Source organism: Pseudomonas yangonensis (assembly GCF_009932725.1).
Lineage (GTDB): Bacteria > Pseudomonadota > Gammaproteobacteria > Pseudomonadales > Pseudomonadaceae > Aquipseudomonas > Aquipseudomonas yangonensis.
Window position 1 is genome coordinate 1 of sequence record NZ_BLJU01000003.1, and the last position, 226,314, is coordinate 226,314.

Genomic DNA, 226,314 nt, shown 5'->3' on the forward strand with positions numbered 1-226,314 from the left:
AGGCTTCAGGCTTCAGGCTTGCGGCCTGCAGCCTGTAGCCGCTTCACTGCCAGCCGGCGCGATCCATCAGCATGGTGGCCTCGGCCTGGCGCTTGCCGGCCACTTCGGTAGCGATGGAGTCAGCCTTGAAGGTACCCCAGGCGGCCACTTCGTCAGACGGAGCGACCGCCGGGTTGGCCGGGAACTCCTGGTTGACGCCGGCGAAGATGCTTTGCGCTTCCGGGGTGGTCATCCACTCCAGCAGTTTCTTGGCCTGCTCGGCATGCGGTGCATGCTTGGTCACGCCGGCACCGGCCAGGTTGACGTGCACGCCGCGGTCGTTCTGGTTCGGCCAGAACGGCTTGACCTTCAGGTCCGGCTGCTCCTTGTGCAGGCGGCCATAGTAGTAGGTGTTGGTGATGCCCACGTCACACTGACCAGCATCGATGGCCTGCAGCAGAGCGGTATCGTCCGGGAACACGTCGGTGGCCAGGTTGTTGACCCAGCCCTTGATGATCTCCTCGGTCTTCTCGGCGCCGTGGGTTTCGATCAGGGTGGCGGTCAGCGACTGGTTGTAGACCTTCTTGCTGGTGCGCAGGCACAGGCGGCCTTCCCAGTTCTTGTCGGCCAGCGCTTCGTAAGTGGACAGCTCTTGCGGCTTGACGCGCTCGGTAGAGTAGAAAATGGTCCGCGCACGCAGCGACAGGCCGGTCCAGCTGTCGGTGCTGGAGCGATACTGAGCGGGGATGTTGGCCTTGATGACATCGGACTGGGTCGGCTGCAGGATGCCCATCTGCTCGGCCTGCCAGAGGTTGCCGGCATCGACGGTAATCAGCATGTCGGCCACGGCATTCTCGCCCTCGGCCTTGATCCGCTGCATCAGCGGCGCTTCCTTGTCGGTGATGAACTTGACCTTCACGCCGGTCTTGGCGGTGTAGGCGTCGAACACCGGCTTGATCAGTTCATCGATGCGCGACGAGTAGACCACAACCTCATCGGCAGCCTGGACAGCAGTTGCCAGGGTACTGAGAGTGAATGCAGCGAGCAGCGCGTTGCGAGCCTTCATGGGACCAGCCTCTTGTGGGTGAGCAAAGTGGCTGAATACTAGTGAATGTTATTTGCCTTCTCAACGAAACCGCGCACGTAATGCTGGCCAGTTGTTACAAGGCATTTTCAGGCCTGTGGATGGCCAGCGAAACGGCTAGGAACACCGCGACGCACGGGCATCCTGACAGCCGCGCGATTGCCCGTGCCCATGGCTCAAGCGCTGGCTCAGGCCTTCGCCAACTCCGGCAAATCGCCCGACAACCCCAGCGCCTGACGCACGAACAGCGCCTTGGCTTCGGCCTGGCCATCGACCAGATCGAGGCCGATGTTGCGTAGCAGGCGCAGCGGCAACGGGTCGGCCTGGAACAGGCGCTGGAAGCCTTCCATCGCCGCCATCATCGCCAGGTTGTGCGGCATGCGCCGACGTTCGAAACGACTCAGCACGCGCTCTTCGCTCAGGCTCTCGCCACGCTCGACGGCGTGCAGCAGCACCTCGGCGAGCACCGCGGCATCGAGAAAACCCAGATTGACGCCCTGCCCCGCCAGCGGATGGATGGTGTGCGCGGCATCGCCGATCAGCGCCAGCCCCGGCTCCACATAACGTTTGGCATGACGCTGGCGCAACGGGATGCACAGGCGGCGGTCGGCATGCAGCACCTTGCCGAGGCGATGCTCGAAGGCCTTGCCCAACTCGGCGCAGAAGGCCTCATCGTCCAGCGCCATCAGCCGCTCGGCCTCGACCGGCACGGTGGACCAGACGATCGAACACCAGTGCTCGCCAGCCGGCCCTGCCAGTGGCAGGAAAGCCAGCGGGCCGTCATCGGTGAAGCGCTGCCAGGCCGTGGCCTGGTGCGGGCGCTCGCAGCGTACGCTGGTGACGATGGCGTGATGCAGATAATCCCATTCACGGGTGGCACAGCCGGCCAGACGCCGCACCGCGGAGTTGCCGCCATCGGCTGCCACCAACAGCGGCGCGCGCAGCTGACGACCGTCGGTGAGGGTCAGCAGCCAGTCGTCACCGCTGCGGCGCAACTGCTCCAGGCGTGCGCCCGGTAACAGGCCGATCTGGCTGTCGTGCAGGCGCTCGAGCAGGGCATCCTGCACCACGCGGTTCTCGACGACGTGCCCCAGCGTCTCGGCATGCACGCTGGCGGCAGCGAAGTGGATGCTGCCGGTCCCGGAGCCGTCCCACACGCGCATCTCGCCATAAGGGCAGGCGCGCCGTGCGGCGATACCTGGCCAGGCGCCGAGGCGCTCGAGAATGCGCTGGCTTGCCATCGACAGGGCGCTGACACGCGCCTCGAACGGCGCCTGCGCCGCAAAGGGCGATACGCTGAGCGGGCCGCCGTCGACGATCAGGATATCCAGGCCGCTGTGCTCGAGCGCCAGGGCCAGGGTGCTGCCGACCATTCCGGCGCCGACGATGATCAGATCCGCTCGCATATTCATTCCTTGGCTGTCACAGACTTCGCGTGCCCATGCCCATTGCCTGCCGGGCGAACCAGCGCTTTGCCGGCGGCAACAGGTCGAGGCCGAGCAAGCCCAGATTGCGCCCGGCGGCCAGCAGCGGCTGGGCGTTGCTGAACAGGCGCGTCACCTGGTCGGAGAAACCGACGGTCATTTGCTGATCGAGCTGCTGGCGCTGCCGATAGCGCTGCAGCGTGGCGAAATCGCCCAGTGGCGCCTCGCTGGCGATCAATACTTCAGCCAGCGCCAGGGTATCGCGCAGCGACAGGTTGTAGCCCTGGCCTGCGATGGGGTGCAGGCTGTGCGCGGCATTGCCCAGCACCACCAGATGCGCGCGCACCTGCTCCTGCGCCTCGACCAGGCTGAGCGGGTAGAGGTGCCGTGCACCAACCTGCTGCAAGGCGCCCAGACGATAGCCGAAGGCCTGCTGCAGTTCGCCGAGAAACTGTGCCTCGCTGACGCGCAACAGGCGCTCGGCATCGGCGTTGCTGCGCGTCCAGACCAGCGCGCAGCGGTTACCTTCCAGCGGCAGCATGGCCATCGGGCCGTCATCGGTGAAGCGCTCGAAGGCCTGACCACGATGCGCCTCCAGCGGGCTGACGTTGGCGATCAGTGCGCTCTGCCCATAGGGCTTGCTGCTGACGTTGATGCCGAGCTGTTCACGCAGAGCGGAACGCCCGCCGTCGGCGAGCACAGCCAGATCGCAGTCGAGGGAGGTTTCGTCATTCAGGGTCAGCCGATAACCGTCGTCGAGACGCTGCATGCCGACCACCTCGGCCGAGCAACGCCATTCGATCAGCTCCTGATCCAGCGCCTGCCACAGGCAATGGCCGATCCAGGCGTTTTCCACCACATAACCGAGCGCCGGCACACCTTCTTCGATGGCCTGCAAACGCGTGGCGCCAAAGCGGCCGCGGTCGGACACATGAATCTGCTGAATCGGCTCGGCCCGCTGGGCGATGCTCTGCCACAGGCCGAGGCGTTCGTAGATCAGCCGGCTGCCATAGGACAGCGCGGTGGAGCGCGCATCATAGCTGGGCTGGTAATCACTGCCCGGGGCGAAGGGTTCGATCAGGGCGATGCGCCAGCCGCGCTGACGCGCAGTGTCCTGCAGGGCCAGCGCCAGGCTGGCGCCCACCAACCCGCCACCAATGATCGCCAGGTTCACGCGGGACATGGGCTCAGGCCGCCTCGGTGCGCGCGGCAGCCATCAATGCCTCGATCTCGGCGACCGTCTTGGGCACACCGCCAGTGAGAATCTCGCAGCCCTTCTTGGTCACCACCACGTCATCCTCGATGCGCACACCGATGCCGCGCCATTTCCTGGCGACCTTGTCGTTGTCGGGAGCGATATAGATGCCAGGCTCGACGGTCATTGCCATGCCCGGCTCCAGCACGCGCCATTCACCGCCGACCTTGTAGTCGCCGACATCGTGCACATCCATGCCCAGCCAGTGGCCGGCGCGGTGCATATAGAAAGGTTTGTAGGCCTCAGTGGCGATCAGCTCGTCGACATCCCCGCTTAGCAGTCCCAGCTCCACCAGCCCGGCGGTGATCACCCGTACGGTGGCCTCGTGGGCTTCGTTCCAGTGCTTGCCCGGGGCGATCTCCTTGAACGCCGCCTCCTGCGAGGCCAGCACCAGCTCGTAGATAGCCTTCTGTTCGGGCGAAAACTTGCCGCTGACCGGGAAGGTGCGGGTGATGTCGCTGGCGTAGCAGTCGATCTCGCAGCCGGCGTCGATCAGCACCAGGTCGCCGTCCTTGAGCGGCGCATCGTTCTCGCGGTAGTGCAGGATGCAGGCGTTTCTGCCGGCGGCGACGATGCTGCCGTAGGCCGGCATCTTCGCCCCGCCCTTGCGAAACTCGTAATCCAGCTCGGCTTCCAGGTGGTATTCGAACAGACCGGCGCGGCTGGCCTGCATGGCGCGAATGTGCGCGCGCGCGCTGATCTCAGCGGCCTCCTTCATCACCTTCACCTCGGCGGCCGACTTGTACAGGCGCATGTCGTGCAGCAGATGATCGAGGGCGACGAACTCGTTCGGCGGCGTGGCGCCCTGACGCGCCTTGGCGCGGATGTGCTTGACCCACTCCATCAGCCGATGGTCGAACTCCTGGTTGAAACCGATGGCGTAGTAGACGCGCTCGCGGCCTTCGATCAGCCCGGGGAGGATGTCGTCGATATCGCCGATGGGAAAGGCATCGTCGGCGCCGAACTTGCTGATCGCTCCGTCCTGGCCGGCGCGCAGGCCGTCCCACAGCTCGCGCTCGGGATCGCGCTCGCGGCAGAACAGCACGTACTCGCCATGCTCACGACCGGGAATCAGCGCCATCACCGCCTCCGGCTCGGGAAAGCCGGTGAGGTACTGGAAATCGCTGTCCTGGCGGTAGACGTGCTCGACGTCGCGGTTGCGGATGTACACCGGCGCAGCCGGCAGGATGGCGATGCTGTTGGGTTCCATCTGCGCCATCAGCGCCTTGCGCCGACGGGCATATTCGGACTTGGGGATGCTGATCAAGGCAGGCTCCGACGGGCAATCAGTGCAGGGAGGGTTTGGCGGCAGGCGCGGCGGGCTTGGCACACTCGGTGAACAGCAGCAGGGGCGCCACGCGCAGGTACTCCATGACCTCCATGTAGTCGCTCTCGCCATCTTCAGACTCTTCCAGGGCGCTCTGTACCTGGGCGATGGCGGAGAGATCCTGCAACACTTCCATGGCCTCGGCGCTCAGTGCGCCGTCGCGGGCGGTCAGGCCGAAGCCTGCCAGAAAGCCCTGGCACCATTGACCCAGCGCGCCTGCGCGCTGCGCCAGCGGGGTTTCGTCATCGGGCAACAGCAGCACGACGGTGATGTCCTCGCTGCACAGCTCGCCCTTGACCATCTCCTGCAAGCCGATCAGCGCCTGACGCACGTTGTCCTGCGGCTCACCGCCGAGCAGGTCGGCAGCGTCGAGCAGCCAGGCATCGGCGTCGAAGCCGGCACCGGCGCAGCTACGGCCGAGCAACAGGCCATGCAGTTCGGCAGGAGAAACGGAATACCCGGCGCTGTTCAACAGAGCGGCGAAGGCGGCGTAAGGAGAGCTTGGAATCGACATAGATAGCTAGGCGCCAGGCGGCGCAATCTCTAGAATGGAGGCCTCGTATCCTAGCACCGGCAGGCGCGCCAAGACCATCCGAGGCCGCCGGTGTGATGCCGCCACGTGCATCACACCACTGCCAAGCATGGTTTGACCCATGACCGGGACAAGCCTATATAGTCCAGCCATTCCCTCCCATAGCGAGAGCCCATGGAAGACGCCGAACTGCACGCATTGACCGCCAAGCTGGAGCTGCTGATCCAGCGTGTCGAGCAGCTGAAGGCTCACAACCGACTCCTGCTGGCGAATGAACAGGCCTGGCGCGAGGAACGCGCCCATCTGATCGAAAAGAACGAATTGGCCCGGCATAAGGTCGAATCGATGATTTCGCGCCTCAAAGCCCTGGAGCAGGACTCATGACCCAGTCGAACACCGTGACCGTCCACATTCTGGACAAAGAATATTGCATCGCCTGCCCGCAGGACGAACGCGCCAATCTGGAAAGCGCTGCCCGCTACCTGGATGGCAAGATGCGCGAGATCCGTACCAGCGGCAAAGTGATCGGTGCCGACCGCGTGGCCGTGATGGCGGCGCTGAACATCACCCACGACCTGCTGCACAAGCAGCAGCGTCTGGACCAGGACGCCAGCTCCACCCGCCAGCAGGTGCGCGATCTGCTCGATCGCGTCGACCAGGCACTGGCCGACGACTCGGCGTCCTGATCAGCAGCATGCCCGCCTGTTCGTCGCGGGCCGCCCCTCAGCGTCTCTATTGGGGTATACTGGGCGCAACTTCCTGGGGTGTGCGCCAGTCGGTGATGTCCCTGAGCCGATACGCACAACCACGGGGGTTGCACGTTGGGGCCGGTGTGCATGTCCGCCTGACGGAAAGCCTTAACGCCTCCTGCAACCTCCACCTTGAACTTTCGGGTTCAAGGGCTAAACCGACAGCGGCACGCCGGGAAGTCATCATCTCCCCCTGTAGCCACCGCTACCTGTCTCGCTCGATCCCTCTTTCATGACCACTTCTGCCCCCCTCAGTCGCCCGCAACTGCGCCGTGTGCTGCGCCAACGTCGACGCGCACTCAGCCGCAGCCAGCAACGTATTGCCGCGCGCAATCTGTACCGGCAACTGGTGCAGAGCCCGGCGTTTCGTCGCGCCAGGCATATCGCGCTGTACCTGCCCAACGATGGCGAAATCGATCCGCGCCCGTTGCTGGCTGCCGCGCAGAAACGCGGCAAGCGCACCTACCTGCCGGTGCTCAGCGCCTGGCCACGCACCAAGATGGTGTTTCAGCGCGTCACTCGGCACGAGAAGCTGGCGGGCAATCGCTTTCGCATCCTCGAGCCGCGTCCGCAGCCCAAACGTCAACGCAAGGTCTGGGCGCTGAATCTGGTGCTGCTGCCTTTGGTGGGCTTCGATGATCGCGGCGGTCGCCTGGGCATGGGGGGCGGCTTCTATGACCGCAGCCTGGCTTATCTGCATAGGCGCAAAAATTGGCACATGCCGACGCTGCTGGGCCTGGCACATGAATGTCAGCGGGTGGACGAACTGGCGATGGCCAGTTGGGACGTGCCCTTGCAGGCGACGGTGACGGACAAGGCGTGGTATTGAGGCGAGCGATGCAGCGCCGCACTCCCTGCGGCGCTTACGCTGGCAGCCGGCGAATCAGGGCTGCTGCGTTACATTGATCGGAGCGTCGCTCTGGCGCTCCCACAGACTCTGGGTGTAACCGGTGGTAACCACACCCAGGCTGAACAGTACGACGAGAACCCACAAAAGATCTGGCTTGCGTTTCATCTATTGCCTCCCCCTTCAAGGCAATGCGCGCGTTGGTCGAGCGTTATTGTTGTGTGCAACAGAACGGCGCCAGGCGTTTAGCCGGGCATTTTCCGCCAGTAAAAAGCGCTACGCAATTTCCGGCGCCAACCGGCTGTCGGAGATATCTACCCAAACGAGCGTCCGCTTACGGACAGACCTGCAGGAGCAAAGTTCATGCCTTATTGGTTGATGAAGTCCGAACCCGACGAACTATCGATCCACGACCTGCAGCGACTCGGCAAAACGCGCTGGGATGGCGTGCGTAATTACCAGGCGCGCAATTTCATGCGGGCGATGAAACCGGGCGATCTGTTCTTCTTCTATCACTCCAGTTGCCCGCAACCCGGCATCGCCGGTATTGCGCGCATCGCTGGCGAAGTTTATCCGGACCCCGCCGCGCTGGACCCGCAAAGCCATTACCACGACCCCAAGGCCAGCGCCGAGAAGAATCCCTGGAGCGCCCTGGATGTGGAGTTCGTCGAGGCCTTCGACGAGGTGCTGACCCTGCAGCACCTGAAGAACAACCCGCTACTCGCCGACCTGGCATTGGTTCAACGCGGCAGTCGCCTGTCGGTGATGCCGGTAAGCGAAGCCCAGTGGCAGGCGATTCTCACCATGCGTTGAGCGACGCATGCCGTCACCAGTGCCCTTTAAGCCGACTGCCGGCACCAGATCGGCGCCGAAGCGCATGCTGCCCCTTGGCTGAACCCGCGCCTGGCTACTGAATGATCAGGTTGTTGAATAGCAGGTCTTCGACGATGGGCTTGCCCTCCTCGCCGTTGATCGCGTCCTGCACTTTCTTCAACGCTTCCAGACGCAGGTTCTCACGACCGTCGGGGGCATTGATGGTCTCGCTGGTCTGTGCCGAGAACAGCATCACCAGCTGATGGCGGATCAGCGGTTCGTGCTGCTTGAGCTTTTCCTCGGCCTCGGTACCGGTGACCCGTAGCGATACATCGGCCTTGAAGAACTTGAGACGGCCGCCCTGATCCGCCAGATTGCCGATCAGCGCCGGAAACAGGTTGTGATAAATCGTCGTCGGCGCCTCTTCTTTCTTTTCCGAAGACGCCAGGGCAGGCAGGCAGATCGACAGGCTCAGCAGCAGGGCGGTCAACAGTTTCACGTTCGGCACTCCATCGGGGATGTGCCTAGCATAGCCATCCACAGGCCTGCACCCAAGCCCGGCGCTTATGCCGACCTATCAGGCATCGGCATGCTCGTTGACCCCCGACGGTCGCTTTCTACACTGCAAGGCACCCTGCAAGAGGAATGACCTTCATGAAAGCCCTGCTGTGCAAAGCCTTCGGCCCCGCCGACACCCTGGTCTTGGAAGAAATCGCCAGCCCCGAGCCGAAAAAGAACGAAGTGCTGATCGAGGTGCAGGCCGCCGGGGTCAACTTCCCCGACACGCTGATCATCGAAGGCAAATACCAGTTCAAACCGCCCTTTCCTTTCGCCCCGGGTGGCGAGGTAGCCGGCGTGGTCAAGACCGTGGGCGAGAAGGTCAGCCATTTGCGCGCCGGTGACCGGGTGATGGCACTGACCGGCTGGGGCGGCTTCGCCGAAGAGGTCGCCGTGCCGGCCTACAACGTATTGCCGGTGCCCCGGAGCATGGACCTGACCACGGCGGCGGCCTTCGGCATGACCTACGGCACGTCGATGCATGCCCTCAAGCAGCGCGCCAACCTGCAACCGGGTGAAACCCTGCTGGTGCTCGGCGCCTCCGGCGGCGTCGGTCTGGCAGCGGTGGAAATCGGCAAGGCCATGGGCGCGAAAGTGATTGCTGCAGCAAGCAGTGCCGAAAAACTGGAAGTGGCGCGCAAAGCCGGCGCCGACGAGCTGATCAACTACAGCGAACAAAGTCTGAAGGACGAAGTGAAGAAGCTCACCGGCGGCCAGGGTGTCGACGTGATCTACGATCCGGTAGGCGGCGCGCTGTTCGAGGAAGCCTTCCGCAGCATCGGTTGGAATGGCCGCTTCCTGGTAGTGGGCTTCGCCGCTGGCGGTGGCATTCCGGCGCTGCCGGCTAACCTGCCACTGCTCAAAGGCGCATCACTGGTCGGCGTGTTCTGGGGCTCCTTCGCCCAACGTCAGCCGCAGGATAACGCCGAGAACTTCCAGCAACTGTTCGCATGGCATGCCGAAGGCAAACTCAAACCGCTGGTGTCGCAAACCTTCCCGCTGGAGCGTGGCGGGGAAGCGATTAATGCTCTCGGCCAGCGCAAGGCGGTGGGCAAGCTGGTGGTACAGGTGCGCTAAAGCGCATGGGGCGGCGTCTGAAACGAATGGAAAGGTTGCCGCCCCGACGCTTCGCCGTCAGCGCCGATCGCTGACGGCTCATGCCTGCGCCGTCGACGCAAGCGCTGGGTCATATGTAACCGAGCAATAGCAGTACCAAGACTATGACCAGCACCAGCCCCAGACCACCAGTTGGCCCGTAGCCCCAGCTGCGGCTATGCGGCCACGCCGGGATGGCGCCGATCAGCAACAGGATCAGAATGATCAGCAGTATGGTTCCCAAGCCCATGACAATCTCCTCGCATATCGATGGCGGACCACATGGCGCGGCACGCCTGGAAACGGCTACCCGGTTCAGGCTGCCGTTCGGATGCAGGGCATAACGCTGCGGCGAAGCCAGCGTCTGGCAGTGCTCTCGGCACATTGCCGTTCCCTCACCATTTACGACCAGGCAGCGCAGCGGAAAGTGCCAACTATCGCATCAGCGATGCGCCGCGAAGGCCGGCTATACAACGGCGCACGATGGATATGCGCAGCGCCATCAGCCCACGCGGCCCTCATCACCAGCAGCCAAGCTGCGACCACTCCCCCGCTGTTTCGTCGCAGCGCAGCCAGCGCCCCGGAAATTCAGGGTTTACCCCGGCCTCCTTGACCGGTAAGTTCGGGCTGCGCCGTTGAGCGTGTGCGCGGCCTGGGGCCGCTTGATAAAAAACGACGTCCTGCCTGCCGTCACGAGCGGGCCAGATTCCGCGGCTGGCGTGCCTGCTCCGGAAGCGGGACGCAGTCGAAGGAACGCAACGATGAGTTCTATCCTGCTGATGCTTGTCGGCCTGAGCGCCATGTCGCTGGGCTACTTGTTCTACTCCAAGTTCATCGCCGAGCGGATCTACCGTCTCGATCCCAACTACCGCACGCCGGCCCATACCATGGGCGACGGGGTCGACTACGTGCCGACCAACCGTTTCGTGCTGTGGGGCCACCACTTCACCTCGGTGGCAGGCGCTGCGCCCATCGTCGGACCGGCGATCGCCGTGATCTGGGGCTGGGTACCGGCCTTCCTGTGGGTCACCTTGGGCACCATCTTCTTCGCCGGCGTACATGACTTCGGCGCCCTGTGGGCCAGCGCGCGCAATCGCGGCCAATCCATCGGCATGCTCAGCGGGAAGCTGATCGGCGCGCGCGGCCGCAGTCTGTTCCTGGTGGTGATCTTCCTGGTGCTGCTGATGGTCAACGGCGCCTTCGCCGCGGTCATCTCCAACCTGCTGGTGTCGACGCCGACGTCGGTGATTCCGGTTTGGGGGGCGATCATCGTGGCGCTGCTGATCGGTCAGGCGATCTATCGCTACAAGGTCGGCCTGCTGTGGCCATCGGTCATAGGCGTGGCGGTGCTCTACGCGCTTATCCTGCTGGGTAACGCAGTGCCGGTGGTTCTGCCGGAAACCGTACTGGGCCTGTCGGCCAAGTCGGTCTGGATCCTGCTGCTGTTCGCCTACGCAGCCATCGCCTCGCTGCTGCCGGTGTGGGTGCTGCTGCAGCCGCGCGACTACATCAACGGTCTGCAACTGTTCGTCGGTCTTGGCCTGCTGTACACAGCGGTGCTGTTCGGCGCGCCGGAGATCGTCGCCCCCGCGTTCAACGATGCTCTGCCGGACAACACGCCGAGCATCGTGCCGCTGCTGTTCGTGACCATCGCCTGTGGCGCCATCTCCGGCTTCCATGGCCTGGTGGCTTCGGGCACCACCTCCAAGCAGCTTGACAAGGAAACCGATGCCCGCTTCGTCGGCTATTTCGGCGCCGTAGGCGAAGGCATGTTGTCGCTGGCTGCGATCATCTGCTGCACCGCCGGCTTCGCCACCCTGGTGGACTGGCAGGCGGTGTACACCGCATTCGGCACCGGCGGCGTCAACGCCTTCGTGGCTGGCGGCGGCAGCCTGCTGGCCAACGGCCTGGGCCTGCCGGCAGATCTGGGCGCGACCATCCTCGCGGTAATGGCCATCCTGTTCGCCGGCACCACCATGGATACCGGCCTGCGCCTGCAGCGCTTCGTCATCCAGGAAGCCGGCGAGTTGGCCGGAATCAAGGTCAATACCCTGTTCGGCACACTGCTGGCCGTTGGCGTGTGCATGACCCTGGCCTTCGGCGCCGGCGCCGATGGCAGCGGTGGCATGATCATCTGGCCGCTGTTCGGCACCACCAACCAGCTGCTGGCCGGCCTGACCCTGGCGATCATCACCGTGATCCTGATCAAGAAGGGCCGCCCGGCGATCTACACCCTGGTGCCGCTGGTGTTCCTGTTGGCAATGTCGATCTTCGCCCTGCTGGTGCAGATGGGGCAGTTCTACCGCGCCGAAAACTGGCTGCTGCTGGGCATGGACGTGGTGATTTTGATCGCCGCGCTGTGGGTGACCCTGGAATCGTTCATCGCCATGCGCCAGGGTCGCGACCCGGTCGAGGCTGACGCGCAGGGCGAGGCGCGCGAGTGAGCGAGCGCCAGGCGCCGTTGCTGCAACGGGTTTCTGCCGGGCTGCGCGAGTTCTACGTCGCGCCGTACCGGCGAACCTTCGCCCGTGCCCGGCGCGACGAGGACGATCTGTTCATGCTGCTGGTGTTCAGCGAAACCCTCGGCGTGCCCAACCCCGCGGCCTATTACACCCTGGAGCTGATGCCGGTGCTGTACGAGCGCTTCCACGATTGGCATCGACGCATGGGCATGGAGCGCTCACCACTGGATCACATCGGATGCTGCTAGAACTGGCTGAAAAGCGCCGCGTGCTGTTCATCGGCGGCAAGGGCGGCGTCGGCAAGACCACGGTGTCGGCGGCCACCGCGCTGGCCCAGGCGCGCAGCGGACGCCGCGTGCTGCTGGTGTCCACCGACCCGGCGCACAACCTGGGTCACCTCTGGGGCCGCTCGGTGGGACCGAGCCCGGTGGCGCTGACAGAGGGCCTTGACGGCCTGGAGCTCGATCCCCAGGCCAGTGTCGAACAGCACCTGAACGAGGTGGGCGCCGCGCTGCGCAAGCTGATGCCTGCTCACCTGGTCGGCGAAGTGGACAAGCACATGAGCCTGTCGCGCGATGCACCGGGCATGCATGAAGCCGCGTTGCTCGAGCGCATCGCAGAAACGGTCGACAGCGGCCTGCACGGCTATGACCTGGTGGTTTTCGACACGGCCCCTTCGGGGCATACCGCACGCCTGATGGCACTGCCGGAGATGATGTCAGCCTGGACCGAAGGCCTGATGCGTCGCCGTGAGCGCAGTGCCGGCTTTGGCGCAGTGCTGCGCAACCTGGGTGGCGACGACCGCGGTTTTGGCGAGTCGCTGCTGGGCCGCGAGCCAGGCGATTCGCCGGATGATCGCGACAGCCAGGTGCGTCGCCTACTGGATCGTCGTCGACATCGCTTCAGCCAGTTACGCAAGGTGCTCGGCGACGCGCAGCAATGCGCCTTCGTCATCGTGCTGGCCGCCGAGCGCCTGCCGGTGCTGGAGAGCATCGAACTGCATGAGCAGCTGCAGCGCAGTGGGGTGAACGTCGCGGGCCTGGTGATCAACAAACGCTCGCCAGCCGATGCCGGCGCCTTTCTCGCCGAGCGCCGGGAACAGGAGGAGCGCTACCTGGACGAGTTGCGCCAGGCCCTGGGCCATCTGCCGGTGCAGCAACTTCCGCTACTGGCGGCCGATGTGCAGGGGCTGGCAGCACTCCAGGCTTTTGCCGAACGGCTGGCCACATCAGACTGAAACCGCCATAGATCTGAAGCACGCTCGTTACTCACGAGGTAAGGACAACAGGGCAGACTGATTGCGGCGTGGGCTGCACGGTCTGCCCCCGTTGAGACGCTACAAAAGCAGAAGTCGTGTCCTCAATCCGCCGAGAACTTGAACACGGTGTGCTGCGTATAGGTCTGCCCTGGGTCCAGTCGCGTAGAGGCGAAGCTCGGCTGGTTCGGTGCATCCGGGAAATGCTGGGTTTCCAGGGTGAAGGCGCTCCAGTGGAGGTAGGTTTTGCCGGCCTTGCCCTTTACCGAGCCATCCAGAAAGTTGCTGGTATAGAACTGCACCCCCGGCTCCGTGGTGTAGAGCTGCAGGCGGCGGCCTGATGCCGGATCGTGGACCTCCGCGGCCAGTTGCTTGATGTCGCCTTTGCCGTCCAGCGCCCAGTTGAAGTCGAAGCCGCCCTCTTTGGCTTCGGCATATTTGAGCTGTGGGTGGTCATCCCTGATGTGCCGGCCAATCGGCGTGGGCTGGGTAAAGTCCATGGGCGTGCCTTTCACCGGTGCCAGTTCGCCGGTGGGGATCAATGTGGCGTTGACCGGCGTGTAATGGCTGGCGTGCAAGGTTGCGACCTGGTTGAGAATGTCGCCATTACCCGCGCCCGCAAGATTGAAATAGCTGTGGTTGGTGAGATTGATCACCGTGGGCTTGTCGGTGGTGGCCTTATAGTCGATGTGCAGTTCGTTGTGGTCGTTGAGGCGGTAGGTGACTTCGGTTTTCAGGTTACCGGGAAACCCCATCTCACCATCTTCCGACAGGTAGGTCAGGGTGACGCCCACCGAGTCCTTGTCTTGAACCGGCTTGGCTTCCCACACTCGCTTGTCGAAGCCCTCGGCACCGCCGTGCAGCGCGTTGGGCCCATCGTTGAGCGGCACTTGGTAGCGCTTGCCATCGAGCTCGAAAGCCCCACCCGCCAGACGATTGCCGAAGCGGCCTATGGTCGCGCCGAAGAATGCCGTGCCGGCCTGGTAGCCCTGCACGTCGTCGAAACCCAGCACGATGTCATCGAGTTTGCCGTGCTTGTCCGGCACCTTCAACGACTGCAACACACCACCGTAGGTGATCACCGTGGCCTCCATGCCATGGCTGTTGCGCAGCACATACTGCTCGACGGGCGTGCCGTCATTGGTCTTGCCGAATGGTTTTTGCTCGCTGGTCAGTCCCGCAGCGTGAGTGCCCGTGCTGGCAAGTGCGAACGATAGGGCCAGGCCGGACAGCAGGTGACGAGAGTGCGTCATAGTCGAACTTCCTTTTATTGTTTTGCGGGGAGTCGCTCTACTGATGCGAAGGATGGCGGTACAGCCTGAAGGTGTCGCACTAACCAACCTGTTCGCAACAAATTGATACCGAACAAACAGGTTAGCTGTTAAAGGCGAATGCAGCGCAGACCGTTCGTCCCGAGCGGGACAACCTTTGCTAGGTGTGGTCGTGCTGAGGAGAAAAAGGGACAGACATCACCGGGCACGTGCCCTGACGGTGTTTGCAATAGGCCGAAAGGGCCGCCCGGACCGCAGGCTGCACAGGCCACGCCACGGGGCGGGCCTCCTACGAGAGGCGGCGTTGGCAGCCTGACCCGCTCATCACGGCCATTCAGCGCGGCGCGTAGGCGAATACGTCGGCACGCATCTGGTGGGCGTCCATCCCCGCCTCGACCAGCGCATCGAGCGTGGCGTAGACCATCGCCGGTGAGCCGCTGGCATAGACGTGCAGCATCTTGAGGCTGGGGAAATCCTCGCGCACCGCTTCGTGCAGCAGACCGCAACGGCCCTGCCAGCCACACTGGTCGCTGACCACCTGGTGCAGGTGCAGATTGTCCAGCTGCTGCCACTCGGCCCAATGCGGCAGCTCATAGAAATCCTCGGGCCGACGCGCGCCCCAGTACAGGTGTACCGGGTGGGCGAAACCGGCAGCGCGGCAGTGCTCGATCAGGCTGTGCATCTGGCCCATGCCGGTACCGGCGGCGATCAGCACCAGCGGGCCATCGGGCAGGTCGGCGAGGTGGGTATCGCCATAGGGCATTTGCACCCGGGCGATACCGGTCGAGCGCAGATGCTCCAGCAGGGCGATGCTGCTGCCCTCACGGGCGAGGATATGCAACTCCAGCTCGCGCCCGGCATGCGGCGCCGAGGCCAGGGAAAAAGCGGCCATCTCGCCATCGGGGCGCTGCAGCAGCAGATACTGCCCGGCGTGGTAGCGCGGCGCCTTGCCCGCAGGCGTACGCAGGCGCACACGGAACACATCACCACCCACCGCCTGGCACTCGATCACCTGGCAACTCAGCTCGCGTACCGGCAGCTCACCCGGCGCCAGCACCCCATCCCAGTGCAGCACGCAGTCTTCCAGCGGCTCGGCCAGGCAGGTGAACAGCTCGCCATGATCCAGTTCCGCCTCGTTCTGCCGCACCCGTCCCTCCACCAGCAGCGCGGCGCAGATATGGCAGTTGCCATTGCGGCAGCTCTGCGGGCAGTCATAGCCGAGGCGGCGGGCGCCATCGAGGATGCGCTCGCCCGGTTGCAGGGCAAGGGTGATGCCGGAGGGTTGCAGGGTGACGTTCATCAATCGATTCCCAGATCGCTCCACAGCGCGTCGACGCGCGCCACCACGGCCGGATCCTTCTCAATGGCGCGGCCCCATTCGCGGCTGGTCTCGCCCGGCCACTTGTGAGTGGCGTCCAGGCCCATCTTCGAGCCAAGGCCCGAGATCGGCGAAGCGAAGTCGAGGTAGTCGATCGGCGTGTTGTCGATCATCACCGTGTCGCGTTTGGGGTCCATGCGCGTGGTAATCGCCCAGATCACGTCATTCCAGTCCCGTGCGTTGATATCGTCGTCGGTGACGATAACGAACTTGGTGTACATGAACTGTCGCAGGAACGACCACACCCCGAGCATTACGCGCTTGGCGTGGCCCGGGTATTGCTTCTTCATGGTCACCACCGCCATGCGGTAGGAACAGCCTTCCGGCGGCAGGTAGAAGTCGGTGATCTCGGGGAACTGCTTCTGCAGGATCGGCACGAACACTTCGTTCAGCGCCACGCCGAGGATCGCCGGCTCATCTGGCGGCCGGCCGGTATAGGTGCTGTGGTAGATCGGGTCGCGGCGCCGGGTGATGCGCTCGACGGTGAACACCGGGAAGGTATCAACCTCGTTGTAGTAGCCGGTGTGGTCGCCGTAGGGGCCTTCCGGCGCGGTCTCGCCCGGATGGATCACGCCTTCCAGCACGATTTCGGCGCTGGCCGGCACCTGCAGATCACTGCCAACCGCCTTGATCAGCTCGGTGCGATGACCGCGCAAGAGGCCGGCGAAGGCGTACTCGGAAAGGGTATCGGGCACTGGCGTCACGGCGCCGAGAATGGTCGCGGGGTCCGCGCCGAGGGCAACGCAGACCGGATAAGGCTTGTCCGGGTGCTTCTGGCACCAGTCGCGGTAATCCAGCGCGCCGCCACGATGGCTGAGCCAGCGCATGATCACCTTGTTGCGGCCGATCACCTGCTGACGATAGATGCCGAGGTTCTGCCGCTCCTTGTTCGGGCCTTTGGTGATGGTCAGGCCCCAGGTGATCAGCGGCGCCACGTCGCCCGGCCAACAGTGCTGAATAGGCAGTTTGCCGAGGTCGACGTCATCGCCCTCCTCGATCACTTCATGGCAAGGCGCGTCCTTGACCACCTTGGGTGCCATGGAGATGACCTTCTTGAAGATCGGCAGCTTGCTCCAGGCGTCCTTGAGTCCCTTGGGCGGCTCCGGCTCCTTGAGAAAGGCCAGCAGCTTGCCGATCTCACGCAGCTCGGAGACGTCCTCCGCGCCCATCCCCAGGGCCACGCGCTTGGGCGTGCCGAACAGGTTGCCGAGTACCGGCACGTCGAAGCCGGTGGGCTTTTCGAACAGCAGCGCCGGCCCGCCCTTGCGCAGGGTGCGGTCGCAGATTTCGGTCATTTCCAGAATAGGCGAAACCGGGGTCTGGATACGCTTGAGTTCGCCGCGCTTTTCCAGTTCACGGATGAAGTCGCGCAGGTCGCGATACTGCATGCAGGAGCCTCGTGTCGGACAGGCAGGAGTCGGCCGCAAAGTTTAGCGCCGAAGTCGGGCTTTCAGAAGGCTTGAGAAGCCAGCAGAAACGACAAGGCCGGGTTTCCCCGGAATGCTGTTCACGTTAGAACGGTCAAGTGCGATCAGTCCCCTCGCCCCTTTGGGGAGAGGGTTAGGGAGAGGGGAAAACTGGCCGTTATGCGGTGTTTTCAGCCCTCTCCCCCAACCCCTCTCCCATAAATGGGAGAGGGGAGCCAAACGCGTACAACCTTAAGTGAACAACACTACGGGTTTCCCCGGCCTTGTGGCACAGCGCAACGTCTTACTTGCGCTTCATCGACAGGAAGAACTCGTCGTTCGTCTTGGTCGCTTTCAGCTTGTCGATCAGGAACTCGATGGCCGCGATCTCATCCATCGGGTGCAGCAGCTTGCGCAGAATCCACATGCGCGACAGCTCTTCCTCACCAGTCAGCAGCTCTTCGCGGCGGGTGCCGGACTTGTTGATGTTGATCGCCGGGAAGGTGCGCTTCTCGGCCACGCGGCGGTCGAGGATCAGCTCCATGTTGCCGGTGCCCTTGAATTCCTCGTAGATCACTTCGTCCATCTTCGAGCCGGTTTCGATCAGCGCGGTGGCGAGGATGGTCAGGCTGCCGCCTTCCTCAATGTTGCGCGCGGCGCCGAAGAAACGCTTGGGCTTCTCCAGGGCATGAGCATCGACACCACCGGTGAGGACCTTGCCGGAGCTGGGGATCACGGTGTTGTAGGCACGCGCCAGACGGGTGATGGAGTCGAGCAGGATGACCACGTCCTTCTTGTGCTCGACCAGGCGCTTGGCCTTCTCGATCACCATTTCGGCGACCTGCACGTGACGGGTCGGCGGCTCGTCGAAGGTAGAGGCGACCACTTCGCCGCGCACGGTGCGCTGCATCTCGGTCACTTCTTCCGGGCGCTCGTCGATCAGCAGAACGATCAGGTGCACTTCCGGGTTGTTACGCGTGATGTTCGAGGCGATGTTCTGCAGCATGATGGTCTTGCCCGCTTTCGGCGGAGCGACGATCAGGCCACGCTGGCCCTTGCCGATCGGTGCGCAGAGGTCGATCACGCGGCCGGTGATGTCCTCGGTGGAGCCGTTGCCGGCCTCCATGGTCAGACGCTTGTTCGGGAACAGCGGCGTCAGGTTCTCGAACAGGATCTTGTTCTTGGCGTTTTCCGGGCGGTCGAAGTTGATGCTGTCGACCTTGAGCAGGGCGAAGTAACGCTCGCCTTCCTTCGGCGGACGGATCTTGCCGACGATGGTGTCACCGGTACGCAGGTTGAAACGGCGGATCTGGCTGGGCGAGACGTAGATGTCGTCCGGGCCTGCCAGGTAGGAGGAGTCGGCGCTGCGCAGGAAGCCGAAACCGTCCTGGAGGATCTCCAGCACGCCGTCACCGGAAATTTCCTCGCCGCTTTTGGCATGCTTTTTCAGCAGGGCGAAGATGATGTCCTGCTTGCGCGAACGGGCCATGTTTTCCAGGCCCATCTGTTCGGCCATGTCCAGCAGTTCGGCAATCGGCTTTTGCTTGAGTTCGGTCAGATTCATAGGAATGACGTGATCATCGAGAGGAGAAGAAAGCTGTTAGCTTGAGAAGCCGCGCCGCAGAGAAGGCGACAGGATCGCGAACGAATTCGTATTGGAATGAATCGGCGACGGCATGCAGAGAGCTGCATAGGGGATGCAGCGAGGCCGAATTTAACACCGTGAAAAAACAGCGTCTAGCCCTGAAAACGAAAAAACCCCGCAACATAGCGGGGTTTCTCCAATGCGGCGAGGTTCAGATGTTGCTGTCGAGGAAAGCCGCCAGTTGCGACTTGGACAGGGCGCCGACCTTGGTCGCTTCGACATTGCCGTTCTTGAACAGCATCAGAGTCGGGATACCCCGTACGCCATACTTCGGCGGGGTTTCCTGGTTTTCGTCGATGTTCAGCTTGCAGATCTTCAGCTTGCCCTGATAGTCCTTGGCGATCTCGTCGAGCACCGGCGCGATCATCTTGCACGGACCGCACCATTCAGCCCAGTAGTCGACCAGAACCGGACCCTCAGCCTGGATGACGTCCTGGTCGAAGCTGGCGTCGCTGACGTTGGTGATGAATTCGCTCATGAGGGGTCTCCGTATATTCGGAAGCAAAAAAGTGGCGCCATCATAGCCCGCCTTCGGTAGTACCGGAAGGCGCCGACGATTGAGCCTTTCAATAGGCTGCCACTATAAGCCTCAATCGCCCAGTGTGGCGAATGCGATGCCGGTGCGCAGCGCGGCGGCGCGGATGTGCTGCTGCATGGCCTTTTGTGCCGGGCCGGCGGCGTGTCTGACCAGAGCCTTGAGTATCTTGCGGTGCTCGTGCCAGGTCTCCATAGCCCGCTCCGGTCGGATGAACGGCAGCTTCTGGCTTTCCAGGAAGATGTCGGCGCTGGAGGTCACCAGGGCGAACATCGCCTGGTTGCCGCTGGCAGCGAGAATGCGCTGGTGGAACTCGAAGTCCAGGCGCGTCGCCTGCGCGAAATCACCGGCGCGAAGCTCACGGCGCATCTGTTCGACGTTGTCTTCGAGAATGTCCAGCTCCTCGGCGGTCATCACCCCGGCTGCCAGGCCACAGGCGAATCCCTCCAGAGCGAAGCGCAACTGAAAGGTATCGGCGGCCGACACCTGCGCGGCGAACGGCCAGACGAAACCGCCAGCCCCCTCCACTTTCGGCGCCTGCTGGACGAACACGCCCTTGCCGGCCTGCACACTGACCAGGCCCAGCGCGCTGAGCGATGACAACGCCTCGCGCAGCGAGGCACGGCTGACGCCCAGGCGCTCGGCCAGATCGCGCTGCGAGGGCAGTGCATCACCGGGGCGATAGCCCTCCTCCTCGATCAGGCGGCGGATGGCCTGCAGGGCGTATTCGGGTACCGCGCGGGGAGCGGAAGCATTCATTGCTGTTCGGGCCGGCCAGTCCAGTGGAGCTGCCTTTGTAAGGCCGGAAGACGGCTTCAGGCAAGCGACGCCCCCTTGTGGAACAGCCCAACAGCGTAACGCACCGAGATGGCACAGAAAGATCTCTGCCATCTGGTCAGCAACGCCAACTGTTCAGACCAGTAAGACCTTATTCTCACTAGCCTGCGGCGATGAAAGCCTCGATTTCATTGAATCTGGCACAGGCGATGCACTGCCCCAATGAGGCAAACGCTTGGCTTTTCCTTCATTGATCGGGAGTACGACATGCGCAAATTTCACCGCACCCTACTAGGTACCCTGTTCGCCGCCCTGGCCTTTGGCGCCAGTAGCGCTCACGCCGATGCACTCGATGACATCAGCAAGGCGGGCGTACTGAAAGTCGCCGTACCACAGGACTTCCCGCCCTTCGGTTCGGTCGGGCCGGACATGAAACCACGCGGCCTGGATATTGATACCGCGCAATTGCTGGCCGACAAGCTGGCGGTGAAACTGGAGCTGACCCCGGTCAACAGCACCAACCGCATCCCCTTCCTCACCACCGGCAAGGTCGATCTGGTGATTTCCAGCCTGGGCAAGAACCCCGAGCGCGAAGCGGTGATCGACTTTTCGGCGCCCTATGCGCCCTTCTATCTCGGCGTGTTCGGCCCTGAAGACGCAGCCGTCTCCAGCCTCGAAGACCTGAATGGCAAGACCATCAGCGTCACCCGCGGCTCCATCGAAGACATCGAACTGAGCAACGTCGCTCCGAAAGGCGCCACCATCAAGCGCTTCGAGGACAACAACTCGACCATCGCCGCCTACCTGTCCGGCCAGGTCGAGCTGATCGCCAGCGGCAACGTGGTGATGGTGGCCATCTCCGAGAAGAACCCCAAGCGTGTGCCGAACATGAAGCTCAAGCTCAAGGATTCGCCGGTTTACGTTGGCGTGAACAAGAACCAGGCCGCGCTGCGGGACAAGGTCAACGCCATCATCACCGACGCCAAGGCCGATGGCAGCCTCGAGGCACTGAGCCAGAAGTGGCTGAAGCAACCGCTGCCGGCCGACCTCTGAGCCGCGCGGGGAACTGAGCCATGGCGTACCAGTTCGATTTCGCCGCCGTCCTGCAGCACAGCGACCTGCTGCTGCAGGGCGCGGCCTTCACCCTCGCGCTGACGGCGATCGGCACCCTGCTGGGGGTCGGTCTCGGCATCGTCGGGGCGATACTGCGCGCCTGGCGCATCCGCCCGTTCGACCGGATTTTTGGCGTCTATGTGGAGCTGATCCGCAACACGCCGTTCATCGTTCAGCTGTTCTTCATCTTCTTCGGCCTACCCTCGCTCGGCGTACGCCTGAGCGAGTGGGAAGCGGCGGTGCTGGCCATGGTGATCAACCTCGGCGCCTACTCCACGGAGATCATCCGCGCCGGCATCCAGGCCATACCGCACGGCCAGCTCGAAGCCGCCAGCGCACTGGCCATGAGCCGCTTCGAGACCTTCCGCCATGTGGTACTGCGCCCGGCACTGGGCAAGGTGTGGCCGGCGCTGTCGAGCCAGATCATCATCGTCATGCTCGGTTCGGCGGTGTGCTCGCAGATCTCCACCGAGGAGCTGTCGTTCGCCGCCAACTTCATCCAGTCGCGCAATTTCCGCGCCTTCGAGACCTACCTGCTGACCACGGCGCTGTATCTGGTCATGGCCATCCTGGTTCGCCAACTGCTGGCCTGGATTGGCCGCCGCTTCATCATGGGGGCTCGCTGATGGACTTCACCCTCTGGGACATCCTGCGCAATCTGCTCACCGGCCTGCAGTGGACGCTGCTGCTGTCGCTGGTGGCCTTCGTCTGTGGCGGCATCACCGGCCTGCTGGTGTTGCTGGCGCGACTGTCGCCACTGTCGGCGCCGCGCATGCTCGCCCGCGGCTATATCGAACTGTTCCAGGGCACGCCGTTGCTGATGCAGCTGTTCCTGGTGTTCTTCGGCATCGCCCTGCTCGGGGTGGACGTGTCGCCCTGGCTGGCTGCGGCCACTGCGCTGACGCTGTTCACCAGCGCCTTTCTCGCCGAAATCTGGCGTGGTTGTGTCGAGTCGATCAGCCGTGGCCAGTGGGAGGCGTCCGAAAGCCTGGCCATGAGCCGCCTGGAAACCCTGCGCCACGTGGTGCTGCCGCAGGCGCTGCGCATCGCCGTGGCACCCACCGTCGGGTTCTCGGTGCAGGTGGTCAAGGGCACTGCGGTGACCTCGATCATCGGTTTCACCGAGCTGACCAAGACCGGCAGCATGCTGGCCAACGCCACCTTCGAGCCGTTCATGGTCTACGGCTTCGTCGCCCTCGGTTACTTCCTGCTCTGCTACCCGCTCTCGCTCGCTGCATACCGCCTGGAAAGGAGGCTGAATGTCACTGCTTAACGTCACCGCCCTGCACAAGTATTACGGCGACAACCATGTGCTCAAGGGCATCGACCTCAAGGTCGAGGAAGGCGAAGTGGTCGCCATCATCGGCCGCAGCGGCTCGGGCAAGAGCACCTTCCTGCGTACCCTCAACGGCCTGGAATCGATCAACGACGGCGTCATCGAAGTCGACGGCGAGTACATCGACGCCGCCCGCGCCGACCTGCGCAGCCTGCGGCAGAAAGTCGGCATGGTGTTCCAGCAGTTCAACCTGTTCCCACACCTGACCGTCGGCGAGAACGTCATGCTGGCGCCGCAGGTGGTGAAGAAAACCCCGCGCGCCGAAGCCGAGAAGATCGCCCGGCAGATGCTCGAGCGCGTCGGCCTGGCGGAGAAGTTCGACGCCTACCCCGAGCGCCTGTCCGGCGGCCAGCAGCAGCGCGTGGCCATTGCCCGCGCCCTGGCCATGTCGCCCAAGGTGTTGCTGTGCGACGAGATCACCTCGGCGCTCGACCCCGAACTGGTCAACGAGGTATTGGCGGTGGTCAAGCAACTGGCCAGCGAGGGCATGACCCTGATCATGGTCACCCATGAGATGCGCTTCGCCCGCGAAGTCGGCGACAAGCTGGTATTCATGCACCAGGGCAAGGTGCACGAGATCGGCGATCCGAAAGCCTTGTTTGCCGCCCCGCAGACCGAGGAACTGCGCAACTTCATCGGCTCGGTGAACCTGTGAACGCGCCAGCGCCCCTGCCGCTGCGCATCGAGCCGCTGACCCGCGAAGCCTTCGCGCCCTTCGGCGACGTGATCGAAACAGCCGGCGCCACAGCCTTCCCGATCAATGCCGGCACCACCACCCGCTACCACGACCTGGTGCAGGTGGAGCTGGCCGGCGAATCGCCCAGAACCCTGGTGAATATCTTCGAGGGCAAGGCCTGGCACGCGCCCATCGAAATCCGCATGCTCGAGCGTCATCCGCTTGGCAGCCAGGCTTTCTATCCGGTGGACGGCGGACGCATGCTGATCGTCGTCGCCCCGCCCGGCGAGCTGGACGAGTCGAAAATACGCGCCTTCATCAGCGCGCCGGACCAGGGCGTGAACTACGCGCGTGGCACTTGGCACCACCCGCTGTTATGCCTGCAGCATCCCGGCCGCTTCCTCGTGGTGGACCGTGGCGGCGAGGACCACAACTGCGACGAGCAGGTGCTGAAACAGCCCCGCAATGCGCTGGAGCTGCGATTACCACAGGTCTAGACATGTTTGCTGCGACATCCGTATGCGTTGGCTCATGCGCTCAGTCGTGGCAGGATGCGCGGAAATCGAACGAGATGCCGCAATCATGCCCCAAGCCCATGCCGAGAGTTTTCCCCTGATCGCCGCCATCGACCTGGGCTCGAACAGCTTCCATATGGTGCTGGCCAAGGCCGACAATCACGAAATCCGCATCCTCGAGCGCATCGGCGACAAGGTTCAGCTGGCAGCAGGCCTGGATGACGAGCGCCAGCTCAGCGAGGAGGCGATGCAGCGCGGCCTGGATTGCCTGCGCCGCTTCGCCCAGTTCACCAACAGCCTGCCGGAAGGCGCCGTGCGCATCGTCGGCACCAACGCCCTGCGTGAAGCGCGCAACCGTGCGGTGTTCATCCGCCGTGCCGAGGAGATTCTCGGCCATCAGGTCGAGGTGATTTCCGGCCGCGAGGAAGCGCGCCTGATCTACCTCGGCGTTTCCCACAGCATCGCCGATACCCCCGGCAAGCGCCTGGTCGCCGACATAGGTGGCGGCAGTACCGAGTTCATCATCGGCCAGCGTTTCGAGCCGCTGCTGCGCGAAAGCCTGCAGATGGGCTGCGTCAGTTTCACCCAGCGCTACTTCAAGGACGGCAAGATCACCCCGGCGCGATATGCCCAGGCCTACACTGCCGCCCGTCTGGAACTGATGGGCATCGAACAGGGGCTGCGCCGTCTCGGCTGGGAGGATGCCGTGGGCGCCTCCGGCACCATCAAGGCCATCGGCCTGGCGAGCAAGGCCGCCGGCCTGGGCAACGGCGAGGTCACGGTCGAAGGTCTGGCATGGCTCAAGCGCAAGCTGTTCAAACTCGGCGAGGTGGAGAAGATCGACCTCGATGGCATCAAGCCGGACCGCCGCAGCATCTTCCCTGCGGGTCTGGCAATTCTCGAAGCCATCTTCGATGCCTGCGAGATTCAGCGCATGAGCCACTCCGAAGGCGCGCTGCGCGAGGGCGTGCTCTATGACCTGATGGGCCGTCATCAGCACGAGGACGTCCGCGAGCGCACCCTGGCGGCGTTCATGGAACGCTACCATGTCGATACCGACCAGGCCGCCCGGGTCGAGGCCAAGGCGCTGTCGGCACTGGACAAGGTCGCCAGCGACTGGGGGTTGACCGACATCTGGCACCGCGAACTGCTGAGCTGGGGCGCCAGGGTGCACGAGGTGGGCCTGGACATCGCTCACTACCAGTACCACAAGCATGGCGCTTACCTGATCGAGCACTCGGACCTGGCCGGCTTCTCGCGCCAGGATCAGCAGATGCTCGCGCTGCTGGTGCGCGGCCATCGCCGCAACATCCCCAAGGACAAGTTCGCCGACTTCGGCGAGGAAGGCGTCAAACTGATGCGCCTGTGCGTGCTGCTGCGCTTCGCCATCCTGTTCCATCACATCCGCGGTACGCAGGATATGCCACAGGTGCAGTTCAAGGCCGGCGACGACAGTCTGGAGATCGTCTTCCCCGAAGGCTGGCTGGCGGCCAACCCGCTGACCCAGGCGGATTTCGAGGCCGAGGCCGAGTGGCTCAAGCGCATCGACCTGACCCTGAGCGTGCGCTGATCCAGCGCCACGCGAAACGGCCCGAGGCCTAGCGGCGCAAGGCGAAGTCCAGCACCTGCAGACTGCTGGCGAAGGCGTTGCCGGCATGATCCTGGCCGGGTGTCAGCAGCAATTGTGCATTTACGCCCAGCGCGCCGAGGCGCTGCTGAAATTCCCGGGCGTTGTCGACCATGCGCCGCTCGAGCAGATGGCGCTGTCGCTCATTCAGCCGCTGCGTATCGGCTGCCGGTTGCTCGGCGGTGCCGACGCTGAGCATCAGACGAACATCTGGACGTGACTGCAAGCCGGCGAACGTCTGCAGCAGATCGAAGGCATGGCGCTGGTTCCACCACAACGAGGGGCTGGCAGCCACGTAACGCTGGAACGCCTGTGGCCGTGACAGCAGGGTGTAGAGCGTGAACAGGCCGCCGTAGGAGTGGCCGAACAGGGTCTGGCGCCGTGCATCGACCCTGTAGCGTGACGCCACCAGGGGTTTGACCTCTTCCTCGAGGAAATCCAGAAAACGCTCGGCGCCGCCCAGGCGGTCGTGGCTGTCGCTCAGGTTTGCTGCTGGCGGCGTGTAGTCCTCGGCGCGCGCCGCGAGATCGAAAGGTGCGGCACCGGGGTAACCGATGCCAACCACCAGCACCGCCTGCCGCCCATCACGCGCGGCATGCGGCGTATACATCAGCGCCTGTTGCGCCAGCAGCGGGAAGAACAGCTCGGCATCGAGCACATAGACCACCGGGTAACCCTGCGGCGGCGCCTCGCCTTGCGGTTTCGACAGATACAGCCGATAGCTGCGCCCGGTATGCCGCGACTGCAGGTCACGCATCTCGGCCTGCACCAGCGTCGCCGGCTGCCAGGTTTCGGCAGCCACGGCGAGCGACGAGCACAGCGCAAGGACGAACAGGGCAACGCTAGCTCTCATCGCCGGCCTCTTCGCCCCAGACGATCGCCAGGCCTTCCTTACGCGCGAAGCGCACCAGATGATCGTCGAGGACGAAGCGAATGCGCTCGGCAGCCACGGCATCTTCGGCCTGGCAGTCGAAATGCAGCGCATCGGCTTCGGCCCGCATCCGGCAGCGGCCGGAGGGAAACTGCGCATCGGCGGTGCGCTCATCGAACTCCACAGCGATCTTGTGACGAAAGTGCTTGCACAGCTTGGTCATGTATAGCGACGCCGAGGCGGTGGTCGCGGTACCTTCAAATCTAATCATGCAGAAGGCTCATCAGGTCGTGGCGGGTGAACCCGCTGTTATCAGGATTGGAGATACCCTGGGGTGGCTGACGCTTTTTCCAGCCACCTTCAGGTGAGTCAAGCGGTGGACGGGCAAAGCGTCGTCCACCCTACGTCCGCGTACTTCACTCGTAGGGTGGATGACGCTGCTTTCATCCACCATTGGGTAAGGGTTTCAGAAGCTGGTGCTGATGCTGGCGTAGAAGGTGCGCCCCGGTTCGTTGTAGGTGTAGGCGCCGGCCTCGCGGCTATTGCCCTCGCGGTACAGGCGCTTGTCGAACAGGTTGCTGATGCCGGCACCGACGCTCCAGTTCTTGTCGATGGCATAGTTGCCGCCGATACCGACCAGGGCATAGGGCGAGATTTCACGGCGCGCATCGCCAGTCAGCTCGTTGCCTTTGTAGTCGTATTTGCCGGGTGTCTGCCGGCCATACCAGGTCACGCTGGTCTGCAACGACAGCGGCTCGCTCACCTGCCAGTCGAGCGTCGAGTTGACGGTGAACTCGGGGATGATCGACAAGGGCTCACCAGTCTCCTTGTTCTTCGATTGCAGCATCCAGGTGAAGTTGGTGTTCCAGCTCAGGCGGTCGGCCAGCGGCATCTTCAGGTTGCCCTCGAAGCCTTCGACCACCGCCCGCGGAATGTTGACCCACTGGAACACGTCCACCCGGCGGTTGGCGCCCATGATGCTGGCGGTGATATTGGCCACCGGCGTGCGGCCGGCCTCGACCTTGTCGCGGTAGTCATTGCGGAACCAGGTCAGGCTGGCGTGGTAGTCGCCGGATTCGAACTCCAGGCCCAGTTCCTTGTTGATGCTGGTTTCGGCGTCCAGCTGGTCATTGCCGACCATGAAGCAGCCGACGCCCACCGTGCCCCAGCAGCCGATGCCGTTGCTGTACAGCGCGTAGGACGGGTTGCTCTGGTACAGGTTGGGCACCTTGTAGGCGCGGGCGATACCGGCCTTGAGGCTGAAGTGCTGGTCCAGCCGGTGGGACAGGTTAAGCGACGGGCTCCAGTTGCTGCCGCTGACGCTGTTGTGGTCGTAACGCAGCCCCGGGGTCAGGATGGTGCCGGGCGCCAGTTCGATGTTGTCCTCGATGAACAGCGACGCGGTGCGCATCGCGACGGAGCCGTTGAAAGCGTCCGTGTAGCCGATGTTCTGGACCAGCGCGAGGTCGGAGACGCCGTCATCCATGCGCTGCTCGTTCCACTCGGCGCCCAGAGTCAGCACCTGCTCGAACAGGGCCGACAGCGGCAGGCTGACTTCACTGTGTGCAGTCAGGCTTTCCAGCTCGATGGTGCCGAACTCGTTGCCGTTGATCGCACCTTCAGGCCCACCGGCCAGGCCTTCCTTGAGGCGGTTGTTGCGCGTGCGCTCGTACTGCAGATAGTTCAGTGTGCTGCCGAAGTCCCAGTCGCCGTGGTGAGTGATGGCGTAGGTATTGCGCAGCATGCGGTTGGTTTCACGGCCGATCCAGCTGTCGCGCGCAGCATTGACCACCGGACTGCTGCTGAGGTTGTTCATGCTGTCGCCGGTGTAGATGTTGCCCTGGCGGCTGAAACCGGCCTGCAGGTCGATGCTCTGCGACTCGTCCAGGCGCCAGCTGAGCGTGCCATCAATATCGCGGTTGCGTACACCTTCGCGCCCCGCCAGCGCGGCGTTGGTGGCACTGACGGCGCGGCCTTCGTTGATGTCCTGATCGTCCGAGTCGGTCTTGTTCAGGTTGCCGTATATGCGGTAGGAAAGGCTCTCCGCCAGCGGGCCGCTGAGGCCGAAGTTGAAACGGCGGGTGGCGCCCTCCTCGCTGTGCTGCGGCATGTTGGCGTACAGGCTGAGGTTGCCGTGATGCTCCAGGCCGGCCTGCTTGGTGATGATGTTGACCACGCCGCCTGCGGCACCGCTGCCATAGCGGGCAGCAGCCGGGCCGCGCAGCACTTCGATGCGCTCGATCTGCTCGGCTGGCACCCAGTTGGTATCGCCGCGGGTATCACGGTCACCGCGCCAGCCATAGCGCACGGCATTGCGCGAACTCACCGGCTTGCCATCGATCAGGATCAGGGTGTTCTCCGGGCCCATGCCGCGGATATCGATCTGGCGATTGTTGCCGCGCGCGCCCGATCCGCTGTTGCCGGTCAGGTTGACGCCCGGCTGCTTGCGGATGATCTCGGCGATGTCGTTCGCCGGCGGCGCCTTCTGGATATCCTCGGCGGTGATCACCGATACGCCGAGTGCCTGCTTGAGCTCCTCCTGCGCGGTGCCAAGCACCTCGGTGGATTGCAGTTGCAGCGGCTCCTCGGCAGCCGCTGCCAACGCCGGCGCAGCCAGCAACATGGCGATGGCCAAGGGTTTGAACGAATGATGACGCGCTTGCAGGTACATGCCCCCTCCCCGATGTGCGCGGCATGATGCCGGCACAACATCCAATGCGAATGATTTGCATCAATAAATGGCGAGGCGTAGTCTGCCACCCTGTTTGTAACAAGAGGTTTGTGTGCAGGGATTTGTTCTTTGCGCCAGAGGCATGCAGAGGTGTCATCGATGACCAGCCACGCCCCCATCGTCCGCGCCGCCGAGTTGGCAGACCTGGCCGATGAGCGCATCCGCCTGGTGGATGGCGGGACCGCGCGTGATCGCCTGTTCCAGGGGCACCTGAGCTGGCGCCGGCTGCGCAGCGGCCTGTCGTTGCACTGCTCGGACTGCCAGGAGTTGCAGGACTTCGCCACCCAGACCGAAGCGCGCCCGCACCTGAATTTCATCCTCTTTCTGCAGGGGCGCAGCGAGGTCAGCTACGACGGCCGACCCTTCACCTTCGGTGCATCCGGCACTGCTGGCGAGGGGGTGACCATCGCGCTCAACGAGCCGATGCTCTTCGCCCGTCGCGCGCGCCGCGGCCAGCGCATCCGCAAGGTCTCGGTGAGCCTGGCGTCGGAGTGGTTCGAATCCAGCGGCTTCGATGGCCAGGCGCAGCTCAAGACGTTGCTGCAGGGTAATTACCGACCACTCAATGTGATGCGCTGGCAACCGTCACCGCGCCTGCTGACGCTGGCCGAACAGGTGCTGCACCCTGGCTGCGACAATCGCCTGCTGGAAAATCTCTACCTGGAAAGCCGCGCCCTGGAGATCGCCGGTGAAGCGCTGAGCCTGCTGACCCGGCAACCGCTCAACGCCACGCCGAACCTACGCCCACAGGAATACCAGCGCATTCGCCGTACCCTGGAACTGCTGCACAGCGGCGAGGCCGATGGCTGGTCACTGGAAGATATCGCCCATGAGGTCGGCTGCTGCGCCAGCACCCTGCAGCGCCAGTTCCAGGCGGCGAAGGGCACCTCGCTGTTCGAGTATCAGCGCCAGCGCAAGCTGCAACAGGCACGCGAGGCGTTGGAGCGGCAGGGCGTAAGCGTCGGACAGGCCGCCTGGATCGCCGGCTACAGCAGCGCCGCCAATTTCTCCACGGCATTCAAGCGCGCCTTCGGTATCAGCCCGAAGCAGGTGCGGGCAAGGTTGTAGGGAAGGCGTAGCCCGGATGCAATCCGGGAAAGGCGAAGGGCAAGGTTCTGCCGGTTTTCCCTGTGCCCGGAGAGGTAAGGGGCTGCGGCCGCACATCGATGTAGGGGGCAGCGCACCCTACGAAACATGCGGCCGGGCTGCTTTCTCCCCTCTCCCGCTTGCGGGAGAGGGGCCGGGGGAGAGGGCTAGCGATTTAGCCCTCAACGGCGCAGGAGCAGTTATCCAAACTATCGCACGCGGCCTTCCCAGCCCTCTCCCGGCCTGATCGCCAGCGATCAGGCGCTCATCGGCGTAACAGACAGAGCAAAACTATGGCACGCGGCCTTTTTCGCCCTCTCCCGCCCTTCGGGCACCCTCTCCCGCAAGCGGGAGAGGGTCATCAGAGGGCTGCAAGCAGCCGCTTTTAACGAGCGACGACGACCGGGGCTGTGAGCTTTTCCAACAAGCCGGACTGCGCGCTACGCGGGTTCTGGTTGCCGGTGGGCTGCTGACGCACATAGCGACCGTCGGACTGCAGCACCCAGGCCTGGGTGTTGTCGGTCAGGTAGCTTTCCAGCTCCTTCTTCACCCGGGTGATGAGCTTCTTGCCCTCTACCGGGAAGCAGGTTTCCACGCGTTTGTCGAGGTTGCGCTCCATCCAGTCGGCGCTGGACAGATAGATCTTCTCGTCGCCGCCGTTGAGGAAGTAGAACACCCGCGTGTGTTCGAGGAAGCGGCCGATGATCGAACGCACCTGGATATTGTGCGACACCCCGGCGATGCCCGGACGCAGGCAGCACATGCCGCGCACCACCAGATCGATCTTCACCCCGGTCTGGCTGGCCTTGTACAGCGCACGAATGACCTTGGCATCGGTCAGCGAGTTGAACTTGGCGATGATCTGCGCCGGCTTGCCCTCGGCGGCTGCAGCGGTCTCCTTGGCGATCAGATCGAGCAGCGTCTTCTTCAGGGTGAAGGGCGCATGCAGCAGCTTCTTCATGCGCAGGGTCTTGCCCATGCCGATCAGCTGGCTGAACAGCTTGGCCACGTCCTCGCCGAGCGCCACATCGGCGGTGAGCAGGCTGTAGTCGGTGTACAGCTTGGCGTTGCCGGCATGGTAGTTGCCGGTGCCGAGGTGGGCGTAGCGGACGATCTCGCCGTTCTCGCGGCGCAGGATCAGCATCATCTTGGCGTGGGTCTTGAAGCCCACCACGCCGTAGATCACCACCGCACCGGCAGCCTGCAGGCGGCTGGCCAGTTGCAGGTTGGACTCTTCGTCGAAGCGCGCACGCAGTTCGATCACCGCGGTGACTTCCTTGCCGTTTCGCGCCGCTTCCACCAACGCGTCGACGATCTCCGAGTTGGCCCCGGAGCGATACAGGGTCTGCTTGATCGCCAGCACGTGCGGGTCTTTCGCCGCCTGGCGCAGCAGGTCGACCACGGGCGTGAAGGACTCGAAGGGGTGCAGCAGGAGGATGTCCTGCTTGCTGACCACGTTGAAGATGTTCTCCGAGTTCTGCAGCAGCTTGGGGATCACCGGGGTGAACGGCGCGTACTGCAGATCCGGATGGTTATCCAGGCCGGTGATGCTGAACAGGCGGGTCAGGTTGACCGGGCCATTGACCTGGTACAGCTCGCTCTCGGTCAGGCCGAACTGCTTGAGCAGGTGGTCACGCAGGTGTTTCGGGCAGGTGTCGACCACCTCCAGGCGCACGGCATCGCCGTAGCGACGGCTGAACAGTTCGCCACGCAGGGCACGCGCCAGGTCCTCGACGTCCTCGGTATCCACCGACAGGTCGGCATTTCGGGTCAGGCGGAACTGATAGCAGCCCTTGACCTTCATGCCCTGGAACAGGTCATCGGCGTGGGCGTGGATCATCGACGAGAGGAACACGTAGTTGTCGCCGGGGCCGCCGACTTCCTCGGGCACGCGGATGATCCGCGGCAGCAGGCGCGGCGCCGGGATGATGGCCAGACCGGAATCGCGGCCGAAGGCATCGATGCCCTCGAGCTCGACGATGAAGTTCAGGCTCTTGTTCACCAGCAGCGGGAAGGGGTGCGTCGGGTCGAGACCGATGGGGGTGATGATCGGCGCGATCTCGTCGCGGAAATAGCGGCGCACCCAGGTCTTGAGCTTGGTGGTCCAGAACCGCCGGCGGATGAAGTTGATGTTGTGCTTGGCCAGCGCCGGGAACAGGGTGTCGTTGAGAATGGCGTACTGCCGCTCGACCTGCTCGTGCACCAGCTCACTGATGCGCGCCAGCGCCTGGTGCGGCTGCAGGCCATCGGCGCCGGCCTGTTCACGGGCGAAGTTGATCTGCTTCTTCAGGCCAGCGACGCGGATCTCGAAGAACTCGTCGAGGTTGCTGGAGAAGATCAGCAGGAACTTCAGACGTTCGAGCAACGGATAGGACTCGTCCAGCGCCTGCTCCAGCACCCGGATATTGAACTGCAGCTGCGACAATTCACGGTGGATGTACAGGCTGCTGTCATCCAGGCTGGGAATCGGGGCCGGCGGCGGGGTTTCCACCGCTGGCGTCTCGGCGACCACCTCGGCCTGAGGCGGGTTGTTGTCGAGCACTTCGCTGTTGAGTCCTTCGCTGTTCATCGCTGAGTTCCTGAGGGCGTCATCGCCCTTGTTTTAGCAGTTCTGCCGCCCGTACGGCGAAATAGGTGAGGATGCCATCGGCACCGGCACGTTTGAAGGCGGTGAGCGACTCCAGTATGACCGCCTCGCTGAGCCAGCCGTTCTGGATCGCGGCCATGTGCATGGCGTACTCACCACTGACCTGATAGACGAATGTCGGCACCTTGTAGGCATCCTTCACCCGCCAGAGGATGTCCAGGTAGGGCATGCCGGGCTTGACCATGACCATGTCGGCGCCTTCGGCCAGATCGGCCGCCACTTCATGCAGCGCCTCGTTGCCGTTGGCCGGGTCCATCTGATAGCCGAGCTTGTTGCCCTTGCCAAGGTTGGCCGCCGAGCCCACCGCATCGCGGAACGGGCCGTAGTAGGCGCTGGCATACTTGGCCGAGTAGGCCATGATGCGCACGTTGACGTGCTCGGCCAGCTCCAGCGCCTCGCGAATCGCCTGCACACGGCCGTCCATCATGTCCGACGGCGCCACCACCTGCGCACCGGCCTCGGCATGCGACAGCGCCTGCTTGACCAGCGCATCGACGGTGATGTCGTTCTGCACGTAGCCGGACTCGTCAAGGATGCCGTCCTGACCGTGAGTGGTGAAGGGGTCCAGAGCGACGTCGCTGATCACCCCGAGCTCGGGAAATTTCGCCCGCAGGGCACGGATCGCGCGCTGGGCGATGCCGTCCGGGTTCCAGGCTTCCGCGCCATCGAGGGATTTCTTCTCCAGCGGAGTGACCGGGAACAGCGCCAGCGCCGGAATGCCCAGCTCGACCCAGTGCTCGGCTTCCTTGAGCAGCAGATCGATGGACAGACGCTCGACGCCCGGCATCGACGGCACGGCTTCGCGGCGGTTTTCGCCTTCGAGAACGAACACCGGCAGGATCAGGTCATCGACGCTCAGGCGATGCTCGCGCACCAAGCGACGGGAAAAGTCGTCACGACGGTTGCGACGCAGACGGGTGGCAGGGAACAGACGATTGGCGGGGGTAACGCTCACGGCAGACTCCAGAGCCCGCACGGGCGGGCCAGTGTGACGGTTATAAGCGGGCATTATGACCAAATGATGACAACCGCATGACGCAATGCGACTGCGGGTCGCAGCCAGGGCGGCGGCAATGCCACGAAACCTGGCCATTGTGGCATGACGCGCCACCTTCCGGGTTCCTCGCGGTCAGAGTAGTCTTCAGCACCCCTTCATCGAGCGCACGGCATGCTCCAAGATCTGATCCGCCAGTTCGGCTATCCGGCACTGGTACTGGGCACCTTCCTAGAGGGTGAGGTATCCCTGCTGCTGGCGGCCTACATGGCCGTGCGCAACGTGCTGGAGATCGAATGGGTGGCGCTGTGCGCCTTCCTCGGCACATTCGCCAGCGATCAGCTGTGGTACTACCTCGGCCGTCGTCATGGCCGCGCGCTGCTGGCACGCAAACCACGCTGGCAACCGCTGGGCGAACGTGCCAGCGCGCTGATCAAGCGTTATCCGGACCTGTGGGTGCTGTGTTTTCGCTTCCTCTACGGCCTGCGCACGGTGATGCCGCTGACCATCGGCCTGTCCGGCTATTCCTGGCGCCGTTATCTGCTGCTCGACGCCATCGGTGCCGGCGTCTGGGCCGGCGGCATCAGCCTGCTGGCCTACAGCCTGGGCAATGCCATGGGCGGTTTGCTGGAAGAGTTGCGCAACTACCAGGTCATCCTGCTGGCCGCTGTGGTGCTGCTACTGTCCCTCGCCTGGCTAAACCGGTGGCGTCAGCGCCGGCGCGGCTGAACCGCGCGCCAGCCAGATGCCGAGCAGGCTGGCCAGGCTGTATGCGACAAGCCAGGTCCAGGCCCTGGCATCCAACGTCAGCATGCCCAGTTCACCGGCCAGCCAGAAAGCCGGCAGGTTGCTCACCAGGCGCAGGCACTCCATCTGCCAGGCATTGCTGCGGTTTTCCAGCCACAGGCCGATGCTGTACAGGCCCAGCGCCATCCACAGGCAGGCCAGCAGCACCGCACCGATCGAAAGGGCATCGCCCTGTGCCAGCAGCCATACGCCGGCCAGCAGATAGAAGACGAACTGCAACAGCGCGTAGACCTGCGCGCCACGCCCAAGCGGCACCTCGAACTTGCGGAAGTTGCTCAGGTCCGCCTTGGCCTGCGGATAGCGCGCAGCCACGTCGGCCGGGCGCCAACCGGTGGGCATGAACCAGATGCGCAGGCGGTCCCACCAGGAGCTGGCGCGCCTGGCATCGCTCCACAGCCCGGCGTAGACCTGCAAATTGGCCCACAGCGGATTCCAGCTGGCCAGCGGCACGGTCACGCCGAAGATCACCGGTTCCTCGTCCAGCTCCTCCTGAAAGGTGCCAAAAAGCCGGTCCCATACAATGAACACACCGCCGTAATTGCGATCCATGTAGATAGGATTCTGCGCATGGTGCACGCGGTGATTGGACGGTGTGATGAACAGCCACTCGAACCAGCCCAGCTTGGGGATGTGGCGGGTATGCACCCAGAACTGATAGAGCAGGTTGAGGGCGGCGACGGTGAGGAACACCAGTGGTGGTACACCGACCACGGCCATCGGCAGGTAGAAGATCCAGCCGAAGATGAAACCGGTACTGGTCTGGCGCAAGGCGGTGGAGAGGTTGTAGTCCTCGCTCTGGTGATGCACCGCATGCGCGGCCCAGAGCACGTTGCGCTCATGGCCCAGGCGGTGGTTCCAGTAATAGCAGAAGTCATAGAAGACGAAGGCAAAAACCCAGACCCAGAAACTGCCTTCGGAGAGTTCGAAGAGCGCCAGCTGCTCCCAGGCGAAGGCATATGTAAGCAGACCGACCACCTTGGTGAGAATACCGGTGGCCTGCGACAGCACGCCGGCACTGAGGCTGTTGAGCGCATCGGCCAGGCGATAGGTGCGCATGCCGCGCCAGCGCTCAGCGAGCAGCTCCAGGCCGATCAGCAGGAAGAAGAAGGGCACCGCGTAGAGAACGTAATTCATGACCGCGCCATATCGTTGTACTTGTGTCGGGAATGAGCTGATATTCATCCTATGCGCAGCTTCGCCAGGCTTCGCGGCGGCAAGTGACAGCACGAGTGGCATTTGGCGACAACCTTAGAATCAGTAACACCCGCGCCCGCATCAAGGTCGCGTCTTTCCTCACCAGGAGTCGAGCATGAGCAAGAAAGTGGCAGTGATTCTGTCCGGCTGTGGCGTCTACGATGGCGCCGAGATCCATGAAAGCGTGATTACCCTGTTGCGCCTCGACCAGCGTGGCGCCGAGGTCCAGTGTTTCGCACCCAACGTGCCGCAGTTGCACGTGGTCGATCACTACAGCGGCGACGAGATGGACGAGACGCGCAATGTGCTGGTGGAGTCGGCGCGTATCGCCCGCGGCCAGATCAAGGACGTCAAGCAGCTGCACGCCGCCGAGTTCGACGCGCTGATCATGCCTGGCGGTTTCGGCGTGGCGAAGAACCTTTCCGACTTCGCCACCAATGGCGCCGGCTGCACGGTGCAACCGGACGTGCTGGCCGCGTGCAAGGCCTTCGTCGATGCCGGCAAGCCGGTCGGCCTGATGTGCATCGCGCCGGCACTGGCGGCGAAGATCTTCGGCGCTGGCGTGGTATGCACCATCGGCAGCGATCACGACACCGCCGCGGCCCTGACCCAGATGGGCGCCGAGCACCATGAGTGCGAGGTCAGCGAGATCGTCGAGGATGAGCAACGCAAACTGGTGACCACCCCCGCCTACATGCTCGCCAAATCCATCGCCGAGGCGGCATCGGGCATCAACAAGATGGTCGACCGCGTGCTGGAGCTGACGCACCACTGAGAGGGCGCCTGAGGCAGGAGCGGAGTCATCCGCGAAGCTGGCTGGCGTCATGCCAGGCACATCGCGAATGAATTCGCTCCTACAATAGCCACACGACACGCCGATCCGGACATTGCCAAAGGCAGTCCGGCATTGCCTATGGCCAAACCCTTCAAGCTGCGTCAGCGTGACAGGCACCGATCGACGGAGCCACCACGCATGTCAGCCCCCTTCACCCTCGACACCGACCTGCAACAGGCGGTGACTGCCTTCTTCCAGCGCATCCCGTTCAACCAGTTTCTCGGCATCGAGATCGCTGAACTGAGCGAGGAGCAGGTGACCATGCACCTGCCGATGAAGCCCGAGCTGATCGGCAACTTCGTCCACGGCATCCTGCACGGCGGGGTGATTTCCTCACTGCTCGACGTCTGTGGCGGCGCCATGGCGCTGATCGGCGCCTTCGCCAACCACCAGCACCTGCCGGCAGCCGAGCGCATGAGCAAGCTGTCCAAACTCGGCACCATCGACCTGCGCATCGACTATCTGCGCCCCGGACGCGGCCAGCGCTTCACCGCCACGGCCATGCCGCTACGGGCGGGCAACAAGGTGGCGGTGATTCGCATGGAGCTGCACAACGATGAAGGCGTGCTGGTGGCCGTGGGCACCGGCACCTATCTGTGTGGCTGACAGAGCGTTTGTCATCCCCGGATTTCATCCGGGCTACAGCACTGAACGGATGCCTCTGTAGGAGCGAGCTCTGCTCGCGAAGCGCCCAGCCTCAGGAAATTCGTGAGCAGAGCTCGCTCCTACGGTCATTGCTTAGCTAGCCGGGGCCGCTAGCGACTCAAGCGCGTCAGGATACGATCCAGCGCATTGGCAAAGGCCTGTCGATCCTTCTCCGAATAGGGAGCCTGACCGCCGCCGACCTGGCCCTGCTCGCGCAGGTCGGTGAACAGGTTACGTACCGCCAGGCGCTCGCCCATGTTGCGCTCGTCGAACTCACGGCCACGCGGGTCGAGCGCAGCGACGCCCTTCTTCACCAGGCGGTCGGCCAGCGGCACGTCACTGCAGATCACCAGTTCGCCGGGCACGGCGTGCTCGACCAGATGATCGTCGGCCGCATCCGGCCCGCTGGGTACCACGATCAGTTTCACGCAGGCGAAATTCGGCCGGGCCACGGCCTGCCCGGCCACCAGCACCACCTCGAAACCCCGCTTGAGGGCGAACTTGACCACCTGATCCCGCGCCGCCCGAGGGCAGGCGTCGGCGTCGATCCATACGCGCATGCAGCAACTTCCGCAGAGAAACCAGCGCCCAGTATGCCAGCAGGCGAGCGTCTCAGAGGTTGTAGAAAGGCTCGCAGCGCTCCCTCACGGCTCGCGACAGGTTGTCGTCGGCCAACTCGATCAGATCCAGCTCCACCTCGTCCGGCAGCAGCTCGGCCACCAGCGCAGCCAAACGCCGCTGGCCTTGCAGGTCGGCACCGGAAATCGCCAGCAGCAATCTTGGCTGCGGGCCGATGGCCGGGTCACGCAACGCAGCGAGAAAGGCTTCACGCACGTCGAGTTGGGCACAGGCTGCTGACAGCGCCTGCTCCAGGGTGGGATGACGCAAAGGGGCCAACGCCAGATCAGGACTGTCGGCGTAATGAGTGGAATGGATCGGAGAAGACATGCGTGCACTCGGCAAAGGAATTGGAATCAGCCTAGGTGCACTGAGACTCGTTGTCGTGGCAGCGGTTCACGCTATTGACAGCGGAGCGGTGAAACCGCCCCGCGTCATGCCATCAGGCCTGCTCGGCCAGGCGTCGGCGCTCACCCAGCAGGCTGCGCCCATAGAGCAGCGCAATACCGGCCAGGGCCAGGCCCTGCGCTGCAAGGCTCCAGGCGTCGGCGTGAATGCCCAGCCAGTCGAACTCGAAGAACGCCACCGGGCGCGTGCCAAGCACGCCGGCTTCCTGCAGCGCGGCCACGCCATGGCCGGCGAAGACCACGGACAGCACGCACAGCAGCACCGCATTGATGCCGAAGAAGGTCGCCAGCGGCAGCTTGCGCGAGCCACGCAGGATCACCCAGGCCAGGCCGATCAGCAGCACCAGCGCGGCGGCAGCACCGGCCAGCACGGCACCGTGCCCGGCAGAGCCAGCCTGCAGCCAGAGGGTTTCGTAGAACAGGATGACTTCGAACAGCTCGCGATAGACCGAGAAGAACGCCAGCACGGCGAAGCCGAAACGTCCACCGCCGCCCACCAGGCTGCTCTTGATGTAATCCTGCCAGGCCGCGGCATGGCGGCGGTCATGCATCCACACGCCGACCCACAGCAGCACGACGCTGGCAAACAGCGCGGTGATACCTTCGAGCAGTTCGCGCTGGGCGCCGCTGACGTCGATCACGTAAGCCGCCACGGCCCAGGTGGCGACCCCGGCGAGCAGTGCCAGGCCCCAGCCGAAGTGAACGCTGCGCACCGCCTGCTGCTGCCCGGTGTTACGCAGGAAGGCGAGAATCGCCGCCAGTACGAGAATGGCTTCCAGGCCTTCACGCAGCAGAATCAGCAGGCTGGCGAAGAAACTCAGGCTGCCGTCCATGGCGCCATCGGCGAGCAGCGCTGCGGACTTGTCCAGCTCGGCCTTGGCCAGCTCAAGCGCCTGAGCCGCCTGCGCAACGCCGGCGCCATCCTGCAGCGCCTGCCGGTAGGCCATCAGGGCTCGCTCGGTGGTCTTGCGCTGCACCGCATCGAGGTTGTCGAGGGCGCTTTCGACCAACTCGAAACCTTCCAGATAGGCTCCAACGGAAAGGTCATAGGCCTGCTCGCGGTCACCATCGCGGTAGGCCTGCAGGCTGCGTTCCAGGGTTGTGCGGGTGTAGCCGATCAGTTGCTGCGGGCCGCGCTGCTCCAGCACCGGATGCGCGCGCTGAGCGCGGAACGCGGCGACATCGCCCCCGGCAGCGGCGATCTCGGCAGGCGTGCGGCCGGCCAGCTCGCTCATGGCGAAACGTGCCTTGCCCTGCGCCGGAGCAGCGGTGAAGCCAGCGATATAGACAGCCAGATCCCAGCGCTGACGGTCGTCGAGCTGGTCGGCGAAGGCCGGCATGTCGGTGCCCTCGATGCCCAGGCCGAGGGTGTTGTAGAGATCGTAAAGGCTCAGCCGATCCAGGCGCGCGGCGTCGCGCAGATTGGCCGGCGGCGGCTCCAGACCGATGCCGGCCGGGCCGTCGCCCAGGCCGGTATCGCCATGGCACACCGAGCAGTGCTGGGCGTAGAGCGGCGCACCACGCTCCGGGTCCGGTGTCAGTACCGGGGTCAGTGACACCGCATAAAGATCGGCCAGGCGCGCGCCCAGCTGGCGTGCAGCGCTGGAGACTTCCTCACCGGGCGTGCGCTGGGTAACGGCCTGGCGCAGCTCGGCCACGCCCTGCTCCAGCTCGGCCCGCCCTGCCTGGGCCGGCAGGGCGACGATCAGCCCCTGCAGCACATCGAGAAACTCCAACTGCTCCTGGTATTCGCCAGCGTCGACGACCTGGCCATCGGCGACAGTGGCGGGGTAGTCAGCACCGATATAACCAATCAGATGCAGCGCCTGGGCGGCGCCATCCAGGGGCTCGCCGACGGCGATAAAGCTGAGGCAGGCCAGCAGTGGCAGCATCAGCCAGGAAAGGGGGAAACGAAAGCGGATCATTAATGCATCCCAAACGAGAATGGGTGGCATTAAATTGTTGCCGGCCTAACGGCTCAGCACAAGAACAATCTGAAATATCTCGTAACATTCAGCCGAGCGGAGCGTTGCAGCGAACGGCCTCGACCGACATCCGGTCGAGGCCAAACGAGACTCAGACGGCGGCGCGCTTGACCGTGGCCAGCAGGCCGGCAGCGGCGGCGAACAGCGCGGCGAAACTGCGGTTCATGACCCGCTGCTGGCGCGGCGTGCGCAGCAGACGCAGCACACGCGAGGCGAGGCCGGTATAGCCGGCCATGACGATCAGGTCCACGGCGATCATGGTCACACCCATCACCAGGTACTGCGCCACCAGCGGCGCATGCGGATTGATGAACTGCGGCAATACCGCAAGCATGAAGACGATCGCCTTGGGATTGCTGAAATTGACCAGGAAACCACGCAAAACCAGAGTCAGCGGCCGGCCAATGGGACGCTCGGCCGCACCGGCATCCAGATCGCTGGGCAGCGCGACCCATTGTTTGTAGGCGAGGAACACCAGATAGGCCACGCCGAACCATTTGATCAGGCTGAAAGCCAGGGCCGAGGTGGCCAGAACGGCGCCCACGCCGGCAGCTACGATGGCGATCTGCAGCGCCAGACCGAGCTGCAGGCCGAGCGCGTTCCAGTAGCCACGCCAGAAGCCGTATTGCATGCCGGCCGACATCGAGGCCACGGCACCGGCGCCCGGCGACAGGCTGATCACCCAGCAGGCGACGAAGAAAGCGAGCCAGGTTTCCAATGCCATGATGCGTACCTCGAGAAGCTGAAATCAGGGGAGAGCGCTACAGCCTACTCCTGCCCCCGTACTCAGCGCCAGCGGCGCACCGACTTCTGGAAGAACAGGCTGTTGGGCACCTGCAACAACGCGCCGGCGGCGTTTTCGTCGAGGTCCTGCAGGGTGGTATAGAACAGGTTGATGGCGATCACCCGCCCCTTAACGCCAGGCTTGTCGGCGCTTTCGATGACTTCGACGGTATCGCCCAGGCGGAACGGGCCCATGGTGAAGATCAGCAGCGCGCAGAACATGTTCGACAGCACGCTCCAGATGGCGAAGAACGCCACCGCAGCGACGGCAGTGAAACCGGTCAGCGCCGTCCACAGCACGTTGGCTGAAACGCCCAGGCGCTCCAGCACCATGAGCAACGCGCTGCCCATGATCAGCCAGCGCACCAGGCCGCGCAGCGGTTGCAGCACCTCGGCCGGCAGCAGGCTGTAACGTTCGCCGAGACGACTGATGGCGCGGGTGAGAATGCGCTGAGCGATCCATGCCAGCAGGATGATCAGCAGTACCTGGCCGGCACGAATCAGCGGCTCGCGCCAGGCCATCAGCAGTTCCAGCTGTTCCATTACTCGGCTTCCTCCAGTTGCTGCTGCAACGCCTCCAGGGTTTCCAGCGCCAGCAGCCAGGCCTCCTCCAACTCGGCTTCACGCGCCTTGAGCTGCGCCTGTTCGGCCAGGCGCTGGCGCAGTTCGTCCTTGCGCGCGGATTCGTACAGACCGCTGTCACCCAACTGCGCCTCCACGGCGGCGAGCTTTTCCTGCACCTTGCCCAGCTCCTGCTCGAGCTTCTCGGCCTGCCTCTTGTGCGGCGCCAGTTGCTGACGCAGCGCAGCGGCGGCCTGGCGCTGGGCACGTTTGTCGGTCTTGTCCGCAGCACCTTCGGCCGGTGCGCTGGGCGGTGCCTGGCGCTGACGGTAATCGACCAGCCAACGCGCATAGTCCTCCAGATCACCGTCGAACGGTACCACCCGGCCATCGGCGACCAGCAGAAACTCGTCGGTGGTGCTCTTGAGCAGATGGCGGTCGTGCGAGACCACCACCACGGCGCCAGCGAACTCCTGCAGGGCCATGGTCAGCGCCAGGCGCATTTCCAGGTCCAGGTGGTTGGTCGGCTCGTCGAGCAGCAGCAGGTTGGGTTTGCCCCAGGCGATCAATGCCAGGGCCAGACGTGCCTTCTCGCCACCGGAGAAATTCACCACCGGCTCGTCGCAGCGAGCACCGCGGAAGTCGAAACCACCGAGGAAGTCGCGCAGCGTCTGCTCGCGCTCGCTTGGCGCGATGCGCTGCAGGTGCAGCAGTGGGCTGGCCTTGTCGTCCAGGGCGTCGAGCTGATGCTGGGCGAAGTAGCCGATCACCAGGTTCTCGCCGCGGGTCAGGCTGCCACTCAGCGGCCGCAATTCGGCCGAGAGGTTCTTGATCAGCGTCGATTTGCCTGCGCCGTTGGGGCCGAGCAGGCCAATGCGCGCGCCAGGCACCAGGCTCAGCTTGACCTGCTGCAGCACGGCCTTGTCACCGTAGCCGAGGCGGCCTTCGCTGAGGCTGAGCAGCGGCGTGGAAATCTTCTCGGCCTCGCGGAAGACGAAGTCGAAGGGCGAGTCGACGTGCGCCGCACTCAGCTCCTCCATGCGCTCCAGCGCCTTGATCCGGCTCTGCGCCTGGCGGGCCTTGGTGGCCTGGGCCTTGAAGCGGGCGATGTACTTTTCCATGTGCGCACGCTGCGCCTGCTGCTTCTCGTAGGCCTGCTGCTGCTGGGCCAGACGTTCAGCGCGGGTGCGCTCGAAGGCGGTGTAGCCGCCGCGATACAGGTTCAGCTTGCGCTGCTCGACATGGGCAACGTGATCGACCACGGCATCGAGAAAGTCGCGGTCGTGGGAGATCAGCAGCAAGGTGCCCGGGTAGCTCTGCAGCCAGCCTTCGAGCCAGAGAATCGCGTCCAGATCCAGGTGGTTGGTCGGCTCGTCGAGCAGCAGCAGGTCGGACGGACACATCAGCGCCTGGGCCAGGTTCAGGCGCATACGCCAACCGCCGGAGAAATCGCCGACACGGCGATCCATCTGCGCGTTCTCGAACCCCAGCCCCGCCAGCAGCTTGCGCGCGCGGGCGTCGGCTGTGTAGCCGTCGGCACTGTCCAGCTCACTGTGCAGGCGGGCGATGGCGGCGCCGTCGTGGCTCTGCTCGGCCGCGGCCAACTCGGCCTGCACGCGGCGCAGGTTGTGGTCGCCATCGAGCACGTAATCCACGGCCAGCCGCTCGAGGTCATCGACCTCCTGACGCATATGGGCGATACGCCAGTCAGCTGGCAGCAGGCAATCGCCGGCGTCCGGCGTCAGCTCGCCACGCAGCAAGGCGAACAGGCTGGATTTTCCGGCGCCGTTGGCACCGATCAGACCGGCCTTGTGACCGGCGTGCAGGGTCAGCTCGGCGCCTTCGAGCAGGCGTTGCGGACCACGCTGTAGAGTGAGGTTCTGGAGTCGGATCATAATGGCCGCGGAGTCTATCAAATCGCCCCGGAGGCCGCGTGCAGGATCTGTGGAATTTCGCCCTCGAACTCTATGCCAGACCCGGCGTGGAAAAGGCCTGCCTCGAACTGCAGGACGCGGGTAATGACGTTTGCCTGCTGCTGACTGGCGCCTGGCTGCAGCAGCGTGGCGTACGCTACCTGGATGAACGCCTGCGTGCCCTGACGGCAGTGGCCGGCGCCTGGCAGCGAGAGGTGATCTCGCCCTTGCGTCAGACACGACGCAACTGGCGCGCGGCAGCAGGCGAGGATGCCGAGCTGGCGGCCTTGCGCGAACAGATCAAGAAGCTGGAATTGCAGGCTGAGCGGGTATTGCTCGAACGGCTGCAGACGCTGGCCGAGAGCTGGCCTTGCGAAGCGGGTGAAGAGGATTGGCTGATTCGCCTGGCCGGAAATGACAGCGCCGCGCTGCAGATGCTGCGCGGCGCCGTCCATCTGCCTTAGGAGGCGCTCGGCGTACCGCTGCTGCTCACGGCAGGCGCAGCTGGCGCGGCTGGCGCAACCGGAGCTGCCGGCGCAGCAGCTGGCTTGGCTGCTGCCGGCTTGGCCGGGGCCTTCTTCGCTGCAGCCGGCTTCTTCGCAGCAGCGGGCTTGGCAGGCGTGGCTTTGGCGGCGGGCTTCGCAGCAGGTTTTGCGGCAGCGGGTTTGGCGGCAGCTGGCTTGGCTGCTGGCTTACTGGCCGCTGCTGGCTTGGCCGGCGCTTTCGCTGCGGCTGGCTTTGCGGCTGGTTTGGCCGCCGGCTTGGCGGCAGCAGGTTTGGCGGCAGCCTTGGGCGCGGCCGGTTTAGCCGCTGCAGGCTTGCTGGCAGCAGGTTTAGCCGCTGGCTTGCTGGCGACCGCGGGTTTTGCAGCCGGCTTGCTGGCCGCTACCGGCTTGGCGGCTGGTTTGGCAGCAGCGGGTTTGGCCGGAGCCTTCTTCACCGCTGCTTTTGCGGCAGCGGGCTTCTTCGCCGCAGCCGGTTTGCTTGCAGGATTGGCTGCCGGTGCGGCGGCCTTGGCTGCACGTGCGTCCAGCGCCTTGCCGGCGGCTTCCTTCACCTTGCCAACGCCCTGCGCAAGCTTCAGGCTTTCCTGAGCGTCACGCTTGAGCTGGGCGATGTAGGTACGGGTTTCGCTCTGGCTGGCCTTGAGCGCGTCGAGCAGCTCTTCCAGTTCGGCGACGGCATCCTTGGCCTTGGCCTGCGCCTTGGCCTTGCCGGCAACGGCGGCGTCCTGCAGTTTGCTGCGGGCCTTGTGCAGTTTTTCCTGAGCCTTGCCGCGCTGCTTCTCCAGTTTGGCGAGCAGTTTCTCGGCGTCGATCAGCGCTTGCGAGCAGGCATTTTCCAGATGCTCGAGCAGGCTGGCAGACAGTTGATGCAACAGGTGCAACGGGGTAGTCACGGACTTCTTCTTGGCCGACATGGCGCGCCTCCAGGCGGATGTGGATGCGCCCATACTAGACGCAGGCGAGGCGCCTCGCCATAGGCCTTTTGGTGATCACAGCGCGGGCATCGCTCGCCTGGCATAATCGCAGGCATATCCACCGGGAGAAACCTTCATGAGCCGCGCCGTACTCGCCACCCTCGCACTCTGCTGCAGCCTGGCCGTGCAGGCCGACCAGCATCAGCAGGATCTGGCTTACAGCCTCGGTGTGCGCCTTGGCGAACGCCTGCATGAAGAGGTCCCCGACCTGCCGCTGAACGAGCTGCTCGAAGGCCTGCGCCAGGCTTACGAGGGCAAACCGCTGCGGCTTGAGGCAGGCCGCATCGAGCAATTGCTCGATGAGCACGAAGCCCGTATCGAAGCCTCGCCCCAGCGCCATGCCAAGGCCATCGAAGCCGAGCAGCGTTTTCTCGCCGAGGAAAGTCGCCGCCCCAACGTGCGGGCGCTGGCCAATGGCGTACTGGTGACCGAGCTCAGCCCTGGCAGCGGAGCCAAGCCCACTGCCCGCAGCCGGGTACAGGTAAGTTATCGCGGCGAACTGGCCGACGGCAGTGTCTTCGACGAGAGCACCACACCGCAGTGGTTTCGCCTGGACAGCCTGATCGCCGGCTGGCGCAGTGCATTGCTGCAGATGCCGAAGGGCGCGCACTGGCGCCTGGTGATTCCATCGGATCAGGCATACGGGGATGACGGTGCGGGCGATCTGATACCGCCCCATGCGCCTCTGGTCTTCGACCTGCGCCTGCTGGACGTAGCCGACTGAGCGCCGCCCTGATCCACAATGAAAAGCCCGGACTCAGATCCGGAATGCTGTTCACTTAAGGTGCTCGCGCTTGGCTCCCCTCTCCCATTTATGGGAGAGGGGCTGGGGGAGAGGGCTGAAAACACTGCAAAACTGCCAGTTTTCCCCTCGCCGAACGCGGCCCGCCCTAACCCTCTCCCCGGAGGGGCGAGGGGACTGATCGCGTTCGACCGTTTCCTATGTGAACAGCATTACGGACTCAGACCGGGCTTTTTTGACATCGAGCGTCAGAGCGCTTCGGCAGCCTGCTCCTGATGGGCGTTGTGCAACACCTCGATCAGGCAATCTTCCAGTTCGAAACGTTCGTGCAACAGCTGTCCCAGACGGTTGAGCTCAGCCACCAGCGAGGCATTGTCGCGGCTGTCGCCGTTGTCGCAACGATCATTGAAGGCCAGCGCGACCTCGGTGATGGCTTCGATACGCGGGTAGATCTGCTTGGCCAGTTCCAGGCCGCGCTGATCATTGAAGGCCTTGGCCTCGCTGGTCAGTTGCTCGTAGACCTCGAAGTGGCCAGCCGAGACGTAGTCCACCAGTAATTCGCAGAAGCCCTGCAGGGATTCACAATTGATGGCAGGGGCCTGAGGCGCCTTGGTAAGGGCGGTATAGGCCAGCACCAGTTCGCGGCGCTCGCCCAACCAGCGATCGATCAACTGGTGAACCCCACCCCAGCGTTCCTGCGCGTTCCGACATTTCTCGAGCATGATGAACCTCGCTTCCCTTATCGATAATGCCTGTTATAGGTCCGCTCCCGAGACGAACTTTATGGCTGCTCCTTGGCGGCCAGCCTTCGGGCCATCGCTGCGCGACGCTTAAAATCATTCCCGACGATTTTCTGTCAACCGGCGCTTGGTCTTGGGAAAGCAACCGCAAAATGGCGTTTTTCCGGCGGTGCGTGCGAGCCAGATTATGCCCGCGGGCACACACCATCAAGGCTAGCCACGAGAAAATTTCATACGAGCGTTTAATCGAGAAGCCACGAGCGGCGTGGCTTCGTGCGATTCGCATTCTCAGTCGCGGCGCAGCAGCTGGAACAGGCAGAAGGCGAGCATGCCGATAAAGCCGAGCAGGCTCCACTCGGGGATGCTCATGCCGAACAGCGTCCACTTCACTTCAGCGCAATCGGCACTGCCCTGGAACACCAGGCGCACGATGTCCTGCATGGGCAGGGCTTGCATCATGAACTCGAGGCTCGGCAGACAGGCTTCGAGCTGGTCGGCCGGTACGCTCTGCAGCCAGATCTGCCGACCCGCGGTGGCGGCACCCGCGCCAGCGAACAGCAGGGCCAGTACCGCATAGATGCGCCGACCGAGACGCCCCGGGCCATGGATCGCCGCGATCAGGCAGACCACACCAAAGAGAATCACGCAGATACGCTGCAACACGCACATCGGGCAGGGTTCCAGACCAACGACATGTTCCAGGTAGAGCGCAGCCGCCATCAGCACTACGCAGCCGATGAATGCCAGGAAAAACAGGGGACGCGGACTGGCCAATTGCATGGTGGCTCCGGAAGGGAAATCGAGGGCCGTACGGTAGAGTAAAGCGAGGGCGCCTTTCAAGGCGCCCTGTGGCTCAGAGCAGGCTGTTCATCAGGCCGGAACGCCCCTCCGTCAGCACCGCGGAGCCTCTGCGGCAATCAGCCGCATCCATTCAGGCCGTGACGCCCTGCGGTTGCGGCAGCGGCGGCAAGCCCTGGTGCAGCAGGCCGAGACTCTCCAGCAGCAGTTGATTGCTGCGTTCGAGTTCGCCCAGTTGCGCCAGCAGGCGCGCCAGTTCGGCACAGGTTTCCGGATGACGCTCGAGCTTAAGGCTGGTTTCGAAGTAGTCGCGCGCCTTGCCCCACAGCTGGTTCTGCAGGCACAGGCGACCCAGGGTCAACAGAAGGGCCGGATCCTCCGGATGCTGCTTGAGCCAGAGTTCGGCCGTTTGCAGCTGGCGCGCCGGGTCGGCGCCACGCAGCACACCATAGAAGCGCGCCAGGCGGCTGTCGTAACCCCGCTTGAGCGCGCCGCGCAGCACTTCCTCAGCTTCTTCCTGTGCGCCCAGGCGGCGCAGCTGCTCGACATAGGTGGCGATCAGCTCAGGCTCGTTGCGCAGACTGGCTGACAGCTGGTTCCAGGCCTTGCTCAGCGGCTGCAAGGCGGTTTCCCCTTGCGCCAACCCGTACTCACCGACCTCGGCCAGGCGACCACGCCAGGTTTCGCGCTCCAGTTCGTCGAGCTCTGCGGCGGGTAGCGCCTTTTCCTTACGCAACTCCGGCAGCAGGCCGAGCAGTGCCGACCAGTCCTGACGCTGCAGATACAGCCGCTGCAATTGTCGCAGTACCAGGTGATGACCTGGGTGGCGTTGACGCATGGCCTGCAGGGTTTCCAGCGCCGCGTCGCTGTCGCCCCGCTTGCGTTGCAGCTCGGCGTGGGTCAGAGCGATCGCCAGTTCGGCCTGTGGCTGCTTATCCAGCGCGCGCTCGAGCAGTGCATCGCTCTGCTCGTGCTCGCCGAGTTTGCTGGCTGCCCGGGCGGCACCGAGGTAATACATCAGCGGTTGGCTGTCGGCCTCGGCGGCGCGGGTCAGCTGGCGCTGAGCACGCGCCCAGCGGCCTTCGGCGAGATCCAGCATGCCCTGCTCGGAAGCCTGTCGCACGCGGCGAGTGCGGTGCAGACGCGACCAGGGGTTGGCCAGACGCGTCGAGCTGAGCAGCAGACGCAGCGTCCACTTGATCAGGTAGTAGAGCACCACCACGACCACCAGCAGGCCAAGGAATGCCCAAAGCCCGGACTGGTAACGGAAGCCCTTGTAGGCGAACAGCACGTAACCACGATCAGCCTCGATGGCCAGGCTGAGCAGGTAAAGACCGCCGGCGATGGCCAGCAGTAGCAGAAGCCAGAACAGGCGTTTCATTGCGCCTCCCCGGCCGCGGCGGCCCCCTGCCGGCGTTGCGCCTGTTTACGTTGCAGGTAGGCCTGCAGCGTGTCGAGCGACTCGCTCAGATCCGGCACCTTGACCTCGATGCTGGCACCGGCCAACTCGCTGAAGCGCTGACGCAGGGCACGGCTGTCCGGGTTGTCCAGATTGAAGTGTGCGTCGAGGATTTCCTCGGCCTGCTTCAGCGACTGCTTGTACACACCGGTTTGACCATGCAGCGCAGCCCACTGCGCCTGTTCCAGCGCCAGCGACAGGCTCAGGCGGACCTGCGACAGGCTTTGCCCGGACAGCAGCGGACGGACGTTGCGATCGGCGTCGAATTCGATGCGGAAGTAGTCGGAAAGCTTCTTCGCCCACTCGCTCCACCAGGCGCTGCCATCGCCTTCGGCGGCAAGCTCGGAGAGCACATCGCCCTGCCCTTCGAGGGTGGGCGCCAGGGGATTGAGGGTGGCGGCCTGCTCACGCAGGGCACCCAGTTGCAGGAACAGACCGACACGATCCGGCCGCGCCGTGGTGCGCAGCGCTTCCAGGCTGCGGCTGAGCTGTTCGCGGGCAGCGAAGGCGGCAGGATCGTCCTGGTCACGGAGGATATCGTCGGCCGCCTCGACCAGCGCCTCGGCCGAGGCCACATCCTGCAGCGCGGACAAGCGCAGCGTGGCCAGACGCAGCAGGTGCTCGGCCTCGTCCAGGCGCCAATCCTGGCGGCTGCCGTCGAGCATGCTCTCCAGGCGCTGGCTCATGCGCTGCTGATCGCTTTGCAGGTTGGCCAGCAGACGTCGGCGCTCGTCCAGCTCGGCGGCGCTGGGCAGGGCGGACAGCCGCGAATCCAGACGCTGGGCCAATTCATCCACTTGCTTCGCACTGTCGTCGCGGGTGCGCTGCAGGTCTTCAGCTTGCTGCTGATCCCTGCTTTGCATTTCGTGCAGCTGCCAGAGGCTCCAGCCGCCCGCGCCGGCACCCGCCAGGCCGATCAGCAAGGCCAAGGCGGCAAGACCGCTGCCGCCGCCACTGCGAGGGGCCTGGGCGGATGAGGGGGTTGGCGTGGTCTTCACGGCTTCGCTGGCCGGATTTTCTTCTGGCGTCTTCGGGGTGGATGCTTCGCTCACGTATCCGTCCTTTTAGAGGGCGGCAGCCGGAAACTGCTCCAGCGCTGCCTGCAAGGCCGCGGCATTGGCGCCGCGACAGTCCACAACGATTTCCGCGCCCGCATCGCGCGCCTGCTCGGCAACACGCGGGCTGGGTACGAACAAGGGTAGCCGAGCCAAGGCCGGCCAGTCATCGCCAGCCAGCCGCAGCAGATGTTCGAAACCCTGCCCACTGCTGACAACCAGGCCGTTCAGGCGTTCCGCTCGCACGCACCGGCCAAGCTCGCCCGGCGCGTATTGCGGGAGCACGCGGCGATAAAGTGGCAGATAGTCGACCGTCACGCCTTGGCCGCGCAAGCGTTCGGCGAGGAATTCTCGGCCACCTTCCCCACGCAGGATCAGTACGCGTGGCGCAGGTGTCGCGGCAACAGCCTGGTGCAGCGCTGGCAGGGCAAGCAGCGCTTCGCTGTCATCGCCTGAGTCAGGGAAGTACACGCGCAAGCCCTGCTCGGCGAGCACCGCAGCGGTGGCGGCACCGACACTGAACCAGGGCAGATCGGGCGCTGGTGCGGCATGTCGCGCCAATAGCTGCAGGCCGATCCGCGCGGCCGGTTTGCTGACCACGATCACCGCGCAATAACGCTGCAGTTCGGCAAAGGTGCTGCGCTGCCCGGCGGTTTCGGCCAACGCCTCGATGGCCAGCAGCGGCATGCAGTGGCTGGCCACACCCTGGGCGGCCAGGGTCTGCGCCAGCGCCGCACAGTCCTCGGCAGGACGCGTCAGCAACAGGCGCCAGGTGCTCAAGGGTGCCCGGCCTCACCGTAAACGGCCTTGAGAATGGCATCGGCGCCCTGCGCCAGCAGCGCCTCGGCCACGCGTACGCCCAGCGCCTCGGCATCGCTGCTGGCAGCGCGTTCTTCGGCACGCAGCAACAGGCCTCCATCAGGTTGGCCGACCAGGCCGCGCAGCCAGAGTTGGTCACCTTCGAGCAGCGCATAGCAGGCGATAGGCACCTGGCAACCGCCATTGAGGTGCTTGTTCAGCGCGCGCTCGGCGGTCACCCGCAGGGCTGTCTCGTGATGGTGCAAGGGCGCCAGCAGCGCATGCACATCGCTGTCGGCACTGCGGCACTCGATGCCCACGGCGCCCTGGCCGCCGGCAGGCAGGCTGTCTTCGGCACTGATAGAGCTACGAATGCGATCCTCGAAGCCCAGGCGAATCAAGCCGGCGGCGGCAAGGATGATGGCGTCGTACTCGCCGGCATCGAGCTTGGCCAGACGGGTATTGACGTTGCCGCGCAGGAACTGGATTTTCAGATCGGGCCGGCGCGCCAGCAGCTGGGCCTGGCGACGCAGGCTGGAGGTGCCGACCACGCTGCCGGCTGGCAGCGCATCGAGGCTGTCATAGGTGTTGGAGACGAAGGCGTCACGCGGGTCTTCACGCTCGCAGATGCAGTACAGGCCCAGCCCCTCGGGGAAGTCCATCGGCACGTCCTTCATCGAGTGCACGGCGATGTCGGCCTCGTTTTCCAGCAGGGCGGTTTCCAGTTCCTTGACGAACAGGCCCTTGCCACCGATTTTCGCCAGCGGCGCGTCGAGCAGCTTGTCGCCGCGGCTGACCATGGGCACCAGGCTGACCTTCAGGCCAGGGTGTGCCTGTTCCAGACGGGCTTTGACATACTCGGCCTGCCACAGGGCCAGGGCGCTCTTACGGGTGGCGATGCGAATTTCGCGGGACATGGGGCAATTCCAGAAAACGGATTGCCGCGAATCATAACAGGCTCGCCCATTACGGGCGCTGCCAGGCGGCCATAGGCCGCAGGTGTGTCGCTGATTGCAAAGACCGGGACGCCCTGACGTGCGAGGCAGGGCGTCAGAGTGACTGCATAAGTTTGCGTACACCGGCGACGTGGCGGCGACTCACCACCAGCGAATCTTCCTCCAACCCCTTCAGAAACAGCTGGAAATGCCCGAGTGGCGTGCGCTGCAGGCGTTCGATGCGTTCGCGCGCGACCAGCGCATTGCGGTGGATGCGTACGAAGCGGTCACCGAATTCGTCCTCAAGCGCCTTGAGCGGCTCATCCAGCAGGACTTCGCCACCCTCATGGCGCAGGGTGACGTATTTGTGATCGGCGATGAAATAGATCACGTGATCCAGCGGAATCAGCTCGATGCCCTTGCGGGTGCGGGCGCTGATGTGGGTGCGCGGACCACCGCCCGTCTCTGCGGCAGGGCGGGTCAGGGCAGCCAGCTGCACCCGGTTGGGCCGCTCGGCCTTTTTCAGGGCTTCGTTGAGGCTCTCGGGCCGTACCGGTTTGACCAGATAGCCAACGGCGCTGACCTGAAAGGCCTCCAGGGCGAATTCGTCGTGCGCCGTGCAGAAGATCACCGCAGGCGGAGCTTCGCGCTCGCACAACTTGGCAGCGACCTGCAGGCCATCGAGGCCGGGCATGCGGATATCCAGCAGGACCACATCCGGCTTGAGGCTATCGATCAGGGCCAAGGCTTCCTCGCCGTTGCTGGCGGCGGGCTCCAGGACCCGGTAACCCTCGAGCTCGCCGACCATGCGGCTCAGGCGCTCACGGGCAAGGGGTTCGTCATCGACGATCAGGACATTCATATTGCTCTGGCTTCCTGCGTGAGTCTCGCACAAGGATAGCGTAGACAGCTGTAATGACGGCCGTCACGGCGCTCCACGCTGAGACTCGCGCGGGGGCCAAAAAGTGCCGCCAGACGCGCATCGATATTACTCAGCGCTTGCTGCGTTCCCCGTGACGGGTGCTGCTCGCCCCGCTCTTCATACGGATTGCTGACACACAAGCTGAACACACCATCCTGGTAATCCGCCTCGATCCGCACCAGCCCACCTTCGACACGTGGCGCGATGCCATAGATCAGCGCATTTTCCAAAAGAGGCTGCAGGGTCAGCTGGGGAATCGGTAGATCCTCCGGCACACCTTCGACCTCCCACTGCAACTGTAGTCGCTCACCGAGCCGATAGTGCTCGATAGATAGATATCGTTTCGCCAGTTCCAGTTCCTCCTTCCACGGTACCAACGTGCCGGGTTTGGCCAGGCTGGCGCGAAACAGATCGGACAGATCCAGCACCGCCTGCTCGGCCTTGTGTGGGTCGAGCGTGACCAGACTGGCGATGCTGTTGAGGCTGTTGAACAGAAAATGCGGGCGAATCCGCGCCTGCAACGATTCGATGCGTGCACGCAGCTCGGCCTGCTCCTGCCGTCGCCATTGGCTCTGCAGATAGAAATAGCGTAGCAGCAGTGCGGACATGATCAGGCTGATCAGAGCATGGCGCAGATAAAGATTCACCTCGCCACTGCGCGGCAACGGCCCGCCCAACTCGTAGTAGTCGGCCACCGCAGTGCAGCTCAAGGTCAGCACCACCACCATGGCGCAACACAAGCAACCCGCCAACGCGGGACGCAGGCGTGCCAGCACGGGGCGCAGGCGACAGAGCACGGCCGCCGAGAGCAGCACGATCCACTGTACGAACAACGAGGTCAGGGCCAGGCGTACCCAGTCGAAGCCTGGCGTCATCGGTTCGGCGAGCACCAGCACCAGTACTAGCAGCTCGGCCAGCAGCACCATGCTCAGCAGGGCTTCCGGCTGGCACAGTTCCGGGACGAAGAAGTCGTCGATGGCAGTGTTGGATTTATTCTTGGCAAGCGATTGTGTGTGCATCGACGCAGTTTCCGTGTCGCCTTGCGAGCCGGCAAGCCAGACGGTTCCAGCCGGACGAAATAAAGCACCGAAATGCCATCTTCAGCGCAAAACTGTGAAGCAGCCAACAAGCCTGCCGACCGCTCGACGGCAAACGCGGCCCGGCGAAACGCCTGCCGACCCTGTTATTATCGACGCACTTTGTCCGCCATGCTGGCCAGCAATTAAGTCAGCCCGATCCAGAGCCCGAACCATGAGCAGCGAAAAAACCAACCAATCCTGGGGCGGCCGCTTCAGCGAGCCCGTAGACGCCTTCGTCGCCCGCTTCACCGCCTCGGTGGAGTTCGACAAGCGCCTGTACCGCCACGACATCATGGGCTCCATCGCCCACGCCACCATGCTGGCCAAGGTCGGCGTGCTCACGGATGCCGAGCGCGATGCAATCATCGACGGCCTCAAGCAGATCCAGGGCGAGATCGAAGCCGGCACCTTCGACTGGCGCGTCGACCTGGAAGACGTGCACATGAACATCGAGGCGCGCCTGACCGACCGCATCGGCGTGACCGGCAAGAAGCTGCACACCGGACGCAGCCGCAACGACCAGGTGGCCACCGACATCCGCCTGTGGCTGCGCGACGAGATCGAGCTGATCCTCGCGGAAATCACCCGCCTGCAGCAGGGCCTGCTGGAGCAGGCCGAGCGCGAAGCGGAAACCATCATGCCCGGCTTCACCCACCTGCAGACCGCGCAGCCGGTGACCTTCGGCCACCACCTGCTGGCCTGGTTCGAAATGCTCTCGCGCGACTACGAGCGCCTGGTCGACTGCCGCAAGCGCACCAACCGCATGCCGTTGGGCAGCGCCGCGCTGGCCGGCACCACCTACCCGATCCAGCGTGAAATCACCGCCGAGCTGCTGGGCTTCGACGCCGTGGGCGGCAACTCCCTGGACGGCGTGTCGGATCGCGACTTCGCCATCGAATTCTGCGCCGCCGCCTCCCTGGCGATGATGCACCTGTCGCGCTTCTCCGAAGAACTGGTGCTGTGGACCAGCGCCCAGTTCCAGTTCATCGACCTGCCGGATCGTTTCTGCACCGGCTCCTCGATCATGCCGCAGAAGAAGAACCCCGACGTGCCCGAGCTGGTGCGCGGCAAGACCGGCCGCGTGTTCGGCGCCCTGACCGGCCTGCTGACCCTGATGAAGGGTCAGCCGCTGGCCTACAACAAGGACAACCAGGAAGACAAGGAACCGCTGTTCGACGCTGCCGACACCCTGCGTGATTCGCTGCGCGCCTTCGCCGACATGATCCCGGCGATCAAGCCCAAGCACGCCATCATGCGTGAAGCGGCGCTGCGCGGTTTCTCCACCGCCACGGACCTGGCCGACTACCTGGTGCGCAAGGGCCTGCCGTTCCGCGACTGCCACGAGATCGTCGGGCATGCCGTGAAGTACGGCGTCGACAGCGGCAAGGACCTGGCCGAGATGAGCCTGGACGAGCTGCGCCAGTTCAGCGACCAGATCGAGCAGGACGTATTCGCCGTGCTGACCCTGGAAGGCTCGGTGAATGCCCGCAACCACATCGGCGGCACCGCACCGGCACAGGTGCGCGCGGCAGTGGCGCGCGGTCGCGAACTTCTCGCCAGCCGCTAAGCGAGGCCTTGGAGAGACCGGGAAAAGGAGTTCCCATGGGTGAATTGTTGATGCGCGGCTTGGCGTTAGTCGCCGAGATCGTGCTTGAAATTATCTTCGGCTACGTCTTCTACAGCACCGGCTGGCTGGCTCTACGACTATTGACTCTTGGCCACTACCCGAAGCTGCCGCTGCGCGTGGCCGACCCTACGGGTTCGCGCAGCGCCTGGGTCGCCGCATTCGGTTTTATTTGCTTGCTATTCATACCGTTGGCCTGGCTAACACTCACTTATGGTTGATCCCATGCCCCTGAGCGCCATCCCAACCAAAACGATCACCCCTGGCCGTCGCATATCGGTGGTCGGCTGTTCCGGGGCAGGCAAGAGCACCTTGTCACGCCGCCTGGCCCAGCGCCTCGGTTATCGGCATGTCGAACTCGACGCCTTGTATCACCAGCCTGGCTGGCAGCCGCTGCCGACCGAGCAGTTTCAGCAGCTGACCTGCGAGGCGTTGCAGGGCGACGACTGGGTCGCCGAAGGCAACTATTCGGCTGTACGCCCAATGGTGCGCGAGCGCTCGGACATGGTCATCTGGCTCGACCTGCCACGTCACAAGGTGATGCGCCAGGTGATCTGGCGCACCCTGCGCCGGTTGGCGACACATGAAGAATTGTGGAACGGCAACCGCGAACGTTGGGGCAATCTCTTCCAACTGAACCCGCGACAATCAATTCTGGCTTGGACGTGGACTCGTCATCCGGTATACCGGCAACGCTATAGCGAGGAAATGCTTCACACGCCGCCCTCCTGCCAGTACCTGCGCTTGGACTCACGTCAGGCCGTAGAGAACTTCCTGAATAGCTTGCCGCCACACTAATACATTCCCTTTCCGGAATTTCTTTCCATGACCCTGAATATCCGCCCCGCCACCCCCGACGACGCCGAGTTGATCCTGCGTTTCATCACCGATCTGGCCATCTATGAGAAGGCTGAGCACGAGGTGAAGACCGATGCCGCCGGCATCCGCGACAGCCTGTTCGCCGACGGCAGCACCGCTCATGGCCTGATCTGCGAACACGACGGCGAGCCCATCGGCTATGCGGTGTATTTCTTCAACTATTCCACCTGGCTGGGCAAGCACGGCCTCTATCTGGAAGACCTTTACGTCAGCCCCGAGGCGCGTGGCCTGGGCGCGGGCAAGGCGCTGCTGCGCCACCTGGCGCAACTGGCCGTGGCACGAGATTGCGGCCGTTTCGAATGGTCGGTGCTGGACTGGAATACGCCCGCCATCGACTTCTACGAATCTTTCGGCGCCCGCCCGCAAAGCGAATGGACGACCTATCGCCTGGCAGGTCAGGCCTTGCTGGACTTCGCCGCAGGCTGAGAAAGCCTGCGTTGGTCTGCGCCACCAGCCCGCCCCAGGTCGGGCGGGCTCTAGATTGGGCGCAGCGAATATCAGGGTTGCGTCGCCCTCCAGGCTGATACGAAGACTGCCGCGTTATAGCCTACGTCAGCCGCACTCATGCCCGGTTTGTACAGCGCCGAGCCCAAGCCAAAACCGCTGGCGCCCGCCTCGACGTAAGCGGCCATCCCCGCTGGGGTAATACCACCGACCGGTAGCAGGGCGATGTCACGAGAGAACACCGCGCGCCAGGCTTTGATGATCGACGGATTGAATTGCTCGGCGGGAAACAGCTTGAGCACCTGAGCACCGGCCTCCAGCGCGGCGAAACCTTCGCTCGGTGTGGCCACCCCCGGCGAGCTGAACAGCCCGGCGCGGCGTGTCGCGCGAATCACATCAGGGTTGCAGTTTGGCGACACGATCAGGCGCCCACCAGCCTGCGCCACCTCCTCGACCTGCGCTGCGCTGAGCACGGTGCCTGCGCCGATTAGCGCGCGATCGCCCAGTTCAGCAGCCAGCAAGCCGATGCTCTGCAGCGGCTGCGGGGAATTCAGCGGGATCTCTATCAAGCGCAAGCCTGCCTCATAAAGCGCCAAGCCTATGGGGACGACCTCCTGGGGGGTGACGCCGCGCAGAATGGCGATCAGCGGCAATTGCTGCAGGTAGGAATCAGCCATGCTGGGTACTCCTCGAAACGGCGGGCGAAGCGGTGACAAGAGAGGCGGCACAGGCCAGGTTCCAGAGGCCGACGACCCCGGCGTTTTCCAGGATGCGTACGGAGTCCACGTTGAAGCGAGCCAGAGCCAATCGATAACGCTCACACAGGCGCGCATCGCCAATCAGCACCAGCGGCGGACAGAAGCCATCCGCAAGGCTGGCGAACACACTGCGCAGCTCCTCGCCGATCAGCAACCCGGAGAGATAATCCAGACTTTGGTTCGCGCTCAGCCGGTCGGTGAGAAAAAGACTGCGGGTGCTGAACAGGCGACCGGAAATACCTTCGGCACCGCTCTGCCGAGCAGTATCGAGCCCGAGCAAGAACGCCGCATCACTAGGCTCGCTCCCATGCTCGCGGGCCGGACGACCAAGAATCGAATGGTCACGTAAAACGGCGAACAGCTCGCCTGTCATGTAGGTCGCGAAGTGGCTGATCGCGCCGTCGCGCACCGTGACCCATTTGCTGTGGGTACCCGGCAAAACCAGCAAGGCGTCGTCACCTAGTTCAGGGGCCATTTGCAAAGCACCGAAGACCTGGGTTTCTTCACCCCGAATCACGTCGGGTAACGCGCCTGCATCGAGCACTCCGGGCACCAGATGCAGCGTGCCGCAGGCAGTATGCAAAGCCAGCAACCCATCGACCAGGTCGCTCGCCGTAGCCGGGCATATGGCGTAGGGTACCTCGCGCCAGCCCTGGCGGCTGCCAATCATGCCGCACGCCAGCGCAGGCAGCTCCGGCCATTGGCGATACCAGTCACCAATCAACTCTTCATAGGCACGAGCGAAATCGCCATCCGGCGTGTGCTGTATGCCCCACGGCCGACTCTGCGAAGCCAGCACCCTGCCGCCCTCGCCGAGCAGATAAGCGCGTAGCGATGAGGTACCCCAGTCGAGGGCGATCAGCCGCGGCACGTGGCGTTCGGTCATGAGGCACTCCAGCCCAGCTCGCGGGAAATGGCGACGGCGCAAGCCGTTACGTCCGGGCGCAACTCGTGCAGGCGCGCTTGCGGCATATAGGGGACGGCACCGGCAACACTCAGCGCAGCGACGATCTGCCCGCTCGCATCGCGCACTGGCGCGGCAACACAGCGCACGCCCAGCTCGTTTTCTTCCAGATCGAGACTGAAACCGCCCTTGGCATAGTCCTTCATCAGGTCGCGAAACTCGTCCCAAGGCGTAAATACCTCGCGCAAGCCAGACAGCCCGGCACGTTGGCGCAGGCCCTGCTCATACAGTTCCGACCACTGCGCTTCGTTCAGGTCGAGCATCAGCGATTTGCCAATACCCGTGAGCGCCAGGGGCATGCGCAGGCCGATTCGCGAGCGCATTTCCAGGCCGCGACTGCTCGGCAGCTTCTCGATGTAGAGCACGTCACCGTCCTCACGCACCCCCAGGTGCACCGTGTCCTGCGTTAACCGTGCCAGGGCCTGCAAATGCGGGCGCGCGATATTCGCCAGGGGCATCTGCGCGCGGGCCTTGTAGCCGAGTTCGATGAGCTTTGGGCCAAGCTGATAGCCACCAGCGCTGCCGCCAATGGCACGCAAATGCCCGGCCTGCACCAGCGCGCTGATCAGACGATGTGTGGTGCTGCGCGTGCAGCCAATGCGTGCACCGATATCGGCGAGGCTACTGGCCCCCTGCGCAACCGCGTCGATCACAGCCAGACCTCTGAAAAGCGCCTGGGCGCCCGTGGGTATCGGGTTGTTGTTTTTATCGGACATAGGGTTCTCCTGAAGATGAACTCTAGTCGGCCTCCCCCTAACTCTCAATATGCGAAATACACTCCCACAATATAGGAGTTAATAATGCCTGGAATTCCGCATGGCCAGTACGCACCCACGCTGTCAAACTGAACGCTCTTTCCAGAGACATGGAACCCGTACCTTGAGCATCATCGACGAGCAAGAAGACGAAGATTTCGCCGAAGCAACCCTGATTCAGGCCATCGAAAATCAATTGGAAAGTGGCGAGCCGGCCGCAGCCAAGGCGGTGTACAACAAGCTGACGCTGGTCGGCTACGAACGAGAGGAGATTCTCGAGTTGATGGCACTGGTCCTGGCTCATGAAGTCGACGCCATGCTGCGCGAGGACCGCCCCTTCGATGGCGCCTGGTACGAACAGGCTCTGCGCGCGCTGCCCGAGTTGCCGGAAGAAAACTGAGCGAGGATTGACCCAGGCCACTGGTCGGGCCAGCCGGCAGATTGCTACTGTCAGCGCCAGTCCCGTCCGAGAAGGTATCGCCTTCAATGGCCTGCCCGCCGTCCCGCATCGCTGTATTGCTCACCCAACTGCTGGCACTGCTCTGGGTCGGCGCCGTGCTGGCCGATACGCCCCGCATCGGCGCCGAGGACGACTGGTATCCCTACACGGCATGGCGCAACGGGCGGATCGAAGGTATGTCGGCGGACATAGTGCGCGCCGCCTTCGCCGCCAGCGAATCGCCCATCGAACTGACGCCCTACCCCTATTCGCGGTGCATGGAGCTGGCACGCTCGGGCAGCCTGGCAGGCTGCTTCAACACCACACCGGACTCGACTATCCGCGCCGGGTTTCTGTTACCGCAGGAGATGCTGCTGAGCGACGACATTCTGCTCTGGGGCCATCCCGACGCCGACGCGGTCGATGACCTGAACGCCATCCGCGGCAAACGCGTGGCCGTCACCATCGGCTACACCTATGGCGAGTACTTCGACGGCTATGCGGATATCCAGCGCGTCGCCGTGCGCCGCGACATCAACGGTTTTCTCATGCTGCAACATGATCGCGTGGACTACGTGATCGCTTTTCGCGGCACCACCGAAGCGCTGCTGCGCGACAACCCCGGGCTGGCCGGCGAGTTCAAGGCGTTGGCGCGGGTACATCGACCGCGACTCTATCTGAGCTTTTCCCGTCATCACCCGCAGGCCGCGGCCTTGATGCGGGGTTTCGACGAAGGTATGCGCCAAATCAGGCAGGACGGCACTTACCAACGGATTCTCGCCAACTGGCAACTTGCCGATGGGCAGAGCGCGCTGCAAGGCCCTACACTGCAAGAGCGCCATCACAACAAGACGGAGTCACCATGAAGTCATTCAACGCTGACCTGATCGACGAGCTGGAAATCCTCGCCCTGTACAACCTGGACAACCATCAGGAAGGGCTGAAGGTGCACAACAACGCCTCATTCAAGGCACAGGGCGCCATTACCCGCCTCTACGAAAAAGGCCTAGTGAGCCAGGCCGATGGCGGCTACCTGACCAGCCTGGGCATTGACGCAGCCGAGCATGCGCAGGCGCTGCTGACCATTCTTTCGGCCCGCCAGACCGCTCCCGCCTGACCCGCACAGCCCGGCGGCCGATACCCCTTCGATCAGCGTCGACACAGCGGGCGGGTGCGAGCGGCGCCCTGCCGAGAATCGGAACGGCGCGCACGTTAAGCGCCTTGTCCCGCGGCGGGGCTCGTGCGAAATATTGCAGCCTTAACTTATCGACATAACCGGCCGCTCTTCAGAGAGCGGCAAGGTGGGCGATATAGCGTCCAGATACTGCTCTGACGAGCACGCCGCTGATAGGCTTGCAGCACCCGCAGTAGAGTTCGAGCATGACGCGCACGCAGGAAATACGTCCCGATATCGATGACGGCATCGACCGCAAGGTGCTGGCGCAGCTGCGTGCGCGTTTTCTGCAGATCAACCAGGGCCGCCTGCAGCGGGCCATGGAGGCGCTGTCCAGCCGTCAGCAACTGGTCCTCAAGCTGTTGCCGCTGCTGTTGCACGTCAACCATCCGCTGTTGCCCGGCTACGTCTCGGCCAGCACGCCAGCCGGCCTCAGCGGGTTCGAGCCGGATGATGCCAGCCTTGCCGAAGTACAGCGCCTGACCCGCTCATTCGTCTACAAACCGCGTCGAGGCCAGGGCGCCGCGCCGCTGCATGGCCTGTTCCTGATGGGCAGCCTGGGCACCGTGGCCCAGGCCGAGCAGAGCGATATGGACCTGTGGCTGTGCCACTCGCCCAATCTGACAACGCAGGAACTGCAAGACCTGCGTAAAAAATGCGATCAGCTGGAAGGCTGGGCGGCCACCCAAGGCGCCGAAGTGCATGTGTTTCTGGTCGACCCGCAACGCTTTACCCAGGGTGCACGCGAGGCGCAGCTGACATCGGACGACTGCGGCACCACCCAGCATTATCTGCTGCTCGACGAGTTCTACCGCACCGCGATCTGGCTCGGCGGACGCACGCCAATCTGGTGGCTGGTGCCGGTTTACGAGGAGGCGCGCTATCACGACTACTGCCGTACCCTGCTGAGCAAGCGCTTCGTGCGCGCCGAAGACGTACTCGACCTCGGTCATCTGGCGCACATCCCGCCGGAAGAGTTCATCGGCGCGGGCATGTGGCAGCTGTACAAAGGCATCGAGTCGCCTTACAAATCCGCCCTCAAACTGCTGCTCACCGAGGTTTACGCCAGCGAACACCCGAAGGTCGAATGCCTGGCGCTGCGCTTCAAGCAGGCCGTATTCGAGGGCAGGCTGGACCTCGACGAACTCGACCCCTACATCGTCGTTTACCGCCGCCTGGAGGAATACCTCAGCGCACGGGGTGACCTGGAGCGGCTCGAGCTGATCCGCCGCTGCCTGTACCTGAAAGTGAACAAGAAGATCAGCCGCCCGCCGACCCGTGGACGCGCCAAGAGCTGGCAGCGCCTGCTGCTGGAACGACTGACCGGCGAGTGGGGCTGGCAGACCCGCCAGCTCAGCGTGCTCGACAGTCGCAGCCAGTGGAAGGTGCGCCAGGTCGCCGCCGAACGGCGCGTACTGGTCAATGAGCTGACCTACAGCTACCGCTTCCTATCGCAGTTCGCCCGCAGCGCCCAGGCCGGCAGCTCACTGAACAACCGCGACCTGAATGTGCTGGGCAGGCGCTTGTACGCCGCGTTCGAGCGTAAAGCCGGCAAGGTGGAGTTCATCAACCCCGGCATCGCTCCGGACCTGGCCGAAGACACCCTGACCCTGGTCAGGTACCCCAACCCGGAGGCACCCAACGAAAATCTCTGGGCGCTGTTCAACGGCAGCCTTGGCGCTCAGGAATGGGCGGACTTCGCGCCGCTGAAGCGCTCACGCGAACTGATCGAGCTGCTCGCCTGGTGCCACCGCAATGGCGTGATCGACGCCAGCACGCGCCTGTCTCTGCACCCGGGTACCAGTGACCTGACCGAGAATGAGCTGTCCAACCTGATCGGCAGTCTGCAGCAGAGCTTCCCGTTGCCCCTGCAGCCGGTGGAGGAGGCCGCCCTGCTGCGCGCCAGCATTCCCGGCCAGGTTTTGCTGCTGGTCAATGTCGGCGTCGATCCGCTCAAGCAGCACAGCCAGATGAACGTGCACATGACCACCGGGCGCACCGATGCGCTGGGGTATTCCGGAGTCCGCGAAAACCTGGTGCTGACCCTCGATCAGGTCGTGCTCAACAGCTGGAACGAATTGCAGGTCAGCCGCTATGACGGTCAGGACGCCCTGCTCGACTGCCTGCGCGATCTGCTCAACAGCCTGCCGGTGGGCGGCCCGCAGCCCAAGGTGGTAGTGCGCTGCTATTGCCGCAACCGTGCTCAACCCATTGCCGAACGGGTCGAGGAATTGCTGCGCGACCTGCTCGAAAGCTATGCAGACGGTGGCCAATCGCGCTTTCTGGTACAGGTGCGCCAGCATTACCACGTCCTGCAGCTGACGCCCGGCCAGGTCAGCCATTGCGCGTTGGGCGATCTGCCCGCCCTGCTCGACCACCTGGGCGCCGAACAGGAGTTCTACAGCCCGCTGCGCCTGGACCGTCATGCACTCGATGGCGACGACCTGGCACTGATCCTGCCCATGGGGCGTCCGCACTGCATCCAGGTTTTCTACCGCCTACACGAGAGCAGTGGCGAAGCGGAACTGACTCTGCTCGATGAACGCAACGCCCTGTGGCGCCGGCGCCTGCCATACAGCAACGAGCAGAGCCTGCTCACACCACTGCAGCGCTTCCTGCAGTCACTGCTATATCGGCGCAACGCCATCCTGCCGCTCGATGGCAGCGACAACCAGCCCGCGCTGGAAATTCTCTACTATCAGCTGCTACCGGCTGCGCCGCTGCGTGCCCAGCGCCTCGAGCGCAGGCCGGCGCCAGAGTCGCAGGTCAGCCATCCGTTCTACGATGTGCAGGCCATCGTCGAGCCCGGCGACGGCCGCCAGCGCCATGTCACGCTGTACTGCAACCATCGCGAGTTCTCCGAGCTGGAATACGGCGACTCGCTCTTCGCCAGCGTGGCTGGCCATATCCTGGCTCAGCGCCGTGCCGAAGAGCGTTACCCCTGCTACATCACCGACCTGGACCTGTCTGCCATCCAAGGCGACCGCCAACCCTCGGTGGTCAATTACCTGCGTTACAAGACAGGCCTGGAAGAAGCTCTGAATCAGGCACTGCGTATGCTCTGAACATATTATTGATAAGTATTCTCATTAATGGCATGATGCCGCCTCGCTGCACTCTCGTTGTAAGTAGCTTCCGGCAGCCCGCATCGTGTCCTTACCGCCCAGCTCTAAACTCGACCTCTACCTCGCCCACCGTAATGCGCTGGTAGACTACGCCGCTCCGATACTTGGTTGCCGCGCCCAGGCCGAAGATGTCGTCCAGGAGGCCTGGCTGCGCTTCAATGGCCGCGCGGACGAAGACGCACGAATCAACCAGCCGGTCGGTTATCTCTATCGCATCGTTCGCAACCTGGCCTTTGATCTGATCCGCCGGATATCCAGCGAGCGTCAGCAGGCCAATGGCGAACGCCTGCTGGACGAGCTCACGGACCATAATCCCGGACCGGAGCAGCAGGCTGCCAGCCACGATGAGCTGCGCATCGTCAATGCCGCCTTGGCCGAACTGCCAGAACGAGTCCGACGCGCCTTCGAAATGCACCGCCTGGAAGGCCACACCTTGCAGCACATCGCCGCGGCAATGAACATTTCCGTGGGCCTGGCGCACCAGTTGGTGCACCAGGCACTGTGTCACTGCGCCGACCGCCTGGAGCAGGCCAATGACTGATCTGAAAATCTTCGGCCTTGATCCGTCTTTCGTTCATATGGCCGCCGCTAGGCGCCCCATGCCCACTTTTCAGGACTCCCCGGAACGACCATGACCGGCAACCTCAGACACATCGCTCTGGACTGGCTGCTGCGCATTCAGCAGAGCCCCGAGGATGCCGCGTTGCGCAGCGCGCTGGCCGCCTGGCTGGCCCGCGATACCCGTCATGTCGAGGCCTACCGCAAGGCTGAACGGGTGTGGCGGCTGACCGGCATGGCCCGGTCTGCAGCCTGCGCAGACACCTTGGAGACCGCGCCGACAATCACGGCTCTGCCGGTGATGGCCGCAGCCCGCCCGTTGCGCCCACGCCGCCGTCGCTGGCCTGCGCTGGTGGCCGGTTCGCTGGCGGCCTGCCTGCTCCTGTCCGTCGCACCCAATGCCTACCTGAGCTACGAGAGCGATTACCGCACCGGCCTTGGCGAGCGGCGCAACATCGAACTGGAGGACGGTAGCCGGGTGCACCTGGACAGCCAGTCGGCGATCGCCATTGAGTTCGACGGCAATCGCCGTGAGGTTCGCCTGCTCAGCGGCCAGGCTTTCTTCGAGGTTGCGCCTGACAAGGCCCGCCCCTTCACCGTGGACGCCGCCAAGCTCGAGATCACCGTCACCGGCACGGCTTTCAACGTGGCCATCCGCCCCAGTCAGCTGGCCGTTGCCGTGCAGCATGGCTCAGTGCGGGTGACAGAAGGCAGCGACACTCTCGCCGACGCGCTGCAAGCGGGCGAGCGACTGCGCTGGCGAGCCGGCGATAAGATGATCCGCGACAGACTCCCGGTCAGCCAGATCGCCGCCTGGCAGCAAGACAAACTGGTGGTGCGCGACGCGCGAATTGCCGACGTGCTTGAAGAACTGCGCCCCCATCTGCCCGGCACGCTTATTCTGCGAGATGAAGCGCTAGGCGAGAAGCGCATTACCGGCGTCTACGACCTGGACAATCCGGACGCAGCCCTGCGCGCCGTGGTGCGGCCCTATCAGGGTCGGGTCAGCACCTGGACCGGCTGGTTGCGCATCGTCGAACGCCAGCCCTGAGCCGTTGCACGGCGGCTTTTCCCTACCTCAGAAAAATAATTTTCAGAAACCTTCTGAAAATTTCCTGGGCCGATACGTCATTGCCTCGAACTCGAATCGATACGGATTCGCATTAGCTTTCATCTGGGCCTCTGGCCCGTTCGGGGAAAACATGGACAAGCAGTTGCAGCGGCAAGGAACTCCCGCCATCCATCGTCAGAAACTGGTTCGGGCCATCAGCCTGGGCATTCTGGTCCAGTGTGGCGCCCTGCCTATGGTGACCAGCCACGCGCTGGCCAATGACAGCGTGAGCGCCCAGCTGCAGCAACAGCATGTCTTCGACCTTTCCGCCCAACCCCTGGGCGACGCGCTGATCGCCTTCGCCCAGCAAAGTGGCATTCAGATCAGTGCCGACCCTTACCTGCTCGCACGCCGGCATGGCAACCAGGTCAAAGGGCAGATGAGCGCTGAGCAGGCCCTGCAACGAATGCTTACCAGCAGCAACATCGGCTGGAGCTTTGAGCAAGGGCTGCTGAGCTTCCATCAGCTCGACAGACAAAGCGATGTGCTGGAACTGAGCAACTCGGTGGTGATGGGCAGATCGGACAGTGCCTACCAGGGCGAAGCCGTGATCGATCGCCGCGCCATCGAGAACTTCGCCGGTGCCAATGGCGACATGACCACCATGCTCAAGATGCACCCCAGCGTGCGCTTCGACACCACCCAGCAAAGCTCCAATACACCCGGCGAAATCAACCCGGCGGACATCAGCATCAACGGGGCCAAGTTCTATCAGAACAACTTCATGGTCGATGGCGTAAGCATCAACAATGACCTCGACCCAAGCGCCAGTTCGGGTTCTCGCGCCGATATCAATGGCCAGTACCAGCTCCCCAGCAATGCCTTCGGCATCGCCCTGGACGCCGACCTGCTGGAAGAGGTGCGAGTCTACGACTCCAACGTCTCGGCCAAGTACGGGCGCTTCAACGGTGGCGTCATCGACGCGATCACCCGCCGACCGACGCACGACTTCCATGGCAAGATTTCCGCGCAGATGACCAAGTCCGACTGGACCGAATACCACATCAACCATGACGAGATGAGCGAAGAGGAATTCGCCAAGTCCAGCACTTACTCCAACCAGCCGGAATTCAGGAAGCTCACCACCCGAGTTCTGCTCGAAGGCCATGTCACCGATAACTTCGGGCTGCTCGGCAGCTTCGTGCGCAAGAACTCCGAGATTCCGCTGTATACCTACGACGGAGGCTTTGAAAGCACGGGCGACCAGGTCAAGAAGGACCAGAAGCGCAACATCGACAACAAGATGATCAAGGCATTCTGGACGCCCCATGACCGGCTGGACATGACGTTGACCCTGGTCGATGCGCCGGCTGAAAACACCTTTTTCAAGAACAACCAGAAAAACTCCGGTTTTCGAATCGACCAGGGGGGCCAGACCGCTGCCCTCAAAACCGTCTGGACGGGCGACACCTTCACCTACACCCACCAGCTCGCCTACAAGATGGTGCAAAGCTCGCGCGACACTGACAGCAACGTTCACAAGCCGTGGCGCTGGTCGCAGGACAAAAACTGGGGCAACCCCGTGCGCGGTGCTGGCTCCACGAGTGTCGAAGGCGGCATGGGCGATCTCGAACAGCGGCAAACCGGCTTCGAGTACAACCTGGACATAGTGGCCAACCCGTTCAACTTCGCGGCCGCGACCCATACGCTGGGGTTTGGCCTGGAGGTGCGCAGGCAGAAGGCCTCTTATGAAGTGATGGAAGACGCCTTTGGCGCTTCGGTGCTCAGGCGCACCACGGCGACCGCCGGCACCAGTTGCGTCACCGTCAGTGGCAGGCTCGATACGGAGTACTGCTCGGTCAGTGTCGATGCCACCGGCAAGCCCGAGCGCCAGTACTTTGGCCTGCTGAACAATGTCAGAGCGGGAAAGGTGGAAGCCGAACAGATCGACTATGCGCTCTACCTGCAGGACGACATCCAGATCGGCAATCTCAAACTGCGCCCTGGCGTACGCTTCGACGCCGATAACTATATGGACAAGAAGACCGTCGCGCCGCGCTTCGCGGCCAGCTACGACTTCTTCGGCGACGAGCGCAGCGTGCTGACAGTCGGCGCCAACCGTTACTACGGGCGCAACCTGTTCAAATACCGCCTCGCCGATGGCCGTGAGTCTCTGCGCTGGCGCGCCACGCGCCCGAATTCCAATACCGACACCATCCGCGACTTCGGCCCCTGGACCAACTTTGGCGTCGATCAGAGCAGCTTCCGCAAGATCGACATTCCCTACGACGACGAATGGATGATCGGCTTCGCCCAGCAAGCGCTGGGCATGCAATTCGAACTCAAGTACGTGCACCGCGACGGCAAGGATCAGGTAGTGCGCAGCCGTGCCAGTTATCTTGGCCTGGAAGCGGGTGATGGCACAGACAGTATCGCCAACTACTACACCTACACTAACGCAGGGAAAAGCCGCAACGAGACTGTCACTCTGACCGTCAGCCCTCTGGATACTCTGCAGTTCGCCGGCACAACCACCAGCTTTATGCTGGGCATGGATTGGAGCCGTACCGAAAGCGCGCAAAGCAATTACGAAAACCTCCTCAACGAGGATCGCCTCAACGATGAGGATGTCTACTTCGACGGCAGCCTGATCCCCTATAGCGAGCTCCCCGCAAGCAACTTCAACCGCCCCTGGACGGTTCGCCTCAATACCGTTACCAGCATTCCGACCCTGAACCTGACTTGGACCAACTTCCTACGCTACCGCGGTCCTTACGACCAGATTTTCCAGGGCAATCCCTCCACCATCACGATCGACGGTGGCACGTACGAGAACTACGAAGTACGCAAAGTACCGGCCGCACCGACCTGGGATACCAGAATCAAGTGGACGCTGCCGCTTGGCGGCACCCAGTCGACCTATGTCGCCGTTGACATCACCAACGTTACCGACAAGGTCAATACGATCGCCAGCGACATCACCGGCACCATCAGCTACGAGACTGGTCGCCAATACTGGCTCGAAGTCGGCTATCAATTCTAGGAAGGCGCGCTCCATGTACTCCGTGAAACTCCTCCTCACGGCACTGGCAGCGCTGCTGCTCGGTGCCTGTACTTCTGTGCCCGGTGGCGATACGCCGCTGCAGTGGTACCCCATCGTTACGCGCGGCGAGTTACCCAACGGCCTTAGCTACAACCTGATTCGCGTCACAGAGCAGAAGGGTCGTCTGGATCTGCGCCTCACCGTGCATGCCGGCTCCGTGGACGAGGGTGACGATCAGGTCGGCGTCGCCCATCTGCTCGAACACCTGGTCTTCTACAGCCACGGCGGTGAAACACTCGATATACGCCAGTGCCTGCAAAAGGCCGGCTGGCAGCAGGGTCGGCATTTCAACGCTGTGACCAACTATGAGCGCACCCAATACCTGCTCAGTCCGCCCGACGGCATCCAGAGCAGCGAGCTGGCGCTACGGACCCTGGCGACCCTGGTCTTCGCTGCCGATTTCACGGCAACCGATCTACAGCGTGAACGCCCCATCGTCATCGAGGAATGGCGCGGCGGCTTGGGCGTGGCGCAGCGCATGAACGCGCAGCGCACTGCAGCGCAGCGCACCGGCTCACGCTATCCCGCGCATCGCACAATCGGTAACAGAAAGGCCATCGAACAGGCGCAACTGAGTGCACTGCAGGCCTTTCAACAACGCTGGTACCTGCCCAACAACATGGTGCTCAACGTCGTCGGCGACTTCGAGCCGCAGCAGATGATCGAGCAGATCGAGCATGCGTTTGCCCGGCCCGAACGCGGCGAAGTGCCTGGTCGCGAATACCTGGAGCTGCCGCTGGACGACACACTCAAGGTCTTTCGCGTGCAGGACAGCCAGAGCGGCAGCAACCAGGTGGCCCTGCTGTTTCGCTTCCGTCAACTGGACAAACGCCAGCAGACCCTGACGGCCAGCCGTGAACGGCTGATCGACCGCCTGGCCCTCAGCGTGCTGTCGCGGCAATTGCGCCGCCAGCCGCTGGACGAGACTGCCACCGGCAGTCTCACCGCCGTGAAGACCCAGATTGGACGGCGTACCGGCGTGCTGGCCGTGGCTGCCTCGGTCAAGGGCCAGCATCACCCGCAAGCGTTGGAAACCCTACTGCGTGAACTGCAGCGGATCAACCGTCATCCCCTGCATGAGCAAGACGTACAGGCCGCGAAGGAAGGCATCCGCCAGATCGCCGAACGCATGTTGAATGATCCCACCCCGCGCGATTTCGATGGCTGGGTACGCCAACTCAACGATGCAACCATTGCCGAGCGGGTGTTGCAGGACCCCGCGGTGATTGCCGGTAATGCCCTGGCCATCTTGGACAGCATCAGTGCGAACGATCTGCAACGGCGCATCCGCAGCTGGCTGGCCAGCCCGGACCGGGTGTTGCAGCTCAGTGCACCTGGCGGTACGCAGCTGAACCTGCCCACCGCCGATACCGTGCTGCGGCAATGGCAGGCCATGGCGAGCGCGGAGCTGGCTGCACCGCTGCCGCCTGTCGCTCAGACCGAAGTGGAAATTCCGCGGCTGTCCAGCGATCTGCCAGCCGGCCGCGTGCTACACCGGCGCAGCTTCGCCACCGAGCAGGTGGAGCACTGGCAATTGAGCAACGGTGACCGACTGGTGTGGCTGCGCCGCCCAGGCGCCGATGGCAAGGCACAACTGCGGGTCGACTCCACTGCCGGCTTTCAGCATCAGGGCGCAGTGCCCTGGCGCGCGCAGATCGCCAACCAGCTGGCATTGCAGACCCCGCCTAACAACTGGAGCGACGAACAGTTCAGCGCCTGGCAAAAACGCGAGGGCGTGCAATTGTCCTTCAAACAAGGCGTCAGCCGCCTGGAGGCCCAGGGCAGCGCCATGCCGCAACATCTGGCCAGCCTGCTGGCGCTCTACCAGGCCCGGCAAACCCGCATATCTCTGAATGAACAGGCCTACCGCGACAGCATCGAGCAACTGCACAGTCAGCTCCGGCGCCAGCGCGACCACGTGCGCAGTGAACAGGACGCCGCCTGGCGACGCCTCAAGCAGGGCCGGGACGACTGGCAGACACCGACCGCCGAAGCATTGGCCGACCTGCGCCTGCCCGATCTCGAAGCGGACTGGCGCCGTCAGGCCGCTGCCCCGGTCACCTATTACCTGATGGCCGATCTGCCCGCCGAACAGCTGCGCCCGCTGATAAGCCGCTACCTGGCCTCCATCCCCCGTGACGAACCGCTACACCCGGCCAGCCTGCCACGGCAGCCGGGGCGCCGCCAGGTGTCTCTGGCCATCGCCATCGAACCGCGTGCCAGCCTCTACGCCAGCAGCTTTCAGCCGCATGCCTGGAGCCCGGCCGATGCCGCGCGCGTCGCTGCCCTGCGTGACATCGCCAACGCCGAGCTGAAGCAGCGCCTGCGCAGCGATGCCACCGGTGTTTACCGCTTGCGCTTTGACAGCGAGCTGAGCGCCGAGTATCAACGCATCGACAGCCAACTGCATTTCAGCAGCTCACCACAGAGGGCCGACGAGCTCTGGCAACTGGCTCGGGAAACTCTGGCGATGCTGCCGGAGGCGGTGACCGAGCAGCGCGTCGCAGGTCTGCGCAACGACCTGGCTCGCAAGGAAACCGAGCGTCGCCGCGACCCTGCCACCCAGCTACACCGCCTGATTCTCAGCGAGCGCGCCTGGGGTGACCCGCGCTACCTAAGCGAACAGAGCGAGCTGCCAAAGGCCCTGGAAACAGCCGAGATGAAGCGTCTGGCCCGGTACATCTTTCCGTCGGCCAATGAGGTACGTATGCAGGTGCTGCCCGCAGAGGATGCCGGATCGTGAACACACTGCGTATGTTCTTCAGCCTGGCAAGGCCGTTCTGGGCCAGCCGCGCCAGCTGGCCGGGCTGGGCGCTGCTGGCACTGGCACTGACGATGGGCATCGGCCTGGTGCAGATCAACGTGTACATCAGCGAATGGAGCAAGACGTTCTACGACACCCTGGCGACCTTCGACGTTAACGCGCTGCTCGGCCTGATGGGGCAGTACGCCCTCGCCATCGTTCTGCTGGTTGCCGCCATTGTCGCCAAGGACTGGTTCAACAAGGCACTGATGCTGCGCTGGCGCCGCCATCTCAATGACCACCTGTTGAGTCGCTGGCTGGCCGAGCGTCGCTACTACCGCCTGGGACTCAGTGGCGAAACCGATCATCCGGATCAGCGAATAGCCGAAGACGCCTACCTGCTCACGGAAAAGACCGTCGGCATTGTCGTCTCGCTGTTTATCAACAGCCTGCAGATCGGCGCTTTCTTCAGCATCCTCTGGCAGCTGTCCGGCACTCAGACCTTTGCCATTGGCGGCCACAGCCTGACCGTCGAGGGCTACCTGGTGTGGGCGGCAATTATCTATACCCTGGTCGCCACCGCAATGACGCACTGGCTCGGCCACCCCTTGCACGATCTGAACTATGAACGCCAGCGCAGCGAGGCTGCCTACCGCAGCGACCTGATGCGCAAGCGCGAGCATGCCGAGCAGATCGCCCTATATGGCGGCGAGGCAGCCGAGCGCAAAGGCCTGGACCTGCGTTTCGCCGCCATCGCCACGAACTGGCGCAACCTGATGCAGCGCGAGCTCAAGCTCGGAGTATTTACCGCCGGCTACAGCCGCATCAGCAATATCGTGCCGGTCTTTCTCGCCCTGCCGCTGTTTCTTGCCAAGGCCATCACCCTGGGGGGCCTGATGCAGATTCGCGGCGCGTTCAAGACCGTCCAGGAGTCGCTGAGCTGGTTCATCTTTTCCTACCGCGACCTGGCCGAATGGAGCGCCACGGTGCAGCGACTCGGCCAGTTCCAGCAAGCCATGGAACGCTTGCAGCCTGTCGAGCTCAGCCATGGTGAAACTCTCAGCACCTGCGGGTTGGACGTGCTGCGCCCCAACGGTGAGCCGCTGCTGTGCGGCCTGGCGCTGCAGGCTCGGCCTGGCGAATGGCTGCGCCTGGCCGGTGCCAGCGGCCAGGGCAAGACCACCCTGCTGCGTACCCTGATGGGACTCTGGCCGCACCATCGCGGCAGCTGGCAACTGCCCGGCGGGCGCAGCCTGCTGCTGCCGCAGAAGCCTTACCTGGCCAGCGGCCGGTTGGACGAAGCCCTGGCCTACCCCACGACGCAAACGCCGAACACATTGGAGCTTATTGCCGCGCTGCAGGATGTCGGTCTGAATCATCTGGCTGAAGCGCTTGAGCGCGAAGCCGAATGGGGCCGGGAACTCTCCGGTGGGGAACAGCAGCGCCTGGCTCTGGCGCGTGCCCTGCTCTATCGACCCGATACGCTGTACCTCGACGAGGCCACCAACCAGCTCGACGAGCAGGCCGCCTGCCAGCTCCTCGAAAGGCTGCGCGAACGCCTGCCGAACTGCACGCTGATCGCGGTCAGCCACCAACCTGCTGTGCAACGGATGTTCGCACGCAGCATCGACCTGCAAGCATGCGGGGCGGCGTGCAAAACCGTCCAAGAGGAATTGTTGCCGGCTTGACCCACCGGCGGGAAGCCCCGCTTGCGCCGCTCATGTGGCCATCGCGCTGCGCGGCCACACAGATGCTCAGCGGTCGTACTCGCCCGCAGCTTCCGGCTGGTATTCGACTTCGAGCAGGGTCAACTTGAGCTGCTTGCCGCCAGGCGCCGGCCAGTCGATGTGCTGGCCGACGGACAGGCCAAGCAGGGCACAGCCGACCGGTGCGAGGATGCTGACTTTGCCATCGCCGCCTGCGTCCTGCGGGTAGACCAGGGTCAGGTGGTAATCCTTGCCGCTGCTCTCTTCGCGGCAGTGCACGCGCGAATTCATGGTCACCACTCCTGCCGGCACCTCGTCGTGCCCCACCACTTCGGCACGATCCAGCTCGGCCTGCAGCGCCTCGGCGCCAGGCCCGAACTCGTCCAGGCTGTCGAGCAGGCGCTCCAGACGCTGCAGATCGAGACGGGTAATGGTGATGGTGGGTGCGCTGTTCATGATGCCGGGCGGTCTCCTCGCGTAAGCCATAAAAAAGCAAAACCCCGCCCGAAGGCAGGGTTCGACTGAATGTCTTACCGACCCTAACACAGCCGGATAAATAAACAAGACTGGTGGGTCAATGGCCTTGCTGGCGCTGTTGCAAACGCTGTTGCGCGGCCAGGCAGATCGAGCGGCGCCGCGCGTTATCGGCTGCGCCCCAATCGAGAATTTCCTGCAGGGTGCGGCCGCAGCCCAGGCACTGGTCGCGCTCGTCCAGGCAGCACTGGCGCCGGCACGGCGAGGCCAGCGGCGCCTCGCTCGGCTCAGAGCTCATCGAACTCCAGCTCGGCACCGCACTGCTCGAGGGTGATGCGCACCAGCATCTCGCCCAGTTGCTCGTCACTGGTATCACAGATCCAGCGCCCTTCGTCTTCATCGTAGTCGAAGTGGAAGCCGCCGGAACGTGCCGCCAGCCACAGCTGACGAATCGGCTCCTGACGACTGAAGATCAGTTGGCTGCCGTTGTCGAAACGCACCGTCAGCACACCGGCGCTGTTCTCCAGGTCGACGTCCAGACCGCTGTCGTCGAAGATGTCCTCCACCGCCTGCTGGGTGGCATCGACCAGGTCGTGAAAGCGGGCTTCGCTCAGGCTCATCGGGGTGTCCTCACTAGGTGCAGCGACTGCATGGAAATTAGCGGTAGATGCCAGACCAGGTTAGCCGGCCTGGGCACAAAGGTGGCGACGGTACTCGCCCGGACTCGTTCCCGTCCAGCGACGAAATGCACGCGCCAGCGAGCCAGGTTCGCTGAAGCCGACCAGAAAGGCGATATCCGCCAGTTCCAGTGCAGGGTCGCGCAGGTAATGCAGCACCAGCTGCTGGCGCGTCTCGTCGACCAGCTGACTGAACGACAGCCCACCCTCACGCAGACGTCGTTGCAAGGTCCGCGGGCTCAGCGCCAGGGCGGCTGCGATGGCTTCCAGGTCCGGCCCCTGCTCCGGCAACTGGCGCGCCAGTTCCAGGCGCGCGCGGTCGAGCACGCTGTTGCCCCGGTTGAGCTCGGCCAGCAGGCGATCGGCGTAGTCATCGAGCATACCGCGCACCTGCGCATCGGCCTGGTTCAGCGGCGCCGCCAGCAACCGCCTGGGAAAGACCAGGGCATTGTCAGGTTGATCGAACAGTACCGGGCAACGAAAGATACGCGCATGCTCCGACGTATCGGCCGGCGCCGGATGGCTGAAACGCACCTCGGTCGGCGCGATGTCCAGGCCACTGATCCAGCGCCCGAAGCTCACCCAGCCGGCCAGGGTTTCCTCGCTCAGCTGGCGCTGCTGCTGCGCCAGCAAGGGCTGCCAGCTATGGGCAACCAGCGGCTCGCTGCCCGGTCGGGCGGGTTCGTCATCGAGCACTACCAGGCCCAGGTTACCAACCAGCGAAGCGTAGCGCGCCTGGCGGTGCAGCGCGTCAGCCAGGGTGGCGCAACTCATGATCAGGTAGCCGAGCACGCCGTAATAGCCCGGCCGCACCGACTCTCCAAGGTGCAGGCCCAGGTACTGATCGCCGGTCAGGCGCACGCCCTCGCCCAATAATGTCAGATAGGCACTGGCAGCGATGCGCTGATCACGCTGACTCAGTACTTCAGGGCTCAGTTGGGCATGGGCGAGCAGCACCTCGGGGGCTACCCCGTGGCGCTGCAGGTGTTCGACCAGCCCCTGCAGGTAGGCCACCGAGACCGAGCCGGCCAGAATCGCGGGATTGTCCATCGAGGCTCCTCGTTACTCGCCGCATGCTAACCCAAGCCGGCACGAATGCCTTCGGCGTGCACGCCAGACAGGGATGCCAATCGAGCCGGCGCCCCGCCAGGCGGGCGCCGGGCGCATAGGCAAGGTGGCAGGGGGTCGGTATACTCCGGCGCAATTCACGCTTATTTCAAGGACTGCCCCATGAAGCGACTGACCCTCGCGCTCCTCGCCGCCGTTTGCCTGTTGGCCGGCTGCGGTCAGAAAGGCCCGCTGTACCTGCCGGGCGACGACAACGCCGGCAACAGCCGAGACCGTTTCGAACTCTGACAGGAGCTGCCCATGGAAGCCTTCAACTACCGCGACGGCGAGCTGTTCGCGGAAGGCGTTGCCTTGTCCGCGCTGGCCCAGCGCTTCGGCACGCCCACCTATGTCTATTCCCGTGCCCATATCGAAGGGCAGTACCGCGCCTATGCCGATGCCCTGGACGGCATGCCGCACCTGGTCTGCTTCGCGGTCAAGGCCAACTCCAACATCGGCGTGCTGAACGTGCTGGCGCGTCTAGGCGCCGGCTTCGACATCGTTTCCAGCGGTGAGCTGGAGCGCGTGCTGGCCGCCGGTGGCGAGCCGAGCCGTATCGTCTTCTCCGGTGTCGGCAAGAGCCGCGACGACATGCGCCGCGCCCTGGAAGTCGGCGTGCACTGCTTCAACGTCGAGTCCAGCGTCGAGCTGGAGCGCCTGCAGAAGGTCGCCGCCGAACTGGGCGTCAAGGCGCCGGTGTCACTGCGGGTCAACCCGGACGTGGACGCCGGCACTCACCCGTACATTTCCACCGGCCTCAAGGAAAACAAGTTCGGCATCGACATCGAGCAGGCCGAGGCGGTCTACGCCCGCGCCGCCGAGCTGCCGAACCTGGAAGTGATCGGCGTCGACTGCCATATCGGCTCGCAGCTGACCACCCTCGAACCCTTCCTCGATGCGCTGGATCGTCTGCTGCTGCTGGTCGACAAGCTGGCCGCGCGCGGCATCACCATCAGGCATCTGGACCTGGGCGGCGGCCTCGGTGTGCAGTACCGCGACGAGCAGCCACCACTGGCTGGTGACTACATCGCCGCCGTGCGCAAGCGCCTGGCAGGCCGCGACCTGTCGCTGGTATTCGAGCCGGGCCGCTTCATCGTGGCCAACGCCGGCGTGCTGCTGACCCAGGTGGAATACCTCAAGCACACCGAGCACAAGGATTTCGCCATCGTCGATGCGGCGATGAATGACCTGATCCGCCCGGCCCTGTACCAGGCCTGGATGGACGTGTCGCCGGTGCAGCCGCGTGAAGGCGAGGCGCGCCACTACGACCTGGTCGGGCCGATCTGCGAGACCGGCGACTTCCTGGCCAAGGATCGTCAGCTGGTGCTCGAAGAAGGCGACCTGTTGGCGGTGCGTTCGGCCGGCGCCTATGGCTTCGTCATGAGCTCCAACTACAACACCCGCGGCCGTGCGGCCGAGGTGCTGGTGGACGGCGAACAGGCCTATGAAGTGCGCCGTCGCGAGACTGTCCAAGAGCTCTACGCCGGCGAAAGCCTGCTGCCGGCCTGAGGGCAACGCCATGCTATTGCGCTTTACCAAGATGCACGGCCTGGGCAATGACTTCATGGTCCTCGACCTGATCAGTCAGCATGCCCACGTGCAACCCAAGCACGCCAAGCAGTGGGGCGACCGCCATACTGGCGTCGGTTTCGATCAGCTGCTGATCGTCGAGCCGCCGAGCCACCCGGATGTCGACTTTCGCTACCGCATCTTCAACGCCGACGGCTCGGAAGTGGAACAGTGCGGCAACGGTGCACGCTGCTTCGCCCGCTTCGTGCTGGACAAGCGCCTGACCACCAAGAAGGTCATCCGCGTCGAGACCAAGAGCGGCGTGATCGAGCTGCGCGTGCAGAACGACGGCCAGGTCTGCGTCAACATGGGCGCACCGCGTCTGCAGCCGGAACAGGTGCCGTTCCAGGCCGAACAGGCCGCACTCAGCTATCGCGTCGAGGTCGACGGCCAGAGCGTCGAACTGGCCGCGCTATCGATGGGCAACCCGCACGCCGTGCTGCGCGTCGACAGCGTCGACAGCGCGCCGGTGCATGCGCTCGGACCGAAACTGGAGCATCACCCGCGCTTTCCGCAGCGGGTCAACGTCGGTTTCCTCCAGGTGCTCGACCGCAAGCATGCGCGCCTGCGCGTCTGGGAACGTGGCGCCGGGGAAACCCAGGCTTGCGGCACAGGCGCCTGCGCCGCAGCGGTCGCGGCGATTCGCCAGGGCTGGATGGATTCGCCCGTGCAACTGGAACTGCCGGGCGGCAAACTGTCCATCGAATGGGCAGGCGAAGGTGAGCCGGTTATGATGACCGGGCCCGCTGCCCGCGTATACGAAGGACAGGTTCGCCTATGACCGACCAGCAGGATTCGCCCAAACCGCTCGATTCGGAAACGGTCGCAGCCTATCTGCGCCTGCATCCGGAGTTCTTCATCGACCATGAAGAACTGATCCCCGAACTGCGCATTCCGCACCAGCCCGGCAACGCCGTGTCGCTGGTCGAACGCCAGGTCAAGCTGCTGCGCGAGCGCAACATCGAGATGCGCCACCGCCTCGGCCAGTTGATGGACGTGGCCCGCGACAATGACCGCCTGTTCGACAAGACCCGCCGCCTGGTGCTCGATCTGCTCGATGCCGGCAGCCTCGAGGAAGTGGTCGGCGTGGTCGAAGACAGCCTGCGCCACGAGTTCCAGGTGCCCTTCGTGGGTCTGATCCTGTTCAGCGACAACAAGCTGCCGGTCGGCCGCTCGGTCAGCTCGGCCGAGGCGCATCAACAGGTCGGCGGCCTGCTCAGCGGTGGCAAGACCATCTGCGGCGTGCTGCGCCCGCATGAGCTGGAGTTCCTGTTCGGCAAGGACGACGCGGCGCAAGTCGGTTCCGCCGCCGTGGTCAGCCTCAACCATCAGGGGCTGCATGGCATTCTCGCCATCGGTAGCGCCGATCCGCAGCATTACAAGAGCTCGCTCGGTACGCTGTTCCTCGGCTATATCGCCGAAGTCCTGGCACGCGTGCTGCCCGGCTTCGCCACACCGCTGCGCTCGGTACGCTGACGCAGCGCTTGCCCCACCGAACCCGGGCTCATGGGCCGGCCGACCTTGTAGGAGCGAATTCATTCGCGATAGGGTGGACGCCGAGCCAGCCATGATCGCGAATGAATTCGCTCCTACATGACCTCTGGGAGCATCGATGCACGATCGACTCGACGCCTACCTCGAACACCTGCGCCGCGAGCGCCAGGTGTCGGTGCATACCCTCGACGGCTATCGCCGTGACCTCGGCAAGCTGCAGGCATTCTGCGAAGCCGAAGGCCTGAACGACTGGGCCGAGCTGGACACGCGCAACCTGCGCCGCCTGGTCGCCCGCCTGCATCAGCAGGGCCTGTCCAGCCGTAGCCTGGCGCGGCTGCTCTCGGCCACCCGCGGCCTCTATCAGTATCTGTTGCGTGAAGGTCTGTGCCGCCACGACCCGGCCACCGGCCTCAGTCCACCGAAACGCGAACGCCGCCTGCCGCGCACGCTGGACGCCGACCGCAGCGCACAACTGCTCGACGGCGCGGTGGAGGACGACTTCATCGCCCGCCGCGACCAGGCCATGCTCGAGCTGTTCTATTCCTCGGGGCTGCGCCTGTCGGAGCTGGTCGGCCTCGATCTCGATGGCCTCGACCTGCCCGCCGGCCTGGTGCGCGTACGCGGCAAGGGCAACAAGGTGCGCGAGTTGCCGGTCGGCAGCATGGCACGCCAGGCGCTGGAGCAATGGCTACCCCTGCGCAAGCTGGCAGGCCCCAGCGACGGCGCGGTGTTCATCAGCCAGCAGGGCCGCCGCCTCGGGCCGCGCGCGGTGCAGCTACGCGTGCGCCAGGCCGGCGTGCGCGAGCTGGGCCAGCACCTGCATCCGCACATGCTGCGCCACAGCTTCGCCAGTCATATGCTGGAGTCCTCGCAGGATCTGCGCGCCGTGCAGGAGCTGCTCGGCCACGCCGACATCGCCACCACGCAGATCTATACCCACCTGGATTTCCAGCACCTGGCCAATGTCTATGACCAGGCCCACCCCAGGGCCAAACGCAAAGGCGGTTCCGAATGAGCATTGAACTGATCACCTTCGACCTCGACGACACGTTATGGGACGTCACGCCGGTCATGCAGGACGCCGAGGCGGCCCTGCGCAACTGGCTCGCCCTGCACGCGCCGCGTCTGGGCGCGGTACCGGTCGAGCACCTCTGGGCCGTGCGCAGCCGCCTGCTCGAAGCCGAACCGATGCTCAAGCATCGTCTCAGCGAGCTGCGCCGGCGCATTCTGTTTCACGCTCTGGAAGATGCCGGCTACCCGCACAGCGAAGCGCAGACGCTGGCTGAAGCCGGATTCCAGGTGTTTCTGAGCGCCCGCCACCAAGTCGAACTGTTCACCGAGGTGCACCCGACGCTGGAGGCACTGGCCGAGCGCTTCATGCTCGGCGTGATCACCAACGGCAACGCAGACGTGCGTCGCCTGGGCCTGTCGGACTATTTCCAGTTCGCCCTGTGCGCCGAGGAACTGGGCATTGGCAAGCCCGACCCGAAACCCTTCCGTGAAGCCTTGAGCCGCGCAGGCGGCATTGCCGCCGAGCGCGCCGTGCATATCGGCGATCATCCCAGCGACGATATCGGCGGCGCTCAGGCCGCCGGCATGCGGGCGATCTGGTTCAACCCGCAAGGGCGCGCCTGGCAGGGCGAAACCACGCCGGATGCGCAGATCGCCAGCCTGGCCGAACTGCCGGCATTGCTGGGTAGCTGGACGCGCTGACTGGCTGAGTGGTCCTTAACGCCTGAGGACAAGCCGCGCCACGGCGTTGATACTCGAGACACAACCGCTGCTCAGTGATCAGGTAGCCGGCATATTTGCGTGGTTTTCGGCCCTCTCCCCCAGCCCCTCTCCCATAAATGGGAGAGGGGTGCCAAGCGCGCACGACCACAAATGAACAGCCTGGCCGCCTCACCGGTGCCGACGAGCCTCGGACGGTGCGTACGCATCGCCGCCGGAGACGGCGGGCAACAAAAAAACCCGCCACTGGGGCGGGTTCTTTGCAGCGAGCCGTCCTCAGATGGGGCGGCTGCCGTATTTGCTGTCGGGCTTCTTGGGTGGGTCGGCGACCACATTGGGTTCTACCTCCTGCACCTTGCCGCCACGGGCGAGAAACTCTTCCATGGCACGAGCCAGGGCGTCGCGTTCCTTTTGCTTGGCTTCGATGCTGGGCATCTCGTCGACTTCAACGGCTTTGGCCTTGCTCTTCTTGCCGCTGGCTACGGCTTCGCCATCGCCCTCGTCGTCGCCACTGTCGCCGTCATCGGCGGCAGCCAGCTCCTCGCCATCGTCCTCGTCAGCCCCTTCCAGATCATCTTGTTCCAGGTCTTCGTCGCTCATGTTCAACCTCATGACTTGCGAAAAGCAGGTTAGTTATAGCCCAGCCGCGCAATCTGCACTGCACGGCCGGAAAAAATTCAAATAGCCTCCCCGAACAGGGTCGCCACCACTCGCCGGCTACCGCCATGATCGCGGTGCTCGCCGAGGTAGATACCCTGCCAGGTGCCCAACGCCAAGCGTCCATCCTGTATCGGCAGCTGCAACTGAAAACCCAGCAAACTGCCCTTGAAGTGCGCCGGCAAATCGTCCGGCCCTTCGTAATCGTGTTCGTAACCCGCCTCACCCTGTGGCACCAGACGGTTGAAAAAGCGCTCGAAATCGCGGCGCACCGCGGGGTCGGCGTTCTCGTTCACCGTTAGCGATGCCGAGGTGTGCTGCAGCCACAGATGCAACAGACCCACACGGATCTGCGCCAGTTCCGGCAATTTCTCCAGCACCTCTTCGGTCACCAGATGAAAGCCACGCTCACGCGGACGCAGGCTGATGATGCGTTGCTGCCACATGCCGTTTTCTCACTCTCGAAGGCTCCAGCGCGCGCATTCTAGCGTGCTGTCAGAAAAAACAAAGGGCGCCAAAAGGCGCCCTTGTCATTCCGGCGAAGCTTACTTCTTGCCGGTGAACTCCGGGTAGGCTTCCATACCGCACTCGGCGATATCCACACCCTCGTATTCCTCTTCCTCGCTGACGCGCAGGCCGATCACCGCCTTGATGATTCCCCAAACGATCAGACTGGCGATGAACACCCAGGCGAAGATGCAGGCGATACCCAGCAACTGGGCACCCAGCGAGGCGTCGCCATTGGTCAGGCATACGGCCAGCAGCCCCCAGATGCCGGCCACGCCGTGCACGGAGATGGCACCGACCGGATCGTCGATCTTGATCTTGTCCAGACCAAGGATGGAGAACACCACCAGCACACCGCCTACGCCGCCGATCAGGGTGGCCTGCAGCGCACTCGGAGTCAGCGGTTCGGCGGTGATGGCGACCAGACCGGCCAGCGCGCCGTTGAGCGCCATGGTCAGGTCAGCCTTGCCGAACAGGATACGCGCGGTAATCAGCGCGACGATCAGGCCACCGGCAGCGGCCATGTTGGTGTTGACGAAGACCTGAGCGACAGCATTGGCATCCTCGATGGTACTCATCTTCAATTGCGAGCCACCGTTGAAGCCGAACCAGCCCATCCACAGGATGAAGGTACCGAGCGTTGCCAGCGGCAGGTTGGCACCGGGAATGGCGTTGACCTGGCCGTTGGCGCCGTACTTGCCCTTGCGTGCGCCCAGCAGCAGGACACCGGCCAGAGCAGCGGCAGCACCGGCCATGTGCACCACGCCAGAGCCGGCGAAGTCGAGGAAACCCGCTTCGTTGAGGAAGCCCGAACCCCACTTCCAGAAGCCCTGGATCGGGTAGATGAAACCGGTCATGACTACGGCGAAGGCGAGGAAGGCCCACAGCTTCATGCGCTCGGCCACCGCACCGGAAACTACCGACATGCAGGTCGCAGCGAAGACGATCTGAAAGAAGAAGTCCGAGCGGGCCGAGTAGTAGGGCGCATCGTCGCCACCGGCCAAAACGGCCTCGGCAGTGTTCTCATCACCGATGAGGAAGCCCAGGCTCGGCAGGATGCCGCCCTCAGGGCTGGAGTACATGATGTGGTAACCGATCACCAGGTACATGACGCTGGCGATGGCATACAGGGCGATGTTCTTGGTGAGGATCTCGGTGGTGTTCTTGGCGCGCACCAGGCCGGATTCGAGCATGGCAAAGCCCGCCGCCATCCACATCACCAGGGCACCACAGATCAGAAAGTAGAAGGTATCGAAGCCGTACTGCAATGCAGTCAATGCTGTGTTATCCATTTTTCACCTCTTGCCGGCGCTTTCGTTGTGCGCTGTTCGGTTGAAACGTCCAGGTTGGCGCCGGACGCGTTCCGCATGCTTTACAGGTCGTTGCCACGCTCGTTCTGGATCAGCGGAACCCCTGCGCCGTGAGGCGACCAGGCATTCCCATCACTAGGCCGAGCGCAGGACCTGAAGAGGGTCTGGCACAGCAGAGCGGCGAAGGTCTCGCCAGCTCCGGCATTCGCCCTCGAAAACAGCACCTGGGCAGAATTCGAGGACAAAAGGGCTCCTAGCCCTGCGAAAGTTCGCAGAGTCATGGGTTTACTCCTGGGGCGTGGGGTTCGGAGGCTGGTTAGATCGCGTCGGTATCGGTTTCGCCGGTACGGATACGAATCGCCTGTTCCAGGTTGACTACGAAAATCTTGCCGTCGCCGATCTTGCCGGTGTTGGCAGCCTTGGTGATGGCCTCGATCACGCGGTCCAGCTGATCGTCAGCAATGGCCACGTCGATCTTCACCTTGGGCAGGAAGTCGACCACGTACTCGGCACCGCGATACAGCTCGGTATGGCCTTTCTGGCGGCCGAAGCCCTTGACCTCGGTGACGGTAATGCCCTGCACGCCGATCTCCGACAGCGACTCGCGCACGTCGTCCAGCTTGAACGGCTTGATGATGGCAGTGACTAGCTTCATGAAACTTTCTCCCGTGTAAGGTGGACTTGCCCCAGGAATTACGAACCCGGCTCAAGTCTAAGCGCAGTGTCTGGCTTTTGTAATGCACCGACCGTTCCAGCCTGGCCTGGCCGATACCCACCAACCGCTCCCGGCGAAACACTCCGCTTCGCCTGCCACACCGGTACTGCATCGGTGCATGCGTCGCAGGGGTCTAAGCAGAAAGCTTGCCAGCTCCTTTAAATGCGCCATCTTTCAGGCTTTTACCGGTGCACAGGGTCAGCGCCTGCCATTCAGAGTGAATCCTCCGCACAATATTGGTGCAACGGCGCATTGCCGGGTGCTCATAAATCGTGCAGCCAACCCCCGAACGTCCCGACTGCAGTCGCGTGCTACACTGCCGACCATCTGTTTAGGGAACCTCACCATGCTGCCGCCGAAAGCCCTGCTCGACACCCTCAGTAGCCACGCCTCGCGCCTGTTCAGCGGCGATAGCCCGTTGCCGCGCGCAGAACTGGAAGCCCAGTTCAAAGCCCTGCTGCAAAGTGGTTTCAGCAAGCTGGAGCTGGTCAGCCGAGAAGAGTTCGACAGCCAGATGGTGGTACTGGCCCGTACCCGCGCCCGCCTCGAAGCGCTGGAAGCCAAGGTCGCCGAGCTGGAAGCCAAGCTCACTGCCGCAGACTAAGGCTATGTTGTAGGAGCGGCTTCAGCCGCGAACAGGCTTCGCGGCTGAAGCCGCTCCTACAGCAGGCCGTTGAAAAACGTAGGCGAGGCCGGCAAGACAATACCGATGGCGGCCCCGCAAAAACGGCCGAAAAAGCGCAGTTTACGTGCTGTAAATGAGCATTTTGAGGCCGTTTTTAACGCAGTATTGCCAACGCAGGTAGTTTTTCAACAGCCTGATAGGCACTGCACCCCACCTGATCAAGGAGCGATCATGTCCCTGGCCATCGTCCACAGCCGCGCCCAGGTCGGTGTCGAAGCACCGGCCGTCACCGTCGAAGCGCACCTGGCCAACGGCCTGCCCTCTCTTGCGCTGGTTGGCCTGCCGGAGACCGCGGTCAAGGAAAGCAAGGACCGCGTGCGCAGCGCCATCCTCAATGCCGCGTTCGAGTTTCCGAGCAAGCGCATCACCCTGAATCTGGCGCCGGCAGACCTGCCGAAGGACGGCGGCCGCTTCGATCTCGCCATCGCTCTGGGCATTCTCGCTGCCAGCGGCCAGGTACCGGCTGAGTCGCTCGACGAATACGAATGCCTGGGCGAGCTGGCACTGTCCGGTGCAGTGCGTCCGGTACAGGGCGTATTGCCGGCCGCCTTGGCAGCGCGACAAGCCGGGCGCACCCTGTTGGTGCCTCAGGCCAATGCCGAGGAAGCCAGCCTCGCTTCCGGACTGAAGGTCATCGCCGTGGAGCATCTACTGCAGATCGCCGCCCACCTCAACGGCAGCGCACCACTCGAACCCTATGCCGCACAGGGATTGCTCAGACAGAGCCTGCCCTATCCGGATCTGGCCGAAGTCCAGGGCCAGCTGGCCGCCAAGCGCGCCTTGCTGGTGGCCGCGGCAGGTTCGCACAATCTGCTGCTCAGCGGCCCACCCGGCACCGGCAAGACGCTGCTGGCCAGCCGCCTGCCCGGCCTGCTGCCGCCACTGGACGAGAGCGAGGCGCTGCAGGTGGCCGCGATCCATTCGGTGGCCAGCCATACGCCGTTGCAGCATTGGCCGCAGAGGCCCTTTCGTACTCCGCACCATAGCGCCTCCGGGCCAGCGCTGGTCGGCGGCGGCAGCCGCCCGCAGCCTGGCGAAATCACGCTGGCGCATCAGGGCGTGCTGTTCCTGGACGAACTGCCGGAGTTCGACAGAAAGGTGCTGGAGGTGCTGCGCGAACCGTTGGAGAGTGGCCATATCGTCATTGCCCGGGCGCGCGACAAGGTGCGCTTTCCGGCACGCTTCCAGCTGGTCGCGGCGATGAATCCCTGCCCATGCGGTTATCTCGGCGACCCGAGCAACCGCTGCCGCTGCACCCCGGAGCAAATCCAGCGCTACCGCGCCAAGCTGTCCGGACCGCTGCTCGATCGCATCGACCTACACCTGACGGTCGCCCGCGAAAGCACCGCTCTGGACGTGCCGCTACAAGAAGGTGAAAGCACCGCTCAGGCGGCGGCCAAGGTAGCGGCTGCCCGCCAGCGGCAACTGCACCGCCAGGGCGTGGCCAACGCCTTTCTCGACCTGCCTGGCTTGCGCCGGCATTGCGCCTTGAGCAGCGCCGATCGCCAATGGCTGGAAAACGCCTGCGAACGCCTCGGCCTGTCCCTGCGCGCCGCCCATCGTGTGCTCAAGGTGGCACGGACCTTAGCCGACCTGCAAGACGAGCAGCAGATCGCCAGAGCGCATCTGGCCGAGGCATTGCAGTATCGGCCAGCGATGGGGTGAAAGTTCTTCCGCGCGCATCGCGCTCCTTAGGTTTGCAACCTAGCCCGATACCAAGGGATGCCGCGGCGCCACTTAGGCGGTGCCCGCCAGGAACGCATCGTTCTAGACCGCAGCCTACAACCTTTCCACCTGCGGTAGCTGCATCGCCGCCACTTCTGCCAACAGATAATGGCGCAGCCGCTGCAGACGCGCCTGGGCGCGATGGCCACGCGGCCATACCAGATAATAGCTTTCGCCACTGAAGACCGCCGTTGGCCAGGGTAGACCGAGCCGGCCTGCGTTGACGTCCTCGGTGACCATCAGCAGGTCACCGATGGACACGCCATAACCCCGCGCTGCCGCCACGATGCCCAGTTCGAGCATGTCGAACAGCTGGCCGGTCTTCAGTGGCACCTGCTCCCCCAGACCCGTAGCCTGCAACCAGCGCCGCCAGTCGCGCCGATCCGGCGTCGGGTGCAGCTGTTCGGCGGCCTGCAGACGCGCCAACGACCAAGGCCCGGCTTCGCTATCGGCGGCCGCGCATACTGGCGTCAGCCACTCCTCGAACAGCAGCACGCTTTCCCACTCATCCGGAAACTGGCCGTCGGACAGCAACACCGCGCAGTCGAAGGGCTCGTGGCGGAAGTCGACCTTGTCCACATCCATCCACGCGCTGGTGAGTTGCACTTCGCTGTCCGGGTTGGCCAGGCGAAAGTGCGACAGACGGGCCAGCAGCCAGCGCATGGTCAGGGTCGAAGGTGCCTTCAGGCGCAGCACCTGATCGTCGGCGCGCAGCGCCGCGCTGGCCCGCTCCAGCGCATCGAAGCCATCGCTCAGCCCCGGCAGCAAGGCTCGGCCCGGATCGGTCAGTTGCAGGCTGCGGCCACGGCGCTCGAACAGGCGGCAGGCGAAGTAATCCTCCAGTGTGCGGATATGCCGGCTCACCGCACTTTGGGTAATAGCCAGCTCTTCGGCGGCGCGGGTGAAGGATGCGTGGCGGGCAGCAGCCTCGAAGGCACGCAATGCGTAGAGCGGTGGAAGTCGGCGGGTCATCGTATTGACTCATGAGTTTCAGTCATGCCTGGCATGGCTATTTTCCTTTTGTGGGCGGCCGCTATAAACCAGAGAATATCCGCCACTGCTCATCCCCCGACAGTCTGGGGAGGCTTACCCTACCGAAGTTTTACTCATCATGAAGAATCCCCTTGGTCACGAGTTGGGTGCGCTGCTGCGCCTGGCCGGCCCGCTGATCTCTGCGCAGTTGGCCCACGCGCTGATGATTTTCACCGACACGCTGATGATGGCCATGCTCGGCCCGCAGCAATTGGCCGGCGGCGCGCTGGGCGCCACCTGCTACTTCATCTTCTCGATCTTCTGCACCGGAGTGATCGCTGCGGTAGGCAGCCTGGTCGCCATTCGCCATGGTGCTGGTGACCCGAGCGGCGTCACCCGCCTGCTGCGCAATGGCCTGTGGCTGGCGATGCTGCTGGGCGTAGTCAGCGCGCTGTGCCTCAACGGCCTGGGCCCGCTGCTGCCGCACTTGGGCCAGGACCCGGCAGCGGCCAGCCAGGCCATGGCATTTCTGCGCCCGCTGTCGCTGGCCCTGCCCGGCTACCTGTGCTTCATGGCCCTGCGCGGCTTCACCAGCGCCATCGGCCATCCCGGCCCGGTGATGACCATCAGCATCATCGGCACGGTCGCCAACTTCGTCATCAACTATGCACTGATCAAGGGCTGGTTCGGCCTGCCCAGCCTCGGCCTGAGCGGTATCGGCATGACCACCGCACTGGTCAGCAGCGCCATGGCACTGGCTCTGGCGTTGTATATCCTGATCTCGCCGACCTACCAGCGTTACCGGCTGCGGGGCGGCCTGGGTCGCCCGCAGCGGGCCGAAATGCGCGACCTGCTGCGCCTGGGCCTGCCGATTGGCGGCACCTATGCAGCCGAGCAGGGGCTGTTCACCTTCGCCACCCTGTGCATGGGCGCGCTGGGCAGTGTGCAGCTGGCAGCCCATCAGATCGCCATGCAGACGGTAGCTCTCGCGTTCATCGTGCCGCAGGGCCTGTCCTATGCGGTGACCTTCCGAGTCGGCCTGCACTATGGCGCCGGGCGCCTGCACCTGTCGCGCCTGGCCGGGCACCTGGGCATGGGCCTGGGGGCTTTGCTGATGCTGATGTTCGCCCTGCTGTTCTGGCTGCTGCCGGAATGGATCATCGGTCTGTTTCTCGACCGTCACGATCCGGCCTTTGCCGAGATCGTCACCCTGGCGGTGAGCCTGCTGGCGATCGCCGCCTGGTTCGAGCTGTTCGACGGTCTGCAGAGCATCGCCATGGGCGCGATTCGCGGGCTCAATGACGGTCGCACCACTCTGGTGATCGGCCTGACCGGCTACTGGTTCATCGGCGCGCCGCTGGCCTGGCTGCTGGCCTTCCCGCTGGGCTGGGGCGCCCATGGCGTCTGGTGGGGGCTGGCCGCAGGCCTGGCGGCGACGGCTACCGGTCTGGTGCTGGGTTTCCAGTGGAAGACTGCGCGCCTGCAGCGGCCGAACAGGATAGAGGGCGAGGTCTGTCTGTCGTAGCCCGGATGCAATCCGGGCTACGGGTTACGATCCGCCAAGCAGCGGCTGGCGCATGCCGAACACCAGGAAACGTGCCAGCTCGGCCAGCGGCAGGGCCTTGCTGATCAGGTAGCCCTGCACCTGATCGCAGCCGTACTGGCGCAGCATGTCGAGCTGTTCGATGTTCTCCACCCCTTCGGCCACCACTTCGAGATTGAGGTTGTGCGCCAGGTTGATCATCGCCCGCACCAGTTGACGGTTCTCGGCGCGCTCGCCCATGCCGCCGACGAAACTCTTGTCGATTTTCAGCAGGGTGATCGGCAGGCTGTTGAGATGGACGAAGGAGGAGAAACCGGTACCGAAGTCGTCCAGTGAAAAGCGCACGCCTAGCCGTCCCAGCGCGAGCATGGTCTGCTGCACCTGATCGCTGCGGCGCATCACCGCGGTTTCGGTCAGCTCGAACTCCAGCCACTGGGCATCGACACCGCGCTCTTCGATCAGGCGGCTGAGCGTCGGCAGCAACTGGCTGTCCTGAAACTGACGGAACGACAGGTTGATCGCCATGTGCAGCGCCGGCAGGCCACGCCCGCGCAACCACTGCATGTCACGCAGGGCCCGGGAAATGACCCAGTAACCGAGCGGCACGATCAGCCCGGTTTCCTCGGCCAGCGGCACGAACTCGTTGGGCGAGAGCAGCCCTCGCTCAGCGTGCTGCCAACGCACCAGTGCCTCCAGGCCGACGATGCGCCCGCTTTTCAGGCACAGGCGCGGCTGGTAGTGCAGCTCCAGCTCGTCCCGACGCAACGCGCGGCGCAGCTCGCTCTCCAGATCGGCCTGGCTGCGTGCACTGCGGTTGAGGCGCTCGTCGTAGACGTGGAACACGCAGCCCTGCTGACTCTTGGCTTGCTGCATGGCGATATGGGCGTGCCATAGCAGCGGGTCCGCGCCCTCCCCGGCGCGGGCGTGGGCCAGCCCCAGGCTGCAGCCGATCAGCAGACTTTCGCCGTCGACCCAGTAGGGCTCACCCAGCACTTCGGTGACACATTCGGCCAGGCGCTCGACGCGCTGCGGGTCGCGGCGTACGTCCAGCAACAGCGCGAACTCGTCGCTGCCCAGCCGAGCGAGCTGGTCGCAGGGCTGCAGCACTCCCTTGAGGCGCGCCACCACCTGCAGGATCAGGCGATCACCGCCCTGGTAGCCCAGGGCATCGTTGGCGTGACGGAAGTTGTCCAGGTCGAGGTGGCCGAGCACCAGGCCGCGGCCGCCGCATTCGGCCAGGCGCGCAGCAAGCAGGGTCTGGAAACCCTGGCGGTTGGCGATACCGGTCAGCGGGTCCTGCTCGGCAAGACGTTGCAGCGTGTGCTTGAGGTTGCCCTGCTCACGCGCGTAGCGCAGGCAGCGGCGCAATACATCGAGGTTGAGGCTGCTACGCACCAGCCAGTCGCTGACACCGACTGGCTCCTCGCTGGGCTCGTCTTCGAGCAGCAGCACCATCGGCAGCGGGCATTGACCGGCATCAGGCATTCGCTGCGGTGTGGCCAGCAGCAGTCCACTGGCGTGATCATCGAACAGGTTGCTGGCAGCATCCCAGGACGGTGCGGTGATCAGCGGAAAGGGGCTGCCAAGAGCGCCCAGATGCTCGCGCAACAATTCGGCCCAGCCAGGCGAATCCGCCAGCAGAACCAGGCGCATGGGTTCGACGAGCGTGGACAAGCGACCTCCCCCCAATGATCAAGAATGATGGCGAATCGTGTCGCCTGACCGCGTCTTAACCGACGTCTAATCAATCACATCCGGGTGAAAGTGAACGCACATCCTGAGGTATAGCCAAAAAACCGGCAAGTGGAACCAGAGTACTGCATCCGTTCGGATAACCCAGCGCGCCACGCTTCAATTCCGTGCGCCAGGCCACAGTTCCGGACGGTCGCGGCAGAAGCCGCCAGGCCTGTTAAAATGCGCGGCCCTTTTTCTGTGATCGATCCCATGTCCCGACTGAACCCCCGGCAACAAGAGGCCGTGAACTATGTCGGCGGCCCACTTCTGGTGCTCGCCGGCGCAGGCTCCGGCAAGACCAGCGTGATCACCCGCAAGATCGCCCACTTGGTGCAGAACTGCGGCATCCGCGCCCAGCACATCGTCGCCATGACCTTCACCAACAAGGCCGCGCGCGAGATGAAGGAGCGCGTCGGCACCCTGCTCAAGGGCAGCGAAGCGCGCGGCCTGACCGTGTCCACCTTCCACAACCTGGGCATGAACATCATCCGCAAGGAATACGCGCGCCTGGGCTACAAACCCGGCTTCTCGATCTTCGATGACGGCGACATCAAGGCGCTGCTCACCGACATCATGCAGAAGGAGTATTCCGGCGACGACGGTGCCGACGAGATCAAGAACTACATCGACAGCTGGAAGAACGACCTGATCCTGCCCGACGAGGCCCTGGCCAATGCACGCGGGCCGAAGGAGCAGACCGCCGCCATCGTCTACCTGCACTACCAGCGCACGCTCAAGGCGTACAACGCGGTGGACTTCAACGACCTGATCCTGCTGCCGGTAAAACTCTTCCAGGAGCACGCCGACATTCTGGAAAAGTGGCAGAACCGCATCCGCTACCTGCTGGTGGACGAATACCAGGACACCAACGCCAGCCAGTACCTGCTGGTGAAGATGCTGGTGGGCATGCGCAACCAGTTCACCGTGGTCGGCGACGATGACCAGTCGATCTACGCCTGGCGCGGCGCGCGCCCGGAAAACCTGATGCTGCTCAAGGAGGACTACCCCTCGCTCAAGGTGGTGATGCTGGAGCAGAACTACCGCTCCACCAGCCGCATCCTCAAATGCGCCAACGTGCTGATCGCCAACAACCCCCACGTGTTCGAGAAGCAGCTGTGGTCGGAGATGGGCCATGGCGATGAGATCCGCGTGATTCGTACGCGCAACGAGGAGGCCGAGTGCGAGCGGGTGGCGCTGGAGATCCTCACCGAGCATCTGCGCACCCAGCGCCCCTACAGCGACTTCGCCATCCTCTACCGCGGCAACTACCAGGCCAAGCTGATGGAGCTGAAATTGCAGCACCACCAGATTCCCTATCGCCTGTCCGGGGGCACCAGCTTCTTCGCCCGCCAGGAGGTGAAGGACCTGATGAGCTACTTCCGCCTGCTGGTCAACCCGGACGACGACAACGCCTTCCTGCGGGTGATCAACGTGCCGCGCCGCGAGATCGGCTCGACCACCCTGGAAAAGCTCGGCAACTACGCCAGCGAGCGCAAGATCAGCATGTACGCGGCGGCCGGCGAGATCGGCCTCGGCGAACACCTCGACGCGCGCTTCACCGAGCGCCTGCAACGCTTCACCCGCTGGATGGATCGCGTGCGCCAGGAGTGCGCGCAGAACGACCCGATCGCCGCCATCCGCAGCATGGTCATGGATATCGACTACGAGAACTGGCTGCGGCAGAACGCCTCGAGCGATAAGGTCGCCGAGGCACGCATGGGCAACGTCTGGTTCCTCGTCGATGCGCTGAAGAACACCCTGGAGCGCGACGAAGACGGCGACATGACCATCGAGGACGCCATCGGCAAGCTGGTGCTGCGCGATATGCTCGAACGTCAGCAGGAAGAGGAAGAAGGCGCCGAAGGCGTGCAGATGATGACCATGCACGCATCCAAGGGTCTGGAATTCCCCTCGGTGTACATCATCGGCTTCGAGGAGGAGATTCTCCCGCACCGCTCCAGCATCGAGGCCGACACCATCGAGGAAGAGCGACGCCTGGCCTACGTCGGCATCACCCGCGCCAAGCGCAACCTGGCGCTGACCTTCGCCGCCAAGCGCAAGCAGTACGGCGAGATCATCGACTGCTCGCCGAGCCGCTTCCTTGATGAGCTGCCGCAGGAAGATCTGGTCTGGGAAGGCCTGGAAGAGGCGCCGACGGAGGTCAAGACCGCGCGCGGCAACGACGCCCTGGCCAATATGCGCGCCATGCTCAAGCGCTGAAGCGCGGGACTGGTTGTCTGGTGGGCTTCAGCCCACCACTTCGATGCCACCGGCACCCTCGCCAAATTTTCCAGTCAGAAAGAAGATATCGCTCAGAAACAGGGGCTGAAACCATGCGCACCTTCACCCTCGACCTCGATGCCCTGATACAGCTGATCAATGGCCGCGAACAGCAGGAACACTGGCTGGACCTGGAAAGCGGCAACGTCCTGACTCTGTCACCGGAGGATCAGTACAGCGAACAGCGCCAGCAGATCGAACTCGATCCCGACCGCTACAGCCAGGTGCCGAACCTCGACATACCGCAGCGCATCGCCATGCGCGAGTCCTTTCTGTTTACCCTCGACGATCTGCACGCCCACCCACTGCTCAGTGCGGCGCTGACCAGTCGCAAACCGCTGCGCGCCTTCGATTACGAGATCGAAGCCTTTGCGCCGATTCGCCAGCAGTGGCAGGCCTACGAGCTCAAGCAACTGCGCGAATACGCCCTCAACTGGCTCTATGAACTGGGCATCGAGCCGGCGCCGGACAAACTGCCGCTCGATACCCGCGGCATCCCCAGGGACATTCTGCGGCGGCTGACCAAAAGCGCCTGAGCGAGCGCCCAGGGTCATCGTGACCGCTCCCGGATTGCATCCGGGCTACTCCTGCCCGGCGCCAGCAACCTGTCTAAGCGGTCAACCGCCTACGACTGTCGGCCAGGCTTCGGTTTCACTACACAATCCGGGGTGTTTTGAGCGAAAATCCGCAGCTTTTCTGCTCAACCAGAGGATCGACCGTGGAGTCGTTGAAACAGAAGATTCGCAGCGAAGGCATCGTGCTGTCCGAGCACGTACTCAAGGTGGACGCCTTTCTCAACCACCAGATCGATCCACGTCTGATGCAGGAGATCGGCCACGAGTTCGCCCAGCGTTTCGCCGGCCAGGGCATCACCAAGATCGTCACCATCGAGGCCTCGGGCATCGCCCCGGCCGTGATGGCCGGCCTGGAACTGGGCATTCCGGTGATCTTCGCGCGCAAGTTCCAGTCGCTGACGCTCAAGGACGATCTGCTGATTTCCAAGGTGTTCTCCTTCACCAAGCAGACCGAAAGCACCATCGCCATTTCCGCCCGCCACCTGACCGCTGCCGACAAGGTACTGGTGATCGACGACTTCCTCGCCAACGGCCACGCCGCCAAGGCGCTGATCGACCTGATCCAGCAGGCCGGCGCTCAGGTTGCCGGTATCGGCATCGTCATCGAGAAATCCTTCCAGGACGGCCGCAACCTGCTGCAGAGCGAAGGCTACCGCGTCGAATCGCTGGCCCGTGTCGCCGCCCTGGAGAACGGCCAGGTGCGCTTCCTCGACTAAGGACCGTGCAGGGCCTCGCGCGCCTTAGGGCGCGGCAGTGGCCTGCAGGCCTGCCAGCAGCAGGCGCTGGTAGAGCGCCTCGCGCATACCATCCGGCGCCTCCAGGCTCATGCGCCGCAGGTGTTCGGGATAGGCGCCCGGCTCCGGCGCATCGAGCGTGGCCTTGCCCAGCTCCAGCACCTCGGTCAGGCGCAGCTTGCTCTTGAGCCAGCTCAGCGCCCGCACCAGGTCCTGCTCCACCGCGCTGAAGTCGCTGCCCAGCGGGTACTCGGCGAACAGCCCGGCATGCTGCCCGCGCACCAGCTGCAGACGCTCGGGCAGATTGTTGGCGAAGCGCGGATCGAGGCGAAAATCCGCCGGCAGTTTGCCCGCCTGCTGCGCCTGCTCGATCAGCTGGTTCTGAAAGCGCGAGTCGCTGATGTTGAGCAGCGCCTCGATCACCTGAGCATCGGTCTTGCCGCGCAGATCGGCGATGCCGTACTCGGTCACTACGATATCGCGCAGATGCCGGGGAATGGTGGCGTGGCCATATTCCCAGACGATGTTGGAGCTGACCTCACCGCCAGACTCGCGCCAGCTGCGCAGCAGCAGAATCGAGCGCGCGTCCTCCAGCGCATGCGCCTGGGCAACGAAGTTGTACTGCCCGCCGACGCCGCTGAGCACGCGACCGTCTTCCAGCTGATCGGCCACGCCCGCCCCCAGCAGGGTCATGGTGAACACCGTGTTGATGAAGCGCGCATCGCGGCGCTGCAGACGCTTGAGCCCCTCCTCGCCGTACAGTTCGTTGATGTAACGGATACCGGTCATGGCAAAGCGCTGCCGCTCGGCCTCATCCAGCTCACGCAGGCGGCGGTAGAAACCCTCCGGCCCGAGGAAGAAGCCGCCATGCAACACGACGCCACCTTGCGCACGGCCGAGCCAGGGCTGCAGGCGAGCCTGGGTATCCGGGTCACTCAGATCCGCTGCCGCACGGCTGCCATCCGGCAGATGCAAGCAGCCCTCTTCCAGCTGCACATCGCCATGCAGCAGACCGCTGTCGCGCAGCCAGCTCAGGTCCGAAGGCTGCAGTGCTGACGCCAGCCCGGCATCGAGCAGCGCCTGTACGCTGCGCGGGCGGCCCTGATCGTCCAGCGCACCGCCGAGCGCCAGGCGCTGCAGACGCAGCTCCGGATAGACCGCACGGCGCAGCAGGCCAGCCTCGGCCAGCGCCAGCAGACCATTGACGAACATTTCGCTGCAGCCGTACAGGCCCTGCTCGAGCGCGGCCAGACCACCGTTGGCGCCGATTTCTTCGGCCCAGGCGTCGCCATCGCACAGCGCCTGCAGCACGGCACGATAACGGTCGTTGTCCTGCTGCCTGGCCATCAGTGCCGCGGCCAGGGCATCGCCCATCGCGCCGATGCCGATCTGCAGGGTGCCGCCATCGCGCACCAGCGTGCTGGCCAGCAGACCGATGCAGTGATCCTGCAACGTCACCGGCATGTTCGGCGTGGAGAACAGCGTGGTCCGCTCCTCCTCGGCGATGTGGATATCGAAGGTATCGCGCGGCACCTGGGCATCGCCGGCCATGTAGGGCAGGTCGCGGTGAATCTGAGCGACGCTGAGCACGGTTTCGCCTGCCGCGCGACGGCGTTGCAGCAAGGGCAGCAGGTCGAGGGTGACATCCGGGTTGCAGCTCAGGCTGAAGTGCTCGGGCTGCGCGGGATCGGCGGCGACCAGCTGGGCGACCAGGTTCAGGCCCTTGGCATTGAGGTCGCGGGCGACATGGCTGTAATTGCTGCTGATGTAATCCTGCTGCGCCGGCTCGCATTCAAGCAGGCTGCCCGGCTGGAAGAAGAACTGTTCGACGCGCACGTTGGCCGGCAGGTTGCCGGTGTGCAGATCGGCCAAAAACTGCAGCTCGGGATAATCGCCGTAGACCCGGTCGACGAAGGGTTCGAGAAAACGCCGCTGCAGGTCCTGGTCGGCACGTGGACGCGCCAGGCACAGTGCGGTGTAGATGGTCAGCTGCCGTTCGGGCAGATCCCGCACGCGCTCATACAGCGCATTGACCCAGCGATTGGGTTTACCCAGACCGAGCGGCAGGCCCAGATGAATTGGCCCGTCGATCTTGCTCAACACGTGGTCGACGGCTTGCTCGAGGGTACAGCTGTGCGGCATCTGGTGCTCCTCGCGACATCCATGACGAATGCTGCTTGGACTGCGTGGATGCCGGCATGGTTGCATGCCATCGCCTTAAGAGCCTGCTCACAATCTGCTGCGCGTCGGCCCTACTGCGTTAAAAACAGGCTCGGAATGCTCATTTACAGCTCGTAAACTGCGCTTCCTCGCCTATTTTTGCCTTGTATGGCTCTAGCTCGCGAGCTCGTGAGCAGGCTCTAAACGAAAAAACCGCCCGGAGGGCGGTTTTTCAGGGAAGCGGCGGGTCTTACAGACCGGACATCTTCTTGATCGCTTCACGCAGCTCGTCGTCCGAGCAGTCGGCGCAGGTGCCTTTCGGCGGCATGGCGTTGATGCCGGAGATGGCTGCAGCGAGGATGCCGTCGAGGCCGCCCTGGTGATCGGCGCGCTCTTTCCAGGCCGCGGTGTCACCGATCTTGGGAGCGCCCAGTACGCCAGCGCCATGGCAGGCGTTGCAATGCTTGGCGATGATGTCGTCAGCGGTACGCGCACCGCCACCAGCGGATGCAGCGACGGTTTCGACGCCCTTGCACTCTTCGCCCATGATGCACACCTCGCCTACAGGCTTGAGGCGCTCGGCGATGGCTTCATCGGTCGTGGCCTGAGCAGTCACTGCCCACAGGGCCAATACGGCAGCCGGTACTGCCAGCATTTTCTTCATCAGATTCACGGTACACCCTCTTCGTGGCTAGTCACGCCCGCGGCCACGGTTTCGCGAGCGGGCGACAGTATAACGGCAAGCGGGCCTGGCCGAAACAACCCATATTGTCGCAGGGTTATTGATCAGAAGTTCGCTGGCGTGGTGGCGCTGATCAGTCGCGCCGGTACATCGAACGGATTGCGGAAGCGGTGCGGCTTGCTGCTCTCGAAGTAGTAGCTGTCGCCCGGCTCGAGGATGAACACCTCGTTGCCCACGGTCAGCTCCAGCTTGCCTTCGACCAGCATGCCGGCTTCTTCGCCCTCGTGGGCGTACATCTCGTCACCGGTGTCGGTGCCGGCCGGGTAGGTCTCGTCGAGGAAGGAAATGGCGCGGCTCGGATGAGCCTTGCCGATCAGCTTCATGGTGATCGCGCCACTGCAGATATCGGTCAGCTCGGAGGCCCGGTAGACCACCTGAACCTGGTTCTCCTGCTCCATGTCGAGGGAGAAGAATTCCACCAGCGACATGGGAATACCGCTCAGCACCTTTTTCAGCGAGCTGATCGAGGGGCTTACGCTGTTTTTCTCGATCATGGAAATGGTGCTGTTGGTGACGCCCGCGCGCTTGGCGAGCTCACGCTGGGAAAGACCTTTGAGCTTACGAATCGATTGCAGTCGAACGCCGACGTCCAATGCTGGGGTCCCCCTCTGGGAGTGATACGAAAAGTGTTCGTATCATGGCATAGCGTTCGGAATTTACAACACTTGCGTTCATGCTCTTCTACAGCCGGCCGAATCAGCCTCCGAGATAGAGCAGCGGCACCCGCCGCAGGTTGCAGAAAATCTGATAGGGGATGCTGCCCGCGGCCATGGCCACGTCGCTGGCCAGTACCTGCGTGCCCCACAGTTCGACACGGCTGCCCAGGCCTGCCTGTGGCAAGTCGGTGAGGTCGACGGTGAGCATGTCCATCGACACACGACCGATCAGGCGAGTCGGTTGGCCGTCCACCATCACCGGCGTGCCGGTCGGTGCATGACGCGGATAGCCGTCGGCATAGCCCATGGCGACCACACCGACGCGGGTCGGCCGCTCGGAGACGAAGCGCGCACCGTAACCCACGGGCTCGCCGGGCGGCAGTTCGCGCACGCTGATGACCTTCGATTCCAGCGTCATCACCGGGCGCAAACGCGCGGCCTGCTCCTGAGCCTGCTCGAACGGCGTGGCGCCGTACAGCATGATGCCGGGGCGCACCCAGTCGCTGGGCACCTGGGGCCAGCCCAGCACGGCCGGCGAGTTACGCAGGCTGACCTCGGCGCTCAGGCCTTCGCGAGCCTGCTGGAACACCGCCAGCTGCTCGGCGGTACGCTCGCACTCGGGCTCGTCGGCACGTGCGAAGTGGCTCATCAGCACGATCTTGCTGACCTTGCCGCTGGCCAGCAGGCGACGGTAGGCATCCTGGTACTCGGCCGGATGCAGGCCGACGCGGTGCATACCGCTGTCGAGCTTGAGCCACAGGGTCAGCGGCTTGCTGAGCTGAGCCTGCTCGACGGCCTCGATCTGCCACTGCGCGTGAATCACGCACCACAGCTCATGCTGATCGATCAGTGCCAGTTCATCGGCCTCGAAAAAGCCTTCGAGCAGCAGGATCGGCGCCCTGATGCCGGCCTCGCGCAGCGCCAGCGCCTCTTCGATGCAGGCCACGGCAAAGCCGTCGGCCTCACTCTCCAGCGCCTGTGCACATCGCACCGCGCCATGCCCGTAGGCATCGGCCTTGACCACGGCCAGGGCGCGGGCGCCGCTGAGTTCGCGGGCCAGTTGATAGTTGTGACGCAAGGCGTCGAGATCGATCAGGGCACGGGCAGGGCGCATGGTTCGTTATTTCTCACTGCTTCGCTGATTTCGTAGCCCGGATGCAATCCGGGGATGGTCGTTGCCAAGCCCCGGATTGCATCCGGGCTACAGGCTATAAAAAAAGCCCGGCGGGAGCCGGGCGAGAAGCCAACACAAAAAATTGTCTGGAACAATTCTTGACGTCGCCCCGCGACGGCCCGTAGGGGCGGCCGCCAGGGAGGGCGAGCCGCAAAAAATTGTCTGGAACAATTTTTGACGTCGCTCTGCGACGGCCCGCAAGGGCGGCCGCCAGGGAGGGCGGGCCGCAAAAACTGTTCACTGCGGCGACTGCCTCAAACGGCAGCCACCACGCACATTTCCACCAACACTTCGGGTTTGTACATCTTCGCCTCGACACAGGCGCGGGCCGGTGCATGGCCATCGGCGACCCAGGCGTCGTACTCGGCGTTGAGGCCGTCATAGTCGGCCATGTCCTTGAGGAAGATGGTCAGCGAGAGGATCTTGCTCTTGTCGCTACCACCCTCGGCCAGCATCTTGTCGATGTTGGCCAGGGTCTGGCGGGTCTGCTCGCGGATGTCACCGTCGAAGTCGTCGGCCAACTGGCCGGCTAGGTAAATCGTGCCGTTGTGGATCACCACTTCGCTGTAGCGTTTGGCCACATGCAGGCGCTGGATCGACATGCTGCGAATCTCCTTTGATTTTCCGGGCCGCGCAGCCTATCAGGTGCGCAGCGGCTGCGGGGCACTGTGCACTTCGCGAGCCTTGCGCGAATAACGCGAGATATCCAGGCCATCAGCGCTGATTTGCGGACGCTTGTTGGCCATCAGGTCGGCGAGCAGACGACCGGAACCGCACGCCATGGTCCAGCCCAGGGTGCCGTGACCGGTGTTGAGGAACAGGTTACGGAAGGCCGTGCCACCTACAATCGGAGTGCCATCAGGCGTGGCCGGGCGCAGGCCGGTCCAGAACTCGGCGCGCTGCAGATCGCCGCCTTGCGGGTAGAGGTCGGCGGTGATCATCTCCAGGGTTTCACGACGGCGCGGGTTGAGCGACAGGTCGAAACCAGCGATCTCGGCCATGCCGCCGACGCGGATACGGCCGTCGAAACGGGTGATGGCGACCTTGTAGGTCTCGTCGAGAATGGTCGAGGTCGGCGCCATGTCGGCGTTGGTGATCGGCACGGTCAGCGAGTAGCCCTTGAGCGGGTAGACCGGCGCGCGCACGCCCAGCGGCTTGAGCAGCTGAGGGCTGTAGCTGCCGAGGGCGAGCACGTAGCGATCAGCGGTTTCCAGCTTGCCGTCGATCCACACGCCGTTGATGCGGTCGCCCACGGCGTCCAGGCGCTGGATGTTCTGGCCGAAACGGAACTCGACGCCGAGCGCCTTGGCCATGTCCGCCAGCTTGGTGGTGAACATCTGGCAGTCGCCGGTCTGGTCGTTGGGCAGGCGCAGGGCGCCGGCCAGCTTGTGCTTGACGCCAGCCAGGGCCGGCTCGACGCGGGCGATGCCGTCACGATCGAGCAGCTCGAACGGCACACCGGAGGCTTCCAGCACGGCGATGTCCTTGGCGGCAGCATCGACCTGGGCCTGGGTGCGGAACAGCTGGGTGGTGCCAAGCTGACGGCCTTCGTAACTGATGCCGGTCTCCGCACGCAGCTCGTCGAGGCAGTCGCGGCTGTACTCGGACAGACGCACCATGCGCTCCTTGTTGATCGCATAGCGGCTGGCGGTGCAGTTGCGCAGCATCTGCGCCATCCACAGGTACTGATCGACGTCACCGGTGGCCTTGATCGCCAGCGGAGCGTGCTTCTGCAGCAGCCACTTGATGGCTTTCAGTGGCACGCCGGGGGCGGCCCAGGGCGAGGCATAGCCGGGGGAAACCTGACCGGCGTTGGCGAAGCTGGTTTCCAAGGCGGGGCCGTCCTGGCGGTCGACCACCACCACCTCGAAGCCCTGACGGGCGAGGTAGTAAGCACTGGCGGTACCAATCACACCGCTGCCGAGAACCAGAACACGCATGTTTTTCTCCCCGCCGCGCCCAGGGCGCGTGCGTTACAGGCCATTGTTGTCGATGGGCGCAGTATAGGAAGAGCCGTGCAGTGCTTTTCACCATATACACGGCTATATTTGGCGAGAATTCTTGGCAAAAAGCCGTTTTGCAGAGGCGGATTCCCCATGAGAACCCAGCATCAAAGCCGTCGTGAACTGGACAAGATCGACCGCAACATCCTCCGCATCCTGCAGGAGGACGGGCGTATCAGCTTCACCGAACTGGGCGAGCGCGTGGGGCTGTCGACCACGCCCTGCACCGAGCGCGTACGCCGCCTGGAGCGCGAAGGCATCATCATGGGCTACCACGCCCGCCTCAACCCGCAGAACCTCAAGGCCAACCTGCTGGTATTCGTCGAAATCAGCCTGGACTACAAGTCCGGCGACACCTTCGAGGAATTCCGCCGCGCCGTGCTCAAGCTGCCGCACGTGCTGGAATGTCACCTGGTGTCCGGCGACTTCGACTACCTGGTGAAGGCACGCATCAACGAGATGGCCAGCTATCGCAAGCTGCTCGGCGACATCCTGCTCAAGCTGCCGCACGTGCGCGAATCGAAAAGTTACATCGTCATGGAAGAGGTGAAGGAGAGCCTAGCCCTGCCGGTGCCGGAGTGAAGCAGCGGCAAGCTGCAAGCAAGAAGGATGATCGCTGGCACTCTCCGTACCGGAGTGAATCTGTAGGAGCGAGCTCTGCTCGCGAAGCTTTTGCGTGGCCAGGTTCGCGAGCAGAGCTCGCTCCTACGGAATGGCGTTCTTTATGCGCTGCTCCACAGCATCCCAGGGATTTACACCAGGCGCTGCCGCGTGGTGGCGATCAGCCGGTGCACCTGACGCTCCACCGCCGGCTCGATCGGCTGCTCCGGCCCGCGGCCACGGGGACAGGGCAGGTTCGGCGTGGTGCCGAACAGGCGGCAGATCAGCGGGCGCTGGTCATACACCTCGCAGCCGTTGGGCCCCAGATGCACGCAGTTGTATTCGGCCAGCGCCGCATCGTGCTCGGCATCGCTCTTGACCGGCAGACGCGCCAGCTCCTCGGACGAGGCGGTGACCGGCCCGCAGCAGTCATGGCAGCCGGGCACGCAGTCGAAGCGCGGGATCTGCCGGCGCAGGTGGTCGATCTTGCGGTCGGTGCAGCTCATCGTTGGGTATCCTTAGGTGATGGCGGCAAGTTTACTGCCAGGCGCCGCAATGTCATTCGCTCAGACACCTCAAGTCGCGGCTAACGCCCCCCGCCACCGGGGCCGAGCATTTCCTGTGGGAGGCGCTTCAGCGGCGACAGACCAAAACGCCATGAGCGGAGGCAGCCTGCTTTTTTCTGCCTGTCTCTTGGCGTGATAACAATCACGCGCTTATGCTGCGTTGAATTTTCCACACAACGAAATCAGGATTTCGCACATGAACGCCCGCGTTCACCAGCCCGTCCACAGCCCACAGCATGCCGCTTCCTATTACGCCGCCAGCGTCAATCGCCAGCAGGCCTACCCACCGCTGGACGGCGAACGGCAGGTGGACGTGTGCATCGTCGGTGGCGGGTTCAGCGGCCTGAACACGGCCATCGAGCTGGCACAGAAAGGCCTCTCGGTGGCGTTGCTGGAGGCGCGCAAGATCGGCTGGGGCGCCAGCGGCCGCAACGGCGGGCAGCTGATTCGAGGCGTCGGCCATGATGTCGAGCAGTTCGAATCGGTGGTCGGCAAGGAGGGCGTGCGCCAGTTCAAGCTGATGGGTCTGGAAGCCGTGGAGATCGTGCGCAGCCGCGTCGGGCAGTTTCGCATCGACTGCGACCTGACCTGGGGCTATTGCGATCTGGCCAACAAGGCGGCACACATGGACGGTTTTGCCGAGGACAAGGCCGAGCTGGAAAGCCTCGGTTATCGCCACGAACTGCGCATGGTGCCGAAGGAGCGCATCCATGAGGTGGTCGGCTCCGACAATTACCACGGCGCCATGATCGACATGGGCTCGGGCCATCTGCACCCGCTGAATCTCGCGCTCGGCGAAGCCGCTGCCGCCCAGTCGCTGGGCGTGCAGCTGTTCGAAGACTCACCGGTGACCGGCATCGACTACGGCAGTGAAGTGCGTGTGCACACTGCCAACGGCCAGGTGCGCGCCAAGTACTTGGTGCTGGCCTGCAATGCCTACATCAACGGTCTCAACCCGACGCTGAGCGGCAAGGTGCTACCGGCCGGCAGCTATATCATCGCCACCGAACCGCTCTCCGAAGAGCAGGCGCGCCAGCTGATCCCGCAGAACATGGCGCTGTGCGACCAGCGCGTGACCGTCGACTACTACCGCCTCTCGGCCGACCGCCGCCTGCTGTTCGGCGGTGCCTGCCACTATTCCGGGCGCGATCCGGTCGACATCGCCGCCTACATGCGGCCGAAGATGCTCAAGGTATTCCCGCAGCTGGCCAACGTGCGTATCGACTTCCAGTGGGGCGGGATGATCGGCATCGGTGCCAACCGCCTGCCACAGATCGGCCGACTCAAGGACCAGCCCAACGTGTTCCACGCCCAGGCCTACGCCGGGCACGGCGTCAACGCCACGCATCTGGCAGGCAAGCTGCTCGCCGAGGCCATCGCCGGACAGGAAAGCCGCGGCTTCGACCTGTTCGCCCAGGTCCCGCACATGACCTTCCCCGGCGGCAAGCACCTGCGCTCGCCGCTGCTGGCACTGGGGATGGCCTGGCACCGGCTTAAAGAGTTGCTGTAGGCCTGCGAATTGCGGCTCGAGCCGCTCCTGCGGGTGCCGTGCAGTGAAGCCGGCCCCTACAGCTTCCAGAACGGCAGGCGCGCCTCGCGCTCGGCCTGGGCGCGGCTCAGGCCGATGTCGCGCAACTGCTGATCGGTGAGCTTGCGCAGCGTGCCCCGTGTATTCAGACGCCGCCAGAAAGCCGGCCAGTTGCGGCCGAAGTAGCGCGCCTCATCCTTGCACGGCGTTCCCCGCACGAACTCGCCCACTGCGAAATCTGTCCTGCTGAATCCGCTCATGGTTGCTCTCCCGCTGCCTTCTGTCATGGGAGATCAGCATGGCGTGATCATAAAATGCATGACAGATCCAAAAATCTCTTATTAACTCCATACAGATTTCGCCGTTTTCCCACTGAATGGAATTTTTCCCGGCGATCTGTACTGGTTGCTGTCCATACACCTTGCAACAGGCGGACGACTGTCATGACGCTCTATCTGAACCTGGCCGAACTGATCGGCACCCGTATCGAGCAGGGACTGTACCGCCCAGGCGACCGCCTGCCGTCGATACGCAGCCTGAGCCAGGAACATGGCGTCAGCCTGAGCACCGTGCAGCAGGCCTACCGCCACCTCGAGGACATGGGGCTGGCCGCGCCGCGACCGAAGTCCGGATACTTCGTGCCGGTGGGGCGGCAGATGCCCGCCCTGCCGCAGATCAGTCGAGCCGCACAGCGCCCCGTGGAAGTTTCGCAGTGGGATCACGTACTGGAACTGATCAGCAGCTCGCCACAGCGCGACATGTTGCAGTTGGGCCGTGGCCGCCCCGATATCAGCGGCCCGACGCTCAAGCCGCTGCTGCGCAACCTGTCGCGCCAGGCGCGCCGGCAGGACCCGGACGTACTCACCTATGGCGGCATTCGCGGTGATATTCGCCTGCGGGAACAGATCGCCCGGCTGATGCTCGACTCCGGCTGCCAACTGGAAGCCCAGGATCTGGTGGTCACCACCGGTTGCCACGAAGCCCTGTCGGCGGCCGTGCGCGCCATCTGCCAGCCCGGTGACATCGTCGCGGTCGACTCGCCGAGCTTCCATGGCGTCATGCAGGCGCTCAAGGGCTTCGGCATGAAGGCGCTGGAGCTGCCCACCGACCCGCTCACCGGGATCAGCCTCGATGCCTTGGAGATGGCTCTGGAGCAGTGGCCGATCAAGGCCATCCAGCTCACTCCCAACTGCAACAACCCGCTCGGCTACATCATGCCCGACGCCAACAAGCGCGCCCTGGTTGCTCTGGCGCAGCGCTTCGATGTGGCCATCATCGAGGACGACGTCTACGCCGACCTCGCCTACAGCTACCCGCGCCCACGCAGCATCAAGTCCTTCGACGAGGACGGTCGCGTGCTGTTCTGCAGCTCATTCTCCAAGACCCTGGCGCCAGGCCTGCGGGTCGGCTGGATCGCCCCGGGGCGCTACCTGGAGCAGGTGGTGCACATGAAGTACCTGGGCACCGGCAGTACCGCGCAGCTGCCACAGCTGGCGCTGGCCGAATACCTCAAGGACGGGCATTACGAACCGCACCTAAGGCGCATGCGCGCGCAGTACCTGCGCAGCCGCGACCTGATGGTGGATTGGGTCAGCCGCTATTTCCCGGCCGGCACCCGGGTCAGCCGACCGCAGGGCAGCTTTATGCTCTGGGTGGAGATGCCACAGGGCTTCGACAGCCAGAAGCTCAATCGCGCGCTGCTGCCGCACAAGATCCAGATCGCGCCGGGCAGCATTTTTTCCGCGGCCGGCAAGTACCGCAACTGCATCCGCCTGAACTACGCCGAACCGCCGAGCGCGGCCCTAGAGGCAGCGGTGAAGCAGATCGGTACGACCATCGCCGAGCTGATCGAGGAAGCCGACCTGCAGCAGACCCGGGCGCTGGGGCAATGGCGGTGAGGGGATTCAGGAGCGCGCTGCCTCCATCTCGCTGAAGGCGCCACGCTTGCTCGCCAGGATGATGAACACCAACGCACCGGTAGCCATCATCAGTGGCAGCGCATGGCCGCTCAGCCACTGGCTGACGGCGCCGGTGGTCAACGGCCCGATCAGGCAGCCCAGCCCCCACAGCTGGGCGACGTGAGCATTGGCGCGCACCAGTTCGTCGTCACGATAACGCTCACCGATCATGATCAGCGACAAGGTGAACAAGCCACCTGCGCTGGCGCCGAAGGCCACCAGCACCGGCCAGATCAACGGCGTGTGCAGCAAGGGTGGAATGGCCAGGCTGGAAACCAGCAGCACGCAACCACAGGCGCGGAACAGCAACTGCCGCGACATGCGGTCGGCCAGCCAGCCGATGGGCAGCTGCAGCACCGCATCGCCGACCACCACAACGCTGACCATGAACAACGCCACCTCCTGGGTGAAGCCCTGGCGCAGACCGTAGATCGGCAACAGGGTCAGCATCATCGCTTCGAAGGCGGCGAACAGCATCACTGCCCAGGCGATCGCCGGCAGTTTGCGGCAGAACACCAGCAGCCCGCGCCCGGAAGCGCTGTGTGCATCCACCTGTGGCGCGCCGCTGCGCCCGATCAGGATCAGCGAGCCGCCGATCAGCAGGCACACGCCCGTCCAGAAACCCCGGTCGGTGGCCGTGCCGAGCGCCGTCAGCAGCAGAGGGCCGCTGAGCTGGCTGAGGGCATAGCCGGTGCCGTACAGGGCCACCAGGCGACCGCGCCACTTCTCCACGGCGAGTTGGTTGATCCAGCTTTCGCCCAGGATGAACACCACGGTCAGCGCCACACCGATGAACAGGCGCAGACCGACCCAGACCGCATAGTTCTGCACCAGCGCCAACCCCGCCACCGACACCGCGCCGAGCAGCAGGCACAGCTGCATCAGCACGGTGGTACCGAAGCGCGCCGCCAGGCGCCCCGCCAGCAAGGCACCGAGCAGCACGCCAACGGCTGGGGTCGCGGCCATCACCCCGATGGCAAAGGAGTCGTAGCCCCAGCTTTCCAGGCGCAGCGACACCAGCGGCATGGTCACGCCCAGCGCCAGGCCGATGCTGATGACTGCCGCACAGACGGCGAAATAGGTGCCCCAACGCATTGGCGAATTCCTTGGCTGATGAGCCGCTGCAAAGACAACGGCCGGGTTCCTCGGGAACCCGGCCGTAGGTTTCGGGGAGCGAGGTAGCCGGCAGTTTCGCTGCGCTCTCGGCCCTCTCCCCCAGCCCCTCTCCCATGAATGGAAGAGGGGAGCCGATCACCTGGCCGACGACCAGGAGGTCGCCCCGCTATCGTTACAACTTGATCCAGGTGGACTTCAGCTCGGTGTACTTGTCGAACGCGTGCAGCGACTTGTCGCGACCGTTGCCGGACTGCTTGAAGCCGCCGAACGGCGCGGTCATGTCGCCGCCGTCGTACTGGTTGATCCACACGCTGCCGGCGCGCAGCGCCTTGCCCACCAGGTGGGCGCGCGAGAGGTTGCTGGTCCACACCGCAGCGGCCAGGCCGTAAACGGTGTCGTTGGCGATGGCAATGGCCTCGTCCTGATCGTCGAAACCGATCACCGACAGCACCGGGCCGAAGATCTCTTCCTGGGCAATGCGCATGGCGTTGCTCACGCCGTCGAAGATGGTCGGTTCGACGTAGGTGCCGCCGGTCTCTTCCATCACCCGCTTGCCCCCGGCCACCAGCTTGGCGCCGTCGTCGTGACCGGCCTGGATGTAATTCAGCACGTTGTTCATCTGCGTGGTGTCGACCAGGGCACCGACGTTGGTGTCCGGGTCCAGCGGGTTGCCCGGTTTCCAGGCCTTGATCGCCTCGACCACCATCGGCACGAACCTGTCCTTGATCGAGTTTTCCACCAGCAGGCGCGAGCCGGCGGTGCAGACTTCGCCCTGGTTGAAGGCGATGGCGCTGGCGGCGGCTTCGGCAGCGGCCTGCAGGTCAGGTGCGTCGGCGAAGACGATGTTCGGGCTCTTGCCGCCGGCCTCCAGCCAGACGCGCTTCATGTTCGACTCGCCGGCGTAGACCATCAGCTGCTTGGCGATCTTGGTCGAGCCGGTGAACACCAGGGTGTCGACGTCCATGTGCAGGGCCAGGGCCTTGCCGACGGTGTGGCCGAAGCCCGGTAGCACGTTGAATACGCCAGCCGGGATGCCGGCCTCGATGGCCAGCTGGGCGATGCGGATGCCGGTCAGCGGCGACTTCTCGGAGGGCTTGAGGATGATGGAGTTACCGGTGGCCAACGCCGGACCGAGCTTCCAGCAGGACATCAGCAGCGGGAAGTTCCACGGCACGATGGCGGCGACCACGCCCACCGGCTCGCGGGTGACCAGCCCGAGCTGATCGTGAGGCGTGGCGGCAACTTCGTCATAGACCTTGTCGATGGCCTCGCCGCTCCAGCGAATGGCGTTGGCCGCGCTGTTCACGTCGATGCTCAGCGAATCGCTGATCGGCTTGCCCATGTCCAGGGTTTCCAGCAGAGCCAGCTCCTGGCCATTCTCCTCGATCAGCTCGGCGAAGCGGATCATGACCTTCTTGCGCTGGGCCGGCGCCATACGGGACCACACGCCGGAGTCGAAGGTGGCGCGGGCGTCCTTGACCGCCAGCTCGGCATCGGCCTGATCACAGCTGGCCACCAGGCCGAGCAGACGCCCGTCGACCGGGCTGATGCACTCGAAGGTGGCGCCGGACTCGGCAGCGCGATATTCGCCGTGGATGAAGGCGCGGGTTTCGATGGTCAGGGTCTTGGCGCGTTGTTCCCAGTCGCTACGAGTCAGGCTAGTCATTCCGGCATCCTCTCAATGGGTGGAAGCGGCGCCCGCAGGGACGCGCACTGTCAATAATTCTGCAAGGCCAGCTCGCTGGCCAAATCCTGTTCGCCACACTAAACCAGAGGCCTGTGGCTTTTCAATATTTTTGACATAGGCAGGTAAAAGCCCTTGTCATGTTCGTTTTTTTAAACATAGACTGCTGCCACGTCTTTGCCGTCGCGCCCTGCCGGCCGCGCGGCTGCCGCCATCGACCACCACGGAACAGCCAGATGACCATCGAGCAGATCGTCGACTTCGCCCAGGCCGGCACGGCCGCCGAACACTATCGCCCCGCAGCGGAGAAAGTGCTCAAGGGCGACCCCGAGCAGAGCGTACGCAACCATTACAGCAGCCCCTGCGGTCAGTTCAGCACCGGCATCTGGGAAGGTGCAGTGGGCCAGTGGACGGTGAACTACACCGAGCACGAGTACTGCGAGATCCTCCAGGGTGTTTCCGTGCTGCGTGATGCCGATGGCAACGCCAAGACCGTACGCGCCGGCGACCGCTTCGTGATTCCCGCCGGGTTCTCCGGCACCTGGGAAGTGCTGGAAGCCTGCCGCAAGGTCTACGTGATCTTCGAGCCCAAGTAAGTACCTGACCCCGAGCCTGACGCACTGGTTCCGGGCTCGCCGAATCCTGTTGTTGCTTGTCACCCTTCGACCCGCCTCGCGCGGGTCTTTTTCTGCACAATGGCTGCCTCAGCGGGCGGGCACAGCCTCGACTACAGCCGAGCGCATGGTGCCTGCCAGCAAAGCCAGCAACGCGAAAAGCACCACGGCATGCGTCAGGCTCAGCCAGCTCGCCAGAGCGCCGAACACCGGTGCACCCAACGTCTGGCCAACGGCAATGCCAAGAAAGGCGATGGTCAGTCCGGTGGCGGGGCGTTCTGACAATGCCGCCACGCCCCAGACCAGATAGATGCCGCTCAGCGTGATGTAGGCCGCGCCGAACAGCGCGCCGCCGAGCAGCACCAGGGCCGGCATGCCACCCATGCCGACCAGGACGATGGCCGCCGCCAGCGCGGCCAGACACAGCCGGTGCGCCCAGTCGATGCCCAGCCTGGCGACCAGAGCGCCAGCCCCGGCACCGGCGATCCCGGCGGCGCCGATCACCACCCAGAGCAATCCGGCCCCAGCGCTCTGCCACCCCAGACGCTGCGCCACGATCTCGCTGCCGAACGACCACAAGGCCGTACTGGCCGCGCCCATCAGCAGGGACGCCACCACCAGTCGCTTCAAGGTGGCGCTGAACAGTGCAGCGCCAGCGTGAGCCTGCACAGGCGGCGCGGCGGTACGCGGCACATGCAAAATCGCCAGCACCGCCAGCACGCATGCCGCGGCTGCGAAAACGCCGTAGGCCAGCCGCCACTCGGCGCCAAACATCAGTGCGACCGGGCCGGACAGAATCACGCCTGCACTGGTGCCGGCGTTGATCAGGGTATTGGTGCCGTCCTGACGCTGCGGCTGGACGATCGCCGCCACTGCTGCGGCCATGGGCGGTGAAGCCAGCCCCGTGCTCACGCCCGCGAGCAATACCGCAGCGGCGAGCCAGAACGCCGATGGCGCGAGGGCGATACCGAGCATACCGAGCATGGCGATCGATGCGGCAACGAAGGCGACGGTACGCGCGCCGAGGCGCTCGGTCAGTTGTGCGGCGACGACGATGGCGAGGCAGTAGCCAAGAAAGGAGCCACCGGCGATCAGGCCGCCAACGGCGTCCGGCAGAGCGAGATCAGCATCGATCTGCGGCAGGAACAGGCCGAAAGCGAAACGGGCGAAGCCGTAGCACACCGCGATCAGGCCGAAGCCCGTGACACCAAGGCGCCATTCACGGGTCATGCCTGCCCCCGCAGGGCCAGCAGCGTCGCCGCGCGCCCTGCCGTGGCCACTGCAGCCGGGCCGCGGTAGCTGGCCGCGGCCGTGGCACCTTCGAAGAGAATGACCACCTGCTCGACCAGTTCCTCATCGGGGCTGACGCCCAACTGTCGGGTGAGAATCCGCCGCACCGTCTCGCTGAAGCGCGCCTTGTACGCCGCCACGACCTCGGTGACTTCCGGCAGGGCCGTGCCGAGTTCGCCCTGGGCACGCAGAAACAGACAGCCCCGCGCACCTTCCTCGCCCATCCAGCTGGTCAGTGCATCGAACAACGCCGCGACGCTGTCCAACTCCAGGCGCTGCAGGAAGCGCTGTCCACGTGTCATCAACACGGCAGCGATCAGCTCGTTCTTGCTGCCCGCGTGCTTGTACAGCGTGCGGCTGGACATCCCGGCGGCCTGCGCCAGACGATCCATGCCGGTTGCGTTGAAGCCGTGACGGTCGAACAGCTCTTCGGCCACGGATATAAGCTTGGCGTCGATATTCATGGAATCAAGGTAAAACGATCATTTTACCTCGTCAACCAATCATAGATGCTCGGGCAAAAAAAACCCGCACAGGGCGGGTCTTTTCATCAGCACGCACAGGCGTGCTCAGGGTCCGGCTCAGGCCAGCTCGTCGAAGCACTCGGCGACGATGGCGATGCCCTTTTCCAGCTGCGCGTCAGGGATGGTGACGGGCATCAGGAAGCGGATGACGTTGTAGTAGGTGCCGCACGACAGCAGGATCAGGCCCTTCTCGCGCGCACGGGCGACGATCTTGCCTACCAGCTCGGCCGCAGGCTTGCTGTGGTCGCCGCCTTCGAACAGCTCGATGGCGACCATCGAACCCAGGCCACGTACGTCACCGATCACCTTGTGCTTCTCGGCGATGGTCTTGAGGCCGGCCTTGAGCTTCTCGCCCACGGCCTGACTGCGCTCCAGCAGTTTCTCCTCGTCGAACACCTTGAGCACGGCTAGGGCCGCGGCGCAGGCGATCGGGCTGCCGGCGTAGGTGCCGCCCAGGCCACCGGGGGCGATCTTGTCCATGATCTCGGCCTTGCCGCACACGCCGGAGATCGGGAAGCCGCCGCCGACGGACTTGGCGAAGGTGGTCAGGTCCGGCACCACGCCCAGTTGCTCGGTAGCGAAGAAGGTACCGGTACGGCCCGCGCCGGTCTGCACTTCGTCAGCGATCAGGAGGATGCCGTGCTGGTCGCACAGGGCGCGCAGGCGCTGCATGAAGGCCGGGGAGTTGACGTAGAAACCGCCCTCGCCCTGCACCGGCTCGATGATGATCGCGGCGATGTCCTGCGGCTGCGCGTCGTTCTTGAAGATGCGCTCGATGCTGGCGATGGACTCATCCTCGCTCACGCCATGCAGCGGGCACGGCGCCTGGGCGCGGTACACGCCAGCCGGCATCAGGCCCATGCCGGCGGAGTACGGTACCACCTTGCCGGTCAGCGACAGGGTCATCATGGTGCGGCCGTGGTAGGCGCCGGTGAAGGCGATCACGCCGGCACGGCCGGTAGCGGCGCGGGCGATCTTCACGGCGTTCTCGACGGCTTCGGAGCCGGAGGTGACCAGCAGGGTCTTCTTGGCGAAGTTGCCCGGCACGCGCTTGGCGATCTCTTCGCACAGCTCGATGTAGGGCTCGTAGGCGAGCACTTGGAAGCAGGTGTGCGACAGCTTGGTCAGCTGCTCCTGAACGGCGGCAACCACCTTCGGATGCAGGTGGCCGGTGTTCAGCACGGCGATACCGCCGGCGAAGTCGATGTACTCGCGGCCTTCGACGTCCCATACGGTGGCGTTCTCGGCGCGCTCGGCGACGATCGGGTGGATCTGGCCGACACCGCGCGGTACGGCGGCGGCACGGCGTTGCAGCAGGGATTCGTTGGTCTTGCTCATGGTGTCCTCATGGCCGTCCCCGGCGGGTGTCGGTTCAGCATGCGATGATCGACTGAACCGGGCCGCAAGGGACTCAATAGGGTTACGACTTACAACCGGGGCGCCGCACGCTCTTTCGCACCTTGCCCCGTCTTGGCATCAGATGCCGCCCAGGCACATGTACTTGATCTCGAGATAGTCCTCGATCCCGTACTTGGAGCCTTCGCGGCCCAGGCCGGAAGCCTTCACGCCGCCGAACGGCGCGACTTCGTTGGAGATCAGGCCGGTGTTGATGCCCACCATGCCGTACTCCAGCGCCTCGGCCACGCGGAATACGCGGCCCAGGTCGCGGGCATAGAAGTAGGAAGCCAGGCCGAACTCGGTATCGTTGGCCATGGCGATCACCTCGGCCTCGTCCTTGAAGCGGAACAGCGGCGCCAGCGGGCCGAAGGTTTCTTCCTTGGCCACGGCAGCGGTTTTCGGCACGTCCACCAGAATGGTCGGCTCGAAGAAGGTGCCACCCAGGGCATGCGGTTTGCCGCCCAGGGCCAGTTTGGCGCCCTTGTTCACCGCGTCGGCGATGTGCTCCTGCACCTTGGCCACGGCCTTCTCGTCGATCAGCGGGCCGGTGGTGGTGCCATCTTCAAGACCGTTGCCGATCTTCAGCTTGGATACAGCGGCGATCAGCTTCTCGGCGAAGGCGTCGTAGACACCATCCTGCACGTAGATGCGGTTGGCGCAGACGCAGGTCTGGCCGTTGTTGCGGTACTTGGAGATCAGCGCGCCTTCCACGGCGGCATCCAGATCGGCGTCATCGAAGACGATGAACGGCGCGTTGCCGCCCAGCTCCAGCGACACCTTCTTGATGTCCTGGGCGCATTCGGCCATCAGTTGGCGACCGATCTCGGTCGAGCCGGTGAAGGACAGCTTGCGCACGATGGGGTTGCTGGTCAGCTCGCCACCCACTTCGCCGGCGCTGCCGGTGACCACGCTCAGCACACCTTTCGGGATGCCGGCGCGCTCGGCCAGCTCGACCAGGGCCAGGGCGGAGAACGGGGTTTGCGAAGCCGGCTTGATCACCATGGTGCAACCGGCGGCCAGTGCCGGGCCGGCCTTGCGGGTGATCATCGCAGCGGGGAAGTTCCACGGGGTAATGGCGGCGGTGACGCCGATCGGCTGCTTGATCACGATCAGGCGCTTGTCCGGCTGGTGGCCGGGAATCACGTCACCGTAGACGCGCTTGGCTTCCTCGGCGAACCACTCGATAAAGGAGGCGGCATAGGCGATCTCGCCCTTGGCTTCGGCCAGCGGCTTGCCCTGCTCCAAGGTCATCAGGCGACCGAGGTCGTCCTGGTTCTCCATCAGCAACTCGAACCAGCGGCGCAGTTTGTTGGCGCGCTCCTTGGCAGTCAGTGCACGCCAGGCCGGCAGCGCCTTCTCGGCGGCCTCGATGGCGCGACGGGTTTCCGCACGGCCCATCTTCGGCACGCGACCGATGATTTCGCCAGTCGCCGGGTTGTTCACGGCAATGGTCTGACCGCTGTCGGCGTCCAGCCACTGGCCATCGATATAGGCCTGCTGGCGCAGCAGCTGGGTGTCTTTCAGTTGCATGGCAGTCTCCTTCAGTTCCGGCGCCCGGGCGTCGGTGCAAAGTCGTTGGAGTCACGGACAGAGCCCGCAGGCGGAAAATTTAGCCTTGCGGGTGCCTGGTAATGGATTCAGAGCCGTTGAACGTGCGGGGGTTCAGAATGACCGAACGCGCCGTTTGAAATCTCAAACGAATCCTAGGAGCGGCAACGGCAAAGGGCAATAGCCGGAGGGGCTAAATCGACGAAAGAATGATAAAAAACTTGGTCATGCGGTTCTTAACCACTGCAAAAGTGTAAAGTGCGTTCTGAATAATGCACACTCATGCACGATGGACGCTAAGCGCCCAGATGCGTATCATTGCGCCCCGCAACGCATCCGTAGCTCAGCTGGATAGAGTACTGCCCTCCGAAGGCAGGGGTCGTGGGTTCGAATCCCGCCGGATGCGCCAGATCAATCAAGGGCTTAGGTGAAAATCTAGGCCCTTTGTTTTTTCTGGTGGGCGCATGGCACGGCTGCCACTTCCAACCAGGGCCTTATGCTGCCGCAAGGGTTCTTCCATGAAGCACCTGTGCGCCCATGTCCTCGTGCCCGGCTCTCGCACATCAAAGTCACAGGTGCGACACACTGCGAGCCAGGCCCAGAGCCCCGCTACTCTCAAAAAATCAGGCCTAATTACACGGCTAAACGGCACGAACAATACTAGTTAGCTGGTTTCTGCCCTGCTGACGGTGTGCCTCGTGATGGCTCTGATTCCCAGGTTGGCCTTCAGTGACACGCTTATCCGGATTGAGCCTTTTTAGCTTGGATATCCCATCTCGCGTGATAGGGTTAGCCCCTGCTCACCTTAAAATTGGCCACAAGTGGCCCTCACAAGAGCGTCCCACATGCAAGCCAAGGCACGCGAAGTTCCTGTGCTGCCGGTGCTGCAAGATCTGCGGGCCGGTACTGCGGAACTGCACATCAGGCTGGAAAGACAGCTTCCTTTTTTCTCTGCCCAGCTCGACACGAACGCCTTTCAACGACTGATGCAGGCGTATTACGGCTTCTATATGCCGCTTGAAAACGCGTTGCTCGCCAGCGACGTGACGTCTGCCGATTTCGATCTGGTGTCGCGTCTCAAAGCGCCCACACTGTGCAAAGACCTGCATGCGTTAGGCCTGTCAGCCGAGGCCATCGAGTGTTTGCCGATCTGCCATTCATTGCCGGCAATTAACTGCAGGCCCACCTGCCTGGGCGTTCTATATGTGCTCGAAGGGGCAACGCTCGGTGGGCAAATCCTGCGCCGGGAAATGGCTTCGCGGCTGGGCCTGAATGCCGACAACGGAGCGGCATTTCTCGATATCTACGGCGCCAACACCGGGCGACGCTGGCGTAATTTCATTGCCTATCTGGGTAGCCGATCCCTGGATACGGGCGAACGCGGAGCCGTTGTCATGGCGGCCCGAGCCACATTCGGCTGTTTCGAGCGCTGGCTCGAAAGCAGAGAGGTACTGATATGACCCCGCAGAACCAAGATGCCTTTGAAGACTTGCTGAACAACTGCGCCGACGAGCCGATCCGCTTCCCCGGCGCGATTCAGCCCCATGGCTTGCTGCTGACACTCAGCGAGCCCGCTCTGGAGATCATCCAGATCAGCGCCAATGTCGAAACCTTGCTGGCTCACACGCCGCAAGATCTGATCGGCCAACCGTTAGACAAGCTGATTGGCCAGGCCCATACCGAAGCAGTACGCGAGGCGTTGGTGCGGCCAGCGTTCGCCGACGCAGGGCCCCTTCACTTTCACATCAATGGCACGGCATTCGAGGGTTTGTTGCACCGGTATCAGGGTGTGTTGATCCTGGAGCTGGAAATCCACGTGGAAAATTTCCAGCCGCGAAACGTCGCGGGGCTCAACACCAACCTGGCCCGCCTGCTCCAGCGCCTGCAGGTAGCGACCACGCTGCAGGAGCTGTATGACATCAGTGTCAGGGAAATTCAGGCGATGACCGGTTACGACCGAGTGCTCATCTACCGCTTCGAGGAAGAGGGCCATGGTCAGGTCATCGCTGAAGCCTCCGCGCCGTCAATGGAGCTCTTCAATGGTCTGTTCTTCCCCGCCTCGGACATTCCCGAACAGGCCCGCGAGCTGTATCGCACCAATTGGCTGCGAATCATCCCCAACGCCGATTACCAACCGGTGCCTCTGGTGCCGAAGCTGCGTCCCGACACGCAGACCCCGCTGGACCTGAGCTTCGCCACCTTGCGCAGCGTTTCCCCGATTCACTGCCAATACATGAAGAACATGGGGGTGCTGTCGTCGATGAGTATCTCCCTGCTCAAGGACGACAAACTCTGGGGTCTGATCAGTTGCGGCAATCGCCAGCCGTTGCACGTACCGCATGAGCTGCGCAGCGCCTGCCAGACTATCGGTCAGGTGTTGTCGTTACAGATCAGCGCCATGGAGTCGCTGGAGATCAACCGCCAGCGGGAGGAGAAAATCGATGCGCTGACGCTGCTCAATCAGGCAATGATCGATTCGCCGCAGACCGTTTTCGATGGGCTGGCAGGGCAACCTGAGGTGCTGATGGCGCTGACGGCGGCTGGCGGTGTCGCCATCATCGAAGACAAGCAGTTACACCGATACGGCAACTGCCCGGAGCCCCAGGAAATCCGCGCGCTGCACCAATGGTTGCAGGACAGGGGCGAGTCGGTGTTTTCCAGTCACCACCTTTGTGCTGTCTATCCGCCCGCGGCGCAGTATCCGCAGGTGGCCAGCGGCGTACTTGCGATGAGCCTGCCCAAACCGGTGGATAACGCTGTGATGTGGTTTCGTCCGGAGGTGAAGGAAAGCATCAACTGGAGCGGCGATCCGCGCAAACCCCTGGACCTGGAAAATTCCGATGCCGGCCTGCGCTTGCGGCCTCGTACATCGTTCGAAATCTGGAAGGTCGAAATGGCCGGTATCTCAACCAAATGGAGCCAGGGAGATCTGTTTGCGGCCAACGACCTGCGTCGCTCGGCGCTGGAGCATGACCTCGCCCGGCAAGTACGCCGTGAGCAGGAGGCGGTGCGTGCCCGTGACGAGCTGGTTGCCGTGGTATCGCATGACCTGAGGAACCCCATGACGGTGATTTCGATGCTTTGCGGCATGATGCAGAAGACCTTCAGTTCCGACGGTCCGCATACCTCGCGACGTATCGCTACGGCACTCGACACCATGCAGCAGGCTGCCGGACGGATGAATACCCTGCTCGAGGACCTGCTCGACACGTCGAAGATCGACGCGGGTCGCTACACCATCACCCCGCAGAAGCTCGATGTCGGGCACATGTTCGAAGAGGCGCAATCGCTGCTCGCTCCCCTCGCCCTTGACAAGGACATCAGTATTTCCTTCGAGGCTGATCCCGATCTGCGCATTCACGCTGATCCAGAGCGGCTGTTTCAGGTGCTCTCGAACCTGATCGGCAATGCGATCAAGTTCACCCCACGACAGGGCAAGGTCGGAGTCCACGCGAAATCTGTCGGTGATGACATCCTGTTCACTGTGCGCGATACCGGCGAGGGCATCCCCAAGGAGCACCTGCCCCATGTGTTCGACCGTTACTGGACCGCGAAGGATGGCAATCCAACCGGGACCGGGCTTGGTTTGTACATTACCCAAGGCATAGTGGAAGCCCACGGCGGGCATATCGGCGTCCAGAGCGAATTGGGCAAGGGGTCGGAGTTTCAGTTTACCGTGCCGGCGCTTGCGGAAAGTGCGCTGTAGGCGACTCGGACGCCTCTCTAGCACCGAGGTTTTCGCTGGATAGGCGTCAGGCCAGTGCCGCCAGGACCATCGCCAGACAATGGAGAGAAACACGCATGGATATTCTGCCGCTGATCGCTATCGCATTCGCAGTGCTCTTCATCTATTCGTGGCAACGCTCGAGGCCCAAGTCACGCGCGGGCAAAAGCAGGAGAAGCGGCCTGAGCGGGCAGGATTCCAGCCCTGGATACGGTGACGGGGGCTTCGACTCGGGCGGCGGGGGCGATGGTGGCGGCGGGGGCGACTGAGCCGCCCCTGCCTCAAATCACTCCCAAGGTCAGCGCCTTCAGGGTCGCTGCCGCTCGCGTCGAACACTGCAACTTGCGGAACACGCTTTCGACATGGGTGCGCACCGTGCTCGGGCTGATGCCCAGGTCGCGCGCCACTTCCTTGTTGCTCGCCCCGCTGCTGATGCGCTGCAGGATCTGCGTCTCGCGCTCGCTGAGCAGGCCGTTGCCGGGTTTGCTGACCAGCGGCGCCTGCTCGCCATGCGCCGCGCTGATCACTGCCTGGCAGGCGCGTGGGTCGAAGCGGCCCTGCTCGGCTTCATCCAGCAATACGCCGGCGGCCTGCTCGTCACTGAGAGCCGCTCGCCAGGGGCGCTCGCCGCGCAATGCGAGCCAGGCCAGTGCGGCGCTCAGCAGTCGGTGTTCGCCACTCAGGGCATCACCACTCAGCGAGCGGAAATAGCCGCTGCCATCCAGCCGTTCGTAGGCATGCGCGGCCAGTTGCCCGGCTTCGCTCAGGCCACCGATCTGGCTACAGGCGCGGTGCGTCCAGTAGGGCACCAGGCGTACCGATTCGAGGTCGCCTTCGAGCAGCGGGCCGGGCGTACTCCAGATTCGATTGGGCACGGCCGCGCGGCCCAGGCCATGGATCAGCGCCGCCTTGCCGAGTATGTCGAGGCGATCCTCGGGCAAGCCCCACAGCCGGCCGGCATCGCGCACCAGGCTGGCAGCCTGGCGTGAATAGCCGGCCAACCAGGACAGCTTGAGATCGATCACGTCGCCCACCAGGGTCAGCGAGACCTGCGGCCCGACGCCAGGCCGCATGCCCTCGGGCGTGCGCAGTGCGTCCAGCCAATCCGCTGCGTGACGGATAAGCAATGCGGCGAGGGCAGCGGGATAGCGGCGATCACCCTGTGCGCCGATCCATTCCAGCGCCGCCTCCAGACCATGGGCGCGCGAGAGGATTTCCAGATCGCCGGCCAGCACCACGTGATAGACCACCTGCGGAATATCGGGATGACGCAGGCCCAGCGGCCGGCCGCTGCCGTCGTAGCATTCGAAGATGTGCCGCAGCCCCACCTCGACCTGCCCCGGCAAGTCGAGGGTGCGGGCCACCTCACCGGCCACTTCGCAGTGCACCACGGCCAAGGGCGTGGTGCGCAGCATGGCGCGCTGGCCGGCGGCATCGAGGGTGTGCGCGAGCATGTCGCGGCGCCCGCCGACATCGTCGCCGAACAGGCGCATGAAGCCCTCGGCGTTGGCCGTGCAGCCCGACCAGCGCAGCAGCGCCACCTGCCGGGCCGCATCGATCTGCGCCGGCTCGCCGCCACTGGCCTGCACCAGCCACTGCGCAAGGCGCGCGGTACGGCGCGACTGATCGATGGGCTGGCCCATGCTCAGGTCACCGACCATGGCCAGCGCCAGCATGGCGTCTTCCAGCGCGACGGAGTCACTCACTATGCAGCTCTCCTTTTTTGCAGACCTCGGATAAACGACCGATACCGGGACACCGGCGCATTATCGACACTGAACTCCCCCAAGCACAGGAGATTCAATCATGTTCAATTCCAAGCCGTTGATCTTGGCCCTCGCCATTGCCAGCCCCTTCTTCGCCATCAATACCCAGGCTGCCGAGGCCAAGCCCTCGGTGGTGATCGTCCACGGCGCCTTCGCCGACGGCTCCGACTGGGCCAAGGTCGTGCCGCTGCTGCAGGAAAAAGGCATCAAGGTCACCGTGGTGCAGAACCCGCTGACCTCGCTGGCCGATGACGTGGCCGCCACCCAGCGCGTGCTGAACAACCAGGACGGCGACGTGGTTTTGGTCGGCCACTCCTGGGGCGGCACGGTGATCACCGAGGCCGGGGCCGACGAGAAAGTGCGCAGCCTCGTCTACGTCGCCGCGTTCGCCCCCAACGCCGGTCAGTCCAGCGGTGAGCTCTACAGCGGCTACCGCACTGCTCCGGGCTCGAGCCAGATCGCGGCGGACAAGAATGGCTTCCTGTATCTGACACCGCAGGGCATGGCGGCCGACTTCGCACAGGACCTGCCAGCCGCACAGACCGCGGTGATGACCGCCACGCAAGGCCCGATCCGCGCAGCGGCGTTCGATGAGCGCACCAGCGTCGCAGCCTGGAAGCAGAAGCCGTCCTGGTACCTGGTCGCCAGCGATGACCGCATGATCGTGCCGGAGATGCAGCGCGACTTCGCCAAGAAGCTCGGTGCGCAAACCACCGAGGTCGCCGCCAGCCACGTGCCGCAGCAATCGCGTCCGGGCGATGTGGCCAAGGTGATCATCCAGGCGGTGGAGAAAACCCAGGCCGCTGCCAAGTAAGGTTGCAACCGCCTGAACGAAAAATGCCGCACCTTGAAAGGTGCGGCATTGTTCGTTGCAGCGTCCGGATCAGCTCAACGCGTCACGGGTGTGCACGCCGTCGACCAGACGCTGAATGCCCAGCGGGTTGGCGTTCTGCAGCGCCTCCGGCAGCACGTCGTCCGGGTAGTTCTGGTAGCAGACCGGGCGCAGGAAGCGGTGAATCGCCAGGGTGCCGACCGAAGTACCGCGGGCGTCGGAAGTCGCCGGGTACGGGCCACCATGAACCATGGAGTCGCAGACTTCCACGCCAGTCGGGTAACCATTGAGCAGCACACGGCCGGCTTTGACTTCCAGCAGCGGCAGCAGGTCGCGGAAGGCAGTCAGGTCTTCACGCTCGGCGATCAGGGTGGCGGTCAGCTGGCCGTGCATGCTCTGCAGGGCACGGGTCAGCTCGGCGCTGTCGGCGACTTCGACGACGATGGTGGTCGGGCCGAAGACTTCTTCCTGCAGCAGGTGGTCGCCTTCGAGCAGCATGCTCACGTCGGCCTTGAACAGCTGCGGCTGCGCCTGGTTGCCGGCCTGCTCGTTGCCCGCCAGATGGCTGACCTTGGCATGGCCTTTGAGCTGCGCGACGCCGCTGGTGTAGCTGCGCAGGGTGCCGGCGTTGAGCATGGTCTGCGCCGGTTGTGCGCCGATGGCATCAGCCAGGCCGGCAACGAACTCACTGAATTCGGCGCCGCGAATGCCGATAACCAGCCCCGGGTTGGTACAGAACTGGCCGCAACCCAACACCACGGAGCCGGCCAGCTCCTTGGCGACGGTGGCGCCACGCGCCTTCAGGGCGCCCGGCAGGACGATAACCGGGTTGACGCTGGACATCTCGGCGAACACCGGGATCGGCTGCGGGCGGGCAGCGGCCATGTCGCACAGGGCGCGACCGCCTTTCAGCGAACCGGTGAAGCCGACGGCCTGGATGGCCGGGTGCTTGACCAGGATCTCGCCGACGCCGCCGCCGAAGATCATGTTGAACACGCCCTTGGGCATGCCGGTTTTCTCGGCGGCGCGGATCACTGCATCGGCCACGCATTCGGCAGTGGCCATGTGGCCGCTATGCGCCTTGAACACCACCGGGCAGCCGGCAGCCAGGGCCGAGGCGGTATCGCCACCGGCGGTGGAGAAGGCCAGCGGGAAGTTGCTGGCGCCGAACACGGCGACCGGACCGACACCGATCTGGTATTGACGGATATCCGGGCGCGGCAGTGGCTGACGATCCGGCAGGGCGCGGTCGATGCGCGCACCGTAGAAGTCGCCACGACGCAGCACCTTGGCGAACAGGCGCATCTGGCCACTTGTACGACCACGTTCACCCTGAATGCGGGCAGCCGGCAGTGCAGTTTCGCGGGTGACCAGGGCGACGAAATCGTCACCGAGGGCATCGATCTCCTCGGCGATGGCGTCGAGAAACTCGGCACGGCGCTCGGCCGACAGATTGCGGTAGATCGGATAAGCGGCAGCGGCAGCCTGGGCGGCAGCGTCGACTTCTTCCGGCGTGGCCTGGATAAAGGTGTACGGCAGCGCTTCACCGCTGCTGGCGTCGAGGCTCTTGTGGAGGGCGGTGCCGGCGGCGCGGCGCTCACCGCCGATGTAATTGTGGCCAGTCAGACTCAGCATGGCGTTCTCCTGTCAGGTGGGACGGCAACGCCGCCCCGGACAATGAATGAGGCCTCGACCCTGGAAGCCGAGGAATGACAACTCTACTGCAGTTGTCAGACATATGATAAGTGATAACTTAAAAAATTCGTCCTCTGGTGAGGGCGCAATTCGCCAATCCGGCGAGCGGATTCTCGATCCGCCCGCAGCACAGCCAGCCTGACAGCGGCTTAAAGCTGGCGTACACCGCCCACCTTCACCGCTGGCGCGTGCACACGAATTCCGTTGCGCAGCGGCTCGCCCAGCGCTTCCAGGCTAACTTCGAAGGTGTCCCCCGGTTGCGCCTTGATGCCGTCGGCGAAGGACAGGGTCGCGGTACCGAAGAAGTGCACATGCACGTCACCCGGACGCAGGAACTGGCGATACTTGAAGTGGTGGTATTCGAGGTTCTCCAGGCTGTGGCACATGTTGTCCTCACCGGAGAGGAACTCCTTCTCCCACAGTACCTGGTCGCCACGGTGGATGCGGCTGACGCCGGACAGATGCCGCGGCAGCTCGCCGATCAGCATTTCCGGGCCGAAGGAGCAGAAGCGCAGCTTCGAGTGCGCCAGGTAAAGGTAGTTCTTGCGCTCGACCACGTGGTCGGAGAACTCGTTGCCCAGTGCGAAACCGATGCGATACGGCTGGCCATCGTCACCAATCACGTAGAGGCCGGTCAGCTCGGGCTCCTCGCCGAAGTCCTCGGCGAAATCGGGCACCGGGAAATCCTCGCCGGGGCGAACCACGATGCTGCCGTCACCCTTGTAGAACCACTCCGGCTGCGCGCCTTCGCTGCCGGCCGCCGGACGCCCACCGGCCATGCCCCACTGGAACATCTGCATGGAGTCGGTGAGTTTGCCTTCGGCCTGCTGCGCCTCGACCTGCTGGTGCATCCTGTCACGCGTGGAGGCGCTGCCCAGATGGGTCAGACCGGTGCCGGAAACCAGGCAATGAGCCGGGTCGGTGTGATCCAGCGGAGCCAGCAGGCGCTTTTGCTCGATCAGCTCGGCATAGGCCGGCCCCTGCTCGACGCCCAGACGCTCGATCTCGGCGATCAGCCCATGGCCGTTGCGGATCGCCTGCAGCGCCAGCTCGCGGGTGCTGCCAACGCCCCTGACCACATTGATCTGCGCATCACCGACGACGCCGACCTGGCGCTGGCCCTGTTCACTTTCAAACTGGATCAACCGCATCGCTTTGCTCCTGCTGTTGTTCAGCACCATCGCGGCGCCATATCTGCACGGCACTTTAAAAAGTGCCCGCAGTACTGCCTAATGAAAGCTTCTGATTAGGTGATAACTTTTCCTCATCCCCATGTTGCCGCCACTGACCTACATCGTTTCGCGCCTGCGCATCCGCCAGCTGCGTCTGCTGATCGCTCTCGACGAACTGGGCACCTTGCACCGCGCCGCCGAGCGCGTCGCCATCAGTCAGCCGGGCGCGACCAAGGCGCTGCACGAGATCGAGACCACCTTCGGCACGCCCCTGTTCGTGCGCACGGCACAGGGCCTGCAGGCCAACGACATGGGGCGCTGCGTGATTCGCTATGCACGTCTTATCCACAACGACCTGGCACACCTGCATGACGAGATGCAGGGCATTCTCCAGGGCCACGGCGGCCATCTTGCGGTGGGCACCATCGCCGGCTCGGTGCCGCTGGTACTGCGTGCACTGACCCGCCTGCGCCAGGCGCAGCCGGACATTTCCGTACAAATCGTCGAAGACATCAGCCCGCGGCTGCTCAAGCTGCTCGATGAGGGTCGCCTTGACCTGGCCATTGCGCGCACCAGCGGCAGCCAGCACCCGGATGCCTATGAATGCCTGAGCCTGCACGCGGAACAGCTGGCACTGGTCGCCGCCCCGCAGCATCCGCAGCAGGGCAATCCGGCGCTGAATCTGGCCGACCTGAGTGCTTACAGCTGGGTGGTCTACCCGACCGGTACACCGATGCGCACGGTGCTGGAACGCGAGTTCGGCGAAGCCGGCCTGGAGTTCCCGCGCAACCCACTGGAAACCTCCTCGACCTTCACCATGCTCAGCCTGCTGCAGGAAGACCCCCAGCTGGTGGCGGTGATGCCCCATTCCATCGCCTGCTCCAGCGAAGGCTTCGGTCTGCTGCGCCGGCTGCCGCTATCGCTGCAGTCGCGTAACGAACCGTGCTCGATCATCCATCGCAGCGGCACCAGCCTGTCGCCGCTCGCTGCGCAGTTGCTCGAGCACCTGCGCAGCGAGCAGGACGCCTTGCCGGAAGGCAACTGAGCGAAACCGGAGAGACCAGCCAGCAGCGCATGCATCTCCACATGCGGATCGAGGGGCTGCCCGCAGGCCCGAGCCCTGGCCGGTCAGATCGCGGCACGCCCAGCGACAGGTAGCAAATGTGCGCTCTCGCGCAACAGCGCCAGTACGCTTTTAGCGGCGGGAGACAGTAACTCCTCGTTTTTGGTGATGATGCCGTAGGCCATCAGGTTGCGGTTGAGGTCATCCTCTATGCCGGGCTCCAGTTCGGCGATAGCCAGCATGCCGTAGCGAGCATAGTGCGCCACCACCTCGCGCGGCAGCACGGTGAGCATGTCGTTCTGCTCCAGCAACGTGGTCACCATCAGCAGATTCTCCGCATTGACCACCTTGCTCGGCGGGTACATGCCGACGTGCTGGAAAAGAGCATCGAACTCATGCCGCAGCACACTGCCGGACGGCGGCAACACCCAATCGGCAGCGTGCAAGTCCTCGCGCGACAGCACGTGGTTGATCAACCCCGCCCGCGCACAGACGCATAGCGGCTCCTTGTAAAGCGGCTCGAAACACATGCCGGTCTGGGCACTGTCGGCAAAGAAGCGCGCGACCAGAAAATCCAGCTCGCCGTCGTTGAGGATCGCCATCAGATCGAGACTGGAGCCGGTGCGAATACTCAACTCCAGATTCGGATGGCTCTGTTTGACTCGTCGCGTCAGCTCCGGAAGCAGCTCGGCGCAGGGGGTCAGAATGGTGCCGATGCGCACATGCCCGCGTTGCCCGCCGCGCATCGCGCAGACCTCATCGAAGGCGTCCTCGAGGCTGGTCTGGATTCTGCGCGCATGACGAATCATCGCTTCGCCATAGAGTGTCGGCACCACGCCGCGGGCATGCCGCTCGAACAGCGCGACTTCCAGACCATCCTCGAGTTCCTTGAGCAGCTTGGAAATGGCCGGCTGGGAGATCCCCAGCCCTTCGGCGGCACGGTTGAGGTTGCCGGTATCACCCAGCGCGACCAGCAAGGGTATGTGCCGGCTCTTCAACCGGGCACGGACAAACCAGCTGCTATTGAGAGGCTTCATGGAGGTATATCCATTTTGATATGGACAAGGCGCAAATACATATTTGTTGATGATGCCTCGTCTGTCTACCCTCTACCGGGAATGACAGATGCCGCACTGCTCGTCTGTTTTCGCTGGCGTCCTGAACAGAGCCCTGGCGCTGGAAATGCCCTTATAAAAATAATCGGAGAGGCACCATGAAACTCACTGCAACCCCCTGCCGCCTGGGTAAAGGTCTCGCGGCCCTGGCCTTGATCCTGAGCTCGAGCGCTGTGCTGGCGAAGGAGGAATGGAAGTTCCAGATCAACGTCAATGCCGGCGACGACGAATTCCGCATCGCCCAGCAATGGGCCAAGAGCGTCGGCGAGAAGACCAACGGCGAAATCCTCATCGAAGTCATGCCTACCGGCACCATCGTTGGCAACAACGAGACACTCGACGCTGTCGGGGCCGGCATCATTCAGGGCCACATCACCGACCCAGGCTACTTCTCCGGCAAGAACGCGGCCTTTGCCGTCTACGGCAACATGGTCGGTGCCTGGAACGACACCACCACCTTCCTCGATTTCATGCGCAACGGCGGTGAGGACGGGTACAACCGTCTGGTGGAGCCCTATAACGTGCACCTGATCCGTGCTGGCGCGGTTGGCGTCGAGTCGCTGATCACCAAGCGCCGTATCGAGAAACTGGATGACTTCAAGGGCCTGAAGATTCGCGCGCCGGAAGGCATGGTGTCGAACGCATTCAAACTGGTCGGCGCCGCGCCAGTTAACCTTCCCACCTCCGAGGTCTATACGGCGCTGGAAAAAGGCGTGATCGATGCCGCCGACTACACCGTGTTCGCCACCAACTACCAGCAGGGCTACCACAAGTACGCCCCCTTCGCGATTTACCCTGGCTTCCACTCGATGCCGATGAAGGACATTTCCATCAACAAGGCCATCTGGGATGGGCTCAGCGACGAGCAAAAGCGCATTCTCGAAGAATCGGTGGACGCCTTCACCGCTCAGTTGATCGGAGACCTGCAGACCAAGGACGAAGAGCAGGTGGCAATCGCCAGGCAGAAAGGTGACGTGACCCTGACCACCCTCCCTGCCGAAGAGCTGAAGAAATTCCGTCAGATTGCCCGTGCCGAGTGGAGCTCCTGGCGTGAGCGCAGCCCCGAGGCAAAGGAAGCCGTCGACTCGATCCAGGCCTATCTGCAGAGCAAAGGCCTGCTCTGACGCCCTTCTTCAAACCACTCTGAGCACACAGCCCCGGTTTCGACCGGGGCTGACGAGGAGCTTTACAGTGAAAATGCCGCAACCACCGAGCGACGGCCCTCTTCCCGCCACAGAACCCGCACCTGGCCAGAACCGCTTCGACCGGATGATCCAGCGTATCGGTCAGGCTGTCGCCTGGCTGGTGTTCGTCGCCATGCTGGTCAGCGTTTATGAAGTGATCATGCGCTATGGATTCAATGCCCCCACGGAATGGGCCCACGAGACCACCACGTTCCTGGTCGCGACCATCTTCGCACTGGGCGGGCCTTACGCACTGGCCACCAACAGACACATCCAGATTCGCATCCTGCTGGATCGTCTTTCGCCGCGAAAACGCTCCTGGCTGGAACTGCTCAACCTGGTGCTGGGCATCCTGTTCTGCCTGGCCATCGGCTATGCAGCCTGGGTGCTGGCCGTCAATGCCACCCATGCCCCCGATGGCAGCTGGCGCCTGGAAACCTCGGGCTCCTCCTGGAACCCACCGCTGCCCGCCTTCATCAAGATCATCATCCTGATTTCGATCGCCCTCATGGCACTGCAGCAGGTCGTGCGCATCAGCCAGCACTGGCGCAATAACAAATGACTTCGGAACTCGCGCCATGAGCATTGAAATCGCAACTTACCTGATCATTTTCGCCATCTTCGGCCTGCTGATACTGGGCCTGCCCCTGGCCTATGTCACCGGCCTGGTGGCGGCGATCTTCACCCTGGGCTGGTTCGGTCCGATGGCCGTTCCCCTGGTGGCCAGCCGCATGTTCGGTTTCATCACCGAATACTCCCTGGTCGCCGTCCCCATGTTCGTCTTCATGGCCGGGCTGCTCGATCGCTCCGGTCTGGCCCGGGACCTGTTCAACTCGATGCGCTTCTTCGCGGGGCGCCTGCCCGGCGGGGTCGCAGTACAGACGCTGGTCGTGGCGTTCTTCCTGGCCGCCATCTCCGGAATCATCGGCGGCGAGATCGTCCTGCTCGGCCTGCTCGCCCTGCCGCAGATGCTGCGCCTGGGTTACGACAAACGCATCGCCATCGGCGTGGTGTGCGCCGGCGGCTCGCTCGGCACCATGGTGCCGCCATCGATCGTACTGATCATCTATGGCCTGATCGCCAGTGTCTCGATCGCCGACCTGTTCAAGGCGGCGGTGGTTCCGGCCTTCCTGCTGATGAGCTGCTACATGATCTATGTGGTGGTGATGTGTACGCGTTATCCGCAGATGGGTGGCGCTTATGTCGAGCAGGATGCCCGCACGCCGCGCCTCAGCGTGGGCGAGGCGTTCCGCGGCATGTTCTACCCGGTCGCCATCGCCGGGCTGGTGCTTGGCAGCATCTATGGCGGCATTGCCTCGGTCACGGAAGCCGCGGCCATGGGTGCGCTGGGCGTGCTGTTCGCGGTCATCGTACGCGGTGAGTTCAGCGTCAAGTTGCTTCAGGGCAGCCTGACCCAAACGCTGGAAACCTGCGGGATGATCGTCTGGATCGGCATCGGCGCAGCCTGCCTGGTGGGAGTCTACAACCTGATGGGTGGCAACCGCTTCGTCTCCTCGGCGATCAGCGGTCTGGATGTAGCCCCCTTCGTCATCATCCTGGTGATGATGCTGATTTTCCTGGTGCTCGGCATGATCCTCGACTGGATCGGCATCGCCATGCTCTGCCTGCCGATCTTCGTGCCGATTGTGGTGCAACTCGGCTATGACCCGGTGTGGTTCGGCATTCTTTTCGCCGTGAGCATGCAGGTGTCCTACATCTCGCCTCCCTTCGGCCCGGCGGCCTTCTACCTGAAAAGCGTGGCGCCCCCGGATATCAGCCTCACCGACATCTTCAGGTCGATGGTGCCGTTCATCATCATCCAGTTGTTCGTGCTCGGGCTACTCCTGTACGTGCCGGCGATCTCCACCTGGCTGCTGTAACCCTCCTTGTTTCCGATCAACCCGAAGGGCCCCGGGCGGCCTTTCGTACCCTGGCAGGTTTTTCTCATGACAGACAAACGTCCCCTCCGCTCCGCGCAGTGGTTCGGCAGCGCCGACAAGAACGGCTTCATGTATCGCAGCTGGATGAAGAACCAGGGCATTCCCGACCATGAATTTCAGGGCAAGCCGATCATCGGCATCTGCAATACCTGGTCCGAACTGACGCCCTGCAATGCGCACTTTCGCAAGATCGCCGAGCACGTCAAACAGGGCGTGCTGGAAGCCGGTGGTTACCCGCTGGAATTTCCGGTGTTCTCCAACGGCGAATCCAACCTGCGCCCGACCGCCATGCTCACCCGCAACCTGGCGAGCATGGATGTCGAGGAAGCGATCCGAGGCAACCCGATAGACGCCGTGGTTCTGCTGACCGGCTGCGACAAGACCACGCCGGCACTGCTGATGGGCGCCGCGAGCTGCGACGTACCGGCCATCGTCGTCACCGGCGGGCCCATGCTCAACGGCAAGCACAAGGGCAAGGACATCGGCTCCGGCACGGTGGTCTGGCAGCTCAGCGAAGAGGTCAAGGCCGGCAAGATCTCGATCCATGACTTCATGGCCGCCGAGGCGGGCATGTCGCGCTCGGCGGGCACCTGCAACACCATGGGGACGGCCTCGACCATGGCCTGCATGGCTGAAGCCCTGGGCACCTCGCTGCCGCACAATGCCGCCATCCCGGCGGTCGATTCGCGACGCTACGTGCTGGCTCATCTGTCGGGCATGCGCATCGTCGAAATGGTCCATGAAGACCTGCGCCTGTCGAAGATTCTGACTCGCGAAGCCTTCGAGAACGCGATCCGACTCAATGCCGCCATTGGCGGGTCGACCAACGCGGTGATCCACCTCAAGGCCATCGCCGGGCGCATGGGCGTCGAGCTGGAGCTGGACGACTGGACCCGGGTGGGGCGCGGCACACCGACCATCGTCGACCTTCAGCCCTCCGGTCGCTTCCTGATGGAAGAGTTCTACTACGCCGGGGGCCTGCCTGCCGTCATCCGCCGCCTCGGCGAGAACGGCCTGCTGCCCAACCCGCAGGCGCTGACGGCCAACGGCAAGAACCTCTGGGAGAACTGCAAGGATGCGCCGATCTATGGCGACGACGAGGTGATCCGCCAACTCGACAATCCATTGCGCGCCGATGGCGGTATCTGTGTACTGCGCGGCAACCTCGCGCCCAAGGGGGCGGTGCTGAAACCCTCGGCAGCGAGCCCGGCACTGATGCAGCACCGCGGCCGTGCTGTGGTGTTCGAGGACTTCGACGACTACAAGGCGCGGATCAATGACCCGCAACTGGACGTCGATGAAACCTGCGTTCTGGTCATGAAGAACTGCGGTCCCAAGGGTTATCCGGGCATGGCGGAAGTAGGCAACATGGGGCTGCCGCCCAAGGTTCTGGCCAAGGGCATCACCGACATGGTGCGCATCTCCGACGCACGCATGAGCGGAACCGCCTATGGCACCGTGGTGCTGCACGTAGCCCCCGAGGCTGCGGCCGGCGGCCCGCTGGCAGTGGTCCAGAACGGGGATTTCATCGAGCTCGATTGCGCCAACGGACGCCTGCATCTGGATATCCCCGAAGCGGAACTGCAGGCGCGCCTGGCTGCCTGGCAACAACCGCAATGCCTGCTCTGGGACGGCGGTTACCGTCGCCTCTATGTCGATCACGTACTGCAGGCCGATGAGGGCTGCGACTTCGACTTTCTGGTCGGCTGCCGCGGCTCCGCCGTGCCGCGGCATTCGCACTGAGTCGATTCAGCGCCGCGTATCGCGCGGCGTGAGCGTAGCTCTAGCGGGTTCTTATTCGACCCGCAATGCGCTCAGCGAACGCCCGACGTCGGTATACAGCGGGACGTCGATCCAGCGCGGGGCCTCGCCCCCAGCCTGGGCTGATGGCAGCCAACAGCTTACAGGCTCGCTTTACAGTAATCAGACTGGCGCGCTGGCAAGCATCGAGTTGCGGGAAGCGAACTTCTGCTGGAAGTCCCGCAATCCCGGGTAATCGGCGCGCCAGTCGAGATCGGCAAAGCGCAAATCCAGATAGCCCAGGGCGCAGGCGACACCAATCTGCGCCAGATCGAGCGGCCCGTGTAGCTGTTCGATCTGGCGTTCCAGTTCGGTCAGCGCCCGCTGCACCTTGCCCAGTTGCCCATCCAGCCATGACGGCCATTGCAGCTCGGCCGGTCGCACGCCGCGCTCGTAACGTGCCAGCAGCGCGGCGTCCATCAGGCCGTCGGCCAGCGCTGCGAGGCGCAGCACCGGCCAGCGCGCAGCACCTTCCGGTAGCAACCTACGGCCCTCATGCAGGGTGTCGAGGTACTCGCAGATCACCCGGCTGTCGTACAGCGCCTCGCCTTCATCGGTCAGCAGTACCGGAATCTTGCCCAGCGGATTGAGTGCGTTGACCCGCTCGTTCAGCGTGGTCGGCAGCACGGCAGTATCGAGCAGTTCGATACGGGCCAGTAGGCCGGTTTCGTGAGCGAGCACGCGAACCTTGCGGGCAAAGGGCGAGGCGGCAGCGTAGATCAGTTGCATGGGGCAGATTCCTCGGACACATGAAGAGAAGACCGAACACAGCTCGCACTACAGCACAGTTCGCGCACCGAGGTAATCAGACGTGTCGCTCGACACGCGCAGCGCACCGATCACCCCGCGGATACGGCACAATCAGCCATCGCTCGTAAGGGACAGGCCATGCTGATCGACGAAGAACTCACCCTGAAGAAACTGGAAGTTTTCCTCGCCTTCATGCGCAGCGGCAACCTGGCCCGCGCGGCCAGCGAGCTGCAGACCAGCAACGTCAGCGTGCACCGCGCCATCCACTCGCTGGAAAACGCGCTGCGCTGTCCGCTGTTCAAGCACGAGGGGCGCAACCTGATCCCGCTGGAAAGCGCCTACGTGCTGGAGGAGAAGGCGCAAAAGCTGATCCAGGACGCGCAGGAAATGGTGCGCCTGACCCGCGAGGCGGCGGGCTTCGGCGCCGAGCGTTTCAAGCTCGGCTCGCTCTACTCGCTGACGGTGAAGACCGTGCCGCAGCTGATCATGGGCCTGAAGCTGCGCCGCAGCGAACTGAACATCGACCTGGTGCTCGGTTCCAACGTCGACCTGCTGTACAAGCTGAAGAACATGGAGCTGGACGCGATCCTGATTGCCCTTGACGACAGCGTCAGCGACCCGGACTGCGAGCAGCTGGCGCTGTTCTCCGACGACATCTTCCTCGCCGCGCCCAACGATTCGCCGTTTGCCGATCACGCCGAAGTCGACCTGGCCGACCTGCGCGAGCAAACCTTCATCACCCTGACTCAGGGCTACGCCACCTTCCGCGATGGCGAGCGGGTGTTCCAGCAGGCCGGCTTCGAACCCAAGGTGGCGATGCAGGTGAAGGACATCTTCACCCTGCTCAGCATGGTCAGCTCCGGTGTCGGCTACGCCCTGCTGCCGGGGCGGGTGGCGGCGGTGTACGAGAACCGGGTGAAGCTCATTCCGCTGCAAGTCAAGTACCACCTGCAGCAGCATATCGGCGTGGTGTTCCTCAAGGCCAGGGAGCGTGACCCGAACCTGCTGGCGCTGCTGGCCGAATGCCGGATGTACAGCAGACAGTCGTAGTCGCAAGCATCGCCGCTGAAGCGCCTCCCACAGGGCAGCGCGTTCAGCCTGAATAAAAAGCCCGCCATGACGGCGGGCGAAAGGTCAGCCCAGAAGGCCGCGCATCAGAAAGTAGAGCAGCGATGGGCCGAGCAGGCAGCCCAGCGCGGTGTAGAAGGCTGCAGTGAGGCAACCGTAGGGCACCAGCTTGGGATCGGTCGCCGCCAGGCCGCCAGCCACACCGCTGGAGGTGCCCATCAGGCCGCCGAAGATCACCGCGCTGCGCGGGTTGTTCAGGCCGATATAGGGGGCGATGAAGGGCGTGGCCACCATCACCAGGATCGCCTTGATCAGACCGGCGGCAATCGACAGCGCCATCACGTCGGAACTGGCGCCGATGGCTGCACCGGTGACCGGGCCGACGATATAGGTCACGGCGCCAGTGCCGATGGTGGTCAGGCTGACCACGTCGGTGTAGCCGAAAGCCATGGCCACCGCCACACCAGCCACGAAGGACGCCAGTACGCCAACGAACAGCGCCAGCACCCCGGCAAAACCGGCGCGCTTGAGTTCTTCGACACTGACGCCGAAGCCGGTGGCGACAATGGCAAAGTCGCGCAGCATGGCGCCGCCGAGCAGGCCGATGCCGGCGAACAGTGGAATGTCCACCAGGCCCTTCTGGCCGCCGGTGTAAACGCCACCGATGTAGGAGAGCAAAAGCCCGAGCAAAATGGCGATGGCCGAGCCGTGCAGGCGTCCCTTGGTGAGCTTGTCGGACATCCAGTAGGACACCCACATGGTGATGCCGACGATGGCGAAGCCGCTGAGCAGGCTATAGCCGGTAATGACCTTCATCAGAGATTCGTACATGGCAGTCACCGCGGCGCTTTGGTCAGGGAGGGGGCAGCTTCGCTATCGGACTTTTTTTGCCCGATACGACTCAGTGCAGGAACCAGCGCGAAGCCGATAGCGACCGCGGCAGTACCGGCGAGAATCGCCATCGGGCCGCCGCTGAGAGCACCGTAAACGTTCTGCTGAGCGGCCATGGCGACCACGATGGGGATGTAGATGGCGCTCCAGAACTCCACGCCCTGTTCCGACTTGCCGGTGAACAGGCCACGCTTGTTCAGGTAACTGCCGAGGAAGATCAGCAGCATCATGGCGATACCGACACCGCCGACGTTGGCGGGTACGCCAATGAGTTTGCCCAGCAGCTCTCCGATGAAGATGCCTGCCAGGGTGCAGAACGCCAGAAAGGCGACACCGTAGATAATCATTGTTGTTGTCCTCGTCTTACGTATCGAAGTTGTTGTTCTTGTGCTTCGGTAAACGCTACGGCTCAGCGGTCGCGGCTTACCTCCTGACGCAACATGGCGTCGAGTGTATCCAGACGTGCCCCGGCGAAGGCGATCACCTGGCCCGATTCGAAAACGCGGCGGGCAAGGCCGGTCAGCACGCTGCCGGGTGGCAGCTCCAGGTGCAGGCGCACGCCGCGCTCATAGGCATTAACGAGGGTGGCCTGCCAGTCGACGACGCGGCTCATGTTGTAAGCCAGGTCATCACGCAGGGCTTCGGGATCACGGATCAGCCGCGCCGAGCTGCTGCTCAGGTAGCGCACCTGGGGCGCGCGCAATTCGATGCGGGCAAAGGCGGCGGCCAGCGCGCGAGCCGGCTCATCGAGCAGCTTGCAGTGCGACGGCACGCTCATGGCCAGCCGTTTCGCAGCGCCGGCACCGAGGGCGCGAGCACGTTCGGCCACCTTGGCCATGGCGGCATCGCTGCCGGCGATCACCAGTTGGGTTTCCGCATTGATATTGGCCAGATACACCGGGCCTTCGGCGTCGGCCAGCAGGCGCTCGACGCTGCCCTGGTCGAGGCCGAGGATGGCGGTCATGCCGTAGCCAGTTGGATAGGCACGCTGCATCAGCTCGCCACGCAAGGCGACCAAACGTGCGGCATCGGCAAAATCCAGCGCGCCGGCCACCACGGCAGCGGCATAGGCGCCGATGGACAGGCCGGCGACATAGTCCGGGCGATGGCCGCGCTCGCCCAGCAGCCGGGCAGCCGCCACGCCAGCAACCAATAGGCAGAGTTGCACGGCTCGGGTGTTTTGCAGCGCCTCAGCCGAATCCAGCCGGCGCACGTCTTCCCCCAGGGCGGCGCTGGCCTGCTCGATGCAGGCCTGCACCACCGGCGCCTCGGGCAAGGCCTGCAGCATGCCGGGCTGCTGCGCGCCCTGGCCGGGAAAGGCCCAGAGCGCGCTCATGCCGCCACCTGCTGCGCTTGCCAGGGGTCGCTGACCAGCAGCGGGCCGTTCTGGGTTTTCAGCAATACGCGCGGCGCCGCGCTGGCCCATTCGCGCAGCGCCACGGAGCCGTGCGGCGTTTCCAGTTGCAGGTCGATACGCCCCGGCGCTTCGTCCAGCAACATGCACAGTGCCCGCGCTTCCGCCCGAGAAACTGGCTCAGGCGCTCGCAGCAGCAGGTCGAGATCGCTGTCCGCATGCGCGGCGGCGATGCCACTGGCCAGCTCGAAGCCCAGGCTGCCGGTCACGCCCCAGGCCAGATCCAGGGCATCGAGACGCGGCGCCAGTTGGCTCAGCGCGCGCAACGCCGGCCAGTGCGACTGCGCATGATTGCGCCAGCGGCCGGCCCTGGCCACCGCCTGTGGACTGACCAGGCGGCTGATATCACTCAGGCGCATCCACGCGGCATGGCGCTGCTCACGGGCCGCGCCCCGTATACCCACCGCGACCCAGCCGGGCTCAGCGGGAGCACGTCGCACCACCACCGGCACATGCCCGCCCAGGGCGGCGTGAGCCCAGGCCGGCGCCTCCTGCGGCAGGTGCTCGGGGCGCAGGCCCCAGAGCAGATCATGTGGACGGGGTGTGGGGTGCATCGTGTCAATCTCCGGGTTGTTGGTATTTCACTTCTGGCTGACGGGTTACAGCCGCCCTAAGGCTGACCTCGGACGTTAGGGTGTGCTATGCGCACCGATTCGGTTTCTGGTGCGCACGGCGCACCCTACGGTGCCGTGCGCGCCCCATTCACCAATGCGCGCGCAGCCGTTCGCGCACCTGGGAGGAGGCCGCGCGGTTGGTGGCGCCCAGGCGGTTGCGCAGGTCGCGTGGGCTGGCGGCGATATCGGCCAGGGCGCGGCTCAGGGCGTCTTGCACGCGGGCCAGATCGGCCGCTGTCGGTTGCGCCACCTGCTCGACATCGAGCACCTCCGAGAGCAGGCCAAGCGAGGCGTAGTTGTCCAGGTCGTAGGCCATCGGCGGCACGCTGGCGGCCAGCGCTTCCAGCTCATCGACGCTGCGCAGGGTGATGCGCGCGGCGGCGGCCTTGCCCATGGCATGCACCATCACCCCGGCGTCGCGCAGGGCGATCAGGCGGTTGGCCTGGTAGCCGTGGGCGAGAAAGGCGCCGGACATGGCCTTGCCCACCAGCAAACCGATCACCGCATGCCCGGCCAGGCGAGCACGGGCATAGGCGTCCACCGCACCGGCCAGCGCCTGATGAATGCCATAGGCTTCCTCACGGCGCCCGTAGGCCTGGCTGGGTACATCGACTATGGCGATCAGCGCGCGCTTGTGCGCCTGGTCGCGGTCGGCCTCGATGGCTTCATCCACGGCCTGGGCCAGGCCCCAGCCTTCGAGCAGGCCGACCTCGCCATTGCGGGCGCGGGGGAAGGGATTGTTGGCGTCGGCGATCACCGCCAGATAGCGCACGGCCTGGCCGGCCAGTTCGCCATCGGCCACGCGCAGCGAGGCCGGCAAACCTTGCAGCGGCTGGGCATCGCCAGCCAGGGCCTGGAACCAGTGCAGGCCGCGTTGTTCCTGTGCAATTGTCATGGTCATGCTCCCTGGTAAGCGCTGCGCACGGCAGCGGCATCGGCCTGGACGGAGGTGTCGACGGCGCGCAGGCGCTGCAGGAACCAGGCATGGCGCCGACTGCGCTCCAGCTCAGGTTTGCCCTTGGCGAACAGCCCATGCAGCTCGCGGCGAATGGCCTCGACGTCATCACTCACGTAGCCGTCGACCAGCCCGCTGACGTGGCGCTGCTCGCCGCCGGTCAGGCTCCAGATAAAGGGACGGTCTCGCGAGTCGTACTCCTCGATGCCGGCTTCCTGTTCGATCACCTGCGGGCCGTTGAGCCCCAGACGCGCCTCGCGGGTCACCAGCAGGTAGCTGCACAGCCCGGCGGCGATGGACATGCCGCCGAAGCAGCCGACTGGCCCGGCGACCAGGCCGATCACCGGCTGATACTGGCGCAATTCGACGATGGCGGCCTGGATCTCGGCGATGGCCGCCAGGCCCAGGTTGGCTTCCTGCAGGCGCACGCCGCCGGTTTCCAGCAGCAGCACGGCGCGGGTCGGCGTGCCGCCTTTGTTGTCCTCGGCGGCCAGCTCCAAGCTGCCTGCGATCTTCGCGCCGCCCACTTCGCCGAGGCTGCCGCCCTGGAAGGCGCCTTCGATGGCAATCACCACCGCAGGCGCGCCGTCGATCAGCCCCTTGGCCACCACCACGCCGTCATCGGCCTGGGGCACGATGCCCTGCTTCGGCAACCAGGGCGACATCAGCCGGGCGAAGGGATCGAGCAGCTCGCGGAAGCTACCGGCATCGAGCAGTGCCCGAGCCCGCTCGCGTGCACCCAGTTCGGTAAAACTGCGCTGCGCCAAGAGGCGTTGAATGTTCTGCTCAGCCATGGTTCAGTTCCTCCAGGCCCTGTTCCAGGCGCAGGCGCACCACGCCGGGCGTGGCGCCAAAATCATGAATGGCGATGTTCAGCGCCGGCAGTTGCTGCTCGCGGAACATGCGTTCGAACAGCAGTTGCCAACGCGGCGCGCTGCCGTTGACCGAGGTGACCACTTCGATGGCCAGGGTGCCGGCCTGACCGGGTTCGAGCATCACTTCCAGATCGCCGGAGCCGACGCATCCCACCAGCGCGCGGCCCTTGGCCGGTTGCCCGGCGGGAAATCGAAAAGACAGGGTTTCCATTTCACAGACTCCCAAGCGGCACCGGCAGGCCATGCTGCAGGCGGTCGAGGAACAGGGTGGCGGCGAGCAGATCGGCAGCGCCGCCAGGCGAGGCACACAGGTGCAGCATGTCGCGCTCCAGCTCGCGCAGGCAGCGACGCCCGTCGAGGCTGGCGCAACCGCCAGCAGCGAGCACCGCGCGGGCGCCGCTCTGCATGCGGGTCAGCCCGGCCATGCCGGCGCGGTACAGGACGCAGGTGTCGGCCAGTTGGGTCATGATCGCCAGTAGCGCATCCAGGCGGGCATTCTGCTCCCCGGCCCCGGCGGCGCGGCTGCGCGCCAGTTGCGGCAGCGCCTGCTGGATCACCGCAGGGAAACCCAACTGCGCCTCCTCACGGGCACCATGCACGCCGTACAAGCGACAGACCTGGGCGCCATGGCTATCGCCAGTCACCGGGGCGGCGCGGTCATCGAGCAAGGCCAGGCGCGCGGCGCGCAAGGCGACCTGGGCCGGCGTCAGGGCGCTGACATCCAGCGCCGCAGCAGCACTGAGCAGCCCCAGCGCCCAGATGGCGCCACGGTGAGTGTTGACGCCGCCGGTGACGCGCAGCATCTCCACCTCACCTTCGCGACCGATGCGGCCCACGTCTTCACGCAGTGCCTGGTCGATCTTGCCCCATTGCTGCGCCGCCTCGGCCATGGCCTTGAAGCTCGGCCACAGGGCCAGCGCCGAAGCGTGCATCAGGCCCAGGTGCAAATCGGTGTGTGCGCCACTGCCACGACGATCGACCAGCCCCGGCTTGGGCGACAGGTCGGCCTCGTCGATCAACGCGTCGACTACCAGGTCGGCCAGCCAGTCGCTCAGTGCGAGCTTCGGCTGTAATGCAGTGAGTGCATTCATCACCAGCTCCTGAACTTGGCGGGCGGGTTGTACAGGCCGCCCGACCACTCGACCAGCTCGGCGATGCTCTTGGCCGCAAGCAGTTCGCGGCTGGCATCGGTGCGGCGGATGCCGAGGTCTTCGGGCAGGGCGATCAGCCCTTCGCGGCGCATGCGTGCGGTGTCTTTCGGGTCGTGGCGCAGGCCGATGGCAGTCACCCCGGCCACCGCGGCGATCATCGCCTGGCGCTCCTCCAGGGTGCGCGCCTTGTACAGGTAGGCGATGCCCTCTTCGGTCAGCAGGTGGGTGACGTCATCGCCATAGATCATGATCGGCGCCAGCGGCATACCGGCCTTCTTCGCCACGTCCACCGCATCCAGGCGCTCGACGAAGGTCGGTTTGCCGCCCTCCTGGAAGGTTTCGACCATCTGCACCACCAGCTTCTTGCCGCGCTCGAGCAGGGTCACCGGGCCTTCGCCGCCAGGCGTCGCCATGTCCAGCCAGGCCGGTGTGCTGTGACGTCGGCCGCGCGGGTCGTGGCCCATGTTCGGCGCGCCGCCGAAGCCGGCCAGGCGCCCACGGGTCACGGTGGAGGAATGACCATCGCCGTCCACCTGCAAAGTGGCGCCGATAAACAGATCGACCGCGTACTGCCCGGCCAGTTGGCACATCATGCGGTTGGAACGCATGGAACCGTCGCGGCCGGTGAAGAACACGTCCGGGCGCTGGGCGATGTAGCCCTCCATACCCAGCTCGGTGCCGAAGCAGTGCACGCTCTCGACCCAACCGGTCTCGATGGCCGGGATCAGCGTCGGGTGCGGGTTGAGCGTCCAGTTGCGGCAGATCTTGCCTTTCAGGCCCAGCGATTCGCCGTAGGTGGGCAGGATCAGCTCGATGGCTGCAGTGTTGAAACCGATGCCGTGGTTGAGCGACTGCACCTTGTGTTTTTCGTAGATGCCGCGGATCGCCATCATCGCCATCAGCACGTGCACCGGCTTGATATGGCGCGGGTCGCGGGTGAACAGCGGCTCGATGTAGAAGGGCTTGTCCGCCACCACCACGAAGTCGACCCAGGAGGCGGGAATGTCCACGCGCGGCAGCTCGTCGACGATCTCGTTGACCTGGAAGATCACGATGCCGTCGGAGAAAGCCGTGGGCTCCACCAGCGCCGGGGTGTCCTCGGTGCTCGGGCCGGTGTAGATGTTGCCGTGGCGGTCGGCCTGAAAACCGGCGACCAGCGCGACGTTGGGAATCAGATCCACCAGCAGGCGCGAGTACAGCTCGATGTAGGTGTGGATGGCGCCGACTTCCATCTGCCCGTCTTCGAGCAGCTGGCCGATGCGCAGGCTCTGCGGCCCGGCGAAGGAGAAGTCCAGCTTGCGCGCGATGCCACGCTCGAACAGATCCAGGTGCTCGGCGCGGCTGACGCTGGGCATGATCATGTGCAGGTCGTGCAGACGGCCGGGGTCGGCCTTGGCCAGCGAGCGGGAGAGGAAGTCCGCCTGCTTCTGGTTGTTGCCCTCGAGCACCACGCGGTCGCCGGGGGCGACCAGCGCTTCGAGGGCAGCGACTATCTTGTCGCTGGGCAGCACCACGCCATCGGCGAGATTGCGCACCTGATCGAGTCGCCGCGCCTTTTCCGCGCGCCGGCGCGACCACTGCGGCGGTGGGGATATTGTTGTTGTCATCGATGACTCCACGAGTTCCGCTGTCGTGGAGGCACCTTAGGAGCGTGACCTTGTGGTCATCAATCAAGCAGGCGGCGCAATCGTTACGGCCAGGTTAACGACTGCTCAAGCGCGGGCGTCCGCGGCACCATCGAGCGTCGAAGGGGCAGTAGCCTTGGCCACTTCCAAGCGGTCGCGACCGCGCTGCTTGGCCTGGTAGAGCAACTTGTCTACCGCGTTGAGGAAGTCCAGCGCACGGTCATGCGCCCCCGGCACGATGGTGCCGACACCGAGGCTGATGGTGAGCAGGGACGACACCGATGAGCGCTCGTGGGCGATGCGCTGCTGGCGCACCTGCTGGCGGCAGCGCTCGGCGATATGGCGGGCGGCGGCCTCGTCGGTCTCCGGCAACACCAGCACGAACTCCTCGCCACCGAAGCGGCCGACGAAATCCCTTGGCCGGCTGGCGGCGCGGCTCAGTGCCTGGCCGACGCTCTTCAGGCAATCGTCGCCCTGGATATGGCCGTAATGGTCGTTGAACTGCTTGAAGTGATCGATATCCAGCAGGATCAGCGACAACGGCTGCCGGGTGCGCTGGGCGTTGGCCCACTCGCTGGCCAGCACCGTGTCGAACATGCGCCGGTTGGCCACGCCGGTCAGGCCGTCCTTGTAGGAATACTCTTCCAACTGCTTCTGCAGGGTCAGCAGTTGCTCCTCGGTCTTCTTGCGTTCGCTGATGTCGAACATGAAGCCGATCAGCGAGTCCACTTCACCGTTGTCATTGCGCACCACGTGCACCACGTCGCGAATCCACACGTAGTCGCCAGCGGCAGTCAGCGCGCGGTAGTCGGCCTCGTGGTCGACACCGTTCTGCGACTGCGACACGCAGAAGCCCACCACCCGCTCGCGATCCTCAGGGTGCATGCGCGCGGCCCAATCCTCGGCGCTGACCCAACTGGCCTGCGACCAGCCCAGCAGCGTCTCGATCTGCGGGCCGATATAGGCGAAGGTCATGCTCTTCCAGTCGATCTTCCAGGGGATCGCCCGGGTGGATTCGAGCAGGGTCTTGTAGACGGCACTGTCGGTTTCGGCGGCTTGGCTCATGGTGGCCCGGAGTGTCGAGAAGGCGAGGTTTCCTTATACACCAGCGCAGCGGCGCGGTGATGCGCTGAGCGGACGGGCTGCGGAACTTCGCCGGAATGCGCGCCGGTTCATGAAACCCGCCTTGTGCCGGCACCGTGCTTTCGCAAGAATGCGCGCTCTCTGTCGCTGACCGATGAGTCAGCGACAGCATGCCAACAATAACCGGGCATCGATCCGGTAGTCCCCGAGGGGCGAGGCCGGCGTGATCCGCCAGGCCGAACCCTGCAAGCCATCCCAATTCGCATCCAGGCCCGCCAGTTTCGGCGCAGGCCTCGCCACGCGTTTTCCGTAAAAGGTATGTCGATGTTCAAGACCTCTCTGGCGGTTGCCCTCGCCACCCTGCTGTGCTCCGCCCAGGCCCTGGCCGAACCGATCCTGATCAAGTTCTCCCACGTGGTGGCGGAGGACACGCCCAAGGGCAAGGGCGCCCTGATGTTCAAGCGCCTGGCCGAGGAACGCCTGGCCGGCAAGGTGCAGGTGGAGGTGTATCCCGACTCCACGCTGTTCGGCGATGACGACGAGCTGCAGGCGCTGCGCGACAACAAGGTTCAACTGCTGGCGCCGTCGCTGTCGAAGTTCGAGCAGTACACCACTCAGCTGCAGGTGTTCGACCTGCCCTTCCTGTTCGATGACCTGGAGGCGGTCAAGCGCTTCCAGAAGCGCGAGAAGAGTCGCGAGCTGCTGCGTTCGATGGCCAGCCATGGCATCTATGGCCTGGCCTACTGGAACAATGGCATGAAACAGCTCTCGGCCACCCGCGCGCTGCACACGCCTGCCGACGCCGCCGGCCTGGCGTTCCGCATCCAGCCGTCGGAAATCCTCGAGCAGCAGTTCGCCCGGGTCGGCGCCAGCAGCCTGCGCCTGCCGTTCGCCGAAACCCGCGCCGCCCTGCAGGCCGGGCGCGTACAGGGTGCGGAGAACACCTGGTCCAACCTCGCCAGCCAGCAGCTGGGCGCGCTGCAGCCCTATGTCACGGAAACCGATCACGGCGTGCTGAGTTACATGCTGGTGAGCAACTCCGGCTTCTGGACCAGCATCCCCTATCAGGTCCGCGTGCAGCTGGAGGCGATCATCGACGAGGTCACGCTGGCGGTGAATAGCGAGGCCGAAGCGCTCAATGCCCGCGATCGCCAACGTCTGATCGCGGGCGGCAGCCAGCTCGTCAACCTCAGCGGCGAGCAGCGTGCTGCCTGGCGCGCGGCGATGCAGCCGTTGTGGCAGGAATACGAAGGCAAGATCGGCAGCGATGTGCTGCGTGCGGCGCAGACGGTCAACCGGCGCTGACCGTCTTCTGCCAAAGACCTGCAGCCGGCGCTACCCGGCGCCGTCGCAGGTTAACGGCACTCAGGCCTCTTTGGCCTGCAGGCCGGCGTACAGACGGGTCAGCTCGTTGAGCTGGCGGAACAGCGAGTCGGTGCTCACGGTGATCGCGGTCGGCACGAAGTCCTGCGCGGCATGCAGGTCGATGCCCTTGAGGGTGAAGCCCCAGTGGGCACGGGCGCGGCGCTGAGCGTTGGCGATCTCCTCGTTCGGCGTACCGCGGGCTTCCAGTTCCTTGAGGATGGTTTCGAAGTCGCTCACGGCCTTGTCCAGCTTGGCGTCCAGGTCCGGCGCCGGTACACGCCAGGACTTGGCCATGTAGAGCATGGCGATGCGCTGGGTCTGCACACGTGCCCAGCCGGTGCGGTGCACGGAGGCGCCCATTGCACCCAGATGCTTGCCCATCAGGTCGCTGACATTCTGCGTCTGCTGCAGCAGTTCCTCGCTGGTGGCGAGCATCTGCGCCGCCTTGGCTTGCTCCGGCTTGGCTTCGATCTGCTGGCGATGGACGGCCCAGGTGGCATCGACCTTGGCCAGCGCAGCCTTGATTTCGGCAGTCGGCGCATAGCTCGCCAGCGCCTTCTGGCTGGCGTCGAAACGCTCGACGGTTTCCTTCAACTGGCGCTGGGCAGCATCAACACGCACATCGGCGCCGATCATCAGATAGTTCTTGGCCATGCGCTGGGTCAGCGAGCGCTGCAGACCGGCCATGTTCATGGCTTCGGAATCGCTCAACTGAGCCAGGCCGGGCATGCTCACCAGCGCGGTGCAGGCGAGCAGGATAAGAGACAGGTACTTCTTCAACACGTCGGTACTCCAATTTCGAGAACGGGCAATGCACCGCGGGCGGATGCCAGCAGTGACGGATGAACCCTTGAATACGGGGTTTTTATTGGAATGCGGGGGCAGTTTCGACGGGCGTGAGGCCCAGATGCTGCGGAAAGGACGCCATGATAGCCATTAAAACGCCATCATTCTGTGCACTCGGTCATGAAGCGGACGACTGGTCGTCATTTCCGCTGGCGTTCGGATAAAAAAGCCGCCAGTCGCCATGAAACAGGGGAAGGGCGGCTGACGGCTGAGGAACCGGACGACAATGCTCAGGACAGCAGGCTGACCACCGTGGATCTGCTGATATTGGCCTGGGCGACGACGGTCTGGGTCACCGCGGCATAGCTGCTGGGGCTGCGGCGCATGAGGTTGAACACTTCGCCGGCGAAATCCCGCGCCCACTCGTGCTCGTTGTGCTCGGCATGACGGGCGAGAAACTCGCGGATCTCGTCCTGGCGATGGCTGAGTTGCTCACGCAGCGAGCCGATCTTGTCCAGCGCCGCCACCACTTCGTCCAGGGCCCGGCGCAATTCACGCGCACCGTCCAGGCGCGCGGCTTCGGGCAGGCGCAGCAGCTGGTCTTCCTGGCTGACCACAGGCGCCGCGGCCTTCGCCGCCAGCTTGCCCTCACCCTGTACGCGCAGTTCGCCCTTGAGTTGCTGCCACTCACTCTCGCGGGCGCTGAACCTGAGCGCTCCGCCGCTATCCACTTCTGCGCGAATGCCGGCCGGGCCGAGGCCGGCATTGAAGCGGCGCAGGATCTGCTGCTCGCTGAGCCCCTCGTCGAGCACCACGGCCAACGGTTCGGCCAGTTTGCGCCCGGCGCTGAACAGCAGGGTTTCCTTGCCGGCCTGCTGCACACTGGCGATCGAATCCAGGCCCTGCAGGCTGAAACGGCTGCGCACCGGCTCGTTGAGACGCAATTTGAAGCCGGCATCCAGTGCCTCGCCGGAGCGCTGACCTCGCTCGGCGAGTAGCTTGCGCACCTGCTCCAGTTCGCGCTTGAGACCTTCACGTTCGCCGGCCTGGGCGTTGCTCAGCTCGCGGCTCAGGCTGAGCTTGAGCTGGCCGAGGCGCCCGGCCAGTTCACCCAGGTAGCTGTCGGCGGCCTGCATCGAGGTCAGCTGCTGATTGAGCTGCAGGTTGAAGCTGGCGCTCTTGCCGCGAGGCTGCGCCGCCTGCTCGGCTGCCGGCGCCTGCTTGCGCTGGCGCTGCACGGCCTGCTCGCCCTGCACTGGCCGCCGTGCCTGCGGATCGAGGGCCGTGACGACCGGAAGCTGTTTATCGACCTTGATCACCGCAGGCTCCTTACAGCAGGCTGAACAACGACATCTCGTTGATCTTCAGGTAGGTCTTCTGCGTTGCCCCCAGGGCCAGCTGGTAGTTATTCAGATCGATGGTGGCGCCGGCATAGTCGAGACGCGACAGTTCGCCTTCGATCTTCTGGTTGACCAGCGAGACGTCCTCGTTGCTGTCGGTGAGCAGAGTGAGAGCGTTCTGCCGGCCACCCAGCTCGGTGATCGCCCCCATCACGCGGCCATGCGCCTCATCCAGGGCACCCAGGGTGTCGACGATCTGCTGCCGTACGGCCGGGTCGGTGACGTCCAGGGCCGGGTCCTGCAGGGTGTTGATCAGGCCGCGCAGCTCGTTGAGCACGCCCACGCCCGCACCGAAGATACTGGCGGCGGTGACGTTCTCTTCAACCAGCACGCCATTGGCCACGGCGGCCTGACGGTGCTTGTCGTTGCCGCTGACGCTGTAGGTCTGGGTCGCGGCGTCGAAGGCCAGCGCCGGCGTGTCGCTGAGGGTGCCGGAGAACAGGTAACGCCCTTCCTCGTCACGCACGTTGGCGAAGCTGAAGATGGTGTCCTCGATGATCGACAGCTCGCCGGCCATGGCCGCCAGGTCTTCGCTGGTGTTGGAGCCGTTGGCCGCCCACAGCAGCAGGTCACGCACGTTGAGCATGGCGTCGGAGGTGGACTTGAGGTTGGCCTCCTGGGTCGACAGGCTGCCGGAGACATTGGCGATGTTCTTGCGAAACTGCTCAAGACTCGCTTCCTCACGCTCGACACGCAGCACGCGTACGCTGGCAATGGGATCGTCGGATGGCAGCAGGATGCGCTTGCCGGTGGCCATCTGCTGCATCAGCTTGCCCAACTCGGCGGAACTGGCGTTCATCGAGTTGTGCATCAGCGAGGTGATCTGCGAGTTGGTGATGCGCATCATGGCTGAATCTCTCTTGAGCCGCGTCAGAACGCGGAAAGCATGTCGTCGAACAACTGGTTGGCGGTGCTGATAACCTTCATGTTGGCCTGGTAGGCCTGCTGGTAGGTCATCAGGTTAACCGCCTCCTCGTCCAGACTCACGGCGCTGACGCTGTCACGCTGCGACTGCGCCTGCTGGGTCACGGCGGTGGCGGACTTGAGGTCGGCCTGATTCTGTCGGCTGTCGCTGGCCACCTGACCAAGCAGGCCGGCATAGGCGTCGTTGAGCGTGACCTGGCTGCCGTTCAGGGTGATGGTCCGGTTCTTCAGGCCGAGCAGATCGAGCAGCACCTCGTTGTTGCCGGTCTCTCCAGCATCGGAGGACAGCGCCAGTTGCTCGGCCGCCAGCGGCTCGACACGCAACAGCGCAGTGGTACTGGTCGGATCGTAGACAAACAGCGGCTGGCCCGGGTTGCCATTGAGGTCGAAGCCGGTGGCGAGCACGTCATTGACCATCTGCGCCAGTTGCCCGGCCATGTCATGCAGGGCATCCAGATTCGGCCGCAGGCTGCCGTACTCGACTTCGTGGAGGCCGCCGAAGGCCCCGCCGAAGCCGTCCTGGCGCAGCGGGAAGCTGGTGCCGGCGAAGGCCAGGCTGACTTCCTGCTCGCCGCTCGCGGTCATCGTCACCTTGAGCTGGCCGGCGGTAGGCCCGGCTACCAGCGGCTGGCCGTTGGCCAGGGCGACGCTGACCGAACCGTCGGCCGTTTCGTTGACACGCAGTTTGGCGAACTGGCTGAGCTCGCCGATCAGACTCTCGCGATGATCGCGCAGCGCGGTGCTGTCGCCCTTGACCGATTCGGTCTCGACGATCTTCTTGTTCAGCAGCGCGATATTCTCGGTCAGGCCGTTGATCTCGGTGGCCATGGCCGTGCGCTGCTCCTGCAGCGCCTTGACCTGCGCGTCGATGTTGCTGCTCAGGCCATTGAAGCGCTGCGCCAGGTTGCCGGCCTCGCCGATGATCTGCTGGCGCAGGGCGATGGAGCCGGGCGTGGCGCTGGCTTCGCTCAGGGCCGCGAAGAACTGGTCGAGGCCGGCGCTGATGCTCGAACCGGTGCCGGACATCAGCGCTTCCAGCGCGGTCAGGTACTGCTGCGAGGCACTGTAGAAGTTCTGCTCGGTGGTGGCACGCCAGAGTTGCTGGTTATGAAATTCGTTGGTCATGCGACGGATGCTGATCACCTCGACACCGCCCCCGACGCTCAGGCCACCCTGCCCGGCCAGCGACCCGGTGATGGTCTGCAGGCGGCTGAAGCCGGGCGTCTTCACGTTGGCGATGTTCTGCCCGGTGGTGGCCAGGGCCACCTGGCTGGCACGCACACCGCTGTAGGCGATCTGGTTGAGGATGCTCACGAATTAACTCTCCTGCCGCTCGAAGCGCATCGGCTGAGCGAAGGCCGCCAGACGCGGCACACGGGCGTCGTCGGCAGCGAATTGGGCTGGTACTGAGGACAGGGCGACGGAATCGGCGGTGGACTTAAACTCGTCACGCACCATCGCCTGCTTGCCGGCCACGGCGCCGAGCAGCAGGCCGCTGTCGGCACTCAGGGCACTGGCCAGCTGCTGGCGGGTCTGTGCGCTGAGCGGGCTGCTGGCCTGCGCGTCATCCTTGCTCGGCGTCTCGGCCCTGGCCAGGTCGCCGAGGATCTTGCGCGTGTAGTCGCGGGTTTCCTGAAAGGGGATGCGCTCGATCCAGGCGCCGGTGGCGATCTCGCCGCTGCGCGGGTCGCCGTTGACCTTCAGCCACTCGTCGACCCGGCCCGGCCCGGCGTTGTAGGCCGCCAGCGCCAGCGCCTGGTGGCCGTCGTAACGCTGCAGCATCTTGTCCAGGTAGGCGCTGCCCAGGCGCTTGTTGTAGGCGGCGTCTGTGGTCAGGCGGGCTTCGCTGAATGGCAGGCCGAGTTCGGTGGCCATTTCCCGCGCGGTGTCCGGCATCAGCTGCATCAGGCCGCGCGCGCCCTTGGACGATACGGCGTCGACGCGACCGGCCGACTCCTGCTGAATGACCCGATCGACCAGGGCGACGAAGCCCGCCGAGCCCTTGTCCCAGACCTTGCCGAGGCTGTCGACGCCGCGCTGCCAGGTGCTGCGCAGCGGCTCCAGCAGGCTGCTGGCGGAGCGCTGCGGCAATTGCGCCGAGCGGGCGGCAGCGGCGGCTGCGTCCATGTCCACCGCGCTGTCGCCAGCGCCGGACAGCTGCTTGACCAGCATGTCGGCGATGCCGGTCTGCTTGCGCCCGGCCAGGGTCTCGGCCAGCACTTCGTCATAGAAGTCGCGCATGGTGTCCATCTCGCGGCTGCGCATCGGGTTGCCTTCGGCGAGCACGTCGCTGGCCTTGCGCATCTGCTTGAGGATCTGCTGCAGGAACAGCGCCTCGAACTGCTCGGCCGCAGCCTGCAGTTGCTGCTCGCGGGCGGTGCCGATGCCGTCGGCGCTGCCGCGGTGGCTGTTCATGTGTTGGGCGAGGGAAACGATGCTCATGGCTCAGATCACGATCAGTTCAGCGTTGAGGGCACCGGCCTGTTCCAGCGCCTGGAGGATGCTCATGACATCGTCCGGGGTAGCGCCGAGGCTGTTCACGGTGTTGATGATGCTGTCCAGGCTGGCGCCATCGGGCCACTTGAACATGGCGTTCTTGTCCTGGCTGACGGCGACGTCGGAGCGCGGCACCACGGCGGTCTGGCCGCCCGAGAAGGCGTTGGGCTGGCTGACCTGCGGGTTCTCGCTGATGGTCACAGTCAGGGTGCCGTGAGCCACGGCAGCGGCCTTGACGCGCACGCCCTGGCCGACCACCACGGTCCCGGTGCGACTGTTGAACACCACCTTCGGTCGCTCGCGGCCTTCTTCCACGTCCAGGCCCTCGAGCATGGCCATGAAGCCGATGCGCTGGGTGCTGGTGATCGGCGCGCGGATGGCGATCTTGGTCGCGTTAAGGGCACTGGCGGTGCCGCTGCCGAAACGGCCGTTGACCGCCTCGACCACCTTGGCGGCGGTCTGGAAGCTGGGTTGACGCAGGTTGAGCATGACCTCGGCGCGCTCGCTGAAATCGCTGGGGATCATCCGCTCCACCGTGGCGCCATTGGGCACGCGACCGCTGTTGGCGGAGTTGATCGCCACGCTGGAGCCGCTCTGTCCGGTGGCATTCAGGCCGCCGACGACCACGGCGCCCTGGGCCAGGGCATAGGTTTCGCCATCGACGCCCTGCAGCGGGGTCATCAGCAGCTGGCCGCCGCGCAGGCTCTTGGCGTCACCCAGCGAGGCGACGGTGACATCGACGCTCTGCCCAGGGCTGTAGGACGGCGGAATTTCCGCGGTCACGGTGACGGCCGCGACGTTCTTCAGTTTGGGATCGACGTTCGGCGGCAGGTTGATGCCGAACTGCTTGATCATGTTGGCCACAGACTGGCTGGTGAAGCGTACCTGGTTCTTGTCACCGGTGCCGTCGAGGCCGACCACCAGGCCGTAGCCGATCAACTGGTTGCCACGGATGCCTTCGATATCCACCAGGTCCATCAGCGGCACGGCCTTGGTCGACAGCGGCCAGGCCAGGAGCAGGGCGACGAGTGAGCGTTTGAGCATGACCGGGCCTCAGAGCGGGAACAGCGGGTGGGCGAAGAAGCGCGTCAGCCAGCCTGCCGAGTTGCTGTCGTTGAGCACGCCGCGACCGGCGTAGGAGATGCGCGCGTTGGCCACGTTCTGCGAGGACACCTGGTTGGCGCGGTTGATGTCGTCCATGCGTACCAGGCCGACCAGGCGGATGTACTCGTCACCCTGGTTCAGGCGCAGGGCCTTCTCGCCCTTGATCAGCAGGGTGCCGTTGGGCAGTACCTGATGCACGGTGACGGCGATGGAGCCGCGCAGGGTGTTCTGCTGCGAGCTGCGCGCCGAGCCATTGAAATCGCGCTCGGCCGCGGCGGAGCTTTCCAGGCGGTCGTACTGGTTGCCCAGGACGGTGGGAATCCCCACGGAAACCCCGGATTTCTTGCCGAAGCTGGTGCCGGCGCTCTTGCTCGACTGGGTCGACTCGTCGAGCACCACGGTAAGGATGTCGCCGACCCGCACCGCACGCTTGTCGCCGATCAGCGAGCCACTGTAGCCGCTGCGAAACAGCCCGCCGCTGGTGGTTGGCGGCTGGCTGTAATCCAGCGCCAGCGGCTGGTACTGGCTGGAATCCTCTTCGGGCAGCATCTCCTTGAAGCTGGCGCAGCCGCCAAGGGCCAGAAGCAGAGCGAGCGGGAGCAGGCGGGTCATGGCGGTCACACGGTCTGGTTGAGGAACTGCTGCATGCCCGACGCGGCGTCGAGCACCTTGGCGTTGGCCTCGTAGGCGCGCTGGATGGAGATCATGTTGACCATGGCCTCGACCACCTGCACGTTGGAGCCTTCCAGCACGCCCTGTTTGATATTGCCCAGGCCATCCGCACCCGGCACGCCCTCGACCGGTTCGCCGCTGGCCACGGTTTCGCGATAGAGGTTGCCGCCGAGCGCTTCCAGGCCGCCCGGGTTGGTGAAGTTGACCAGGGTGATCTGGCCCAGCTCCGAAGGCAGGGTGTCGCCGGCCAGCACGGCGGTGACGATGCCGTCGCTGCCCACGGTGAAACGACTGCTGCCAGCCGGTACTTCGATGGCCGGCGTCAGCGGCAACCCCTGGGAGTTGACGATCATGCCTTCGGCGTTGAGCTGCAACTGGCCGTTCTCGGTGTAGTAGATGTCACCGTTGGGCGCTTCCACCTGGAAGAAGCCGGCGCCGATGATCGCCAGGTCCATCGGCTGGCCGGTGGTCTGGATGCTGCCTTCGGTGAACACCTTTTGCGTACCGGCCACGCGCACGCCGCTACCGAGCTGGATGCCGGAGGGTACGGTGTTGACCTCATCGGCCTGCGCACCCGGCTGCAGTTCGATGGCGTAGAACAGGTCCTCGAACACCACGCGGTCGCTCTTGAAGCCGTTGGTGTTGACGTTGGCCAGGTTGTTGGCCACGGCGCTCATGGCCTTGTCCTGGGCGGCCAGGCCGGTCTTGCTGACCCAAAGTGCGGAACTCATGTTTTGTCTCCTCTGTAGCCCGGATGCAATCCGGGAACATTTCCCCGGATTGCATCCGGGCTACGTGTGTTGTGGGCCCCCTCTACCGTTTACGGGAGAGGGTTGGGGAGAGGGCCAGGCAACCCCGCCCTCTCCCCCGGCCCCTCTCCCACAAGTGGGAGAGGGGAGTCATTCCTATCAACCGCCGCGGATCATGCGGTTGCCGGCGTCGGACAAGTCTTCGGCGGCCTTCATCATCTTCACCTGGGTCTCGAACAGGCGGTTCAGGCTCATGGTCGCCACCAGCTGATCGATGGCGCCGACATTGCTCGCCTCCAGGTAGCCGGACACCAGCACCGGTGCTTCCAGCCCCTCGGCCGGCTGGCCATCGGTTCGCGCCAGCAGGCCGCTGGCATCCTTGGTCAGGTCGGCGGCGTCGACATCCACCACCCGGATGCGGTCCACCTCGGCAGTGACGAAATCGCCACGCGGGATCACCGACACGGTGCCGTCACGGCCGATGTGCAGGCTGTCGTATTCGGGCAGCACGATGGGGCCGCCCTCGCCCAGCACAGCGCGGCCATTCAGGGTCAGGCGCAGGTCGGCATCGACCTGTAGCGCGCCGTTGCGGGTGTAACGCTCCGCGCCGCCGTCACCTTCGACAGCGAACAGGCCGCGGCCCTGGATCGCCACGTCGAGATCACGGCCGGTGGCCATCAGCTCGCCGGGCGCCAGGTTGACGCCGTTGTTCTTCACCCGTGCCAGGTGCCGGCTGTCGTAGCCGTAGCCTTCCACGGCAACGGCCTGGGCCTGTTCGAGGTCGGCACGAAAACCGGGCGTGTTGACGTTGGCCAGGTTGTTGGCGCGCACCGTGAGCGAGCTCATGGTGCGGCTGGCGGCGGTCATTGCGGTGTAGCCGAGACGGTCCATGGGTCAGCCTCAGATCGCGCCGAACAGCACTTGGGTGAGTTCCTTGTTGGTGGTCAGCACCTTGGTGTTGGCCTGGTAGTTGCGCTGGCCCTCCATCAGGCCGACCAATTGCTGGGTCAGGTCGACGTTGGAGTTCTCCAGCGAACCGGCCACCAGCGCGCCGAACGGGCCGACGCCGGGCACGCCGATCAGCGCCGCGCCGGAGTCGGCGGTTTCCACCCAGGCGGTGCCGCTGATGTTCTTCAGGCCGCCGGCGTTGGCGAAGGTGGCCAGCGCCACCTGGCCCTGCAGCATGCGCTGGCCGTTGCTGTAGTTGGCGTAGACCCTGCCGTCCTTCTCTACCGAGAGGCCGGTCTGCTCGCCCGCGGCATAGCCATTGGCGCGGTTGTTGGTGACGACGAAGTCGGAGCCGTACTGACTGGAATTGCTGTAGTCGATGGCGATGGCCATCGGGTCGACACCGGGCAGGGCGAAACCGACGTTGACCGGGCCGGCCGGCGCAGTGAGCGTGCCGTTGGTGCCGAAGGTCAGGGGTTGAGGGGCGCCTACAGCCGCACCGCCAGCGTAATAGTGAGCTTCCCAGCTGTTGTCGCCAGTCTTGACGAAGTACTGGGTCAGGGTGTGCTCCTTGCCCTGGGAGTCGAACACCTTGGTGGTGTAGGTGGAGTTGTAGGTGTTGACGTCCGCCGGATCGAACGGTGCGGTGGCCGGCACGGCCTGGTTGGAGTCCAGGTTCATGACGAAGGCCAGGCTGTCGGTGGCGCGCGCCGGCAGGTTGGCGTTCTGCAGCTGCAGATCGCCCATGGCGCCTACCTGCAGATTACCCGCGGCGTCCACCGGGTAGCCCTGCAGGGTCTGCCCGGCGGCGTTGACGATGTTGTTGTCCTTGTCGGCGCCGAACACGCCGGCGCGGGTGTAGCTGACCTCACCATTGCCGCCGCGGGTGACGAAGAAGCCACCGCCGGAAATGGCCAGGTCGAGGCTGCGCCCGGTGGTCACCAGCGAGCCGCCCTGACTGATGCTCTGGGTAGTGGCCAGCACTTCCACGCCCATCGCCTGGCTGTCGGCGTAGATGCTGCCGAACTCGGTGCGCGAGGACTTGAAGCCGGTGGTACCGGCGTTGGCGATGTTGTGGCTGATGGTATTGAGCTGTTCGTTGACGGCGCTGAGGCCGGTCATGGCGATGTTGAAACTCATGGCGACTGGACCTTTGAATTGACGACTGGGTGGGTTCAGAGCAGACCGGCGGTCTGCGTCTGGCCGAACTCGGTGATGTTGTAGAAGGGCACGGAGCCGATGCCGACGACTTCCAGCACCGGCCCCTCGGCGCTGACGCGCACCTGGGTAACGCGGCCGGCCACCTCGACTTTCGGGTACTCGCCACTGTCGCTCTTGACCTCGACCTTGTAGCTGCCCGGCGCCAGGCCAAGGGTCTTGGGGTCCAGCTCGAAGGGCACGCGACCCGGCGCCTGGGCGCCCAGGTCGATCTCCTTCTTCACGCCGTTGCTGTCGGTTACCACCAGGGCCAGCTTGCCGGCGGCGTGTTCGAGATTGATCTCGCCTTTGACCTTGTCTGCACCCAGCTCCAGCTGCTCGGTGGCGACCTTCACTTCCTGGCCGACCAGGCCGGCGGCGGTGAGGGTCTGCAGGTTGTCCAGCAGCACCAGGTTGCTCTTGCTCAGCGAGGCCATGTTCTCCAGGCTCTTGACCTGGCTCATGGCGGCGAACTGGTTGAGGAACTCGGTGCTGTCCACCGGCTTGGTCGGGTCCTGGTTCTGGATCTGCGCGACCATCAGGGTGAGGAAGTTATTTTCCAGTTGGGTCGCGTCACTGACGTTGACCGCTTGCTTGACCGCCTCGTCGATGCCGTAGGCTGGGTTGTTCTGGCTGTTGTTGCTGACCGCGGCCATCAGGATTCTCCAAGCTTGAGCAGGCCCTGCTGCATGCTTTTCAGGCGGTTGAGCACCTCGACGCTGGTCTCGAAGCTGCGGGTGGCCGACATCATGTCGGTCATTTCCTCGATCTGGTCGATGTCGGCGTAGAACACGTAGCCCTTGTCATCGGCCAGCGGGTTGTCCGGCTCGTAACGGCGCACCGGCTCGCGGCCGGCGGTGACCACATCGAGCACCTGCACGTGGGCGCCGCCCATGCCCACACTGCGGGTCAGCTGGTCATTGTTGTAGACGGCGGCGAACACCGGCTTGCGCGCCTGATACACATCCTCGGCGCTGGCGGCGGCCGAGTCGGCGTTGGCCAGGTTGCTGGCCACGGTGTTCAGGCGCACGGTCTGCGCATTCATCGACGAGCCGGCAATGCGGTAAATGGAGTCGAAAGCCATGGTCAGCGTCCCTCGATGGCCTGCTTCAGGCCGCGAAATTTCATGCTGATAAAGGTCAGGCTGGTCTGGAAGTCCATGCTGTTCTTGGAGAACGCGGCCTGCTCCACACTCAGCTCGACGCTATTGCCGTCCTGCGACGGCTGGGTCGGCACGCGGTACTTGAGCTCCGCGCTGCTGGCGGCGAAACGCTGCTGCGGATCGAGCCGCTGCATTTCGCCGGCGAAATCGATATCGCGGGCGAGAAAGCCTGGCGTGTCTTCGTTCGCCAGGTTGGCGGCGAGGATTTCGCTGCGTTGCATGCGCAGCTCCAGCGCACGCGAATGCAGGCCCACCACGTCATCAATCCGTATACTCATTCACCGGTACCCTTAACCCAAGGTTGTGCCCAGGTGCCTTGAGCACAAAGCGTGCCCAACCCAAAAGAGAGCCGTAGAGCATTGATTTTTCAGGGATTTACCAAATCAACCGATGATATTCGCGTCGCCCTTTTTCCGCATCGCCGTATCGCCGGAGGGAAAAGCGGAAAAGCTTTTTCCGCCTTGGCGTCGGCGCTCTTCCTCTTCTCCGCACTGGCTGTGGATTCGCCACGCGCGCAGGCAGATGCCGCCAGTCAAATCGACGAGGCCATCGCCACGCATATGCAGCAGAAGCTCGCCGAGGAAGCCAAACGCCAGGCCTGGCAAGGCCAGCGCCACAGCCTCGACACCACGCTGGTGGGCAGCGCGGAACGACTGCCGGCCTGCAGCCAGGCACCGAGCGTGACGGTCAGCAGCAATGACCCTTCGGCGCTGGCGCGCCAGCGCCTGGAACTGAGCTGCCCGGACGACCCCGGCTGGAGCATCACCGCCCTGGTGCAGGCCAACGTCTTCCTGCCGGTGATACATGCCGCGCGGGTGATCGAGCGCGGCCAGACCATCAGCGCCGAACAGCTGCAACTGCAGGAAGTTAATATCGGCAAGGCCTCGCGCGGTTTCTACAACAGCCTCGACGAGGTGGTCGGTCAGGGTGCCAAGCGCCGTGTGCGCGCCGGCCAGCTGATCGCGCCGAATCTGCTTAGCGCACCGCTGCTGATTCGCCGCGGCCAGCAGGTCACTATCATCGCCAGCCAGGACGGCATTTCCGCCTCGGCCACCGGCGAGGCGCTGGCCAATGGCCGCGAAGGCGAGGTGATCCGCGTGCGCAACCTCGGCAGCCAGAAGGTGATCGAGGCGCAGGTGGTGGAAGAAGGCGTGGTCACCAGCACCTTCAGGTAGGGTGTCATGCCACGTGGGAGGCGCTTGCGCGGCGAGCGGGTCTGGCGGGTCGCGGCTAAAGCCCCTCCCACAAATATGTAGGGCGGGTGCAACCCGCCACCATTGACCGGCGGGTTTCGCTCGCCCTAAGCCCAGCCCTCCAGGCGCATCGTCGCCCGCACCAGGCGCTGCTCTTCCTGCTCGATCTCCTTGAGGTTGTCGCGGATGCTGTGGATATGATCGCGCGCGGCACGCTGGGCCTGTTCCGGCAGGCGCTCGATAACCGCGTGATACAGCCGTGAGTGCTGACGGTCAATCTGCCGCTTCTGCGCCGGGCGGTGGTAGAGGTTGTTCACCGAGGCGAACACGGTGCTGAGCATGAGGTCGGTCAGCGATTGCAGGGTGTGCACCAGCACCGGGTTATGCGAAGCCTCGCAGATGGCCAGGTGGAAGGCGTGGTCGAGGCGCGCATGCTCGCGCGGGTCGACCGGGTTTTCCTGGGTGTGTGCGGCGAGCATTTCCTCATAGCGCCGCGTCAACAGTACGAAATCCGCTTCGGTGCCTCGCAGCGCCGCCAGACGCGCCGACTCGCCCTCGAGCAGGCCGCGTACTTCGAGCAGGTCGTAGAGCGTGCGCGGTTGCGAATTGAACAGGTGCATCAGCGGGCTGGCATCACGCTCGCCGCTGAGCTTGGCCACCCGTGAGTCGCGGCCCTGGGCCGTCTCGATGATGCCCCGTCCGCGCAGCACCTTGAGCCCTTCGCGCAGCGCCGAGCGGGAGATGCCCAGCTTCTCGCACAGGCGCCGCTCCGACGGCAGCGGCTGGCCCACCTTGAGCACGCCATCGACGATCAGGCGTTCGATTCGCTCGGCCACCACGTCACTCACCTGGCGTCGTGCGGCGCCCTGACTCGCATCCACTTCAGCCTCCTCACAACTGGTCGTACCAGTTATCACAGCCCCTTTCGCTTGCTTTCCAAGCCAGCCCTTAGCCCAGCAAGCATAAGTCTTTTACCTGAATTCAGGTGAAAGCCCGGCGAAAGAAACTGGTCCTACCAGCAACAAAGAGAATGGACGACCGGGACCCGAGAGCCTAAACATGCGGCCCATGGTCGCAGCATGACCGCCAATAAAAACAACGTCCACGACTGAGCCTGCCATGAGCATTCTGTACGACGAGCGCGTCGACGGCGCACTGCCCAAGGTCGAAAAAGCTGCGCTGCTGGCCGAGCTGCGCCAGCACCTGCCCGACCTCGACATCCTGCACACCCAGGAAGACCTCAAGCCCTACGAGTGCGATGGCCTGTCCGCCTACCGCACCACGCCGATGCTGGTGGTGCTGCCCGAGCACATCGAGCAGGTGCAGCAGTTGCTCAAGCTCTGCCACGCCCGTGGCGTACCGGTGGTGGCGCGCGGCGCGGGTACCGGCCTGTCCGGCGGCGCGCTGCCGCTGGAGCAGGGCATCCTGCTGGTGATGGCGCGCTTCAATCAGATTCTCGAGATCAACCGCGAAGGCCGCTTCGCCCGCGTCCAACCCGGCGTGCGCAACCTGGCGATCTCCCAGGCCGCCGCGCCCTTCGACCTGTATTACGCCCCCGACCCCTCGTCGCAGATCGCCTGCTCCATCGGCGGCAACGTCGCCGAGAACGCCGGCGGCGTGCACTGCCTGAAGTACGGCCTGACCGTGCACAACCTGCTCAAGGTCGACATTCTCACCGTCGAAGGCGAGTTCATGACCCTCGGCAGCGATGCCCTGGACGCGCCGGGCTTCGATCTGCTGGCGCTGTTCACCGGCTCCGAGGGCATGCTCGGCATCGTCACCGAGGTGACGGTCAAGCTGCTACCCAAGCCGCAGGTGGCCAAGGTGCTGCTGGCCGCCTTCGACTCGGTGGAAAAGGCCGGCCGCGCGGTGGGTGACATCATCGCCGCCGGCATCATCCCCGGCGGTCTGGAGATGATGGACAACCTGGCCATTCGCGCCGCCGAAGATTTCATCCATGCCGGCTACCCGGTGGAGGCCGAAGCCATCCTGCTTTGCGAGCTGGACGGCGTGGAGGCCGACGTCGCCGACGACTGCGAACGGGTACGTGAGGTGCTGGAGAAAGCCGGCGCTACCGAAGTGCGCCTGGCCCGCGACGAAGCCGAGCGGGTGAAATTCTGGGCCGGGCGCAAGAACGCCTTCCCCGCGGTCGGGCGCATCTCGCCGGACTACTACTGCATGGACGGCACCATCCCCCGCCGCGAGCTGCCCGGCGTGCTGCGCGGCATCGCCGAGCTGTCCGAAGAGTACGGCCTGCGCGTGGCCAACGTGTTCCATGCCGGCGACGGCAACATGCACCCGCTGATCCTCTTCGATGCCAACGTGCCGGGCGAGCTGGAGCGCGCCGAGGCCATCGGCGGCAAGATCCTCGAACTGTGCGTCAAGGTCGGCGGCAGCATCACCGGCGAGCACGGCGTCGGCCGCGAGAAGATCAACCAGATGTGCGCGCAGTTCAACAGCGACGAGATCACCCTGTTCCATGCGGTGAAGGCGGCGTTCGACCCCAGCGGCCTGCTCAATCCGGGCAAGAACATCCCTACCCTGCACCGCTGCGCCGAGTTCGGCGCCATGCACGTGCACCGCGGCCAACTGCCCTTCCCGGAACTGGAGCGTTTCTGATGTCGCATGATTTCGACGCCAGCGCCGCGCTGCTGGAACAGGTCAACCACGCACTGAACAGCGCCACCCCGCTGCGCATCCAGGGCAGCGGCAGCAAGGCCCATCTAGGCCGCGCCACCCCGGGCGAAGTGCTGGACACCCGTCAGCATCGCGGCATCGTCAGCTACGACCCCACCGAACTGGTGCTCACCGCCCGCGCCGGCACGCCGCTGGCCGAGATCGAGGCGGCGCTGCAGGCCAACAACCAGATGCTGCCGTGCGAACCGCCACACCTGGGCGATGGTGCCACCCTGGGCGGCATGGTCGCCGCCGGTCTGTCCGGCCCGCGTCGGCCCTGGGCCGGCTCGGTACGTGACCAGGTGCTCGGCACTCGTGTGATCACCGGCCAGGGCAAGCTGCTGCGCTTCGGCGGCGAGGTGATGAAGAACGTCGCCGGCTACGATCTGTCGCGGCTGATGGCCGGCAGTTTCGGCTGCCTTGGCCTGCTCGCCGAAGTCTCGCTCAAGGTGCTGCCCAAGCCGCGCCAGGTGCTCAGCCTGCGCCTGGAAGTGGACGCCCTGCAGGCACTGAACAAGCTCGCCGAATGGGGCCAGCAGCCGCTGCCAATCAGCGCCGCCAGCCATGACGGCGCCGCACTGCACCTGCGCCTGGAAGGCGGCGAAGGCTCGGTTCTGGCCGCGCGCCAACGCCTCGGTGGCGAGGAGATCGACAACGCTTACTGGCATGAACTGCGCGAACAGCGCCTGCCGTTCTTCAGCGCCAGCGGCACGTTGTGGCGCCTGTCGCTGCCGGCCAATAGTGGTCTGCTCGATCTGCCCGGTCGCCAGCTGATCGACTGGGGCGGTGCGCAGCGCTGGCTGAAGACGGACGCCGATGGCGAGCTGATCCAGCGCGTGACGGCCAAGCTCGGCGGCCACGCCACCTGCTTCGCTGCCGGCCAGGCGCAACCTTTCCAGCCGCTGGCTGCTCCTTTGCTGCGTTATCAGCGCCAGCTGAAGAACCAGCTCGACCCCCAGGGCATCTTCAACCCTGGCCGCATGTACGCCGAGGTATAAGACGTGCAGACCAATTTGAGTGAACAGGCCAAACGCCTGCCGCGCGCCGAGGAAGCCGAGCGCATCCTGCGCTCCTGCGTGCATTGCGGCTTCTGCAACGCCACCTGCCCGACCTACCAGCTGCTCGGCGACGAGCTGGACGGCCCGCGCGGGCGCATCTACCTGATCAAGCAGATGCTCGAAGGCGGTGAAGTGACAGCCAAGACCCAGGAGCATCTGGATCGCTGCCTGACCTGCCGCAACTGCGAGACCACCTGCCCGTCCGGTGTGCAGTACCACAACCTGCTGGATATCGGCCGCGAAGTGGTCGAGCAGGCGGTGCCGCGGCCGCTGAACGAACGCCTGCTGCGTCAGGGCCTGCGCGCCGTGGTGCCGCGCCCGGCCTTGTTCAAGACGCTGACCCAGACTGGCCTGGCCCTGCGCCCGCTGCTGCCGGCCGCGCTCAAGGCCAAGCTGCCGCGCGAAGTTCGCCCGGCCAAGCCGCGCCCGACGCAGCAGCATGCCCGCCGCGTACTGATGCTCGAAGGCTGCGTGCAGCCGGGGCTTTCGCCTAATACCAACGCCGCCACCGCGCGCGTACTCGATCGCCTCGGCATCAGCGTCACGCCGATCCGCGAGGCCGGCTGCTGCGGCGCCGTGGACTACCACCTCAACGCCCAGGAAGCCGGGTTGCAACGCGCCCGGCGGAACATCGACGCCTGGTGGCCGGCCATCGAGTCCGGCATTGAGGCCATCGTGCAGACCGCCAGCGGCTGCGGCGCTTTCGTCAAGGACTACGGCCATCTGCTCGCCAGCGACCCCGCCTATGCGAGCAAGGCGGCGCGGGTCAGCGCCCTGGCCAGGGATCTGGTCGAAGTGCTGCTGGGTGAGCCACTGGAACAGCTGCAGGTACGCGCTGAGCAGCGCCTGGCCTTCCACTGCCCCTGCACCCTGCAGCATGCGCAGAAGCTCGGCGGCGCGGTGGAGGGCGTGCTGACGCGCCTCGGCTTCGGCCTCACCGCCGTGCCGGACAGCCATCTGTGCTGCGGCTCGGCCGGCACCTATTCGCTGACACAGCCGGCGCTGTCACGCCAGCTGCGCGACAACAAGCTCAACGCCCTGGAAAGCGGCAAACCGGACGCCATCGTCACCGCCAACATCGGCTGCCAGACCCATCTGGATGGTGCCGGACGCACGCCGGTAAGGCACTGGATCGAAATAGTCGAGGAGGCCATGCACTGATCACAGCGTAGCGGGGTGCAAGCCTCGAATGATCTTGCATAGGTAGGAGCGAGCTCTGCTCGCGAAGCTTTTGCCGTTTGCCAGGGTTCGCGAGCAGAGCTCGCTCCTACGGATTAGCACGCTGCCGGTCAGGGCTTGGCCCTGCCCAACAAGCGGTGGATGAAGAAAGCGACATCCACCCTACAACTGATCACGAAGACACGAATACGAGGTATGCCATGCAAAGCAAAGCCGTACTCAGCCAGATCGAAGTCAGCCAGATCCTCCAGGCGGCCCGCAACGAAGCGCAGCAACAGGGCTGGGCCGTGGCCATCGCCGTGGTCGACGATGGCGGTCATCCGCTGGCCCTGGAACGCCTCGACGGCTGCGCGCCCATCGGCGCCTATATCGCCACCGAAAAGGCGCGCAGCGCCGCTATCGGCCGCCGCGAAACCAAGGGCTACGAGGACATGGTCAACGGCGGTCGCACCGCCTTCGTCAGCGCGCCGCTGATTACCTCGCTGGAAGGCGGTGTGCCGGTGCTGGTGGATGGCCAGGTGGTGGGTGCCGTGGGCGTGTCCGGGGTCAAGGCCGAACAGGATGCGCAGGTGGCAAAGGCGGGGATAGCGGTGCTGTAAGCCGCACGCATCGTTTTCTCCCCTCTCCCGCTTGCGGGTGAGGGCGAGGGAACTGATCGAGGCGAGATGAAATTCATAGGCATCCCAGACAACCGGATGCAGACAGGAGAACAGAAAAATGACCGAACGCGTGCAATGTCAGCGCCTGCAGGTAGCCGCCGAACTCAAGCAATTCATCGAAAGCGAAGTGCTGCCCGGCAGCGGGATCGAGGCCAATGCCTTCTGGAGCGGTTTCGATGCGCTGGTGCACGACCTGGCACCGCGCAATCGTGCCCTGCTGGCCGAGCGTGATCGCCTGCAGAGCGAGCTGGATACCTGGCATCGCGCCCATCCCGGGCCGATCACCGACATGAGCGCCTACCGCGCCTTCCTCGGCTCCATCGGCTATCTGCTGCCGCAGCCGGAGAAGGTCAAGGCGACCACCGCCAACGTCGACAGCGAGATCGCCACCCAGGCCGGCCCGCAACTGGTAGTGCCGGTGATGAACGCACGTTATGCACTCAACGCCGCCAATGCCCGCTGGGGCTCGCTGTACGACGCCCTGTACGGCACCGATGCGATCAGCGAAGAGGGCGGCGCCAGCAAGGGGCCGGGCTATAACGAAGTACGCGGCGCCAAGGTGATCGCCTTTGCCCGCGCCTTCCTCGACCAGGCCGCGCCGCTGGCCCAGGGCTCGCACGCCGATGCCAGTGCCTATGCCGTGGTCGCTGGCCAGCTGCAGGTGACCCTGAGCAGCGGCGCGCAGACCTCGCTGGCGCAACCGGAAAAGTTCGTCGGCTTCCAGGGCGAGGCTGCCACGCCGAGCGCGGTGCTGCTGAAGAACAACGGCCTGCACTTCGAGATCCAGATCGATGCCAATAGCCCCATCGGCTGCACCGACGCCGCCGGTGTGAAGGACGTGCTGATGGAAGCGGCGCTGTCGACCATCATGGACTGCGAAGACTCGGTGGCCGCCGTCGATGCCGCCGACAAGGTGGTGGTCTACCGCAACTGGCTGGGCCTGATGAAGGGTGACCTGGCCGAGGAGCTGGAAAAGGGTGGCAAGCGCATCACTCGCCGCCTTAACCCCGATCGCGTCTACACTGCCGCCGGTGGCAGCGAACTGACCCTACACGGCCGCTCGCTGCTGTTCATCCGCAACGTCGGCCACCTGATGAGCAACCCGGCGATCCTCGACGGTGAAGGCTTGGAGATTCCCGAGGGCATCCTCGATGCGGTGGTGACCAGCCTGATCGCCCTGCATGATCTCAAGCGCCGCGGCAACTCGCGCACCGGCAGCGTCTATATCGTCAAACCGAAGATGCACGGGCCGTTCGAAGTAGCCTTCGCCAACGAACTGTTCGGTCGCGTCGAGCAGCTGCTGGGCATGCCGGCCAATACCCTGAAGATGGGCATCATGGATGAAGAGCGGCGCACCAGCGTCAACCTCAAGGCCTGCATCGAGGCGGCCAGCGCGCGTGTTGCCTTCATCAATACCGGCTTTCTCGACCGCACCGGCGACGAGATGCATACGGCCATGGAAGCCGGCGCGATGCTGCGCAAGGGCGACATGAAATCCAGTGCCTGGATCCAGGCCTACGAGCGCAACAACGTGCTGGTCGGCCTGGCCTGTGGCCTGCGCGGCAAGGCGCAGATCGGCAAGGGCATGTGGGCCATGCCGGATCTGATGGCAGCCATGCTCGAACAGAAGATCGGTCACCCGAAAGCCGGCGCCAACACCGCCTGGGTGCCGTCGCCGACTGCCGCCGTGCTGCACGCCCTGCACTATCACCAGATCGACGTGCAGGCGGTACAGAGCGAGCTGGAACTGATCGACCTGGGCAGCCAGCGCGACAGCCTGTTGAACGATCTGCTCAGCGTGCCGGTCAGCGCCGAGCGGCCGTGGAGCGCCAGCGATATCCAGCAGGAGCTGGACAACAACTGCCAGGGCATCCTCGGTTACGTGGTGCGCTGGGTCGAGCAGGGCGTCGGCTGCTCCAAGGTGCCGGATATCCACAACGTCGGTCTGATGGAAGACCGCGCCACCCTGCGCATTTCGGCTCAGCATATCGCCAACTGGCTGCACCACGGTGTGGTCAGCGAGGCCCAGGTGCGCGAGACGCTGCAACGCATGGCGCAGGTGGTCGACGGGCAGAATGCCGGCGATCCGGCCTACCGGCCGATGGCGCCGAACTTCGAACAATCCCATGCCTTCCGCGCCGCCAGTGATCTGGTGTTCAAGGGCCGCGAGCAGCCGTCCGGTTACACCGAGCCGCTGCTGCATGCCTGGCGACTGCGCTTCAAAGAGGAGGCCTGAGCATCACAGCATAGATGTAGGAGCGGCGACCCGCCGCGAAGCTCTGCAGCGCTGACCAGAAAAGCTTCGCCCCGGGGCGGGGCTCCTACACAAGCGGGTTCACAACCGTGGATATGACTTCCACGGAGCAGTAACAAGCCCTGACGGTTTCTGACCGTCGGGGCTTTCGAGCATGAGCGCGGCGATGGGTGATCCCTGCCGTCGCGGCTCGCGGAAAGGCCGGTGCCGTAGTGCCCGACCTTCCAGATGCGTGGCGCCGGGTACCCCCGGAAAACTGTGGTTCACAAGAAAAAGAAGGAACCAACCCATGAGTCAAACGCTGCTGTCCATCCTGGCCTTCGTGCCTCTGGTGCTGGCGGGTGTACTGCTGATCGGCTTTCGCTGGCCGGCCAAGTACGCGATGCCGCTGGTGTTCGTCCTCACTGCTCTGATCGGCCTGCTGGCCTGGGACATGTCCCTCAACCGGGTCATCGCCTCCAGCCTGCAGGGGCTGATCCTCACCGCCGCAATCCTGTGGATCATCTTCGGCGCGATCCTGCTGCTCAACACGCTCAAGCACTCCGGCGGCATCGCGGCGATTCGTCGGGGCTTCTCCAACATCAGCCCGGATCGCCGCGTGCAGGCGCTGATCGTCGCCTGGCTGTTCGGCTGCTTCATCGAGGGTGCCTCCGGTTTCGGTACTCCGGCCGCGGTCGCCGCGCCACTGCTGGTGGCCCTGGGCTTCCCGGCCCTGGCCGCGGTGGTACTAGGGATGATGGTGCAGTCCACGCCGGTGTCCTTCGGGGCGGTGGGTACGCCGATTCTGGTGGGCGTCGGCGCCGGCCTGGACAAGACCGGCATCACCGAGCAACTGGTGGCCACCGGCAGCACCTGGGAAACCTTCTTCCACCTGATCTATTCGCGGGTGGCCATCACCCACGGCCTGATCGGCCTGCTGATGCCGCTGATCATGGTGATGATCATGACGCGCTTCTTCGGTCGCAATCAGAGCTGGAAAGAAGGCCTGGCCATCGCGCCGTTCGCCATCTTCACCGCCTTCGCCTTCTCCCTGCCGTACATGGCGGCCGGCGTGTTCCTCGGCCCGGAATTCCCCTCGATGATCGGCGCCCTGGTCGGCCTGGCCATCGTGGTGCCGGCGGCCAAGGCCGGCTTCCTGCTGCCGAAGGAGACCTGGGACTTCGCCGATCCCAAGGACTGGCCGTCCGACTGGATGGGCAAGATCGAAATGAAACTGGAAGACGTGGCCGGCAAGGCGCCGATCTCGGTGCCCATGGCCTGGGCGCCCTATCTGCTGCTGGCGGTGTTCCTGGTGATCTCGCGCACCTTCCCCGAGGTGAAAGCGGCGCTGATGAGCTTTACCTTCGGCTGGAAGGACATCCTCGGCGAGACCGGCGTGTCCGGCACCATCGAGCCGCTGTACCTGCCAGGGGGCATCCTGTGCATGGTGGTGCTGGTGACCTTCTTCCTGCATCGCATGCGCTTCTCCGAGCTCAAGGCGGCAATGGGCGAGTCGAGCAAGACCCTTCTCGGGGCCGGCTTCGTGCTGATCTTCACCATTCCCATGGTGCGTATCCTGATCAACTCCGGGGTCAATGGCAGCGACCTGGTGTCGATGCCGGTGGCCATGGCGCAGCTGGTGGCCGACAGCGTCGGCGGCATCTATCCCTTCTTCGCCCCGGCCGTGGGCGGTCTCGGCGCCTTTATCGCCGGCTCCAATACCGTCTCCAACCTGATGCTGTCGCAGTTCCAGTTCAACGCGGCGCAGCTGCTCGGCGTGTCCGGGGCGATGATGGTGGCACTGCAGTCGGTCGGCGCAGCGGCGGGCAACATGATCGCCATCCACAATGTGGTGGCGGCCTCGGCGACCGTCGGGCTGCTTGGGCGCGAGGGCATCACCCTGCGCAAGACCATTCTGCCGACGCTGTATTACCTGGCCGTAGCCGGCGTGATCGCGCTGATCGCGATGTACGGCTTGGGGCTGAGCGATCCGCTGATGGTCGCCCGCTGAGGCCAGGCGGGCCGTGCACTGCACGACCCGACTTTGGTTGGCCACCGGCCGGCGGCGATTGCCACCGGCCGGCTTGGCGCATCCGCGCAATTGCGGTAGCTTGCCGGCACCGTGAGATTCACCCGAGGTCGATATGAAGAAGTGGCAATGCGTGGTCTGTGGACTGATTTACGACGAGAGCCAGGGCTGGCCGGACGACGGCATCGCCCCCGGCACCCGCTGGGAAGACGTGCCGGAAGACTGGCTGTGCCCCGACTGCGGCGTCGGCAAGATGGATTTCGAGATGATCGAAATCGGCTGATCCGGCCCTGGCCATACGACAACGGCGACCTTCGGGTCGCCGTTTTCATTGCTGCTTGCGCCGTAGCGCCCATGTTTCAACTAACAGCCATGGCCTACCAAAGCCTGCAGTGCAGGAAAAACACTCGCGTCATTTAATCCGCGCCAAAAGCCGGTCGCCCTTCAGGTACAGCAGGCAATCACAGCCAGCTTCATTCCGCGCTTACCGCACGAAGGATTACGATCATGGCCTTGTCGATTCACACCAACTATTCCTCACTGATCACTCAGACCAACCTGGGCAAAACCAATAACGCCCTGGGCACCAACCAGCAGCGCCTTGGCACCGGCCTGCGTATCAACAGCGCCGCCGACGACGCCGCCGGCCTGCAGATCGCCACCCGCCTCAACGCCCAATCGCGCGGCATGGACGTGGCCATGCGCAACACCGGCGACTCCATCTCCCTGCTGCAGACTGCCGAAGGCGCCTTCAGCGAGATGACCGACATCATGCAGCGCATGAAGGATCTGGCCACCCAGGCGGCGAACGACACCAACAGCGACGACGACCGTACCTCGCTGAAGGCCGAGTACGACGAGCTGGGCAACGAACTGACCAACATCATCAGCAACACCAAGTACGCTGGCGAGGCCCTGTTCGCGGCTGGTGGCAAGCTGACCGGGGCTATGACCTTCCAGATCGGCTCCAGCAGCGCCGAAACCCTGTCGTTCAATGCCGGCGCCAACCTGACCGCCGTCACCGGCGCGATCACCACCATCAAGGCCGAGACCCTCGACACCGCAGCCAATGCCGGCGGCGCCATGGACGAGCTGGAAACCGCTCTGGACGCCGTAGGCACCCTGCGTTCGCAGCTTGGCGCGAACATCAACCGCCTGAATCACACCGCCAACAACCTGGCCAACATGAAGGACAACACCGACATGGCCAAGGGTCGCATCATGGACGCCGACTTCGCCAAGGAAAGCGCCAACATGACCAAGAACAGCATGCTGATGCAGTCCGGCATCTCCATGCTCAAGCAAGCCGGCCAGATGCCGGGCATGGTCATGTCCCTGCTGGGCTGATCACAGGCTTTCCAGGCGCAACGGATTGCGCCACCCCCATTTCACGATTGAACGCCATCGCCCCTTAAGGCACTTGTGAAGACGGTCGCCCTGTACCTACAGCACCGCTTCCAGGCGTTCACGCACGAAGGATTACGATCATGGCTCTCTCGATTCATACCAACTACTCCTCGCTGGTGACCCAGACCAACCTGGGCAAGACCAACAACGCCCTGGGCACCAACCAGCAGCGCCTGGGCACCGGCCTGCGCATCAACAGCGCCGCCGACGATGCCGCCGGCCTGCAGATCGCCACCCGTCTCAACGCCCAGTCGCGCGGCATGGACGTGGCCATGCGCAACACCGGCGATGCCATCTCCCTGCTGCAGACCGCCGAAGGTGCGTTCAACGAAACCACCGACATCCTGCAGCGCATGAAGGACCTGGCCACCCAGGCAGCGAACGACACCAACTCCGCTGACGACCGCACCTCCCTACAGTCGGAATTCGACGAGCTGGCAAAAGAAATCACCAACATCTTCAACAACACCAAATACGCGGGCGAAAACCTGTTCACCGGCAAGCTCGCCGCCGCGGTCAGCTTCCAGATCGGCTCCAGCTCGGCAGAAACCCTGAGTTTCGACGTCAGCACCGATCTGGGCACCCTGGACACCACGCTCAATACCGACGTGGCCGCCCTGACCCTCGACACTGCAGCCAACGCCGGTGCGGCGATGACCGCGCTGGAGGGCGCGCTGGACGATGTCGGTGCGATGCGTGCCAGCTTCGGTGCCAACATCAACCGCCTGAACCACACCGCCAACAACCTGGCCAACATGAAGGACAACACCGACATGGCCAAGGGACGCATCATGGATGCCGACTTCGCCAAGGAAAGCGCCAACATGACCAAGAACAGCATGCTGATGCAGTCCGGCATCTCCATGCTCAAGCAAGCCGGCCAGATGCCAGGCATGGTCATGTCCCTGCTGGGCTGATCACGCGCTTGGCCGGCGCAAGGGACTGCGCCACCCCCATTTCACGATTGAACGCCAGCGCCCTTAAGGCATTCGAGAAAACGGTCGCCCTGTACCTACAGCACCGCTTCCAGGCGTTCACGCACGAAGGATTACGATCATGGCTCTCTCGATTCATACCAACTACTCCTCGCTGGTGACCCAGACCAACCTGGGCAAGACCAACAACGCCCTGGGCACCAACCAGCAGCGCCTGGGCACCGGCCTGCGCATCAACAGCGCCGCCGACGACGCCGCCGGCCTGCAGATCGCCACCCGCCTCAACGCCCAATCGCGCGGCATGGACGTGGCCATGCGCAACACCGGCGATGCCATCTCCCTGCTGCAAACCGCCGAAGGTGCGTTCAGCGAGATGACCGACATCGTCCAGCGCATGAAGGACCTCGCTACCCAGGCCTCCAACGCCACCAACAGCGGCGCTGACCTGATCGCTCTGCAGAACGAGTACGACGAACTCGGCAAGGAAATGGCCAACATCGTCAAGAACACCAAGTACGCTGGCGAGAATCTGTTCAGTAACGGCACCACCGTCGACGGTTCCAACGGCAAGCTGTCCGCTGCGGTGAACTTCCAGATCGGCTCCAGCTCCGCCGAGACCCTGGAACTGGACGTCGGCGCCAAGCTGACCGCACTGGGCACCTCGCTGGCAGCGATTTCCGATACCTACACCACCGCCGGCACGCCGGGTACCGAACTGGCCAGCACTCAGGATCCGACGACCGCCACCAACGCCACCGCCAACGCGATGATCGACACCCTGAGCGACGCGCTGGACGACATCGGTGCGTTGCGTGCCAGTTTCGGTGCCAACATCAACCGCCTGAACCACACCGCCAACAACCTGGCCAACATGAAGGACAACACGGACATGGCCAAGGGCCGCATCATGGACGCCGACTTCGCCAAGGAAAGCGCCAACATGACCAAGAACAGCATGCTGATGCAGTCCGGCATCTCCATGCTCAAGCAGGCCGGCCAGATGCCGGGCATGGTCATGTCCCTGCTGGGCTGATCCCGCATCATCCAGGCGCGATGGATCGCGCCACTTCATCCGACGCCCCGCTCTCGCGGGGCGTTCTGCATGGTCGCTCGGACCATCGCCAGATCTCGCGCCAATCGATCATCCGTGACGGTGGTTCGGCATGATCGAATCACTTTCCCGATTCTCGTTGATCGTGCCCATTTAATTGGCTGCGTGGCTGCTATCAGCCTTGAACGAGTTTACTCGTTGTCCTACAACTGCAATCAGGCTGTGGCACAAGACTTGCCACAGCATTTTCCTGACGCCAGAATGCCGACCCATTTATCGTCCGGACTTTCCAGTCGGAAGCACCGCTCGCCTCAAGGAACGCATGAATTCCAGCTCCGAAACGCCGCTCGCCGAGCCGGGAAGCACGATTGCCTGCCTGATCATCAGGACCGGGCGCAGTGATTGCTATGCACACTTCTACCCGGCGCTGTATCAGCTGACCCTGGTCAAAAGTGGCATCGAGGAGAAGATCGACCTGGGCTATTCCGGTAGCCGCCTGCTCGAACGCCTGCTGCAGGAGCCCGGCGAGGTGGTGTCACGCGACGAGCTGATGAATCATGCCTGGGCCGATCGGGTGGTCGGGCAGGGCAGCCTCAATCAGCAGATCTACACCCTGCGCCAGATATTGGGCGATGAGAAGAGCAGGGAAATCATCCAGACTCTGCCGCGCCGCGGCTATCTGCTCAACCCCAACTATCTGGTCTACCCACCGAGCATCGACGATATCGGCGCAGTCAGCGAACCGGCGGATACACCGGCGCCGCCGTCCGCCTTTTTGCGTCGCCACAGTCGGCAGCGCGCATCCTGGCTGATTCTGCTGAGCGTTTTCGGTATCGCCGGGATTATCTTGTTCACGACGCTGCACCAGATCAGCCAACCCAAGGACCTGCACAGCAGCGAAATGAATCTCGGCTCGCTGCACGTGCACTACATCGATCAGGACTCGCAACGCCTGCAGCAGCTGATTTTGCAGACTCACGGCCTGACCAGCCAACTTGCGCTACTGGCCAGCAAGCCTGCGACCCTGGTGCTGCGTCTGCATGGCGGCTTCTATGAACTGCTGTGTCTGCAGCCCAGCGGCGACGCACGCTCGCTGATGCTGCACGAAAGCCAGCTGAGTCAGGTGGCCGACGCCCAGCTACGCAGGTGCCTGCCATGAGCCTGGCCAGAGAGCGCGGCATCAGCGGTGTGTGGTTGCTGGGCATGGTCGCTACGGCCCTGGCCATGCTGCTGGGTATGCTGGCCATGTGGGCGAGCTTCATCTCCAGCAGCGAACTCGACGGACGCTACCAGTCCACCGGCCAGGTGCAGCTGAGCAACGGGCAGGTGCTGGACATCAGCCACAGCCTGCGGGTCAGCAACGGTCGCTTCTACGCCATGACCCGGCAGGGCGACAGCATTCTGGAAACCTCGGGCGTGGTGGACTATGGCTTCCTCGGCAATTATCGATTGCGTGTCGAAGACGGCCAGGTCACCGGGCTGGCCAGTGAAATCGACGACGAGCTGGTGTTCAATCTGCTCTACGGCCGACACAAGGGATCGACCATTCGCCTGACCAGCGTCGATGGCTGCCTCTATGCGCTGGAAACCCGGCAGGTGTACTGCCAGGCCCGCAATCCGTAAGGCGGAACGCGCCATAGCTCAGGACTCCGGCAGGCTGAGCTGGACGCCTTCGGCGCGAACCTCGGCACGAACCTGAGCCTCGCCGAACAGCTCGCGATACAGGCCTTCGGCCTGGCTGGTCAGCAACAGTAGCTCGATACGTCTATTGGCGCCGTTCTGCGTATCGCCCGGCAGCAGCGGCATGCGGTCGGCCTGGGCCGCCACCTGCAACACGTTGCCGCTCGGCAGGCCGGCCTCGACCAGCACGTTGCGCGCGCGTAGTGCGCGGTCGCCGGAGAGGTTCCAGTTGTTGTAACCGCCGACTACGCCGCGATAGGGCATGGAGTCGGTGTGCCCGCTGATGATCAGGTGGTTGTCGACTCGCCCGAGAATGCCGGCCAGGCGCTGCAGCAGGGTTTCGAAATGCGCATTCAGGTGGGAACTGCCGCGGTTGAACATGAACCGCTGCGCGTCGTCCTTGATCAGGATACGCAGGCCCTGAGGCACCACCTGCACTTCGATATTGGCCTCGGCGTCGAGTTGCAGCGCCAGTTCCTTCATCAACGCGGCCAGCTCCTGCATCTGTGTCGACTCGCTGAAGTGCGGGCGACGCGGCTCGCCGGGCTGACCCTCGCCAAGGGCCGCACCGGGGTCTTCCTGCGGCGTACGCGCGCGGTTTTCCGGGTCACGGCGCGGGGCGACCTGCACCGGCACGCCATCGAGTTCCAGCGGCGTGGTGCTGGTGCCGTCGAAGATACCGGCGCCTCCATCGACCAGAGGATTGTTCAGCATGTCGGCGTTGGCGCGGCTGGCGTCCTGGGTCTGCGGCTGGATGATCCACAGCACCATGAACAGCGCCATCATGGCCATGGTGAAATCGGCGAAGGCCACCTTCCAGGCACCGCCATGCTCGTCGTGGCCGCCCTTCTTGCCACGCCGCTTGATGATGATCTCGTGGCCGTCACCGCCGCGTGGTTTCATGCGGCGTCCCTTTCATCTTCGTAACGGTTGACCCAGATTTCCAGCTGCTTGAACGCCGGTTTGACGTCCTGTTCGATCAGCTTGCGCCCGGCATCCACCGCCAGCAGCGTGGGCTTGCCGGCGACGTGGGCGACCAGGGTGGTACGCACGCACTCGAGCGCCGACATCTCGGTCTTGATGCGCTGACCCATGGCGCTCGACAACGGCTCCATCACGCAATAGCACATGAAGATACCGAGGAAGGTGCCGACCAGCGCCGCCGCCACGTGGGCGCCGATCTCGGCGACCGAACCGCCGATATTGCCCATGGTGATGACGATGCCGAGGATCGCCGCGAGGATGCCGAAGCCCGGCATCGCCTCGCCGATCTTGTGCAGCGAGCGCGAAGGCTGCATCAGCACGTGCTCCATGGCCTCCAGCTCCTGCTCGAGGAAGCCTTCCAGTTCGTGTGCACTGATCTTGCCCATGGCCATCAGGCGGAAGTTGTCGGCAATGAAGGCCATCAGGTTCTTTTCCTGACGGATCAGCGGGTACTTGCCGAACAGGTCACTCTGCTCCGGCTCTTCGATATGCGCGTCGAGCACCTTGAGGCCACCGACGTCGACCATCTCCAGCAGTTCGTAGAGCATCATCAGCAACTGGCGCTGGAACTCCTCGCCGCGCTTCTTGTAGACGAACACACCCTTGATCTGGTGCAGCATTTCCAGCAGCACGTCCTTGGGGTTGGCCACCACCAGCGCGCCGAAACCGGCACCGACGATGATGATCACCTCGGCCGGCTGCCACAGCATGGCCAGCTCGCCATGGGCCATGACGTAGCCACCGAGCACGCAGGCGACGATGATCAATGCACCTAATAACTTCTGCACCCTAGCCTCTCTCGTTCAGGTAACGGCTGGCCTTGGCGATCGCCTGCTTGCTCAGCTGGCAGACGCGTGCGTCGCTCAGCTCCAGCACCAGGGCGATTTCCTTTAGGCTCAGCTCGTGTTGGTAGTAAAGGGTCAGCACCAGCCGCTCGCGTTCGCTGAGCTGACTCAGCGCCTGGGTCAGCAAACGCTCCTTGAGCACCCGTTCCTCGACCGCACTGCCGCCGCAGGCGAAACCCTCGTGGCCGTTCTGCAGCAGTTCATCGAGGCTTTCGATCGCTTCGCAGGCGTCGGCCTGGAGAAACTCCTGATAATCCTTGGCGCTGATCCCGGCCGCCTCGAGAATCTCCTGCTCCTGCGGCACGCGTCCCAGCTGCCGCGCCAGCTGGCGAATGGCATCGCGAACCCTGTGCGTCTGCTGACGCACCTGGCGCGGTCGCCAGTCCTGACGACGCAGCTCATCGAGAATCGCACCGCGAATGCGCAATGCGGCGAAACGCCCGAACTGCTCATCCGGGGTGCCGTAGCGGCGCAGGCACTCGAGCAGCCCCATCAGACCGATCTGCTCCATGTCCTCGCGGTCGAGCACCTGGTTGGCCTGCAGCGCCAGCTGGCTGACGATGCGCTTGACCAGCGGCAGGTACTGCAACAGCCACTTCTGCTCGGCCCCCGGGGCGAACAGCGCGGCGCCACCCTGTTCGGCGGCATAGCTGTAGTCGATGGCGCAGTTGGCGTTCATGAATACTCGGCTCCGGTTCCGGCGCAGTCGCGTGCTGCGCCCTACTGGACGATCAGCTTGCTGACCAGCACGTTGGCGAAGGGCATCGCCAGTTTCTTGCTGGCAAAATCATCGGACAGCACCCGCTCCAGGGTGCCCTGCAGTTCGGGAATGGGCATGCCGCGCAGCTTCTCGAAGCTCATCGAGGACAGATGCGCGACCACCGAATTGCGCACCATGGGATCGATCTGCTCGAGCTTCTTCGGATCGGTTTCCACGTCCGCCTGCAACACCAGGTCGAGAACGAAATAATGTTCGCGGGTCTCACCCTGCAGGCTGACGATCACTTTCTCGATGGGAAAGAAGCGGTATTCGCTCTTGGCCTCCTCAGCTTCGCTGCCGCCAGCGCCTGCGGAAATGCCGAGCACGGTCTGGCCGGTCTGCATCGACTTGAGCGTGGCGTAGTTGAAGATGCTGCCGCCGATCACCACCAGGGTGTTGAAGATAACCAGCAGCAGGAGGATGCGCGGCATTGTCATGATTACTCTCGATTCACTAACGAAAAATTAAACGGTGACCAGCACATCGCTGGCCGACTCCGTGGCGCTACGCTCGCCACCGCTCGGCAGCACCGCGGCTGCGGCCACAGCGTCTTCGGCGAGCCAGGCCTGAGCCTGCGCCTGTTGCTGCTGGCGCCCGCCCTGCGCATCGGCGGAAACCTGTACGTTGACCTGCACGAAGTTCTGCCCCACCAGCTCCTGACGCAGACGCTCGCTGGTCTGTTGCAGCAGGCGCGCCACGTCGGCATTGGCCGCGGACAGTTGCACGCTGAGGCGGCCGGACTCGTGGCTGAGGAAGATTTCCAGGCTGCCCAGCTCCGGCGGATCGAGGCGGATGGTGGCGTTCTGAATACGCTGATTGATCTGCAGGTCGACGTGTTCACGCAGGCTGGCCAGCATCTGCTCGCCCCACTGAGCCTGGGGCGCGTGCAGCTTGAGCGGCCGCTCGGCCACTGCTGGCGCAGGCGCAGCCAGGTTAGCTGCCGCGCCGCCAGTCGCGGCCCTGTCGCTGTCCGTGCTGCTCGGGAGACGCTCCAACACCTTCAGGTCGATGCCTTCGTCCATCGCCAGTGGCGAGGCGGTCTGGGCCCCGACCTCGGCCGTCATCAGCGGCCTGGGCACTGCCACTGGCTCCGCCACTGCTGCTGGTGGCTGGCCGAGCGCTGCAGCGCTGGCAGCGCGCGAGGTATCCCCCAGCGCCTGCTGACGCGGTTGCGCCTGAGCCTGGTCGAGGAGCGCGGCAGGCAACACTGCGGGCTGCTCGGCCTCCTCGTCCAGCACCTGCTCTTCCTGCACCGGTTCCGGCGCTTCGCGCGCCTCGATACGCACCGCCTGCTGACCGAGCATGCCGGCCAGCCATTGCTCGGCATCCGCTTCGCTGAGGTGGATGGCTTCGGGCGTCACGCTCGCGGCGTGCACCGCTTGCGCGCCAGCAGCAGCGAAACCCTGCACGGCCATCTGCTGATCGAACGGCCGAGCCGCATCACCCGCACGGCCGGCCTGGGCGAAGCCCGACGGCAGCGTGTGCTCGGCGGAGCCACTCGGGCTGACCCGAGCGTTGGCATTGATCGGTTGCAGCACCCTTTATCTCCCGGCTTGATACAGATCGACACGCATGTAGGCACTGCGTCCTTCGGCGTATTCCAGATGCGTCAGCAACTGCCGGCGCACCCGCTCGCATTCCTCGGCGCAGGCGATGCGCGCCTGCCCATGCAACTGGCGCAGCTGCTCCCTGGCCTCGCGCACTTCATCGCTCAGGCTCGGCAGCCCGGCCAGCAATTGCAGACAGGTGCGGATCCGCGAGTCGATCTCGCCGATTCGCGTCCAGTCGCCCTGCTCCAGCGCTTGCGCCAGCTGGGCATGCAACTGCTGCAGCGCGCGCAGTTCACTTGCGCGTTGCATTCACGCCTTCCCAGCCTTCACGCAGGACGCCGAGCAGGCCGACCACTTCATCCAGGCCTTCCAGCGACAGGCTGACGCTGACGTCGGAGAGGCGGTAGATGCAGTAGTCATAGAGCCGCGCCAGGCCCTGTACCAGCTCGCCACCGTTCTCGTAATCGAGGGCGCCGTTGAGACCGTTGAGGATGTTCAGGCATTTCTCCAGCGACTGACCCTTCTGCTGGTAACGCTTGGCCTCGATATGGCCACGGGCGCGGGCCAGCTCGTCGAGCAGGCCGTCGAACAGCACCAGCACCAGTTCGTAAGGCGAGGCGGCGGCAGCGCGCGCCTCGAGATCCACGGTGCGATAGCTGTCGTAACTTTCGTTGAGGTTGTAGGCACTCATCAGAACATTCCGTAGGTCTGCTCCATCGCCGCCATGGTCTGCATGAGACCGGTGTACTGGCGGAGATAGCGGGCGTAGTAGGAGTCGTACTGCTTCTGGATGCTGTCGAACTGCTGATCGACACGGCGCAGTTGGGTATTGAGGTTGTCCTTGCGGTCGGTCAGCAGGCCACCGGCGCTGCTGGTGTAGGCCGCGAGGTTCTTGTCCAGCGTGTCGAGCAGGTTGCCCTTGTCGGTGAACAGCTTCTCGAAGCCCTCCGGGTTGGCCGCCACGGCCTTCTCGAAGCGCGCGTTGTCGATGGTCAGCTTGCCGTTGCGGTCGGCGGCGATGCCGAACTCGGTGAGGCTCACACCACCGAACGAGGTGCGCACCAACTGATTGAGCATGCCCTCGATGGCACGCACGCTGGCATCACCGGCCAGAACCCCACGACCGCCGCTCTCGCCGCCGCTGGCGGTGAGCGAATCGAAACTGGTCATCAGCGCGTTGAAGGCGCTGACGAAGGTCTGCGCCTTTTCCTTGGTGGCTTTCTGATCCTGGCCGACTTCCATGGTCAGCGGTGCATCACCGCTCTTGTGCGCCTTGTTGAAGGTCAGGCTGACGCCGTCGATGAGGTTGTCGAAGGTGTTGCTGGTGCTGGTCAGCTCGATGCCACTCTCGCCACCCAGGCGCACGATGGCATCCTTGGCTGCGGACAATTCCTGACGCCCCGCCACCGCCCCCTCGAATGCGGCATTGCCGCTGGCATTCAGGCTGATGGCCTGGTCGGCACCGGTCTTCTCGCTGGTCAGTACCAGGTTGACCTGACCGTTGCTGCGCACCAGTGTTGCCTTCACCCCCTCGTTATCGGCGGCGGCGTTGATGGCCTTGGCCAGTTCGTCGAGCGTCGCGACGGTGCCGAGATCGATGCTGAACGAGCCGCTGCCCTGGCCGATGGTCAGGTTGCCGCTACCGAGGTTACCGTCCTGCAACCCCTGCAGGGCAACCTGGCTCTTGCTGGCCAGTTGCTGGACGAAGAAATCGTAACTACCGGCCACCGCCTTGCTGCCCACCGTAGCGCTGGCGTAACCCTCCTGGCTGAAGCTGGCGCTGTTGACCAGCATGCTGCTACCCGCCAGCTTCAGGCCGCTGGCGGCGCTCTTGAAGGTTTTCAGCGCGGTATCCAGGGTCGTCAGAGCGCTGAGCTGCGCCTTGTATGCTGCCTGGTTGCGATTGGCCTTGGCCAACTGGCCCTGAACTTCGTACTGGGCCAGTTGGGTCGCCATGCTTTGAACGTAATCTGAATCGATAGCCATAGTCGGACACCCGTTTTCCTGAGTGATAGCAATAGCGGTGCCAACAAACTAAGCCATTGATATTAAAGGCTTTAAGCTAACCGCCAGGTGAAAGATCCTTTCCGCTCACAGGGCAACGAACGACGAGCGGAAGGCCTGCTTCCGCCTGCGTCGCGCAGAAGGCGGACGTGCTTCTTACACAGGCGACACAGCAGCGCCCTGGCTTAAGTGAAAGGCGGGAAATCAGTGCAGTAATGGCCTGGCCGGATGCCGCGAGGCGCAGGCGGCATCGAGGAAGGCGCTCCAGCCGCGACCTGTAGGAGCGGCTTCAGCCGCGATACGGCGCACGACACGGCAAATCCCGCTCGCGGATAACTCCGCTCCTACGCAATCGGGGGGCAGGGAAGACGGCATCGAACCGCGGGAGGGCTTCAGCCGCGACTTGGGCAAGCGCAGCTAAAGCCTTCCAACACCTGCCGCTTACTCGCCACCGACGGCGAAATTGGGCAGGCTGTTGACCGGCTGACGGAAGTTGAAGGGGATGGATTCGACGGCCAGACCGACGTTGCGCTGCACCACGAAGTGCAGATGCGGGCCGGTGCTGTTGCCGGTGTTGCCGGAGCGCGCCAGCAGGCTGCCGGTTTCCACGCGCTGGCCTTCGCGCACGCTGACCGAGCCCTTCATCAGGTGCAGGTAGACGCCCATGGTGCCGTCGTCATGCAGGATGCGCACGAAGTTGCCGGCCGGGTTGTTGCCACGGCCGCTCTGCTGGTTCTCGGTCTTCACCACCACGCCACCGCGCGCTGCGACGATGGGCGTACCCTCGGGCATGGCGATATCCACCGCGTAGCGGCCCTTGGGCGTGAAATGGCTGTAGGTGCCGTTGGCGCCCTGAGTCTGGCGGAAGGGACCGCCGCGCCACGGCAGCGGGTAACGATGAACACTCGGCTGCAGCCGTGGATCGCCTAGGGCATAACGCAGCTTCGGCTTGTAGCGCAGCGGTTTGGATGCATCCTGCGCGGTGAGAGTGGCCAGACGGATATTGCTGCGCGGCGGCAGCACCCAGCGAATCGGTTTGTCCGGCGCACCGATGGCGTTCTGCACCTGCTCCAGTTTCAACTCGATTTCCACCGGGGCATAGAGGTCGTTGCGAACCAGCAGGGTTTCACCAGCTTCGTGCTTCCGGGTTTCCAGCTTTACCTGGTTGTCCAGACGCTCGACCATGCGATCGTTGAACACGAACACCTGCGCGCCAGGCGCGGCCTGGTCGCTGTAGGTCACCACGCCGTTCTTGTCGACGTACTTGTAGATGGTCAAGGCAGCGGCCTGGCCGCAGAGGACCAGCAGACTGCAGAAAATGATCAAACGCCCTAGCATAACGATTCGGATCTTATGGCTTTTTGATATCCGGGTTAGCAAGACTAGCAGCGCCGCATGAGTGGCGCGAGACACTGACCGTCAGGCTGTGAACCGGCGCACCGCCATTGGTCGGCTGATGGCCACAGCCGTACGCATGGAAACGTCCGCGACGGTTGCCGGCGCCTGCATCAGGCGCCTGGGGTGAAATGCTTCTGCGCCGTACCGCGGGCGATCAAACGTGACAGATAGTCGAGCTTCTGCGGGTCACGGTCGACGAAACGGAAGGTCAGCTGCAGCCATTCACTGTCGGGCTTGGGCTCGAAGGCCGCTACGGCATGCAGATAGCCGTTGAGGCGTGCGGTTTCCGCCGCCTCGCCCTGCTCCAGGTCGAGCACCGCACTCTCCAGAACCTGAGGCAGCTGCTCGGTACGCTTGACCACCAGCAGCGCCTCCTTGAGGCTCAGCGCCTTGATCACGCAGGCCATGCTGCCGTTCGGCAGGCGCAGCTGGCCCTGCCCACGCCCGGCCGGCGCCTTGCTTGCAGCAGTGGGCGCTGGCGCAGCGCTTGCCGCAGGTGCGGCGGCAGGTGCCGGCGTCTGCGCACCGGGTTTGACCACTTCGGCCTTGCCACCGGTCAGCGCAGCCAGCGAATCGTTGGCAAAGCCGCCGGTGCTGAGCATCTTCGGCGGAGCGCTGGCGGCCAGGGCCTGCAGCTTGCCGGCACGGCTCAGCGCCTTCTTCACCTTGGTCACCAACTGCTCGTTGGAGAAGGGCTTGCCGATGTAGTCGGAAACACCGGCCTGAATCGCCTGCACCACGTTCTCCTTGTCGCCACGGCTGGTGACCATGATGAAGGGCGTGGTTTTCAGGTTGTCCTGCTCGCGGCACCAGGTCAGCAGCTCGAGCCCGGACATCTCCGGCATTTCCCAGTCGCAGAGAATCAGGTCGACCACCTGGCGGCTCAACATCTGCTGGGCCTTGCGGCCATTGATCGCTTCCTCGATCTGTACGCCGGGGAAGTTATCGCGCAGCCCTTTCTTGACCAGATCACGGATAAAGGTCGCGTCATCCACCACCAGCACACTGACTTTGCTCATCGGTTACTCCTGTACGAATGGCAGTAAGCATAGTCATGGCCAGTGGCCTAAGGCCAACGGAAAACGCCGGACGCACAACAAATCGCGCAAACGAAACGGCCCGGGAAGCCCCGGGCCGTCAACATCAAGCCGGCCTCAGCCCTTGGATTTGCCTTCGACCTCTTCGCGCATGCGCGTCAGGCCGATATGGCGCACGTCGGTGCCACGTACCAGGTAGATCACCAGTTCAGCGATGTTGCGTGCATGATCGCCGATACGCTCCAGCGAGCGCAGCGCCCAGATCACGTTGAGCACGCGGGAGATCGAACGCGGATCTTCCATCATGAAGGTGACCAGCTCGCGCAGTGCGGTCTTGTACTCGCGGTCGACGGTCTTGTCGTACTGCGCCACCGACAGGGCCAGGTCGGCGTCGAAACGGGCGAAGGCATCCAGCGCCTCCTGCACCATCCTGCGTACCTGGTCACCGATATGACGGACCTCGACGTAGCCACGCGGCGACTCGCCCTCTTCGCAAAGCTGGATGGCGCGCTTGGCGATCTTGGTCGACTCATCGCCGATGCGCTCGAGGTCGATCACCGACTTGGAGATGCTGATGATCAGGCGCAGGTCGGAAGCCGCCGGCTGGCGACGGGCGAGGATGCGCACGCACTCCTCGTCGATGTTGCGCTCCATCTGATTGATCTGGTCATCGATCTCGCGCACCTGCTGGGCCAGGCCGGAGTCGGCCTCGATCAGCGCGGTGACGGCGTCGTTGACCTGCTTTTCCACCAGACCGCCCATGGCCAGCAGATGGCTGCGCACTTCTTCCAGTTCGGCGTTGAATTGCTGGGAGATGTGCTGGGTAAGGTTGTCTTTGTTGATCATGTTTCGCTCCGCGAAAGCTGCCAGCTTGAATGGCCATGGTGCGCACGGCGCACCCTACTGGTTGTTAAGGGATGGGCTTTGGCAGAGGGTGCTGGGCAAGGAGGCGGAACGCAGACAGTACCGGTTCCGCCGACGCAGTCCAGCGCCCTCTGGCATGGCCTTAGCCGTAACGACCGGTGATGTAGTCTTCAGTCTGCTTCTTGGCCGGGTTGGTGAACAGGGTGTCGGTGTCACCGAACTCGATCAGCTTGCCCATGTACATGAAGGCGGTGTAGTCGGAAACGCGCGCCGCCTGCTGCATGTTGTGAGTAACGATGACGATGGTGTACTTGCTCTTGAGCTCGTAGATCAGCTCTTCGACCTTCAGCGTGGAGATCGGGTCTAGCGCCGAGCAGGGTTCGTCGAGCAGCAGCACTTCCGGCTGCACGGCCACGGTGCGGGCGATCACCAGACGCTGCTGCTGACCGCCGGACAGGCCGAGGGCCGAGTCATGCAGACGGTCCTTGACCTCGTCCCACAGCGCTGCGCTCTTCAGCGCCCACTCCACCGCCTCGTCGAGCACGCGCTTGCTGTTGATGCCCTGGATGCGCAGGCCATACACCACGTTCTCGTAGATGCTCTTGGGGAAGGGGTTGGGCTTCTGGAACACCATGCCGACACGACGACGCAGCTCGGCCACGTCCTCGCCCTTGCGGTAGATGTTGCGCCCGTCGATGTTGATCTCACCTTCCACACGGCAACCGTCGACCAGGTCGTTCATGCGGTTGAAGGTACGCAGCAAGGTCGACTTGCCGCAGCCGGACGGGCCGATGAAGGCGGTCACGCGCTGTTTGGGGATGTCCATCCTGACATCGAACAGCGCCTGCTTCTGACCGTAGAACAGGTTCAGGCCCGGCACTTCGATGGCCGTGGTTTCGTCGGCCAGGCTCAGGCTCTGCTTGTCGCGGCCGAGGGCGGCCAGATCGATACCGTGGGTATGGGTTTCGTGTTGCATAAACTCACTCCGTTCGTAGCTACAAGCTGCAAGCTGCGCACCGGCGGTGCGCCACTCGTAGCTGCGTTAGTGATCCAGCGCCTTGTACTTCTCGCGCAGGTGGTTACGGATATAGACCGCGGTCAGGTTGAGCAGGGCGATCACGATCACCAGCAGCAGCGCCGTGGCATAAACCAGCGGGCGTGCGGCCTCGACGTTGGGGCTCTGGAAGCCGACGTCGTAGATGTGGAAGCCCAGGTGCATGATCTTCTGATCCAGGTGCAGGTAAGGGTAGTTGCCGTTGAGCGGCAGGGTCGGCGCCAGCTTGACCACACCCACCAGCATCAGCGGCGCCACCTCGCCGGCGGCACGCGCCACGGCCAGGATCAGGCCGGTCATCATCGCCGGGCTGGCCATCGGAATGACCACTTTCCACAGTGTTTCGGCCTTGGTCGCGCCGAGTGCCAGCGAACCTTCGCGCACGGCGCGCGGAATACGTGCAAGGCCTTCCTCGGTGGCAACAATTACCACCGGCAGAGTCAGGATCGCCAAAGTCAGCGAAGCCCACATCAGGCCAGGCGTACCGAAGGTCGGTGCCGGTGCGGACTCGGGGAAGAACAGCTGGTCGATCGAGCCACCCAGCACGTAGACGAAGAAGCCCAGGCCGAACACGCCGTAGACGATCGAAGGCACGCCGGCCAGGTTGTTAACCGCGATGCGGATCACACGAGTCAGCGCGCCCTGATGCGCGTATTCACGCAGGTATACCGCGGCGATCACGCCGAACGGGGTGACGATCACCGCCATCAGCATGACCATCAGCACGGTACCGAAGATGGCCGGGAAGATACCGCCTTCGGTGTTGGCCTCACGCGGCTCGTCGCTGACGAATTCCCACAGCTTCATGGCGTAGAAGCCGAGCTTGTCGACAGTACCCATGGCGTTCGGACGGAAGGCGCGGACGATCTTGCCCAGAGCGATCTCGGTCTGCCGGCCATCACTGGCGCTCAGGGTCACGCTGTCGCGGTTGATCTGCTGGGTCAGCGCCACCATGCGTTCTTCGAGCACCTTGTACTCGGCGTTCAGGGCATCACGGCGAGCGTCCATGTCAGCCTGCGCAGCGGCGTCCAGCTTGCCCTGCAGCTGCAGTTTGCGGCCTTCCAAGCGGATGCGCTCGAGACCATGGTTGATCCGCCCGATGTCCTTCTTCTCCAGGCGCACCAGCTGTGCATGCAGGTCGTCGACACGATCCAGGCGCTCCTGCAGGGCCGACCAGGCGGCATCGCCCTCGGCCACGATCTGGCCGCTTTCCTTGACGTTGACCAGGTTGCCGTAGAAGTTGCCCCACTCGCGGCGCTCCAGCACGGTAATTTCCGCAGGCTTGCGCAGGTTGCTCAGCCATTCGCCGACCACCCAGGTGAAGTCCGCACCGAACAGCTCGCGGTTACCCACCTTGAGCAGCTCGCGGGTCATGAATTCTCCGCCCTCTTCGGCCACCGGCAGGCCAGCGGCGGCCAGGCGCGCACGCGGCACTTCCTCGACCTGCACCACCTCTCCCAGCATGACCCGGGCTTCCTGGCCCGGAATCTGATAATCGGCCTCGATGATATCCGCCGGCCAGAAGTGGCCCAGGCCGCGCGTGGCGATCACCGCCAGCAGGCCGAGGGTCATGATGATGGCGATGGCCACCGCGCCACCACTCATCCACACGCCCGGGGCGCCGCTCTTGTACCAGGATTTCAGGTTGTTCTGTTTCACGGCATCACACCTTGAATGAAATCATTCTTTACCTCCCCTCTCCCGCTTGCGGGAGAGGGGCCGGGGGAGAAGGCTCGTGATTTCACACAACCCTCTCCCGCCCTGCGGGCACCCTCTCCCATAAACGGGAGAGGGTCATCAGTTGGGCCTGCTGTGCAGGCCATGCTTTACAGACTCGAATACTTGGTGCGCAGGCGCTGACGGATCAGCTCGGCCAGGGTGTTCATCACGAAGGTGAACAGCAGCAGCACCATCGCGGCGAGGAACAGCACGCGATAATGGGTGCCGCCGACTTCCGACTCGGGCATTTCCACCGCGACGTTGGCAGCCAGGGTGCGCATGCCTTCAAAGATGTTGATGTCCATGATCGGCGTGTTGCCGGTGGCCATCAGCACGATCATGGTCTCGCCCACGGCGCGGCCCATGCCGATCATCAGCGCGGAGAAGATGCCCGGGCTGGCGGTGAGAATCACCACGCGGGTCAGGGTCTGCCAGGGCGTGGCGCCGAGCGCCAGGGAGCCGAACGTCAGGCTCTTGGGCACGCTGAACACGGCATCTTCGGCAATCGAATAGATGTTCGGGATTACCGCGAAACCCATCGCCAGGCCCACCACCAGCGCGTTGCGCTGGTCGAAGGGAATCCCCAGGTCGTTGGACAGCCACAGGCGCATGTTGCCGGCGAACAGCCAGTTTTCCAGGTGACCGCTGATCGCGATGGAGAACCAGCCCACGGCGACCACGACCGGAATCAGCAATGCCGCTTCCCAGCCTTCGGGCACGCGGTGGCGCACCGACTCAGGCAACTTGGTCCAGAGGAAACCGAACAGCAGAATGCCCACCGGCGTCAGCAGCAGCAGGCTGAAGATGCCGGGTAGATGGTTCTCCAAAAACGGCGCGAGGAACAGACCGGCGAAGAAGCCGAGGATCACCGTCGGCAGCGCCTCCATCAGCTCGATCACCGGCTTGACCTTGGTGCGCATGCGCGGCGCCATGAAATAGGCGGTGTAGATCGCCGCAGCCACAGCCAGCGGCGCGGCCAGAAGCATGGCATAGAAGGCGGCCTTCAGGGTGCCGAAGGCCAGCGGCGAGAGGCTCAGCTTGGCTTCGAAATCGGTGTTGGCGGAGGTCGACTGCCAGACGTAGTCAGGCTCCGGGTAGCTTTCGTACCAGACCTTGCCCCACAGCGAGCTCCAGGAAATTTCCGGGTGCGGGTTGTCGACCACGAAACGCTGCAACTTGCCGTCCGACTCGACCAGCACGCGGGTGGCGCGCGGCGACAGGGCGGCGACGGCGTTGCCTTCAGCCACCTGCTCCTTCAGCAGCGTGCGGTGCGCGGTGCTGTGATAGACGCCCAGCAGGCCATTTTCATCGAGCGCCATGAAGCCCTTGCGGCGCTCCTCGGGCAGGATCTGAGTGACCGCACCGCTGCCCAGCTGGAAGCTGCGAATCGACTGGAAGGTGGACTTGCCATCCTTGTCGCGCACCATGAACCACTGCTGAATGCCGCCTTTGGCATCGCCGATCATGATGGAGATACCGCCCAGCAGGCTGGTTGCACTGGTAACGCGATTGCCGGCGTCCTTGAGCAGCTCGTAACGACCGTTGAGCGCGCGCTTGCGCAGGTCGAAGACGTCGGCATTGGAGTCGCCGTTGAGGACGTACAACCAGAGTTGGCGCGGATCGAGAATCAGCTGGTTGATCGGCTCACCGATCTGCGGCAGGTTGATGCGCTCTTCGCTGACGCTCACCTCGCCGGTGAACAGATTTTCCTCGCGGCCGAGGCTGATCAGGTGCAGGTCGCTGCCGGTAGAGCCGGCCAGCATCAGCGTGCCGCTATTGAGGTTGACGGCTACATGCTCGAGCGGACGCCCCTGCGGGTCGACCTCGATCGGCGTCTCGCCGTAGGGGTATTCGATCTGCGGCGCGATGGTGCGCACGTTGTCCGGATAGCTGACCTTGTAGTTGTGCTGGATCACCAGCGCCTGGCCGTTGGACAGACCCAGCACCACACGGCGGCTGCCGGGCTGATCCTGACCGACGGAAGCAACGCTGACCCCTTCCGGCAGCGGCAGCTGCAGGCGTTGCAGCGCCTCACCGTTCTTGAGTTCGAAAAACTGCACCACACCGGCGGTATCCAGGCGCATGGCGACCTGGTTCTGCTCTTCTACCGCAAGCATCAGTGGCGCTTGCGCCTCGGCAAGCCAGGCGGGTTGCTGAGCCTTGCGCGACTCCAGTTCGGCCCCCTGGAACATGGGCAGCACAACGTGGGCGAGATAAAAGAAGATCAGGGTGATGGCGCCGAGTACCGCCAGACCACCGACGGAGACGTACCAGCGCGCCATACGATCCTTCAATGCGCGCAGACGGCGCTTGCGCTGCAGGGCGGGCGTATTGAAGTCGATCCCCAGCGGGTTCTGCGAACGGTTCATGGATTCGTTTGCCAAGTCATTCATGCGAGAAGTCTCTGCGCGGGCTTGATTGCAGCGCATACGGCTGCCCAGGCGTGCCAATTTAGCGGGCTTGTATGACAGAAAAATTACAGTCTGCTGACACGACGAAGCCCGCTGCCCATGAGGGCAGCGGGTTCGCGTAATGGCCCGGCTAGAACCAGGCCATCATGCTGACAGCCTTACAGGCCCAGCTCCTTCATCGCTTTCTCGGCGACCTTGGACGGCAGCGGGATGTAGCCATCCTTCATCACCACGTCCTGACCTTGCTTGGACAGCACCAGCTTGATGAACTCGGCGTCCAGCGGGCTCAGCGGCTGGTTCGGCGCCTTGTTCACGTAGACGTAGAAGAAGCGAGCCAGCGGGAACTTGCCAGCCAGGGCGTTCTCTTCCGAAGCTTCGAACGCTTCACCACCCTTCTTCGACAGCGGAACGGCGCGCACGCTGGAAGTGCGGTAGCCGATACCCGAATAGCCGATGGCGTTCAGGGTGCTGGAAATCGATTGCACCACGGAAGCCGAACCCGGCTGCTCGTTGACGTTGGATTTGAAGTCGCCTTTGCACAGGGCTTCTTCCTTGAAGTAACCGTAAGTGCCGGATACCGAGTTACGGCCGAACAGCTGCAGCGGCTTGCTTGCCCACTCGCCGGTCAGACCGAGGTCACCCCAGGTCTTGATGTCCTTGTCGTAACCGCACAGACGGGTGCTGGAGAAGATGGCATCGACCTGCTCGATCGACAGCGACTTGATCGGGTTGTCCTTGTGCACGAACACGGCCAGGGCGTCGATGGCAACCGGAACGGCGGTCGGCTTGTAGCCGTACTTCTCTTCGAAGGCCTGGATTTCGCTGTCCTTCATCGGACGGCTCATCGGGCCCATGTTGGCGGTGCCTTCGGTCAGAGCGGGTGGCGCGGTAGAGGAACCAGCAGCCTGGATCTGGATGTTGACGTTGGGGTAGTTCTTCTTGAACTCTTCGGCCCACAGGGTCATCAGGTTGGCCAGCGAGTCGGAGCCGACGCTGGACAGGTTACCCGATACACCGGAAGTCTTTTCATAGGTCGGCAGAGCCGGGTCGACGGCGGCTACAGCAGATACGGCGCTTACGCCAGCGGCGGCGAAAGTCAGGGCCGCCATCAAACGCTTCAGTTTCATGCCTTGCTCCTAGCAGATTGTGTTGTGTTGGATGGAACGGGCCCAAGTATCTGTAGGCCACGTGAACACTGTATGAAACGAATGTGACAGTTAAATGAACGCCGGTGACGTTTCGCTTTGGCAGCGAAAGGCGCTTTGGTGAAAGGCGGGTTGATACCGGGCTGGCAAGTTTGTGTGTTCTTTTGCGCTATTTATATCCGGGCAAAGATCATTGGCGTGTCGATCTTTCGTCTTGCTTTCGCCCCTCACGGGCGAGTCACTTGATTCGCTGCGCTCACCCTTCGGGTCAGCCTGCGGCTGTTACTTCGCTGCGCTTCGTAGCTCTTGCTTGCCCAAGAGAAAGTAACCAAAGAGAAGGGCACCCCACCATCCGGCCCCGGCTGCGCCGGGGTTCCCTCGCTCCATCACCGCTCCAGGGGCACGCCGTGAAGGGCCATCCCTGGCCCATCACGGCTCTCGCGACATCCATGTCGCTCAACCCCTTCCACGGCGATTCCACTCGGCCTCCTGAAGGGGACTTGGGCGTCGCTTGTGAGATCGCGCTTCAAGAGCAAAAGCCAAACGCTACCCACTTTGATCTTCCGGATATTTCGCGAGCTCGCGGTCCCGTAAGTAGGCCAAGCCATCGGCAGCACACACTTAATTGCCAGTCAGATCTGCGCAACAAAAAAGCCCCCGCACGCCTTGCGTGCAGGGGCTCGGAACAGCGCAGCAGCTATTACTGCATGTTCTGCTTCAGCGCACGCATGCGCTCATGGCAGGCACGCACCTTGGGCATTTCCACCGCCAGCAGTACCCGAACATCCTGATCGGCACTTTCCAGCGCGTCTTCGAAGGCATGCAGGATGCGGTCTTCCGCCTCCTCCAGCTGCGCCACATAGGTGGCGTCTTCGTCCTTGGCCAAGGTCGCGCGGGTGTCGGCGTAGAACTGACGCAACTTGCCGAGCATGGTGCCGCCGGCGGCCGGTTCGCTCTGATTGGCCGCAACCTTGACGCTCAGCGCGTCGATCACCTGGGTCTTGGCGCGCACCATGTCACGGAACAACGCCTGCAGGCGGATATCCTTGACCTCCTCGTGGGCATGCTCGTAGAAGCGCTTGCCGTCACGGGTAATTTCGATCAGTTCATTGAGTTGTGCGGTCTTGCTGCTCATGGATTCTCTCCTTGGCGATGGGACTTGCGGGTTGTCGGCCGCTCCTGCGGCCGAGATTGCTCGGAATTCAACTGCTGATGCGCAACGCGTCTGCATCGACGCCACGCACACCGCGAATGTTGCGGGCGATTTCGACCGCCAGACGCTTCTCGGCGCTGCTCAGTACGCTGCCGCGCAGACTGACCAGACCATCGTCGGTGTTCACCGAAATGTTCATGGCATCCAGGTTGCGGCTGTAGAGGAAACTGGCCTTGACCTTGCTGGTGATCCAGCCGTCGCTGATGTCCTCGCGCGCTTCGTCGAGGGTGGTTTGCACTTCGCTGCTACTGCTGTCCGCGGTGCTGATGCTGAGGTGATTGAACACTTCGCGCACGCCATCGGTATTGGCTGCCAGCTGGCCCGCCAACTCCTTGGCCGCTGGGGTTTGTGCATGACCACTCAAGGTGATGTTGCCGGTTTCGCTCTTGACCTGAATGTCCAGGCCGCGGGTGTTGCTGTTCCATAGCAGCTTGGATTTCACCGTGGCGGCGAGGCTGGCGTCCTCGAGACGCTGCACCATCCCGGGTGGGTTACCTTCGACGGCATCGCTGCCGACTTCGATGCGATTGTCCACCGAGTCGATGCCCTCTATGCTCAGCGCCACCTGCTCGGCGAGCTCCTTCTGCACGTCGTTCTCGACCTTGCCACCGAGAGTGGCCACACCATCGTCCACGTCAATCTTGAGCTTGAACGGGTTGAGATGACGGTTTAGCGCGAAGGCCGTCCAGATCGAGCCTTCCTGGCGTGCAGCATCCAGCTGCGAAGCCAGCGCGCCCTCGGCGGCCTGACTGGCAAGCGGTGTAAGACCGAGCAGCAACGCAGTGCTGGCGGCAAGCATCAAAGGTTTGAACGGGGGCATAAGTTCACTCCTGTTCGTGAGACTACATAAGGAATATCGCAAGCTTTATGCCAGCCAAGAACACAGATAAAGTCTTTTAAAAACAATCACTTAATCACAATAAAGGCACCCTGCCTGCATGCAGGGTGCAGTATCGGCGCGAGCAGGCCGTGCAACTTGCACGGTTTTTATCTGACTAAGCTGCATTGACCAGCAAGACGGAGCACATACATGGCAGTAGCAGAGCAGACCAGCGGGCGTATTCTGCTGGTGGATGACGAAGCGGCAATCCTGCGTACTTTCCGCTACTGCCTTGAAGATGAAGGCTATGACGTCGCGGGCGCCAGCAGTGCGGCGCAGGCCGAAGCACTGCTGCAGCGACAGGTGTTCGACCTGTGTTTTCTGGACCTGCGCCTGGGCGAGGATAACGGCCTCGATCTGCTGGCGCAGATGCGCATCCAGGCACCATGGATGCGCGTGGTCATCGTCACCGCTCACTCGGCCGTGGACACTGCGGTCGATGCCATCCAGGCCGGCGCTGCCGATTACCTGGTCAAGCCCTGTACCCCGGATCAACTGCGCCTGGCAGCCGCCAAGCAGCTGGAGGTCCGCACCCTGGCCGCGCGCCTGGAAGCCTTGGAGGGCGAGGTGCGCAAGGCCAAGGACGGACTCGACTCGCACAGCCCGGCAATGATGTCGATCCTGGAAACCGCACGCCAGGTCGCTGCTACCGACGCCAACATCCTCATCCTCGGCGAGTCCGGTACCGGCAAGGGCGAGCTGGCCCGCGCCATTCACGGCTGGAGCCGCCGCGCCAAGCGCACCTGCGTGACCATCAACTGCCCGTCGCTGACCGCCGAGCTGATGGAAAGCGAGCTGTTCGGCCACGCCAAAGGCTCCTTCACCGGAGCCAGCGAAAGCACTCAGGGGCGGGTCAGCCAGGCCGATGGCGGCACCCTGTTCCTCGACGAGATCGGCGATTTCCCGTTGACCCTGCAACCCAAGCTGCTGCGCTTCATCCAGGACAAGGAATACGAGCGTGTGGGCGATCCGGTCACGCGTCGCGCCGATGTGCGTATCGTCGCCGCCACCAATCTGGACCTCGACGAAATGGTGCGCGAAGGCAAGTTCCGCGAGGACCTGCTCTATCGCCTCAATGTCATCACCCTCAAGCTGCCGGCATTGCGCGAGCGCCATGAGGACGTGATGTCCCTGGCCGAACGCTTTCTCGCCCGTTTCGTCAGCGACTATGGCCGCCCGGCGTGTGCCTTTAGTCCTGAAGCGGCAGCCGCGCTGCAGGCGTATCACTGGCCGGGCAATATCCGCGAACTGCGTAACGTCATCGAGCGGGCCAGCATCATCTGCCAACAGGAGACCGTGGAGATAGCGCACCTGGGGCTCGGCGGAGGCGGCGAAGCCCCAAGCAGCACCGTGCGGGTCGGCGCGCCGATGAGCCTCGAAGAACTGGAAAAGGCCCATATCGCTGCGGTGCTGGCCAGCAGCAGCACTCTCGACATGGCGGCCAGGACACTGGGTATCGACACCTCGACCCTCTACCGCAAACGCAAACAGTACAACCTCTGACCATGGGGCCACCATGAAGCTGTCGATGAAGCTGCGCACGCGCCTGTTCCTCAGCATCTCGGCGCTGATCACTGTCGCCCTGCTGGGGTTGCTGCTCGGCCTGTTCAGCGTGACGCAGATGGCACGCAGCCAGAGCGAGCTGATTCAGCGGGGCTTCGACGCCGTACGAATTGGCCAGAAGCTGCGTCAGCATCTGGGTGACGAGCTGATCGTCCTGATCGATGTACAGCCTGATGCACAGCGCCTGGAGACGATCCGCCAGTCATTTCGCGCAACATTCGAGGAAGGCTTCAGCGCCAACCTCGGTAAGGACTATGCAAAAGGCCTGGAGCGGGCGGCAGAGCTTTACGACGAAATGGAACAGGTGGCCAGCAACGCGATGCCGCCTGGTCAGACGCCTTACAACCTGGCCAAGCACAAACCCTTTACCGAAGCGTTTCAGCGCCTGCGCAACCATCTGTTGGACCAACAGGACCAGGTCGTCGCCTGGGTGATCGCAGCCGAACACAGGGCTGGTGAGCGGTCGCAGCTGATTGCCGGACTACTGGTGCTGATCGGCCTGGCGGTGCTGGCCATTGGCGTCCTCACTGCGCACGGCATCGCCCGCCGCTTCGGTGCACCCATCGACATGCTGGCACGAGCCGCCGACCAGATCGGCCAGGGCACATACGACGTCGTGCTGCCGGTATCACCGGTGGTGGAGCTGGCCGTGCTGAGCCGCCGTTTTGGCCTGATGACCGAAGCGCTGCGCGAATACCACTCGAGCAACCTCAAACAGCTGCTCAATAGCGAAGGGCGACTTAAGGCGGTGCTCGACAGCATCGACGACGGGATGGTGATACTCGACGCGCAAGGCCGCATCGAGCACGCCAACCCGGTTGCGATGCGCCAGCTGTCCTGGCATGCCGAGATTCTTGACCAACCCATCGGGCCACTTCTACCGGGCCATGCCGTGGACGAGGCGCTGCGCCTGGTACTCGCAGGCGAGCTGCTACGTGAGCCACCGGCCGACCTGCAGATCGAACGCGACGGTGAAACCCGCCTGCTGGCTTGGACGCTGACGCCTGTGCAGGTCAGTGAGGGCGGCAGCGTAGGGGCCGTGATGGTGCTGCGCGATGTCACCAAGCAGCGCACCTTCGAGCGCGTGCGCAGCGAGTTCATCCTGCGCGCATCCCATGAGCTACGTACGCCGATTACCGGCATGCACATGGCATTCAGCCTGCTGCGCGAGCGTCTGAAGCTGCCGCCGGGAGGCCGCGAGCAGGAGCTGATACGTACCGTGGATGAAGAGATGTATCGTCTGGTGCAGCTGATTGACGATCTCCTGAACTTCTCGCGCTACCAGAACGGCGTGCAAACCCTTCAGCGCCGCCCTTGCGACCTGGCCGAGATGATTCAGCAGACGCCGCATCGTTTCGCCGCAAAGGCCGCTGAACGCGAGGTCTCGATGGTCTGCGAGATCCATGAACCGCTGCCGCACCTCAACCTCGATGCCGCTCAGCTGGAACGACTTATCGACAACCTGACCGACAACGCCTTGCGTTACAGCAATCCGGGCGACGAGGTGCGCCTGCAGGCACGCCGGCATGGTGAGCAGGTAATCGTCAGTGTGCAGGACGAAGGCGAAGGTATCCCCTTCGAACAGCAGACACGTATTTTCGAACCTTTCGTTCAGGTCGGCAGACGCAAGGGCGGCGTCGGCCTGGGTCTGGCGCTGGCACGGGAGATCGCGCAGCTGCATGGCGGCCAACTCGGCGTCCACTCACGCCCAGGCGAAGGTTCCAACTTCTACTTCAGCCTGCCGGTCTGACGTCGACGCCTGGCAGCACCAGGCTGTTCGCCCGAACAATAAAAAACGCCGCGGTAATCGCGGCGTTCTCTTGGCCCGGAGCTGAACAGACTCAGCGCAGGACCGGGTCGAACTTGATACGGCGACCGGCCATCAGAGCCACCAGAAAGCCCAGGCCGAAAACGACACTGGCCCCCTTGAGCACGAGGGCGAAGCCTTCTTCCAGGCTCGGGCTCAGCCAAAGCGCGGCCAGGCTCGACAGGGTCATGATCAACAACACAATGGCACTTCTGGACATGGCAGGACTCCTTGTCGGTCAGAACACCCAGCGCGGGGTGGTATTGGCAGGGCGCTCGCGATTGGCGGTATCGGTGTCGCCATCATCGGAAATGCGCAACCAATTGGCCTCGTCACCGACACTGTGGACGCCCCGCTTACGCAGCTCGACGGAGCCAGCGGGCTGCGTAGCGACACGAGACTCCCATACCGGCGTATTGGCGATGGTGAATTCGGCGGTCTTGGCGGTGGCGCCAGCCGAACCCGTGAAATCCTTGGCGTAAGCCCCGTTGACCAGCGATGCAGCGACGCAAAACAGGCTCAGTCGGAAGATATTCATGACGCTTCTCCATCAGCAGGTCAGTCGGGGCTTACATGACTGATTTTGCAGCGCTCATGCCAATCTCAATATTTTAAAAAATCCTTATAAATCAATAAGTTAAGCGGTCAAAAATGCTTCTAACCAATGCACTTTGCAAGATGCATGATTTCCGACACGTGCAATTTGCACGATCAGCTGCGCCGAGGCAGCACGATGCTGAAACAGGAGCCCTCACCAAGGCGGCTGCAGAGCTCGATGCGGCCGCCATGGGCCTGGACAATCTGCTCGCTGATAAACAGGCCGAGGCCCAGCCCCTGGCCGACGCTGGTGTCTGAGGCACGCTCGAATTGCTCGAAGACCCGCCGCTGATCCGCCTCTGAAATGCCCAGGCCCTGGTCACGCACCTCTGCACGAACCAGCTCGCCCTCTACCCTGACTCGCACCGATACCGGTTTGCCTTCCCCGTAGCGCAGGGCGTTGGTCAGCAGGTTGGCCAGCACCTGCTCGATGCGGAATTCGTCCATCATCACCGGCGCCGGCCCTTCCACCTGCAGCTCGATATGGCTGCCGGCGCTGGCGAACTGCGGAGCCAATCCCTCCACTACGCTGCCTGCCAGTACGCCGAGATCGCCCGGTTCCGGGCGCACGGAAAGCTTGCCCGTGCGAATGCGCGAAACATCCAGCATGTCATCGATCAAGCGACTGAGGCTGCGGATCTGTCGCTCGTCACGCGCGATCATCTCCTGCAGCTTGTCGGCAGTGAAGGCATCCATGCGCCCCTGATCCAGGCGTAAACGGCGCAGTTGCACGTCGAGGATAAGACCGTTGAGCGGCGTGCGCAGCTCATGAGAGGCGATGGACATGAACACGTCGCGCATCTGCACCGCTTTCTGCAGCTCGGCCTGGGTCTCGCGCAGCTCGGCGAGCAGTGCTTCCTGTTCACGGCGCGCGGCCTCGACCACTTCCAACTGCATGCTCAGGGCTTTGCGGTGGCGATACAGCTCGACGAACATCGACACCTTGCTGCGCACTTCGAAGGGTGACAGCGGCTTGTGCAGGAAGTCCACCGCGCCACTTTCGTAACCCCGGAAGGCGTAGTCCATGTCGCGCCCCACCGCACTGACGAAGATGATCGGGATGTGCTTGGTCTTCTCCGTGCCGCGCATCAGCTCGGCCAGCTCGAAGCCGTTCATGCCCGGCATCTTCACATCGAGAATGGCCAGGGCGAATTCGTTTTCAAGCAGCAGCGACAACGCCTCGTCGGCGCTGCTGGCCTGGAACACGGTTCGATCCTCGCTCTGGATCAGCGAACGCAGAGCCAGCAGGTTTTCCGGCAGATCGTCGACGATCAGCACCTTGGCTTCAGTCTTCCTCAGCATGGCAGGGTATCCAGTTCAGCCAGCAGCAGGCGCATGGCATTGATAGACAGGAGAAAATCCGGTTTGAGTAACGCCAGCGCGGCATTCGGCATGGTGGGTACCAGCGCGTCGGCCGGTTCCTGTACCAGCGTCAGACCACCGGCTTGCTGAACGGCCAGCAGACCGGCGGCGCCGTCCTCGTTGGCGCCGGTCAGCAGCGCGGCGGCCAGCTGCTCGCCGTAGGCATCGGCAGCGGACTCGAAGAGGATGTCGATCGACGGCCGGGAAAAGTGCCTCGGCTCCTCACGGCTGAGGGAAAAGCTGCGCTCGGTTTCGATGGACAGGTGGTAACCTGCGGGCGCTACGTAAACCACGCCGCCACGCAGGTATTCCTTGTCCTCGGCTTCCTTGGTCGGCAGCTTCAGGCGCCGCGCGAGCAGATCGGCGAGCAGGCTGTCGTTGCGATCCGGCTGATGCAGCAGGCACACCACAGGCAGCCGGTAGTCCGCAGGCAGGTCTTCGAGCAGGCTCAACAGGGCTTCCACCCCGCCGGCCGAGGCGCCGATCAACAGCGCCTGCAGCGGCGCACGAACCTGGCCGCGGAGGTTGATCCGTTGGCTGCTCATCGCTTGCGGAAAATCCGCTCGGGCCGCGACACTGCTTCGAATTGTCGGGCATAGGCGGAGAAATCCAGGCTTTCCTTGCTGCCCAGGCCGAGAAAGCCACGGTGACAGAGCGATTCATGGAACAGGCCGAGGGCACGATCCTGCAGGTCGCGATTGAAATAGATCAGCACGTTGCGGCACGACACCAGGTGGGTTTCGGCGAACACGCTGTCGGTGGCCAGGCTGTGGTCGGCGAAGGTCACATTGGCTCGCAGCGACTTGTCGAACAGCACACGGTCATAGGCCGCCGAGTAGTAGTCGGAAAACGCCCGCTTGCCGCCGGACAACTGGTAGTTCTGGGTGTAGGTGCGCAGATTGTCGAGGGCGAAGACGCCCTGTTCAGCCTTCTCCAGCGAATGCGGGTTGATATCGGTGGCATAGATCATGGCACGCTCCAGCAAACCTTCCTCATGCAGAAGGATGGCCAGGGAATACACCTCCTCCCCAGTGCTGCAGCCGGCTACCCAGATCTTCAGCGAAGGATAGGTGTGCAGCAGCGGCACCACCTGCTCGCGCAACGCGAGGAAATAGCTGGGGTCGCGAAACATCTCGCTGACCGGGATGGTGAGATACTGCAACAGCTGCATGAAGGCCTGCGGTTCATGCAGGATGCGCTCCTGCAGCGCCGAGATGGTCGGACACTCCAGCTGCGCCTGCGCCTGGCGCACGCGCCGTTTGAGCGACGCCTTGGAATAGTCGCGAAAGTCGTAGCTGTAACGCAGGTAGATCGCCTCGATCAGCAGGCGCAGCTCGATCTCGTCAGGCATCACAGGCGCTCCAGCTTGGGCATCCACACGCGAATCAGGGAGAACAGACGATCCAGATCGATGGGCTTGGCCAGGTAGTCGTTGGCACCGGCCTCGCGGCAGCGCTCCTGATCATCCTTCATCGCCTTGGCCGTCACGGCGATGATCGGCAGGTTCTTCCAGCGATCTTCCAGACGAATCTGTCGGGTGGCCTCGTAGCCATCCATCTCGGGCATCATCACGTCCATCAGCACCAGGTCGATATCCGCGTGCTCACGCAGCTTGGCCAGCGCCTCGATGCCGTTGCGCGCGACCACCACCGCAGCCCCCTTCTGTTCCAGCGCGCTGGAGAGGGCGAAGATATTGCGCACATCATCATCCACCAGCAGCAGGCGCCGGCCCTCGAACAGCTTGTCGCGACTGCGCGCGGTCTTGAGCATGCGCTGATGTTCGCTGGACAGCTCGGCCTCGACCTTGTGCAGGAACAGGGTAACTTCATCCAGCAGCCGCTCCGGCGAGCGGGCACCCTTGATGATGATCGAACGCGAGTACTTGAGCAGTTCAGCCTCTTCGTCGCGGGTCAGGTTGCGCCCGGTATACACGATAACCGGCGGGAAGGAGCAGATGTCCTCCTCGGCCATGCGCCGCAGCAGTTCGTTGCCGAGCATGTCGGGCAGCTTGAGGTCGATGATCATGCAATCGAACACCGTGTTGCGCAGTTTTTCCAGCGCTTCGCCAGCCAGGGCAACGGCGGTGATCTCGATGTCTTCGTCGCCGATCAGGCGGGCAACGCTGTCGCGCTGCAGCGGATCATCCTCGACCAGCAATACGCGTTTGACCTGCTGGTTGAGCTTGGCCTCCAGCTTGCCGAACACCTCCTTGAGCTGGTCACGACTGGTGGGCTTGAGGGCATAGCCAACTGCGCCCAGATGCAGGGCGGCCTCGCTCTGATCCTCGACCGAGACGACATGAACAGGAATATGGCGGGTCTGCGCATCGTCTTTCAGACGCTGCAGCACGCTGAGGCCGGAGCCATCAGGCAGACGCATGTCGAGCAGGATGGCATCCGGGCGATACTGCTGCGCCAGCTCCAGGCCTTCGTCGGCACAGGTGGCAACCAGGCAGGCGTAGCCCAGTTCGTGGGCCAGATCGAAGAGGATGCGGGCGAAACGGACTTCATCCTCGACCACCAGCACACGGCGACCGCCGCGCTCGTCGAGCTGTTCGCGATCGTCGGCGAAAGGCGCCGGTGCACGCGGCATCGCCGGAGCCGCCGGAGCGGCTGGAGCGGCTGGAGCGGCTGGAGCGGCTGGAACGACAGGGGCGGCTGGTTCCGCTAGCGGCGCCACGACCCGCGGGGCCACCGGCTTGCCCTGGACGGCACCTTCGACCATCCGCTCGGGCAGCAACAGGGTGAAGGTACTTCCCTCACCGGGCACACTGCTGACGGAGATGGAGCCGCCAAGCAGCCCGGCCAGATCACGTGAAATGGACAACCCCAGACCGGTACCGCCATAGCGGCGATTGGTGGTGCCGTCCGCCTGGCGGAAGGCCTCGAAGATCGCCTGTTGCTGGTCCGCAGCGATACCGATGCCGGTGTCACGCACGGCGAAGGCCAGATGGTGATCATCCTGACGCGAGACACTGAGAGTCACGCCGCCACGGTCGGTGAACTTGAAGGCATTGGACAGCAGGTTGCGCAGAATCTGTTCGGCACGCTGGCGATCGGTGAACAGCACCTGCGGCAACTCGCCCTGCTGTTCGATCTGGAAGCTCAGGCCGCGCTCACCGGCCAACGGCGCGAACACATCCCGAAGACTTTCCAGCATCCCTGCCAATGGCGTGCGCTCGGGACGCACCTCGAGCTTGCCGGCCTCGACCTTGGCGATGTCGAGGATGTCATTGATCAGGTTGAGCAGATCGTTACCGGCCGAATAGATCGATTCGGCGAACTTGACCTGTTCGTCGTCGAGATTGCCTTTGCCGTTCTCCGCCAGCAGCTTGGCCAGGATCAGCGAGCTGTTCAGCGGCGTGCGCAACTCATGGCTCATGTTGGCGAGGAATTCGGATTTGTAGCGGCTGGCGCGTTGCAGTTCTTCGGCGCGCTCCTCCAGCTGCGCCTGGATGCGGCCAAGCGTGGTATTGCGCTGATCCAGCTCGTCGCGCTGATCAGCCAGGGTCTGCGCCTGCTCGGAGAGTTTTTCGTTGGTCTGCTCCAGCTCGGCCTGCTGTGTCTCCAGGTGGGCCTGGGACTCCTTGAGCACCCGCGCCTGCTGCTCCAGTTCCTCATTGGCGGCGCGCAGTTCCTCCTGCTGGGTCTGCAGTTCCTCGTTGAGTTGCTGGGTCTGACCGAGCACCTCTTGCAGGCGCTGGCGATAACGCGCAGCTTCCAGCGCCATGCCGACACTGCCGGCGATGGCTTCGAGGAACTCGCGTTCGCGTGGCTCGAGCGCACGCATGAAGGCCAGCTCGATCACGCCGTTGACGCGATCTTCGGACTGCAGCGGTACCAGGGCGACGCTGACCGGCTGGCCTTCGCCGAGACTCGAAGCGACCTTGATGTAGTCTGCCGGCAGGTCATCCAGGCAAACCAGACGGCGGCCACGGGCAGCTTGCCCAACCAGGCCTTCACCGTTATAGAACTGCTCCCTGAGGTTGGCATCCCTGCTGAAGCCATAGCCGGCAATGCGTCTCAGATCACCGGTCTGACCATCGCGCAGGTACAGGGCAGCAACCACGCAGTTGAGATACTCGGCCAGAAACTCGAGCGAACGATCAGCCAGCTCCTGCACCTGTGGCTGGCCGAGCAAACGCTCGGACAACAGCGTCTGACCACCGCCGAGCCAGGCACGACGCCTCTGCTCCTCGGCGTAGTCCGCCTGCCTGGCCATGGCCTGGGAATAGGTCTGCGAGAGGTTCATCAGCTCACGACGACCGAACAGCGCCAGCACGGCGCTGAACAGGATGCTCACCACCAGGTAGATGCCGGCGCCCCAGAGCGTGGTATTGCTGACAGTGTTATTACGCTGCTGACGCAGCTCACGCTCGCTGTTGATGAAGGTATCGAGTTCGCGACGCATACCATCGGTGAGGTTCTTGCCGCGCCCTCGTGCCACCTCGGCCAGGAAATTGCCGCCATCGCGACGGCTGCCGATGACCTCCTGGGCGAACAGATCCCACTGCTCCTGCAACGCCAGCAGGCGTTCGAGCCGCTGTACCTGCGGCGGGTTGTCCGCCACCATGCCGATGAGCTGTTCGGTCAGCGGACGAAACTTGCCGCGCGCCTGTTCGTAGGGCGCAAGGTAGTCCTCGTCACCACTGAGCAGGAAGCCGCGCATGCCGGTTTCCTGGTCCAGGGTCAGCCTGTATACCTCGCTGGCCCGGTTGAGGACCTGGTCGGTATGCTCCACCCAGCGGATCACGTCGAGCAAATAGCCAATCAGCAGCGCGAAGAACAGGGCGCCGACCACACCAAGGCCGAGCGGCAGCCCAACGTTACGATTGAGAATGCGGCGAAAACCTCTTTCGTCCATTGCGGACTCATTCGACATTGGGGCGTCCATTCGATGATTGTCTCGCTTCTTCTTATCTATCGGGTGAAGGCGTGTGGCACACTGACTGTGAGCAGACTCCGAAGTTTGCCAAACATTTGCGCATTCTGCGCGCTAAAACAGAGATCTTCATGACCGAAACCGATTGCGCCAGTGTCAAGACCATCGTACTGGTCGAGGACGATGATGTCGTACGCGAGCTCACCGCGGAGGTGCTTGGCGAATTCGGCTATCGCGTGTATGCCCTGCGCGACGGCCCCAGCGCGCTCGAGCTGTTGGGTAGCGGGCAACAGGTCGATCTGTTGATGACCGATATCGGCCTGCCCGGCATGAACGGGCGCGAGCTGGTGGAAGCTGCACGCCGGCTGCGGCCGACCTTGCCGGTGCTGTTCGCCAGTGGTTACAACGAACGCGAACTGCTCGAAGAGGTGCGCGCGCGCGACAGCGCCGCAGCCACCGACAGTATCGTCAAGCCCTACGATTTCAGAAAGCTGGCACAGCGACTGGGCGAACTGGCGGACTAACGGAGCGGCATCTAGTCTGGTTTCAGACCACTGGACAGGAGAGTCCGCCGATGCGTTACCTCACGCCGCTTCGTCTCGGTGTTCTTGCTGGCTTGCTGCTCACCGGCTGCGCCAGCCAGACAACCCAACCCACGCAATTCTCCGGCTTTCTCGCTGACTACTCGCAGCTGCAACCTGCCACCTCGGCCACCGGAGCACCGGTGCTGCGCTGGATTTCGCCACAGTTCAGCAGCGAGCGCTACACCTCGGTCTATGTCGAAAAACCGAGTTTCTACCCCGAGCCCGTACCCAGTGACCAGGTCAGCGCGCAGACTCTGGAACAGGTGCGCAGCTACCTGCACCAGGCACTGCTGCGCGAGCTGAAGAACGGGCGCCTGACACTGGTCGACACACCCAGCATGGACAGCCTGGTGCTGCGCAGCGCAATCACCGGGGTGAACGTTTCGACTGAAGGGATCAAGGCCTACGAGGTTATCCCCGTGGCCCTGGTGATTGCCGCGGCCAGCACCGCAGCGGGCACCCGTGATCGCGACAGCGAAATCTTCATCGAGCTGGAAGCGCTGGATGCCCGCACCAGCGAGCCCGTGCTGCGAGTGGTACGCAAGGGCCATGGCCTGACGCTGGAAAACAGCAGCACCCAGCTGACCCTGGATGACCTTCGGCCAGTGCTGGATGTCTGGGCGCGCGACGCGCGGGACTTCAATTCCGGCCTGCGCTGATCAGCGCACTGTCCCGGCAATACCCTGCGCAAGCCGCAGCACGCCGGACAGATGGCTGCCTATCAGGCGGATCGATAGCGCTTGCGGTATTCGGTTTCACGCGGGAGGCTGAAAAAAACAGGCGAGGAACACGCATGCCCAGCATCAATCCCAGCAGCGCGGATGTGCAGGCGTTTGCCGAACGCATGCCAAGCGACACACCGATTCTGATGCTCAATCTGCTCCGCTTCAGCAGTCATGCAGCGTATGACGCAGACAGCCCCTTTGCGCCTTGCAGTGGGCGCGAAGCCTATGCGCGCTACAGCCGCACCGCGCTGGCCAAAGTTCAGGGCGTGGGCGGCGAAGTACAGGTTATGGCTGACGTTCACCTGGCGTTGATCGCGCCGAAGGAAGAACGCTGGGACCTGCTTCTTCTGGTGCGCTATCCATCCTCCGCAGCCTTTCTGAACATGCTCGCCGACCCTGAATACCAAGCGGCTACCGTTCATCGCAGTGCAGCGTTGGAGGACTCGCGGCTGATCGCTACGACACCTGCTGAGAAGCTCTAGCCTGATGCCTGCAGGTTGAGTACCAGCAGGCGCGCTGCGGTTTCCGCGTCCGGCTGGCCGTCGTAGTTGGCCGGACGGTACTTCATCTGGAAGGCGGCGATGACATTGCGCGTCGCTTCGTCCAGCTCGCCATGCTGTGGCACCGTGTAACCGTGCTGCGCCAACTGCTCCTGGAACCACTGCACGCTGGGCAGGCTGGTGCTGAACAGCACCTGCTGACGCGCCACCGCGTCTTCGTTCGGCCACGGCACCAGGCCCTCGTCGGCCAGGCGCTTCCAGGGGAACAACGGGCCCGGATCGACCTTGCGCTGCGGCGCCACGTCGCTGTGCGCGATGATCGAGCCCAGCGGTAGCTGGTGACGCTTGACGATGTCCTTGAGCAGCACGATCAGGGTATCGATCTGCTGCGGGGCGAAGGGCTGCCAGTAGCGACCAGCTGGGGTCTGGTAGTACCCCTGGTTGACCAGTTCGATGCCGATAGTCGTGCTGTTGAGCCAGGTGCGACCCTTCCACTCGCTGACGCCGACGTGCCAGGCACGGCGGTTCTCGTCCACCAGTCGGTAGACGGCCGGCGGCGCATCTCCGATCAGGTAGTGACTGCTCACCTCGGTCTGCGTCAGCAGATGCAGCGAGCGCTCAAGGTCGGCGGAGGTGTAGTGCAGCACGACGTACTGTACGCGGCTGTTCTGGCCAGTCGCGGTATGGCTGTCGTCGATACGCAGACCGCCGGCACAGCCGGCGAGCAGAACAAGAACGAGGGCAAGGCAAAGAGACTTCATGCGTGACCGAATACGCTTTGCAGGTTGTCCAGCAGCATATCGACGCTGAGCATGATCAACAGCATGCCCATCAGACGTTCCACCGCCATCAACCCGCGATTACCGAGAAACCGCTGCAGGAACGAAGCCTGCAACAGGATGAATGCCGTCGCCGCCCAGGCCAGGATCAAGGCCAGGTAAAGCTCCCAGAGCGGCCCGGTGTGGGTGTTGCGCAAGGTCATCAGCACGGCGAGGGCCGAGGGCCCGGCTACCGCGGGCGTGGCCAGGGGCACCAGCATCGGTTCGCCGTCCGGCACGTCGCCGAGCAGGCCCTGCGGGCTCGGGAAGATCAGGCGCATGGCGATGACGAACAGGATGATACCTCCGGCAATGGCCGTTGCCTCGCGCGACAGTCCGAGCCCCGTAAGGAATTTGTCACCAAAGGTGAGGAACAGCAGCAGCAGGCCGAGGGCAAACAGCAGTTCGCGCGCAGCGATCCACAGGCGTCGGCGGGGCTCGACGTTCTTCAGTGCGGCGATGTAGATGGCGATATTGCCGAAAGGATCGGTGACCAGAAAGATCAGCACGGCGATGCTGAAGATGTCCATGGGTAACTCCGCTGACAGATGCGCATAGTCTAGGGCCTGCGGGGGGCATCTCGCGAGTCGGCGTGGAGGATTGCGGCCTTCGCATTTTCATGGGGGCGGCATTTCATGACCGAAAACGCAGCAGCCTTCATGAAAACAACCGCAAGGATAAATGTATACAAAGTGGTAGCCAAGATAGCTACAAAATGTCTACATTGACCGCACAAGAACAACAGCGAGTAGTTTTCCCATGACCTCCACCGCTCAGCGCCCCGAGGACGAGAACCTCGGCATTGGCTCCAATCTGCTTTACGGCCTGCAACACGTACTGACCATGTATGGCGGCATCGTCGCCGTGCCGCTGATCGTCGGCCAGGCGGCCGGCCTGTCGCCCGCCGATATCGGCCTGCTGATCGCGGCCTCGCTGTTCGTCGGCGGCGCCGCCACTCTGCTGCAGACCATAGGCCTGCCGTTCTTCGGCTGCCAGCTGCCTCTGGTGCAGGGCGTGTCATTCGCCAGCGTCGCCACCATTGTCGCGATAGTCGGTGCCAATGGCGGTGAGGGCGGGCTACCGGTGGTGTTCGGTGCGGTAATAGGCGCAGCGGTGATCGGCCTGCTGATCACGCCGATCTTCTCCAAGATCACCAAATTCTTCCCGCCACTGGTGACCGGCATCGTCATCACCACCATCGGCCTCACCCTGATGCCGGTTGCCGCTCGCTGGGCCATGGGCGGCAACAGTCAGGCTGCAGACTTCGGTAGCATGGCCAACATCGGCCTGGCCGCTTTCACCCTGGCCACCGTTCTTCTATTGAGCAAAGTGGGCAGCGCCACCCTCTCGCGCCTGTCGATCCTGCTGGCCATGGTGATCGGCACGCTGGTCGCCCTGGCATTCGGCATGGCCGACTTCTCCGGGGTCAGCGAAGGGCCGCTGCTGGCATTCCCGGCGCCGCTGCACTTCGGTATGCCGGTGTTCAAGGTGGCGGCGATCGTCTCGATGCTGATCGTGGTGATGGTGATCCTGGTGGAAACTTCGGCCGACATCCTCGCCGTAGGCGACATCATCGACACCAAGGTCGACTCCAAACGCCTCGGCAACGGCCTGCGCGCAGACATGATCGCCAGTCTCGTCGCGCCGCTGTTCGGCTCCTTCACCCAAAGCGCGTTCGCACAGAACGTCGGCCTGGTAGCGGTCACCGGCGTGAAGAGCCGCTACGTGGTGGCCACCGGCGGTCTGCTGCTGGTTACCCTGGGCCTGCTGCCGATCATGGGCCGGGTCATCGCCGCGGTGCCGACCTCGGTACTGGGCGGCGCCGGCATCGTGCTGTTCGGCACGGTCGCGGCCAGCGGCATCCGCACCCTGGCCAAGGTGGACTACCGCAACAACATGAACCTGGTGATCGTCGCCACCTCTATAGGCTTCGGCATGATCCCCATCGCCATGCCGAGCTTCTATCATCATTTTCCGGCCTGGTTCGAAACCATCTTCCACTCGGGCATCAGCTCGGCAGCGATCATGGCGATCCTGCTCAACCTGCTGTTCAACCACTTCACCACAGGCAATTCGGACCAGCAGTCGGTGTTCGTCGCCGGCACCGAGCGCAGCCTGCGCTACCGCGACATTGCTGCCTTGCGCGAAGGTGATCGTTTCGTTGGTGGCAAGCTGTATGACGCGCAAGGTAACGAGGTGCCACTGCAGGATGAGGATGATCATGCCCCGCGGGTACGCACCGCCTCCTCTGCCGGCAAGGAGCGCGAAGAGGTTGCCTCCTAGCCAGACAAGCCGCGACGTATGGCGTGATCTGCCGGGGCTGGATTACGCCGACTCAGGCCTGTTCGACGCGATTTCGCCCAGCCCCCTTGGCACGGTATAGCGCCTGATCGGCGCGCTCGAACGTGGCCTCGGTGGCCTCGTCACTGCGGAACTCGGCGATACCGGCGGACAGGGTGACAGTCACTGGCTCGCCCTTGAAATGAAACGGGCAGGCTTCGACCGCAGCGCGCAGGGTTTCCAGCAGTTGCACGCCACCCTCAAGCGGCGTACCCGGAATCAGCAGTACGAACTCCTCGCCACCGAAGCGGGCTATGAAATCGGTCTTGCGCAGGCGCTTGTGCAGCTCTCCGGCAATGATCTTCAGCACCCGATCGCCCGCCAGATGGCCATAGCCATCGTTGATGCGCTTGAAGTGGTCGATATCCAGCACCGCCATCAGCAACTGACCGCCATAGCGCTGGCGTCGGGCGATTTCCAGGTCAAGGCGCTCGCTCCAGGCCGCTCGGTTGGGCAAGCCAGTCAGCGGATCGAGCAGGGACTTCTGCCGCTGCTCTTCGATATGCTGGCGAAACTGCTGCGCCTCGAGCTCCATTTCAGCAACTCGCTTGACCAGGCCCTGTAGCCGTTCGGCCACGTCGTCTTCACCGCTGTCGCGCTGGCGCTGGTGATCGCTGACGCTTTTCAGCAGGCCCTCCAGGCGCTGCTCCAGCGCCTGCTTGAGCGCGTCCAGATCGGCTGCCTCCTGCACGCTGTTCTGCAGGTCGCTGACCTGATCGCGCAACTGCTGGTTGAACTGGCGCGTGCTTTCCACCGAAGCGTTATAGCCCTCGTGCGCCTCGCTGAGGGTGCCGATAAAGGCGGCAAGGCGCTCGTTGAGCTGCTTGAGGTAACCGGCGAACTCGCGCTGGCCGCTGTCGGTGACCGCCAATACCAGCACAGCCAGATCATCCAGCACCGGCACCAGTTCATACCAGTTGAGGTTACCGTCCAGGCGTTGGCGCAGTGCATCGCCTTGCGGCAGATGGCGTGCTGGCAACTCCAGTTCGTCGAGCAGGCCGCGCAGGCTGCTGGCGATGTGCGGTGCTACCGCGCTGTATCCCGGCTCACTGCCTGGCAGGGAGAACGGACTGTCGCTGGCGTCCTCCTGCGGTACCAGGCCAGGTGGCAATGGCAGACTGTCGAGCACTGACGCAGCGTCGCTGGCCTGACGACGCACGGATGGCGCCGGGACGACTGCCAATCCCTCGCTCGCAGGCACGGAGACCGCCGCCGCCCGCGTTTCAGTCTCGGAGACTGCGTCAGGTGCAGGTGCAGGTGCAGGTGCAGGTGCAGGTGCAGGTGCAGGTGCAGGTGCAGAATTAGCATGCGCGACCTCTTCGCCGCTTTCACCACGTGAGCCGAACAGACGTTGCAGCAAACCAGGCTGCTCCTGCACCGGGGTCTGCAGGACGGTCAGCGCCTGCCCTTGCAGATTGCTCAGTTGACTGAGCAGCGCGGGCAGCAGGTATTGGTGACTGGTGGCTTCCTGCAGTTGCTTGCCAAGCGACTTCAGCGCCTTGCGCACCTCACGCGGCGGCTGCAGGCGTTGCAGTTGCTCGATCAGACCCGCCAGCGCCGTAGCGGCCTCCCCGGCACGCTGCTGACGGCGATGCTCGGAATCCAGCACGGCCTTTTCCAGCCGCGGGATCAGACCACTCAGGGCGGCGTCGATGTCGTCACGGCGAAGAATCTCGCGCATTTCCTGCATGCACTGATCGACGGCCTTGTCCGCGCCCTCGGCAGCCAGGCTGCTGCGCACCAAACCACGGCGCAGCAGATCCAGGCGCGACTCCCAGCGGCGCTCGAGCTTCTCCTGCTGCTCCAGGCTGCTCAGGTACTTGTCTTTCCAGCGTTGCGCGTCATCGCTCATGCGGCTTACTCGGGAGATGGCGTCTTCAGCATAGGCATTTGCGCGCCATTCTGTGCTTCCGGCAAGCGGATTTCCACGGCCACGGGAAGGTGGTCGGAAATCGGCTGGCTGAGTACATCGACACGCCCCAGCTCCAGCTCCGAACTGAGCAGGATGTGGTCGAGACAGCGCTGCGGGCGCCAACTGGGAAAGGTCGCCTCGACCTGCGGGGCGAGCAGGCCGAGATCACGCAACGGGGAGTTTTCCAACAGATCGACGGCATGGGTGTTCATGTCACCCATCAGCACCAGATGGCGAAACTCGCTGACCCGCTCGCGGATATAAGCCAGCTGCCGGGTACGGGTGCGGGCGCCCAGCGCCAGGTGCATCATCACCACGCCCAGCGCATGCTCGCCTTCCCCCAGGCGCAGAAAGATCGCTCCCCGCCCAGGCGGGCCGGGCAATGGATGGTCTTCCAGCAGGGTAGGCCGCAAGCGGCTGAGCACGCCGTTGCTGTGCTGGGCAAAGCGCCCGAGATTGCGATTGAGCTGCTGGTACCAGTAGGGAAAGGCGCCCTGCTGGGCCAGGTACTCGACCTGATTGACATAGCCCGAGCGCAGGCTGCCGCCATCGACTTCCTGCAGCGCCACCAGATCGAAATCGGCGAGCAGGTCACCAATGCGCTGCAGGTTGCCGGCACGCCCGGCATGAGGCAGCAGATGCTGCCAACTGCGCGTCAGATAGTGATGATAACGCTGCGTATTGATGCCGACCTGCACGTTGAAACTGAGCAGGCGCAGAAGGCCGTCGGCTGGCCAGTCGGCTTGCGGCGAGCAGTGCGGGTTGACCCGTGGATCACACAGGCCAACTGCACGGGTCTTCCGCCAGCGGCGCAACATGCTTCGCGCCTGCGGGCGCTTAGAGCGCCTCGCGCTCCTTGGCGATCAGGTGGTCAGCCACCTGGAGGGTCTGCTGCGGACCACCAGCCGAGCCCAGGTCGAAGCGATACTTGCCGCCGACGATCATCACCGGTACGCCAGTGATCTGGTAGGCCATGGCCAGTTTCTTGGCCTTTTCCATCTGGCCTTTGACGGCGAAGGAATTGAAGGTCTTGAGGAAGGCGTCGCGATCCACACCCTGAGTGGCGACGAAGTCGGCGAACTCTTCAGCCGAAGCCAGCTTCTTCTTCTCCTGGTGGATGGCGTTGAACACGGCGTCATGCACCTTGTGTTCGACCTTCATCATCTCCAGGGTGATGAATGCCTGGCCGTGCACGTTCCAGATGCCGCCGAACAGTGCCGGGACACGGACGAAATTAACGTCATCCGGGAGCTTCTCGACCCAGGGATTGAGCGTCGCCTCGAACTGATAGCAGTGCGGGCAGCCATACCAGAACAGCTCAACGACCTCGACCTTGCCGGGCTTGGACACCGGCACCGGGCTCTTCAGCTCCACATACTGCTGGCCGGCGACCGGTTCGGCATGGGCAGTAAGGCCGAACAGGCTGCTGAACGCCAGAGCGGCGCCGAGAATCAGGTTACGCATGGGGGTACTCCTTGGCTGGATAAGCTTCGCCCTGATGGCGTTTCGAGACTATGACTCGCTACCGCTGGGCCGGTTCCGCCCATTGTAGCCATGACGCATACGAAAAAGGGCGGCCGAAGCCACCCTTTGTCTTGCCAAAAGCAACGGCGGTCTATCAGTGCAGACCCTGGATGAAGCTGGATACGGCTTCGATATCCTTGTTGCTCAGCTTGGCGGCGATGGCGCGCATGATCATCGCGTCGCCGTCGTTGGTACGGTTGCCTTCGCGGAAATCGGTCAGCTGCTTGGCCACGTACTGAGCGTGCTGGCCGCCCAGTTTGGGGAAGCCTGCCGCGGCCAGGCCAGCGCCATCAGGCGAATGGCAACCGGTGCAGGCCGGCATGCCCTCTTCCAGTTTGCCGCCGCGGAACAGCGCTTCACCGCGCTGGACCAGCTTGGGATCGGCAGCACCGACGCTCATCTTCTGACTGGCGAAGTATGCCGCGATGTCAGCCATGTCCTGGTCGCTGAGGTTGTCCAGCATGCCGGTCATCTCGACCACCGGACGAACGCCGGACTTGATGTCGTGTAGCTGCTTGAGCAAGTAACGCTCGCCCTGACCGGCCAGCTTGGGGAAGTTAGGCGCAGGGCTGTTGCCATCGGCGCCATGGCAGGCACCACAGACAGCGACTTTGCCCTGACCGGCTTCGGCATCGCCAGCAGCCTGAGCCACACCGGTGAGGCCCAGGGTCAACAGCAGACTCACGAGTACTTTGTTCATCAGCTAATCCAATTACGGCTAAGAGAGAAAGGGTTATAAGACTGTTGAAAAACCAGCTGCCTCGCTTGGTTTTTCAACGGCCTGCTATGGCCGGGTTGCTCATTCGGTCATCAGTTTGATGACCGCCTGGTAATCCTCGGCCGTACAGTCCATACACAGGCCGCGCGGCGGCATGGCATTCAAACCATTGGTGACGCTCTGCACCAGTGTATCCATGCCCTTGGCCAGACGTGGTTCCCATGCGGCCTTGTCGCCCTTCTTGGGCGCCGTGGGAATCTGGCCGTTGTGGCATACACCACAGGAGCGGTCATACACAGCTTGCGGATCCTGTGCAGCATAGCCGTTCAAAGACAGGGTCATAACGGCAGCTGCAAGCAGCAGTTTCTTCATCAGATCAACCTCATCAGGGTGGAAGCGTCCTGCTTTCTAATGAGCAGAGATGTAATCGCTCCCGGCAATCGGGTTCCTGCGGGTGGGACAAAGCGCACACAAAATCTGCGGCATTATATACTGGCGACGCTGAAACGGAAACGACGCCGCTTGCCGCGCCCCCGGGCGTGCAGCAGGTGCGCGGAAATGTCGCAAGCCCTCGAGCCGCTCAACAGAGTCGAGGCAACCACCGGATACCTCCATGCTCCCGAAGAATCCCATCATCGGTCTGTGCCAGCAGGCCAGCTTCCTCATCAGTGCCGCCAAGGTCGACCAGTGTCCCGAGGACAGTGGGCTGGAAGTCGCCTTCGCCGGCCGCTCCAACGCGGGCAAGTCGAGCGCGCTGAACACCCTGACCCATGCCAGCCTGGCGCGTACCTCGAAGACGCCGGGGCGCACGCAGCTGCTCAACTTCTTCCGCCTGGATGACGAACGCCGTCTGGTGGACCTTCCCGGCTACGGCTACGCCAAGGTGCCGATCCCGCTCAAGCAGCACTGGCAGAAGCATCTGGAAGCCTATCTGGGTAGTCGCGAGAGCCTGTGCGGGCTGGTGCTGATGATGGATATCCGTCACCCGCTGACCGAGTTCGACTGCATGATGCTGGACTGGTCGGTGGCCAGCGGCATGCCGCTGCACATCTTGCTGACCAAGGCCGACAAACTGGCCTTCGGCGCGGCGAAGAACGCACTGCTCAAGGTGCGTCAGGACATTCGCAAGCAGTGGGGCGAGGGCATCAGCATCCAGTTGTTCTCGGCGCCCAAGCGCATGGGCGTGGAAGAAGCGCAGATGGTGCTGGCCGGCTGGCTGGATCTGTTGCCGGAAGAGGATGAGGCAGCCCCAGAGGAATGAGTCGCGGGGCGCTATGCGCACCGAGATCGGAGGGCGTATTCGGTGCGCGCGGCGCACCCGACGGAGCTGCAGCAGCCCGTTTGGACGTGAAAGCGCATCACAAACGCCCTCTCCCGCCCTTCGGGCACCCTCGGCTTTGGCGTCCTGCGTCGCCCTACCTCCTGCATCCATGCAGTCGTCTCCCGCAAGCGGGAGAGGGTCATCAGAATGCCGCTAGCGGCAGCTTTTTTTGGGCAAAAAAAACCCCGAGCTTCGTATGGGGAGGGAGAAGTTCGGGGTCCAAGGTCTGAACCGCTAGGGCGGGGTTCAGATGTCTGCCAACACTTAACACAACAAAGGAGCATGAAGGCCTCAGCGGCCATTCATGAACTCTGACCGGACGGGTTTGGGGAAAGTTCATCGACGCCCTAAAAACCATTTGCCATAAGAAAGTGCCTTTTGATTCCTCAAACCCCTAAGCCAGAGCGGCCGCGGCTATACGCCGCGGCGCTGACTGGCTTAGTGCGCTTCGTCCCAATTGGTGCCAACGCCCACTTCCACCAGTAGCGGCACATCCAGATCGGCGGCACCACTCATCAGATGCCTGAGTTTGGCGCTGACCTCTTCGACCAGTTCCTCCCGCACCTCAAGCACCAGTTCATCGTGCACCTGCAGGATGATACGCGCGTCGATGCCACTGTCCTGCAGCCAGCCGTCCACGGCAATCATGGCGCGCTTGATGACGTCCGCCGCCGTGCCCTGCATCGGCGCGTTGATCGCCGCACGTTCGGCGCCCTTGCGCATGGCCTGGTTCTGCGCATGAATTTCCGGCAGGTACAGGCGACGCCCGTAGACCGTTTCCACATACCCCTGCTCGGCGGCCTGGGCGCGGGTGCGCTCCATATAGGCCAGCACGCCGGGATAGCGGGCGAAGTAACGGTCGATATAGGCCTGCGCCTCCTTGCGTTCGACGTCGATCTGCTTGGCCAGACCGAAGGCACTCATGCCGTAGATCAGGCCGAAGTTGATGGCCTTGGCCTTGCGCCGCTGATCGCTGGTCACCTCCTCCAGCGCCACGCCGAACACTTCGGCGGCGGTAGCCTTGTGCACGTCCAGATCATCGCGGAAGGCAGTCAGCAGCCCTTCGTCCTTGGCCAGATGAGCCATGATGCGCAGCTCGATCTGCGAGTAGTCCGCCGCCATCAGCTTGTAGCCCTCGGGCGCGACGAAGGCCTGGCGGATGCGCCGTCCTTCGGCGGTGCGGATCGGGATGTTCTGCAGGTTCGGGTCGCTCGACGACAGCCGGCCAGTGGCAGCCACCGCCTGGTGGTAGCTGGTGTGGATGCGCCCGGTGCGCGGGTTGATCTGCTCCGGTAGCTTGTCGGTGTAGGTGCTCTTGAGCTTGCTCAGGGAGCGGTACTGCATCAGCACCTTGGGCAGCTCGTAGTCCTGCTCGGCCAGCTCGGCAAGTACCGCCTCGGCGGTGGAAGGCTGGCCCTTGGCGGTCTTGCTGATCACCGGGTAGCCAAGTTTCTCGTAGAGGATCACCCCGAGCTGCTTGGGTGAGGCCAGGTTGAATTCCTCGCCGGCAATTTCGAACGCCTTGCGTTCAAGCTCCACCAGTTTTTCGCCCAGTTCGACGCTCTGCTCGCCCAGCAGCTTGGCATCGACCAATGCACCGTTGCGCTCGATGCGCGCCAGCACCGGCACCAGCGGGATTTCGATCTCGCGCAGCACCTTGGCCAGGGGCGGCACCGCCTCGAGTCGGCCCCACAGTTCCTGGTGCAGGCGCAGGGTTACGTCGGCGTCCTCGGCAGCGTACGGGCCGGCCTGCTCCAAGGCGATCTGGTCGAAGGTCAGCTGCTTGGCGCCCCGGCCAGCGATGTCCTCGAAGCGAATGGTGCTGTGGCCCAGGTATTTAAGGGCCAGGCTGTCCATGTCGTGGCGCGTGGCGGTGGAATCGAGCACGTAGGATTCGAGCATGGTGTCGAAGGCCACACCCTGCACGGCGATCGGCGTGCTGGCATTGGCCAGAACGTTGATGTCGTACTTGGCGTGTTGGCCGACCTTGGCCTTGGCCGGGTCTTCGAGTATCGGTTTGAGCGCCTTGAGCACGGCGTCGCGGTCGAGCTGCTGCGGCACGCCCATATAGCTGTGCGCCAACGGCACGTAGGCGGCCTCGCCGGCCTTGACCGCGAAGGACAGACCGACCAGTTGCGCCTGCTGCGCGTCGATACTGGTGGTTTCGCTGTCGAACGCGATCAGCTCGGCCTGCTCCAGCTTTTTCAGCCAGGCGTCGAACTGTGCCTGCTCCAGCACCAGCTCGTAATCGCCCGCGCCCATCGGCGGGGTCCCGGATGCTTGCTCGGCAGTCGGGCCGGCAGGCTCGGCGAACAGGTCGCCGGCCGGCACTGCGGCCTTGGCCGCCAATGCATGGTTCTGGCGCAGCAGTTCATCCAGCCAGTTCTTGAACTCCAGCTGGCCGTACAGCTCGACCAGAGCGGCCTGATCCGGCTCGCCGGGATGCAGCGAGTCGATCTCGATATTCAGCGGCACGTCGGTCTTGATGGTCGCCAGCTGATACGACAGATAGGCCATCTCGCGATGTTCTTCGAGCTTGGCCGGCAGACTCTTGGCGCCGCGAATCGGCAGCTCGGGCACCTTGTCCAGGTTGGCGTAGAGCACGTCGAGACCGCCGCCAACACCGTTCAGCAGGCCCAGGGCGGTCTTTTCGCCGACGCCGGGCACGCCGGGGATGTTGTCGACCTTGTCGCCCATCAGCGCCAGGTAATCGATGATCAGCTCAGGGCCGACACCGAATTTCTCTTTTACGCCATCAATGTCGTAGACGCTTCCGGTCATGGTGTTGACCAGCGTAACGTGCGGGCAGACCAGCTGCGCCATATCCTTGTCGCCGGTCGAGATCACCACGTTACGCCGCTCGCCGGCAGCCTTGCGGGCCAGAGTGCCGATCACGTCATCGGCCTCCACGCCCTCGACGCACAGCAGCGGCAGGCCCAGAGCGCGCACGCTGGCGTGCAGCGGCTCGACCTGCACGCGCAACTCGTCCGGCATGGACGGGCGATTGGCCTTGTACTCGGCGAACAGCTCGTCGCGGAAGGTACCGCCCTTGGCGTCGAAAACCACGGCAAAGGGGCTGTCCGGGTACTGCTTGCGCAGGCTCTTGAGCATGTTCAGCACGCCCTTTACCGCTCCGGTGGGCATGCCCCTGGAGGTGGTCAGCGGCGGCAGGGCGTGGAAGGCACGGTACAGGTACGAGGAACCGTCGACCAGAACGAGGGGAGCTTGGCTCATGCGCGGGATCAACCTTTTCGGCGGGTGCAGCGGTAGAATGGCTGCATCGGTGAATATCAAGGAGCAAGGTTATCATGGGTACATTGAATCGCCTTTTGCTGGTCGGCCTGCTGGTCTGCGTTCCCCTCGCCGCGCATGCCGATGACCCGGTATCGGGCGACCCGGACGTGACCATCCGCCAGGAAGGCGACCGCACCATTCAGGAATACCGGGTCAATGGCTTCCTCTATGCCATCAAGGTCATCCCGAAGAACGGCAAGCCCTACTTCCTCGTTCGCGCCGATGGCAGCGACGGCAACTTCGTACGTTCGGACGATCCGGACATGCTGATCCCATCATGGGAAATCTTTAGCTGGTAAGCGATTAAGGTCTGATATGTCGGTATTCACCCCCCTGGAGCGTCATGAGCTCGAAGTCTTCCTGGCGCCCTACGGGCTTGGTCGGTTGCGCGATTTCCAGGGCATTGCTGCGGGCAGCGAAAACAGCAACTTCTTCGTCAGCCTGGAGCAGGGCGAATATGTCCTGACCCTGGTGGAGCGCGGCCCGGTGGCCGACCTGCCGTTCTTCATCGAACTGCTCGACGTACTCCACGATGCCGGTCTGCCGGTTCCCTACGCCCTGCGCACGCAGGATGGCGAGGCACTGCGCAGCCTGGCGGAGAAACCGGCGCTGTTGCAGCCGCGGCTTTCCGGCAAGCATGTGCACGAGGCCAACGCCCATCACTGCCAGGAAGTGGGTAGCCTGCTGGCGCGCATCCACCTGGCCACGCGTGATGCGCCGATCGAACGGCGCAGCGACCGCGGGCTGGACTGGATGCTCGCCGAAGGTCCGAGCCAGGCACTGAAGCTCGACGAGCAGGCTTTGCCGCTGCTGCGGGATGCACTGGCCGAGATCGCCGAGTTGAAGCCTCGTATCCTCGCCCTGCCAAGGGCGAACCTGCATGCCGACCTGTTCCGCGACAACGCGCTGTTCGACGGTAACCATCTGGCCGGGGTGATCGACTTCTACAACGCCTGCTCGGGGCCGATGCTCTACGACCTGGCCATCACCCTCAACGACTGGTGCTCGCACGAAGACGGCAGCCTCGATGGCGCTCGCGCCCGCGCGCTGCTCGGCTCCTACGCGGCTCTACGTCCGTTCAGCGCTGCAGAAGCCGAGCTCTGGCCGGCCATGCTGCGCGTGGCCTGCGTGCGCTTCTGGCTGTCGCGCCTGATCGCCGCCGAATCCTTCGCCGGGCAGGAAGTGCTGATCCACGATCCGGCCGAATTCCAACGCCGCCTGGCGCAGCGTCAGCAGGTCGACCTGCCGCTGCCGTTCGCCTTGTAGGGTGGATCAGGCTTCATCGATCCGGCATGGCGCACACTGCGGTGGATGAAAAGAGCGTCATCCACCCTACGCAGGCAGGGGCGTGCCGTTAGCTACCGGAAACCAGCCCCGGCAGTTGCTCGGCCAGCTTGGCATTGTTGATCGGCGCGCGGATGAAGCCGCGCTGGGTGCCATCCGGGCCGATGATGACCAGATTGCCGCTGTGATCGACGGTGTAGTTTTCCTTGCTGGTATCGGCCGGGATGTAGGGGATGCTCACCGAGTTGGCGAACTTTTGCAGGGTTTCCTCTTCGCCAGTCAGGCCCTTGAAGCCCGCATTGAAGAAGCCCAGGTACTTGCTCAACTGCTCCGGGGTATCGCGGTGCGGGTCAACGCTGACCATCACTACCTCGAGCCGCGCGCGCGTTTCCTCGGGCAATTGCGTCTGCAGCTGGCGCAGCTGGGCCAGGGTGGCCGGGCAGATGTCCGGGCAGAAGGTATAGCCGAAGAACAGCAGCTTCCAGTCGCCCTTGAGCTGATCGACCGCGACTTCCTTGCCGTCCTGATCGACCAGGGTCAGCGCCGGCAGGCTGCGGTTCTGCGGCAGCAGGACGATACCCGCATCGAGCAGCGCAGCCGGGTCGCCCTGGCTCTTGCTGCTCAGCACCTTGTTGACGGTTAGCCCCAGCACCAGGGCCACGATGGCGACAAGAACGAAAACCGTTGTATGAGTACGCGTCATGAAACCCCTCAGCAAGCCGTTGAAAACTACCTGCGTTGCCATCGCAGCGTTAAAAACAGGCTCGGACTGCTCATTTACAACTCGTAAACTCCGCGTCCTCGCCTGTTTTTGCCTTGCGCTGACTGCCTCGCCAACGTTTATCAACGGCCTGCTAGATATTCAGCAGCAGGTAATGGTCCGCGAGTAGCGCGATAAACAGCAGGAACAGGTACCAGATACTGTACTTGAAGGTGTTGATCGCGGCGTGCGGTTTGCTGTCACGGTACAGCACCCAGGCCCAGTGCAGGAAGCGGCCGCCCAGCAGCAAGGCGCAGACGAGGTACAGCGGGCCGCTCATGTGGATGGCGTAAGGCAGCAGGGTTACCGCGAACATCACCAGGGTATAGAGCAGGATATGCACCTTGGTGTAGTGCTCACCGTGGGTCACCGGCAGCATGGGGATGTCGGCCTTGGCGTATTCGGCCTTGCGGTGGATGGCCAGAGCCCAGAAGTGCGGTGGCGTCCAGGCGAAGATGATCAGCACCAGCAGCAGCGGCTCGGCACTCAGGTGGCCGGTGACTGCCACCCAACCCAGCAGCGGCGGCGCGGCACCAGCCAGGCCGCCGATGACGATGTTCTGCGGCGTGGCACGTTTGAGAAAGCCGGTGTAGATCACTGCGTAACCAAGTAGTGAAGCCAGCGTCAGCCAGGCGGCCAGTTCGTTGGTGAACAGCATCAGCAGGCTCATGCCGGCAATGGCCAGGGCCAGGGCGAAAGTCAGCGCAGCGACCGGCGAGACGCGCCCGGCCGTGACCGGACGCTTGTGCGTACGCGCCATGATCGAGTCGATGCGCCGGTCCACCACATGATTGACCGCAGCCGCCGCGCCTGCGCACAGGCCGATGCCGAGGTTGCCGAACAGCAGCACGGTCCAGGGTACGCCTGCACGGGTGGCGAGGAACATGCCGACCAGCGAGGTGATCAGCATCAGCATCACCACCCGTGGCTTGGTCAGCTCCAGATAATCGCGCCAGGTGGCGCGTTCGGAGTGGGTGCGCAGCATTGTCGCCATGGCATTTCTCCCTGATTCGTTATTTACCGGCCTTGAACCAGACCACTGGAAACGAGCGTCGTGCGGCTGTTCGCCAGATCGGATGTTTTACAAGCGGTCGCAGAAGCGCTCCGCAGGCGATAGTTGATCAGCACCATCGTCAGCAGCAGCGCAGCGCCGCCAGCGTTATGCGCCACCGCCACCAGCAACGGCAGGTGGAAGATGACGTTGCTGATCCCCAGGCTGACCTGCACGGCCAGCGCCAGCAGCAGCAGGCCGGCCAGGCGCGACAGCCCGGCCATGAGCAGTCGCCAGGCCAGCACCAGCAGCGCCAGCGTCACCAGCAGCGCGCCTATGCGATGGCTCATGTGAATGGCGGTGCGGGCATCGCTGTCGAGCTGCCCACCCAGGTAATTGGGACCGATATGCTGGGTCAGGTGAAAACCCTTGCCGAAGTCCATCGCCGGCCACCATTCGCCATGGCAGGTGGGCAGGTCGACACAGGCGACCGCGGCATAGTTGGAGCTGACCCAGCCGCCGAGCGCGATCTGCCCTATCACCAGTAGCAGGCATGCCGCCGCCAGGGCACGCAGGCGCCCCGACAATTGCAGCGGAGCGAAGCGCCCGGACAGGCGCAATGTGAGCAAGGTCAGCAGGCTGAGAGTGGCGAAGCCGCCGAGCAGGTGGGCGGTGACCACCTGCGGCCACAGCTGCAGGGTGACCGTCCACATGCCGAAGGCGCCCTGCAGGATCACCAGCGCCAGGATCGCCAGCGGCAGTTTGACAGGTTGCGCAGGCTCCTCACGACGGCGCACGGCCTGGATGGCGATGATCAGGATCACCAGCCCGAGCGCGCCTGCGAAGTAGCGGTGGATCATCTCGTACCAGCCCTTGGCGACCTCCACCGGTGCCTCGGGGAAGCGCGCTTCGGCGATGGCCTGCTTGTGCTCGCTCATCGGCACGCCGAGAAAACCGTAGCAACCCGGCCAGTCCGGACAGCCCAGGCCAGCGTGTGTCAGGCGGGTGTAGGCACCTAACAGCACCACCCCCACGGTCAGGAGGGTCGCGAACAACGCTAGGCGATAACCGGGTTTGTGCATGTCGACTCCTTGGGCACTGGGCTTGGCGCGCTGTCGATATGGACAGGACGAAGCGTCAGCCGATCAGGGAAATTTTCAGCAGATAGCGCAGATCATCGAGAATCGCCTTGCCGTTGCTGCCGGCCGGATAACGCAGCACCAGATTGCCGTGCGGGTCGACCAGCCACAGCTGCGCACCGGGCACCGCCTCGGCGGCCTTGTCGTAGGCCTGCAGATCCAGTTGATAGCGCCCAAGCTGCGGGTACTCGCGCTTGAGCGTCGCGTCGTAGTCGGCCGGCAGCGGCTCGGCCAGCGCCAGACCATGGCTGGCACGAGAGGTTTCGCGGTTGAGGCCGATCTGGATCTGCCGCGCCAGATAAACCAACTGCTGACAGTCCGCCTCGCACGCGCCCGGTGCCGTCACCATAATCTGCCAACCGGGCTCAACCTCACCCTGCACGCCCAGGTCGGCCAGGGTGCGGCCGTCGCCAATCAGCACACCGTGATAGCTGCGCGTCTCCGGCACCCAGAAGCGCCACTGGTACATGGCACTGGCTAGTAACATGGGCCCGACGGCAATGGCCAGGATCAACAGCAGCTGCAGGCGCCCACGGCCCTTGCGCGGAGCTTCAGGCATGGCGATGGCTGGGTTCATGACGACCCTCCCGTGCGTTGTGAATTCCGAGATAGATGAACAGGCCCAGCAGCGCGGCGGCCAGGGCAAACCATTGCACCGCATAGCCCAGATGCTTGCTCGGGCCCATGGCCACGATCGGCCAGTCGACGCGATAGCTGGCCGGCCCAGGTTCCAGGCGCGCCTCAAAGGGCAACCCGCCGCGGCCGAGCTGCTGCCACAGGCTTTCGGCCTCGACCTGAGTGATCAGCCGCGGCCAGCCATCGGTCGCCGCGCCGGAGCGCAGATTCAGACCGCCAGAAGGAGCGACGTAAATCCAGGCCGTGAGTTGCAGCACGCCATCCGGGGTATCGAATTGCGGCGTTGTACGGCGGTCCGGCCAGGGCAGCCAACCGCGGTTGATCAGTACCCAGAGGCCGCTGGACTGGTCATAGAAGGGTTGCAGCAACTCGACCCCAGCGTGGCCATCGCGGACGCGGCTATCGAGCAGAAGACTGTGCTCATCGTCGAAGTGTCCGCGCAGCTGGACGCGGCGGTAAGCCGGATCACGCACGGGTTCGAGCTGCTCGAGGCTGACCGGCTCGGCCTGGCGCCGCGCCTCGAAACTGGCCAGCAGCTGGCGCTTCTCATCGCCGCGCTGCAACTGCCAGAAGCCCAGCCAGATCAGGCCCGGCAGCAGCAGGGCGACCAGCAGGCTGGGCAGCCAACCGGGGCGGAAGGCGCTCATTGCACCTTGCCGTTACGATCGGGGTTGCTGGCTATACTGCATCGCATCACTTCAATCCCCCGGAGTCTCGCATGCTCAAGGCCGCGATCATCCTCATGCTGCTGGCCACTCTCGCCAGCCTGTTCAGCGGCCTGTTCTTCCTGGTCAAGGACGAAGGCCATGGTTGCCGCGTGGTAGGCGCTCTGACTGTCCGTGTCGGCCTGACCGCCATCACCGTTGCCCTGATTGCCTGGGGCTTCTACTCAGGGCAACTGGTCTCTCACGTCACCTGGTGACACTGCCCTACAAGACGTAAACGAAGATGAACAGGCCGAGCCAGACCACGTCGACGAAGTGCCAATACCAGGCGGCCGCCTCGAACCCGAAGTGCTGATCGGGATCGAAATGTCCGCGCATGATGCGTACCAGCATCACAATCAGAATGATGGTGCCCAGCGTGACGTGCGCCCCGTGAAAGCCGGTGAGCATGAAGAAAGTCGCGCCATAGATACCCGAGCCAAGCGTCAGACCAAGCTCGGTGTAGGCTTCGATGTATTCCTCGATCTGGAAGAACAGGAACGCCAGGGCCAGTACGATGGTCGCAGCCAGCCAGGCCTTGAGCGGGCCCCGGTGGTTCTTCTTCAGGGCATGATGGGCGAAGGTGATGGTGAAACTGGAGGACACCAGCAAGATGGTGTTGACCAACGGCAGATGCCAGGGGTCGATCACCCCGCTCGGTGGCGGGAACAGCTTGGAATCGGGGTTCTGCAGCATTGGCCAGCTGTATTCGAAGCCTTCCCAGAGCATGTTGGCGATGCCCTTGTCGCCCTCGCCGCCAAGCCAGGGGCCAGACCAGGCGCGGATGTAGAACAGCGCACCGAAGAAGGCGGCGAAGAACATCACCTCGGAGAAGATGAACCAGCTCATGCCCCAGCGGAACGAGCGGTCCATCTGCGCGCTGTAGAGACCGGCACGGCTTTCCTTGATGACGTTGCCGAACCAGCCGAACAGCATCCAGGCCAGAATCAGCCCACCGACGAAGAAGATCATCGGCCCATTCGAGCTTTCCCGGTTGGCCGAGAGGTCGTTGAACCAGGTGCCTATACCGTAGAAGCTCACCAGCAGACCGATGCTGGCGACGATGGGCCACTTGCTTTGCGCCGGTACGTAATAGTTTTCGTGACTTTCGTGACTCGACATTGTTGTTCTCCTTATGGAGTCGCCCGGGCAAGGGTCGCCTGAGCCACTGGCGCCTTGCGTTCGGTGATATCGAACAGGGTGTAGCCCAGAGTCAGGTGTTTCACGTCCTGAGGCAGGTCGCGGTCGACGATGAAGCGCACCGGCATCTCGATGCGCTCGCCCGGTTGCAGCACCTGTTGGGTGAAGCAGAAACACTCGGTCTTGTGAAAGAAGGCCGCCGCCTTCGAAGGCGATACGCTGGGGATCGCCTGCGCAGTCATCGGCTTGTCGCTGGGGTTGTAAGCGACGAACAGCATGTCGCGCGCTTCACCCGGATGAACCAGGATCTCGTCGGCCTGTGGGCCGAACTCCCAGACCATGCCGGCAGCGTTGGTAGCGAGAAACTGCACGCGCACCTGGCGCTGCTCGTCCACCAACTGCTCGCCCTGATAGGCCCCGGCCGTCTTGCCGTTGATGCCGAACACCCGGCACATGGCGTCGTAGAACGGTGGCAGAACGAAGATGCCGAAGCAGAACATCACCACCACCACGAGCAGCAGACGGGTAACCAAGCGACGCGTCGCGATGACCTCGCTCACGGCAGACCTCCTATTTCACTTCCGGCGGCGTGCTGAAGGTGTGATAGGGCGCCGGTGACGGCACCGTCCACTCCAGGCCCTCGGCACCGTCCCAGGGCTTGGCCGGCGCCGGTTTGCCGCCACGGATGCACTTGATGACGATGAACAGGAACAGCAGCTGGGTAGCCCCGAACATGAAGGCGCCGATACTGGAAACCATGTTGAAGTTGGCGAACATCATGTTGTAGTCGGGGATACGCCGCGGCATACCGGCCAGACCGACGAAGTGCATCGGGAAGAACGCCAGGTTCATGCCGATGAAGCTCATCCAGAAATGCAGCTTGGCCAGGGTTTCGTCGTACATGTGGCCGGTCCACTTCGGCAGCCAGTAATAGGCCGAGGCGAAGATGCCGAAGATCGCACCCGGCACCAGCACGTAGTGGAAGTGCGCCACCACGAAGTAGGTGTCGTGATACTGGAAGTCCGACGGTGCAATGGCCAGCATCAACCCGGAGAAGCCACCGATGGTGAAGAGGATGACGAAGGCCACCGAGAACAGCATCGGCGCCTCGAAGGTCATCGAGCCCTGCCACATGGTGCTGGCCCAGTTGAACACCTTCACCCCGGTGGGCACGGCGATCAGCATGGTGGCGTACATGAAGAACAGCTCGCCGGTCAGCGGGATGCCGACGGTGAACATGTGGTGCGCCCAGACGATGAACGACAGGAAAGCGATCGCCGCGGTGGCGTAGACCATCGAGGTGTAGCCGAACAGCGGCTTGCGCGCGAAGGCCGGGATGATCGAGCTGACCGCACCGAAGGCGGGCAGGATCATGATGTACACCTCGGGGTGGCCGAAGAACCAGAACACGTGCTGGAACAGCACCGGATCACCACCGCCGGCGGCGTTGAAGAAGCTGGTGCCGAAGTGGATGTCCATCAGCATCATGGTCACGCAACCGGCCAGCACCGGCATCACCGCGATCAGCAGGAAGGCGGTGATCAGCCAGGTCCAGACGAACAGCGGCATCTTCATCAGGGTCATGCCGGGGGCACGCAGGTTGAGGATGGTGGCAACCACGTTGATCGCCCCCATGATCGAACTGATGCCCATCAGGTGAATGGCGAAGATGAAGAAGGTGGTGCTCTCCGGCCCGTAGGTGGTCGACAGCGGCGCGTAGAAGGTCCAGCCGAAGTTCGGGCCGCCGCCTTCCATGAACAGCGTCGAAACCAGCAGACCGAAGGCCGCCGGCAGCAGCCAGAAGCTGAAGTTGTTCATCCGCGGCAGCGCCATGTCCGGCGCGCCGATCATCAGCGGGATCATCCAGTTGGCCAGGCCGACGAACGCCGGCATCACCGCGCCGAAGACCATGATCAGGCCGTGCATGGTGGTCATCTGGTTGAAGAATTCCGGCTGCACGATCTGCAGACCCGGCTGGAACAGCTCGGCACGGATGACCATGGCCATCGAGCCGCCCAGCAGGAACATGCAGAAGCTGAACCACAGGTACATCGTGCCGATGTCCTTGTGGTTGGTGGTCAGCACCCAGCGCATCAGGCCCTTGGCCGGGCCATGGTGGTGGTCAGTATGACCGTGGTCGATCACTGCACTCATGTCCTTACTCCTGCGCCTTGGAGAAATCGAGAATGTCCTTGGGCGTGACCATGTCACCGACATTGTTGCCCCAGGCGTTGCGCTCGTAGGTGATGATGGCGGCCAGGTCGACCGGCGACAGCTGCTTGCCGAAGGCGGCCATGGAGGTGCCCGGCTTGCCGTTGTAGACGATGTCGATGTGCCCCTCGGCCGGCCCGGTTGCGATGGCCGAGCCCTTGAGCGCCGGGAACATCGGCGGCAGGCCTTCCCCGGTAGGCTGGTGGCAGGCTGCGCAGGAGGTGTTGTAGGCCTTCTCGCCGCGCGCCATCAGCTCTTCCATGGTCCATTCCTTGCTGGTCAGCTCGCGCTCGGCAGCCGCAGCCTGCTTGCGCTCGGCCAGCCAGGCATCGAAGTCCTCCTTGGACTTGGCCTCGACCACCACGGGCATGAAGCCGTGGTCCTTGCCGCACAGCTCGGTGCATTGGCCGCGGTAGATGCCCGGTTCTTCGATGCGGGTCCAGGATTCGTTGATGAAGCCGGGAATGGCGTCCTTCTTCACCGCCAGCGCCGGCACCCACCAGGAATGGATGACGTCGGCAGCGGTGATCAGAAAGCGCACCTTGGTGCCGACCGGCACCACCAGCGGCTCATCGACCTCCAGCAGGTAGTGCTCGCCCTTGGCTTCGCGGTTGTTGATCTGCGAGCGCGGCGTGGTCAGGTTGCTGAAGAATTCGACGTCCTGGCCAAGATACTTGTAATGCCATTTCCACTGGTAGCCGGTGATCTGGATGTCCAGTTCGGACTCGGAAGTGTCGTAGATCTCGATCAGCGTCTTGGTCGCCGGGATCGCCATCACCACCAGAATGGCCAGCGGCACGACGGTCCAGAGAATCTCGACGGTGGTACTTTCGTGGAAGTGCGCGGGCTCCTGGCCGGTGGAGCGGCGGTGCATGATCATCGACCAGAACATGGCGCCGAACACCAATATGCCGATCACCACACAGATCCAGAAGATGGTCATGTGCAGGTCGAACACGGAGCGGCTGACGTCGGTTACACCGGGCGTCATGTTGACCGTCCACTGGGCGTGCGCCGAGCCTAATGCCAGCCACAGCAGGAGGCCCATCCAGACTCGTGGATGTCGCATCATTGCGGGTTCCCCTTGATTGTTCTTGTTATCCCGCCGGCTGAGCCTGCGGCTAAGGGATCGACTGCCATTGACCGTGGACTGCGGACTTGCTGTCCGCATACCAGGCTGAACTGCTGGCTACTGCTGCCGAAACCTTTCCGTGCCTTTAGCCCGTCCGGTTCCATCAGGTACTGCCTTTCGAAATCGAGTATAGACGGCGACTTTCAGCCCGCAACGTGCAACGAGAAATGGCCGATGCCCCGCATGCCTTGTCCTAAACGCCCCGGCTGCTGCGGGATTGACCCCTCCCAGGGCACGTGGTTATAGCGGACTCGCATAACTATGAAAAAGTTATGACAATCGCGTCTTAGTCGACTCAACGAGACGGCTAAGGTTCACCTTCATGTCCTGAAAGATAGGAGCAGTCATGAACACCGCAGCCCTTCGCCAACTGATCGTCCACGCACGTCAGCAAGAAACCACCAGCCATGCACTCGCGCGCCAGCTGCAGGCTCAGCTGGATCGGCTGCATCCTTCCATCCGCTTGCCCGAGGACGACGCACCGGGGGCGCTGACGGCTTTCGTCATCGCCTATATCGAGGAAGTGCCGGATGTACTCGACGCCGCTGCCGAGGTAGCGCGCGAAGCGGGAATCGAGGCGGCGGTGAAACCCGTGCTGAAGATAGCCGAGCAGTTCTTTGTGCAACCGCCCGCGCTCATGGAGGGCCATGAAGGTCTGCAGGGCCTGCTCGACGAAGCCTATCTGGCGCATCGCCTGGTGGAGGAGGTCAACGACCGCTATATCGCCCACCTGGGCCAGCCGTTGATTCCGCTGGATACCACCCGCGCCAATCTGATCGCGCATCAGTTGATCGGCGAGCCCTTCGCCAACCAGCTCGACGAAGCCGTGCATCACGCGCTGGCCGGCATGCTCGATGACGCCAGCTTCGACCAACCCTCGGTGCAGGCCTACCGCGAGCGCCTGGCCGCACCGGATACCGCATCGGCCTGGCGACGCTGGCCCTGCCTTTCGCAGCAACTGGGCGTGGAGCTTCAGCTCAAGGGCTGATCGCCAGCAGGATCAGGGTCAAGGTCAGTAGCGAGCCGAGGGTGGAAAACAGAATTGCCCGCGACACCAGCGCCGCCTGGCGCTGGTAATACTCGGCAAGCATGAACGGCCCGGTGCCGGTAGGCAGCGCGCTTAACAACAACGCGGCGTGTGCCCAGAACGATGGCAGGTCGAGCAGCACAAAGGCGATGAACCAGGTCATCAACGGCTGCAGCACCAGCTTCAGGGCCACCAGCGGCCAGGCGCCTTCGCTCGGCCCGCTCTGCCGCTGGGCCAGAAACAAGCCCAGCGAGACCAGCGCACAGGGCACGGTGGCGGCGCCGAGCAGGCGCAGAAATTCGTCCAGCGCCGCCGGCAGTTGCACACCACCCAACGCCCAGGCCGCACCGAGCAAAGGTGCCACCACCAGCGGGTTCTTCAACAGCGCCATGACCACCTGAACGATGGCGCCGCCCACGCCCTTGTTGCTCTGCAGGCCCACCTCGATGCACACCACCGCCAGGCCGAAGAGCACGCAGACCACCAGCAGCGAGGCGATCAGCGCAGGGGCCATGCCATCCTCGCCGAGCACCAGCACGCACAGCGGAATGCCGATATAGCCGGTATTGGCGTAACCGGCGCTGAGCCCATCGATGCTGGCGTCGACCAGGTTGCCGGTGGTTTTCCAGCGATACACCAGGGTCACCAGAAACACCGCGAGCATGCCGCCGGTGAAGGCGAGCAGGAAACCGGGCTGCCAGATGTGCGCCCAGTCGGCCTTGGCGGTGAGGCTGAAGAGCAGCGCCGGCAGCCCCAACCACACCACGAAGCGGTTCATTTCCGACGCGGCAGTCGGCCCCAGACGATTGCTGCGCCGACAGACGAATCCGACCAGAATCAGGCCGAAGATCGGCAACAGCACATTGAGAACGGTGGACATCGAACTACGCCTGCGACAGGGGAGGACCGAGCCTAGGGGCGCTGGCCGCTCAGGGCAAGCCAAAGCCTGTGATTCCATTTCGTCCGCTGGCGTCTAGCACTGACATGCCGGGACGCTCCCCGGCCTACTCGCGAGCCCGAACATGCAAGCGCTGTTGAACGAAATTCTCGATGAAGTCCGCCCGCTGATCGGCCAGGGCAAGGTGGCCGACTACATTCCCGCCCTGGCCAGCGTGGCGCCCGATCAGCTGGGCATCGCCGTATACGGCAACGATGGCCAGCTGCATGTGGCCGGTGATGCGCGCACGCCGTTTTCGATCCAGAGCATCTCCAAGGTCTTCAGCCTGGTGCAGGCCGTCGGTCACAGCGGCGAGGCGATCTGGCAGCGCCTGGGCCACGAACCGTCCGGCCAGCCGTTCAACTCGCTGGTGCAGCTCGAGTTCGAGCGTGGCAAGCCGCGCAATCCGTTCATCAACGCCGGCGCCCTGGTGATCTGCGACATCAATCAGTCGCGCTACGCCGCACCGGCGCTGTCGATGCGCGACTTTGTCAGGCGCCTGTCGGGCAACCCCGAGGTGACGGTGGACAACCATGTCGCCGAGTCGGAATACCAGCACCGCGCGCGCAACGCGGCGGCGGCGTATCTGATGCAATCGTTCGGCAATTTCCACAATGAAGTCGAGGCCGTGCTGCGCAGCTATTTCAGCTGCTGCGCGCTGCGCATGAGCTGCGTCGACCTGGCGCGCGCCTTCGGCTTCCTAGCCAACCAGGGTTTCTGCAAGCACAGCGGCGAACAGGTGCTGTCGCCCCGGCAGAGCAAGCAGATCAACGCCATCATGGCCACCAGCGGGCTGTACGACGAGGCGGGCAACTTCGCCTACCGCGTCGGCCTGCCGGGCAAGAGCGGCGTCGGCGGTGGCATCGTCGCCGTCGTGCCGGGGCGTTTCAGCGTTTGCGTATGGTCGCCCGAGCTGAACGCCGCTGGTAACTCGCTGGCCGGCATCAAGGCGTTGGAGCTGCTCAGTCAGCGCATCGGCTGGTCGATTTTCTAGGCTATGGTCGCAGCAGGCCGCACCTTCGTGCGGCCGCTGATTCGAAGACCAGGAGTGCCCATGTCGATGCCCGAATACCACCTGTTCGCCGCTGCGCCCGCGCCAGTAGCGCCGTTCTCCCACGCCTGCGAAGCCGATGGCTGGGTGTTCATCACCGGCCAGTTGCCCATCGATCCGGGCAATGAAGAGTCACCCTTGCCCGAAGGCATCGAGGCTCAGACGCACAAGACCTTCGACAACCTGCTGGTGGTGCTCGAAGAGCTCGGCCTGGGCCTGGAAAACGTGGTGTCGGCGCGCGCCTTCCTCACCGATTTCTATCGAGACTACGCACGCTTCAACGCGGTTTACGCCGGCTATTTCCCCGAAGGCAAACGCCCGGCGCGCACCTGCATCGGCACCACCGGCCTGGCGCGCCACGCGCTGGTGGAGATCGATTTCATCGCGCGGCGGCCCTGAGGCCGGCTATAAGAGTTTGCGGTACTGCACAAACCCCGAGCGCTCACCGATGCGCTCGTACAGCAGCTTGGCCTGGCTGTTGCTCTCATGCGTCAGCCAGTGCACCCGCGAGCAGCCGTTGGCGCGGGCCTGGTCGTAGACGTGCTGGATCAGCTTGCGGCCGATCCCGCCGCTACGCTCGCCCTTGGCGACGAACAGGTCCTGCAGGTAGCAGTAATCGCCGGTGGTCCAGGTCGAGCGATGGATCACCCAGTGCACCAGCCCGACGGCCTGGTCACCGCGCCAGGCCAGTGCAGCGCCCATGGGCTCGGCGGGGTCGAGAAAGCGCTGCCAGGCGAGGGCGCCGGTCTCGGCCGGGATATCGGTCATGTAAAAACGCTGGTAGCCCTGCCACAAGGGCAACCAGGCTTCATGATCGGCAGCGACTACAGGGCGGATTTCGATACTCATCGTCCTTCCTCTGTTTGGGCAGGTGGGTCAGTCGCTCATCTCACCACAGAGATCGCGCGCCAGCCAGTGCTCCACCTCGGCTTGCGTCAATCCGGCGCCGAGCAGGGCGAACAGCTTGCCCAGTGCCGCCTCGCGGGTCATGCCGCCGCAGGAGACCAGGCCGACCTCGGCCAGACGACTGCCGGCGGCGTACACGCCGAACTGCACATGCCCCTGCGCACACTGGCTGATCGCCGCCAGCACCACGCCGCGCGCATGCGCATCGCGCAGCACCGCCATCAGCTCGGCATCACCGGCAGGGCCGGTACCGCTGCCGTAGCATTCCAGCAGCACGCCCTTCACGCCGCTGTCGAGCAGGGCGCTGAGGTGGCCCGCCTGCACGGCCGGATGCAGCGGCAGCACGGCCAGGTTCACCCGCTCGCGCACCTGGCGGTAGTCGATAAGGGCGCTGATCCCGACATGCTCGGCCTGCCGCAGCCGCGGCAGCACCTGGAAGGCATCGAAGGCATCGCTGCGCAGCTTCGAACAGCGCGCGCCATGCAGCAGCTGGCCGTTGAAATACAGGTGCACCCCCGGCGCCACGCCACGATGCAGCGCGCGCATGGCGCCGAACAGGTTGGGCCAGGCATCGCCACCGGCCACGCCGGCCGGCTGCATGGCGCCGGTCAGCACCACCGGCACATTGAGGCCGAGTAGCAGGAAACTCAGCGCTGCGGCGCTGTAGGCCAGGGTGTCGGTGCCGTGCAGCACCAGCACCGCATCATGGCCGCGGGTTTCCACGGCCGTGACGATTTCGTCACGCAGCGCCAGCCAGTGGCCCGGGTTCATGTTGGCGCTGTCGATCAGCGGCAGCAGCTCGCGGAAGCTCCACTGCGGCAGCTCGCTGGCGTTTTCGCTGGCTTGCTGGGTGCGCATGCGCGCCTCGAAACCCGAGGCCGGGGCCAGGCCGTCTGCGCTCATCTGCATGCCAATGGTGCCACCGGTGTACAGCACCAAGAGTTTTTCTGGGGTCGCCATGGGCTCTCCTCGCAATTCACGGGCAAGCGCAGCGTCGCCGCGGCTGCCTAAGGATGGCTGCCAGAGTTGGCAGGCCAAGAAAAAGGGGGCCTTGCCCCCTTTCCTTCGTCTGAATCAATCAACGCTGGTGAGTGCGATTGCCGAACTCCGCCAGATCGGCGGCATTGCTCGACTGATTGCCCCATACGGCGGGGTCGAGGTCCAGATCAGCGAACTGCTTGGCATCGAACACCGGCGACTCGATACCCGCCTTGATCTGGCCGTCGTAGTCGCGCATCAGGCGCAGGCCTACCTTGAACAGCAGCGCCAGGGCGATCAGGTTGCAGATCGCCAGCAGCCCCATGGTCACGTCGGCGAAGGCGAACACGGTGCCCAGATCCTGCACCGAACCCCACAGCACCAGGCCAACCACCAGCACGCGATAGACCATCACCGGGCCGCGCTTCTGGCTGAAGAAACCCAGCGCGTTCTCACCCAGATAGTAGTTGTAGATCAGCGTGGTGAAGACGAACAGCAGCAGCGCCAGGCTGACGAATACCCGGCCCCATTCGCCGACGACGGCCGCGATGGCGCTCTGGGTCAGGACCACGCCGGCCTGTTCCATGCCCGGCTGGTAGACACCCGACAGCAGAATGATCAGCGCTGTGCAGCTGCACAGGACCAGCGTATCGATGAACACGCTGAGCGATTGCACGATGCCCTGTGCCGCCGGGTGCTTGACCTCGGCGACGGCGGCCACGTTCGGCGCACTGCCCAGGCCGGCCTCGTTGGAGAACAGGCCACGCTTGACGCCCATGATGATGGCCGCGCCTATGCCGCCAGCGAAAGCCGGCTCGAGGCCGAAGGCACTCTTGAAGATCAGGGCGAAGGTGGCCGGCACCTCAGCGAT

Annotated in this window: 219 protein-coding genes, 1 tRNA gene, 1 other RNA gene and 1 pseudogene (1 of these 222 only partly in view); 87 read left to right on the top strand and 135 right to left on the bottom strand. The window is 64.0% G+C overall.

The window, feature by feature from the left end; translation table 11 throughout:
* Positions 1-43: 43 nt before the first annotated feature.
* The 5 genes from GYB81_RS05555 to GYB81_RS05575 all read right to left on the bottom strand — a co-directional run bounded on the left by GYB81_RS05555 (position 44) and on the right by GYB81_RS05575 (position 5,583).
* Positions 44-1,045, bottom strand: a complete 1,002-nt coding sequence (locus tag GYB81_RS05555; protein ID WP_161865711.1) for an extracellular solute-binding protein — start codon at positions 1,043-1,045, stop codon at positions 44-46.
* Between the two features lie 206 nt (positions 1,046-1,251).
* A complete protein-coding gene (locus tag GYB81_RS05560) occupies positions 1,252-2,469 on the bottom strand; it encodes a 2-octaprenyl-3-methyl-6-methoxy-1,4-benzoquinol hydroxylase (RefSeq protein ID WP_161865710.1) in 1,218 nt (405 codons plus the stop codon).
* 16 nt (positions 2,470-2,485) lie between these two features.
* A complete protein-coding gene (gene ubiH / locus GYB81_RS05565; RefSeq protein WP_161865709.1) occupies positions 2,486-3,670 on the bottom strand; it encodes a 2-octaprenyl-6-methoxyphenyl hydroxylase in 1,185 nt (394 codons plus the stop codon).
* Between the two features lie 4 nt (positions 3,671-3,674).
* Positions 3,675-5,009, bottom strand: a complete 1,335-nt coding sequence (gene pepP / locus GYB81_RS05570; protein WP_161865708.1) for a Xaa-Pro aminopeptidase — start codon at positions 5,007-5,009, stop codon at positions 3,675-3,677.
* A 19-nt stretch (positions 5,010-5,028) separates the two neighbouring features.
* Positions 5,029-5,583 (bottom strand): YecA/YgfB family protein, encoded by a 555-nt coding sequence (locus GYB81_RS05575; RefSeq protein ID WP_161865707.1) that lies wholly within the window; start codon positions 5,581-5,583, stop codon positions 5,029-5,031.
* A 192-nt stretch (positions 5,584-5,775) separates the two neighbouring features.
* Here GYB81_RS05575 and GYB81_RS05580 point away from each other — a divergent pair, with 192 nt between their 5' ends.
* From GYB81_RS05580 to GYB81_RS05595, 4 genes are all read left to right on the top strand, one after another.
* Positions 5,776-5,985, top strand: a complete 210-nt coding sequence (locus GYB81_RS05580) for a TIGR02449 family protein (RefSeq protein WP_013713533.1) — start codon at positions 5,776-5,778, stop codon at positions 5,983-5,985.
* Positions 5,982-6,287, top strand: a complete 306-nt coding sequence (locus GYB81_RS05585; protein WP_024306451.1) for a cell division protein ZapA — start codon at positions 5,982-5,984, stop codon at positions 6,285-6,287. The genes GYB81_RS05580 and GYB81_RS05585 overlap by 4 nt, the downstream gene beginning before the upstream one ends.
* A 67-nt stretch (positions 6,288-6,354) precedes the next feature.
* A non-coding RNA gene (gene ssrS / locus GYB81_RS05590) (6S RNA) lies at positions 6,355-6,533 on the top strand.
* A gap of 49 nt (positions 6,534-6,582) precedes the next feature.
* Entirely contained in the window at positions 6,583-7,179 is a 597-nt protein-coding gene (locus GYB81_RS05595) for a 5-formyltetrahydrofolate cyclo-ligase (RefSeq protein WP_161865706.1), read from the top strand.
* A 54-nt stretch (positions 7,180-7,233) separates the two neighbouring features.
* Here the strand turns inward: GYB81_RS05595 and GYB81_RS24950 are convergent, their stop codons facing one another.
* On the bottom strand, positions 7,234-7,365 hold the full coding sequence (locus GYB81_RS24950) for a hypothetical protein (RefSeq protein WP_013713530.1): 132 nt from the start codon (positions 7,363-7,365) through the stop codon (positions 7,234-7,236).
* A 195-nt stretch (positions 7,366-7,560) separates the two neighbouring features.
* Here GYB81_RS24950 and GYB81_RS05600 point away from each other — a divergent pair, with 195 nt between their 5' ends.
* Positions 7,561-8,010: an EVE domain-containing protein gene (locus tag GYB81_RS05600; RefSeq protein WP_161865705.1), complete on the top strand. Its 450-nt coding sequence runs from the start codon at positions 7,561-7,563 to the stop codon at positions 8,008-8,010.
* A gap of 94 nt (positions 8,011-8,104) precedes the next feature.
* Here GYB81_RS05600 and GYB81_RS05605 read toward each other — a convergent pair whose 3' ends face one another.
* Complete coding sequence (locus tag GYB81_RS05605; RefSeq protein WP_024306445.1) at positions 8,105-8,509, bottom strand: flagellar basal body-associated FliL family protein; 405 nt, start codon at positions 8,507-8,509, stop codon at positions 8,105-8,107.
* A gap of 155 nt (positions 8,510-8,664) precedes the next feature.
* Here GYB81_RS05605 and GYB81_RS05610 point away from each other — a divergent pair, with 155 nt between their 5' ends.
* Positions 8,665-9,645 (top strand): NADPH:quinone oxidoreductase family protein, encoded by a 981-nt coding sequence (locus tag GYB81_RS05610; protein WP_161865704.1) that lies wholly within the window; start codon positions 8,665-8,667, stop codon positions 9,643-9,645.
* 109 nt (positions 9,646-9,754) lie between these two features.
* Here the strand turns inward: GYB81_RS05610 and GYB81_RS05615 are convergent, their stop codons facing one another.
* Positions 9,755-9,913, bottom strand: a complete 159-nt coding sequence (locus GYB81_RS05615) for a DUF3309 family protein (RefSeq protein ID WP_161865703.1) — start codon at positions 9,911-9,913, stop codon at positions 9,755-9,757.
* Between the two features lie 511 nt (positions 9,914-10,424).
* On the opposite strand from GYB81_RS05615, the gene GYB81_RS05620 reads away from it, so the two are divergent.
* The 3 genes from GYB81_RS05620 to GYB81_RS05630 are packed head-to-tail and all read left to right on the top strand — an operon-like array spanning position 10,425 to position 13,362.
* Complete coding sequence (locus GYB81_RS05620) at positions 10,425-12,107, top strand: carbon starvation CstA family protein (RefSeq protein WP_161865702.1); 1,683 nt, start codon at positions 10,425-10,427, stop codon at positions 12,105-12,107.
* Entirely contained in the window at positions 12,104-12,373 is a 270-nt protein-coding gene (locus tag GYB81_RS05625) for a cory-CC-star protein (RefSeq protein ID WP_218573860.1), read from the top strand. The genes GYB81_RS05620 and GYB81_RS05625 overlap by 4 nt, the downstream gene beginning before the upstream one ends.
* The gene (locus GYB81_RS05630) at positions 12,364-13,362 is read left to right on the top strand and encodes an ArsA family ATPase (RefSeq protein WP_161865701.1); all 999 of its coding nucleotides are present in this window, start codon (positions 12,364-12,366) and stop codon (positions 13,360-13,362) included. Before GYB81_RS05625 ends, GYB81_RS05630 begins: the two co-directional genes overlap by 10 nt.
* Before the next feature lie 122 nt (positions 13,363-13,484).
* Here GYB81_RS05630 and GYB81_RS05635 read toward each other — a convergent pair whose 3' ends face one another.
* The 6 genes from GYB81_RS05635 to GYB81_RS05660 form a co-directional block, all read right to left on the bottom strand.
* Entirely contained in the window at positions 13,485-14,633 is a 1,149-nt protein-coding gene (locus tag GYB81_RS05635) for an aldose epimerase family protein (RefSeq protein WP_161865700.1), read from the bottom strand.
* Positions 14,634-14,985: 352 nt separating this feature from the next.
* On the bottom strand, positions 14,986-15,951 hold the full coding sequence (locus GYB81_RS05640; protein WP_161897753.1) for a CDP-6-deoxy-delta-3,4-glucoseen reductase: 966 nt from the start codon (positions 15,949-15,951) through the stop codon (positions 14,986-14,988).
* Positions 15,951-17,417: a 4-hydroxy-3-polyprenylbenzoate decarboxylase gene (gene ubiD, locus GYB81_RS05645; protein WP_161865698.1), complete on the bottom strand. Its 1,467-nt coding sequence runs from the start codon at positions 17,415-17,417 to the stop codon at positions 15,951-15,953. Before ubiD ends, GYB81_RS05640 begins: the two co-directional genes overlap by 1 nt.
* A gap of 322 nt (positions 17,418-17,739) precedes the next feature.
* On the bottom strand, positions 17,740-18,999 hold the full coding sequence (gene rho / locus GYB81_RS05650) for a transcription termination factor Rho (protein ID WP_004373327.1): 1,260 nt from the start codon (positions 18,997-18,999) through the stop codon (positions 17,740-17,742).
* 232 nt (positions 19,000-19,231) lie between these two features.
* Positions 19,232-19,558: a thioredoxin TrxA gene (gene trxA, locus GYB81_RS05655; RefSeq protein WP_004373332.1), complete on the bottom strand. Its 327-nt coding sequence runs from the start codon at positions 19,556-19,558 to the stop codon at positions 19,232-19,234.
* A 111-nt stretch (positions 19,559-19,669) separates the two neighbouring features.
* A complete protein-coding gene (locus GYB81_RS05660) occupies positions 19,670-20,374 on the bottom strand; it encodes a FadR/GntR family transcriptional regulator (protein ID WP_161865697.1) in 705 nt (234 codons plus the stop codon).
* Positions 20,375-20,659: 285 nt separating this feature from the next.
* Between GYB81_RS05660 and GYB81_RS05665 the strand changes: the two genes are divergently transcribed.
* The 6 genes from GYB81_RS05665 (at position 20,660) to ppx (ending at position 25,602) form a co-directional block, all read left to right on the top strand.
* Complete coding sequence (locus GYB81_RS05665; RefSeq protein WP_161865696.1) at positions 20,660-21,445, top strand: transporter substrate-binding domain-containing protein; 786 nt, start codon at positions 20,660-20,662, stop codon at positions 21,443-21,445.
* A gap of 20 nt (positions 21,446-21,465) precedes the next feature.
* Positions 21,466-22,131, top strand: coding sequence for an amino acid ABC transporter permease (locus tag GYB81_RS05670; RefSeq protein ID WP_161865695.1), 666 nt, complete (start codon positions 21,466-21,468; stop codon positions 22,129-22,131).
* Positions 22,128-22,778 (top strand): amino acid ABC transporter permease, encoded by a 651-nt coding sequence (locus tag GYB81_RS05675; protein ID WP_178101819.1) that lies wholly within the window; start codon positions 22,128-22,130, stop codon positions 22,776-22,778. The genes GYB81_RS05670 and GYB81_RS05675 overlap by 4 nt, the downstream gene beginning before the upstream one ends.
* Positions 22,765-23,496, top strand: coding sequence for an amino acid ABC transporter ATP-binding protein (locus GYB81_RS05680; protein WP_024306435.1), 732 nt, complete (start codon positions 22,765-22,767; stop codon positions 23,494-23,496). The genes GYB81_RS05675 and GYB81_RS05680 overlap by 14 nt, the downstream gene beginning before the upstream one ends.
* On the top strand, positions 23,493-24,014 hold the full coding sequence (locus tag GYB81_RS05685) for an ureidoglycolate lyase (protein WP_161865693.1): 522 nt from the start codon (positions 23,493-23,495) through the stop codon (positions 24,012-24,014). Before GYB81_RS05680 ends, GYB81_RS05685 begins: the two co-directional genes overlap by 4 nt.
* 85 nt (positions 24,015-24,099) lie before the next feature.
* Positions 24,100-25,602 carry an exopolyphosphatase gene (ppx, locus tag GYB81_RS05690; protein WP_161865692.1) on the top strand — a complete coding sequence of 501 codons (1,503 nt, stop codon included), beginning with the start codon at positions 24,100-24,102 and terminating at the stop codon, positions 25,600-25,602.
* A gap of 28 nt (positions 25,603-25,630) precedes the next feature.
* Here ppx and GYB81_RS05695 read toward each other — a convergent pair whose 3' ends face one another.
* The 3 genes from GYB81_RS05695 to GYB81_RS05705 form a co-directional block, all read right to left on the bottom strand.
* Complete coding sequence (locus tag GYB81_RS05695) at positions 25,631-26,512, bottom strand: alpha/beta hydrolase (protein WP_161865691.1); 882 nt, start codon at positions 26,510-26,512, stop codon at positions 25,631-25,633.
* Positions 26,502-26,801: a DUF2218 domain-containing protein gene (locus GYB81_RS05700; protein WP_161865690.1), complete on the bottom strand. Its 300-nt coding sequence runs from the start codon at positions 26,799-26,801 to the stop codon at positions 26,502-26,504. Before GYB81_RS05700 ends, GYB81_RS05695 begins: the two co-directional genes overlap by 11 nt.
* A 195-nt stretch (positions 26,802-26,996) precedes the next feature.
* Complete coding sequence (locus tag GYB81_RS05705; protein ID WP_161865689.1) at positions 26,997-29,201, bottom strand: TonB-dependent siderophore receptor; 2,205 nt, start codon at positions 29,199-29,201, stop codon at positions 26,997-26,999.
* 159 nt (positions 29,202-29,360) lie between these two features.
* Between GYB81_RS05705 and GYB81_RS05710 the strand changes: the two genes are divergently transcribed.
* A complete protein-coding gene (locus GYB81_RS05710; RefSeq protein WP_161897754.1) occupies positions 29,361-30,329 on the top strand; it encodes a helix-turn-helix transcriptional regulator in 969 nt (322 codons plus the stop codon).
* 403 nt (positions 30,330-30,732) lie between these two features.
* Here the strand turns inward: GYB81_RS05710 and ppk1 are convergent, their stop codons facing one another.
* Together ppk1 and hemB are read right to left on the bottom strand one after the other, a co-directional pair.
* Positions 30,733-32,916: a polyphosphate kinase 1 gene (gene ppk1 / locus GYB81_RS05715; protein WP_161865687.1), complete on the bottom strand. Its 2,184-nt coding sequence runs from the start codon at positions 32,914-32,916 to the stop codon at positions 30,733-30,735.
* 19 nt (positions 32,917-32,935) lie between these two features.
* The gene (gene hemB, locus GYB81_RS05720; protein WP_161865686.1) at positions 32,936-33,949 is read right to left on the bottom strand and encodes a porphobilinogen synthase; all 1,014 of its coding nucleotides are present in this window, start codon (positions 33,947-33,949) and stop codon (positions 32,936-32,938) included.
* 213 nt (positions 33,950-34,162) lie between these two features.
* Here hemB and GYB81_RS05725 point away from each other — a divergent pair, with 213 nt between their 5' ends.
* Positions 34,163-34,717, top strand: a complete 555-nt coding sequence (locus GYB81_RS05725) for a DedA family protein (RefSeq protein ID WP_024306431.1) — start codon at positions 34,163-34,165, stop codon at positions 34,715-34,717.
* Here the strand turns inward: GYB81_RS05725 and GYB81_RS05730 are convergent.
* Positions 34,685-35,929, bottom strand: a complete 1,245-nt coding sequence (locus tag GYB81_RS05730) for a sterol desaturase family protein (protein WP_161865685.1) — start codon at positions 35,927-35,929, stop codon at positions 34,685-34,687. The two genes, GYB81_RS05725 and GYB81_RS05730, sit on opposite strands and share 33 nt — an antisense overlap.
* A gap of 175 nt (positions 35,930-36,104) precedes the next feature.
* On the opposite strand from GYB81_RS05730, the gene elbB reads away from it, so the two are divergent.
* A complete protein-coding gene (elbB, locus tag GYB81_RS05735) occupies positions 36,105-36,764 on the top strand; it encodes an isoprenoid biosynthesis glyoxalase ElbB (RefSeq protein ID WP_161865684.1) in 660 nt (219 codons plus the stop codon).
* 198 nt (positions 36,765-36,962) lie between these two features.
* A complete protein-coding gene (locus GYB81_RS05740; RefSeq protein ID WP_161865683.1) occupies positions 36,963-37,430 on the top strand; it encodes a thioesterase family protein in 468 nt (155 codons plus the stop codon).
* Positions 37,431-37,579: 149 nt separating this feature from the next.
* Here the strand turns inward: GYB81_RS05740 and GYB81_RS05745 are convergent, their stop codons facing one another.
* The 6 genes from GYB81_RS05745 to GYB81_RS05770 all read right to left on the bottom strand — a co-directional run bounded on the left by GYB81_RS05745 (position 37,580) and on the right by GYB81_RS05770 (position 43,718).
* Complete coding sequence (locus GYB81_RS05745; RefSeq protein WP_004373364.1) at positions 37,580-38,029, bottom strand: YaiI/YqxD family protein; 450 nt, start codon at positions 38,027-38,029, stop codon at positions 37,580-37,582.
* Positions 38,030-38,081: 52 nt separating this feature from the next.
* Positions 38,082-38,417 (bottom strand): enhanced serine sensitivity protein SseB C-terminal domain-containing protein, encoded by a 336-nt coding sequence (locus GYB81_RS05750; RefSeq protein WP_024306426.1) that lies wholly within the window; start codon positions 38,415-38,417, stop codon positions 38,082-38,084.
* Positions 38,418-38,529: 112 nt separating this feature from the next.
* Positions 38,530-40,419 carry a cytochrome c/FTR1 family iron permease gene (locus GYB81_RS05755; protein ID WP_161865682.1) on the bottom strand — a complete coding sequence of 630 codons (1,890 nt, stop codon included), beginning with the start codon at positions 40,417-40,419 and terminating at the stop codon, positions 38,530-38,532.
* A 151-nt stretch (positions 40,420-40,570) separates the two neighbouring features.
* On the bottom strand, positions 40,571-41,203 hold the full coding sequence (locus tag GYB81_RS05760) for a LysE family transporter (RefSeq protein WP_161865681.1): 633 nt from the start codon (positions 41,201-41,203) through the stop codon (positions 40,571-40,573).
* 62 nt (positions 41,204-41,265) lie between these two features.
* Positions 41,266-41,805: a mechanosensitive ion channel family protein gene (locus tag GYB81_RS05765; RefSeq protein ID WP_161865680.1), complete on the bottom strand. Its 540-nt coding sequence runs from the start codon at positions 41,803-41,805 to the stop codon at positions 41,266-41,268.
* Positions 41,805-43,718, bottom strand: a complete 1,914-nt coding sequence (locus GYB81_RS05770; protein ID WP_161865679.1) for an ATP-binding cassette domain-containing protein — start codon at positions 43,716-43,718, stop codon at positions 41,805-41,807. Before GYB81_RS05770 ends, GYB81_RS05765 begins: the two co-directional genes overlap by 1 nt.
* 38 nt (positions 43,719-43,756) lie before the next feature.
* Between GYB81_RS05770 and GYB81_RS05775 the strand changes: the two genes are divergently transcribed.
* Positions 43,757-44,200, top strand: coding sequence for a TIGR02444 family protein (locus GYB81_RS05775; protein WP_161865678.1), 444 nt, complete (start codon positions 43,757-43,759; stop codon positions 44,198-44,200).
* Here GYB81_RS05775 and GYB81_RS05780 read toward each other — a convergent pair.
* Entirely contained in the window at positions 44,197-45,156 is a 960-nt protein-coding gene (locus GYB81_RS05780) for an AlgP family protein (RefSeq protein ID WP_161865677.1), read from the bottom strand. The genes GYB81_RS05775 and GYB81_RS05780 overlap by 4 nt on opposite strands.
* Before the next feature lie 136 nt (positions 45,157-45,292).
* On the opposite strand from GYB81_RS05780, the gene GYB81_RS05785 reads away from it, so the two are divergent.
* Positions 45,293-45,940, top strand: coding sequence for an FKBP-type peptidyl-prolyl cis-trans isomerase (locus GYB81_RS05785; protein WP_161865676.1), 648 nt, complete (start codon positions 45,293-45,295; stop codon positions 45,938-45,940).
* Positions 45,941-46,206: 266 nt separating this feature from the next.
* On the opposite strand, the gene GYB81_RS05790 is transcribed toward GYB81_RS05785, so the two are convergent.
* The 8 genes from GYB81_RS05790 to GYB81_RS05825 all read right to left on the bottom strand — a co-directional run bounded on the left by GYB81_RS05790 (position 46,207) and on the right by GYB81_RS05825 (position 53,684).
* Positions 46,207-46,680 (bottom strand): Rsd/AlgQ family anti-sigma factor, encoded by a 474-nt coding sequence (locus tag GYB81_RS05790; protein WP_041769321.1) that lies wholly within the window; start codon positions 46,678-46,680, stop codon positions 46,207-46,209.
* Positions 46,681-46,986: 306 nt separating this feature from the next.
* Positions 46,987-47,478, bottom strand: a complete 492-nt coding sequence (locus GYB81_RS05795; RefSeq protein WP_161865675.1) for a disulfide bond formation protein B — start codon at positions 47,476-47,478, stop codon at positions 46,987-46,989.
* 151 nt (positions 47,479-47,629) lie between these two features.
* Positions 47,630-48,877, bottom strand: a complete 1,248-nt coding sequence (locus tag GYB81_RS05800) for a heme biosynthesis HemY N-terminal domain-containing protein (RefSeq protein ID WP_161897755.1) — start codon at positions 48,875-48,877, stop codon at positions 47,630-47,632.
* Entirely contained in the window at positions 48,874-50,007 is a 1,134-nt protein-coding gene (locus GYB81_RS05805) for a uroporphyrinogen-III C-methyltransferase (RefSeq protein WP_161865673.1), read from the bottom strand. The genes GYB81_RS05800 and GYB81_RS05805 overlap by 4 nt, the downstream gene beginning before the upstream one ends.
* Positions 50,008-50,019: 12 nt before the next feature.
* Entirely contained in the window at positions 50,020-50,790 is a 771-nt protein-coding gene (locus GYB81_RS05810) for a uroporphyrinogen-III synthase (RefSeq protein WP_161865672.1), read from the bottom strand.
* Complete coding sequence (gene hemC / locus GYB81_RS05815) at positions 50,787-51,725, bottom strand: hydroxymethylbilane synthase (RefSeq protein ID WP_090434563.1); 939 nt, start codon at positions 51,723-51,725, stop codon at positions 50,787-50,789. Before hemC ends, GYB81_RS05810 begins: the two co-directional genes overlap by 4 nt.
* A 133-nt stretch (positions 51,726-51,858) precedes the next feature.
* Positions 51,859-52,605, bottom strand: coding sequence for a LytR/AlgR family response regulator transcription factor (locus tag GYB81_RS05820; RefSeq protein WP_161865671.1), 747 nt, complete (start codon positions 52,603-52,605; stop codon positions 51,859-51,861).
* Positions 52,602-53,684 (bottom strand): sensor histidine kinase, encoded by a 1,083-nt coding sequence (locus GYB81_RS05825; protein WP_161865670.1) that lies wholly within the window; start codon positions 53,682-53,684, stop codon positions 52,602-52,604. Before GYB81_RS05825 ends, GYB81_RS05820 begins: the two co-directional genes overlap by 4 nt.
* A 232-nt stretch (positions 53,685-53,916) precedes the next feature.
* Here GYB81_RS05825 and argH point away from each other — a divergent pair, with 232 nt between their 5' ends.
* The 4 genes from argH to GYB81_RS05845 are packed head-to-tail and all read left to right on the top strand — an operon-like array spanning position 53,917 to position 56,673.
* The gene (gene argH / locus GYB81_RS05830) at positions 53,917-55,311 is read left to right on the top strand and encodes an argininosuccinate lyase (protein ID WP_161865669.1); all 1,395 of its coding nucleotides are present in this window, start codon (positions 53,917-53,919) and stop codon (positions 55,309-55,311) included.
* A 35-nt stretch (positions 55,312-55,346) separates the two neighbouring features.
* Positions 55,347-55,589, top strand: a complete 243-nt coding sequence (locus tag GYB81_RS05835) for a hypothetical protein (protein WP_161865668.1) — start codon at positions 55,347-55,349, stop codon at positions 55,587-55,589.
* A gap of 4 nt (positions 55,590-55,593) precedes the next feature.
* A complete protein-coding gene (locus tag GYB81_RS05840; RefSeq protein WP_161865667.1) occupies positions 55,594-56,166 on the top strand; it encodes an AAA family ATPase in 573 nt (190 codons plus the stop codon).
* 27 nt (positions 56,167-56,193) lie between these two features.
* Positions 56,194-56,673 (top strand): GNAT family N-acetyltransferase, encoded by a 480-nt coding sequence (locus GYB81_RS05845; RefSeq protein WP_161865666.1) that lies wholly within the window; start codon positions 56,194-56,196, stop codon positions 56,671-56,673.
* A gap of 71 nt (positions 56,674-56,744) precedes the next feature.
* On the opposite strand, the gene GYB81_RS05850 is transcribed toward GYB81_RS05845, so the two are convergent.
* Genes GYB81_RS05850 through GYB81_RS05860 form a run of 3 tightly spaced genes read right to left on the bottom strand, consistent with a single transcriptional unit; the run spans position 56,745 to position 59,129 of the window.
* Complete coding sequence (locus GYB81_RS05850) at positions 56,745-57,368, bottom strand: 2-dehydro-3-deoxy-6-phosphogalactonate aldolase (protein WP_161865665.1); 624 nt, start codon at positions 57,366-57,368, stop codon at positions 56,745-56,747.
* Positions 57,361-58,335 carry a 2-dehydro-3-deoxygalactonokinase gene (locus tag GYB81_RS05855; protein WP_161865664.1) on the bottom strand — a complete coding sequence of 325 codons (975 nt, stop codon included), beginning with the start codon at positions 58,333-58,335 and terminating at the stop codon, positions 57,361-57,363. Before GYB81_RS05855 ends, GYB81_RS05850 begins: the two co-directional genes overlap by 8 nt.
* Positions 58,332-59,129: an IclR family transcriptional regulator gene (locus tag GYB81_RS05860; protein WP_161865663.1), complete on the bottom strand. Its 798-nt coding sequence runs from the start codon at positions 59,127-59,129 to the stop codon at positions 58,332-58,334. The genes GYB81_RS05855 and GYB81_RS05860 overlap by 4 nt, the downstream gene beginning before the upstream one ends.
* A 163-nt stretch (positions 59,130-59,292) precedes the next feature.
* Here GYB81_RS05860 and GYB81_RS05865 point away from each other — a divergent pair, with 163 nt between their 5' ends.
* The 9 genes from GYB81_RS05865 (at position 59,293) to GYB81_RS05905 (ending at position 73,049) form a co-directional block, all read left to right on the top strand.
* On the top strand, positions 59,293-59,568 hold the full coding sequence (locus GYB81_RS05865; RefSeq protein ID WP_178101815.1) for a hypothetical protein: 276 nt from the start codon (positions 59,293-59,295) through the stop codon (positions 59,566-59,568).
* Between the two features lie 86 nt (positions 59,569-59,654).
* Entirely contained in the window at positions 59,655-60,473 is an 819-nt protein-coding gene (locus GYB81_RS05870; protein WP_161865662.1) for a substrate-binding periplasmic protein, read from the top strand.
* A complete protein-coding gene (locus tag GYB81_RS05875; protein WP_161865661.1) occupies positions 60,470-60,724 on the top strand; it encodes a TIGR02647 family protein in 255 nt (84 codons plus the stop codon). The genes GYB81_RS05870 and GYB81_RS05875 overlap by 4 nt, the downstream gene beginning before the upstream one ends.
* A 263-nt stretch (positions 60,725-60,987) precedes the next feature.
* Entirely contained in the window at positions 60,988-63,846 is a 2,859-nt protein-coding gene (locus GYB81_RS05880; RefSeq protein ID WP_161865660.1) for a class I adenylate cyclase, read from the top strand.
* Between the two features lie 85 nt (positions 63,847-63,931).
* Positions 63,932-64,447 carry a sigma-70 family RNA polymerase sigma factor gene (locus GYB81_RS05885; RefSeq protein ID WP_161865659.1) on the top strand — a complete coding sequence of 172 codons (516 nt, stop codon included), beginning with the start codon at positions 63,932-63,934 and terminating at the stop codon, positions 64,445-64,447.
* A 90-nt stretch (positions 64,448-64,537) separates the two neighbouring features.
* On the top strand, positions 64,538-65,515 hold the full coding sequence (locus GYB81_RS05890; protein ID WP_161865658.1) for a FecR family protein: 978 nt from the start codon (positions 64,538-64,540) through the stop codon (positions 65,513-65,515).
* Positions 65,516-65,666: 151 nt separating this feature from the next.
* Positions 65,667-68,558, top strand: coding sequence for a TonB-dependent receptor (locus GYB81_RS05895; protein ID WP_161865657.1), 2,892 nt, complete (start codon positions 65,667-65,669; stop codon positions 68,556-68,558).
* A gap of 13 nt (positions 68,559-68,571) precedes the next feature.
* Positions 68,572-71,361: a M16 family metallopeptidase gene (locus GYB81_RS05900; protein ID WP_161865656.1), complete on the top strand. Its 2,790-nt coding sequence runs from the start codon at positions 68,572-68,574 to the stop codon at positions 71,359-71,361.
* On the top strand, positions 71,358-73,049 hold the full coding sequence (locus GYB81_RS05905) for an ABC transporter ATP-binding protein/permease (RefSeq protein ID WP_161865655.1): 1,692 nt from the start codon (positions 71,358-71,360) through the stop codon (positions 73,047-73,049). The genes GYB81_RS05900 and GYB81_RS05905 overlap by 4 nt, the downstream gene beginning before the upstream one ends.
* Positions 73,050-73,115: 66 nt before the next feature.
* Here GYB81_RS05905 and rnk read toward each other — a convergent pair whose 3' ends face one another.
* The 4 genes from rnk to GYB81_RS05925 all read right to left on the bottom strand — a co-directional run bounded on the left by rnk (position 73,116) and on the right by GYB81_RS05925 (position 75,268).
* On the bottom strand, positions 73,116-73,523 hold the full coding sequence (gene rnk / locus GYB81_RS05910; RefSeq protein ID WP_161865654.1) for a nucleoside diphosphate kinase regulator: 408 nt from the start codon (positions 73,521-73,523) through the stop codon (positions 73,116-73,118).
* 118 nt (positions 73,524-73,641) lie between these two features.
* Positions 73,642-73,839, bottom strand: coding sequence for a DUF1289 domain-containing protein (locus GYB81_RS05915; RefSeq protein WP_161865653.1), 198 nt, complete (start codon positions 73,837-73,839; stop codon positions 73,642-73,644).
* Positions 73,829-74,161 (bottom strand): iron donor protein CyaY, encoded by a 333-nt coding sequence (gene cyaY, locus GYB81_RS05920; protein ID WP_161865652.1) that lies wholly within the window; start codon positions 74,159-74,161, stop codon positions 73,829-73,831. Before cyaY ends, GYB81_RS05915 begins: the two co-directional genes overlap by 11 nt.
* 60 nt (positions 74,162-74,221) lie before the next feature.
* Positions 74,222-75,268: an AraC family transcriptional regulator gene (locus GYB81_RS05925; RefSeq protein ID WP_161865651.1), complete on the bottom strand. Its 1,047-nt coding sequence runs from the start codon at positions 75,266-75,268 to the stop codon at positions 74,222-74,224.
* A gap of 180 nt (positions 75,269-75,448) precedes the next feature.
* On the opposite strand from GYB81_RS05925, the gene lptM reads away from it, so the two are divergent.
* The 6 genes from lptM to GYB81_RS05955 all read left to right on the top strand — a co-directional run bounded on the left by lptM (position 75,449) and on the right by GYB81_RS05955 (position 80,101).
* The gene (gene lptM / locus GYB81_RS05930) at positions 75,449-75,574 is read left to right on the top strand and encodes an LPS translocon maturation chaperone LptM (protein WP_017361215.1); all 126 of its coding nucleotides are present in this window, start codon (positions 75,449-75,451) and stop codon (positions 75,572-75,574) included.
* Positions 75,575-75,586: 12 nt separating this feature from the next.
* Positions 75,587-76,834, top strand: a complete 1,248-nt coding sequence (gene lysA / locus GYB81_RS05935) for a diaminopimelate decarboxylase (RefSeq protein ID WP_161865650.1) — start codon at positions 75,587-75,589, stop codon at positions 76,832-76,834.
* Between the two features lie 10 nt (positions 76,835-76,844).
* Positions 76,845-77,675, top strand: coding sequence for a diaminopimelate epimerase (gene dapF, locus GYB81_RS05940; RefSeq protein WP_161865649.1), 831 nt, complete (start codon positions 76,845-76,847; stop codon positions 77,673-77,675).
* Positions 77,672-78,370, top strand: a complete 699-nt coding sequence (locus GYB81_RS05945) for a DUF484 family protein (RefSeq protein ID WP_161865648.1) — start codon at positions 77,672-77,674, stop codon at positions 78,368-78,370. Before dapF ends, GYB81_RS05945 begins: the two co-directional genes overlap by 4 nt.
* A 136-nt stretch (positions 78,371-78,506) precedes the next feature.
* Positions 78,507-79,403 (top strand): tyrosine recombinase XerC, encoded by an 897-nt coding sequence (gene xerC, locus GYB81_RS05950; protein ID WP_161865647.1) that lies wholly within the window; start codon positions 78,507-78,509, stop codon positions 79,401-79,403.
* The gene (locus GYB81_RS05955; RefSeq protein WP_161865646.1) at positions 79,400-80,101 is read left to right on the top strand and encodes an HAD family hydrolase; all 702 of its coding nucleotides are present in this window, start codon (positions 79,400-79,402) and stop codon (positions 80,099-80,101) included. Before xerC ends, GYB81_RS05955 begins: the two co-directional genes overlap by 4 nt.
* Before the next feature lie 294 nt (positions 80,102-80,395).
* On the opposite strand, the gene sutA is transcribed toward GYB81_RS05955, so the two are convergent.
* The 4 genes from sutA to glnK form a co-directional block, all read right to left on the bottom strand.
* Positions 80,396-80,719: a dormancy-specific transcriptional regulator SutA gene (gene sutA / locus GYB81_RS05960; protein WP_161866239.1), complete on the bottom strand. Its 324-nt coding sequence runs from the start codon at positions 80,717-80,719 to the stop codon at positions 80,396-80,398.
* A 77-nt stretch (positions 80,720-80,796) separates the two neighbouring features.
* Positions 80,797-81,222, bottom strand: a complete 426-nt coding sequence (locus tag GYB81_RS05965) for a secondary thiamine-phosphate synthase enzyme YjbQ (protein WP_161866238.1) — start codon at positions 81,220-81,222, stop codon at positions 80,797-80,799.
* Between the two features lie 99 nt (positions 81,223-81,321).
* The gene (locus GYB81_RS05970; RefSeq protein ID WP_161866237.1) at positions 81,322-82,575 is read right to left on the bottom strand and encodes an ammonium transporter; all 1,254 of its coding nucleotides are present in this window, start codon (positions 82,573-82,575) and stop codon (positions 81,322-81,324) included.
* 334 nt (positions 82,576-82,909) lie between these two features.
* Positions 82,910-83,248 carry a P-II family nitrogen regulator gene (gene glnK, locus GYB81_RS05975; RefSeq protein WP_003096476.1) on the bottom strand — a complete coding sequence of 113 codons (339 nt, stop codon included), beginning with the start codon at positions 83,246-83,248 and terminating at the stop codon, positions 82,910-82,912.
* Between the two features lie 406 nt (positions 83,249-83,654).
* Here glnK and GYB81_RS05980 point away from each other — a divergent pair, with 406 nt between their 5' ends.
* Positions 83,655-83,912, top strand: coding sequence for an accessory factor UbiK family protein (locus GYB81_RS05980; protein WP_017361208.1), 258 nt, complete (start codon positions 83,655-83,657; stop codon positions 83,910-83,912).
* Between the two features lie 252 nt (positions 83,913-84,164).
* Positions 84,165-85,658, top strand: a complete 1,494-nt coding sequence (locus tag GYB81_RS05985) for a YifB family Mg chelatase-like AAA ATPase (protein WP_161866236.1) — start codon at positions 84,165-84,167, stop codon at positions 85,656-85,658.
* A gap of 114 nt (positions 85,659-85,772) precedes the next feature.
* Here the strand turns inward: GYB81_RS05985 and GYB81_RS05990 are convergent, their stop codons facing one another.
* Positions 85,773-86,690 carry a LysR substrate-binding domain-containing protein gene (locus GYB81_RS05990; RefSeq protein ID WP_161866235.1) on the bottom strand — a complete coding sequence of 306 codons (918 nt, stop codon included), beginning with the start codon at positions 86,688-86,690 and terminating at the stop codon, positions 85,773-85,775.
* 139 nt (positions 86,691-86,829) lie between these two features.
* On the opposite strand from GYB81_RS05990, the gene GYB81_RS05995 reads away from it, so the two are divergent.
* The gene (locus GYB81_RS05995) at positions 86,830-88,215 is read left to right on the top strand and encodes a NorM family multidrug efflux MATE transporter (RefSeq protein WP_161866234.1); all 1,386 of its coding nucleotides are present in this window, start codon (positions 86,830-86,832) and stop codon (positions 88,213-88,215) included.
* 24 nt (positions 88,216-88,239) lie between these two features.
* Here GYB81_RS05995 and GYB81_RS06000 read toward each other — a convergent pair whose 3' ends face one another.
* Positions 88,240-89,907, bottom strand: coding sequence for a putative bifunctional diguanylate cyclase/phosphodiesterase (locus tag GYB81_RS06000; protein WP_161866233.1), 1,668 nt, complete (start codon positions 89,905-89,907; stop codon positions 88,240-88,242).
* Between the two features lie 270 nt (positions 89,908-90,177).
* On the opposite strand from GYB81_RS06000, the gene rep reads away from it, so the two are divergent.
* The 3 genes from rep (at position 90,178) to GYB81_RS06015 (ending at position 93,538) form a co-directional block, all read left to right on the top strand.
* Positions 90,178-92,187, top strand: a complete 2,010-nt coding sequence (rep, locus tag GYB81_RS06005) for a DNA helicase Rep (protein WP_161866232.1) — start codon at positions 90,178-90,180, stop codon at positions 92,185-92,187.
* A 113-nt stretch (positions 92,188-92,300) separates the two neighbouring features.
* Positions 92,301-92,783 carry a UPF0158 family protein gene (locus GYB81_RS06010; protein ID WP_161866231.1) on the top strand — a complete coding sequence of 161 codons (483 nt, stop codon included), beginning with the start codon at positions 92,301-92,303 and terminating at the stop codon, positions 92,781-92,783.
* A 182-nt stretch (positions 92,784-92,965) separates the two neighbouring features.
* Complete coding sequence (locus tag GYB81_RS06015; protein WP_161866230.1) at positions 92,966-93,538, top strand: xanthine phosphoribosyltransferase; 573 nt, start codon at positions 92,966-92,968, stop codon at positions 93,536-93,538.
* Positions 93,539-93,562: 24 nt separating this feature from the next.
* Here the strand turns inward: GYB81_RS06015 and GYB81_RS06020 are convergent, their stop codons facing one another.
* From GYB81_RS06020 to dadA, 6 genes are all read right to left on the bottom strand, one after another.
* Positions 93,563-95,698, bottom strand: coding sequence for an acetyl-CoA hydrolase/transferase C-terminal domain-containing protein (locus tag GYB81_RS06020; RefSeq protein WP_161866229.1), 2,136 nt, complete (start codon positions 95,696-95,698; stop codon positions 93,563-93,565).
* Positions 95,699-95,966: 268 nt separating this feature from the next.
* The gene (locus tag GYB81_RS06025; RefSeq protein WP_161866228.1) at positions 95,967-96,389 is read right to left on the bottom strand and encodes a c-type cytochrome; all 423 of its coding nucleotides are present in this window, start codon (positions 96,387-96,389) and stop codon (positions 95,967-95,969) included.
* Positions 96,390-96,502: 113 nt separating this feature from the next.
* Positions 96,503-97,051, bottom strand: a complete 549-nt coding sequence (locus GYB81_RS06030) for a cupin domain-containing protein (RefSeq protein WP_161866227.1) — start codon at positions 97,049-97,051, stop codon at positions 96,503-96,505.
* A 103-nt stretch (positions 97,052-97,154) separates the two neighbouring features.
* Positions 97,155-98,228 (bottom strand): alanine racemase, encoded by a 1,074-nt coding sequence (gene alr, locus GYB81_RS06035; RefSeq protein ID WP_161866226.1) that lies wholly within the window; start codon positions 98,226-98,228, stop codon positions 97,155-97,157.
* A 314-nt stretch (positions 98,229-98,542) separates the two neighbouring features.
* Complete coding sequence (locus tag GYB81_RS06040; RefSeq protein WP_013713456.1) at positions 98,543-98,890, bottom strand: RidA family protein; 348 nt, start codon at positions 98,888-98,890, stop codon at positions 98,543-98,545.
* A 39-nt stretch (positions 98,891-98,929) separates the two neighbouring features.
* A complete protein-coding gene (gene dadA, locus GYB81_RS06045) occupies positions 98,930-100,228 on the bottom strand; it encodes a D-amino acid dehydrogenase (RefSeq protein WP_161866225.1) in 1,299 nt (432 codons plus the stop codon).
* A 156-nt stretch (positions 100,229-100,384) separates the two neighbouring features.
* Between dadA and dadR the strand changes: the two genes are divergently transcribed.
* The gene (dadR, locus tag GYB81_RS06050) at positions 100,385-100,873 is read left to right on the top strand and encodes a transcriptional regulator DadR (protein ID WP_017678280.1); all 489 of its coding nucleotides are present in this window, start codon (positions 100,385-100,387) and stop codon (positions 100,871-100,873) included.
* Between the two features lie 170 nt (positions 100,874-101,043).
* On the opposite strand, the gene GYB81_RS06055 is transcribed toward dadR, so the two are convergent.
* Positions 101,044-101,397: a YkgJ family cysteine cluster protein gene (locus GYB81_RS06055; RefSeq protein WP_161866224.1), complete on the bottom strand. Its 354-nt coding sequence runs from the start codon at positions 101,395-101,397 to the stop codon at positions 101,044-101,046.
* A gap of 256 nt (positions 101,398-101,653) precedes the next feature.
* On the opposite strand from GYB81_RS06055, the gene GYB81_RS06060 reads away from it, so the two are divergent.
* Positions 101,654-102,967, top strand: coding sequence for an NAD(P)/FAD-dependent oxidoreductase (locus GYB81_RS06060; RefSeq protein WP_161866223.1), 1,314 nt, complete (start codon positions 101,654-101,656; stop codon positions 102,965-102,967).
* A gap of 56 nt (positions 102,968-103,023) precedes the next feature.
* Here GYB81_RS06060 and GYB81_RS06065 read toward each other — a convergent pair whose 3' ends face one another.
* Entirely contained in the window at positions 103,024-103,245 is a 222-nt protein-coding gene (locus GYB81_RS06065; RefSeq protein ID WP_161866222.1) for a DUF1127 domain-containing protein, read from the bottom strand.
* A 183-nt stretch (positions 103,246-103,428) separates the two neighbouring features.
* On the opposite strand from GYB81_RS06065, the gene GYB81_RS06070 reads away from it, so the two are divergent.
* Positions 103,429-104,883: an aminotransferase-like domain-containing protein gene (locus tag GYB81_RS06070; RefSeq protein ID WP_161866221.1), complete on the top strand. Its 1,455-nt coding sequence runs from the start codon at positions 103,429-103,431 to the stop codon at positions 104,881-104,883.
* Positions 104,884-104,889: 6 nt separating this feature from the next.
* On the opposite strand, the gene GYB81_RS06075 is transcribed toward GYB81_RS06070, so the two are convergent.
* Positions 104,890-106,038 (bottom strand): MFS transporter, encoded by a 1,149-nt coding sequence (locus tag GYB81_RS06075; protein ID WP_161866220.1) that lies wholly within the window; start codon positions 106,036-106,038, stop codon positions 104,890-104,892.
* A 193-nt stretch (positions 106,039-106,231) separates the two neighbouring features.
* Positions 106,232-107,725, bottom strand: coding sequence for an aldehyde dehydrogenase (locus GYB81_RS06080; RefSeq protein WP_161866219.1), 1,494 nt, complete (start codon positions 107,723-107,725; stop codon positions 106,232-106,234).
* 254 nt (positions 107,726-107,979) lie between these two features.
* Here GYB81_RS06080 and GYB81_RS06085 point away from each other — a divergent pair, with 254 nt between their 5' ends.
* Positions 107,980-108,339, top strand: coding sequence for a cupin domain-containing protein (locus GYB81_RS06085; protein WP_161866218.1), 360 nt, complete (start codon positions 107,980-107,982; stop codon positions 108,337-108,339).
* A 108-nt stretch (positions 108,340-108,447) separates the two neighbouring features.
* On the opposite strand, the gene GYB81_RS06090 is transcribed toward GYB81_RS06085, so the two are convergent.
* The 4 genes from GYB81_RS06090 to gabD all read right to left on the bottom strand — a co-directional run bounded on the left by GYB81_RS06090 (position 108,448) and on the right by gabD (position 113,099).
* The gene (locus tag GYB81_RS06090) at positions 108,448-109,587 is read right to left on the bottom strand and encodes an MFS transporter (RefSeq protein WP_161866217.1); all 1,140 of its coding nucleotides are present in this window, start codon (positions 109,585-109,587) and stop codon (positions 108,448-108,450) included.
* Complete coding sequence (locus GYB81_RS06095; RefSeq protein WP_161866216.1) at positions 109,584-110,111, bottom strand: TetR/AcrR family transcriptional regulator; 528 nt, start codon at positions 110,109-110,111, stop codon at positions 109,584-109,586. Before GYB81_RS06095 ends, GYB81_RS06090 begins: the two co-directional genes overlap by 4 nt.
* A gap of 117 nt (positions 110,112-110,228) precedes the next feature.
* Positions 110,229-111,509: a 4-aminobutyrate--2-oxoglutarate transaminase gene (gene gabT / locus GYB81_RS06100; RefSeq protein WP_003242299.1), complete on the bottom strand. Its 1,281-nt coding sequence runs from the start codon at positions 111,507-111,509 to the stop codon at positions 110,229-110,231.
* Positions 111,510-111,647: 138 nt separating this feature from the next.
* Positions 111,648-113,099 (bottom strand): NADP-dependent succinate-semialdehyde dehydrogenase, encoded by a 1,452-nt coding sequence (gene gabD, locus GYB81_RS06105; protein ID WP_161866215.1) that lies wholly within the window; start codon positions 113,097-113,099, stop codon positions 111,648-111,650.
* Positions 113,100-113,449: 350 nt separating this feature from the next.
* On the opposite strand from gabD, the gene GYB81_RS06110 reads away from it, so the two are divergent.
* The 3 genes from GYB81_RS06110 (at position 113,450) to GYB81_RS06120 (ending at position 116,823) form a co-directional block, all read left to right on the top strand.
* A tRNA-Arg gene (locus GYB81_RS06110) sits at positions 113,450-113,526 on the top strand.
* A 436-nt stretch (positions 113,527-113,962) separates the two neighbouring features.
* Positions 113,963-114,577 carry a biliverdin-producing heme oxygenase gene (locus GYB81_RS06115; protein ID WP_161866214.1) on the top strand — a complete coding sequence of 205 codons (615 nt, stop codon included), beginning with the start codon at positions 113,963-113,965 and terminating at the stop codon, positions 114,575-114,577.
* Positions 114,574-116,823: an ATP-binding protein gene (locus GYB81_RS06120; RefSeq protein WP_161897756.1), complete on the top strand. Its 2,250-nt coding sequence runs from the start codon at positions 114,574-114,576 to the stop codon at positions 116,821-116,823. Before GYB81_RS06115 ends, GYB81_RS06120 begins: the two co-directional genes overlap by 4 nt.
* A gap of 299 nt (positions 116,824-117,122) precedes the next feature.
* Here GYB81_RS06120 and GYB81_RS06125 read toward each other — a convergent pair whose 3' ends face one another.
* A complete protein-coding gene (locus GYB81_RS06125; RefSeq protein ID WP_161865908.1) occupies positions 117,123-118,547 on the bottom strand; it encodes an HD domain-containing phosphohydrolase in 1,425 nt (474 codons plus the stop codon).
* A gap of 100 nt (positions 118,548-118,647) precedes the next feature.
* Here GYB81_RS06125 and GYB81_RS06130 point away from each other — a divergent pair, with 100 nt between their 5' ends.
* Positions 118,648-119,421 (top strand): alpha/beta fold hydrolase, encoded by a 774-nt coding sequence (locus GYB81_RS06130; protein WP_161865907.1) that lies wholly within the window; start codon positions 118,648-118,650, stop codon positions 119,419-119,421.
* Between the two features lie 69 nt (positions 119,422-119,490).
* On the opposite strand, the gene GYB81_RS06135 is transcribed toward GYB81_RS06130, so the two are convergent.
* Positions 119,491-121,074: an aldehyde dehydrogenase (NADP(+)) gene (locus tag GYB81_RS06135; RefSeq protein ID WP_161865906.1), complete on the bottom strand. Its 1,584-nt coding sequence runs from the start codon at positions 121,072-121,074 to the stop codon at positions 119,491-119,493.
* 209 nt (positions 121,075-121,283) lie between these two features.
* Positions 121,284-122,285 (bottom strand): AraD1 family protein, encoded by a 1,002-nt coding sequence (gene araD1, locus GYB81_RS06140; protein ID WP_161865905.1) that lies wholly within the window; start codon positions 122,283-122,285, stop codon positions 121,284-121,286.
* 121 nt (positions 122,286-122,406) lie between these two features.
* On the opposite strand from araD1, the gene GYB81_RS06145 reads away from it, so the two are divergent.
* Positions 122,407-123,351, top strand: coding sequence for a LysR family transcriptional regulator (locus tag GYB81_RS06145; RefSeq protein ID WP_161865904.1), 945 nt, complete (start codon positions 122,407-122,409; stop codon positions 123,349-123,351).
* An 83-nt stretch (positions 123,352-123,434) separates the two neighbouring features.
* Here GYB81_RS06145 and GYB81_RS06150 read toward each other — a convergent pair whose 3' ends face one another.
* Entirely contained in the window at positions 123,435-124,406 is a 972-nt protein-coding gene (locus tag GYB81_RS06150) for a LysR substrate-binding domain-containing protein (protein WP_233787491.1), read from the bottom strand.
* 176 nt (positions 124,407-124,582) lie between these two features.
* Here GYB81_RS06150 and GYB81_RS06155 point away from each other — a divergent pair, with 176 nt between their 5' ends.
* From GYB81_RS06155 to GYB81_RS06170, 4 genes are all read left to right on the top strand, one after another.
* Positions 124,583-125,608, top strand: coding sequence for a TRAP transporter substrate-binding protein (locus GYB81_RS06155; RefSeq protein ID WP_161865903.1), 1,026 nt, complete (start codon positions 124,583-124,585; stop codon positions 125,606-125,608).
* A gap of 73 nt (positions 125,609-125,681) precedes the next feature.
* On the top strand, positions 125,682-126,230 hold the full coding sequence (locus tag GYB81_RS06160) for a TRAP transporter small permease subunit (protein WP_233787508.1): 549 nt from the start codon (positions 125,682-125,684) through the stop codon (positions 126,228-126,230).
* Between the two features lie 16 nt (positions 126,231-126,246).
* Positions 126,247-127,548 carry a TRAP transporter large permease gene (locus GYB81_RS06165; RefSeq protein ID WP_161865901.1) on the top strand — a complete coding sequence of 434 codons (1,302 nt, stop codon included), beginning with the start codon at positions 126,247-126,249 and terminating at the stop codon, positions 127,546-127,548.
* Between the two features lie 66 nt (positions 127,549-127,614).
* On the top strand, positions 127,615-129,351 hold the full coding sequence (locus tag GYB81_RS06170) for an IlvD/Edd family dehydratase (protein ID WP_161865900.1): 1,737 nt from the start codon (positions 127,615-127,617) through the stop codon (positions 129,349-129,351).
* A gap of 180 nt (positions 129,352-129,531) precedes the next feature.
* Here the strand turns inward: GYB81_RS06170 and GYB81_RS06175 are convergent, their stop codons facing one another.
* Positions 129,532-130,137 carry a glutathione S-transferase gene (locus tag GYB81_RS06175; RefSeq protein WP_161865899.1) on the bottom strand — a complete coding sequence of 202 codons (606 nt, stop codon included), beginning with the start codon at positions 130,135-130,137 and terminating at the stop codon, positions 129,532-129,534.
* 159 nt (positions 130,138-130,296) lie between these two features.
* Here GYB81_RS06175 and GYB81_RS06180 point away from each other — a divergent pair, with 159 nt between their 5' ends.
* Entirely contained in the window at positions 130,297-131,208 is a 912-nt protein-coding gene (locus tag GYB81_RS06180) for a LysR family transcriptional regulator (RefSeq protein ID WP_161865898.1), read from the top strand.
* A gap of 84 nt (positions 131,209-131,292) precedes the next feature.
* Here GYB81_RS06180 and madM read toward each other — a convergent pair whose 3' ends face one another.
* The 10 genes from madM to GYB81_RS06230 all read right to left on the bottom strand — a co-directional run bounded on the left by madM (position 131,293) and on the right by GYB81_RS06230 (position 139,816).
* On the bottom strand, positions 131,293-132,057 hold the full coding sequence (madM, locus tag GYB81_RS06185; protein ID WP_024306336.1) for a malonate transporter subunit MadM: 765 nt from the start codon (positions 132,055-132,057) through the stop codon (positions 131,293-131,295).
* Positions 132,058-132,062: 5 nt separating this feature from the next.
* On the bottom strand, positions 132,063-132,464 hold the full coding sequence (gene madL, locus GYB81_RS06190) for a malonate transporter subunit MadL (protein ID WP_024306335.1): 402 nt from the start codon (positions 132,462-132,464) through the stop codon (positions 132,063-132,065).
* A 62-nt stretch (positions 132,465-132,526) separates the two neighbouring features.
* Positions 132,527-133,453 carry a malonate decarboxylase subunit epsilon gene (mdcH, locus tag GYB81_RS06195; protein ID WP_161865897.1) on the bottom strand — a complete coding sequence of 309 codons (927 nt, stop codon included), beginning with the start codon at positions 133,451-133,453 and terminating at the stop codon, positions 132,527-132,529.
* On the bottom strand, positions 133,450-134,085 hold the full coding sequence (locus GYB81_RS06200; RefSeq protein ID WP_161865896.1) for a malonate decarboxylase holo-ACP synthase: 636 nt from the start codon (positions 134,083-134,085) through the stop codon (positions 133,450-133,452). Before GYB81_RS06200 ends, mdcH begins: the two co-directional genes overlap by 4 nt.
* A gap of 148 nt (positions 134,086-134,233) precedes the next feature.
* A complete protein-coding gene (mdcE, locus tag GYB81_RS06205; RefSeq protein ID WP_161865895.1) occupies positions 134,234-135,040 on the bottom strand; it encodes a biotin-independent malonate decarboxylase subunit gamma in 807 nt (268 codons plus the stop codon).
* 2 nt (positions 135,041-135,042) lie between these two features.
* Positions 135,043-135,894 carry a biotin-independent malonate decarboxylase subunit beta gene (locus GYB81_RS06210; protein WP_161865894.1) on the bottom strand — a complete coding sequence of 284 codons (852 nt, stop codon included), beginning with the start codon at positions 135,892-135,894 and terminating at the stop codon, positions 135,043-135,045.
* Entirely contained in the window at positions 135,887-136,186 is a 300-nt protein-coding gene (locus GYB81_RS06215; protein ID WP_161865893.1) for a malonate decarboxylase subunit delta, read from the bottom strand. Before GYB81_RS06215 ends, GYB81_RS06210 begins: the two co-directional genes overlap by 8 nt.
* 1 nt (position 136,187) lies before the next feature.
* Positions 136,188-137,066 (bottom strand): triphosphoribosyl-dephospho-CoA synthase, encoded by an 879-nt coding sequence (locus tag GYB81_RS06220; RefSeq protein ID WP_161865892.1) that lies wholly within the window; start codon positions 137,064-137,066, stop codon positions 136,188-136,190.
* Positions 137,066-138,733: a malonate decarboxylase subunit alpha gene (gene mdcA, locus GYB81_RS06225; RefSeq protein ID WP_161865891.1), complete on the bottom strand. Its 1,668-nt coding sequence runs from the start codon at positions 138,731-138,733 to the stop codon at positions 137,066-137,068. The genes GYB81_RS06220 and mdcA overlap by 1 nt, the downstream gene beginning before the upstream one ends.
* A gap of 105 nt (positions 138,734-138,838) precedes the next feature.
* The gene (locus tag GYB81_RS06230; RefSeq protein ID WP_161865890.1) at positions 138,839-139,816 is read right to left on the bottom strand and encodes a GGDEF domain-containing protein; all 978 of its coding nucleotides are present in this window, start codon (positions 139,814-139,816) and stop codon (positions 138,839-138,841) included.
* Between the two features lie 342 nt (positions 139,817-140,158).
* On the opposite strand from GYB81_RS06230, the gene GYB81_RS06235 reads away from it, so the two are divergent.
* Positions 140,159-141,139: a DctP family TRAP transporter solute-binding subunit gene (locus tag GYB81_RS06235; RefSeq protein WP_161865889.1), complete on the top strand. Its 981-nt coding sequence runs from the start codon at positions 140,159-140,161 to the stop codon at positions 141,137-141,139.
* 60 nt (positions 141,140-141,199) lie between these two features.
* On the opposite strand, the gene GYB81_RS06240 is transcribed toward GYB81_RS06235, so the two are convergent.
* The 13 genes and pseudogenes from GYB81_RS06240 to GYB81_RS06300 form a co-directional block, all read right to left on the bottom strand.
* The gene (locus GYB81_RS06240) at positions 141,200-141,982 is read right to left on the bottom strand and encodes a type IV pili methyl-accepting chemotaxis transducer N-terminal domain-containing protein (RefSeq protein WP_024306322.1); all 783 of its coding nucleotides are present in this window, start codon (positions 141,980-141,982) and stop codon (positions 141,200-141,202) included.
* Positions 141,983-142,275: 293 nt separating this feature from the next.
* Positions 142,276-143,301: a hypothetical protein gene (locus GYB81_RS06245; RefSeq protein WP_178101828.1), complete on the bottom strand. Its 1,026-nt coding sequence runs from the start codon at positions 143,299-143,301 to the stop codon at positions 142,276-142,278.
* 13 nt (positions 143,302-143,314) lie between these two features.
* On the bottom strand, positions 143,315-144,232 hold the full coding sequence (gene flgL, locus GYB81_RS06250) for a flagellar hook-associated protein FlgL (RefSeq protein ID WP_161865887.1): 918 nt from the start codon (positions 144,230-144,232) through the stop codon (positions 143,315-143,317).
* Positions 144,233-144,255: 23 nt separating this feature from the next.
* Positions 144,256-145,623, bottom strand: coding sequence for a flagellar hook-associated protein FlgK (gene flgK / locus GYB81_RS06255; protein ID WP_161865886.1), 1,368 nt, complete (start codon positions 145,621-145,623; stop codon positions 144,256-144,258).
* A 3-nt stretch (positions 145,624-145,626) separates the two neighbouring features.
* Positions 145,627-146,751, bottom strand: coding sequence for a lytic transglycosylase domain-containing protein (locus GYB81_RS06260; RefSeq protein WP_161865885.1), 1,125 nt, complete (start codon positions 146,749-146,751; stop codon positions 145,627-145,629).
* A gap of 3 nt (positions 146,752-146,754) precedes the next feature.
* Positions 146,755-147,849 carry a flagellar basal body P-ring protein FlgI gene (locus GYB81_RS06265; protein WP_161865884.1) on the bottom strand — a complete coding sequence of 365 codons (1,095 nt, stop codon included), beginning with the start codon at positions 147,847-147,849 and terminating at the stop codon, positions 146,755-146,757.
* A gap of 9 nt (positions 147,850-147,858) precedes the next feature.
* Positions 147,859-148,521, bottom strand: coding sequence for a flagellar basal body L-ring protein FlgH (gene flgH / locus GYB81_RS06270; protein WP_161865883.1), 663 nt, complete (start codon positions 148,519-148,521; stop codon positions 147,859-147,861).
* Between the two features lie 5 nt (positions 148,522-148,526).
* Positions 148,527-149,312 carry a flagellar basal-body rod protein FlgG gene (gene flgG, locus GYB81_RS06275; protein ID WP_161865882.1) on the bottom strand — a complete coding sequence of 262 codons (786 nt, stop codon included), beginning with the start codon at positions 149,310-149,312 and terminating at the stop codon, positions 148,527-148,529.
* Between the two features lie 177 nt (positions 149,313-149,489).
* Positions 149,490-150,221, bottom strand: a complete 732-nt coding sequence (locus GYB81_RS06280) for a flagellar basal body rod protein FlgF (RefSeq protein ID WP_161864082.1) — start codon at positions 150,219-150,221, stop codon at positions 149,490-149,492.
* 9 nt (positions 150,222-150,230) lie between these two features.
* Positions 150,231-151,418: a flagellar hook protein FlgE gene (gene flgE, locus GYB81_RS06285; RefSeq protein WP_161864083.1), complete on the bottom strand. Its 1,188-nt coding sequence runs from the start codon at positions 151,416-151,418 to the stop codon at positions 150,231-150,233.
* Between the two features lie 35 nt (positions 151,419-151,453).
* Positions 151,454-152,059: pseudogene (flgD, locus tag GYB81_RS06290) on the bottom strand (flagellar hook assembly protein FlgD); the annotation flags it as partial.
* A gap of 71 nt (positions 152,060-152,130) precedes the next feature.
* Complete coding sequence (gene flgC, locus GYB81_RS06295; protein WP_161864085.1) at positions 152,131-152,559, bottom strand: flagellar basal body rod protein FlgC; 429 nt, start codon at positions 152,557-152,559, stop codon at positions 152,131-152,133.
* A gap of 2 nt (positions 152,560-152,561) precedes the next feature.
* Positions 152,562-152,915, bottom strand: coding sequence for a flagellar basal body protein (locus GYB81_RS06300; RefSeq protein ID WP_161864086.1), 354 nt, complete (start codon positions 152,913-152,915; stop codon positions 152,562-152,564).
* Positions 152,916-153,098: 183 nt separating this feature from the next.
* Here GYB81_RS06300 and flgA point away from each other — a divergent pair, with 183 nt between their 5' ends.
* The gene (flgA, locus tag GYB81_RS06305; RefSeq protein WP_233787493.1) at positions 153,099-153,812 is read left to right on the top strand and encodes a flagellar basal body P-ring formation chaperone FlgA; all 714 of its coding nucleotides are present in this window, start codon (positions 153,099-153,101) and stop codon (positions 153,810-153,812) included.
* 125 nt (positions 153,813-153,937) lie between these two features.
* Here flgA and glcC read toward each other — a convergent pair whose 3' ends face one another.
* Positions 153,938-154,711, bottom strand: a complete 774-nt coding sequence (gene glcC, locus GYB81_RS06310; protein WP_161864087.1) for a transcriptional regulator GlcC — start codon at positions 154,709-154,711, stop codon at positions 153,938-153,940.
* Between the two features lie 238 nt (positions 154,712-154,949).
* Between glcC and glcD the strand changes: the two genes are divergently transcribed.
* The 12 genes from glcD (at position 154,950) to GYB81_RS06370 (ending at position 168,680) form a co-directional block, all read left to right on the top strand.
* Entirely contained in the window at positions 154,950-156,449 is a 1,500-nt protein-coding gene (gene glcD / locus GYB81_RS06315) for a glycolate oxidase subunit GlcD (protein ID WP_161864088.1), read from the top strand.
* Positions 156,449-157,504 carry a glycolate oxidase subunit GlcE gene (glcE, locus tag GYB81_RS06320; protein WP_161864089.1) on the top strand — a complete coding sequence of 352 codons (1,056 nt, stop codon included), beginning with the start codon at positions 156,449-156,451 and terminating at the stop codon, positions 157,502-157,504. The genes glcD and glcE overlap by 1 nt, the downstream gene beginning before the upstream one ends.
* A gap of 3 nt (positions 157,505-157,507) precedes the next feature.
* A complete protein-coding gene (gene glcF / locus GYB81_RS06325; protein WP_161864090.1) occupies positions 157,508-158,725 on the top strand; it encodes a glycolate oxidase subunit GlcF in 1,218 nt (405 codons plus the stop codon).
* Positions 158,726-158,943: 218 nt separating this feature from the next.
* Entirely contained in the window at positions 158,944-159,342 is a 399-nt protein-coding gene (locus tag GYB81_RS06330; protein WP_161864091.1) for a heme-binding protein, read from the top strand.
* 118 nt (positions 159,343-159,460) lie between these two features.
* Positions 159,461-161,638: a malate synthase G gene (locus GYB81_RS06335; protein ID WP_161864092.1), complete on the top strand. Its 2,178-nt coding sequence runs from the start codon at positions 159,461-159,463 to the stop codon at positions 161,636-161,638.
* A gap of 307 nt (positions 161,639-161,945) precedes the next feature.
* Entirely contained in the window at positions 161,946-163,646 is a 1,701-nt protein-coding gene (locus GYB81_RS06340; RefSeq protein ID WP_161864093.1) for an L-lactate permease, read from the top strand.
* Between the two features lie 133 nt (positions 163,647-163,779).
* Complete coding sequence (locus GYB81_RS06345) at positions 163,780-163,947, top strand: rubredoxin (RefSeq protein ID WP_003242223.1); 168 nt, start codon at positions 163,780-163,782, stop codon at positions 163,945-163,947.
* Between the two features lie 224 nt (positions 163,948-164,171).
* Positions 164,172-165,011, top strand: a complete 840-nt coding sequence (lafA, locus tag GYB81_RS06350; protein WP_161864094.1) for a lateral flagellin LafA — start codon at positions 164,172-164,174, stop codon at positions 165,009-165,011.
* Positions 165,012-165,151: 140 nt separating this feature from the next.
* Positions 165,152-165,988 (top strand): lateral flagellin LafA, encoded by an 837-nt coding sequence (gene lafA / locus GYB81_RS06355; RefSeq protein ID WP_041975917.1) that lies wholly within the window; start codon positions 165,152-165,154, stop codon positions 165,986-165,988.
* Positions 165,989-166,127: 139 nt separating this feature from the next.
* Positions 166,128-167,039 (top strand): lateral flagellin LafA, encoded by a 912-nt coding sequence (gene lafA, locus GYB81_RS06360; RefSeq protein ID WP_161864095.1) that lies wholly within the window; start codon positions 166,128-166,130, stop codon positions 167,037-167,039.
* Between the two features lie 340 nt (positions 167,040-167,379).
* Positions 167,380-168,216: a winged helix-turn-helix domain-containing protein gene (locus GYB81_RS06365; RefSeq protein ID WP_161864096.1), complete on the top strand. Its 837-nt coding sequence runs from the start codon at positions 167,380-167,382 to the stop codon at positions 168,214-168,216.
* Entirely contained in the window at positions 168,213-168,680 is a 468-nt protein-coding gene (locus GYB81_RS06370; RefSeq protein ID WP_161864097.1) for a hypothetical protein, read from the top strand. Before GYB81_RS06365 ends, GYB81_RS06370 begins: the two co-directional genes overlap by 4 nt.
* 18 nt (positions 168,681-168,698) lie before the next feature.
* Here the strand turns inward: GYB81_RS06370 and GYB81_RS06375 are convergent, their stop codons facing one another.
* The 17 genes from GYB81_RS06375 to GYB81_RS06455 form a co-directional block, all read right to left on the bottom strand.
* Positions 168,699-169,640 carry a flagellar motor protein MotB gene (locus GYB81_RS06375; protein WP_161864098.1) on the bottom strand — a complete coding sequence of 314 codons (942 nt, stop codon included), beginning with the start codon at positions 169,638-169,640 and terminating at the stop codon, positions 168,699-168,701.
* On the bottom strand, positions 169,637-170,509 hold the full coding sequence (gene motA / locus GYB81_RS06380; RefSeq protein WP_161864099.1) for a flagellar motor stator protein MotA: 873 nt from the start codon (positions 170,507-170,509) through the stop codon (positions 169,637-169,639). Before motA ends, GYB81_RS06375 begins: the two co-directional genes overlap by 4 nt.
* A gap of 1 nt (position 170,510) precedes the next feature.
* The gene (locus GYB81_RS06385) at positions 170,511-171,245 is read right to left on the bottom strand and encodes a FliA/WhiG family RNA polymerase sigma factor (protein ID WP_161864100.1); all 735 of its coding nucleotides are present in this window, start codon (positions 171,243-171,245) and stop codon (positions 170,511-170,513) included.
* A gap of 41 nt (positions 171,246-171,286) precedes the next feature.
* Positions 171,287-171,763 (bottom strand): flagellar basal body-associated FliL family protein, encoded by a 477-nt coding sequence (locus GYB81_RS06390; RefSeq protein WP_161864101.1) that lies wholly within the window; start codon positions 171,761-171,763, stop codon positions 171,287-171,289.
* A gap of 27 nt (positions 171,764-171,790) precedes the next feature.
* A complete protein-coding gene (locus tag GYB81_RS06395) occupies positions 171,791-172,864 on the bottom strand; it encodes a flagellar hook-length control protein FliK (protein WP_161864102.1) in 1,074 nt (357 codons plus the stop codon).
* A 3-nt stretch (positions 172,865-172,867) separates the two neighbouring features.
* Positions 172,868-173,185 (bottom strand): hypothetical protein, encoded by a 318-nt coding sequence (locus tag GYB81_RS06400; RefSeq protein WP_161864103.1) that lies wholly within the window; start codon positions 173,183-173,185, stop codon positions 172,868-172,870.
* Positions 173,169-173,567 (bottom strand): flagellar export chaperone FliS, encoded by a 399-nt coding sequence (gene fliS / locus GYB81_RS06405; protein ID WP_106737774.1) that lies wholly within the window; start codon positions 173,565-173,567, stop codon positions 173,169-173,171. The genes GYB81_RS06400 and fliS overlap by 17 nt, the downstream gene beginning before the upstream one ends.
* Positions 173,567-174,862 carry a flagellar filament capping protein FliD gene (gene fliD / locus GYB81_RS06410; RefSeq protein WP_161864104.1) on the bottom strand — a complete coding sequence of 432 codons (1,296 nt, stop codon included), beginning with the start codon at positions 174,860-174,862 and terminating at the stop codon, positions 173,567-173,569. Before fliD ends, fliS begins: the two co-directional genes overlap by 1 nt.
* Positions 174,863-175,321: 459 nt before the next feature.
* Complete coding sequence (locus tag GYB81_RS06415; protein WP_161864105.1) at positions 175,322-176,218, bottom strand: peptidoglycan DD-metalloendopeptidase family protein; 897 nt, start codon at positions 176,216-176,218, stop codon at positions 175,322-175,324.
* Positions 176,219-176,388: 170 nt separating this feature from the next.
* Positions 176,389-177,297, bottom strand: a complete 909-nt coding sequence (locus tag GYB81_RS06420) for a response regulator (protein ID WP_161864106.1) — start codon at positions 177,295-177,297, stop codon at positions 176,389-176,391.
* A 135-nt stretch (positions 177,298-177,432) separates the two neighbouring features.
* Positions 177,433-178,161, bottom strand: coding sequence for a phosphate signaling complex protein PhoU (gene phoU / locus GYB81_RS06425; RefSeq protein ID WP_161864107.1), 729 nt, complete (start codon positions 178,159-178,161; stop codon positions 177,433-177,435).
* 160 nt (positions 178,162-178,321) lie between these two features.
* Positions 178,322-179,155, bottom strand: a complete 834-nt coding sequence (gene pstB / locus GYB81_RS06430; protein WP_161864108.1) for a phosphate ABC transporter ATP-binding protein PstB — start codon at positions 179,153-179,155, stop codon at positions 178,322-178,324.
* Positions 179,156-179,221: 66 nt separating this feature from the next.
* A complete protein-coding gene (gene pstA / locus GYB81_RS06435) occupies positions 179,222-180,838 on the bottom strand; it encodes a phosphate ABC transporter permease PstA (RefSeq protein WP_178101751.1) in 1,617 nt (538 codons plus the stop codon).
* Between the two features lie 221 nt (positions 180,839-181,059).
* Entirely contained in the window at positions 181,060-183,345 is a 2,286-nt protein-coding gene (locus GYB81_RS06440; RefSeq protein WP_161864110.1) for an ABC transporter permease family protein, read from the bottom strand.
* 176 nt (positions 183,346-183,521) lie between these two features.
* Positions 183,522-184,490 (bottom strand): PstS family phosphate ABC transporter substrate-binding protein, encoded by a 969-nt coding sequence (locus GYB81_RS06445; protein ID WP_161864111.1) that lies wholly within the window; start codon positions 184,488-184,490, stop codon positions 183,522-183,524.
* Between the two features lie 718 nt (positions 184,491-185,208).
* Positions 185,209-185,643, bottom strand: coding sequence for a ferritin-like domain-containing protein (locus tag GYB81_RS06450; protein WP_161864112.1), 435 nt, complete (start codon positions 185,641-185,643; stop codon positions 185,209-185,211).
* A gap of 67 nt (positions 185,644-185,710) precedes the next feature.
* Complete coding sequence (locus tag GYB81_RS06455; RefSeq protein WP_161864113.1) at positions 185,711-186,541, bottom strand: BON domain-containing protein; 831 nt, start codon at positions 186,539-186,541, stop codon at positions 185,711-185,713.
* Between the two features lie 210 nt (positions 186,542-186,751).
* On the opposite strand from GYB81_RS06455, the gene algB reads away from it, so the two are divergent.
* Both algB and GYB81_RS06465 read left to right on the top strand, forming a co-directional pair.
* Positions 186,752-188,104, top strand: coding sequence for a sigma-54-dependent response regulator transcription factor AlgB (gene algB / locus GYB81_RS06460; protein ID WP_161864114.1), 1,353 nt, complete (start codon positions 186,752-186,754; stop codon positions 188,102-188,104).
* A 13-nt stretch (positions 188,105-188,117) separates the two neighbouring features.
* Positions 188,118-189,914, top strand: coding sequence for an ATP-binding protein (locus GYB81_RS06465; RefSeq protein ID WP_161864115.1), 1,797 nt, complete (start codon positions 188,118-188,120; stop codon positions 189,912-189,914).
* A gap of 91 nt (positions 189,915-190,005) precedes the next feature.
* Here the strand turns inward: GYB81_RS06465 and GYB81_RS06470 are convergent, their stop codons facing one another.
* The 6 genes from GYB81_RS06470 to GYB81_RS06495 form a co-directional block, all read right to left on the bottom strand.
* A complete protein-coding gene (locus GYB81_RS06470) occupies positions 190,006-190,191 on the bottom strand; it encodes a PA3371 family protein (protein WP_161864116.1) in 186 nt (61 codons plus the stop codon).
* A gap of 18 nt (positions 190,192-190,209) precedes the next feature.
* Complete coding sequence (locus tag GYB81_RS06475; RefSeq protein WP_161864117.1) at positions 190,210-190,509, bottom strand: hypothetical protein; 300 nt, start codon at positions 190,507-190,509, stop codon at positions 190,210-190,212.
* A gap of 173 nt (positions 190,510-190,682) precedes the next feature.
* Positions 190,683-191,870 carry a hybrid sensor histidine kinase/response regulator gene (locus GYB81_RS06480; RefSeq protein ID WP_161864118.1) on the bottom strand — a complete coding sequence of 396 codons (1,188 nt, stop codon included), beginning with the start codon at positions 191,868-191,870 and terminating at the stop codon, positions 190,683-190,685.
* Positions 191,864-192,475 (bottom strand): chemotaxis protein CheB, encoded by a 612-nt coding sequence (locus GYB81_RS06485; protein ID WP_161864119.1) that lies wholly within the window; start codon positions 192,473-192,475, stop codon positions 191,864-191,866. The genes GYB81_RS06480 and GYB81_RS06485 overlap by 7 nt, the downstream gene beginning before the upstream one ends.
* On the bottom strand, positions 192,472-193,281 hold the full coding sequence (locus GYB81_RS06490; protein WP_161864120.1) for a CheR family methyltransferase: 810 nt from the start codon (positions 193,279-193,281) through the stop codon (positions 192,472-192,474). The genes GYB81_RS06485 and GYB81_RS06490 overlap by 4 nt, the downstream gene beginning before the upstream one ends.
* Positions 193,281-196,811: a response regulator gene (locus GYB81_RS06495; protein WP_161864121.1), complete on the bottom strand. Its 3,531-nt coding sequence runs from the start codon at positions 196,809-196,811 to the stop codon at positions 193,281-193,283. The genes GYB81_RS06490 and GYB81_RS06495 overlap by 1 nt, the downstream gene beginning before the upstream one ends.
* A 131-nt stretch (positions 196,812-196,942) precedes the next feature.
* Here GYB81_RS06495 and GYB81_RS06500 point away from each other — a divergent pair, with 131 nt between their 5' ends.
* From GYB81_RS06500 to GYB81_RS06510, 3 genes are all read left to right on the top strand, one after another.
* Entirely contained in the window at positions 196,943-197,335 is a 393-nt protein-coding gene (locus GYB81_RS06500; RefSeq protein WP_161864122.1) for a response regulator, read from the top strand.
* 50 nt (positions 197,336-197,385) lie between these two features.
* Positions 197,386-198,054 carry a DUF3313 domain-containing protein gene (locus tag GYB81_RS06505; RefSeq protein WP_161864123.1) on the top strand — a complete coding sequence of 223 codons (669 nt, stop codon included), beginning with the start codon at positions 197,386-197,388 and terminating at the stop codon, positions 198,052-198,054.
* Between the two features lie 134 nt (positions 198,055-198,188).
* Positions 198,189-198,602, top strand: coding sequence for a DUF1330 domain-containing protein (locus GYB81_RS06510; protein ID WP_161864124.1), 414 nt, complete (start codon positions 198,189-198,191; stop codon positions 198,600-198,602).
* Here the strand turns inward: GYB81_RS06510 and GYB81_RS06515 are convergent.
* Together GYB81_RS06515 and GYB81_RS06520 are read right to left on the bottom strand one after the other, a co-directional pair.
* A complete protein-coding gene (locus tag GYB81_RS06515) occupies positions 198,599-199,381 on the bottom strand; it encodes an N-acetylmuramoyl-L-alanine amidase (RefSeq protein WP_161864125.1) in 783 nt (260 codons plus the stop codon). The genes GYB81_RS06510 and GYB81_RS06515 overlap by 4 nt on opposite strands.
* Complete coding sequence (locus GYB81_RS06520) at positions 199,378-199,968, bottom strand: MarC family protein (protein ID WP_161864126.1); 591 nt, start codon at positions 199,966-199,968, stop codon at positions 199,378-199,380. Before GYB81_RS06520 ends, GYB81_RS06515 begins: the two co-directional genes overlap by 4 nt.
* A gap of 229 nt (positions 199,969-200,197) precedes the next feature.
* On the opposite strand from GYB81_RS06520, the gene GYB81_RS06525 reads away from it, so the two are divergent.
* Positions 200,198-201,721 carry a nucleobase:cation symporter-2 family protein gene (locus GYB81_RS06525; RefSeq protein WP_161864127.1) on the top strand — a complete coding sequence of 508 codons (1,524 nt, stop codon included), beginning with the start codon at positions 200,198-200,200 and terminating at the stop codon, positions 201,719-201,721.
* A 52-nt stretch (positions 201,722-201,773) separates the two neighbouring features.
* Here GYB81_RS06525 and GYB81_RS06530 read toward each other — a convergent pair whose 3' ends face one another.
* From GYB81_RS06530 to GYB81_RS06550, 5 genes are all read right to left on the bottom strand, one after another.
* Complete coding sequence (locus GYB81_RS06530; protein ID WP_161897757.1) at positions 201,774-203,630, bottom strand: GGDEF domain-containing protein; 1,857 nt, start codon at positions 203,628-203,630, stop codon at positions 201,774-201,776.
* Between the two features lie 5 nt (positions 203,631-203,635).
* The gene (locus tag GYB81_RS06535) at positions 203,636-204,508 is read right to left on the bottom strand and encodes an endonuclease/exonuclease/phosphatase family protein (protein ID WP_161864129.1); all 873 of its coding nucleotides are present in this window, start codon (positions 204,506-204,508) and stop codon (positions 203,636-203,638) included.
* Between the two features lie 19 nt (positions 204,509-204,527).
* A complete protein-coding gene (locus GYB81_RS06540; RefSeq protein WP_024306270.1) occupies positions 204,528-205,154 on the bottom strand; it encodes a thiol:disulfide interchange protein DsbA/DsbL in 627 nt (208 codons plus the stop codon).
* A 154-nt stretch (positions 205,155-205,308) separates the two neighbouring features.
* Positions 205,309-205,914: a c-type cytochrome gene (locus GYB81_RS06545; protein ID WP_161864130.1), complete on the bottom strand. Its 606-nt coding sequence runs from the start codon at positions 205,912-205,914 to the stop codon at positions 205,309-205,311.
* 99 nt (positions 205,915-206,013) lie between these two features.
* A complete protein-coding gene (locus GYB81_RS06550; protein ID WP_161864131.1) occupies positions 206,014-206,304 on the bottom strand; it encodes a c-type cytochrome in 291 nt (96 codons plus the stop codon).
* Between the two features lie 241 nt (positions 206,305-206,545).
* On the opposite strand from GYB81_RS06550, the gene yihA reads away from it, so the two are divergent.
* Positions 206,546-207,193, top strand: a complete 648-nt coding sequence (gene yihA, locus GYB81_RS06555; RefSeq protein WP_161864132.1) for a ribosome biogenesis GTP-binding protein YihA/YsxC — start codon at positions 206,546-206,548, stop codon at positions 207,191-207,193.
* Between the two features lie 498 nt (positions 207,194-207,691).
* On the opposite strand, the gene polA is transcribed toward yihA, so the two are convergent.
* The gene (gene polA, locus GYB81_RS06560) at positions 207,692-210,487 is read right to left on the bottom strand and encodes a DNA polymerase I (protein WP_161864133.1); all 2,796 of its coding nucleotides are present in this window, start codon (positions 210,485-210,487) and stop codon (positions 207,692-207,694) included.
* A 74-nt stretch (positions 210,488-210,561) separates the two neighbouring features.
* On the opposite strand from polA, the gene GYB81_RS06565 reads away from it, so the two are divergent.
* On the top strand, positions 210,562-210,846 hold the full coding sequence (locus tag GYB81_RS06565) for a DUF2782 domain-containing protein (RefSeq protein ID WP_161864134.1): 285 nt from the start codon (positions 210,562-210,564) through the stop codon (positions 210,844-210,846).
* A 16-nt stretch (positions 210,847-210,862) separates the two neighbouring features.
* Complete coding sequence (locus tag GYB81_RS06570; RefSeq protein ID WP_161864135.1) at positions 210,863-211,813, top strand: homoserine kinase; 951 nt, start codon at positions 210,863-210,865, stop codon at positions 211,811-211,813.
* A gap of 88 nt (positions 211,814-211,901) precedes the next feature.
* Here the strand turns inward: GYB81_RS06570 and GYB81_RS06575 are convergent, their stop codons facing one another.
* The 5 genes from GYB81_RS06575 to GYB81_RS06595 all read right to left on the bottom strand — a co-directional run bounded on the left by GYB81_RS06575 (position 211,902) and on the right by GYB81_RS06595 (position 216,004).
* Positions 211,902-212,534, bottom strand: a complete 633-nt coding sequence (locus tag GYB81_RS06575) for an SCO family protein (RefSeq protein WP_161864136.1) — start codon at positions 212,532-212,534, stop codon at positions 211,902-211,904.
* Positions 212,535-212,685: 151 nt separating this feature from the next.
* Positions 212,686-213,585, bottom strand: coding sequence for a heme o synthase (gene cyoE / locus GYB81_RS06580; protein ID WP_161864137.1), 900 nt, complete (start codon positions 213,583-213,585; stop codon positions 212,686-212,688).
* A gap of 23 nt (positions 213,586-213,608) precedes the next feature.
* Positions 213,609-214,664, bottom strand: coding sequence for a COX15/CtaA family protein (locus tag GYB81_RS06585; protein WP_161864138.1), 1,056 nt, complete (start codon positions 214,662-214,664; stop codon positions 213,609-213,611).
* A 55-nt stretch (positions 214,665-214,719) separates the two neighbouring features.
* Complete coding sequence (locus tag GYB81_RS06590; RefSeq protein ID WP_161864139.1) at positions 214,720-215,298, bottom strand: PA_0111/PP_0108 family redox-active disulfide protein; 579 nt, start codon at positions 215,296-215,298, stop codon at positions 214,720-214,722.
* Positions 215,273-216,004, bottom strand: a complete 732-nt coding sequence (locus GYB81_RS06595) for an SURF1 family protein (protein ID WP_161864140.1) — start codon at positions 216,002-216,004, stop codon at positions 215,273-215,275. The genes GYB81_RS06590 and GYB81_RS06595 overlap by 26 nt, the downstream gene beginning before the upstream one ends.
* 71 nt (positions 216,005-216,075) lie before the next feature.
* On the opposite strand from GYB81_RS06595, the gene GYB81_RS06600 reads away from it, so the two are divergent.
* The gene (locus GYB81_RS06600; RefSeq protein WP_161864141.1) at positions 216,076-216,279 is read left to right on the top strand and encodes a twin transmembrane helix small protein; all 204 of its coding nucleotides are present in this window, start codon (positions 216,076-216,078) and stop codon (positions 216,277-216,279) included.
* A gap of 7 nt (positions 216,280-216,286) precedes the next feature.
* On the opposite strand, the gene GYB81_RS06605 is transcribed toward GYB81_RS06600, so the two are convergent.
* The 4 genes from GYB81_RS06605 to coxB are packed head-to-tail and all read right to left on the bottom strand — an operon-like array spanning position 216,287 to position 220,484.
* Complete coding sequence (locus tag GYB81_RS06605; protein ID WP_161864142.1) at positions 216,287-217,183, bottom strand: cytochrome c oxidase subunit 3; 897 nt, start codon at positions 217,181-217,183, stop codon at positions 216,287-216,289.
* Positions 217,184-217,194: 11 nt separating this feature from the next.
* Positions 217,195-217,761, bottom strand: a complete 567-nt coding sequence (locus tag GYB81_RS06610) for a cytochrome c oxidase assembly protein (protein WP_161864143.1) — start codon at positions 217,759-217,761, stop codon at positions 217,195-217,197.
* Between the two features lie 10 nt (positions 217,762-217,771).
* Positions 217,772-219,355, bottom strand: coding sequence for a cytochrome c oxidase subunit I (ctaD, locus tag GYB81_RS06615; RefSeq protein ID WP_090431432.1), 1,584 nt, complete (start codon positions 219,353-219,355; stop codon positions 217,772-217,774).
* A 4-nt stretch (positions 219,356-219,359) separates the two neighbouring features.
* On the bottom strand, positions 219,360-220,484 hold the full coding sequence (gene coxB / locus GYB81_RS06620; protein ID WP_161864144.1) for a cytochrome c oxidase subunit II: 1,125 nt from the start codon (positions 220,482-220,484) through the stop codon (positions 219,360-219,362).
* Between the two features lie 406 nt (positions 220,485-220,890).
* On the opposite strand from coxB, the gene GYB81_RS06625 reads away from it, so the two are divergent.
* Positions 220,891-221,532, top strand: a complete 642-nt coding sequence (locus GYB81_RS06625; RefSeq protein ID WP_161864145.1) for a hypothetical protein — start codon at positions 220,891-220,893, stop codon at positions 221,530-221,532.
* On the opposite strand, the gene GYB81_RS06630 is transcribed toward GYB81_RS06625, so the two are convergent.
* On the bottom strand, positions 221,522-222,451 hold the full coding sequence (locus GYB81_RS06630) for an AEC family transporter (RefSeq protein WP_161864146.1): 930 nt from the start codon (positions 222,449-222,451) through the stop codon (positions 221,522-221,524). The genes GYB81_RS06625 and GYB81_RS06630 overlap by 11 nt on opposite strands.
* Positions 222,452-222,593: 142 nt before the next feature.
* On the opposite strand from GYB81_RS06630, the gene glsB reads away from it, so the two are divergent.
* Both glsB and GYB81_RS06640 read left to right on the top strand, forming a co-directional pair.
* Entirely contained in the window at positions 222,594-223,502 is a 909-nt protein-coding gene (gene glsB / locus GYB81_RS06635; protein ID WP_161864147.1) for a glutaminase B, read from the top strand.
* 60 nt (positions 223,503-223,562) lie between these two features.
* A complete protein-coding gene (locus GYB81_RS06640) occupies positions 223,563-223,958 on the top strand; it encodes a RidA family protein (RefSeq protein WP_161864148.1) in 396 nt (131 codons plus the stop codon).
* A 6-nt stretch (positions 223,959-223,964) separates the two neighbouring features.
* On the opposite strand, the gene GYB81_RS06645 is transcribed toward GYB81_RS06640, so the two are convergent.
* From GYB81_RS06645 to GYB81_RS06655, 3 genes are all read right to left on the bottom strand, one after another.
* Entirely contained in the window at positions 223,965-224,408 is a 444-nt protein-coding gene (locus GYB81_RS06645; RefSeq protein ID WP_161864149.1) for a GNAT family N-acetyltransferase, read from the bottom strand.
* Between the two features lie 27 nt (positions 224,409-224,435).
* Entirely contained in the window at positions 224,436-225,425 is a 990-nt protein-coding gene (locus tag GYB81_RS06650; protein WP_161864150.1) for an asparaginase, read from the bottom strand.
* Positions 225,426-225,543: 118 nt separating this feature from the next.
* Positions 225,544-226,314 carry the 3' portion of an alanine/glycine:cation symporter family protein gene (locus GYB81_RS06655; protein WP_161864151.1) on the bottom strand. The gene runs 669 nt beyond the window's last position, so only the last 771 of its 1,440 coding nucleotides appear in the window; its start codon lies off the right edge, out of view; it ends in the stop codon at positions 225,544-225,546.

Coding starts and splice junctions, on each gene's coding strand:
- GYB81_RS05555 (WP_161865711.1), bottom strand. CDS start 1,045: ATGAAGGCTCGCAACGCGCTGCTCGCTGCATTCACTCTCAGTACCCTG.
- GYB81_RS05560 (WP_161865710.1), bottom strand. CDS start 2,469: ATGCGAGCGGATCTGATCATCGTCGGCGCCGGAATGGTCGGCAGCACC.
- ubiH (WP_161865709.1), bottom strand. CDS start 3,670: ATGTCCCGCGTGAACCTGGCGATCATTGGTGGCGGGTTGGTGGGCGCC.
- GYB81_RS05575 (WP_161865707.1), bottom strand. CDS start 5,583: ATGTCGATTCCAAGCTCTCCTTACGCCGCCTTCGCCGCTCTGTTGAAC.
- GYB81_RS05580 (WP_013713533.1), top strand. CDS start 5,776: ATGGAAGACGCCGAACTGCACGCATTGACCGCCAAGCTGGAGCTGCTG.
- GYB81_RS05585 (WP_024306451.1), top strand. CDS start 5,982: ATGACCCAGTCGAACACCGTGACCGTCCACATTCTGGACAAAGAATAT.
- GYB81_RS05595 (WP_161865706.1), top strand. CDS start 6,583: ATGACCACTTCTGCCCCCCTCAGTCGCCCGCAACTGCGCCGTGTGCTG.
- GYB81_RS24950 (WP_013713530.1), bottom strand. CDS start 7,365: ATGAAACGCAAGCCAGATCTTTTGTGGGTTCTCGTCGTACTGTTCAGC.
- GYB81_RS05600 (WP_161865705.1), top strand. CDS start 7,561: ATGCCTTATTGGTTGATGAAGTCCGAACCCGACGAACTATCGATCCAC.
- GYB81_RS05610 (WP_161865704.1), top strand. CDS start 8,665: ATGAAAGCCCTGCTGTGCAAAGCCTTCGGCCCCGCCGACACCCTGGTC.
- GYB81_RS05615 (WP_161865703.1), bottom strand. CDS start 9,913: ATGGGCTTGGGAACCATACTGCTGATCATTCTGATCCTGTTGCTGATC.
- GYB81_RS05620 (WP_161865702.1), top strand. CDS start 10,425: ATGAGTTCTATCCTGCTGATGCTTGTCGGCCTGAGCGCCATGTCGCTG.
- GYB81_RS05630 (WP_161865701.1), top strand. CDS start 12,364: ATGCTGCTAGAACTGGCTGAAAAGCGCCGCGTGCTGTTCATCGGCGGC.
- GYB81_RS05635 (WP_161865700.1), bottom strand. CDS start 14,633: ATGACGCACTCTCGTCACCTGCTGTCCGGCCTGGCCCTATCGTTCGCA.
- GYB81_RS05640 (WP_161897753.1), bottom strand. CDS start 15,951: ATGAACGTCACCCTGCAACCCTCCGGCATCACCCTTGCCCTGCAACCG.
- ubiD (WP_161865698.1), bottom strand. CDS start 17,417: ATGCAGTATCGCGACCTGCGCGACTTCATCCGTGAACTGGAAAAGCGC.
- rho (WP_004373327.1), bottom strand. CDS start 18,999: ATGAATCTGACCGAACTCAAGCAAAAGCCGATTGCCGAACTGCTGGAC.
- trxA (WP_004373332.1), bottom strand. CDS start 19,558: ATGAGCGAATTCATCACCAACGTCAGCGACGCCAGCTTCGACCAGGAC.
- GYB81_RS05660 (WP_161865697.1), bottom strand. CDS start 20,374: ATGAATGCTTCCGCTCCCCGCGCGGTACCCGAATACGCCCTGCAGGCC.
- GYB81_RS05665 (WP_161865696.1), top strand. CDS start 20,660: ATGCGCAAATTTCACCGCACCCTACTAGGTACCCTGTTCGCCGCCCTG.
- GYB81_RS05670 (WP_161865695.1), top strand. CDS start 21,466: ATGGCGTACCAGTTCGATTTCGCCGCCGTCCTGCAGCACAGCGACCTG.
- GYB81_RS05680 (WP_024306435.1), top strand. CDS start 22,765: ATGTCACTGCTTAACGTCACCGCCCTGCACAAGTATTACGGCGACAAC.
- ppx (WP_161865692.1), top strand. CDS start 24,100: ATGCCCCAAGCCCATGCCGAGAGTTTTCCCCTGATCGCCGCCATCGAC.
- GYB81_RS05695 (WP_161865691.1), bottom strand. CDS start 26,512: ATGAGAGCTAGCGTTGCCCTGTTCGTCCTTGCGCTGTGCTCGTCGCTC.
- GYB81_RS05700 (WP_161865690.1), bottom strand. CDS start 26,801: ATGATTAGATTTGAAGGTACCGCGACCACCGCCTCGGCGTCGCTATAC.
- GYB81_RS05705 (WP_161865689.1), bottom strand. CDS start 29,201: ATGTACCTGCAAGCGCGTCATCATTCGTTCAAACCCTTGGCCATCGCC.
- GYB81_RS05710 (WP_161897754.1), top strand. CDS start 29,361: ATGACCAGCCACGCCCCCATCGTCCGCGCCGCCGAGTTGGCAGACCTG.
- ppk1 (WP_161865687.1), bottom strand. CDS start 32,916: ATGAACAGCGAAGGACTCAACAGCGAAGTGCTCGACAACAACCCGCCT.
- GYB81_RS05725 (WP_024306431.1), top strand. CDS start 34,163: ATGCTCCAAGATCTGATCCGCCAGTTCGGCTATCCGGCACTGGTACTG.
- GYB81_RS05730 (WP_161865685.1), bottom strand. CDS start 35,929: ATGAATTACGTTCTCTACGCGGTGCCCTTCTTCTTCCTGCTGATCGGC.
- elbB (WP_161865684.1), top strand. CDS start 36,105: ATGAGCAAGAAAGTGGCAGTGATTCTGTCCGGCTGTGGCGTCTACGAT.
- GYB81_RS05740 (WP_161865683.1), top strand. CDS start 36,963: ATGTCAGCCCCCTTCACCCTCGACACCGACCTGCAACAGGCGGTGACT.
- GYB81_RS05745 (WP_004373364.1), bottom strand. CDS start 38,029: ATGCGCGTATGGATCGACGCCGACGCCTGCCCTCGGGCGGCGCGGGAT.
- GYB81_RS05750 (WP_024306426.1), bottom strand. CDS start 38,417: ATGTCTTCTCCGATCCATTCCACTCATTACGCCGACAGTCCTGATCTG.
- GYB81_RS05755 (WP_161865682.1), bottom strand. CDS start 40,419: ATGATCCGCTTTCGTTTCCCCCTTTCCTGGCTGATGCTGCCACTGCTG.
- GYB81_RS05760 (WP_161865681.1), bottom strand. CDS start 41,203: ATGGCATTGGAAACCTGGCTCGCTTTCTTCGTCGCCTGCTGGGTGATC.
- GYB81_RS05765 (WP_161865680.1), bottom strand. CDS start 41,805: ATGGAACAGCTGGAACTGCTGATGGCCTGGCGCGAGCCGCTGATTCGT.
- GYB81_RS05770 (WP_161865679.1), bottom strand. CDS start 43,718: ATGATCCGACTCCAGAACCTCACTCTACAGCGTGGTCCGCAACGCCTG.
- GYB81_RS05780 (WP_161865677.1), bottom strand. CDS start 45,156: ATGTCGGCCAAGAAGAAGTCCGTGACTACCCCGTTGCACCTGTTGCAT.
- GYB81_RS05785 (WP_161865676.1), top strand. CDS start 45,293: ATGAGCCGCGCCGTACTCGCCACCCTCGCACTCTGCTGCAGCCTGGCC.
- GYB81_RS05790 (WP_041769321.1), bottom strand. CDS start 46,680: ATGCTCGAGAAATGTCGGAACGCGCAGGAACGCTGGGGTGGGGTTCAC.
- GYB81_RS05795 (WP_161865675.1), bottom strand. CDS start 47,478: ATGCAATTGGCCAGTCCGCGTCCCCTGTTTTTCCTGGCATTCATCGGC.
- GYB81_RS05800 (WP_161897755.1), bottom strand. CDS start 48,877: ATGAAACGCCTGTTCTGGCTTCTGCTACTGCTGGCCATCGCCGGCGGT.
- hemC (WP_090434563.1), bottom strand. CDS start 51,725: ATGTCCCGCGAAATTCGCATCGCCACCCGTAAGAGCGCCCTGGCCCTG.
- GYB81_RS05820 (WP_161865671.1), bottom strand. CDS start 52,605: ATGAATGTCCTGATCGTCGATGACGAACCCCTTGCCCGTGAGCGCCTG.
- GYB81_RS05825 (WP_161865670.1), bottom strand. CDS start 53,684: ATGCACACACAATCGCTTGCCAAGAATAAATCCAACACTGCCATCGAC.
- argH (WP_161865669.1), top strand. CDS start 53,917: ATGAGCAGCGAAAAAACCAACCAATCCTGGGGCGGCCGCTTCAGCGAG.
- GYB81_RS05835 (WP_161865668.1), top strand. CDS start 55,347: ATGGGTGAATTGTTGATGCGCGGCTTGGCGTTAGTCGCCGAGATCGTG.
- GYB81_RS05840 (WP_161865667.1), top strand. CDS start 55,594: ATGCCCCTGAGCGCCATCCCAACCAAAACGATCACCCCTGGCCGTCGC.
- GYB81_RS05845 (WP_161865666.1), top strand. CDS start 56,194: ATGACCCTGAATATCCGCCCCGCCACCCCCGACGACGCCGAGTTGATC.
- GYB81_RS05850 (WP_161865665.1), bottom strand. CDS start 57,368: ATGGCTGATTCCTACCTGCAGCAATTGCCGCTGATCGCCATTCTGCGC.
- GYB81_RS05855 (WP_161865664.1), bottom strand. CDS start 58,335: ATGACCGAACGCCACGTGCCGCGGCTGATCGCCCTCGACTGGGGTACC.
- GYB81_RS05860 (WP_161865663.1), bottom strand. CDS start 59,129: ATGTCCGATAAAAACAACAACCCGATACCCACGGGCGCCCAGGCGCTT.
- GYB81_RS05870 (WP_161865662.1), top strand. CDS start 59,655: ATGGCCTGCCCGCCGTCCCGCATCGCTGTATTGCTCACCCAACTGCTG.
- GYB81_RS05875 (WP_161865661.1), top strand. CDS start 60,470: ATGAAGTCATTCAACGCTGACCTGATCGACGAGCTGGAAATCCTCGCC.
- GYB81_RS05880 (WP_161865660.1), top strand. CDS start 60,988: ATGACGCGCACGCAGGAAATACGTCCCGATATCGATGACGGCATCGAC.
- GYB81_RS05890 (WP_161865658.1), top strand. CDS start 64,538: ATGACCGGCAACCTCAGACACATCGCTCTGGACTGGCTGCTGCGCATT.
- GYB81_RS05895 (WP_161865657.1), top strand. CDS start 65,667: ATGGACAAGCAGTTGCAGCGGCAAGGAACTCCCGCCATCCATCGTCAG.
- GYB81_RS05900 (WP_161865656.1), top strand. CDS start 68,572: ATGTACTCCGTGAAACTCCTCCTCACGGCACTGGCAGCGCTGCTGCTC.
- rnk (WP_161865654.1), bottom strand. CDS start 73,523: ATGAACAGCGCACCCACCATCACCATTACCCGTCTCGATCTGCAGCGT.
- GYB81_RS05915 (WP_161865653.1), bottom strand. CDS start 73,839: ATGAGCTCTGAGCCGAGCGAGGCGCCGCTGGCCTCGCCGTGCCGGCGC.
- cyaY (WP_161865652.1), bottom strand. CDS start 74,161: ATGAGCCTGAGCGAAGCCCGCTTTCACGACCTGGTCGATGCCACCCAG.
- GYB81_RS05925 (WP_161865651.1), bottom strand. CDS start 75,268: ATGGACAATCCCGCGATTCTGGCCGGCTCGGTCTCGGTGGCCTACCTG.
- lptM (WP_017361215.1), top strand. CDS start 75,449: ATGAAGCGACTGACCCTCGCGCTCCTCGCCGCCGTTTGCCTGTTGGCC.
- lysA (WP_161865650.1), top strand. CDS start 75,587: ATGGAAGCCTTCAACTACCGCGACGGCGAGCTGTTCGCGGAAGGCGTT.
- dapF (WP_161865649.1), top strand. CDS start 76,845: ATGCTATTGCGCTTTACCAAGATGCACGGCCTGGGCAATGACTTCATG.
- GYB81_RS05945 (WP_161865648.1), top strand. CDS start 77,672: ATGACCGACCAGCAGGATTCGCCCAAACCGCTCGATTCGGAAACGGTC.
- xerC (WP_161865647.1), top strand. CDS start 78,507: ATGCACGATCGACTCGACGCCTACCTCGAACACCTGCGCCGCGAGCGC.
- GYB81_RS05955 (WP_161865646.1), top strand. CDS start 79,400: ATGAGCATTGAACTGATCACCTTCGACCTCGACGACACGTTATGGGAC.
- sutA (WP_161866239.1), bottom strand. CDS start 80,719: ATGAGCGACGAAGACCTGGAACAAGATGATCTGGAAGGGGCTGACGAG.
- GYB81_RS05965 (WP_161866238.1), bottom strand. CDS start 81,222: ATGTGGCAGCAACGCATCATCAGCCTGCGTCCGCGTGAGCGTGGCTTT.
- GYB81_RS05970 (WP_161866237.1), bottom strand. CDS start 82,575: ATGGATAACACAGCATTGACTGCATTGCAGTACGGCTTCGATACCTTC.
- glnK (WP_003096476.1), bottom strand. CDS start 83,248: ATGAAGCTAGTCACTGCCATCATCAAGCCGTTCAAGCTGGACGACGTG.
- GYB81_RS05980 (WP_017361208.1), top strand. CDS start 83,655: ATGCTGCCGCCGAAAGCCCTGCTCGACACCCTCAGTAGCCACGCCTCG.
- GYB81_RS05985 (WP_161866236.1), top strand. CDS start 84,165: ATGTCCCTGGCCATCGTCCACAGCCGCGCCCAGGTCGGTGTCGAAGCA.
- GYB81_RS05990 (WP_161866235.1), bottom strand. CDS start 86,690: ATGACCCGCCGACTTCCACCGCTCTACGCATTGCGTGCCTTCGAGGCT.
- GYB81_RS05995 (WP_161866234.1), top strand. CDS start 86,830: ATGAAGAATCCCCTTGGTCACGAGTTGGGTGCGCTGCTGCGCCTGGCC.
- rep (WP_161866232.1), top strand. CDS start 90,178: ATGTCCCGACTGAACCCCCGGCAACAAGAGGCCGTGAACTATGTCGGC.
- GYB81_RS06010 (WP_161866231.1), top strand. CDS start 92,301: ATGCGCACCTTCACCCTCGACCTCGATGCCCTGATACAGCTGATCAAT.
- GYB81_RS06020 (WP_161866229.1), bottom strand. CDS start 95,698: ATGCCGCACAGCTGTACCCTCGAGCAAGCCGTCGACCACGTGTTGAGC.
- alr (WP_161866226.1), bottom strand. CDS start 98,228: ATGCGCCCTGCCCGTGCCCTGATCGATCTCGACGCCTTGCGTCACAAC.
- GYB81_RS06040 (WP_013713456.1), bottom strand. CDS start 98,890: ATGTCGATCCAGCGCCTGCATGTGGCCAAACGCTACAGCGAAGTGGTG.
- dadA (WP_161866225.1), bottom strand. CDS start 100,228: ATGCGTGTTCTGGTTCTCGGCAGCGGTGTGATTGGTACCGCCAGTGCT.
- dadR (WP_017678280.1), top strand. CDS start 100,385: ATGAGAACCCAGCATCAAAGCCGTCGTGAACTGGACAAGATCGACCGC.
- GYB81_RS06055 (WP_161866224.1), bottom strand. CDS start 101,397: ATGAGCTGCACCGACCGCAAGATCGACCACCTGCGCCGGCAGATCCCG.
- GYB81_RS06060 (WP_161866223.1), top strand. CDS start 101,654: ATGAACGCCCGCGTTCACCAGCCCGTCCACAGCCCACAGCATGCCGCT.
- GYB81_RS06065 (WP_161866222.1), bottom strand. CDS start 103,245: ATGAGCGGATTCAGCAGGACAGATTTCGCAGTGGGCGAGTTCGTGCGG.
- GYB81_RS06070 (WP_161866221.1), top strand. CDS start 103,429: ATGACGCTCTATCTGAACCTGGCCGAACTGATCGGCACCCGTATCGAG.
- GYB81_RS06075 (WP_161866220.1), bottom strand. CDS start 106,038: ATGCGTTGGGGCACCTATTTCGCCGTCTGTGCGGCAGTCATCAGCATC.
- GYB81_RS06080 (WP_161866219.1), bottom strand. CDS start 107,725: ATGACTAGCCTGACTCGTAGCGACTGGGAACAACGCGCCAAGACCCTG.
- GYB81_RS06085 (WP_161866218.1), top strand. CDS start 107,980: ATGACCATCGAGCAGATCGTCGACTTCGCCCAGGCCGGCACGGCCGCC.
- GYB81_RS06090 (WP_161866217.1), bottom strand. CDS start 109,587: ATGACCCGTGAATGGCGCCTTGGTGTCACGGGCTTCGGCCTGATCGCG.
- GYB81_RS06095 (WP_161866216.1), bottom strand. CDS start 110,111: ATGAATATCGACGCCAAGCTTATATCCGTGGCCGAAGAGCTGTTCGAC.
- gabT (WP_003242299.1), bottom strand. CDS start 111,509: ATGAGCAAGACCAACGAATCCCTGCTGCAACGCCGTGCCGCCGCCGTA.
- gabD (WP_161866215.1), bottom strand. CDS start 113,099: ATGCAACTGAAAGACACCCAGCTGCTGCGCCAGCAGGCCTATATCGAT.
- GYB81_RS06115 (WP_161866214.1), top strand. CDS start 113,963: ATGCAAGCCAAGGCACGCGAAGTTCCTGTGCTGCCGGTGCTGCAAGAT.
- GYB81_RS06120 (WP_161897756.1), top strand. CDS start 114,574: ATGACCCCGCAGAACCAAGATGCCTTTGAAGACTTGCTGAACAACTGC.
- GYB81_RS06130 (WP_161865907.1), top strand. CDS start 118,648: ATGTTCAATTCCAAGCCGTTGATCTTGGCCCTCGCCATTGCCAGCCCC.
- GYB81_RS06135 (WP_161865906.1), bottom strand. CDS start 121,074: ATGCTGAGTCTGACTGGCCACAATTACATCGGCGGTGAGCGCCGCGCC.
- araD1 (WP_161865905.1), bottom strand. CDS start 122,285: ATGCGGTTGATCCAGTTTGAAAGTGAACAGGGCCAGCGCCAGGTCGGC.
- GYB81_RS06145 (WP_161865904.1), top strand. CDS start 122,407: ATGTTGCCGCCACTGACCTACATCGTTTCGCGCCTGCGCATCCGCCAG.
- GYB81_RS06150 (WP_233787491.1), bottom strand. CDS start 124,406: ATGAAGCCTCTCAATAGCAGCTGGTTTGTCCGTGCCCGGTTGAAGAGC.
- GYB81_RS06155 (WP_161865903.1), top strand. CDS start 124,583: ATGAAACTCACTGCAACCCCCTGCCGCCTGGGTAAAGGTCTCGCGGCC.
- GYB81_RS06160 (WP_233787508.1), top strand. CDS start 125,682: ATGCCGCAACCACCGAGCGACGGCCCTCTTCCCGCCACAGAACCCGCA.
- GYB81_RS06165 (WP_161865901.1), top strand. CDS start 126,247: ATGAGCATTGAAATCGCAACTTACCTGATCATTTTCGCCATCTTCGGC.
- GYB81_RS06170 (WP_161865900.1), top strand. CDS start 127,615: ATGACAGACAAACGTCCCCTCCGCTCCGCGCAGTGGTTCGGCAGCGCC.
- GYB81_RS06175 (WP_161865899.1), bottom strand. CDS start 130,137: ATGCAACTGATCTACGCTGCCGCCTCGCCCTTTGCCCGCAAGGTTCGC.
- GYB81_RS06180 (WP_161865898.1), top strand. CDS start 130,297: ATGCTGATCGACGAAGAACTCACCCTGAAGAAACTGGAAGTTTTCCTC.
- madM (WP_024306336.1), bottom strand. CDS start 132,057: ATGTACGAATCTCTGATGAAGGTCATTACCGGCTATAGCCTGCTCAGC.
- madL (WP_024306335.1), bottom strand. CDS start 132,464: ATGATTATCTACGGTGTCGCCTTTCTGGCGTTCTGCACCCTGGCAGGC.
- mdcH (WP_161865897.1), bottom strand. CDS start 133,453: ATGAGCGCGCTCTGGGCCTTTCCCGGCCAGGGCGCGCAGCAGCCCGGC.
- GYB81_RS06200 (WP_161865896.1), bottom strand. CDS start 134,085: ATGCACCCCACACCCCGTCCACATGATCTGCTCTGGGGCCTGCGCCCC.
- mdcE (WP_161865895.1), bottom strand. CDS start 135,040: ATGACAATTGCACAGGAACAACGCGGCCTGCACTGGTTCCAGGCCCTG.
- GYB81_RS06210 (WP_161865894.1), bottom strand. CDS start 135,894: ATGGCTGAGCAGAACATTCAACGCCTCTTGGCGCAGCGCAGTTTTACC.
- GYB81_RS06215 (WP_161865893.1), bottom strand. CDS start 136,186: ATGGAAACCCTGTCTTTTCGATTTCCCGCCGGGCAACCGGCCAAGGGC.
- GYB81_RS06220 (WP_161865892.1), bottom strand. CDS start 137,066: ATGAATGCACTCACTGCATTACAGCCGAAGCTCGCACTGAGCGACTGG.
- mdcA (WP_161865891.1), bottom strand. CDS start 138,733: ATGACAACAACAATATCCCCACCGCCGCAGTGGTCGCGCCGGCGCGCG.
- GYB81_RS06230 (WP_161865890.1), bottom strand. CDS start 139,816: ATGAGCCAAGCCGCCGAAACCGACAGTGCCGTCTACAAGACCCTGCTC.
- GYB81_RS06235 (WP_161865889.1), top strand. CDS start 140,159: ATGTTCAAGACCTCTCTGGCGGTTGCCCTCGCCACCCTGCTGTGCTCC.
- flgL (WP_161865887.1), bottom strand. CDS start 144,232: ATGATGCGCATCACCAACTCGCAGATCACCTCGCTGATGCACAACTCG.
- GYB81_RS06260 (WP_161865885.1), bottom strand. CDS start 146,751: ATGAGCATCGTTTCCCTCGCCCAACACATGAACAGCCACCGCGGCAGC.
- GYB81_RS06265 (WP_161865884.1), bottom strand. CDS start 147,849: ATGCTCAAACGCTCACTCGTCGCCCTGCTCCTGGCCTGGCCGCTGTCG.
- flgH (WP_161865883.1), bottom strand. CDS start 148,521: ATGACCCGCCTGCTCCCGCTCGCTCTGCTTCTGGCCCTTGGCGGCTGC.
- flgG (WP_161865882.1), bottom strand. CDS start 149,312: ATGAGTTCCGCACTTTGGGTCAGCAAGACCGGCCTGGCCGCCCAGGAC.
- GYB81_RS06280 (WP_161864082.1), bottom strand. CDS start 150,221: ATGGACCGTCTCGGCTACACCGCAATGACCGCCGCCAGCCGCACCATG.
- flgE (WP_161864083.1), bottom strand. CDS start 151,418: ATGAGTTTCAACATCGCCATGACCGGCCTCAGCGCCGTCAACGAACAG.
- flgC (WP_161864085.1), bottom strand. CDS start 152,559: ATGGCTTTCGACTCCATTTACCGCATTGCCGGCTCGTCGATGAATGCG.
- GYB81_RS06300 (WP_161864086.1), bottom strand. CDS start 152,915: ATGAGTATACGGATTGATGACGTGGTGGGCCTGCATTCGCGTGCGCTG.
- glcD (WP_161864088.1), top strand. CDS start 154,950: ATGAGCATTCTGTACGACGAGCGCGTCGACGGCGCACTGCCCAAGGTC.
- glcE (WP_161864089.1), top strand. CDS start 156,449: ATGTCGCATGATTTCGACGCCAGCGCCGCGCTGCTGGAACAGGTCAAC.
- GYB81_RS06330 (WP_161864091.1), top strand. CDS start 158,944: ATGCAAAGCAAAGCCGTACTCAGCCAGATCGAAGTCAGCCAGATCCTC.
- GYB81_RS06335 (WP_161864092.1), top strand. CDS start 159,461: ATGACCGAACGCGTGCAATGTCAGCGCCTGCAGGTAGCCGCCGAACTC.
- GYB81_RS06340 (WP_161864093.1), top strand. CDS start 161,946: ATGAGTCAAACGCTGCTGTCCATCCTGGCCTTCGTGCCTCTGGTGCTG.
- GYB81_RS06345 (WP_003242223.1), top strand. CDS start 163,780: ATGAAGAAGTGGCAATGCGTGGTCTGTGGACTGATTTACGACGAGAGC.
- lafA (WP_161864094.1), top strand. CDS start 164,172: ATGGCCTTGTCGATTCACACCAACTATTCCTCACTGATCACTCAGACC.
- lafA (WP_041975917.1), top strand. CDS start 165,152: ATGGCTCTCTCGATTCATACCAACTACTCCTCGCTGGTGACCCAGACC.
- lafA (WP_161864095.1), top strand. CDS start 166,128: ATGGCTCTCTCGATTCATACCAACTACTCCTCGCTGGTGACCCAGACC.
- GYB81_RS06365 (WP_161864096.1), top strand. CDS start 167,380: ATGAATTCCAGCTCCGAAACGCCGCTCGCCGAGCCGGGAAGCACGATT.
- GYB81_RS06370 (WP_161864097.1), top strand. CDS start 168,213: ATGAGCCTGGCCAGAGAGCGCGGCATCAGCGGTGTGTGGTTGCTGGGC.
- GYB81_RS06375 (WP_161864098.1), bottom strand. CDS start 169,640: ATGAAACCACGCGGCGGTGACGGCCACGAGATCATCATCAAGCGGCGT.
- GYB81_RS06385 (WP_161864100.1), bottom strand. CDS start 171,245: ATGAACGCCAACTGCGCCATCGACTACAGCTATGCCGCCGAACAGGGT.
- GYB81_RS06390 (WP_161864101.1), bottom strand. CDS start 171,763: ATGACAATGCCGCGCATCCTCCTGCTGCTGGTTATCTTCAACACCCTG.
- GYB81_RS06400 (WP_161864103.1), bottom strand. CDS start 173,185: ATGCAACGCGCAAGTGAACTGCGCGCGCTGCAGCAGTTGCATGCCCAG.
- fliS (WP_106737774.1), bottom strand. CDS start 173,567: ATGAGTGCCTACAACCTCAACGAAAGTTACGACAGCTATCGCACCGTG.
- fliD (WP_161864104.1), bottom strand. CDS start 174,862: ATGGCTATCGATTCAGATTACGTTCAAAGCATGGCGACCCAACTGGCC.
- GYB81_RS06415 (WP_161864105.1), bottom strand. CDS start 176,218: ATGCTAGGGCGTTTGATCATTTTCTGCAGTCTGCTGGTCCTCTGCGGC.
- GYB81_RS06420 (WP_161864106.1), bottom strand. CDS start 177,297: ATGAGCAAAGTCAGTGTGCTGGTGGTGGATGACGCGACCTTTATCCGT.
- phoU (WP_161864107.1), bottom strand. CDS start 178,161: ATGATCAACAAAGACAACCTTACCCAGCACATCTCCCAGCAATTCAAC.
- pstB (WP_161864108.1), bottom strand. CDS start 179,155: ATGCAACACGAAACCCATACCCACGGTATCGATCTGGCCGCCCTCGGC.
- pstA (WP_178101751.1), bottom strand. CDS start 180,838: ATGAGTGGTGGCGCGGTGGCCATCGCCATCATCATGACCCTCGGCCTG.
- GYB81_RS06440 (WP_161864110.1), bottom strand. CDS start 183,345: ATGAATGACTTGGCAAACGAATCCATGAACCGTTCGCAGAACCCGCTG.
- GYB81_RS06445 (WP_161864111.1), bottom strand. CDS start 184,490: ATGAAACTGAAGCGTTTGATGGCGGCCCTGACTTTCGCCGCCGCTGGC.
- GYB81_RS06450 (WP_161864112.1), bottom strand. CDS start 185,643: ATGAGCAGCAAGACCGCACAACTCAATGAACTGATCGAAATTACCCGT.
- GYB81_RS06455 (WP_161864113.1), bottom strand. CDS start 186,541: ATGCCCCCGTTCAAACCTTTGATGCTTGCCGCCAGCACTGCGTTGCTG.
- algB (WP_161864114.1), top strand. CDS start 186,752: ATGGCAGTAGCAGAGCAGACCAGCGGGCGTATTCTGCTGGTGGATGAC.
- GYB81_RS06465 (WP_161864115.1), top strand. CDS start 188,118: ATGAAGCTGTCGATGAAGCTGCGCACGCGCCTGTTCCTCAGCATCTCG.
- GYB81_RS06470 (WP_161864116.1), bottom strand. CDS start 190,191: ATGTCCAGAAGTGCCATTGTGTTGTTGATCATGACCCTGTCGAGCCTG.
- GYB81_RS06475 (WP_161864117.1), bottom strand. CDS start 190,509: ATGAATATCTTCCGACTGAGCCTGTTTTGCGTCGCTGCATCGCTGGTC.
- GYB81_RS06480 (WP_161864118.1), bottom strand. CDS start 191,870: ATGCTGAGGAAGACTGAAGCCAAGGTGCTGATCGTCGACGATCTGCCG.
- GYB81_RS06485 (WP_161864119.1), bottom strand. CDS start 192,475: ATGAGCAGCCAACGGATCAACCTCCGCGGCCAGGTTCGTGCGCCGCTG.
- GYB81_RS06490 (WP_161864120.1), bottom strand. CDS start 193,281: ATGCCTGACGAGATCGAGCTGCGCCTGCTGATCGAGGCGATCTACCTG.
- GYB81_RS06495 (WP_161864121.1), bottom strand. CDS start 196,811: ATGTCGAATGAGTCCGCAATGGACGAAAGAGGTTTTCGCCGCATTCTC.
- GYB81_RS06500 (WP_161864122.1), top strand. CDS start 196,943: ATGACCGAAACCGATTGCGCCAGTGTCAAGACCATCGTACTGGTCGAG.
- GYB81_RS06505 (WP_161864123.1), top strand. CDS start 197,386: ATGCGTTACCTCACGCCGCTTCGTCTCGGTGTTCTTGCTGGCTTGCTG.
- GYB81_RS06510 (WP_161864124.1), top strand. CDS start 198,189: ATGCCCAGCATCAATCCCAGCAGCGCGGATGTGCAGGCGTTTGCCGAA.
- GYB81_RS06515 (WP_161864125.1), bottom strand. CDS start 199,381: ATGAAGTCTCTTTGCCTTGCCCTCGTTCTTGTTCTGCTCGCCGGCTGT.
- GYB81_RS06520 (WP_161864126.1), bottom strand. CDS start 199,968: ATGGACATCTTCAGCATCGCCGTGCTGATCTTTCTGGTCACCGATCCT.
- GYB81_RS06525 (WP_161864127.1), top strand. CDS start 200,198: ATGACCTCCACCGCTCAGCGCCCCGAGGACGAGAACCTCGGCATTGGC.
- GYB81_RS06530 (WP_161897757.1), bottom strand. CDS start 203,630: ATGAGCGATGACGCGCAACGCTGGAAAGACAAGTACCTGAGCAGCCTG.
- GYB81_RS06535 (WP_161864129.1), bottom strand. CDS start 204,508: ATGTTGCGCCGCTGGCGGAAGACCCGTGCAGTTGGCCTGTGTGATCCA.
- GYB81_RS06540 (WP_024306270.1), bottom strand. CDS start 205,154: ATGCGTAACCTGATTCTCGGCGCCGCTCTGGCGTTCAGCAGCCTGTTC.
- GYB81_RS06545 (WP_161864130.1), bottom strand. CDS start 205,914: ATGAACAAAGTACTCGTGAGTCTGCTGTTGACCCTGGGCCTCACCGGT.
- GYB81_RS06550 (WP_161864131.1), bottom strand. CDS start 206,304: ATGAAGAAACTGCTGCTTGCAGCTGCCGTTATGACCCTGTCTTTGAAC.
- yihA (WP_161864132.1), top strand. CDS start 206,546: ATGCTCCCGAAGAATCCCATCATCGGTCTGTGCCAGCAGGCCAGCTTC.
- polA (WP_161864133.1), bottom strand. CDS start 210,487: ATGAGCCAAGCTCCCCTCGTTCTGGTCGACGGTTCCTCGTACCTGTAC.
- GYB81_RS06565 (WP_161864134.1), top strand. CDS start 210,562: ATGGGTACATTGAATCGCCTTTTGCTGGTCGGCCTGCTGGTCTGCGTT.
- GYB81_RS06570 (WP_161864135.1), top strand. CDS start 210,863: ATGTCGGTATTCACCCCCCTGGAGCGTCATGAGCTCGAAGTCTTCCTG.
- GYB81_RS06575 (WP_161864136.1), bottom strand. CDS start 212,534: ATGACGCGTACTCATACAACGGTTTTCGTTCTTGTCGCCATCGTGGCC.
- cyoE (WP_161864137.1), bottom strand. CDS start 213,585: ATGGCGACAATGCTGCGCACCCACTCCGAACGCGCCACCTGGCGCGAT.
- GYB81_RS06585 (WP_161864138.1), bottom strand. CDS start 214,664: ATGCACAAACCCGGTTATCGCCTAGCGTTGTTCGCGACCCTCCTGACC.
- GYB81_RS06590 (WP_161864139.1), bottom strand. CDS start 215,298: ATGAACCCAGCCATCGCCATGCCTGAAGCTCCGCGCAAGGGCCGTGGG.
- GYB81_RS06595 (WP_161864140.1), bottom strand. CDS start 216,004: ATGAGCGCCTTCCGCCCCGGTTGGCTGCCCAGCCTGCTGGTCGCCCTG.
- GYB81_RS06600 (WP_161864141.1), top strand. CDS start 216,076: ATGCTCAAGGCCGCGATCATCCTCATGCTGCTGGCCACTCTCGCCAGC.
- GYB81_RS06605 (WP_161864142.1), bottom strand. CDS start 217,183: ATGTCGAGTCACGAAAGTCACGAAAACTATTACGTACCGGCGCAAAGC.
- ctaD (WP_090431432.1), bottom strand. CDS start 219,355: ATGAGTGCAGTGATCGACCACGGTCATACTGACCACCACCATGGCCCG.
- coxB (WP_161864144.1), bottom strand. CDS start 220,484: ATGATGCGACATCCACGAGTCTGGATGGGCCTCCTGCTGTGGCTGGCA.
- GYB81_RS06625 (WP_161864145.1), top strand. CDS start 220,891: ATGAACACCGCAGCCCTTCGCCAACTGATCGTCCACGCACGTCAGCAA.
- GYB81_RS06630 (WP_161864146.1), bottom strand. CDS start 222,451: ATGTCCACCGTTCTCAATGTGCTGTTGCCGATCTTCGGCCTGATTCTG.
- glsB (WP_161864147.1), top strand. CDS start 222,594: ATGCAAGCGCTGTTGAACGAAATTCTCGATGAAGTCCGCCCGCTGATC.
- GYB81_RS06640 (WP_161864148.1), top strand. CDS start 223,563: ATGTCGATGCCCGAATACCACCTGTTCGCCGCTGCGCCCGCGCCAGTA.
- GYB81_RS06645 (WP_161864149.1), bottom strand. CDS start 224,408: ATGAGTATCGAAATCCGCCCTGTAGTCGCTGCCGATCATGAAGCCTGG.
- GYB81_RS06650 (WP_161864150.1), bottom strand. CDS start 225,425: ATGGCGACCCCAGAAAAACTCTTGGTGCTGTACACCGGTGGCACCATT.